At 64.1% G+C, this 222,530-nt stretch carries 236 protein-coding genes, 4 tRNA genes and 2 pseudogenes (1 of these 242 running past the window's edge); 113 read left to right on the top strand and 129 right to left on the bottom strand.

Going from position 1 to position 222,530, the window contains the following annotated elements:
- Positions 1-127: 127 nt before the first annotated feature.
- Both Harman_RS13665 and Harman_RS13670 read left to right on the top strand, forming a co-directional pair.
- A pseudogene (locus Harman_RS13665) lies at positions 128-1,171 on the top strand (ISH3 family transposase); the annotation flags it as partial.
- 619 nt (positions 1,172-1,790) lie between these two features.
- On the top strand, positions 1,791-3,206 hold the full coding sequence (locus Harman_RS13670) for a DUF4330 family protein (protein WP_137684350.1): 1,416 nt from the start codon (positions 1,791-1,793) through the stop codon (positions 3,204-3,206).
- A gap of 484 nt (positions 3,207-3,690) precedes the next feature.
- Here the strand turns inward: Harman_RS13670 and Harman_RS13680 are convergent.
- From Harman_RS13680 to Harman_RS13805, 26 genes and pseudogenes are all read right to left on the bottom strand, one after another.
- Positions 3,691-4,218, bottom strand: a pseudogene (locus tag Harman_RS13680) (SIS domain-containing protein); the annotation flags it as partial.
- Between the two features lie 259 nt (positions 4,219-4,477).
- Positions 4,478-5,941: a preprotein translocase subunit SecY gene (gene secY, locus Harman_RS13685; protein WP_137684351.1), complete on the bottom strand. Its 1,464-nt coding sequence runs from the start codon at positions 5,939-5,941 to the stop codon at positions 4,478-4,480.
- 6 nt (positions 5,942-5,947) lie between these two features.
- On the bottom strand, positions 5,948-6,439 hold the full coding sequence (locus Harman_RS13690; RefSeq protein WP_137684352.1) for an uL15m family ribosomal protein: 492 nt from the start codon (positions 6,437-6,439) through the stop codon (positions 5,948-5,950).
- Positions 6,439-6,903 (bottom strand): 50S ribosomal protein L30, encoded by a 465-nt coding sequence (rpmD, locus tag Harman_RS13695; RefSeq protein ID WP_137684353.1) that lies wholly within the window; start codon positions 6,901-6,903, stop codon positions 6,439-6,441. The genes Harman_RS13690 and rpmD overlap by 1 nt, the downstream gene beginning before the upstream one ends.
- Positions 6,903-7,541 (bottom strand): 30S ribosomal protein S5, encoded by a 639-nt coding sequence (locus Harman_RS13700; protein WP_137684354.1) that lies wholly within the window; start codon positions 7,539-7,541, stop codon positions 6,903-6,905. The genes rpmD and Harman_RS13700 overlap by 1 nt, the downstream gene beginning before the upstream one ends.
- A complete protein-coding gene (locus tag Harman_RS13705; RefSeq protein ID WP_137684355.1) occupies positions 7,538-8,101 on the bottom strand; it encodes a 50S ribosomal protein L18 in 564 nt (187 codons plus the stop codon). The genes Harman_RS13700 and Harman_RS13705 overlap by 4 nt, the downstream gene beginning before the upstream one ends.
- Complete coding sequence (locus Harman_RS13710; protein WP_004516953.1) at positions 8,101-8,550, bottom strand: 50S ribosomal protein L19e; 450 nt, start codon at positions 8,548-8,550, stop codon at positions 8,101-8,103. Before Harman_RS13710 ends, Harman_RS13705 begins: the two co-directional genes overlap by 1 nt.
- A complete protein-coding gene (locus Harman_RS13715) occupies positions 8,550-9,398 on the bottom strand; it encodes a 50S ribosomal protein L32e (RefSeq protein ID WP_394347822.1) in 849 nt (282 codons plus the stop codon). The genes Harman_RS13710 and Harman_RS13715 overlap by 1 nt, the downstream gene beginning before the upstream one ends.
- Positions 9,398-9,934 (bottom strand): 50S ribosomal protein L6, encoded by a 537-nt coding sequence (locus Harman_RS13720; RefSeq protein WP_127014423.1) that lies wholly within the window; start codon positions 9,932-9,934, stop codon positions 9,398-9,400. Before Harman_RS13720 ends, Harman_RS13715 begins: the two co-directional genes overlap by 1 nt.
- Before the next feature lie 2 nt (positions 9,935-9,936).
- Positions 9,937-10,329 carry a 30S ribosomal protein S8 gene (locus Harman_RS13725; RefSeq protein ID WP_004516956.1) on the bottom strand — a complete coding sequence of 131 codons (393 nt, stop codon included), beginning with the start codon at positions 10,327-10,329 and terminating at the stop codon, positions 9,937-9,939.
- Positions 10,330-10,331: 2 nt separating this feature from the next.
- The gene (locus tag Harman_RS13730) at positions 10,332-10,517 is read right to left on the bottom strand and encodes a 30S ribosomal protein S14 (protein WP_137684356.1); all 186 of its coding nucleotides are present in this window, start codon (positions 10,515-10,517) and stop codon (positions 10,332-10,334) included.
- On the bottom strand, positions 10,514-11,047 hold the full coding sequence (locus tag Harman_RS13735; RefSeq protein ID WP_137684357.1) for a 50S ribosomal protein L5: 534 nt from the start codon (positions 11,045-11,047) through the stop codon (positions 10,514-10,516). Before Harman_RS13735 ends, Harman_RS13730 begins: the two co-directional genes overlap by 4 nt.
- Positions 11,044-11,748 carry a 30S ribosomal protein S4e gene (locus Harman_RS13740; RefSeq protein WP_137684358.1) on the bottom strand — a complete coding sequence of 235 codons (705 nt, stop codon included), beginning with the start codon at positions 11,746-11,748 and terminating at the stop codon, positions 11,044-11,046. Before Harman_RS13740 ends, Harman_RS13735 begins: the two co-directional genes overlap by 4 nt.
- Positions 11,745-12,107: a 50S ribosomal protein L24 gene (rplX, locus tag Harman_RS13745; RefSeq protein WP_004591560.1), complete on the bottom strand. Its 363-nt coding sequence runs from the start codon at positions 12,105-12,107 to the stop codon at positions 11,745-11,747. Before rplX ends, Harman_RS13740 begins: the two co-directional genes overlap by 4 nt.
- A 4-nt stretch (positions 12,108-12,111) precedes the next feature.
- Positions 12,112-12,510: a 50S ribosomal protein L14 gene (locus Harman_RS13750; RefSeq protein ID WP_004516961.1), complete on the bottom strand. Its 399-nt coding sequence runs from the start codon at positions 12,508-12,510 to the stop codon at positions 12,112-12,114.
- Complete coding sequence (locus Harman_RS13755) at positions 12,510-12,848, bottom strand: 30S ribosomal protein S17 (protein ID WP_137684359.1); 339 nt, start codon at positions 12,846-12,848, stop codon at positions 12,510-12,512. The genes Harman_RS13750 and Harman_RS13755 overlap by 1 nt, the downstream gene beginning before the upstream one ends.
- The gene (locus Harman_RS13760; protein WP_137684360.1) at positions 12,839-13,123 is read right to left on the bottom strand and encodes a ribonuclease P protein component 1; all 285 of its coding nucleotides are present in this window, start codon (positions 13,121-13,123) and stop codon (positions 12,839-12,841) included. The genes Harman_RS13755 and Harman_RS13760 overlap by 10 nt, the downstream gene beginning before the upstream one ends.
- Positions 13,123-13,338: a 50S ribosomal protein L29 gene (gene rpmC, locus Harman_RS13765; protein WP_137684361.1), complete on the bottom strand. Its 216-nt coding sequence runs from the start codon at positions 13,336-13,338 to the stop codon at positions 13,123-13,125. Before rpmC ends, Harman_RS13760 begins: the two co-directional genes overlap by 1 nt.
- Complete coding sequence (locus Harman_RS13770) at positions 13,335-14,252, bottom strand: 30S ribosomal protein S3 (protein WP_137684362.1); 918 nt, start codon at positions 14,250-14,252, stop codon at positions 13,335-13,337. The genes rpmC and Harman_RS13770 overlap by 4 nt, the downstream gene beginning before the upstream one ends.
- A complete protein-coding gene (locus tag Harman_RS13775; protein WP_137684363.1) occupies positions 14,252-14,719 on the bottom strand; it encodes a 50S ribosomal protein L22 in 468 nt (155 codons plus the stop codon). The genes Harman_RS13770 and Harman_RS13775 overlap by 1 nt, the downstream gene beginning before the upstream one ends.
- Positions 14,720-14,721: 2 nt before the next feature.
- Entirely contained in the window at positions 14,722-15,144 is a 423-nt protein-coding gene (locus Harman_RS13780; RefSeq protein ID WP_137684364.1) for a 30S ribosomal protein S19, read from the bottom strand.
- A complete protein-coding gene (locus tag Harman_RS13785) occupies positions 15,141-15,863 on the bottom strand; it encodes a 50S ribosomal protein L2 (RefSeq protein ID WP_137684365.1) in 723 nt (240 codons plus the stop codon). Before Harman_RS13785 ends, Harman_RS13780 begins: the two co-directional genes overlap by 4 nt.
- Before the next feature lie 2 nt (positions 15,864-15,865).
- Positions 15,866-16,123, bottom strand: coding sequence for a 50S ribosomal protein L23 (locus Harman_RS13790; protein ID WP_137684366.1), 258 nt, complete (start codon positions 16,121-16,123; stop codon positions 15,866-15,868).
- Positions 16,120-16,860 carry a 50S ribosomal protein L4 gene (gene rpl4p, locus Harman_RS13795; RefSeq protein ID WP_137684367.1) on the bottom strand — a complete coding sequence of 247 codons (741 nt, stop codon included), beginning with the start codon at positions 16,858-16,860 and terminating at the stop codon, positions 16,120-16,122. Before rpl4p ends, Harman_RS13790 begins: the two co-directional genes overlap by 4 nt.
- A gap of 3 nt (positions 16,861-16,863) precedes the next feature.
- Positions 16,864-17,880: a 50S ribosomal protein L3 gene (gene rpl3p, locus Harman_RS13800; protein ID WP_137684368.1), complete on the bottom strand. Its 1,017-nt coding sequence runs from the start codon at positions 17,878-17,880 to the stop codon at positions 16,864-16,866.
- Between the two features lie 4 nt (positions 17,881-17,884).
- On the bottom strand, positions 17,885-18,730 hold the full coding sequence (locus Harman_RS13805; RefSeq protein ID WP_137684369.1) for a putative RNA uridine N3 methyltransferase: 846 nt from the start codon (positions 18,728-18,730) through the stop codon (positions 17,885-17,887).
- A 298-nt stretch (positions 18,731-19,028) separates the two neighbouring features.
- Between Harman_RS13805 and Harman_RS13810 the strand changes: the two genes are divergently transcribed.
- The 5 genes from Harman_RS13810 (at position 19,029) to Harman_RS13830 (ending at position 22,035) form a co-directional block, all read left to right on the top strand.
- A tRNA-Gly gene (locus Harman_RS13810) sits at positions 19,029-19,100 on the top strand.
- A 409-nt stretch (positions 19,101-19,509) separates the two neighbouring features.
- Positions 19,510-20,157, top strand: coding sequence for an HVO_2922 family protein (locus Harman_RS13815; protein ID WP_137684370.1), 648 nt, complete (start codon positions 19,510-19,512; stop codon positions 20,155-20,157).
- Positions 20,158-20,239: 82 nt separating this feature from the next.
- Positions 20,240-20,572, top strand: coding sequence for an MTH1187 family thiamine-binding protein (locus Harman_RS13820; protein ID WP_137684371.1), 333 nt, complete (start codon positions 20,240-20,242; stop codon positions 20,570-20,572).
- A gap of 24 nt (positions 20,573-20,596) precedes the next feature.
- Positions 20,597-21,529 (top strand): methenyltetrahydromethanopterin cyclohydrolase, encoded by a 933-nt coding sequence (gene mch, locus Harman_RS13825; RefSeq protein ID WP_137684372.1) that lies wholly within the window; start codon positions 20,597-20,599, stop codon positions 21,527-21,529.
- An 8-nt stretch (positions 21,530-21,537) separates the two neighbouring features.
- On the top strand, positions 21,538-22,035 hold the full coding sequence (locus Harman_RS13830; protein WP_137684373.1) for a hypothetical protein: 498 nt from the start codon (positions 21,538-21,540) through the stop codon (positions 22,033-22,035).
- A gap of 26 nt (positions 22,036-22,061) precedes the next feature.
- On the opposite strand, the gene Harman_RS13835 is transcribed toward Harman_RS13830, so the two are convergent.
- The 3 genes from Harman_RS13835 to Harman_RS13845 form a co-directional block, all read right to left on the bottom strand.
- Positions 22,062-23,693 carry a GTPBP1 family GTP-binding protein gene (locus tag Harman_RS13835; RefSeq protein WP_137684374.1) on the bottom strand — a complete coding sequence of 544 codons (1,632 nt, stop codon included), beginning with the start codon at positions 23,691-23,693 and terminating at the stop codon, positions 22,062-22,064.
- 264 nt (positions 23,694-23,957) lie between these two features.
- Entirely contained in the window at positions 23,958-24,641 is a 684-nt protein-coding gene (locus Harman_RS13840; RefSeq protein WP_137684375.1) for a phosphoglycolate phosphatase, read from the bottom strand.
- Between the two features lie 43 nt (positions 24,642-24,684).
- Positions 24,685-25,254: a J domain-containing protein gene (locus tag Harman_RS13845; RefSeq protein WP_137684376.1), complete on the bottom strand. Its 570-nt coding sequence runs from the start codon at positions 25,252-25,254 to the stop codon at positions 24,685-24,687.
- A 566-nt stretch (positions 25,255-25,820) separates the two neighbouring features.
- Between Harman_RS13845 and Harman_RS13850 the strand changes: the two genes are divergently transcribed.
- Positions 25,821-28,940, top strand: a complete 3,120-nt coding sequence (locus Harman_RS13850) for an adenosylcobalamin-dependent ribonucleoside-diphosphate reductase (protein ID WP_137684377.1) — start codon at positions 25,821-25,823, stop codon at positions 28,938-28,940.
- 80 nt (positions 28,941-29,020) lie between these two features.
- Here the strand turns inward: Harman_RS13850 and Harman_RS13855 are convergent, their stop codons facing one another.
- Entirely contained in the window at positions 29,021-29,311 is a 291-nt protein-coding gene (locus tag Harman_RS13855; protein WP_137684378.1) for a DUF7526 family protein, read from the bottom strand.
- Between the two features lie 102 nt (positions 29,312-29,413).
- Here Harman_RS13855 and Harman_RS13860 point away from each other — a divergent pair, with 102 nt between their 5' ends.
- A complete protein-coding gene (locus tag Harman_RS13860) occupies positions 29,414-29,620 on the top strand; it encodes a DUF7534 family protein (RefSeq protein WP_137684379.1) in 207 nt (68 codons plus the stop codon).
- Between the two features lie 17 nt (positions 29,621-29,637).
- On the opposite strand, the gene Harman_RS13865 is transcribed toward Harman_RS13860, so the two are convergent.
- The gene (locus Harman_RS13865) at positions 29,638-31,158 is read right to left on the bottom strand and encodes a sulfite oxidase (protein WP_137684380.1); all 1,521 of its coding nucleotides are present in this window, start codon (positions 31,156-31,158) and stop codon (positions 29,638-29,640) included.
- 105 nt (positions 31,159-31,263) lie between these two features.
- Here Harman_RS13865 and Harman_RS21990 point away from each other — a divergent pair, with 105 nt between their 5' ends.
- Both Harman_RS21990 and Harman_RS13870 read left to right on the top strand, forming a co-directional pair.
- The gene (locus Harman_RS21990) at positions 31,264-31,386 is read left to right on the top strand and encodes an HVO_2523 family zinc finger protein (RefSeq protein ID WP_268812805.1); all 123 of its coding nucleotides are present in this window, start codon (positions 31,264-31,266) and stop codon (positions 31,384-31,386) included.
- A 45-nt stretch (positions 31,387-31,431) separates the two neighbouring features.
- The gene (locus Harman_RS13870; protein WP_137684381.1) at positions 31,432-34,032 is read left to right on the top strand and encodes a PAS domain S-box protein; all 2,601 of its coding nucleotides are present in this window, start codon (positions 31,432-31,434) and stop codon (positions 34,030-34,032) included.
- Here Harman_RS13870 and Harman_RS13875 read toward each other — a convergent pair.
- Positions 34,010-34,669: a TVP38/TMEM64 family protein gene (locus tag Harman_RS13875; protein WP_137684382.1), complete on the bottom strand. Its 660-nt coding sequence runs from the start codon at positions 34,667-34,669 to the stop codon at positions 34,010-34,012. The two genes, Harman_RS13870 and Harman_RS13875, sit on opposite strands and share 23 nt — an antisense overlap.
- Before the next feature lie 51 nt (positions 34,670-34,720).
- Here Harman_RS13875 and Harman_RS13880 point away from each other — a divergent pair, with 51 nt between their 5' ends.
- Complete coding sequence (locus tag Harman_RS13880) at positions 34,721-35,110, top strand: DUF5830 family protein (protein WP_137684383.1); 390 nt, start codon at positions 34,721-34,723, stop codon at positions 35,108-35,110.
- A 132-nt stretch (positions 35,111-35,242) separates the two neighbouring features.
- On the opposite strand, the gene Harman_RS13885 is transcribed toward Harman_RS13880, so the two are convergent.
- Positions 35,243-36,274, bottom strand: coding sequence for a DUF7115 domain-containing protein (locus Harman_RS13885; protein ID WP_137684384.1), 1,032 nt, complete (start codon positions 36,272-36,274; stop codon positions 35,243-35,245).
- 154 nt (positions 36,275-36,428) lie between these two features.
- Between Harman_RS13885 and Harman_RS13890 the strand changes: the two genes are divergently transcribed.
- Positions 36,429-36,573: transfer RNA gene (locus Harman_RS13890), tRNA-Met, on the top strand.
- Between the two features lie 188 nt (positions 36,574-36,761).
- Here Harman_RS13890 and Harman_RS13895 read toward each other — a convergent pair.
- Positions 36,762-37,355, bottom strand: a complete 594-nt coding sequence (locus tag Harman_RS13895) for a HalX domain-containing protein (RefSeq protein WP_137684385.1) — start codon at positions 37,353-37,355, stop codon at positions 36,762-36,764.
- Positions 37,356-37,551: 196 nt separating this feature from the next.
- Here Harman_RS13895 and Harman_RS13900 point away from each other — a divergent pair, with 196 nt between their 5' ends.
- The 3 genes from Harman_RS13900 (at position 37,552) to Harman_RS13910 (ending at position 38,896) form a co-directional block, all read left to right on the top strand.
- Positions 37,552-37,989: a pyridoxamine 5'-phosphate oxidase family protein gene (locus tag Harman_RS13900; protein WP_137684386.1), complete on the top strand. Its 438-nt coding sequence runs from the start codon at positions 37,552-37,554 to the stop codon at positions 37,987-37,989.
- 12 nt (positions 37,990-38,001) lie between these two features.
- Complete coding sequence (locus Harman_RS13905) at positions 38,002-38,436, top strand: hypothetical protein (protein ID WP_137684387.1); 435 nt, start codon at positions 38,002-38,004, stop codon at positions 38,434-38,436.
- Between the two features lie 214 nt (positions 38,437-38,650).
- Positions 38,651-38,896: a hypothetical protein gene (locus Harman_RS13910; protein WP_137684388.1), complete on the top strand. Its 246-nt coding sequence runs from the start codon at positions 38,651-38,653 to the stop codon at positions 38,894-38,896.
- Positions 38,897-38,927: 31 nt separating this feature from the next.
- Here Harman_RS13910 and Harman_RS13915 read toward each other — a convergent pair whose 3' ends face one another.
- The gene (locus Harman_RS13915; protein ID WP_137684389.1) at positions 38,928-39,179 is read right to left on the bottom strand and encodes a hypothetical protein; all 252 of its coding nucleotides are present in this window, start codon (positions 39,177-39,179) and stop codon (positions 38,928-38,930) included.
- 85 nt (positions 39,180-39,264) lie between these two features.
- Between Harman_RS13915 and Harman_RS13920 the strand changes: the two genes are divergently transcribed.
- Complete coding sequence (locus Harman_RS13920) at positions 39,265-39,915, top strand: hypothetical protein (protein WP_137684390.1); 651 nt, start codon at positions 39,265-39,267, stop codon at positions 39,913-39,915.
- A 33-nt stretch (positions 39,916-39,948) separates the two neighbouring features.
- On the opposite strand, the gene Harman_RS13925 is transcribed toward Harman_RS13920, so the two are convergent.
- The 4 genes from Harman_RS13925 to Harman_RS13940 form a co-directional block, all read right to left on the bottom strand.
- Entirely contained in the window at positions 39,949-41,052 is a 1,104-nt protein-coding gene (locus Harman_RS13925; protein ID WP_137684391.1) for a site-2 protease family protein, read from the bottom strand.
- An 82-nt stretch (positions 41,053-41,134) separates the two neighbouring features.
- Complete coding sequence (locus tag Harman_RS13930; RefSeq protein ID WP_137684392.1) at positions 41,135-42,157, bottom strand: segregation/condensation protein A; 1,023 nt, start codon at positions 42,155-42,157, stop codon at positions 41,135-41,137.
- A complete protein-coding gene (smc, locus tag Harman_RS13935) occupies positions 42,150-45,737 on the bottom strand; it encodes a chromosome segregation protein SMC (protein ID WP_137684393.1) in 3,588 nt (1,195 codons plus the stop codon). Before smc ends, Harman_RS13930 begins: the two co-directional genes overlap by 8 nt.
- Before the next feature lie 21 nt (positions 45,738-45,758).
- A complete protein-coding gene (locus Harman_RS13940; RefSeq protein WP_137684394.1) occupies positions 45,759-46,061 on the bottom strand; it encodes a DUF7518 family protein in 303 nt (100 codons plus the stop codon).
- A gap of 142 nt (positions 46,062-46,203) precedes the next feature.
- On the opposite strand from Harman_RS13940, the gene gatB reads away from it, so the two are divergent.
- Positions 46,204-47,718, top strand: a complete 1,515-nt coding sequence (gatB, locus tag Harman_RS13945) for an Asp-tRNA(Asn)/Glu-tRNA(Gln) amidotransferase subunit GatB (protein WP_137684395.1) — start codon at positions 46,204-46,206, stop codon at positions 47,716-47,718.
- Between the two features lie 52 nt (positions 47,719-47,770).
- Here the strand turns inward: gatB and Harman_RS13950 are convergent, their stop codons facing one another.
- Entirely contained in the window at positions 47,771-48,319 is a 549-nt protein-coding gene (locus Harman_RS13950) for a hypothetical protein (RefSeq protein ID WP_137684396.1), read from the bottom strand.
- Between the two features lie 226 nt (positions 48,320-48,545).
- Here Harman_RS13950 and Harman_RS13955 point away from each other — a divergent pair, with 226 nt between their 5' ends.
- Positions 48,546-52,640 carry a DNA topoisomerase I gene (locus Harman_RS13955; protein ID WP_137684397.1) on the top strand — a complete coding sequence of 1,365 codons (4,095 nt, stop codon included), beginning with the start codon at positions 48,546-48,548 and terminating at the stop codon, positions 52,638-52,640.
- Between the two features lie 43 nt (positions 52,641-52,683).
- Positions 52,684-53,082 (top strand): pyridoxamine 5'-phosphate oxidase family protein, encoded by a 399-nt coding sequence (locus Harman_RS13960; RefSeq protein WP_137684398.1) that lies wholly within the window; start codon positions 52,684-52,686, stop codon positions 53,080-53,082.
- A 32-nt stretch (positions 53,083-53,114) separates the two neighbouring features.
- On the opposite strand, the gene Harman_RS13965 is transcribed toward Harman_RS13960, so the two are convergent.
- From Harman_RS13965 to Harman_RS13975, 3 genes are all read right to left on the bottom strand, one after another.
- A complete protein-coding gene (locus Harman_RS13965; protein ID WP_137684399.1) occupies positions 53,115-53,306 on the bottom strand; it encodes a hypothetical protein in 192 nt (63 codons plus the stop codon).
- On the bottom strand, positions 53,303-53,704 hold the full coding sequence (locus tag Harman_RS13970) for a Rieske (2Fe-2S) protein (RefSeq protein WP_137684400.1): 402 nt from the start codon (positions 53,702-53,704) through the stop codon (positions 53,303-53,305). The genes Harman_RS13965 and Harman_RS13970 overlap by 4 nt, the downstream gene beginning before the upstream one ends.
- A gap of 68 nt (positions 53,705-53,772) precedes the next feature.
- The gene (locus Harman_RS13975) at positions 53,773-54,249 is read right to left on the bottom strand and encodes a hypothetical protein (RefSeq protein ID WP_137684401.1); all 477 of its coding nucleotides are present in this window, start codon (positions 54,247-54,249) and stop codon (positions 53,773-53,775) included.
- A 160-nt stretch (positions 54,250-54,409) separates the two neighbouring features.
- On the opposite strand from Harman_RS13975, the gene Harman_RS13980 reads away from it, so the two are divergent.
- Positions 54,410-55,123, top strand: a complete 714-nt coding sequence (locus tag Harman_RS13980) for a phosphoglycerol geranylgeranyltransferase (protein ID WP_137684402.1) — start codon at positions 54,410-54,412, stop codon at positions 55,121-55,123.
- Here Harman_RS13980 and Harman_RS13985 read toward each other — a convergent pair whose 3' ends face one another.
- From Harman_RS13985 to Harman_RS13995, 3 genes are all read right to left on the bottom strand, one after another.
- The gene (locus Harman_RS13985; RefSeq protein WP_137684403.1) at positions 55,124-57,328 is read right to left on the bottom strand and encodes an APC family permease; all 2,205 of its coding nucleotides are present in this window, start codon (positions 57,326-57,328) and stop codon (positions 55,124-55,126) included.
- Between the two features lie 2 nt (positions 57,329-57,330).
- Positions 57,331-57,765 carry an NAD-binding protein gene (locus Harman_RS13990; protein ID WP_235007216.1) on the bottom strand — a complete coding sequence of 145 codons (435 nt, stop codon included), beginning with the start codon at positions 57,763-57,765 and terminating at the stop codon, positions 57,331-57,333.
- Between the two features lie 157 nt (positions 57,766-57,922).
- Positions 57,923-58,414, bottom strand: coding sequence for an Lrp/AsnC family transcriptional regulator (locus tag Harman_RS13995; RefSeq protein ID WP_137684405.1), 492 nt, complete (start codon positions 58,412-58,414; stop codon positions 57,923-57,925).
- 273 nt (positions 58,415-58,687) lie between these two features.
- Here Harman_RS13995 and aspS point away from each other — a divergent pair, with 273 nt between their 5' ends.
- Positions 58,688-59,992, top strand: coding sequence for an aspartate--tRNA(Asn) ligase (aspS, locus tag Harman_RS14000; RefSeq protein ID WP_137684406.1), 1,305 nt, complete (start codon positions 58,688-58,690; stop codon positions 59,990-59,992).
- 404 nt (positions 59,993-60,396) lie between these two features.
- Here the strand turns inward: aspS and Harman_RS14005 are convergent, their stop codons facing one another.
- The 7 genes from Harman_RS14005 to Harman_RS14035 form a co-directional block, all read right to left on the bottom strand.
- Positions 60,397-60,579 (bottom strand): hypothetical protein, encoded by a 183-nt coding sequence (locus Harman_RS14005; protein WP_137684407.1) that lies wholly within the window; start codon positions 60,577-60,579, stop codon positions 60,397-60,399.
- A 140-nt stretch (positions 60,580-60,719) separates the two neighbouring features.
- Positions 60,720-61,538, bottom strand: a complete 819-nt coding sequence (choP3, locus tag Harman_RS14010) for a cruxhalorhodopsin Chop3 (protein WP_137684408.1) — start codon at positions 61,536-61,538, stop codon at positions 60,720-60,722.
- Positions 61,539-61,699: 161 nt separating this feature from the next.
- Positions 61,700-62,461 (bottom strand): aldo/keto reductase, encoded by a 762-nt coding sequence (locus tag Harman_RS14015; RefSeq protein WP_137684409.1) that lies wholly within the window; start codon positions 62,459-62,461, stop codon positions 61,700-61,702.
- A gap of 80 nt (positions 62,462-62,541) precedes the next feature.
- Positions 62,542-62,901: a DUF7344 domain-containing protein gene (locus tag Harman_RS14020; RefSeq protein ID WP_137684587.1), complete on the bottom strand. Its 360-nt coding sequence runs from the start codon at positions 62,899-62,901 to the stop codon at positions 62,542-62,544.
- Between the two features lie 158 nt (positions 62,902-63,059).
- A complete protein-coding gene (locus Harman_RS14025) occupies positions 63,060-65,855 on the bottom strand; it encodes a PAS domain-containing protein (RefSeq protein WP_137684588.1) in 2,796 nt (931 codons plus the stop codon).
- Positions 65,856-66,009: 154 nt separating this feature from the next.
- The gene (locus tag Harman_RS14030) at positions 66,010-66,585 is read right to left on the bottom strand and encodes a hypothetical protein (RefSeq protein WP_137684589.1); all 576 of its coding nucleotides are present in this window, start codon (positions 66,583-66,585) and stop codon (positions 66,010-66,012) included.
- Between the two features lie 47 nt (positions 66,586-66,632).
- Positions 66,633-67,271, bottom strand: a complete 639-nt coding sequence (locus tag Harman_RS14035; RefSeq protein WP_137684410.1) for a hypothetical protein — start codon at positions 67,269-67,271, stop codon at positions 66,633-66,635.
- A 75-nt stretch (positions 67,272-67,346) separates the two neighbouring features.
- Here Harman_RS14035 and Harman_RS14040 point away from each other — a divergent pair, with 75 nt between their 5' ends.
- Positions 67,347-67,946: a metal-dependent hydrolase gene (locus Harman_RS14040; RefSeq protein ID WP_137684411.1), complete on the top strand. Its 600-nt coding sequence runs from the start codon at positions 67,347-67,349 to the stop codon at positions 67,944-67,946.
- A gap of 28 nt (positions 67,947-67,974) precedes the next feature.
- Here the strand turns inward: Harman_RS14040 and Harman_RS14045 are convergent, their stop codons facing one another.
- The 3 genes from Harman_RS14045 to Harman_RS14055 all read right to left on the bottom strand — a co-directional run bounded on the left by Harman_RS14045 (position 67,975) and on the right by Harman_RS14055 (position 68,774).
- Positions 67,975-68,226: a KEOPS complex subunit Pcc1 gene (locus tag Harman_RS14045; protein ID WP_137684412.1), complete on the bottom strand. Its 252-nt coding sequence runs from the start codon at positions 68,224-68,226 to the stop codon at positions 67,975-67,977.
- A 78-nt stretch (positions 68,227-68,304) separates the two neighbouring features.
- Positions 68,305-68,439 (bottom strand): DNA-directed RNA polymerase subunit P, encoded by a 135-nt coding sequence (locus tag Harman_RS14050; protein ID WP_004517024.1) that lies wholly within the window; start codon positions 68,437-68,439, stop codon positions 68,305-68,307.
- A 26-nt stretch (positions 68,440-68,465) separates the two neighbouring features.
- The gene (locus tag Harman_RS14055) at positions 68,466-68,774 is read right to left on the bottom strand and encodes a 50S ribosomal protein L37ae (RefSeq protein WP_137684413.1); all 309 of its coding nucleotides are present in this window, start codon (positions 68,772-68,774) and stop codon (positions 68,466-68,468) included.
- Positions 68,775-68,849: 75 nt separating this feature from the next.
- On the opposite strand from Harman_RS14055, the gene Harman_RS14060 reads away from it, so the two are divergent.
- Together Harman_RS14060 and Harman_RS14065 are read left to right on the top strand one after the other, a co-directional pair.
- Entirely contained in the window at positions 68,850-69,074 is a 225-nt protein-coding gene (locus tag Harman_RS14060; RefSeq protein ID WP_137684414.1) for a hypothetical protein, read from the top strand.
- A 32-nt stretch (positions 69,075-69,106) separates the two neighbouring features.
- On the top strand, positions 69,107-69,751 hold the full coding sequence (locus Harman_RS14065) for a hypothetical protein (protein ID WP_137684415.1): 645 nt from the start codon (positions 69,107-69,109) through the stop codon (positions 69,749-69,751).
- A gap of 17 nt (positions 69,752-69,768) precedes the next feature.
- On the opposite strand, the gene Harman_RS14070 is transcribed toward Harman_RS14065, so the two are convergent.
- Both Harman_RS14070 and Harman_RS14075 read right to left on the bottom strand, forming a co-directional pair.
- Positions 69,769-70,497: a DUF2103 domain-containing protein gene (locus Harman_RS14070; RefSeq protein ID WP_137684416.1), complete on the bottom strand. Its 729-nt coding sequence runs from the start codon at positions 70,495-70,497 to the stop codon at positions 69,769-69,771.
- A gap of 61 nt (positions 70,498-70,558) precedes the next feature.
- Positions 70,559-71,395 carry a pantoate kinase gene (locus Harman_RS14075; RefSeq protein ID WP_137684417.1) on the bottom strand — a complete coding sequence of 279 codons (837 nt, stop codon included), beginning with the start codon at positions 71,393-71,395 and terminating at the stop codon, positions 70,559-70,561.
- A 171-nt stretch (positions 71,396-71,566) separates the two neighbouring features.
- Between Harman_RS14075 and Harman_RS14080 the strand changes: the two genes are divergently transcribed.
- The 4 genes from Harman_RS14080 to Harman_RS14095 all read left to right on the top strand — a co-directional run bounded on the left by Harman_RS14080 (position 71,567) and on the right by Harman_RS14095 (position 73,294).
- On the top strand, positions 71,567-71,869 hold the full coding sequence (locus Harman_RS14080; RefSeq protein ID WP_004517029.1) for a UPF0175 family protein: 303 nt from the start codon (positions 71,567-71,569) through the stop codon (positions 71,867-71,869).
- Positions 71,866-72,375, top strand: coding sequence for a hypothetical protein (locus Harman_RS14085; RefSeq protein WP_137684418.1), 510 nt, complete (start codon positions 71,866-71,868; stop codon positions 72,373-72,375). Before Harman_RS14080 ends, Harman_RS14085 begins: the two co-directional genes overlap by 4 nt.
- Positions 72,376-72,663: 288 nt before the next feature.
- A complete protein-coding gene (locus Harman_RS14090) occupies positions 72,664-73,053 on the top strand; it encodes a prefoldin subunit beta (protein WP_004591484.1) in 390 nt (129 codons plus the stop codon).
- A 4-nt stretch (positions 73,054-73,057) separates the two neighbouring features.
- The gene (locus Harman_RS14095; RefSeq protein WP_137684419.1) at positions 73,058-73,294 is read left to right on the top strand and encodes a DUF3194 domain-containing protein; all 237 of its coding nucleotides are present in this window, start codon (positions 73,058-73,060) and stop codon (positions 73,292-73,294) included.
- 57 nt (positions 73,295-73,351) lie between these two features.
- On the opposite strand, the gene Harman_RS14100 is transcribed toward Harman_RS14095, so the two are convergent.
- The gene (locus Harman_RS14100; protein ID WP_137684420.1) at positions 73,352-73,678 is read right to left on the bottom strand and encodes a hypothetical protein; all 327 of its coding nucleotides are present in this window, start codon (positions 73,676-73,678) and stop codon (positions 73,352-73,354) included.
- A gap of 76 nt (positions 73,679-73,754) precedes the next feature.
- Positions 73,755-74,216: a hypothetical protein gene (locus tag Harman_RS14105; protein ID WP_137684421.1), complete on the bottom strand. Its 462-nt coding sequence runs from the start codon at positions 74,214-74,216 to the stop codon at positions 73,755-73,757.
- Positions 74,217-74,542: 326 nt separating this feature from the next.
- On the opposite strand from Harman_RS14105, the gene Harman_RS14110 reads away from it, so the two are divergent.
- The 5 genes from Harman_RS14110 to Harman_RS14130 all read left to right on the top strand — a co-directional run bounded on the left by Harman_RS14110 (position 74,543) and on the right by Harman_RS14130 (position 80,131).
- On the top strand, positions 74,543-75,004 hold the full coding sequence (locus Harman_RS14110) for a bifunctional nuclease family protein (protein WP_137684422.1): 462 nt from the start codon (positions 74,543-74,545) through the stop codon (positions 75,002-75,004).
- Positions 75,005-75,047: 43 nt separating this feature from the next.
- Entirely contained in the window at positions 75,048-75,704 is a 657-nt protein-coding gene (locus tag Harman_RS14115; RefSeq protein ID WP_137684423.1) for an HAD family hydrolase, read from the top strand.
- Positions 75,705-75,812: 108 nt separating this feature from the next.
- Entirely contained in the window at positions 75,813-78,266 is a 2,454-nt protein-coding gene (locus tag Harman_RS14120; protein ID WP_137684424.1) for a PAS domain S-box protein, read from the top strand.
- Between the two features lie 179 nt (positions 78,267-78,445).
- Positions 78,446-78,745, top strand: a complete 300-nt coding sequence (locus Harman_RS14125; RefSeq protein WP_137684425.1) for a HalOD1 output domain-containing protein — start codon at positions 78,446-78,448, stop codon at positions 78,743-78,745.
- Positions 78,746-79,165: 420 nt separating this feature from the next.
- Entirely contained in the window at positions 79,166-80,131 is a 966-nt protein-coding gene (locus Harman_RS14130) for a terpene synthase family protein (protein WP_137684426.1), read from the top strand.
- A gap of 141 nt (positions 80,132-80,272) precedes the next feature.
- On the opposite strand, the gene Harman_RS14135 is transcribed toward Harman_RS14130, so the two are convergent.
- The 3 genes from Harman_RS14135 to Harman_RS14145 form a co-directional block, all read right to left on the bottom strand.
- Complete coding sequence (locus tag Harman_RS14135) at positions 80,273-81,223, bottom strand: cupredoxin domain-containing protein (RefSeq protein WP_137684427.1); 951 nt, start codon at positions 81,221-81,223, stop codon at positions 80,273-80,275.
- Between the two features lie 428 nt (positions 81,224-81,651).
- Entirely contained in the window at positions 81,652-83,160 is a 1,509-nt protein-coding gene (locus Harman_RS14140; protein ID WP_137684428.1) for a (R)-citramalate synthase, read from the bottom strand.
- Between the two features lie 193 nt (positions 83,161-83,353).
- Entirely contained in the window at positions 83,354-83,701 is a 348-nt protein-coding gene (locus Harman_RS14145) for a DUF192 domain-containing protein (RefSeq protein WP_137684429.1), read from the bottom strand.
- Between the two features lie 81 nt (positions 83,702-83,782).
- Here Harman_RS14145 and Harman_RS14150 point away from each other — a divergent pair, with 81 nt between their 5' ends.
- From Harman_RS14150 to Harman_RS14165, 4 genes are all read left to right on the top strand, one after another.
- Positions 83,783-84,331 carry a DUF7097 family protein gene (locus tag Harman_RS14150; protein ID WP_137684430.1) on the top strand — a complete coding sequence of 183 codons (549 nt, stop codon included), beginning with the start codon at positions 83,783-83,785 and terminating at the stop codon, positions 84,329-84,331.
- Positions 84,332-84,400: 69 nt separating this feature from the next.
- Positions 84,401-85,504: an ATP-binding protein gene (locus Harman_RS14155; RefSeq protein ID WP_137684431.1), complete on the top strand. Its 1,104-nt coding sequence runs from the start codon at positions 84,401-84,403 to the stop codon at positions 85,502-85,504.
- Between the two features lie 69 nt (positions 85,505-85,573).
- Positions 85,574-86,143 (top strand): GMP synthase subunit A, encoded by a 570-nt coding sequence (locus Harman_RS14160; protein WP_137684432.1) that lies wholly within the window; start codon positions 85,574-85,576, stop codon positions 86,141-86,143.
- A gap of 57 nt (positions 86,144-86,200) precedes the next feature.
- Positions 86,201-88,057 carry a DUF2070 family protein gene (locus Harman_RS14165; RefSeq protein ID WP_137684433.1) on the top strand — a complete coding sequence of 619 codons (1,857 nt, stop codon included), beginning with the start codon at positions 86,201-86,203 and terminating at the stop codon, positions 88,055-88,057.
- Positions 88,058-88,119: 62 nt separating this feature from the next.
- Here Harman_RS14165 and Harman_RS14170 read toward each other — a convergent pair.
- A tRNA-Ser gene (locus Harman_RS14170) sits at positions 88,120-88,204 on the bottom strand.
- Between the two features lie 85 nt (positions 88,205-88,289).
- Here Harman_RS14170 and Harman_RS14175 point away from each other — a divergent pair.
- The gene (locus tag Harman_RS14175; RefSeq protein ID WP_137684434.1) at positions 88,290-89,237 is read left to right on the top strand and encodes an AAA family ATPase; all 948 of its coding nucleotides are present in this window, start codon (positions 88,290-88,292) and stop codon (positions 89,235-89,237) included.
- On the opposite strand, the gene Harman_RS14180 is transcribed toward Harman_RS14175, so the two are convergent.
- Positions 89,234-89,644 carry a GtrA family protein gene (locus tag Harman_RS14180; protein ID WP_137684435.1) on the bottom strand — a complete coding sequence of 137 codons (411 nt, stop codon included), beginning with the start codon at positions 89,642-89,644 and terminating at the stop codon, positions 89,234-89,236. The two genes, Harman_RS14175 and Harman_RS14180, sit on opposite strands and share 4 nt — an antisense overlap.
- Positions 89,645-89,650: 6 nt before the next feature.
- A complete protein-coding gene (locus Harman_RS14185; protein ID WP_137684436.1) occupies positions 89,651-91,069 on the bottom strand; it encodes a sulfatase in 1,419 nt (472 codons plus the stop codon).
- Positions 91,070-91,288: 219 nt separating this feature from the next.
- Here Harman_RS14185 and Harman_RS14190 point away from each other — a divergent pair, with 219 nt between their 5' ends.
- A complete protein-coding gene (locus tag Harman_RS14190) occupies positions 91,289-91,819 on the top strand; it encodes a GNAT family N-acetyltransferase (RefSeq protein WP_137684437.1) in 531 nt (176 codons plus the stop codon).
- A gap of 29 nt (positions 91,820-91,848) precedes the next feature.
- On the opposite strand, the gene Harman_RS14195 is transcribed toward Harman_RS14190, so the two are convergent.
- The 3 genes from Harman_RS14195 to Harman_RS14205 are packed head-to-tail and all read right to left on the bottom strand — an operon-like array spanning position 91,849 to position 94,766.
- A complete protein-coding gene (locus tag Harman_RS14195; RefSeq protein WP_137684438.1) occupies positions 91,849-93,567 on the bottom strand; it encodes an ABC1 kinase family protein in 1,719 nt (572 codons plus the stop codon).
- Positions 93,568-93,585: 18 nt separating this feature from the next.
- Positions 93,586-93,942, bottom strand: coding sequence for an Hsp20/alpha crystallin family protein (locus tag Harman_RS14200; protein ID WP_101350660.1), 357 nt, complete (start codon positions 93,940-93,942; stop codon positions 93,586-93,588).
- Between the two features lie 47 nt (positions 93,943-93,989).
- The gene (locus tag Harman_RS14205) at positions 93,990-94,766 is read right to left on the bottom strand and encodes a GIDE domain-containing protein (protein WP_137684439.1); all 777 of its coding nucleotides are present in this window, start codon (positions 94,764-94,766) and stop codon (positions 93,990-93,992) included.
- A 111-nt stretch (positions 94,767-94,877) separates the two neighbouring features.
- On the opposite strand from Harman_RS14205, the gene Harman_RS14210 reads away from it, so the two are divergent.
- Positions 94,878-95,807: a molybdopterin-binding protein gene (locus Harman_RS14210; RefSeq protein WP_137684440.1), complete on the top strand. Its 930-nt coding sequence runs from the start codon at positions 94,878-94,880 to the stop codon at positions 95,805-95,807.
- Here the strand turns inward: Harman_RS14210 and Harman_RS14215 are convergent.
- From Harman_RS14215 to ahbB, 6 genes are all read right to left on the bottom strand, one after another.
- A complete protein-coding gene (locus tag Harman_RS14215; protein WP_137684441.1) occupies positions 95,795-96,442 on the bottom strand; it encodes an HAD family hydrolase in 648 nt (215 codons plus the stop codon). The genes Harman_RS14210 and Harman_RS14215 overlap by 13 nt on opposite strands.
- 103 nt (positions 96,443-96,545) lie before the next feature.
- Entirely contained in the window at positions 96,546-96,965 is a 420-nt protein-coding gene (gene lwrS / locus Harman_RS14220) for an LWR-salt protein (RefSeq protein ID WP_137684442.1), read from the bottom strand.
- A gap of 10 nt (positions 96,966-96,975) precedes the next feature.
- A complete protein-coding gene (locus tag Harman_RS14225; protein WP_137684443.1) occupies positions 96,976-97,254 on the bottom strand; it encodes a 4a-hydroxytetrahydrobiopterin dehydratase in 279 nt (92 codons plus the stop codon).
- A 41-nt stretch (positions 97,255-97,295) separates the two neighbouring features.
- Positions 97,296-98,642 carry a glutamyl-tRNA reductase gene (hemA, locus tag Harman_RS14230; RefSeq protein WP_137684444.1) on the bottom strand — a complete coding sequence of 449 codons (1,347 nt, stop codon included), beginning with the start codon at positions 98,640-98,642 and terminating at the stop codon, positions 97,296-97,298.
- On the bottom strand, positions 98,639-99,286 hold the full coding sequence (locus Harman_RS14235) for a precorrin-2 dehydrogenase/sirohydrochlorin ferrochelatase family protein (protein WP_137684445.1): 648 nt from the start codon (positions 99,284-99,286) through the stop codon (positions 98,639-98,641). The genes hemA and Harman_RS14235 overlap by 4 nt, the downstream gene beginning before the upstream one ends.
- Before the next feature lie 34 nt (positions 99,287-99,320).
- Positions 99,321-100,376 (bottom strand): siroheme decarboxylase subunit beta, encoded by a 1,056-nt coding sequence (ahbB, locus tag Harman_RS14240; protein WP_137684446.1) that lies wholly within the window; start codon positions 100,374-100,376, stop codon positions 99,321-99,323.
- A gap of 108 nt (positions 100,377-100,484) precedes the next feature.
- On the opposite strand from ahbB, the gene Harman_RS14245 reads away from it, so the two are divergent.
- Positions 100,485-100,775, top strand: a complete 291-nt coding sequence (locus tag Harman_RS14245) for a DUF7577 domain-containing protein (protein ID WP_137684447.1) — start codon at positions 100,485-100,487, stop codon at positions 100,773-100,775.
- Between the two features lie 5 nt (positions 100,776-100,780).
- Here Harman_RS14245 and Harman_RS14250 read toward each other — a convergent pair whose 3' ends face one another.
- From Harman_RS14250 to Harman_RS14260, 3 genes are all read right to left on the bottom strand, one after another.
- On the bottom strand, positions 100,781-101,191 hold the full coding sequence (locus tag Harman_RS14250) for a DUF5778 family protein (protein WP_137684448.1): 411 nt from the start codon (positions 101,189-101,191) through the stop codon (positions 100,781-100,783).
- 154 nt (positions 101,192-101,345) lie between these two features.
- Complete coding sequence (locus Harman_RS14255; protein WP_004591449.1) at positions 101,346-101,540, bottom strand: cold-shock protein; 195 nt, start codon at positions 101,538-101,540, stop codon at positions 101,346-101,348.
- Positions 101,541-101,542: 2 nt separating this feature from the next.
- Complete coding sequence (locus Harman_RS14260; protein ID WP_008312646.1) at positions 101,543-101,737, bottom strand: cold-shock protein; 195 nt, start codon at positions 101,735-101,737, stop codon at positions 101,543-101,545.
- Between the two features lie 114 nt (positions 101,738-101,851).
- On the opposite strand from Harman_RS14260, the gene uppS reads away from it, so the two are divergent.
- Complete coding sequence (gene uppS, locus Harman_RS14265) at positions 101,852-102,778, top strand: polyprenyl diphosphate synthase (protein ID WP_137684449.1); 927 nt, start codon at positions 101,852-101,854, stop codon at positions 102,776-102,778.
- Here the strand turns inward: uppS and Harman_RS14270 are convergent, their stop codons facing one another.
- Positions 102,779-103,387, bottom strand: a complete 609-nt coding sequence (locus tag Harman_RS14270) for an undecaprenyl diphosphate synthase family protein (protein WP_137684450.1) — start codon at positions 103,385-103,387, stop codon at positions 102,779-102,781.
- A gap of 100 nt (positions 103,388-103,487) precedes the next feature.
- On the opposite strand from Harman_RS14270, the gene Harman_RS14275 reads away from it, so the two are divergent.
- Both Harman_RS14275 and Harman_RS14280 read left to right on the top strand, forming a co-directional pair.
- Positions 103,488-104,846 carry a DUF92 domain-containing protein gene (locus Harman_RS14275; protein ID WP_137684451.1) on the top strand — a complete coding sequence of 453 codons (1,359 nt, stop codon included), beginning with the start codon at positions 103,488-103,490 and terminating at the stop codon, positions 104,844-104,846.
- Positions 104,843-105,259 carry a GNAT family N-acetyltransferase gene (locus Harman_RS14280; protein WP_137684452.1) on the top strand — a complete coding sequence of 139 codons (417 nt, stop codon included), beginning with the start codon at positions 104,843-104,845 and terminating at the stop codon, positions 105,257-105,259. The genes Harman_RS14275 and Harman_RS14280 overlap by 4 nt, the downstream gene beginning before the upstream one ends.
- On the opposite strand, the gene dnaG is transcribed toward Harman_RS14280, so the two are convergent.
- Together dnaG and Harman_RS14290 are read right to left on the bottom strand one after the other, a co-directional pair.
- Positions 105,256-106,602, bottom strand: coding sequence for a DNA primase DnaG (gene dnaG, locus Harman_RS14285; protein WP_137684453.1), 1,347 nt, complete (start codon positions 106,600-106,602; stop codon positions 105,256-105,258). The genes Harman_RS14280 and dnaG overlap by 4 nt on opposite strands.
- 197 nt (positions 106,603-106,799) lie before the next feature.
- Positions 106,800-107,510, bottom strand: a complete 711-nt coding sequence (locus tag Harman_RS14290; RefSeq protein ID WP_137684454.1) for a sugar phosphate isomerase/epimerase family protein — start codon at positions 107,508-107,510, stop codon at positions 106,800-106,802.
- A gap of 51 nt (positions 107,511-107,561) precedes the next feature.
- Here Harman_RS14290 and Harman_RS14295 point away from each other — a divergent pair, with 51 nt between their 5' ends.
- From Harman_RS14295 to Harman_RS21590, 7 genes are all read left to right on the top strand, one after another.
- Entirely contained in the window at positions 107,562-107,906 is a 345-nt protein-coding gene (locus Harman_RS14295; protein ID WP_137684455.1) for a tRNA-binding protein, read from the top strand.
- 103 nt (positions 107,907-108,009) lie between these two features.
- Positions 108,010-108,219 (top strand): DUF3311 domain-containing protein, encoded by a 210-nt coding sequence (locus tag Harman_RS14300; RefSeq protein WP_137684456.1) that lies wholly within the window; start codon positions 108,010-108,012, stop codon positions 108,217-108,219.
- 1 nt (position 108,220) lies between these two features.
- The gene (locus tag Harman_RS14305; protein ID WP_137684457.1) at positions 108,221-109,747 is read left to right on the top strand and encodes a sodium:solute symporter family protein; all 1,527 of its coding nucleotides are present in this window, start codon (positions 108,221-108,223) and stop codon (positions 109,745-109,747) included.
- Positions 109,748-109,843: 96 nt separating this feature from the next.
- Positions 109,844-110,266, top strand: a complete 423-nt coding sequence (locus Harman_RS14310; RefSeq protein ID WP_137684458.1) for a YgaP family membrane protein — start codon at positions 109,844-109,846, stop codon at positions 110,264-110,266.
- Positions 110,267-110,337: 71 nt separating this feature from the next.
- Positions 110,338-111,255: an HFX_2341 family transcriptional regulator gene (locus Harman_RS14315; protein ID WP_137684459.1), complete on the top strand. Its 918-nt coding sequence runs from the start codon at positions 110,338-110,340 to the stop codon at positions 111,253-111,255.
- 229 nt (positions 111,256-111,484) lie between these two features.
- Positions 111,485-114,157, top strand: coding sequence for a valine--tRNA ligase (locus Harman_RS14320; protein WP_137684460.1), 2,673 nt, complete (start codon positions 111,485-111,487; stop codon positions 114,155-114,157).
- A 93-nt stretch (positions 114,158-114,250) separates the two neighbouring features.
- Positions 114,251-114,427 carry a hypothetical protein gene (locus Harman_RS21590; RefSeq protein WP_200830905.1) on the top strand — a complete coding sequence of 59 codons (177 nt, stop codon included), beginning with the start codon at positions 114,251-114,253 and terminating at the stop codon, positions 114,425-114,427.
- 33 nt (positions 114,428-114,460) lie between these two features.
- Here Harman_RS21590 and Harman_RS14325 read toward each other — a convergent pair whose 3' ends face one another.
- Complete coding sequence (locus tag Harman_RS14325) at positions 114,461-115,228, bottom strand: DUF1405 domain-containing protein (protein ID WP_137684461.1); 768 nt, start codon at positions 115,226-115,228, stop codon at positions 114,461-114,463.
- 104 nt (positions 115,229-115,332) lie between these two features.
- Between Harman_RS14325 and pdxS the strand changes: the two genes are divergently transcribed.
- Together pdxS and Harman_RS14335 are read left to right on the top strand one after the other, a co-directional pair.
- Complete coding sequence (pdxS, locus tag Harman_RS14330) at positions 115,333-116,241, top strand: pyridoxal 5'-phosphate synthase lyase subunit PdxS (RefSeq protein ID WP_137684462.1); 909 nt, start codon at positions 115,333-115,335, stop codon at positions 116,239-116,241.
- 106 nt (positions 116,242-116,347) lie between these two features.
- Entirely contained in the window at positions 116,348-117,571 is a 1,224-nt protein-coding gene (locus Harman_RS14335) for a mechanosensitive ion channel family protein (protein ID WP_137684463.1), read from the top strand.
- A 1-nt stretch (position 117,572) separates the two neighbouring features.
- Here Harman_RS14335 and Harman_RS14340 read toward each other — a convergent pair whose 3' ends face one another.
- Positions 117,573-117,881, bottom strand: a complete 309-nt coding sequence (locus Harman_RS14340) for a hypothetical protein (RefSeq protein ID WP_137684464.1) — start codon at positions 117,879-117,881, stop codon at positions 117,573-117,575.
- A 213-nt stretch (positions 117,882-118,094) separates the two neighbouring features.
- Here Harman_RS14340 and Harman_RS14345 point away from each other — a divergent pair, with 213 nt between their 5' ends.
- Together Harman_RS14345 and Harman_RS14350 are read left to right on the top strand one after the other, a co-directional pair.
- Entirely contained in the window at positions 118,095-118,676 is a 582-nt protein-coding gene (locus Harman_RS14345) for a DUF2150 family protein (protein WP_137684465.1), read from the top strand.
- A gap of 46 nt (positions 118,677-118,722) precedes the next feature.
- Positions 118,723-120,675: a PKD domain-containing protein gene (locus Harman_RS14350; RefSeq protein WP_137684466.1), complete on the top strand. Its 1,953-nt coding sequence runs from the start codon at positions 118,723-118,725 to the stop codon at positions 120,673-120,675.
- A 19-nt stretch (positions 120,676-120,694) separates the two neighbouring features.
- Here the strand turns inward: Harman_RS14350 and Harman_RS14355 are convergent, their stop codons facing one another.
- On the bottom strand, positions 120,695-121,477 hold the full coding sequence (locus Harman_RS14355) for a CAP domain-containing protein (RefSeq protein ID WP_137684467.1): 783 nt from the start codon (positions 121,475-121,477) through the stop codon (positions 120,695-120,697).
- Between the two features lie 181 nt (positions 121,478-121,658).
- On the opposite strand from Harman_RS14355, the gene Harman_RS14360 reads away from it, so the two are divergent.
- Together Harman_RS14360 and hmgB are read left to right on the top strand one after the other, a co-directional pair.
- Positions 121,659-122,345, top strand: coding sequence for a hypothetical protein (locus Harman_RS14360; protein ID WP_137684468.1), 687 nt, complete (start codon positions 121,659-121,661; stop codon positions 122,343-122,345).
- A gap of 104 nt (positions 122,346-122,449) precedes the next feature.
- A complete protein-coding gene (hmgB, locus tag Harman_RS14365; protein WP_137684469.1) occupies positions 122,450-123,787 on the top strand; it encodes a hydroxymethylglutaryl-CoA synthase in 1,338 nt (445 codons plus the stop codon).
- A gap of 192 nt (positions 123,788-123,979) precedes the next feature.
- Here the strand turns inward: hmgB and Harman_RS14370 are convergent, their stop codons facing one another.
- The 3 genes from Harman_RS14370 to Harman_RS14380 are packed head-to-tail and all read right to left on the bottom strand — an operon-like array spanning position 123,980 to position 125,919.
- Positions 123,980-124,687, bottom strand: coding sequence for a helix-turn-helix domain-containing protein (locus Harman_RS14370; RefSeq protein ID WP_137684470.1), 708 nt, complete (start codon positions 124,685-124,687; stop codon positions 123,980-123,982).
- A 52-nt stretch (positions 124,688-124,739) separates the two neighbouring features.
- On the bottom strand, positions 124,740-125,294 hold the full coding sequence (locus Harman_RS14375; RefSeq protein ID WP_137684471.1) for a type IV pilin: 555 nt from the start codon (positions 125,292-125,294) through the stop codon (positions 124,740-124,742).
- 55 nt (positions 125,295-125,349) lie between these two features.
- Positions 125,350-125,919 carry a hypothetical protein gene (locus Harman_RS14380; protein ID WP_137684472.1) on the bottom strand — a complete coding sequence of 190 codons (570 nt, stop codon included), beginning with the start codon at positions 125,917-125,919 and terminating at the stop codon, positions 125,350-125,352.
- Positions 125,920-126,021: 102 nt separating this feature from the next.
- Here Harman_RS14380 and Harman_RS14385 point away from each other — a divergent pair, with 102 nt between their 5' ends.
- Positions 126,022-127,545, top strand: a complete 1,524-nt coding sequence (locus Harman_RS14385; protein ID WP_137684473.1) for a replication factor C large subunit — start codon at positions 126,022-126,024, stop codon at positions 127,543-127,545.
- Here Harman_RS14385 and Harman_RS14390 read toward each other — a convergent pair whose 3' ends face one another.
- The 5 genes from Harman_RS14390 to Harman_RS14410 all read right to left on the bottom strand — a co-directional run bounded on the left by Harman_RS14390 (position 127,546) and on the right by Harman_RS14410 (position 131,316).
- The gene (locus Harman_RS14390; protein ID WP_137684474.1) at positions 127,546-128,526 is read right to left on the bottom strand and encodes an amino acid ABC transporter permease; all 981 of its coding nucleotides are present in this window, start codon (positions 128,524-128,526) and stop codon (positions 127,546-127,548) included. It lies immediately after the preceding gene.
- A 3-nt stretch (positions 128,527-128,529) separates the two neighbouring features.
- A complete protein-coding gene (locus Harman_RS14395; protein ID WP_137684475.1) occupies positions 128,530-129,282 on the bottom strand; it encodes an amino acid ABC transporter ATP-binding protein in 753 nt (250 codons plus the stop codon).
- Positions 129,279-129,959 (bottom strand): amino acid ABC transporter permease, encoded by a 681-nt coding sequence (locus Harman_RS14400; RefSeq protein WP_137684476.1) that lies wholly within the window; start codon positions 129,957-129,959, stop codon positions 129,279-129,281. Before Harman_RS14400 ends, Harman_RS14395 begins: the two co-directional genes overlap by 4 nt.
- A 3-nt stretch (positions 129,960-129,962) precedes the next feature.
- Positions 129,963-130,763, bottom strand: coding sequence for a basic amino acid ABC transporter substrate-binding protein (locus tag Harman_RS14405; RefSeq protein WP_137684477.1), 801 nt, complete (start codon positions 130,761-130,763; stop codon positions 129,963-129,965).
- Positions 130,764-130,827: 64 nt separating this feature from the next.
- Positions 130,828-131,316: a COX15/CtaA family protein gene (locus Harman_RS14410; protein WP_137684478.1), complete on the bottom strand. Its 489-nt coding sequence runs from the start codon at positions 131,314-131,316 to the stop codon at positions 130,828-130,830.
- Between the two features lie 127 nt (positions 131,317-131,443).
- Here Harman_RS14410 and Harman_RS14415 point away from each other — a divergent pair, with 127 nt between their 5' ends.
- The 4 genes from Harman_RS14415 to Harman_RS14435 all read left to right on the top strand — a co-directional run bounded on the left by Harman_RS14415 (position 131,444) and on the right by Harman_RS14435 (position 136,867).
- The gene (locus tag Harman_RS14415; RefSeq protein WP_137684590.1) at positions 131,444-133,369 is read left to right on the top strand and encodes a methyl-accepting chemotaxis protein; all 1,926 of its coding nucleotides are present in this window, start codon (positions 131,444-131,446) and stop codon (positions 133,367-133,369) included.
- A 170-nt stretch (positions 133,370-133,539) separates the two neighbouring features.
- Positions 133,540-135,792: an NADP-dependent malic enzyme gene (locus Harman_RS14420; RefSeq protein ID WP_137684479.1), complete on the top strand. Its 2,253-nt coding sequence runs from the start codon at positions 133,540-133,542 to the stop codon at positions 135,790-135,792.
- A 516-nt stretch (positions 135,793-136,308) separates the two neighbouring features.
- On the top strand, positions 136,309-136,590 hold the full coding sequence (locus Harman_RS14430) for a ribbon-helix-helix domain-containing protein (RefSeq protein WP_137684480.1): 282 nt from the start codon (positions 136,309-136,311) through the stop codon (positions 136,588-136,590).
- On the top strand, positions 136,583-136,867 hold the full coding sequence (locus Harman_RS14435) for a type II toxin-antitoxin system RelE family toxin (RefSeq protein ID WP_137684481.1): 285 nt from the start codon (positions 136,583-136,585) through the stop codon (positions 136,865-136,867). Before Harman_RS14430 ends, Harman_RS14435 begins: the two co-directional genes overlap by 8 nt.
- Before the next feature lie 241 nt (positions 136,868-137,108).
- On the opposite strand, the gene Harman_RS14440 is transcribed toward Harman_RS14435, so the two are convergent.
- From Harman_RS14440 to truD, 4 genes are all read right to left on the bottom strand, one after another.
- The gene (locus tag Harman_RS14440) at positions 137,109-137,369 is read right to left on the bottom strand and encodes a hypothetical protein (RefSeq protein ID WP_137684482.1); all 261 of its coding nucleotides are present in this window, start codon (positions 137,367-137,369) and stop codon (positions 137,109-137,111) included.
- A gap of 351 nt (positions 137,370-137,720) precedes the next feature.
- On the bottom strand, positions 137,721-138,383 hold the full coding sequence (locus Harman_RS14445) for a ribonuclease H (protein WP_137684483.1): 663 nt from the start codon (positions 138,381-138,383) through the stop codon (positions 137,721-137,723).
- A gap of 397 nt (positions 138,384-138,780) precedes the next feature.
- Entirely contained in the window at positions 138,781-139,476 is a 696-nt protein-coding gene (locus tag Harman_RS14450; protein ID WP_137684484.1) for a phosphoribosyltransferase, read from the bottom strand.
- 71 nt (positions 139,477-139,547) lie between these two features.
- Positions 139,548-140,930: a tRNA pseudouridine(13) synthase TruD gene (truD, locus tag Harman_RS14455; RefSeq protein WP_137684485.1), complete on the bottom strand. Its 1,383-nt coding sequence runs from the start codon at positions 140,928-140,930 to the stop codon at positions 139,548-139,550.
- Between the two features lie 140 nt (positions 140,931-141,070).
- Here truD and Harman_RS21995 point away from each other — a divergent pair, with 140 nt between their 5' ends.
- Positions 141,071-141,199 carry a hypothetical protein gene (locus tag Harman_RS21995; RefSeq protein WP_268812806.1) on the top strand — a complete coding sequence of 43 codons (129 nt, stop codon included), beginning with the start codon at positions 141,071-141,073 and terminating at the stop codon, positions 141,197-141,199.
- A 15-nt stretch (positions 141,200-141,214) separates the two neighbouring features.
- On the opposite strand, the gene Harman_RS14460 is transcribed toward Harman_RS21995, so the two are convergent.
- Entirely contained in the window at positions 141,215-142,564 is a 1,350-nt protein-coding gene (locus Harman_RS14460) for an MFS transporter (RefSeq protein ID WP_137684486.1), read from the bottom strand.
- A gap of 77 nt (positions 142,565-142,641) precedes the next feature.
- Positions 142,642-144,048, bottom strand: a complete 1,407-nt coding sequence (locus Harman_RS14465; protein WP_137684487.1) for a short-chain fatty acid transporter — start codon at positions 144,046-144,048, stop codon at positions 142,642-142,644.
- Positions 144,049-144,236: 188 nt separating this feature from the next.
- On the opposite strand from Harman_RS14465, the gene Harman_RS14470 reads away from it, so the two are divergent.
- Positions 144,237-145,208 (top strand): C-terminal binding protein, encoded by a 972-nt coding sequence (locus Harman_RS14470; RefSeq protein ID WP_137684488.1) that lies wholly within the window; start codon positions 144,237-144,239, stop codon positions 145,206-145,208.
- A gap of 22 nt (positions 145,209-145,230) precedes the next feature.
- Here the strand turns inward: Harman_RS14470 and Harman_RS14475 are convergent, their stop codons facing one another.
- The gene (locus tag Harman_RS14475; RefSeq protein WP_137684489.1) at positions 145,231-146,154 is read right to left on the bottom strand and encodes a thiamine-phosphate synthase family protein; all 924 of its coding nucleotides are present in this window, start codon (positions 146,152-146,154) and stop codon (positions 145,231-145,233) included.
- A 164-nt stretch (positions 146,155-146,318) separates the two neighbouring features.
- Here Harman_RS14475 and tenA point away from each other — a divergent pair, with 164 nt between their 5' ends.
- From tenA to Harman_RS14495, 5 genes are all read left to right on the top strand, one after another.
- A complete protein-coding gene (gene tenA, locus Harman_RS14480; RefSeq protein WP_137684490.1) occupies positions 146,319-146,978 on the top strand; it encodes a thiaminase II in 660 nt (219 codons plus the stop codon).
- Positions 146,975-147,736, top strand: coding sequence for a TenA family protein (locus Harman_RS14485; protein WP_137684491.1), 762 nt, complete (start codon positions 146,975-146,977; stop codon positions 147,734-147,736). Before tenA ends, Harman_RS14485 begins: the two co-directional genes overlap by 4 nt.
- On the top strand, positions 147,737-149,245 hold the full coding sequence (locus tag Harman_RS14490) for a sodium:solute symporter family transporter (RefSeq protein WP_137684492.1): 1,509 nt from the start codon (positions 147,737-147,739) through the stop codon (positions 149,243-149,245).
- Positions 149,242-149,370: a hypothetical protein gene (locus Harman_RS22000; protein WP_268812807.1), complete on the top strand. Its 129-nt coding sequence runs from the start codon at positions 149,242-149,244 to the stop codon at positions 149,368-149,370. The genes Harman_RS14490 and Harman_RS22000 overlap by 4 nt, the downstream gene beginning before the upstream one ends.
- Before the next feature lie 85 nt (positions 149,371-149,455).
- Positions 149,456-149,851 carry a universal stress protein gene (locus tag Harman_RS14495; RefSeq protein WP_137684493.1) on the top strand — a complete coding sequence of 132 codons (396 nt, stop codon included), beginning with the start codon at positions 149,456-149,458 and terminating at the stop codon, positions 149,849-149,851.
- 56 nt (positions 149,852-149,907) lie between these two features.
- Here Harman_RS14495 and psmB read toward each other — a convergent pair whose 3' ends face one another.
- The 3 genes from psmB to pth2 form a co-directional block, all read right to left on the bottom strand.
- Positions 149,908-150,600: an archaeal proteasome endopeptidase complex subunit beta gene (gene psmB, locus Harman_RS14500; RefSeq protein WP_137684494.1), complete on the bottom strand. Its 693-nt coding sequence runs from the start codon at positions 150,598-150,600 to the stop codon at positions 149,908-149,910.
- The gene (psmA, locus tag Harman_RS14505) at positions 150,600-151,334 is read right to left on the bottom strand and encodes an archaeal proteasome endopeptidase complex subunit alpha (RefSeq protein ID WP_137684495.1); all 735 of its coding nucleotides are present in this window, start codon (positions 151,332-151,334) and stop codon (positions 150,600-150,602) included. Before psmA ends, psmB begins: the two co-directional genes overlap by 1 nt.
- Before the next feature lie 68 nt (positions 151,335-151,402).
- Positions 151,403-151,741 carry a peptidyl-tRNA hydrolase Pth2 gene (gene pth2, locus Harman_RS14510; protein ID WP_137684496.1) on the bottom strand — a complete coding sequence of 113 codons (339 nt, stop codon included), beginning with the start codon at positions 151,739-151,741 and terminating at the stop codon, positions 151,403-151,405.
- A 405-nt stretch (positions 151,742-152,146) separates the two neighbouring features.
- Between pth2 and Harman_RS21595 the strand changes: the two genes are divergently transcribed.
- From Harman_RS21595 to Harman_RS14530, 4 genes are all read left to right on the top strand, one after another.
- Positions 152,147-153,517, top strand: a complete 1,371-nt coding sequence (locus tag Harman_RS21595; protein ID WP_200830906.1) for a hypothetical protein — start codon at positions 152,147-152,149, stop codon at positions 153,515-153,517.
- 82 nt (positions 153,518-153,599) lie between these two features.
- The gene (gene dcd / locus Harman_RS14520; RefSeq protein ID WP_137684497.1) at positions 153,600-154,187 is read left to right on the top strand and encodes a dCTP deaminase; all 588 of its coding nucleotides are present in this window, start codon (positions 153,600-153,602) and stop codon (positions 154,185-154,187) included.
- 159 nt (positions 154,188-154,346) lie between these two features.
- Positions 154,347-155,243, top strand: coding sequence for a thiamine-phosphate synthase family protein (locus tag Harman_RS14525; RefSeq protein WP_137684498.1), 897 nt, complete (start codon positions 154,347-154,349; stop codon positions 155,241-155,243).
- Entirely contained in the window at positions 155,240-155,890 is a 651-nt protein-coding gene (locus Harman_RS14530; protein ID WP_137684499.1) for a class I SAM-dependent methyltransferase, read from the top strand. Before Harman_RS14525 ends, Harman_RS14530 begins: the two co-directional genes overlap by 4 nt.
- 17 nt (positions 155,891-155,907) lie before the next feature.
- On the opposite strand, the gene Harman_RS14535 is transcribed toward Harman_RS14530, so the two are convergent.
- From Harman_RS14535 to Harman_RS14560, 6 genes are all read right to left on the bottom strand, one after another.
- Positions 155,908-157,173 carry a glycosyltransferase family 87 protein gene (locus Harman_RS14535; RefSeq protein ID WP_137684500.1) on the bottom strand — a complete coding sequence of 422 codons (1,266 nt, stop codon included), beginning with the start codon at positions 157,171-157,173 and terminating at the stop codon, positions 155,908-155,910.
- Between the two features lie 118 nt (positions 157,174-157,291).
- Entirely contained in the window at positions 157,292-158,056 is a 765-nt protein-coding gene (locus tag Harman_RS14540) for a DUF7001 family protein (protein ID WP_137684501.1), read from the bottom strand.
- Positions 158,057-158,162: 106 nt separating this feature from the next.
- Entirely contained in the window at positions 158,163-158,651 is a 489-nt protein-coding gene (locus Harman_RS14545) for an HTH domain-containing protein (RefSeq protein ID WP_137684502.1), read from the bottom strand.
- A 132-nt stretch (positions 158,652-158,783) separates the two neighbouring features.
- Positions 158,784-159,719, bottom strand: a complete 936-nt coding sequence (locus Harman_RS14550; protein ID WP_137684503.1) for a sulfide-dependent adenosine diphosphate thiazole synthase — start codon at positions 159,717-159,719, stop codon at positions 158,784-158,786.
- Positions 159,720-159,917: 198 nt separating this feature from the next.
- Positions 159,918-162,488, bottom strand: coding sequence for an AAA family ATPase (locus Harman_RS14555; RefSeq protein WP_137684504.1), 2,571 nt, complete (start codon positions 162,486-162,488; stop codon positions 159,918-159,920).
- Entirely contained in the window at positions 162,485-163,234 is a 750-nt protein-coding gene (locus Harman_RS14560) for a 4-phosphopantoate--beta-alanine ligase (protein WP_137684505.1), read from the bottom strand. The genes Harman_RS14555 and Harman_RS14560 overlap by 4 nt, the downstream gene beginning before the upstream one ends.
- A 144-nt stretch (positions 163,235-163,378) precedes the next feature.
- Between Harman_RS14560 and Harman_RS14565 the strand changes: the two genes are divergently transcribed.
- The 10 genes from Harman_RS14565 to Harman_RS14610 all read left to right on the top strand — a co-directional run bounded on the left by Harman_RS14565 (position 163,379) and on the right by Harman_RS14610 (position 174,704).
- A complete protein-coding gene (locus Harman_RS14565; protein WP_137684506.1) occupies positions 163,379-164,290 on the top strand; it encodes a PhzF family phenazine biosynthesis protein in 912 nt (303 codons plus the stop codon).
- A gap of 120 nt (positions 164,291-164,410) precedes the next feature.
- Positions 164,411-166,720, top strand: coding sequence for a phosphoenolpyruvate synthase (gene ppsA / locus Harman_RS14570; protein ID WP_137684507.1), 2,310 nt, complete (start codon positions 164,411-164,413; stop codon positions 166,718-166,720).
- A gap of 58 nt (positions 166,721-166,778) precedes the next feature.
- Positions 166,779-167,681, top strand: coding sequence for an RAD55 family ATPase (locus Harman_RS14575; RefSeq protein WP_137684508.1), 903 nt, complete (start codon positions 166,779-166,781; stop codon positions 167,679-167,681).
- A gap of 75 nt (positions 167,682-167,756) precedes the next feature.
- Positions 167,757-168,809: a tyrosine decarboxylase MfnA gene (gene mfnA / locus Harman_RS14580; protein WP_137684509.1), complete on the top strand. Its 1,053-nt coding sequence runs from the start codon at positions 167,757-167,759 to the stop codon at positions 168,807-168,809.
- A 77-nt stretch (positions 168,810-168,886) separates the two neighbouring features.
- Positions 168,887-169,471 carry a YqaA family protein gene (locus Harman_RS14585; RefSeq protein ID WP_137684510.1) on the top strand — a complete coding sequence of 195 codons (585 nt, stop codon included), beginning with the start codon at positions 168,887-168,889 and terminating at the stop codon, positions 169,469-169,471.
- Positions 169,472-169,544: 73 nt separating this feature from the next.
- Positions 169,545-171,689 (top strand): methionine--tRNA ligase, encoded by a 2,145-nt coding sequence (gene metG, locus Harman_RS14590; protein ID WP_137684511.1) that lies wholly within the window; start codon positions 169,545-169,547, stop codon positions 171,687-171,689.
- 45 nt (positions 171,690-171,734) lie between these two features.
- The gene (locus Harman_RS14595; RefSeq protein WP_137684512.1) at positions 171,735-172,115 is read left to right on the top strand and encodes a hypothetical protein; all 381 of its coding nucleotides are present in this window, start codon (positions 171,735-171,737) and stop codon (positions 172,113-172,115) included.
- 69 nt (positions 172,116-172,184) lie between these two features.
- Complete coding sequence (locus Harman_RS14600) at positions 172,185-172,787, top strand: NfeD family protein (RefSeq protein ID WP_137684513.1); 603 nt, start codon at positions 172,185-172,187, stop codon at positions 172,785-172,787.
- A gap of 71 nt (positions 172,788-172,858) precedes the next feature.
- Positions 172,859-174,046 carry an SPFH domain-containing protein gene (locus Harman_RS14605; protein ID WP_137684514.1) on the top strand — a complete coding sequence of 396 codons (1,188 nt, stop codon included), beginning with the start codon at positions 172,859-172,861 and terminating at the stop codon, positions 174,044-174,046.
- A 52-nt stretch (positions 174,047-174,098) separates the two neighbouring features.
- Complete coding sequence (locus tag Harman_RS14610) at positions 174,099-174,704, top strand: winged helix-turn-helix transcriptional regulator (RefSeq protein WP_137684515.1); 606 nt, start codon at positions 174,099-174,101, stop codon at positions 174,702-174,704.
- A 50-nt stretch (positions 174,705-174,754) separates the two neighbouring features.
- Here the strand turns inward: Harman_RS14610 and Harman_RS14615 are convergent, their stop codons facing one another.
- Together Harman_RS14615 and Harman_RS14620 are read right to left on the bottom strand one after the other, a co-directional pair.
- Positions 174,755-176,659, bottom strand: a complete 1,905-nt coding sequence (locus tag Harman_RS14615) for a hybrid sensor histidine kinase/response regulator (protein WP_137684516.1) — start codon at positions 176,657-176,659, stop codon at positions 174,755-174,757.
- A 200-nt stretch (positions 176,660-176,859) separates the two neighbouring features.
- Positions 176,860-177,102 carry a DUF7123 family protein gene (locus tag Harman_RS14620; RefSeq protein ID WP_137684517.1) on the bottom strand — a complete coding sequence of 81 codons (243 nt, stop codon included), beginning with the start codon at positions 177,100-177,102 and terminating at the stop codon, positions 176,860-176,862.
- 255 nt (positions 177,103-177,357) lie between these two features.
- Between Harman_RS14620 and Harman_RS14625 the strand changes: the two genes are divergently transcribed.
- The gene (locus tag Harman_RS14625) at positions 177,358-177,756 is read left to right on the top strand and encodes a TRAM domain-containing protein (RefSeq protein WP_137684518.1); all 399 of its coding nucleotides are present in this window, start codon (positions 177,358-177,360) and stop codon (positions 177,754-177,756) included.
- A 2-nt stretch (positions 177,757-177,758) separates the two neighbouring features.
- On the opposite strand, the gene Harman_RS14630 is transcribed toward Harman_RS14625, so the two are convergent.
- The 3 genes from Harman_RS14630 to Harman_RS14640 are packed head-to-tail and all read right to left on the bottom strand — an operon-like array spanning position 177,759 to position 179,591.
- Complete coding sequence (locus Harman_RS14630; RefSeq protein ID WP_137684519.1) at positions 177,759-178,493, bottom strand: YkgJ family cysteine cluster protein; 735 nt, start codon at positions 178,491-178,493, stop codon at positions 177,759-177,761.
- Between the two features lie 33 nt (positions 178,494-178,526).
- A complete protein-coding gene (locus Harman_RS14635) occupies positions 178,527-179,312 on the bottom strand; it encodes an MBL fold metallo-hydrolase (RefSeq protein WP_137684520.1) in 786 nt (261 codons plus the stop codon).
- Between the two features lie 9 nt (positions 179,313-179,321).
- Positions 179,322-179,591, bottom strand: a complete 270-nt coding sequence (locus Harman_RS14640) for a MarR family transcriptional regulator (RefSeq protein WP_137684521.1) — start codon at positions 179,589-179,591, stop codon at positions 179,322-179,324.
- A 248-nt stretch (positions 179,592-179,839) separates the two neighbouring features.
- On the opposite strand from Harman_RS14640, the gene Harman_RS14645 reads away from it, so the two are divergent.
- The gene (locus Harman_RS14645; RefSeq protein ID WP_137684522.1) at positions 179,840-180,544 is read left to right on the top strand and encodes a class I SAM-dependent methyltransferase; all 705 of its coding nucleotides are present in this window, start codon (positions 179,840-179,842) and stop codon (positions 180,542-180,544) included.
- Between the two features lie 96 nt (positions 180,545-180,640).
- Positions 180,641-181,546, top strand: coding sequence for a glycosyltransferase family 2 protein (locus Harman_RS14650; RefSeq protein ID WP_137684523.1), 906 nt, complete (start codon positions 180,641-180,643; stop codon positions 181,544-181,546).
- 22 nt (positions 181,547-181,568) lie between these two features.
- On the opposite strand, the gene Harman_RS14655 is transcribed toward Harman_RS14650, so the two are convergent.
- Positions 181,569-182,378 (bottom strand): amidohydrolase family protein, encoded by an 810-nt coding sequence (locus Harman_RS14655; protein ID WP_137684524.1) that lies wholly within the window; start codon positions 182,376-182,378, stop codon positions 181,569-181,571.
- 174 nt (positions 182,379-182,552) lie between these two features.
- On the opposite strand from Harman_RS14655, the gene thsA reads away from it, so the two are divergent.
- A complete protein-coding gene (thsA, locus tag Harman_RS14660) occupies positions 182,553-184,112 on the top strand; it encodes a thermosome subunit alpha (RefSeq protein ID WP_137684592.1) in 1,560 nt (519 codons plus the stop codon).
- A 65-nt stretch (positions 184,113-184,177) separates the two neighbouring features.
- On the opposite strand, the gene Harman_RS14665 is transcribed toward thsA, so the two are convergent.
- Positions 184,178-184,609 (bottom strand): DUF371 domain-containing protein, encoded by a 432-nt coding sequence (locus Harman_RS14665; RefSeq protein ID WP_137684525.1) that lies wholly within the window; start codon positions 184,607-184,609, stop codon positions 184,178-184,180.
- A 26-nt stretch (positions 184,610-184,635) separates the two neighbouring features.
- A complete protein-coding gene (locus tag Harman_RS21600; RefSeq protein ID WP_170083003.1) occupies positions 184,636-184,809 on the bottom strand; it encodes a hypothetical protein in 174 nt (57 codons plus the stop codon).
- A gap of 108 nt (positions 184,810-184,917) precedes the next feature.
- Between Harman_RS21600 and Harman_RS14670 the strand changes: the two genes are divergently transcribed.
- From Harman_RS14670 to Harman_RS14680, 3 genes are all read left to right on the top strand, one after another.
- Positions 184,918-186,762 (top strand): hydrolase, encoded by a 1,845-nt coding sequence (locus Harman_RS14670; RefSeq protein WP_137684526.1) that lies wholly within the window; start codon positions 184,918-184,920, stop codon positions 186,760-186,762.
- A gap of 267 nt (positions 186,763-187,029) precedes the next feature.
- Positions 187,030-187,920: a coiled-coil protein gene (locus Harman_RS14675; protein WP_137684527.1), complete on the top strand. Its 891-nt coding sequence runs from the start codon at positions 187,030-187,032 to the stop codon at positions 187,918-187,920.
- Between the two features lie 36 nt (positions 187,921-187,956).
- Positions 187,957-188,658 carry a LysE family translocator gene (locus Harman_RS14680; protein ID WP_137684528.1) on the top strand — a complete coding sequence of 234 codons (702 nt, stop codon included), beginning with the start codon at positions 187,957-187,959 and terminating at the stop codon, positions 188,656-188,658.
- On the opposite strand, the gene Harman_RS14685 is transcribed toward Harman_RS14680, so the two are convergent.
- A complete protein-coding gene (locus tag Harman_RS14685; RefSeq protein WP_137684529.1) occupies positions 188,653-189,369 on the bottom strand; it encodes an HD domain-containing protein in 717 nt (238 codons plus the stop codon). The two genes, Harman_RS14680 and Harman_RS14685, sit on opposite strands and share 6 nt — an antisense overlap.
- A 289-nt stretch (positions 189,370-189,658) precedes the next feature.
- On the opposite strand from Harman_RS14685, the gene Harman_RS14690 reads away from it, so the two are divergent.
- A complete protein-coding gene (locus Harman_RS14690; protein WP_137684530.1) occupies positions 189,659-189,856 on the top strand; it encodes a hypothetical protein in 198 nt (65 codons plus the stop codon).
- Here Harman_RS14690 and Harman_RS14695 read toward each other — a convergent pair whose 3' ends face one another.
- The 4 genes from Harman_RS14695 to Harman_RS14710 form a co-directional block, all read right to left on the bottom strand.
- Positions 189,857-190,582 carry a GNAT family N-acetyltransferase gene (locus tag Harman_RS14695; protein ID WP_137684531.1) on the bottom strand — a complete coding sequence of 242 codons (726 nt, stop codon included), beginning with the start codon at positions 190,580-190,582 and terminating at the stop codon, positions 189,857-189,859.
- A gap of 206 nt (positions 190,583-190,788) precedes the next feature.
- Positions 190,789-190,861 (bottom strand) — tRNA-Gln (locus Harman_RS14700).
- Positions 190,862-191,063: 202 nt separating this feature from the next.
- The gene (locus Harman_RS14705; protein ID WP_137684532.1) at positions 191,064-191,498 is read right to left on the bottom strand and encodes a metal-dependent transcriptional regulator; all 435 of its coding nucleotides are present in this window, start codon (positions 191,496-191,498) and stop codon (positions 191,064-191,066) included.
- Positions 191,495-191,977, bottom strand: coding sequence for a ferritin-like domain-containing protein (locus Harman_RS14710; protein ID WP_137684533.1), 483 nt, complete (start codon positions 191,975-191,977; stop codon positions 191,495-191,497). The genes Harman_RS14705 and Harman_RS14710 overlap by 4 nt, the downstream gene beginning before the upstream one ends.
- Positions 191,978-192,215: 238 nt before the next feature.
- Here Harman_RS14710 and Harman_RS14715 point away from each other — a divergent pair, with 238 nt between their 5' ends.
- Positions 192,216-193,847 (top strand): alpha-amylase family protein, encoded by a 1,632-nt coding sequence (locus Harman_RS14715; RefSeq protein ID WP_137684534.1) that lies wholly within the window; start codon positions 192,216-192,218, stop codon positions 193,845-193,847.
- A 73-nt stretch (positions 193,848-193,920) separates the two neighbouring features.
- Here the strand turns inward: Harman_RS14715 and sufD are convergent, their stop codons facing one another.
- The 4 genes from sufD to Harman_RS14735 all read right to left on the bottom strand — a co-directional run bounded on the left by sufD (position 193,921) and on the right by Harman_RS14735 (position 200,467).
- Positions 193,921-195,132, bottom strand: coding sequence for a Fe-S cluster assembly protein SufD (gene sufD / locus Harman_RS14720; RefSeq protein WP_137684535.1), 1,212 nt, complete (start codon positions 195,130-195,132; stop codon positions 193,921-193,923).
- Between the two features lie 2 nt (positions 195,133-195,134).
- Positions 195,135-196,565 carry a Fe-S cluster assembly protein SufB gene (sufB, locus tag Harman_RS14725; RefSeq protein ID WP_137684536.1) on the bottom strand — a complete coding sequence of 477 codons (1,431 nt, stop codon included), beginning with the start codon at positions 196,563-196,565 and terminating at the stop codon, positions 195,135-195,137.
- Positions 196,566-196,601: 36 nt separating this feature from the next.
- A complete protein-coding gene (locus tag Harman_RS14730; protein ID WP_137684537.1) occupies positions 196,602-197,531 on the bottom strand; it encodes an ABC transporter ATP-binding protein in 930 nt (309 codons plus the stop codon).
- Between the two features lie 125 nt (positions 197,532-197,656).
- Positions 197,657-200,467, bottom strand: coding sequence for a DNA-directed DNA polymerase (locus Harman_RS14735; RefSeq protein ID WP_137684538.1), 2,811 nt, complete (start codon positions 200,465-200,467; stop codon positions 197,657-197,659).
- A gap of 107 nt (positions 200,468-200,574) precedes the next feature.
- On the opposite strand from Harman_RS14735, the gene Harman_RS14740 reads away from it, so the two are divergent.
- From Harman_RS14740 to Harman_RS14750, 3 genes are read left to right on the top strand one after another with little or no spacing between them, the layout of a single operon-like run.
- Positions 200,575-200,766: a DUF7331 family protein gene (locus tag Harman_RS14740; protein WP_137684539.1), complete on the top strand. Its 192-nt coding sequence runs from the start codon at positions 200,575-200,577 to the stop codon at positions 200,764-200,766.
- A gap of 42 nt (positions 200,767-200,808) precedes the next feature.
- Entirely contained in the window at positions 200,809-201,213 is a 405-nt protein-coding gene (locus Harman_RS14745) for a DUF7322 domain-containing protein (protein WP_137684540.1), read from the top strand.
- 25 nt (positions 201,214-201,238) lie between these two features.
- Entirely contained in the window at positions 201,239-201,661 is a 423-nt protein-coding gene (locus tag Harman_RS14750) for a DUF7346 family protein (RefSeq protein WP_137684541.1), read from the top strand.
- Positions 201,662-201,709: 48 nt separating this feature from the next.
- Here Harman_RS14750 and rad50 read toward each other — a convergent pair whose 3' ends face one another.
- From rad50 to Harman_RS14765, 3 genes are all read right to left on the bottom strand, one after another.
- Positions 201,710-204,385, bottom strand: coding sequence for a DNA double-strand break repair ATPase Rad50 (gene rad50, locus Harman_RS14755; protein WP_137684542.1), 2,676 nt, complete (start codon positions 204,383-204,385; stop codon positions 201,710-201,712).
- A 13-nt stretch (positions 204,386-204,398) separates the two neighbouring features.
- Positions 204,399-205,655 carry a DNA double-strand break repair protein Mre11 gene (gene mre11 / locus Harman_RS14760; RefSeq protein WP_137684543.1) on the bottom strand — a complete coding sequence of 419 codons (1,257 nt, stop codon included), beginning with the start codon at positions 205,653-205,655 and terminating at the stop codon, positions 204,399-204,401.
- Positions 205,656-205,739: 84 nt separating this feature from the next.
- Complete coding sequence (locus Harman_RS14765; RefSeq protein ID WP_137684544.1) at positions 205,740-206,099, bottom strand: hypothetical protein; 360 nt, start codon at positions 206,097-206,099, stop codon at positions 205,740-205,742.
- A gap of 179 nt (positions 206,100-206,278) precedes the next feature.
- On the opposite strand from Harman_RS14765, the gene Harman_RS21255 reads away from it, so the two are divergent.
- From Harman_RS21255 to Harman_RS14825, 13 genes are all read left to right on the top strand, one after another.
- Positions 206,279-206,419 (top strand): hypothetical protein, encoded by a 141-nt coding sequence (locus Harman_RS21255; RefSeq protein ID WP_160140694.1) that lies wholly within the window; start codon positions 206,279-206,281, stop codon positions 206,417-206,419.
- 88 nt (positions 206,420-206,507) lie between these two features.
- Positions 206,508-207,035, top strand: a complete 528-nt coding sequence (locus tag Harman_RS14770; RefSeq protein WP_137684545.1) for a DUF7310 family coiled-coil domain-containing protein — start codon at positions 206,508-206,510, stop codon at positions 207,033-207,035.
- Positions 207,032-207,505 carry a DUF7311 family protein gene (locus tag Harman_RS14775; RefSeq protein WP_137684546.1) on the top strand — a complete coding sequence of 158 codons (474 nt, stop codon included), beginning with the start codon at positions 207,032-207,034 and terminating at the stop codon, positions 207,503-207,505. The genes Harman_RS14770 and Harman_RS14775 overlap by 4 nt, the downstream gene beginning before the upstream one ends.
- Positions 207,498-209,360, top strand: coding sequence for an ATPase, T2SS/T4P/T4SS family (locus tag Harman_RS14780; protein WP_137684547.1), 1,863 nt, complete (start codon positions 207,498-207,500; stop codon positions 209,358-209,360). Before Harman_RS14775 ends, Harman_RS14780 begins: the two co-directional genes overlap by 8 nt.
- Positions 209,357-211,102: a type II secretion system F family protein gene (locus Harman_RS14785; protein ID WP_137684548.1), complete on the top strand. Its 1,746-nt coding sequence runs from the start codon at positions 209,357-209,359 to the stop codon at positions 211,100-211,102. The genes Harman_RS14780 and Harman_RS14785 overlap by 4 nt, the downstream gene beginning before the upstream one ends.
- A 34-nt stretch (positions 211,103-211,136) precedes the next feature.
- Positions 211,137-211,598 (top strand): DUF7283 family protein, encoded by a 462-nt coding sequence (locus tag Harman_RS14790; RefSeq protein WP_137684549.1) that lies wholly within the window; start codon positions 211,137-211,139, stop codon positions 211,596-211,598.
- Positions 211,579-211,974: a DUF7285 family protein gene (locus tag Harman_RS14795; protein WP_137684550.1), complete on the top strand. Its 396-nt coding sequence runs from the start codon at positions 211,579-211,581 to the stop codon at positions 211,972-211,974. The genes Harman_RS14790 and Harman_RS14795 overlap by 20 nt, the downstream gene beginning before the upstream one ends.
- The gene (locus Harman_RS14800; protein WP_200830907.1) at positions 211,971-212,840 is read left to right on the top strand and encodes a DUF7284 family protein; all 870 of its coding nucleotides are present in this window, start codon (positions 211,971-211,973) and stop codon (positions 212,838-212,840) included. Before Harman_RS14795 ends, Harman_RS14800 begins: the two co-directional genes overlap by 4 nt.
- Positions 212,828-215,836 carry a DUF7286 family protein gene (locus Harman_RS14805; protein ID WP_137684551.1) on the top strand — a complete coding sequence of 1,003 codons (3,009 nt, stop codon included), beginning with the start codon at positions 212,828-212,830 and terminating at the stop codon, positions 215,834-215,836. The genes Harman_RS14800 and Harman_RS14805 overlap by 13 nt, the downstream gene beginning before the upstream one ends.
- A 50-nt stretch (positions 215,837-215,886) precedes the next feature.
- Complete coding sequence (locus Harman_RS14810; protein WP_137684552.1) at positions 215,887-216,315, top strand: DUF5791 family protein; 429 nt, start codon at positions 215,887-215,889, stop codon at positions 216,313-216,315.
- Positions 216,312-217,202 carry an SDR family oxidoreductase gene (locus Harman_RS14815; RefSeq protein WP_137684553.1) on the top strand — a complete coding sequence of 297 codons (891 nt, stop codon included), beginning with the start codon at positions 216,312-216,314 and terminating at the stop codon, positions 217,200-217,202. Before Harman_RS14810 ends, Harman_RS14815 begins: the two co-directional genes overlap by 4 nt.
- Before the next feature lie 48 nt (positions 217,203-217,250).
- Positions 217,251-218,435 (top strand): DHH family phosphoesterase, encoded by a 1,185-nt coding sequence (locus Harman_RS14820; protein WP_137684554.1) that lies wholly within the window; start codon positions 217,251-217,253, stop codon positions 218,433-218,435.
- 70 nt (positions 218,436-218,505) lie between these two features.
- Entirely contained in the window at positions 218,506-219,591 is a 1,086-nt protein-coding gene (locus Harman_RS14825) for an aldo/keto reductase (RefSeq protein WP_137684555.1), read from the top strand.
- Here Harman_RS14825 and Harman_RS21605 read toward each other — a convergent pair whose 3' ends face one another.
- The gene (locus tag Harman_RS21605) at positions 219,592-219,762 is read right to left on the bottom strand and encodes an HVO_0758 family zinc finger protein (protein WP_004517187.1); all 171 of its coding nucleotides are present in this window, start codon (positions 219,760-219,762) and stop codon (positions 219,592-219,594) included.
- A 119-nt stretch (positions 219,763-219,881) separates the two neighbouring features.
- On the opposite strand from Harman_RS21605, the gene Harman_RS14830 reads away from it, so the two are divergent.
- The 4 genes from Harman_RS14830 to Harman_RS14845 form a co-directional block, all read left to right on the top strand.
- Positions 219,882-221,018: an MFS transporter gene (locus Harman_RS14830; protein ID WP_137684594.1), complete on the top strand. Its 1,137-nt coding sequence runs from the start codon at positions 219,882-219,884 to the stop codon at positions 221,016-221,018.
- Between the two features lie 32 nt (positions 221,019-221,050).
- A complete protein-coding gene (locus tag Harman_RS14835; protein WP_137684556.1) occupies positions 221,051-221,521 on the top strand; it encodes a DUF7109 family protein in 471 nt (156 codons plus the stop codon).
- A 147-nt stretch (positions 221,522-221,668) separates the two neighbouring features.
- Positions 221,669-222,289, top strand: a complete 621-nt coding sequence (locus tag Harman_RS14840) for an NUDIX hydrolase (RefSeq protein WP_137684557.1) — start codon at positions 221,669-221,671, stop codon at positions 222,287-222,289.
- Positions 222,290-222,363: 74 nt separating this feature from the next.
- Positions 222,364-222,530, top strand: partial view of a DUF7388 family protein gene (locus Harman_RS14845; RefSeq protein WP_137684558.1) — the 5' portion only. The gene runs 616 nt beyond the window's last position; 167 of the gene's 783 nt are visible here — the first part of the coding sequence; it begins with the start codon at positions 222,364-222,366; its stop codon lies off the right edge, out of view.

A 222,530-nucleotide genomic window follows, 5' to 3' on the forward strand; every position in this document is an offset into this window, starting at 1 on the left:
TGGTTCAAGTACCGGCTTGTGCCTGATCTCTCGTCGCTGAAAGACTACATCTTACGAGGAGTGAACACGATCAGCGAACCAAACATTTGGCCGTATCTTATCGGTAAAGATTCGACTTAATCACTATGAGGACATCTACGAGGTTCTCGTCGGCGCTTGCGCCGACGGGACCTCGATATCTGAACTCTGCGAGACCAGTGAAAATTCTCCCCACGAAAACACGGTTCTGTACCACCTCCGCGAAAAATTCGACCTAACGTCGGTTGAACAAGTCGGGAACGCACTTCTGCAAAAGGGCGTTTTAGAGGTGCTTCCCGAGCAGGTGGAAATCGTCGTGGATCTCCACCTGCGTCCCTACTACGGTGACGAAGACGAGACAGATGGCCTCTATCACTCGGAAGCGAAGCGTGGAACTACCGCGTTCCACGCGTATGCGACACTGTACGCGCGTGTGAGAAATTCGATACACGATAGCGGTGCGCCGTCTTGTCGACGGCGACACCGCCAGCAATGTCTTGGCTGAGTTTCTTGGCCTCCTCGACGGCCTTGACCTCGGCGTCAAGGCCGTCTATCTTGACCGGGAATTCTACGATAGCAAGTGTCTCACGCTCCTTCAGGCTCACAACTACGCGTACATGATGCCAATTGTCCGATGGGGAAAGACGATCAAGCAGGAACTCTCGGAAGGATGAAGTCGCGTCATCCAACACGAGCTGACAGGGAAACTCGACGGTCACAGCTGGACCATCGATTTCCCGTCTACATCGACTGCACCTACCAAAAATGATGGTACGACGAACATGGGGTGGCGCGTCAGCGGCGTAGCCGTGACGCGCCGTTTATCCAGACACCACGAGATGCGCGATACCACTACGCGAAACGCTTCGGTATCGAGGCCAGCTACCGACTCTCCGAACAAAGCATCGTGACGACCACAATACAAGATCCGGTCGTACGGTTGCTGTACGTCGTGGTGAGTCTACTCTTGCAGAATGTCTGGCGGCACCTCCATTGGGAGTATGTGGCGACGCCCCGCCGTGGCGGGCGTCGCCTCTGGCCATGGTCGTTCCAAGAGTTCATCAACATGCTGTGTCGAGCAGCGTGGACGGCCCTCGCAGTGCGTCGGGCCGTCCCCGTCAATCGGCCACCTGATGACCGGTTCTACCGGTAATCACTGATCGAGCACGCCTCTTCAGGAGTGGCAACGCTGTCTCGGTCGGCGGCTGATAATGGTCTCGGGACGATCTGAAAGCTCATTCTCAGTTCAGGAGGAACAGCGACTCTACTCCTACTTCTCAAAGAAGGCTATACGGTAGATGGATGATTTATATGCTGGTATCTAAAAACGGCTTAAAAGAGTTTTTTCTAGGTAAATTCGGACGGTATTGAGAAGCTAGAATGAAATATTAGTAAGAGGACAGGAACCTCTGAAACCCAATTAGATCGGTGTAAACTTGGATTACGGCTCTTTGAATCGGTTATCTTTTCCTCACCCACTAGCTTTCAAACCTTCTCTGAGCCATTAATCGCCGCCGACCGCGACAGCTCTATACCCGCTCGGCGAAGATCAACTGTTACAGACAGCTCGTTGGGACAGAAAAGTAGGCTCAGATAGATTAGCTGGCGACGCATTGTAAGGTACTGAGACTGGTTGTCCGACAGATCTGGAAAGTAGCTACTTAAGTAGTTGCCACGATGAAATAAATTACCCATCACTGAACCGTCGCTCGTTTGGACGGTGAAGTAGCAATAACGAAACACTCAAACCGCCTCCACAAAACGCCTACAGCATGGCAGATGGTCGCTCGTCACCCCTCCTCAATGATGAGGGTAGTCTCTTCGGGCTTATTAATATTGTTGATGCACTGGCCGTCCTACTTGTCCTTGCAGTTGTTGTCGCAGGCGCAGCACTCGTCCTCCAGCCAGACTCGGAGCCACCGGATCGGACAACAACCAACGTCACGCTTGATCTCGGCCCACAGCCACAGTACCTCGTCTCCGAGATCAACGAAGGCGACACATACAGCCCGAATAGTGACTCCGAACTCACAGTCACGGATGTCCACCTCACCCCACAGGACGACCAGACGCGAGTCATCCTTCGTACGACAATCGAAGGCCCCACCAGCGGTGACAGTCTCTCGTACTCGGGCGCACCGCTTCGCCTTAGCCGCTCACTGGCTATCGCGACAAGTCGATACGAGGTGAGCGGGCAGATACGAGCTGTCAGTGGCGACAACAGCCTTGAAACGGAAACCACAACTGTTGTCCTCCGGGACACGATGGCCACCGCTGAAACCCGTGCCGTGACCGCTGGCGATGAGATCTGGATCGGTGGCCGGACTGTCGCGACCGTTGAGGATGTGGCTGCGTACGCACGCGAAAACGCCAGCCAACAGACCGTCTTCATTGAAGCTGACCTCGAGACATATACACAGCAGGGTCGCCAGCGGTTCGGAAACAGGCAGGTCCGGCCCGGACAGCCAATTACGCTCTCAGCGGCGGAATACACAATCGACGGGCGTCTCGAACAGGTTGGCAGCGGTCTCCAGCCAACAACTGCCGATGTACTCGTCGAGACGACTGTCAACGCTGAAACAGCCAACGATATCGCCGCCGGTGACGTAGCGACCGTGGCTGGCCACGACACAGCCGAAATCGAGACTGTCACCACCTACGACACACAGAACCCCGACCGCAAGCGCGTCCTCGCCGGCCTCGCATTGACGACGCTCGAAGACGGTGACCGCCAGCGGTTCGGAAGCGCATACGTCCAGCGTGGGAATAATATATCCATCTCGACCGCCAGCTACGAACTCTCCGGCGCTATCGAACGCGTCGGCGCGCTCGAACCGCGTGGCACACTCGGAAATCGGACGGTAACGCTCCGTATGGCCGACGTTCGTGAGGATATGGCCAGTGCAATCGAACCCGGCATGACCGAAACCAGTCGCGGCGAAACGATTGCGCGTATCAGCCGCGTTAACACTGAATCATCGGTCATCATCACGACGGGAGACAACGGCTCAGTCAACGTCGTGGACCATCCGTTCCTGCGTGACGTCACCATCACAGCCGAACTGCAAGTCCGGGAAACGACAGGCGGTGTGCAGTTCAAGGGCGAGTCCATCCAGCAGGGGTCGTCGGTTGTGATCAATCTGGAGACGCTCACAATCAAGGCAGATGTGGTGAGTGTTGGCACTTAGGCGACTCCGAAAACGATGTTATCGTCCACTCGAATGGATACGCAGTTGGATGGTTAGCGTGTCCGGAACAGTAGACCCCGCTGAAAACTGTGGTAAAACCGATATTACCAGCGAGTTACAAATCATCAGTGCCGGGCGAGCGATCGGTGCTTGGACAGCTAGCGTTATCAAAGGCTCATTTTGCTACCGGTGGCTCACGAAAGAGCCAGAGCCGGAGGTAATCGTCATTGACCTCCGAGAGTCCTACACGGCGGGCCACTCATCGCACTACTAGACCGGCTCATCCCACATATCGAGCAAGCGTCGCAACACTCACGTGGCGGGACGGCCGTCCGAAGTGCGTACAAGCAACTACAAGAGAACGTGCTCGAATCACTTTCCGAGACCCGTGGGTACGAACTCGTAGCCACTATGTTGGCACCACCGGAGCCACTGGAACACAGCAACAAACAACCGACGATTCGGCGTCGGACAAAGACGAACCTCATTCCACAGTCACGCTCTTCACCAGATTGCGGGGCTTGTCGATGTTCCGGCCCAGCAGCGCGGCTGTGTGATACGACACTAGCTGCAGATGCGTGTTTACCAGCACCGCAGCGGCCCGTGGATGCATTTCTGGAATCTCCAGAACGTGGTCAGCGTAGCGTTCCACGTCGCTTTGCCCGTCGGTAATCGCAACCACCGGGGCGTCCCGTGCCTCGACCTCTTTGAAGTTCCCGATTGTCTTGCGGGCGCGCTTGTCGTCACCGGTCACGATAGCGAACGCAGGCATGTTCTCGGTCACCGGCACCACTGGCTCCTGGTAGCCGCAGGCGATGAAGAAGTAGGCGGTGGCGTCCTAGTACAGTTTAGCCACCTCTTGGGCGATGGATTCATCAAAAACCCCCTGTGACCGGGCGGGTCACGGAGTACGCTGATGGCCTGCCGGGCGTCGCCAGTCAAGGATATCTTGAGTGCAAGGGGGGTTCAGCGCAGCTAGCTGTGAGGAGAAGGCCTTGGTCGTAGCGACGCCAATCTCCGGATCGGCACGGATACACGCGTGGCCGCAGTCGCGGGCCACAGTGGAGCCGACGACGCTTCTCACGACCAGCGTTCACGCGCCGCGGCTGCGAGCGGGCCGATGTGATGAGCGTATCGAGGGTCTTGTCGCCGCGACCGACACAGCCAATAATCACACACGTTAGCATACCTCTTCTGATGAGAGAAGATTGAAACCATCGCGGTCGCTCAGGGACGCAGCGAATTAAAAGAAGTGTAGATACTCGACCGTTCTACCCGAACATCTGGCGCATCATCGGATGCATCTCCATGAGCTGTTCCTCAGCGATTTCCTCGTACAGCTTGTACGTAATGGAGACCGTCAGCAGCAGCCCGGTACCGGAGACGCCGCCGATGGTACCCAGCATGTTGGCCATAACAGCCAATAAACCAACCAAGGCCCCACCGATAACGGTCACCTGCGGAATGTACCGCTCGAGGACTTTCTCGATGACGCCGACGTTCTGTCGGAAGCCGGGAATCTGCATCCCGGAGTTGTGGATCTGCTTGGCAGTGGCTTCCGGGCCCATGTCGGTGGTTTCGACCCAGAAGACGGCGAAGATCGCGCCGCCGACCAGCATGACGAACAGGTCGATGCCGACGCGGGTCAGGATCTGCCAGATCGGTTGGGTAGTCCCTTCGAGCCACCACATCCAGTCGGCACGGCTCTGGACGGGGGCGAGGAAGTAGAACAGGCCACCGGTCGGCTGGCCGTTGGCGTACGTGCCGAGGAACGCAGGCATCGAATCCAGCTGGGCGTTCAGGATCCGGCCCAGGAACTGAATGTTCGCCTGCAGCGCCCGGACGAGGATCATCGGTAGAACACTCGCGTAGATGAGTTTGACCGGGAACCGGCCCCGGGCGCCTTTCACGCGGGCGTTCGACAGCGGGATCTCGACACGGACCGACTCGGCATAGACGACCACCGAGAAGATCAGGAGCGTCGTGAACAGCCCCAGCAGTTCGCCCTGGAGCAACACCGTCTGAAGGCCATCAGCAGCAAGCACTGGCCCGGTACCGCGCTGGCCGGTGATGAACAGGTACCAGGTGTAGATGATCCCTTCGCTGTTGCCGATAAACGGCGCCGTCAGGACGCCCCCGACGAGCCGCTGGCTCACGCCGGCGACGATGAACAGGCCGATACCGGAGCCGACGCCCCACTTGGAGATGACCTCGTCCATGAACAGGATGAGGACACCGCCGACGAACATCTGGGCGAAGATGAGCCACTGGACACCGAACGTCCCGATACCCAGGGAACTCGCGACGGCCGTGTCTGCCGGCAGGAAGCCGCCGGCAAACACCATCGGGAGCCCGGTCAGGCAGATCATCACGAGCACCAGCAGCTTCTGGAGCCCCTGATAGAGGATCTGGTCACGCGGGTCATCCTGGGTGTTCAGCCCGAGCAGGTCCGCGCCACCGAGGAGCTGTAACACGATGGACGCCGTAACGATCGGACCGATACCCAGCTGCATGATGCTCCCCTGGCCCGAAGCCAGAATCGATGAGAAGCGCCCGAACACCTGTTGGCTGGCGTCGATGTCCAGCCCGAACAGTTTCACGTTCGTCAGGAAGAAATACAGCAAGAGCACGCCTCCTGTCCAGGTGAGCTTGCGCTTGAACGGGACGTGTCCGTCCGGCCGCTGGACTGCGGGCATCCGGACAAGCAGTGGTTCGGCGGTGTCCTTCCAGCTCATTGGTCGTTATTCCTCGTCCGCGTCGTCGTCTGTCTCGGCCTCGGCCTGGCGCTCCTCGCCGAGGTCGGTCAGTTCGACGCTCCCGCCTGCGGCTTCGACCTTCTCGCGAGCGGTCTCGGAGAAGTCGTCGGCGACGAGCGTGAGTTCGTGGCGAACCTGGCCGGCACCGAGGACCTTCACGTAGTCGGCGTCGTCGGCGTCGTCGACGATGTCACGCACGTCGACTCGGAAGCCGCCGTCCTCGACTTCGGCAACGTCCTCGGCGGCCAGCAGCGTGACATCCTCGTCGATCTCGCGAACGTCGATAGTAGCGGCCTCTTCCTGCACCTTCTGCGGGCGCTTGAAGCCGCTCTTGCCAAGCGGTTCGTAGTTGTGGAACTCGTGTTTGTCACGGCCTGCGGCACCGCGGCCACCGCGGTGGCCGGCACCGCGGTTGTTCTTGTGTGAACCGCCGCCGTGCGTGCGCGAACCGCGCTGTCGTTTCTTTTTACTCGTCATTATCGCATCGCCTCCAGGAGTTCGTCGATACTCTCGGTGTCGTGTTTCCCGAGTTGCCCGCCCTCCTTGACGGGGTGTTTGACGCCGTCGTGGCCGCCGCGTGGCGGGTGGAGACGGAGCGTCGGGGACAGTCCCTGCTCGCGCAGCGTTGTCTCCTCGGAGAGGAGCGCAAATGCGAGCCCGGAGATGTCGTCGTAATCCGTGTTCTCGGCGACCCACTCGTCGTCCACGTCGGCGTCGCCCTCAAGGGGCTCGGCGCGCGTCTCCAGGATTGTCTCCAGGGTCTCCTGGCTCGGCTCGCCGAAGGCGACGAAGTCGTTGACCTTCGTCACCATGCCGCGGTAGGCGTCCGTCTCGGGGACGAGCGTGCAGTGGTTCACGTGGTGGATGTTGAGCATCTCCAGGGTGTCCTGGATGTCGCCGTGCATGTTGACTTCGCCACGGAGCTGGACGAGCGCGTGCATCACTCGATCACCTCTCGTTTCTCGAAGGTTCGTTCGGGGACCCGCGCCTGGGCCGTGTTCTCGAGGGCGTTGAACGTCGCCTTCGCGAAGTTGACCGTGGTGCGCGTGTTCCCGCTACTGCGTGTCCAGATGTCTTCGATGCCGGCGAGTTCGAGCACCTTGCGGACGGTCTCTCCGCCCGCCAGGCCCAGCCCGCGTGGGGCCGGCTGGAGCTCGACCTCGACGCTCCCGGCCTTGCCCTTGGTGCGCAGCGCAACCGTGTGCGGACGGCCACAGCCACACTCCCAGGAGCCACAGCCACGGGAAACGTCGATGATGTTGAGCTTCGCGATGTCGATTGCTTTCTGGATGGCACCGCCGACCTGGTCGTCACGCCCCTCGGCGTAGCCGATGAGGCCGTCGCGGTTGCCAACGGCGACCACGCAGCGGAACTTCACGCGGCGGCCGGAGTCTGTCATCCGCTGGACCATGTTGATGTCCAGCACCTCGTCTTCCAGGTCGGGAACGAGCTGGTCGACGATTTCCGATTCTTTCAGCGGGAGCCCGGAGTTCAGCGCCTCCTGCATGGAGTCGATTTCGCCCTCGACAACCTGCTTGCCGAGGCGTGTCCGTGGTTCCCATCCGTTGTTAGCACTCATAGTTCGATGTCACCGTCCAGTAGGGTCTCTCGGAGCTCGTCGAAATGCTCCGGGAGGTCTGCAGCGTCGAATTCGCCGCTGTACAGCGGCTCGTCGAGCTGCTCGTCGTACTCGGCGATGTGGGCACCGCGCGTGCGCTGCCAGTCGGCGAGTACGTCGTCGTTGTGTGGGATGTCCAGGCCGGCGTCGATTGCGCCTTCCTGTATTGCGAATACTTTGCTTCCGGGTGTCGGGCTGTTGAGTCCGATGTCGAGCACTGCTTCCTCGATACCCGCTTCTTTCGCGCGAAGCCCGGCGAGCAGACCGGTGAGGTACGCCGAGGGCATGTTGCCCGTCGGAGCCTCCCAGCCGTACTCGGCGAGGTCGCTCGAATGAGCGGACGCGAGGGTGTCGTCGCCGTTGGGGCCAAGCGTCACCAGCTGCGCCCTGACGTGTTTATTGCTCTTTCGAGCAACGAGACGTGGCTTGCCGGATTTCAACAGGCGCAACCGCTGATGGTAATCGGTTCTGGCCTCGCGGCGTCGCCGCATCGGTACTTTGTATCGTGGTCCTGTCGCCATTATGCGTCACCGTGGTTTGCGTCGATGTAACGTTCGAGATCGGCAACGCTGTCGAACTCGCCACCGCCGGCCTTGTCGTACAGGTCGCGGTACTGCGAACTCGAAAGCGTTCCCTCGTCACGCAGCTCGCGCAGCTTCGTCCGCTGTGCGCGGATGCGTGACTCCCAGTCCTCCTTGGAGTTCTGCCGTGCGCCTGCCTTGCCCTTCCGGGAACCGGCTCCCTTCTGGTGGCCGTACGCACGCTTCTTCTGGCGCTCCCGGGCGCGTCCACGGGAGTTGCCTTTCTTGTCTTTCGCCTGAATGGCGCCCTCATCAACCAGTTCGCGAACGTCCTCGCGGGTAATCGCGTCGGCGATGTCGCCCTGTCGCTCGGGGTTGAACCAGACGCGGTTCTTACCGACATCGAGCACGTCAGCCGCGAGTCGCTTCTGTGCGGAGAGATCAGTCATCACTCACTCACCTCGACTTCGACGTAGGTGGGGTTGAGCACGCGGATACCCGCGTCCTCGGCTTCCTCTTCGATTCGCTCGCGCTTGCGAGCGCCGACCTTCGAGGCGATACGGACGGCTTCCGTGTCCCCGTCGACGCCTTCGAGATCGTCCACGTTGTGCACGCGGACCTCCTCGAAGCCGGAGGGGTGCTTGCCCCGCACCGCTGTCGGCGAGCGGAAGCCCGCCTCGACCGTGTCGCCCTTGCCCTTCATGCCGCGGCGCTGCTTCGAAAGCTGGCCGCGCGGGCGTCGCCACGAGGTCGAGACGCGCTTTTTCTTGTGGTGGTCCTGACGGTTGAACTGCGGCTTGCCGACCCGGTGTCGCTGGGTCAACAGTCGCGCGTCCTCATCCGAGAGGTCCGGCGTCTTGTCAGTGAGCCCGCGGGCCTGGAGTTCCGTCTCCACGTCCTCGTCGGGCGCTTCCTCGCCGCCTTCCTCTTCGACTTCGGCTTCGGTCTCGGACTCGACTTCGAGTCCGCCGACATCGGCCTTGATACGGGCCGCCAGCGCGTTCCCGATACCGCTGACATCGGCGAGCGCGGACTGATCGGCGCCGCGGACGGCGTCGACATCCTCGAAGCCGGCCTCGCGGAGCGATTCCGCCTTGGATGGGCCGACACCGCTGATGTCGGTCAGTTCGGTGTACTCGTCTTCTTCGGCTTCCTCGGCCACCTGGTCGGGATCCTCGGCAGGCTCGCCGTCGTGTGGCTGCTCGGACTCGATGTCCGCCTCGGGCGCGTCGCCCTGCGGAAGCCCTTCCTCGTTGGCGTCGGCGTCACTGCTCGTGTTATCTGGGTTGTCCGCCATCAGGCGTCACCTCGGTTCGGTTTGCGGGTGATGTACACCCCGTCCTGGAACACGCGCACGTCCTTGTCGTTGATGCGCGTGAGCTGTTCGATGTCCGCGGCGGTCTGGCCGACGGCCTCGATATCGGGGCCGCTGATGGTCAGTTCCTCGCCGTCGATCTCGACATCCGTGTCGCCGTGGATCGTCGTGCGGCGGGGGGCCTTCTCGCCCAGAAAGTTCTCGATGACGACCTCGTCACCCTCGACGTTGACCTGCATCGGGAAGTGAGAGTAAAAGACTTCCATCCCGTACTCCCAGCCCTCGGTCACGCCGTGGAACATGTTCTCGATGTGGCTCTGGAAGGTACCGATCGTCGACATCGTCTTGGCGTTGTCCTCATCTGATTCGATGACGACCGTGTCGCCGTCGACGGACACGTCGATGTCAGGGTACCAGAGCCGACGCGTGACGCTGCCGTTGTCCCCCTCGACAGTGATGTCGAGATGGTCCTGCTCGGCGTCCACGTCCTCCGGAATCTCCAGTTCTACTCGTGGCATTGTTAGTATACGTACGCGATGACTTGGCCACCAACGCCCTGCTCACGAGCCTCGTAGTGGCTCATGATGCCGTGGCTGGTCGTGACGACGAGAGTCCCGTAGTCACGGGCGGGGAGGAATCGCTTCTCCCACTTTTCGAACTCGTCGGCACCCGCTGAGTAGCGGGGCTTGACCGGGCCACACTCGTTGATGGCTCCTTTCAGTTCGACTTCGAACTCGCCGGCTTTGCCGTCGTCGACGAAACTGAATCCGTCGATGTACCCGCGGTCGTAGAAGACCTCGAGGACGCTGCCGATCTCGTTCGAAGCGGGCGATACTGTCTGCTCTAAGTGCCCAACACTTTCGGCGTTGTTAAGCGCCGACAGTGCGTTGGCAAATGGGTCGTTCCCTGTCATTGTTAGCTGTACTTCCTGAAGCCCATGCCCCGCGAGATCTCGCGGAAGCACTGGCGGCACAGCCAGATGTCGTACTTGCCGACGAGTCCCTGTTCGCGACCGCACCGCTGACAGGACTCGAGCTGGCCAGTCCGTTCACTGGATGCCGTCTCGGACTCGGGCTCGTCTGTGGTTTCACTTTCGCTCATTCGCTCACCTCCACATCGTAGGTCGACTCGATGAAGGCGACCGCGTCCGCCGGGTTGAGTCGATGCTTCGTCGGAATCGAGCGCGACGCCTTGTCGCGCTTGGCGACGCGGTAGCCGGGGCGGACGAGGTTGACCGTCACGTCCAGCCCGTAGATTCCGATGCTCGGGTCGTACTCCTGGCTCGGGAACTCGGTGTGTTCCTCGACACCGAAGCTGAAGTTGCCGGTGTCGTCGAACTGACTCGCCGACAGCTCGGCAAGCGGCAGCGCGGTCTCGAGGAACTCTTCGGCCATCTCGGCACGGAGGGTGACCTTCGCACCGATGGGGTCACCCTCGCGGATGTCGAACTCGCCGACGGTCCGCTTGGCCTTCGTTCGCACCGGCGTCTGGCCGGTGATTTCCCCGAGGATGTCCTCGGCGTTGGCGAGGTCACGGCCACCGTGGCCGATACCCATGTGGACGACGACCTTCTCGACGCGCGGTTCGCGCATCTCGTGGAAGTCGCCGCCGGACTCACTCTCGGAGCTCATTCGTCATCACCCGTGAAGTTCTCGTCGATGACGACGACGTACTCTTCGACGGTCTCGAAGCCTTCGCCGTCCTCTTGAGAGACGATGACGTTGTTCTGGGCCGACCCCGGCGTCACCTGAATCTCCTCGATCTCGCCGATTTCGCCCGCGTGGGCACCGTCGACGGCGGTGACGAGCGCGCCCTCTTCGTACTCGAAGTGGGCCACGATGTCGCCGTCCTCGTTGCCGACGACGATGGAGTCGCCAGCGTCGTAGGTCTGGTCGTCCTCGACGATGAGCGTCTCACCGTCGTGGAGCCCCAGCTGGACATCGCCACCGGAGACGTGGGTCTTGGTGACGATCTTGCCGAGCTTCGATTCGGCCGCGTCCGGGTCGATTGCGGTCAGCGCCAGCCGTCCGCCCTCGCCGGGGAACACGCGGTAGTACTCCTCGCGCTCGGTGAAGGCCAGGATGTCGAACATCCCGACGGGGCGTTCCTCGTCGGAGATGGCCTTCCCGTTGATGAGGACGTTGTCCTCGTTGAGGGCGTAGCGGGCTTCTTTGCGGTTGTCGGCGTAGCCGAGCACGTCCCGAAGGACGATGAGGAGGGGAACCCCGTCCTCACCGTGTGGGCCGGCACCGGCTTTCACCGTAAACGTCGCGGTCTTGCGCTCTACGGGCCAACTGTTTGGCACCGAGAGTCGCTTCTGGTGGTTACTCATGCGGAATCATCCTCCGATTCGAGACGGGCCTCGCGCTTCTCGTCTTCGAGGTCCAGGTCCGTCACGCGGACGTTCGAGGTGTCCAGCGGTCGCGGGACTTCCTCGCCGTCCGTCTTTTCGAGCGTGACGTCTTCGACGTGGATGACGGCCTTATCGAGGTCCACCTTGATGACTTCGCCATCTTCGCCGGCGAAGTCGCCACGGAGCACCTCGACGGTGTCACCAGCGTTGACGCGGACGTTGCGCTGGCCGTACTCCTCGCGGAGGTCGGCCGAGAGCGTTGCCCGGACCTGCTTGTGCCGCTCGTGGAGCGGGGCACGTCGTTGACTCTTGCGTTGTTTGTCTGGTTGCTTGCTCATGGTTCTATACGATCATCGTCGCTGCTGATGCCACACTGCCGAATCGCTGTGCGACTTCCCGTGCGATGGGACCTTTCAGCTCGGTCCCGCGCGGGTCCTCGTTTTCGTCGACGATGACGGCCGCGTTGTCTTCGAACTTGACGCGGGTGCCGTCGGGTCGACGGATCGGCTTTCGCTGGCGGACGACGACGGCTTCGAGCACCTGGCGACGCATTTCGGGCGTCCCCTTGGTGACCGAGACCGTGATCTTGTCGCCCAGCCCAGCCTTGGGGTGGCGGTTCTTCGTTCCCGAGTAGCCGTGGACGGAAATGACCTTGAGCTCGCGTGCGCCCGTGTTGTCCGCACACGTGATGAGCGAGCCCTTCTCCAGGCCTTGCGTGACGTCAGCACCGAGTGCTTCCATCAGGCATCACCGTCCTGTTCGTCGGCGACCACGCCGACGACGACGTGGCTTTTCGTTTTCGAGAGCGGTCGACACTCTGCTATCGTGACCGTGTCACCAACCGCGAGGTCGAGACAATCGGGTGCGTGAGCCGGAACGCGGCTCCGCCGCTTCATGAAGCGGTCGTATTTCGGCACCTTCACGTCGTACTCGCGCTCGACGACAACGGTCTTCTCCATGTCAGTGGAGGCTACCTCGCCGTTCAGTGTCTGGCCGCGCACGGAGAGCTCTCCGTGGAACGGGCAGTTCTGATCGGCACAGGTGTCCTCCGGTTCCTGTACGTTCAGTCCTAGCGCCATAGTGAATCTCCTGTGTTCTCTGTGCGACGAGCGGGACGCGCGACGAGTCGGTCACCGTCGACCAGTACCGTTTCGGTCGACAGGGCGAACGCGAATGTCGCGCTGTCCTTCGGCACGTGCCACACCCGGTCGGCTCCCTCGATTGTCAGCATCTGCGTCGTCTCGGTGACGACAGTGCCGCTGATACCCACGGCGTCCGGGTTGGACGCCGAAACGACCTCGCAGTCGAGGCCGACGAGTTCGTGTCGTGGGAGCGTCTCGGGTGTTAGTGGCATTATTCGTTCTCCTGCAGGTCGCCTTCTTCGCCCTGAATCGTCTTGATGCGGGCGATGGCCTTCCGCAGCTCCTTGATGCGGCCGGGGTTTTCCGGCGCACCACCCGCGGCCTGGACGGCCCGGGCGTTCAGCAGTTCAGTCTTCAGGTCGTCGAGCTCCGATTCCCGCTCGGCGGGCGTCATGTCTCGAATCTCCTGGACGTGGAGGACGGTCATTCGTCGTTACCCTCCTCGTCGTCCATTTCGTCCATCAGCTCTTCTGCTTCCGCCTCGACATCTTCGTCGAGTTCCTCGTCGACAGCCTCTTCGAGTTCGTCGACATCGACATCCTCGACATCGTCGTCAGTCGGGACCTCAACGTCTTCCTCGACGACCTCCTCGTCGACGAACTCTTCGTCAGCCTCGGAGTCGTCGTCGGCCCCGGCGGCCACGTCTTCCTCGAGTTCCTCGGCCGTCTCGCTGTCGTCGGGCTCGCCTTCGAGGAGTTCCTCGACGGACTCGCCGTCGGTGTCGGCCACGTAGTCCTCGACATCGACATCCTCGTAGATCTCGAAGTCGTCGGGAAGCTCCGCGTCCGGCGGGATGATCTTGACTCGGACCCCGATGGTACCGAGCTTCATCACGGCGACGCCGACACCGCTGTCGACGATCTCCTCTGCGGGTTCGCCGTTGTGCTTGACGTAACCACGGTTGAACTTCTCCACGCGTGAGCGTGCACCCGTGACCTTTCCGGAGAGGACGATCTCTGCGCCGAGTGCGCCCGACTCCATGATCCGGTCGATGGTGGTGTGGCCCGCTTTGCGGAAGTACCAGCCACGCTCTAAGGCGTTGGCCAGTCGGTCCGCGACGATGCGGGCGTTGAGATCCGGCTCGTCGACTTCCTGCACGTCGACCTGCGGGTCGTCGAGGTTGAACCGCTCCTCGAGTTCCGTCGTGATCTTCCGGATGTTCTTCCCGCCCTTGCCGATAACCATCCCTGGCTTCTCGGCTTTGAGCACGATCTGGGTCCCCATCGGCGTCTTGGCGACATCCATGCCGCCGTAGCCGGCGCGACCGAGTTCCTCTGCGAAGAACTCGTCGATCTGGGTCCGCTGAAGTCCGTCCTCGATGAACTGTTGTTCGTCAGCCATTATTCTTCGGCCTCCGGTTCTTCGAGGATGAGTTCGACATCGACCTGCGGGCTGTTCCACGCTGAGGCACGCCCCATCGCGCGGGGCTTGCGACCCTGCTGCTCGCCGACCTTGTGGGCGGCGACGTGCGTGATGATCATGGCTTCACCGTCGAAGCCCTGGTGGTCGGCGTTGCCGACTGCGTTTTCCAGCAGGTCGAGGAAGGCCTTGCTGGCCTTCTCCGGGTAGCGCCCGGCGTCCCAGCCGTCGACCTTGCTTTTGTGGCCAACGCCCGAGTTGTGCTGTTTGAACGGAACGGGCTGGTCGCCCTCGATAACCGCCTCGAGGTAGTCGACAGCCTCGCCGGCCGTTTTGCCCTTGATCTCGCGGGCGATGGCCTTGCTGTGCTTGAAGCTCATCTGCCGCTCCCGGAGCATCGCTTTGGCCGTCGTGTCCGGGTCGGCTTCGACTGAGTAACTGATTCCCATGATTATTTGAGCGGTACGAACTTCGAGGAGCGTGTCGCTCCGATACCGGCCTGACCGTGTTCGACGCTACTCCGTGTGAGCTGGAACTCACCGAGGTAGTGGCCGAGCATCTCGGGCTCGACGTTGACACGCTCGAAGTTCTGGCCGTCGTGGACGGCGAAGGTCAGCCCGACCATCTCCGGAACCACCGGCATGTCGCGCAGGTGGGTCCGGATCGGGTCGTTGGCTGTCTCCTCTTCGCCGGCCTCGCGGGCCTTTTCGAGGAGCTTGTGCTTCTCCTCGGTCAGGCCGCGTTCGATACTTCGCCGCTGTCGAGCGGGGAGCAGTTCCGCGACTTCCTCGAGCTCCATTGCCTGCAGCTCGTCGAGCGTGTGGCCGCGGAAGGAGAACTCTCCTTCGTGGCCGATTTGATACTCTGAACTCATTCGTTCCCACCTCGACCAGTCCGCTTCGAGGCGATGTCCCCGACCTTACGGCCTGGCGGGGCGTTCCGCGAAATGGACTTGGGTTTGCCGGGGTGCTGGCGGCCACCGCCACCGAACGGGTGGTCGACGGCGTTCATCGCCACACCACGGACACGCGGGTACTTCGTCCCGCGCGCTTTCATCTTGTGATGCTTGTTGCCAGCCTTCACGAAGGGCTTGTCAGTTCGGCCGCCACCGGCGACGACGCCGATGGTGGCGCGACACTGCGGGTCAAGCCGCTTCATCTCCCCGGAGGGGAGCTTGACGACCGCGACGTTGCGGTCGTGGGTGAGCAGCTGGGCGTTGACACCCGACGCACGGGCGAACTTCCCACCGTCACCGGGGCTGGATTCGACGTTACACACCGGAACCCCCTCTGGGATCTCCGCCAGCGGGAGCGTGTTCCCGGGTGCGATCTCGGCGCTGACGCCGACCTGTAGCTCGTCGCCCACCCCGACGCCTTCCGGCGCGAGGATGAGTCGTCGGTCGCCGTCTTCGAACTCGACGGCGGCGACAGGGGCCGAGCGGGCAGGGTCGTGCTCGATGTCGACGACCGTGCCGGCGATAACGTCGCCGTCCTCGACCTTGCGGTGCTCCAGATCAGCCTTGTAACGGTGCGACGGAGCGCGGAACGTGGAGGTCCCGCGGCCGCGCCGTTGTCCTTGGATTCGTCGTCCCATGGTTAGAACACCCCAATTCTGGAGGCGACTTCCTGGGCGTCGTCGTCCTCGGAGAGGCGAACGACGGCCTTCTTTTCGCCGTCCATCGTGTTTTGCGTGTTGACCTGTACGACGGTCACGTCGTACTGCTCCTCGACGGCGTCGGAGACCTCGCCCTTGGAGGCGCGGTCGTCGACGGCGAACTGGAGCTTGTTCTGGAAGTCCATGTCGTTCATGGCCTTCTCAGTGACGTGTGGGTGTTTGATGACATCCCAGCTCATCGCTCGGCCACCTCCGCGAGTGCGGATTCCGTGAAAACGGTAAGTCGACCGGGCTCGCCGCCGGGGGCGAGGTCTTCCGTGTTGACCTCACTGGCGGTTGCCACGTCGGCCCCCGCGAGGTTGCGGGCGGCCTTCGACGGCTCGTCGCTGGTCACGAAGAGGATGGAGGCGGGACGACGGTACTTCCGTCCGCGGGCCGACCCCTGTCCAGCCTTGATCTTCGTCTCGTCGGCGCGTTCGATGTCGGCGTCGACATCGAGCGCCTCCAGCAGCGAGACGACTTCCTGCGTCTTGACGAGGTCCTCGAAGTCGTCGGAGACGACGACGGGCACTTCGTCACGGTCGAACTCGTGGCCACGGTCGGCGACGAGGTCGGCGTCGGCCGTCGCGGCCAGCGCCGAGCGAACGGCCAGCTGCCGTTCCTTGTCGTTGAGGTCGAGCGAGCGATCCTTCTCGGCTTTCGGCGGGTGAGCGCGTCGCCCCTTGACCGCCTGCGGGACGCGGCGGGCACGGCCGTCCTGCTTCGGGACGTGTGCCTGCCCGCGGCCGCTACCGAAGGACTCGGCCGGCGTTCGGAGGCCGGCGTACTCGTCGGACCCGTAGTCCTGCTTTCGGTTGGCCTGTGCGGCACGTACAGCTTTGCCGATGAGGTCGGACCGAACCGGCGTCTCGAAGACATCCGGCAGGTCGACCTCGCCGTCTGCGTTGCCGTCCAGGTCGTGGATTGTTGCCTGCATAGGTTATCCCTGATTCGATTCGTTGGAGACGTAGCGCACCTCGGGGTCGAGGCGCGGTTGGTCGTTCGGACGCACCGCGGGCCGGAAGCGCACCAGGCGCTTGTCCGGACCGGGCACGGAGCCCTTCACGAGCGTGTACGGCCCGTCGACTTCACCGTAGTTGACGAAGCCGCCGTCGACGGTCGGCTCGTCGCCGTCGCCGATGTCGATGAGACGCTTGTTGAGCTCGGTGCGCTGGTGGTAGCCGGTCTGCCCCTGCTGGGGGACCGTCGAGCGCACACGGGACGGGTTCCACGGACCGAGGTTGCCGATCCGTCGGCGCCATCCCTGGCGGGCGTGCTTGCCTTTCCGCTTCTGGACGCCCCATCGCTTGACGGGACCCTGCGTCCCTTTGCCTTTCGTGACACCGGCCACGTCGGCGTACTCGCCGGCGCGGAAGATGTCGTTCATGGCGTGTTCGCCACCGTCCTCGACGAGGTCGAGGGCGTGGTCGAGGCGGTCCGAAACGGATCCACCGCCGACGCGAGTCTCCATCACGTCGGGCTTTTTCTTCGGGACGCTCGGGACGGCGTCGGGGACGGTGTGCGTAATGAGTCGCACGTCCCCGAGGTCACCGGCCTCGAGTGCGTCGCGTACCTGTTCCTCAGCAGCGTCCGGGTCGTGGTCCTCCGGAACGTCCAGAGTCCGGTCGAGTTCCGAGTGGAACTCGTCGGTCCAGACTTCCGTCAGCGGACGCTGACCGTACGGCGTGTCTTCGTACGCTCGCAGGGCAACGGCGCGCATCGGCGGCGTCTCGATGACTGTCACGGGGACAGTCTCCTCCATCCCCTCGCGGGGGGAGTTGGGTTCGTCGTTGACGAGCACGACGTGTGTCATGCCTGCCTTGTAGCCGGCGAACCCTTGGACGCCCGGCTGCCCGTCGTCAGACGGCCAGCTGTTGAAGCGAGGTGTCTCGCTCGTCGAGCGCTTGCGCGGGCCAAAGCCCATTGAGCCTTTGCGTGGTCTGCTTGGTTGTGGCATTCGTTTACTCCGTGAGGGTTAGACAGGTGAGGGAGGCGAACAGAGCTTCTTCCGTTCGCACGACCTCACTGCCCTGGTTCGGAACCGTATTCAGCCAGAGGTCGAACCCTTCTGGTTCGTCGCTCGTCTGGTCTCCCCCGACGGCGTCCGGGGCAACGTCGAGTATCGACGGTAACCCGCGCTCGGGTGCCCCGAAGGCGACAGTCATGCCGCCCTCGGCGTCGCGCCGCTCGGCCAGCTGGCCGAGACGGGTCGACGTTACCGGCTCGCCGTATCGCGAGGACGCGATAGTGAGCCCGGCATCGTCGCGCGAGAGTGCCGCATCGAGGTCCGCGGCGACAACGTCGAATCCCGTTGTGGGGGCGTCGACGAGTTTCGCCCGGACCGGCCGTCGCGAAGAGACCCTGACGGTCACGCGCTCCCCCTGTTCCACGTCCATATCCGCTGGGACGGGAAGGGAGATCGGGTGTTGCATGCCGCAATTGACCCGGACGCGCCCATCAGCTCCGACCTCGGTCACGATTCCCTGTCTTAACGACCCCGAACCCTCAGATCCGGAGCCGGTCTGTGAACGCACGCGGAGCGGCGGCAGGACGCCGACGTACTCTAGTTCGTCCCGCTTACCCCACATCTCTTTTCGGAGGTGCGGGGGCGTCGCGGCGTACCGCAGCACGGTTTCGACGAACCCATCTTCCCACTTGCCCGCCCCATCTGGGTCGGGGTACACTATCAGCCGATCAACCCGGTATATCGTGGCCGCGCGGGCCACGTAACCGAGCTTGCGAGTTGCCTCGCGTCTGTCTTCGGCTTCCCGTGTGAGGGAAGACGGCACGAGTACGCTGGTCGTCATGCCGTAACGCTTCCACGTCGCGCCACTAGACTGTGCCGATATGTCCCCTTCCCGTCCTTAAAAAGACCCCGTTTCGTGGTCGCGGTGCGTCGCGTTCACATGGTTCGTCATGCCGATTTGTCCGCGATGCAACCGTTCACTAGATTGCCGCTTCCGAAAGCCCATGTCTCGTGACGCCATCACATGATTCCCCGTCGGGCGGGGCGGCGATTGCCCTCACTTCCCACGGTTTGTCCCGGAAAACGGAAGGCTTTTTACTCTCACCCCCGCCAGATTTGATTGCAACGAAAGGCCGACTGCGCTGGTAGTGTAGTTGGTATCACGTGACCTTGCCATGGTCACAACCTGGGTTCAAATCCCAGCCAGCGCACTTCTCTGAACCTAATCGACAAGCGACGCGTTTTATCGGGTTGCGTTCTCGGTTCTATGCCGTAACTCACTCTTCGATTCGAGTCACAGTGATACCATCATCTGCAGAAAAGTCCGCATAACAGTCGTCACACAGCGGAAGTGACACGCTCTTTCCGGAGTCAACGAACTCGATCTTCGTTTGCTTCCCTGGGGCAGAATTACAGACGGAGCATTCCATATCATGGGTGTTCTCGCTCCCTCAGTTAAAGTTATTTTCAAATGAAACTTCATGTGGTCGGTAAACCGTCCCGCAGACCGAGCCTGTGACTAGACGTGCCAGACGGGTTTGTCGCTTCAAAACTACTCGACAATATTGCTCAACGGATAGGGAGTACCATTATTTGTTATCCCATCGACAGTGTGGTTGCATGACAGACGAGACGGTCCACGAGTCACAGGAGAAGCGAAGTCGAAGAGGAATCGCGTCGTATTTCCGGCGGTTGGCGAACAGGCTCAGCAGCGGCGAGCCAGCCCCGGCAGACGAGGAACAGACTGTGACGGTCGATCCGCCGGCGGAGGCGGATTTCGAGGTCGAGGTCGAGCGCCAGGACGGCACGGTCAGCCTCGAAATCGACATGGAGTGGGACGAAGCGGAGGGAGGGGTCGAAACCGATGTCGTTGCGAGCAAAGCCACGTTCGAGGTGTACGAGGACAGCGCCGAACAGTACCGCTGGCGGCTTCGTCACGACAACGGGAACATCATCGCGGATGGCGGCGAGGGCTACGCCTCCAAGCAGAAGGCCAAACAGGGGCTGGAAAGCGTCAAGGACAACGCGCCCGGCGCGTATGTCGTTGACGAATCGAAAGACGAGGCCGCGCCCGACGAGGGCGGCAGCAAGGCGACGTTCGAACTGTTCAAAGACAGCGAAGACAAGGCTCGCTGGCGGCTCCGCCACGACAACGGGGAGATCATCGCGGACTGCGGTCAGGGCTACTCCTCCAAACAGAAGGCCAAGCAAGGGCTGGAAAGCGTCAAGTCGAACGCCCGCGGGGCAGCCGTCGAAGAGACGGACTAACGGGTTTCGAGCCGAGACGGTTTTCAGCGGATAGATCGCGCGCTGGGGAAGCGTTTAGTCTCGGGCACGCGTGCGAGCCGACATGACCTGCATAGGGTTCCTCTCGGTCGCACCAGTCATCGAAGGCAGCATGTCGTCGTACGTCGCCGACGCTGTGGCGGCCCTAGAGGCGTTCGATGTCGAGTATGAGACGACGCCGATGGGGACCATCATCGAAGCGGAGGACAGCAAGGAATTGTTTGCGGCCACCCACGCCGCCCACGAGGCCGTCGGCGAGCAGACCGACCGCGTGAGCACGTTCCTGAAAGTCGACGACAAGCGGACCGTCGACCAACAGGCGCGGGACAAAGTCGACGCCGTCGAGGAGCATCTGGGCCGGGAGGCCAGAAGCGGCGCGGCCGAAGGCGGCAATTAAAGGGGAGGCTGCCAAAGACGGCCCATGGACAGTCTCAATCGGATGGCCACGGAACTTGTCGACGAGGCCATCGACTTCGCGGACGAACTCACGATAGACGTACACGCGCTGGAGGGCGACGCCGCGGTCCTTGATTTCGGCGTCGAGGTCCCCGGCGCTGTCGAAGCCGGGATGCTGCTCGCGGAGATCCAGACAGCAGGGCTGGCAACGGTCCAGTCCACGATGGACACCGTCGACGGCGCGCCGCTGAACCACGTCGAACTGTCGACGGACCACCCGGCGCTGGCCCTGCTGTGCTCACAGAAGGGTGGCTGGGAACTGGCCGTCGACGACTTCGAGGCGCTCGGAAGCGGGCCCGCACGCGCGCTCGTCGCCGAGGAGGAAGCGTTCCAGCGCATCGGCTACCGCGAGGACGCCGACTTCGCCGTGCTGGCTCTGGAGACCGACGAACTGCCGGACGAAGCCGTCGCCAGCCAGGTCGCAGAGCGCACCGGCGTCCCCGAGACGGGCGTGTTCCTGCCGTCGTTCGCAACGGCGAGTGTCACCGGGAGCGTCGTCGCCGCGGCACGGGCCGCCGAATTGGCCGTCTTCCGGCTGGCCGAACTCGGCTTCGACCCGGTGTCGGTGCTGTCAGCCAGCGGTCGCGCCCCGGTCGCGCCGGTCGCTGGCGACGAGGCGACCGCGATGGCTCGGACGACGGACGCACTCGCCTACGGTAGCGAGGTACATCTCACCGTCGACGAATCCTTCGACCGCTTCAATGAGATCCCGTCCGTCGCAGCCGAAAAATACGGCGAGCCGCTGGAAGGCGTCTTCGAGGACGTGGACTGGGACTTCGCAGAACTCCCGGTCGAACTGTTCGGCCCGGCCGCGGTGACCATCAATGTCGTCGGCGGCGACACGCACGTGGTCGGTGAGACGAGCGAAGACGTGCTGGCCGAAAGCTTCGGCCTGTAATCTGGACCGTGCGCTACAAGGTCGCGCCGCCGGCCCGCCCGATCTCGTTTCTGCGGACCGCCCGCGAAGCGATCCCGCTGGTCCCCGACAGCGAGGCCGATTGCTGTCGATCTATTCAGACCGCGACGGACGTGTCCGACCGCGAAACGGCTCGGGAGTATCTGGTGTTCCTGCAGGCGCTTGGGCTGGTCGCTGAGAGCGACCGAGGGTATTACCGGGCGAGAGCGGACATCGACCGGGCGGCTCTCGCTGCGGCGTTCGAGGACTCGGTTTTCGGCGTCGACGTGCTACTGGCCGCTCTCGGTTCGGAGGCAATAGACGCCGACACTGCGTTCGAAGCGATCCGGGACGAGATTCCCCGCTGGGAGCGAGAGCGTCACGTCGACTGGGAAGCCGTCTGGCGGGTGCGTGTCACGAACCTGCTGGAATGGGCGGTGCTGTTCGAACTTGTAGAAACAACGGCTGGCGGCTACCGGCAATCGACCGGAGACGGCACGAACCGGTGAGCTGTGAGACCGGAAACAGCGGGCCGCTACGTCGCCGGGTCGATGTCGGTGACGGTCCCGACGCCTTTCGAACTCCCTTCGCGGAAGACGAACTTCTGTCCTTCCTCGACGAGATAGGAGCGGAATTTGAACCGGACGCGGGTCTTGCCGGCGTCGCCCGGGAGCAACTGTCCGCCCTCCGGATAAAAGGCCGCGGCCTCGCTGACTGTTTCGAGGTGGACCACAGGCTCGTAGCCGTCGCCGATGCGGGTCGGGTGGTTCAACACCATCACCTCGGCCTCGAACTCTCGGACGGGCGAGGGGTCGGCGTCGCTCGGTAGCAAGACCATCCCGCGCTCGATGTCCGGTTCGCGGACGCCTTTCAGCGCGATGCCGACGATGCGACCGGCCTTGGCCTCGTCGACCCGATGGTAGTGCATCTCGATAGACCGAACCTCGACCTCGCGGAAGCTCCCGTCCTGCATCGGCCCGAGCAAGAGTTCATCGCCGGCTTCGACCTCGCCGGATTTGATGGTGCCCGACGCGACCGCGCCGACGCCCTGAACGTTGTACGTCCGGTCGACGTACATGCGGAACTCGCCCACTTCGCCGGCGGTCTTGGGCAGCGCCTCGAACATCTCGTCTAAGTCGTCCAGGCCCTCCTTCGTGACGGCGCTGGTGGTGACGACGGGGACAACAGTCTCGGAAATCTCGTCGATGGCCGTGTCGACACCGTGACGTTCGACCCGGAGCGGCGTCTTGTCGACCTCCCGCAGTGCCTGCTCGACGTTGCGCTCGACCTCGGCGGCCCGTGTCTCGTCGACAAGGTCGCGTTTCGTGATGGCGACAATCGTCGGAAGGTCCGTTGCCAGCAGGATGCCGAGGTGTTCCCGCGTCGTCTCGGTCACGCCGTCGTCGGCCGCGACAGTCAGGAGGCCGTAATCGAGCTTCTGGCCGACGAGGCCGCGGATCGTCGTCCGGAGCCACGGCTCGTGGCCGACGGTATCAACGAAGGAGACGAGGCGGTCGGACTCCTCGACGACCCGCGCCCGGTCGTCTTTCCGATGCGGATTGTCCATGCGGATCGGCTCGCCGCCCTCGTCGAAGCCGTAGACGCCGTAGGAGAGGTCAGCGGACAGCCCCCGCTCGACCTCGTGTGGCTGTACGTCTAGGAAGCCGCGGGTCCCGCCTTCGCCGTCGTCGGCGTCGCCAGTGACCAGCGACCCCACGAGCGTGGATTTGCCGTGGTCGACGTGGCCGGCGGTACCGACGACGATGTGGTCATCGTCTGCGAGGACCGACCCCTCCGAGACCGTCGCAACACCCACGATACCGTCTGTGTCCGCCGACCCGTTCTCGGATACGCCGTCGACACCCCACGTTTTGACATCCTCGATGTGTGCGCCAGCTTCCTCTGCCAGCAGGCTAAGTACATCCATCGACTCCGAGAACTCCGTTGGCGAGATGCCAGCGAGACCGCCGTCGTCGGTGACGCCGACGACGTACGTTGCCTCCCCATCCCCGGAGAGAACGCGGTGGCGAAGCTGTGCCGCGAGGGATTCGAGTCGCCCCTCGGACAGGTGGAGGTTCTCGGTGAGCCGTTCTTTGAACTCGACGCTGCCGCCCTCCCGCTCGCCGCGGTCAAGCGCGCGACGGAGGACAGCCCGGTCGGGGCTCATATCCCCCCGTTACCGTGGGGCAGACATAAGCCTTCCCCGGATTTTCGCCTCCAGAGCACTCCTGAATCCGGTGGCTGAGTGTGTCTCTCACAGTAGTATTCGGACGGATATTTATACGCGATGACGTGGCCAGACCGGCTCGTGGACTGAACTGCCACGCGGGGTTTGGGGTTGCGTGACGCCGCTCCGTGTGTCCACTCGGTCATGGCGTCACCTGTTTGCTACACCACCTAGCGACTGGTCTGACCGTCCGTCACACGCCCGTCACTCCCGGTACGGCGTGACCGCTTCGAGAAACCCGTCACCGTAGGTCGCGTCGGTCACCCGGTCTGCCCGTTCGCGTGCCGTCTCGTCAGCGTTGGCGACGGCCACGGCCTCCCCAGCCAGGTCAAACATCTGTGCGTCGTTCACCGAGTCGCCGACCGCCAGAAACTCCGCCGGCTCCAGTTCCAGTTCCGCACACACCGCTTCCAGGCCCGTTCCCTTGTCGACGACCGGGTCCGTCACGTGGTAGGCGAAACCTGTGTCGAGAACGACGAGTCCCTGCGCTGCAGCCAGTTCCTCCAGCGGTTCGAGCGGCTGGTCGAGGGACACGACGAGTTCCGTCTCGCGCCATCGGTTCGCCAGATCGATCTGTCCGAAGCCGAGGTCGTGACCGAGGTTCCGGTAGGCTTCGCCGACCGCAAGCGCCGCTTCGTGGTCGCCTTCGAATCTGAGCTCGTCGGTGGCTTCGACGAACACGACGCCACCGTTCTCGGCGACAACCGTCCGCTCGATACCGAGAAACTCACAGAGCGCAATCGGGAACGGCATCGCCTTCCCGGTCGCGATGACGACGCGTGCGGGCCACTCGCGGAGAACCGGCATGACGCGGGGGTCTATTGCACGGGTCTCGTCGGTCAGCGTCCCGTCGATATCGACGATAAGGGGCGGCGTGTCGCTGTCCATACGTCGAGATTCGGAGCGGCGGATATGTTGGTGTTGGTTGCGGTCAGTCGTCGGTCAACGTCTCGTAGGCCGCTTGCACCTGCTTGAACTCCGCCTCGCTTCCGCTGTCGGTGTCGGGATGGACCTCCTTGACTTTCTCCCGGTAGGCCCGCTTGATTGTGCCCTGGTCGGCGTCCGGGTCGACGCCGAGCCGCTGGTAGGCCTCCGCCGGACTCGGTCCCGAGGACTGGACGCGCTGTCGGCGCTGCCGGCCGCCCGCTGTCTGGCGGCGTTGTCGCTGTCGCCCCTGCCGACGGCGTTGGCCGCCCTGGGTCGCTCGCGAGCGACGCGCACGGCGGCCGTCCCGCGGCGGTTCCCACTCTTCCCGCGGGCCGGCCCCGAACCCGCCCCGGCGGGCGTTCCCCGTGTTCTGTGCGGCCTGTCGCTCCACCCGCTCGTAGAGACGCGCGGCCATCTTCCCACTGAGATGGTAGTACATGAAATACGTCGACGCGCCGAACATCAGCGCCAGGAAAAGCACCGCGGGATTGACCAGCACCCCCACCGCTGTCAGGACGACTGTCAGGACTCCGAACACCGCTGCGATTCCCTTGGTGAGCCCGTCGTACTGCACGCGCTTGCCTTCGGTCCACAGACCCGTAAGCGTCCCGCCTCTCGCTCCCCCTGCCTGTTTCCCGAGCTCGATAGCGGGGGATCACACCGGAGGCAGAACGGCACGCCCCGAGACACTGGATCGACACCGCACGGGCTGACAGTCCGGTTCTAGAAAAACCGCAATACAGCGATACGTCTGACGGCGCTATATTGACTCCCTACGTACGGTTAGTGAGCGTATATATCCGCACGAAAACCCCCGCTGGTTTCCACTGGATATCTCGCTCACGTCTGGTGGTTCACGGGGTTGGGTTTTCACTTTCACCCTGGTCTGGACAGTATTAAGGAGAATCAAGTACGTCTATTCCGTTGTACGCGACTATCGTTTCACGCGTCGCCAGCACAGATCGACGAGCACCGTAGCCGCGACTCTGGAGATTGCTACGGCCGCCGCCGAATCGCAGACAAGAAGGATTAAACGCTATCGATGAATACGTATTCGCCGCCAGAAATGACAGGATCACGGGTAGCTACGACGAGGGGTATTGACCGACAGACGGCCGCTGTCGGGAGGAGGAGCGGGCGATGAGTAACAGCGACCTTTCCGCCGACGAGATCACGCTGCCGATCAAACGTACCGACGGTGACACGATCGAAGAGCGGCTCACAGACAACGCCTACCACAACATCCTCCCGGCGCGGTACCTCCGGAAGGACGCCAACGGCGACCTCATCGAGGAGCCCGAAGACCTCTTCGACCGCGTCGCGAAGAACATCGCACTCGCCGAAGCTGTGTTCGAGGCCGACAAGCAGGGCGTCGACGTACACGTCTCGCCCGACCAGCTGAAACCCGACCACCCGCGCCGCGACGAACTCGCCGACGAAGTGTTCGGCAAGGGAACGTCCGTCGACGACAATGTCGAGACCGAACTCTCTGTCTACAACGTCAACAAGTTCGCCTACGAGACGGTCGTGCCGGAACTGCCGGGTAGCGTCCGCGAGCACGTCGAATCGACCGCCGACGCCTTCCAGGAGCAGATGGAGCAGCTCTCCTTTATGCCGAACTCGCCGACGCTGATGAACGCCGGCGACGAACTCCAGCAGCTCTCTGCCTGTTTCGTCGACTCGCCCGGCGACGACATCGACGACATCCACCAGACGGCCAAGGAAGCCGCACAGGTCTTCCAGTCCGGCGGTGGCATGGGCTATGCGTTCTGGAAGCTCCGCCCGTACGGCGACCCCGTCGGCTCAACCGGCGGCATCGCCTCCGGGCCGATCACGTTCATGCGAACGTATGACCAAATGTGCGAGACCATCGCCCAGGGTGGCGCCCGCCGTGGCGCACAGATGGGTGTCATGCGCGTCTCTCACCCGGATGTCATCCAGTTCATCCACGCCAAGAACAAGGATGTCTCGCTGGCCGAGACGCTGCGCCTGAACGACCCGGACGACTTCACGCACAACTCCTTTGCCGAGGCACTGGAGGAAGCCCGCGAACTCATCGACGACGATGGAAAGGTGCCAAAGCACCTCCGCAACGCCGTCGAGGGCCATCTCTCGAACTTCAACATCTCCGTCGGCGTCACCGACGACTTCATGGAGGCGCTGAAGGCCGGCGAGGAGTTCACCTTCACCAACCCGCGGACGGGCGAGGCCCACATCGTCACCGAGGAGACGAAAGAACTGTACGACATGTTCGGCCTCGGCGAGCACGTCGAGGTCGGCGAGGAACTCTCGATCCCGGCCGAGGAACTCTGGGACGACATCGTCGAGGGTGCCCACGAGAACGGCGAACCTGGCGTCATCTACCTCGAACGGGTGAACAAGCAGCACTCCTTCGACGTGGAGGAACACCCCGACCACGAGATTCTCGCGACGAACCCCTGTGGCGAGCAGCCCCTCGAAGAGTACGAGGCCTGTAACCTCGGGCACATCAACCTCTCGACGCTGGCCGCCGAAGACGCCCCCGACTGGCGCGTCTGGTCGGAGGCACACGCCGACGAGTACGACTCGACGGCCGAAGCCATCGACGCGTTCCTCGAGGACGCCATCGACTGGGACGAGTTCGACCGTCGTATCGAACTCGGTACCCGCTTCCTCGAAAACGTCGTCACGATGTCCGACTTCCCGGTCGAGAAGATCGAGCAAAAGGTCCGAGAGATGCGGAAAATCGGCCTCGGTATCATGGGGCTGGCCCAGCTCTACATCCAGCTTGGCGTCGCCTACGGGACCGACGAGGCCAACGAGATCGCCCGGCAGACGATGCGCCACATCAACCACGGATCCAAGGCCACGAGCCACGAACTCGCCGAGGAACGGGGCGTCTTCACCGAGTGGGAGAACTCCAAGTACGCGAACCCGACGGACTACCCCGAGTGGTTCGAGAAGCAGACCGGCGAGAACGCCGAGGACTGGGCGGACGGCTACCCCATCCGCAACCACAACACGACAACCATCGCCCCGACCGGGACGACCTCGATGATCGGCAACACGACCGGTGGGTGTGAGCCGATCTACAACGTCGCCTACTACAAGAACGTCTCCGACGACGTGCAGGGCGACGAGATGCTCGTGGAGTTCGACGACTACTTCCTCCGAGCGCTAGAGGACAACGACATCGATGTCGAGGCCGTCAAACAGGAGGCCCAAGAGCAGATGGCCAACAACGAATTCGACGGCGTCGACGGGCTGACGACCGTGCCCGACGCTATTGGCGAGCTGTTCGTCACCACTGGCGACCTCTCGGCGAAGCAGCACGCCGGCATTCAGGTGGCCTGTCAGGAGGGCGTCGACTCCGCTATCTCGAAGACGGTCAACGCGCCAAACGACTCAACTGTCGACGACGCCGCCGAAGTGTTCGAGTACATCTACGACCACGGCGGCAAGGGCGTCACCTACTACCGCGATGGCACCCGGAGCAAGCAGGTGCTGACGACGCGCGCCCAGAACACCGAGTTCTCGGACATGGACGCCGACGAGATCGTCGCCCAGATCGAGGAGGTCTTCGGCGGTATCGAAGGCTTCCTCGAAGACGACGCCGTGCAGGCAGCCATCGACGACTCCATCGAACAGGTACTCGGTGTCGCCGACGGGGACGCCGAGTACGCCGAGAAACAGACGCGGCCGGACGTGCTCCACGGCGTGACCCAGCGCATCGACACCGGCTACGGGAAACTCTACGTCAACATCAACGAGGACCCCGACACCGACCGACCGTTCGAGCTGTTCGCCAACATCGGCAACTCCGGTGGCTTCACCGCCTCCTTCACCGAGGCGCTGGCCAAGACCATCTCGACAGCGCTGCGCTCGGGCGTCGACCCCGAGGAGATCGCCGACGAACTGCAGGGCATCCGGTCGCCGAAGGTCGCCTGGGACAAGGGCGAGCAGATCCAGTCCATCCCGGACGCCATCGGCACGGCCCTGCGTCGCTACCTCGATGGCGATGTCGACAAGGCCTACCCCGATCAGACCACGCTTGAGGAGACGGCCGAGAAAGCCGACGAAGAGACCGAACGCGAGGCCGGAGCCGCCACGCAGACCCAGACCGACGGCGGCGCGGCGGCCGCTGCATCCGGAACGAGCGGCGACCAGCAGGACATCATCGACGCCGGCGAGAGCCCGGAGTGTCCTGACTGTGGCTCGCTGTCGCTGTACTACTCGGAAGGCTGCAAGACCTGCGAGTCCTGTGGCTGGTCCGAGTGCTGACGTAGTCGTGTGACACACGGAGCCGGCTTTCACCGCGACTGACGCTGTTTCTTTTCAGGTCCGCTGTCGACGAGCGTCTGCTACCGAAATTCAGTAACGTCGTACACGCCGGCAATCGTCGTCTCCTCGACAGCCACGGTGATTTCCGTCCCTTCTTCAGCCGTCGAGTCTGCGACGAGCGTCACCGGCTCGATAGGTTGGCGGCGCAGAAAGGCCACTATGCGTTCGACCCACGACGGCTTGCCGCCTTTGCGACAGACGATGACGTAGCGCGATTCGGCGAGTGTCGCCATCTCCGGCTCGAAGTCGTAATCCTCGTGCTCGGCTGGCTCCACAACGTGGATGACCTCGCCGGCGATCGTCTCGTCCATACCCGCGATAGCGGCTAGAGCGGTATGTGCCGCTCGCTTCGACCGCGCCCGCAGAAATATCATCCCAGGAACCTATTTATCCCGTCTCCGCGTTCCAGCGGTATGGACAGTTCGCCGGCGGTACAGTTCGCAGTGACGGTCGTTGCAGCGGTCGTCATCGGCGTGCCGCTCGCAACCCTCCTCGCGCCGCCCGACCCGTACACGCAACTGTTCACCCTGGGGCTGCTGCTGGTGGTGGCCGTGCCGGTGGGGTACTACCTCAGTTACAGGGGCGGCTACGAATCGCTCAGTGTGCGATTTGACCGGTAAGGCGGTGGTTCCCGCAGCTACGAGTACTGTTTGGACACCCAGCCCGAGGCACCGCTGGGATAGGAATCGGTTTCGTCTTCTGGCTGGACCTCGCCGCGCTGGTCGACCATCCGAACGACGACGGTGTGGCCGCCGGACGGCGGGTCGTAGGTATACTCCCACTGTCGCCAGGCGTCCTCGGCGGGGCCGTCGCCGCTGGCCGCTGGCAGTTGGTCCGAGAGCGTTGCGTCCGTCCAGGTCTCGCCGCCATCGGTCGAGACTTCGACGCGCTGGACCCCGCGCAGGCCGGCGTAGGCATGCCCGCCGATGCGTCGGCGGCCGTCCGAGAGCGTGGATTCGTGGTGGAGCTTGGCGACCGGATTGACGGGGCCGGTCCCCTGCCAGCCGCGCTTCTCCCAGTAGCCGTCGGCCTCCTCGTCCAGCACTTCGATTTCAGAGAGCCATTTGACGTTGACCTCGCCCCAGTGACCGGGGACCAGCGCCCGGACTGGGTAGCCGTGGCCCCGCGGGAGGACTGTCCCGTTCATGCCGTAGGCGAGCATCCCGCCCCGGAGCGCGTCGATGGGGAACTCCTCGTAAAAGTCGTCCGCCGCGCGGAGCATCACACACTCACAGCCGCTCTGGACGCCGGCTTCCTCAAGGAGCCTATCGACGGGAACACCGGTCCACAGGGCGGTGTCTGTCTTGTAGCCGTTGAGGCTCTCGCCCACGCAGCGGAGCGTGACGAATCGGTTTTCGCCCTCCATACCCTGAATGTCCTCGTAATCGAGCGTGACCTCCTCTTCGACGGCGCCGGTGATAGAGAGCGACCAGTCCGCGGCCGAGAGGTCCGGGTCGATGGAGTTGATGTCGACCTCGTAGAAGTTCTCGCTGACCAGCGGGTCTATGTCGCCGAGATTCAGGGAGGCGTCCGCTGCGACGGCAAGTTTCTCTTCGACATCGTCGAGGTCCGCGCCGGGCGCATCTAGGGTGAGCGCAGCGTCGCCCGTCGCACCGGTCGTTCTCCGGTTGCCGGCCGTGTAGCCGACCGTTGCTGCGCCGACAGCCGCGCCAACGGTCGAGAGCGCCCGTCTGCGTTTCGAGGAGATGGGCGTCATCGGGCCACCGAGTCCGTCGAGGGCCTGCGCGAGTCCGACGACGGCAGCGGCGGGAACCGCCGGGCCAGCGGCGAGGACGACCTCACCAGTGAGAACGACCGCGACGCCCCAGGTCACGACGGCCGTTCCAACGACTGGGAGGGCACGGTTGTTCGTGAACTGACCGGTGAGAATGGCCGCCCGAGCCGCCAGCGCGATGAACAGCCCCGCGAGTCCGATGGCGAGCAGGAGATTGAGCTGCTGGCCGAGGCTTCCGAGCGTCGAGATGGCGGTCGAGACGACGATTCCAGGCATCGACCGTGCGAGCGCCCGTTCAATCGGCGAGGCGATGAACGCGGGTGCGTAGCCGGTCACCGCATAGGAGCCGGCCAGGCCCGCGACGGCTGCGGCGACGCTGACCAGCAGCCGGCCGCCGGGCGAGTCGAGGAGGTCGTCAGTCATGGCTTAACTGACGGTCTACGCCGCAAAAGGGATTGTTCCAAATTCGGCCACAATCCCTTCCGAAACTCCGGAAGACACAAGCGACCGGCGGTGTTCTGCTGAGGCATGGACGAGCAGCCCGGTGGGCGGCCCTGCCCGCGCTGTGAGCGCCCGATGTACCACCGTCACTGCAAGTACGTCTGTCCCGAACACGGCGTCGTCTTCGACTGTGCTGACACGTTCTACTGAGTTTCGCTGGCGGGTTTAATACCCTGGAACAACGAGGTGGGTGGTATGAGTAGCCACGGAGACGAGATTTCCGTGCTGCACGTCGACGACGACCCCGATCTCGGCGATCTCGTCGCCATACATTTAGAGCGAGTTCAGAGCGATATCTCTGTCTGCACTGAGCGAAGCGCGACCGATGGGTTAGACCGGTTGTCCGAGGGCGATTTTGACTGTGTCGTCAGCGATCACGACATGCCGGGCATGAACGGGCTCGAATTTCTGAAGGTCGTCCGCGAGGAGGACGAGGAGCTACCGTTTATTCTCTTTACCGGCAAAGGAAACGAGGAGATTGCGAGTGATGCGATCTCTGCCGGCGTCACGGAGTACCTCCAGAAGGGGGCCGGGACGGACCAGTACGCGGTTCTCGCCAACCGTATCGAACGGGCAGTGGGAGAGCAACGGGCAAAGAGAGCTCTGGAGGAGTCCGAGCGGATGCTGTCGACGCTCATCTCCAATCTACCGGGGATGGTGTACCGCGCGCGGAACGAACCCGATTGGCCGATGCAGTTCGTCAGCGACGGGGCGGCGGAACTGGTGGGCTACAGTTCAGCGGCCATCGAGCGCGGCGAGGTCTCCTGGGAGGCCCTCATCAAGGACGAGGAAACGGAGCGACTCTGGGAGACCGTCCAGACCTGTATCGCCGCCGGTGAACCCTTCGAAGTCACCTACGAGGTGGAGACAGCCCACGGGGAGACCCGCTCGATGTGGGAGCGCGGGCGCGTCGTCGAGACCGATGACGACGGCGTCGAGATACTCGAGGGGTTCATCACCGACATAACTGCCCGGGAGGAACGGGAGCGTGAACTCGCGAACCAACGGGCGTTCACCGAGAAGCTCATCGATTCAGTCGACGATATGTTCTACGTCGTCGGTGCCGACGGTAGCCTGGTCCGGTGGAACGACACCGTCTCGGCAGTGACCGGCTACACCAACGAGGAGTTGGCGTCAATCGATATCGAGGAACTCATCGTGGAGTCCGACCACGAGAAATTATGGAGCGTATTCGAGGAGACGCTGGAGACGGGGTACGGAACCGTCGAGGTAGGAATCGAGACGGCTGCCGGCGAGCGACTCCAATACGAGTTCAGGGGGTCACGCATCGAAGACGAGCGTGGCGACCTGTTCGGGATTGCCGGCATCGGTCGTGATATCACCGAACGGAGACACCGAGAGCGGGAACTCAGGGAGTACCGGACGCTGGTCGAAAACATCGGAGACCCGATGTACATCCTCGATACCGACGGGACAATAGAGATGATAAACGAGGCGATGGCCGCCCATCTGGGGTACGAGCGCTCGGAGATCATCGGCTCGGAGCCGACCCGGTTTATGCCCGAAGAAGACGTGGAAAAGGGGACAGCACACATCCGTGACCTGCTTGACGACGACGAGCGAACGTGGGCCACCTTCGAAATGCGGACGATATCCGCTGACGGGACAGTCCGGATCAACGAGGACAAGGTCGCACCGCTGTTCGACGACGATGGGGCCTTCGACGGCTCGGTCGGTGTGATGCGCGAGACGACGGCGCGCAAGCAACGCGAACGGGAACTCGAACGCTACGAGACCATCATCGAGGCCGTCGGCGATCCGGTGTACACCCTCGATGACGAGGGCGTGTTCACCTACGTGAACGAGGCGATAGCGCGACTGACGGGGTTCGAACCCGACGCGCTCATCGGCGAGCACATCTCCACGATTATGGCCGGCGAGGACATCGACAGGGGCAGTGAGCTTATCAGGACAATGCTGTCTGACCCGACCCGGCAGAACGTGACCTTCGAGACGGATATCGTCGACCAGACCGGGGAGCACACGCCTATCGAGATCCATATCGCGTTGCTTCCGGCAGTGGCCGGGGAGTTCAACGGGACAGCGGGCGTGATCCGTGATATCAGCGACCAGAAAGAGAAGGAGCGACAGCTCGCGGAGTTCGCGTCCGTCGTTAGCCACGACCTCCGAAACCCGCTGAACGTAGTCAAGGGGCGAATATCGGTCGCCCGAACATCGGGCGACGTATCACACCTCGAGGCGGCAGAGTCCGCGGCTGACCGGATGGACGAACTCATCAACGATCTGTTGACACTCGCCAGGCAGGGCGATACGGTTGGCGAGACGACGATGATTGACCTCGCTGCCATCGCAGGTCAGGCCTGGGCCGATGTCGAAACCGGCGATGCCACGCTGGAAAAACACGGGACAGCAACGGTCGAAGCCGACGCGGCACGGCTCCGTGCGGTGTTCGAGAACCTGTTCCGGAACAGCGTGGAGCACGGTTCCGCAAGCAGTCGGACGGAGTCCGACGACAGTGGAGAACATGGCTCCACGGGCAGTCCGCCAGGGGCCGACGACAGAGACAGCGCCCCACTCACTGTCACTGTCGGCACGACGGACACCGGGTTTTATGTCGCCGACGACGGCGCCGGTATCCCGCCGAAAGAGCGAGATGGCGTGTTCGAGCGCGGCTACACCACGAGTGACGCGGGAACCGGGTTCGGGCTGGCAATAGTCGCTGAGGTCGCACAGGCCCACGGGTGGTCGGTGTCGGTGACAGAGAGCGAGAGCGGCGGCGCGCGCTTCGAGTTCACGACGACTCCGGAGAACTGACGTGGCGGTAGGCCGGACCGGCGAGCACCAGCACGGCCAGCGCTGCGGAGAACAACAGGACATGTGGGAGCGCGTCGACGCTGAGTCCGGTGAGCGTCAGCGACCGGAGCGATGCGCCGGCGGTGACCTCGACGGCGACCCACGGAATCTCCCCAAGGAACGTCCCGACGGCGAACGACCGCGGGGAGACGCGAGCGAACCCGGCCCCGTAGGAGACGGGGTCTGCCGGCACTGGCGAGAGCCGCGCCGCGAGGACGCCCCGCGTCTCGCCGGTCACCTCGATAATCCGCCGGCCGGAGTCGCCCAGCCAGCCGAACATCCCGCCCTGCTCGCCGGCCCGCAACGCGAACCGATAGGGGATGAGGCAGGTGACGAGCGCGCCCATCAACGCGACGGGGAAGCCGTATTTGATACCGAGCGTGAACCCGACGAACGCGGACAGGGGCATCGTCGGCCACGCGAAGAAGGGCCGGACCAGATACAGCCCGACGATGACGCCGGCGAGATAGATCGGGTGGTCGGCGAGACGCATGGTCTGGGCCACCACCCGCTCGGGCGTGAGCAGCGTCGTCGCGATAGCGACGACTGCCACCAGCCCAGCGGTCCCGACCAGCTGTCGCTTCGCGAGGCTATCCATCTACCCAATTGGGCGGTAGCAGTCGACAAACGCTTTGTGGTATCTTTTAGGTTGTTCGGGGTTGAAACGGCGATTGTGTCCGAGACGGGAGACCCGGTCGAACTCGGCGTCAAACTGCTCGCTCACCTGGAACACGGCGAGCTGTCGGTCGCCGATGCGCTCGACCGCATCGAAACGGTGACCACCAACCCACAGGTCCAGCGTGAGATACTCGACACCGCAGTGATGCGCGGGCTCATCGAACGCGAGAACGGCGTCGTCCGTCCGCGGTCACAGGGCTCGTACGTGAACTTCGACAGCGACGTGGTCGTCCGCGAGGGCGAGTTCTCGTGTCAGCGGTGTGGCGCGGCTATCAGCACGGGGCATTTCGTCCAGTTTGACGACGGCGAACTGGGACCGTTCGGGTCGACGTGTATTCGGAAAGTGTTAGGGAGAGAGTAGCGAGAGCGAGGGGCGCGACCGCAGGGAGCGGCCCTCGACAGAGCGAACGGCGACGGAAGGAGCCGTGAGCAGCAAAGCGCGCGGCCCTGGATAAAGCGAACGGTCCCAAAATACAAGACGGAAACTGACGAGTCAGCGGCCCTGGCGGAGTTCCTTGATGAGCTGTTTGATCGTCCGTTCCTGTTTCTGAATCTGCTCCTGCTGTTTCTCGACGGCGGCGGTCAGTTCGGCGACCTGCGCTTCGAGTTCGGCGATATCGGGGTCCCCAGTGGTGTCCGGTTCGACTGATTCCGTGTCTGACTGGACACTGACCGAGTCATCGGATTGCGTTTCCGCCGTGGCTTCGGTGGTGGTCCCCTGTTCGCCGGCGGATGCGGTCGCAGTCTGCTTGCTGGGCGCTGCGGACTCGCGCTCGGCGCTGTGGTCGTCTCCGCCTTCGCCTTCCTCGTCGTCGTTACTGACGAGTGGGTCGATACCGGATTCGAGGCCGAGGCCGCTGCCGGCGTTGTCGGCACCGTCCTCCGGGTCCGCCCCGACCTTGGCGTTGAGGTCAGCGAGCGACTCGACCTCGTGGAACGCAAACAGGGCTTCTTCGAGTGTTTTACGGACCATCGGCGCCTGCTCCGACGGCGCTTTGATTCGTTCCGGGCGGTCGTTGAACGACAGCACGACGGCGGTGGCGACGCTGCCCTCTTCGAACTCCAAGCCGGTCACGTCGTCGAAGGAGAACGCCTCGTAGTCGGCGTCCCAGGTGACGTTGCCGATGTGCTTGAGCAACTGACGGTCAGTGACGACCAGCGTGAGTTCGCTGAACCGGAACACGCCGGCGATGGTCTCGTCGCTGTCGATACCGCCGGCGACGGTGAGTTTGCCTTCCAACAGCCGTTCGAGGACAGCGTCGCCGCGGCTGCCAGGGACGGACAGTTCGAGCTTCTCGCTGGTGTAGATGAGCGAGAACTTGGTCTTTCGCCGGCCTTCCGAGACCGTGAGCCGTTCGAAATCGTGCGGGTAGCTGGCGACCTTCTCGTCGCTGAGAAGGCCCTCGCCGCGGTAGACGAGCGTCCGGGTCGGTGTGAAACAAGCCGCGTCTTCGTCGCCGAGGTTGACACCGCCCCGGATCTCCTCGTCCCCGAGTTCCTGCCGGACGAGGTCTGGTATCTCCATACTGCCTGCATACCTGCGTGGTGGCTTAAATCCGCGGGTCGATTATCAGCGGCTATCACGCCCGAACGGACCACACACCGTGAGACAGCGACCCAGCCCCGGCAGAGATGAGAACCTTCAAGACGGCTAACGGCCAACGGCTGAATGCACCCGCGCCCGGGTGGCTTAGCTGGACATAGCGCCGCACTCATAGGGTCTCTTGACTCATGCGGCAGTGCACCCGTCATGACCCCGGGGCGCTCGTCACGCCCCAGACCTGGGCCATGCGGAGATCGAGGGTTCGGAGCCCTCCCCGGGCATTTTCCAAACACATCGACCAGCCCCCAGCGGCGTCGCCGTCTCGGGTTCGGTCCCATAGCCGATGGCTACCCTGCGTAGTTCCGTATTAAAAGAGCGGACCGCTAACCGGACAGTTTCTAAACACCGGTCTGGTCTCACCACTGCGCGGAGCCTGTGCATGGTTTGGCGGGACAGAAATCGCCGCCGGTCAGTCCGACAAAAGTCCACTTTCGCCGGGGAACTGTTGAAACACGGCCTCGAAGTCATCGATCTCCGAAGCGGTGGAATCGGCTGTCTCGCGGAGTTCTTCGACCCGCTCGCTGACAGTCCGGTACTCGTCGCTGGCTTCCAGTTGCGGGGTGTTCTTCTGCGTTTCCAGGGTCGCTTTCTTCGAAGCCATCGCGAAGTACTCCTGGACCTGATTGTCGTACGTGGTCCGGACGAGCATCTCCGAAACGGTTTCGAGAAGGTCCTCGCGGGTGACCGGCTTGGTCAGGTACTCATCGAAGGGCATCTCGACGATGTCGAAGTCCGGGTCGACGGCTGTCACCATCACTACTGCGGGGTCGATCCCCCGTTCCGCGATGGTATCGAGGACCTCGTCGCCGCTCATGTCGGGCATCTGGCGGTCCAGAAAGACGACATCGACGGATTCGTCGACTAGCTGGAGCGCCTCCGTCCCGCTGTGTGCGGTCCGAACGTCGTGTGCGGTCACCAGCCACGTCGAATACAGGTCCGCGATATCTTGTTCATCGTCGACGACGAGAACCGTTGCACCCTCCCTCTCAACACTCTCTTGCACTTGTAGTCCCTCCTGTCGTCTCACGTACTTCTCTTGCGGAGACTTCCTTGAACACCAAGATAAATCTAGGCGGCGTATTATTGGTTCTGATAACGCTGAAGTCGATTAGTTGATACCTGCCCGCAAACACAGAGCTATCACTCCACAGTGATCTATCCCAGAGAGGTTAACACAGCGGCGACCGTACAGTGTCGGTATGGTGACCGTCTCCGGACCGTGGACGCGCGAGGAGATGGAACGGTTTCTCGACGCCGAAACTGTCCCGCTCCGTCTGGGGTGCCGGACGCCCGCCGACAAACCTTGGATGCTCTCACTCTGGTACCGATTCGTTGACGGTGCGTTCCAGTGTGCAACGGGGGCCGACGCGGCAGTTGTCGAGTATCTCGACTACGACGACGCTGTTTCCTTCGAGGTTTCGACGAACGAGCCGCCGTACTGCGGTGTGAGAGGCAACGGGACGGCAACGATGACAGCGGACGAGGACAAGACGGTGCTCACCGAGTTGCTACAGCGCTATCTCGGCGGGACCGACTCGCCGCTGGCCGAACAGTTACTCGCTCCTGACCGCCGCGAGATACAGATCACAATCACGCCCGACCGTCTCCACACCTGGGACTACAGCGACCGGATGTAACAGACTGAATCAATGGAACCCACAGACTCAGCCACGGACACAGACCCGACAGACATCAAATCAATCGCCGTAAGCGCCACTGACCTCGTCGCCGCCATCGAGGCAACTGCGGACGGATCAGAGACCGTGGTACGCGTCACGCCGCCGTTCAGCGGTCGGATGCGAGCGCGTCTGCACGTCGTCCAATCCGATGACAGCGACGACGAAACGCTTCACATCGACCCCGCCTCGCTCTTGACTGCGGACGCACCAGCGTATCCGACACCCGACGACACTGCCGACGAACTCCGGGACGCGGACGACGAGACGTACTCGGTAGAGCGCCATCGAACCTACCACGAGCAGCGACTCGCCGAGTGGCGGGCTTCCGTTCCAGACCACGTCGTCGATAGCACGACACTGGGGGACAGAGACCAGGACGTAACCGTGTCTCTACTCGGCCCGTAGTCGCCAACATAGATCGGAAATAAATGTCTCTGTGTTTACTAGTGTGGTAAGCTCTCACGCGAGAGCTGCGAATCCGATAAAACGTCTAACGCCCGCTGACCCAGTAATAAAATGAACGAGTAGGAGTCGGTTGCGCGTGAAACGAAGCGAAACGGGTGGAAACCTCTAGCGGTTATAAGATATCTCCAGTAGAAGCCGTGGATAGGTCCCTTCAATGTCAAGTTCGTCCGCATACGAATTACTCGCCCAGTTTGATGAGTTCCTCCCGGAGTTCGACGAGCCGCTCGTCTCCGCCGTCCGAGGTATCGCGTTCTGGACAGCGATTGCACTCCCGTTTCTCTATCTACCGCTGCTGATTACCGGCCTGAACTCCGGGGCGACGCGGATCGCGTTCGTCGCGCTCGTCGTTTGCAACGCCGTGGCACTGCTTGTCGGCCATTCACACCGCGAAAGCGACTGAGAAACAGCGCTCGATAAGACCCCACCCTCCGTTACTCTTCGAGAAGGTCGACCCACTCTCTGAGCGGCCCTCTGATGCCGTCGACTGAGACCATCACGTCGCCGTCGAAGCGCCACGTCGCCTGCGGAGAGTCCGTGCCGAACCGCATCGGAACGGAGACCGATACATCGTCGGCCGTGACGTGAAGCGCCTCGTCGCGGTCCACCGTTTCGTCAAGCAGTCGTTCGACGGCCAGGCGGAGCTGTTCCGGGTCCGGTTCCGGGAGTTCCGTGGAGTGGCTCATAGCTGTCCCTTGGAACCGAAGCTACCTCGGTGTTGTCCCAGTGGCGAGTCCGCGGAGTCTTGACGGTGGAACCCGTCGGGGAGATATGGACGAGCGTACGGGCGTGTTCAGGGTCTACCGCGTCGTCGAAGCGTTCCCGCATATCAATCTGTTCGACACTGACGCGACGCGGCTCTACACGGTGTATCAGTCCGGCTACGGCGAGCGACAGCCGGCGGTCGACGCCCTCCGAACGGGCGACCTCGTCGAGGCGACCCTCGGCGGCGACCCCGACGATCAGGAGGAGGCGTGGTCGCTACTTTCCGTCGATCGACTCGATCGGGTCGCAATGGATTTCGCCGTTGACGCCGAACTCCCGGAAGTGGCGGCTGACCTCTGGGAACCGGGGCTGGAACGCCCGGCGAGTGCGACGCTCGAAGAGGACGGCGAGCCGGTCGCGGAATGTTTCGTCCAACCGCGCGCGCCGCTGCCCGGCGGCACCTTCGTTCCGAGCGTGCTCACCGGCCTGCTGCCGATGGAATCACTGCTGACCGAACTCCCCGCCATCGGCGAGCCGCCGACGAACGCTCTCTTTATCGACCCCGACGCGCCGGACGCAGACGGATACTCCCGGCCCTACGGCGTCGCCGTGCTGTTCACCGCCGAGGCTGACGAACTGCTTGCCGAGTTCCGGGAGCGCTACGACCTCCCCACTGATACCGACAACAGGCCCGAGTACGACCCCTACGGGCTGTGAGCCGCTGACTGAGAAGGCTGCCACGGTGAGTCGCTATATCGTGATGACCAGCGGTACTGGAACGAAACAGAGCATGCCGAGAACGAACGTTACCAGGCCGATAGCCCAGCGCCCCAGTCCCAGCGGCGTCTCGTCGAGCGGCGTCGCCGAGCCGAGCCTGCCGAACACCAGCGCCAGCAGTCCCCAGAATGCCCACAGTCCGGCCGCGCGGCCGCCCTCGAAGGCGACGAGATACCCGGCTAGTCCGAACAGAGCGATGGGGACAGCTATCTGAACCAGCGACAGCCGGTCGCCGAACAGCGACCGGGCGACGTGTGCGCCGTCGAGTTGCCCCACCGGCAGGAGGTTCAGGAACGTCACGAACGCCCCCACCCAGCCGCCGATGACCACCGGGTTCGGGAGCAGTCGCGGATTAGCGTACTCCAGTTGTTCGCCCATCAGTGCGGCGATACCCCGCAACAAGAGTGGGTAGCCGAGTTCGATGTTCGTGACGATGCCGCGAGTCACCTCCACCGGCGGGAGCGTCACGCCGATGGCGGTCACGATGACCGTCGCAACGAGACCCGCCAGCGGTCCGGCGACACCGATGTCGAACAGCGCCCGCCGGTCGGGAATGTGGTCGTTCATGCTGATGACTGCACCCAGCGTCCCGAGCACGTTCGGAAACGGCAGGAAGTACGGTAGACTTGCCTCTACCTCGTGGTAGCGGCTCATAACGTAGTGGCCGAACTCGTGGACGGTGAGGATTCCAAGGGCTGCTGCGGCGAAGGGCCATGCACTGAGCATCGCCGTCGGGTCTTCGAGAACGGACAGCCCGTACCAGCGCGTCCCAGCGTACAGCGTCGATACGAGCGTCAGGACGGCGAGCCCGACGTTCAGCCACGGAATCCCGTCAACGCCGAGCGAGCGCTCCCGCGCGATCAGGACCCACTCGCCCATCTCTTTTTTGAGCGCCACGCGGTACCCGCGCTGCCGGAACACCGGCGCGATGCGGTGAATGACCTGTTCGGACTCGGTCACCGGCTCGCCGTAGTACCGGACGCCGTCGTCAGCCGTCATGTCGACCTCGTACACCCGGAAGGTATCAGCGAGCGACTCCGGGTCCGGCAACTCCGGCGGCGAGGACTGGGTCGCCATTATCGACGCTTAGGGTTCGACCCGTTTGAACCTGTTTGCCGCGTCGCTGCTTGCTGCTTTGCCCCTCGCCGGGGACGGCATCTCAGTCCGCGACGGCCTCGTCCGACCCGGTCGCGGCGCTGGGGTCCTGAATCCAGAGGTCGCCAAAGAGGTCGTCCTGCTGGAGCCGGACCTGGCCGCGGTGGGCCAAAAAGAGCAGCCCGAGGAACGTCTCGACGCGGGTCCCGCCGGCGGTGTCGACCTCACGGTACAGCACCTCCTCGCGGCCCTGGTCGTACTGCTCGCGGACGGCGTCGTGTACGTCGGCGATGATGTCGTCGATGTTCTCGGCGTGGGCCGTCCCGGTCACGTCCGCTGCCGACGGTTCCTCGTCCAGTCGCATGTCGTCGGCTCCACGGTAATCCAGTTCCTGCGTCCCGCGGTCGTACCCGCTCGGGGAGTCGCTGGTGTCGTACTCCCGGGACTCCTTCCACCACGATTCGCGCTCGGCGTCGCGGAGGTCCCGAACGAGTTCGTCGAGCGTCTGTGGCATCCCGCGGGCGCGGCGGCGTTCGAGCCGGCGGTCCATCTCCGACTCCAGCGCGGCGAACGGGTCCGGCTCCTCGATGGGGGCGTCCTCGTGCATCGCCTGCTCCCACGGCTCGGCCGGTTCTTCCTCCGTCTCACTCTCGCCGAGCATCGCGTCGCTTTTCATCCGGATGAGGACGCTCGCGTAGAACAGCGCCCGCCCCGACGTGCGCAGGTCCGCGTCGTCGATGCGCTGGAGGAACTTGTCGGTGACACGCACCACGTCGATATCCCACGGGTCGATTTCGCCGTCGTCCGCGAGCTGGACCAGCACCTCGACCGGTTCGACATCCTCGTCGTCGCTGTCGTCGGTGGCCCCCTCACTGTCTTGCTCCGGCGCGTCGTCGCTCGGGTCCGGGTCGTCGCCCAGCAGCGCCGCCGCGTCTCCCGATTCACCGGGCGGGTCGCGGTCTTCGTGGCCGGTGATGTTGAGTGGGATGTCATCTGCCTCGTCGTCCTGCTCACGGGTCGCGTCGCTCTCCGTTCGCGATTTCGAGGAGCCCCCGTCGCGCTGCTCCGTCGGCTCCTCGCTAGTCATCGGCCGGCACCTCCTCATCACCGTCACCCTCGCCCGAGAGGTCAATCCCGGTGACGGCGCTCACGTTGTCGCCCTGCATCATCACACCGATGGCGCGCTCGGACCGCTCCAGCATGGCCGAGCGGTGCGAGACGACGACGAACTGGGCGTCGCCGGCGAGTTCGTCGACCAGTTCGCCGACGAGGTCGGCGTTGGCCGCGTCGAGGAAGGCATCCACTTCGTCAAGCGCGTAGAACGGCGCGGGGTTGTGCCGCTGGATGGCGAAGATGAACGCCAGCGCCGTCAGCGACTTCTCGCCGCCGGACATCGCGTTCAAGCGCTGAATCGGCTTGTCGCCCGGCTGGGCCTTCATCGTCAGCCCGCCCTCGAAGGGGTCGTCCTCGTCTTCAAGGTGGAGGTGTCCGGTGCCGTTCGAGAGCCGTTCGAAGATGTTCTGGAACTGGTCGTTGATCTCCGTGTACGACTCCATGAACGTCTCCTTCTTGCGCGCCTCGTAGGTATCGATGCGCTCGCGGATGCCGTCGGCCTCCTCGACGAGCGTGGCCTTCTTCTCCTCCAGTTCGTCGAGGTCGTCAGCCACGCGGTCGTACTCCTCGATGGCCCGCATGTTGACCGGCTCCAGTTTCTCCATCTCCGTTTCGAGCCGGTCGATCTCCTGCTCGACAGTCTCATGGTCGGGCACGTCCTCGGGGTCGTAGTCGCCGACCTGCGCTTCGAGTTCGTCGATTTCCCAGTCCAGGCGCTCCTGGGTTTCCCGCTCGTTTTCGAGGTCCCGCTCGATTTCAGAGACGGCGGCCTGTTGCTCGTCGCGGGCTTCCTTTGCTTCCTGCAGGTCAGCTTTCAGGTCCTCGCGTTCGGACTTGAGTTCGGCCAGTTCCTCTTCGAGGTCGGCGACGGCCTGTTCCTTCTCGTCTTTCAGCTCCTGCTTCTCTGCGACGTTCGCTTCCAGCTCCTCGATACGCTCCTCGTGTTCGGCCTTGCGGTTCTGGGCCGCCTCGATGTCGTCATGGAGGTCCTCGATGGCCTCCTCGGCGTACTGCTTTTCGAGTTCGTATTCGTTGAGTTCGGCGTCGAGTTCGTCCTGGCGGTCTTCGAGGGCGTCGATGTCGTCCTTGATGGCCTCGCGCTGGTCGGTCAGGTCCGGCAGTTCCGAGTCCTCGACTTCGGCTTCAAGCTCGTCGATGTCGGCCTGGAGCGCGTCGATTTCCTCGGTCTTTTCCTCGATGTCGGCCTCCAGTTCGTCCATCTGGTCGGCGACTTCCTCGCGTTCGGCGGCGATTTCTTCGAGGTCGGCTTCCAGTTGGTCGATGCGCTCGCGCGTGTCTTCCAGCGCGCTTTGCTTGCGCTCGATGCTCGTCTCGATGTCTCGGACCTGCTCGGTCGCGTCGGACTCGCGGTCACGGGCGTCGTCCAGTCGCTCCTCCACGTCGCGTAGGTCCTCACGCACGTCTGCCCGCTCGTCTTCGAGCTCGTTGATTCGCTTCGCCACGCGTTCGAGCTTGCCAGCGCCGCCCGAGAAAGAGTAGCGCGTGCCCGAGGACGAACCCCCGGTCATCGCGCCCGATTTCTCGACGAGGTCGCCCTCAAGCGTGACCATCCGGTAGTCGCCCATCAGTTCGCGGGCGGTGTCCATGCTGTCGACGACGACGGTGTCGCCGAGGACGTACGAGAAGATGCCCGCGTACTCGCGGTCGAAGTCCACGAGGTTGTACGCGAAGTCGATGACGCCGTCGGCACTGGGCAGCGATCCCAGCGAGCGGTTCTGCATCTGCGTAATCGGCAGGAACGTCGCCCGGCCGGCGCTACGTGATTTGAGGTACTCGATACAGCGCTGGCCGACGCTGTCGTCGTCGACGACGACGTGGGCGAGCCGCCCGCCCGCTGCCGTCTCACAGGCCGTGGCGTACTCGGGGTCGACGCCGCCCAGTTGGCCGACAGTGCCGTGGACGCCCTCCTGGCCGGCGTTGAGAATTGCCGTCACCGCGCGGCCATAGGAGGAGTCACCGTCCTCGCCGGCCTTCGCTTCGAGCTGGGCGTACTCCTGTTGTTTCGCGCTGATCTCGTCTTCGAGGTCGTCTAAGTCCGACTGGAGTTCCCGCTTCTCGGCACGTAAGTCGTCGACGACCTCGCCGATGGTCGCCTTGTTCTGCTCGGCCTTCTCCAGTTCCGTCTCCAAGTCCTCGATATCGGCTTCGAGGTCCGGAATCTCGGCCTCGGCCTCCTCGATGGCTTCGCGTTTCTCGTCCTCGGCGTTCGAGCGCCGCCGGGCCTCATCCAGCAGGCGGTCCTGCTCGCGCTGGAGGTCGTTCTTCTCGCTTTTGAGCGTCTCCAGCCGCGAGCGTTTCTCCTCCAGCTCGTCCTTGACCTCCTGAAACTCCTCGCCAACCTCGTCGATGCGCTGCTGGACCTCCGCGAGTTCGGATTCCTTCTCGGCGATGTCGGCTTTGACATTGGATTTGGCGACCTTCGTCTCGCGGATGTCGCTTTCGAGGTCGTCGATAGTCTCCTGCTTGCGGTCTATCTGGACGAACGCCTGCCGGCGCTCGTTCTCGGCTTCTTCGACGGTCTCCTCGGCGGACTCGATCTTGTCCTCCAGCCTGGAGATGTCGCCTTTGATCTCCTCGATTTCGCGCTTGATGGCGAGCTGTTCGTCCTCGCCCTTGCGCTCGATTTCCTGATTGAGTTCGTGCAGCTCGTCTTCCAGACGAATGACCGCACCCTGGCGTTCGTCCAGTTCTGTCTGGAGCTCTTGGAGTTCCCCTTCCAGGTCTTCGATGGTTTCCTCGACAGCGGCCAGTTCCTCGCGCTTGTCCTCGAGCTCGGCGGCCTTGCGGTAGCCCTCGTACTCCTCTTTCTCGTCGCGGAGGTTCTGGTACTTGAGCGCCGTCTCGCGCTCGTCTTCGAGCTGGTCGAGCCGATCCTGTTTCTCCTCGATACGGAGCTCGGCCTCGTCGATGCGCTCTTGGACGACCTCCAGTTCGTCGAAGGCGTCGGCCTTCTTCGCGTCGAACTGGGCGACGCCGGCGATCTCGTCGATGATTTCCCGACGGGAGCCGGCGGTCATGTTGATGATTTCGGTCACGTCGCCCTGCATGACGACGTTGTACCCCTCCGGCGTCACGCCGGCCTGGGCGAGCAGGTCCTGAATGTCCGAGAGATTGACCGAGCGACCGTTGATGTAGTAGTAGGAGTAGTAGTTGTCCTCGGTCTCCTTGACACGGCGCTTGATGGCGATTTCGTCCACGTCGCCGACATCCTCCGTGCCGGCGGCGTTGACAACCTGTGCCCGTTCCAGCGTGCGGTCGTCATTTGCCAGAATTACCTTGACGCTGGCCTGGCGCTCACCGTCGTACTCGGCGTCTTCGTCGGCGTGACCGGGGTTGTAAATGAGGTCAGTCAGCTTCTCGGCGCGGATACCCGAGGTGCGAGCGAGTCCGAGCGCGAATAAAATTGCGTCGATGATGTTGGACTTGCCCGAGCCGTTCGGGCCGCTGATGGTAGTGAAATCTTCGTAAAACGGAATTCGGGTCTTACGCCCGAAGCTCTTGAAGTTGTCGAGGACGAGCTCTTTGATATGCATGCGGTGGTGTGGCCGACAGCCCTACGCGACGATGATGTCGGACTCCGAGTCCTCCTCGGTCTCGGCCTCCGACGCGGCCTCGGCTTCCTCCCTGTTATCAACCTCGTTGGTATCCTCGGCTTTAGGTGTGTCGGCCTCCGCGGGGGTGGCGGCCGATTCCTCCGAGCCGGACTCGTCAGCGCTGAATCCGTTGTCCTCGTCGACGCTGGCTTCGAGTTCGCGGATACGGACCTTACATTCAACGAGTTCGTCGGTCAGCCCCTCGACCGACGCTTCCAGTTCTCTGACGCGCGTTTCGAGTTCCTCGACTCGGTTGCCGCACATACCCGATACCCAGCCATTCTGGACACTTATACCTACGTCAGACATTGGCAGTTCGAGTGATACGTCCGCTCCGGTCGCAGGTGTCCGGGCGCGATTAGACGGGGTCGTTAGCCTTTAGCCACGCGCCACCGAACCCCGGACAATGACTGCACAAGCGTCCGAGTCCCGCGAGCTCGCGGCCGTCATCGGGCTGGAGGTCCACGTCCAGCTTGAGACGGAGACGAAGATATTCTGTGGCTGTTCGACCGACGTGGCTGACGCTGAACCCAACACCCACACCTGTCCGGTGTGTCTCGGCCTCCCCGGCGCGCTTCCGGTGGTCAACGAGGGTGCTGTCGAGGCCGCCGTGAAGGTCGGCAAGGCTATCGACGCCGACATCCCCGAAGAAACGACGTTCCACCGGAAGAACTACTACTACCCCGACCTCCCGAAGAACTTCCAGATAACGCAGTATGACTCGCCCATCTGCCAGGACGGCGAACTCGAATTTAGTGTCGAGGGCGAACGCCGAAGCGTCGACATCCGCCGGGCACATCTCGAAGAGGACCCCGGCTCCATCAAGCACGTCCGTGAAGGCTCCGGCCCGCTCGAGTCCCGGACCTGCTCCATCGAGCGCGCGGACTACACCCTCATCGACTACAACCGCGCCGGCACGCCGCTGATGGAAATCGTCACCGAACCGGACTTCCGCGCGCCGGGCGAGGTCCGGTCGTTCCTGGAAAAGCTCGAAGAAGTGCTTGAGTATCTGGGCGTGTTCGACGCGACGCGGGACGGCAGCCTCCGCATCGACGCGAACCTCTCGATGGTCGACGCCGACGCGGTGGGCGAGGACGGCGACATCGACGAGTCCGTCCTCGAAGACGCCAACCGCACCGAAGTCAAGAACATCTCCAGTCACAAGGGCGCGGAGCAGGCCCTCTCCTTCGAAGCGTCTCGCCAGCGGAAGCTCATCCAGTCGGGCCGCGCCGTCGAGCAGGAGACGCGTCACTTCAACGAAACGCACGGCAACACGGTGTCGATGCGCTCGAAGGAAGAGGAGAAGGACTACCGCTACTTCCGGGAGGCGGACCTCCCGCCCCTGCGGGTCAGCCACTGGAAGGACGAGGTCCCGATTCCGGAGCTCCCCGACGCCCGCCGCGAGCGGTTCGTCGAGGAGTACGGTCTCAGCGAGGAAGCCGCGTCGAAGCTCACGAGCACGAAACAGGTCGCGGACTTCTTCGAGGACGTGGCCGAGCGCTTCGACGCCGACCTCGCCGCGACCTGGGTCGCCGACAACCTGCTTGGCGAGCTGAACTACCGTGACATGGAAATTACGGACATCGACGACCGCTTCGACGAGGTGACCCGGCTCGTGGAACTCGTCGCCGAGGACGAAATCACGGCGAAAAACGCCCGCGAGACCGTGCTGCGGGAGATGCTCGATACGGGTGACGACCCCGACGCCGTTGTCGACCGCGAGGGACTGGGCAAGACCTCCGGCGACGAGGTCCAGCAGGCCGTCGTGGACGCCATCGACGAGAACCCCGACGCCGTTGAGGACTACCACAACGGCGAGGACGGCGCACTCAACTTCCTGGTGGGACAGGTCATGCAAAAGACCGGCGGGAGCGCCGACCCTGGCGACGTGAACGGGTTGTTGCAGGAAGAGCTAAACTGACCGCGAACGGGTTGCTACGCGAGAAACTGGAGAGCTGAGGGCGGCCAGACAGTCAGGGCTCGCTCGACGCTGTCGACTCGACGTTCTCACGCTGTTCGTCCGGGATAATCGCCGGGTCTTTCCACAGCAGAGTCACGAAGAGAGCGGCCGCAATCGCTTCGAGGGTCTTGAGGCCGGATTCGACCGGTTCGGTGTTGAAATGGTCGAGTATCAGCAGGACGGTACTGCCGCCGTGATGGTGGCCGCCGCCACCGGACGACGGCGCGGAGAACCCCTCGACGAGGAAGGCCCCGTGGCCGGTGGCGTGCCAGAACACCCAGCCGGCGATGGAGGCGACCATGAGAAGCGTCCCGGCAATGTAGGCGTTGCGCAGGCCGACGACACCACGGGTGACGAGGTACGGCCCGGCGAGCAACACCGCGGCGAAGGCGACGAACAGGAAGGGGCGCGGGTCCGGCGGCAACCCCTGACCTAGCAGCCCGCTCATAGCCTGCGCGTAGATGATGCTTCGCGGGAGGCCCCACCAGAGGTGAAACGCCGCCGTCGCGAACACGAGCGCGGCAACGACGCCGCGGAGGATCTTTGTCGTCCGGCGGTCCATACCGACAGTCGGAGTGTCAGCGCCAAGAGTGCGTCGAAGTGGTGAGTGTCGCCGTCGTCCGGTGGCAGCGTGAAGACGAGTGCCGGATTGGTAAAGGGCAACCTCCGCGCGGGCGCGAGCGGCCCCGCAAGCGCCCGCACACCCGCGCTGTCGCCTGATTTTCCCGAAAGCCTTTAGAACAGTTGACTCCGTAGCGACCAGTAATGACAGCAACAGGTGGTGTCTGATGCGGCTGATTATCACCGAGAAGGACAACGCCGCCCGTCGCATCGCGGAGATTCTCTCCGAGGGGAGCGCCTCTGCGAGCCGGCAAAACGGCGTCAACGTCTATCGGTGGGGAAACACCCGCGTCGTCGGCCTCTCCGGCCACGTCGTCGGCGTCGACTTCCCCGAGGAGTACAACGACTGGCGCGACGTGGAGCCGGTCGAACTCATCGACGCCGACGTGACGAAGGAACCGACCCAGGAGAACATCGTCACGACGCTGAAGCAACTGGCCCGTGAGGCCGACGAGGCCACTATCGCGACTGACTACGACCGCGAGGGGGAACTCATCGGCAAGGAGGCCTACGAGCTCATCCGCGAGGAGACCGACGCGCCCGTCGACCGCGTCCGCTTCTCCTCGATCACAGAGCGAGAGGTCCGGGACGCATTCGCCAACCCCGACGACATCGACTTCGATCTGGCGGCCGCGGGCGAGGCCCGCCAGATTATCGACCTCGTGTGGGGCGCTGCGCTGACCCGCTTCCTCTCGCTGTCGGCCCGGCAGCTGGGCGACGACTTCATCTCCGTTGGCCGGGTCCAGTCCCCGACGCTGAAGCTCATCGTCGACCGCGAGCGCGAGATTCAGGCCTTCGACCCCGAGGATTACTGGGAAATCTTCGCCGATCTCCAGAAGAACGGCTCGGGCTTCGAAGCCCAGTACTTCTACGACGACGACGGCAAAGAGGCCGAGCGGGTGTGGGACGAGAGCGAGGCCGATTCCGCCTACGCCGACCTGACGAGCGTCGACGCGGCGACGGTGACGAGCGTCCGCCGCCGGACTCGCACCGACAGCCCGCCGACGCCGTTCAACACCACCGCCTTCATCTCCGCGGCCAGTTCGCTGGGCTACTCCGCCCAGCGCGCCATGTCCATCGCCGAGGAGCTGTACACCACCGGCTACATCACCTACCCCCGGACCGACAACACGGTGTATCCCGACGACCTCGAAGAGGACGCGCTGCTCGATGAGTTCGTTGGGGCCGGCCATTTCGGCGAGGACGCCGAGGCGCTGCTGGAGCAAGACGACATCACCGCCACCGAGGGCGACGAGGAGACCACCGACCACCCGCCCATCCATCCGACGGGCGAGATTCCGCCGAAGGCCGACCTCTCTGACGACGAATGGGAGATATACGAACTGGTCGTCCGGCGCTTCTTCGCGACGGTCGCCGAGGCCGCCACGTGGGAGCACCTCCGCGTCGTCGCCGACGCCGGCGGTCGCTCGCTGAAGGCCAACGGCAAACGGCTGGTCGAACCGGGCTACCACGCGGTGTACCCCTACTCCAGCGCCAGCGAGAACCACGTCCCAGATGTCGAGGAGGGCGAGGAACTGGCGATTTCCGAGGTACGGATGGAGGACAAACAGACGCAGCCACCGCGTCGCTACGGTCAGTCTCGGCTTATCCAGACGATGGAGGACAAGGGACTTGGGACGAAATGCCTCACAGCGGACAGTAACGTGCTTGTCAGGTCCGAAAACGGAGATATCGAGCGTCGGACGGTTGATTCTCTCTTTGACGACGGACAGGTGGTTCTCGCGGATGGAGATACAGATATTGCGGTCAGTAAAGAGACACCGACAGTCCTCTCGCTTGACGAATCGGCCGAACAAGTCTCGGAGCGGGAGTCGACGCTAATCAGTGAGCGGCCGCTGAGTGATGAAGAGGGCGTCCGTGCAATCGTGACCAGTCGTGGGACGATTACAGTTACCGACGACCATCCGATGTACGTCTGGCAGGACGGCGAAGTCACAGTCTGTCCAGCGTCAGATATCGAAGCGGGAACCGAGCTTGTCGCGGTCCGTAGGCCACCGGACACAATGGTCGATCCGTCCGACGAGACAGTGCTTTCGTGGGATACGTTTGCTGCAGACTGCGGCAAGAACTCGAAGCTCTACGGCGTCGATTGTGGAACCGAACTCGCGGCACAGCGAGAGGCGAGTGATGAAAGCCAAGCCGCGTTTGCTGACCGATACAGTTCCTACGGGTCTGCAATCGGAAAATACGAACGCGGTGAGAAAGATGTCCCCGTCTGGCTGCTCGGCAAGTTGGATATCCGGCCGGACAGAATTCACGGTCTGAATTACGAGAAGAGCTTCGGGAATCCGTTCCCCTTGGAGTGGTCACCGGATCTGGCGCGGGTCATTGGCTGCCTCTTGGGTGACGGCTCGATACACCATAACGACGACGAGAACGTCGTCGACGTGCGGTACCACAACACGGACTCGGCATTGATACACCGATTCGCCCGTGATATCGAACGCGTATTCGATATCGAACCAACAGTCACCGCCCGGCCGGGAAGAGAAGCACACCACAAACGAAAGTATCAGGTCGACGTTCCATCGGCAGTTGGCCGAGTCCTCGTGTACGTGCTCGAAACCGTGACCGAGAACGGAACACCGTCCCTTCCGGCCGCAGTTCGGCCAGCGTTCGTCGGTGCGCTGTTCGACGACGAGGGCCATATCTCCACTGAGGGGAAGGCCTTCATTTCGAACACGGACCACACACTTCTGACGGGCGTGGGAGAAATGCTCGCCGAAATGGGCGTTGAAACGAAACTGGCCCCCGAGCAACACAAGCTCCATATCCGGGGACGGCGGAATCTTGAGCGATTCCTCGATCGAATACCCATCGCGTCGGACGAGAAGTTCTATCGTGGACTCGATGCACTTTCCACGTATGGAGTAACCACGAGGAAAGCGGAGCTACTGGAAGCGATTCAGCGAGAGCCGAAGACGAGTTCCACGCTCGCTGAGTCTCTCGGCGTCAGCCAGGGCAGCGTAAACAAGTATCTCCGCGAACTACGAGAGAGCGGCCACGTCAAAAAACAGATCGACGGGAGCAATCGCAGCCTGGATGAGAACAGAACAGTCCGGTACGTTGCGACTAATTTCGAGGGATCGGTGTACGCGACACTCCGCGGCGAACCGTCGTCAGTCACCATCGAAGACGTGGAGCACCGCGAGTACGACGGCCCCGTGTACGACCTCACTGTCAACGAGGCGGCACCGAACTTCGCCGTCGAGGGCGGTGCAGTGGTTCACAACTCGACCCGCCACAACTCCATCGAGAAACTGTACGACCGCGGCTACATCGAGGGCGACCCGCCCCGGCCGACGACGCTGGCGATGGCCGTCGTCGAGGCCGCAGAGGAGTTCGCCGACCACGTCGTCAGCGACGATATGACCGCCCAGCTGGAGGCGGACATGACCGCCATCGCCAACGGCGAGGCGACGCTCGACGACGTGGCTGACGAGTCCCGGGAGATGCTCAAGCGCGTCTTCGACGAACTGCGGGACTCCCGCGAGGAGATCGGCGAACACCTTCAGGAGTCGCTGAAGGCCGACAAGACGCTCGGTCCCTGTCCCAAGTGCGGCGAGGACATGCTGGTCCGGCGCTCGCGCCAGGGGTCGTACTTCGTCGGCTGTGACGGCTTCCCCGAGTGTCGCAACACGCTCCCGCTGCCCTCGACGGGCGAGCCGCAAGTGCTCGAAGACCACTGCGAGGAACACGACATGCACCACGTGAAGATGCTCGCCGGGCGGGACACCTTCGTCCACGGCTGTCCCCGCTGTGAGGCCGAGAAAGCCGAGGAGAGCGAGGACGAGGTCATTGGGCCGTGTCCCGATTGTGGTTCCGAGCACAACGGAGAGTTAGCTATCAAACACCTCCGCTCGGGCTCCCGTCTGGTCGGCTGTACGCGCTACCCCGACTGTGACTACTCGCTGCCGCTGCCCCGCAACGGCGACATCTCGGTGACCGAAGCGTTTTGTGAGGAACACGACCTGCCGGAACTGGTCATCGACGCCGACAGCGACGACCCCTGGGAGCTTGGCTGTCCCATCTGTAACTACGAGGAGTACCAGGCCCGCACCGCCGTCGAAGATCTGGAGGACCTGAGCGGCATCGGGTCGGCGACCGCTGAAAAGCTTGGTGACGCTGGCGTCGACTCGCTGGCGGCGCTTCGGGAGGCCGACCCCGACAACGTCGCCACCGAGGTACAGGGCGTCAGCGCCACCCAGGTCCGGGAGTGGCAGGACGAACTCGAAGCCTGACGCCGGCGGTACCATTAATCCGCTCGCGGGACTGCCTGCAGCTGTGCCATCCATTCCCTCGGAGTTCCACGACCTGTTCGAGAAGGCGACGTTCGCACACGTGACAACGATGACGCCGGAGGGCAAGCCACACGCCACGCCGGTGTGGGTCGACTACGACAGCGACGACGACCGACTGCTTATCAACACAGAACGGGAACGAAAAAAGACGAAAAACGTCGAGGCTGACCCGACTGTCGCTGTGAGCATGACCGACCCGGACAATCCGTATCGGTTCCTCTCCGTGACGGGCGAAGTCGAGGAGATAACCACGGACGGGGCGCGCGAACACATCGACACGCTGGCACAGCGGTACATGGGCGAAGACGAGTATCCGAACCCGATACAGTCCGAGCGTGTGATTCTCCGGATTCGGGCTGACGAGGTCCGCAGCGGGGGATAGGCATCGTCAGCCAGATCGGATTCTGGCCTCGATTAGTCAACGACGAACGACACACCATCACACACCGGACAGGCGACGGCCTCGGCGTTGTCGGCCGTCACCGCATCGGCAGCGCCGTAGACGATGGCGTGCGTGACTGGCTCGGGAATCTGGCGCTCACAGAGCGGGCATTCGACGACGCCGGCCCGCAGTCGGTCCCGGTCGATGCTGTTGCCCTCGGTCACAGCTGGAGATGCGAGGTGGAACTCGGGCCGTCGTCGTCATCGATGCCACCCTCGTGGGCGAACGTGTAGTCGTCGTCCGTGAGGAACACGTCGCCGTGGGTCTCGGAGATTTCGACGCCCGGCAGTGTCGTTCCCGCGGCGTCGCCGTTGTCGCAGTCACCGTTACAGGCGTCAAACAGCGAGCCGTGCCGGGGGCAGATGAGTTGGTCGCCGCGCATCGGGACGCCCCGCCCGGTGTCGAACCGCTGTGCCTCGTGGGTACATCGGTTCACCCACGCTTCAACGCCGTCCTCGCAGGGGACGAGGACGATTTCCTCAAGGTCGCCGTAGGGGTCTTCGGCAGTAAACAGCCACGACCCGTCCTCGTGGACCGTCTCGACTGTCGTAAGTCGCTGCACGGCCGGCGTGTTGGGCCGCCACCGGTATCAGCGTTGCCGTGTGGCGTATCGTGCAGCGAGCCGAATCGTTACTCCCCGGATTCCGCGGCGATGAGTCGGACCAGCGCGGTGACAAACACCTCGAACAGACGCCAGATCAGCACACAACTGACCACGAGAACGGCAAGGATAGTGGCGACGAGCCAGAGGAAGAGGCCGAACGGCAACTGGGTGAGCAGCCCTGTCGCCAATCCGACGACAAACCCGACCACAAAGAGGCCGCCAGCGCCCTGGAGACAGCGGCGTTGCCAGCGGTCGAACGCCAGCGTGTCCTCGGCCCCCAACAGCGATGGTAAGGCGATGCCCAGCCCGGCACCGCCCACAGCAAGGACGAAAAAGACGCTGCCAAACAGATACGAGAGCCCGCGGACGAAGCCGTCGCCGGATCCCGACGCTGTCGGCATCGTCGAGAAGGAGTACAGTACTGCCACCGTCACGACGGCCCCCGTGAGAACGAGGACGGCCCGGATGGCAGCGACAACGTACCGGTGCTTGTCCGTTGTCATCGTCTCCCGATTGTAACATAGCCATCATAAATCTTCGGAGATGAATGAAGGAATCGGCACCGAACGGACGCCGTCGGCCCGTCAGGCCGGGACTGCGAGAGCGACCACTGTGATCGGCGTATCCGAAGCGGTTATACGGCCACGCGTAAGTCTGGCAGGTATGAGCGACTGGGCGGACTGGGACCATATCGTGAAGATAGACCCCGACAAGACGCTGGTCGACGGCGAAACGTTCGAGGATGTCGCGGCGACGGGGACTGACGCCATCGAAGTCGGCGGGACCACCGGGATGACCGAGGAGAAGATGAAGCGGGTTGTCGACGCCTGCGGGAAACACGACATTCCCGTGTATATCGAGCCGTCCAACCCCGCGTCAGTTGTCCACAGCGACCGTCACGACGGCTACCTCGTTCCGGTCGTGATGAACGCCGGCGACGTGACGTGGATCACCGGCGCGCACAAGGAGTGGATACGCATCGACGACGAGATCGACTGGTCGCGGACCTTCACCGAGGCCTACATCGTGATGAACCCCGAGGCGTCGGTCGCGTCCTACACACAGGCCGACTGCGACCTCGACGCCGACGACGTGGCCGCCTACGCCGAGGCCGCCGAGCACCTTCTCGGGCAGGAAATCGTCTACGTTGAGTACTCGGGGATGCTCGGTGACACCGACATCGTCGCCGCCGCGGCCGAGATCCTCGACGACGCGACGCTGTTTTACGGCGGCGGTATCCACGACTACGAGTCCGCGCGCACGATGGCACAGCACGCCGACACCATCGTCGTCGGCGACCTCGTCCACGACGAAGGCGTCGACGCGGTTCGAGAGACAGTCAAAGGCGCGAAGGACGCGACGGCGGCGGTCAAGTAGCTAGAACGCCAGCCGTTCGAGCAGTCGCCCGACGACGCCGTCGGGATGTGTTTTCGTGTCTACTTCCATCGACGCGTGATCGCTGTCCTCGATTGCCGACTGCGTGGACCCCTCGCCGCTTGACGCGCGGGCCGACAGCCCACCGTCGTTCGCGTGTACGAGCAGTGTCCTAGTACTGTCAGCCGCGTCTATCGCCGCCGAGAGATCGGTGCGGTCGACAAACCGCTGTTCCGTCGGCACGTCACAGAGTTCCAGCAGATCGTCGTGGTACGCTTCGAGTTGCTCGCGTTCCTCGGCTGACTGGCGCTCGTTGAGCGGATAGAGGAACTGGAGGTCGGCCCCAGTCTCCGTCGCGACGGCGTTGCCGACGCGGACTTTCAGCGGGTCGTACGGGCCGCGGGTCGTCACAAGCGTGACGGTCTCCAGCGCTTCGAGGGGCTGTGCGTCGACAGCGATAGTGTCGCAGTCGGTTTGTTTGCGGATACGGTCGATACTGTCGCCCAGCAGCGAGTCCTCGAACGACGCGCCCCGTTCCACCAGCAGCACGTCAACGTCCCGCTCAGCGACGGCGTTGGCGACGGCCCGCTCTGGGTGGTGGCTGACGAGTTCGCCGTACTCGACCGGAACGTCGAGGTCGGCCGCCAGCGTGTCGGTCCGGCACTCGAATTCGAGGTCGCCGGGTGACTGCACGCCGGAGGCGTAATCCAGCGGTTGCTGGTCGGGCACTTCGTCGAACTGGACGACGGAGAGACCGCGGCCGTCCGGCGAGAGCGCGGCCCCGATTTCCAGCAGCGTCGCCTCGCTTTCGCGTGACGACCCTTCGGGAAGCGCGACCAGCACGGATGTCTCCGCAGACTCCTCAAGCGTCTCCTCGGTCCGGTCGAGCGCGCGGTCGCCGATACTCCGGCGGACGGACTCCTTGATTGCCCCCTCTCTGGTGACCCGCGGTCGGACGTATCCCAGGTACCAGATGAGGCTAGCAACGACGATGCCGACGGCCCCGACCATCGCGATCAGGCCCATCTGCGTCAGCAGGGCAAACCCGGTTATAGTGCCGAATATCGGCGTCCAGGGGTACAGCGGCACCTCGAAAGAGGGGTCGTAGTCCGGGGCATCGCTCTCCCGGAAGCCGATGAGCGCGACGTTGATGAGCGCGAACACGAGTATCTTGAACGCGCTCGCGAGCTTCGCGATTTCCAGAATCGGGACGAAGAGGATGAGGAGCAGCATTACGCCGCCGGTCAGCGTAATCGCGGTCACCGGCGTGCCAAAGCGGTCGCTGACCGTACTGAACAGGCCGGGTGCGAGCCCGTCGCGGCTCATAGCGAAGGGGTAGCGCGACGAGGAGAGGATGCCGGCGTTGGCCGTGCTGACCAGCGCCAGAATCGCCGCCAGGACGACCGCCGCGACACCGGCGGTACCAAGTGTCGCCTCGGCCGCATCCGCAATCGGGGTCGTGCTCCCGGCGAGTTGGTCGAGTGGGACCACGCCGACGACGATGGCGACGACAAGCACGTACAGCAGCGTCGTGAAGCCGAGCGAGCCGAGCATCCCGAGCGGGATGACGCGGTCCGGGTCCTCAACCTCCTCGGCGATTGAGGCGATCTTCGTCACGCCGGCAAAGGAGACGAACACGAGGCCGGTCGCGGCGAAGATCCCGCTCGCGCCGTAGTCCCACATCCCGCCGTAGCTCGCGGGGTCGACCGCCGGGCCGCCGCCGGCGACGAACCAGCCGATCGCCACGAGCATCAGTGCGACGATACCGATCTGGAGCCGTCCGGTCTGTTCCGCGCCGAGGATGTTGATGAGGATGAGAACGACGGCGAGCGTGATCGCGACCGGCTGGATCGGCAGATCGAAGAGAAGGACAAGATACGGGACGCCGCCCACGAGCGCGAGCGCACCCTTGAACGAGAGGGAGAACCATGTCCCGAGTCCGGAGACCGTGCCCAGCAGCGGCCCCATCGAGCGCTCGATATAGACGTACGTGCCACCGGCCTCCGGCATGGCTGTCGCCATCTCGGCCTTACTGAGGGCGGCCGGAAGCACGAGCACGCCAGCGAGAAGATAGGCCGCGATGATGCCGGCTCCGGCGTCTTTCACCGCCAGCGCCGGCAGGATGAAGATACCGCTGCCGACCATCGCGCCGATAGATATCGCTACCACTGACAGCAGTCCGAGGTCACGTTCCAGGTCCTTGGCCATAGTCAGGCGGTTTCGGGTGTCTGAAATGTTGTTTCGACAGCACGCTCCAGTTCCGTCGCCAGGATGCGCGAGCCACAGATCACCGTCGCATCGACCGACTCGAAGGCCGGTGCATGCTGTGGATCGTTGAGTACCACGACCACGGTGTCGACATCGAACTGCGTCCGAAGCAGTTGTGTCACAAGGAAGGCACCGTGGTCCGCCTGCATCGAAACCAGGGCCATATCAGTCGTTTCGGCCCCGGCGTCTCGGAGAACAGCACGTTTCCGTCCGTCACCGACTACCACGCGGGTGTCGTCGGGCGTTTGCCCGGCAACGCCGTCGTGGTCGGTGACGAGACAGGCATCGGCGTCTCGATCTAACGTCGTTACTACCTCGGACCCGACGTGACAGTCGCTGATGACCAGCACTGACGGCGGGTCGATATCGTCGTCCACTCGTTCGCGGAGTCCTGAAAGAGAGATCATGGGGTTCCTGAGAGCCGGCCCTTCCCGGCCGACACCCGCCAATTGATTCCGGAAGCCGATAAATATCTAGGAAATAGTTCCGATTCAGGATCTCAATAGATATATGATCAATTGTCGGAAGGATATACTACTCCATATCGGTCTCGACGTTCTCATTCCCGAACTGGTGGAACGGCCGGGTGTACTCGTTCCGGATGAGGTCCTCGTCGACGACTTCCAGTCCGATGTCGTTGAGGTCCCGGCCGATTCGGCTCAGGTCGTTGCCATCGGTGCCGACCACCTCGACGTGGACGTTGTCGGCCCCGGTCATGACCTCCCGGATGGCGACGACGCCGGACACCTCCAGCGCCCGCTGTGCGATCTCCTCACGCTCGTGGATGGGTGCGGTACAGACTATGAGCGTATGGAGCTGATAGCCCGCGGCCTCGTAATCGACATCGACATCGTAGCCGGCGATGACGCCGGATTCTTCGAGCTTGCTGATCCGGTTGCGGACGGTTCGCGCGGAGACATCCAGCGATTCGGCGATTGCACTCGCCGAGGTGTGTCTCGCGTCCTGCTGGAGCGCGTAGATGATATTCCGGTCCAGATCGTCTATCGGGTACTCCGAATCGCCCATGGCGACTGCTTTGACGGCTATCAGTACAAAGGTTCAGGATGTAAGATTCGGTCCGCAGGGTGGCCGGTGTGCTCGTCCGGCGCTGGTCGCGGGTCGTCTCTCCCCGCTCGCTATGTCGAGGGTCGCTTCTTTCTTGCGTCTCTCGCACTCCTCGCGCCTCTCGCTGCTCACGGGTCGCGTTGCTCCCCGTTCGCAATTTCGAGGTCCTTCGCGTTGCTCAGGACCTCGCTTCGAAAGACTGTCCTTAAGTTACGGCCACAAGAACGAACGTCCATGGAAAACCGCACCTACACGGCGGACGCAGCGCCGGGTGACACGGTCACCGTCGCCGGCTGGGTCCACGAGATCCGAGACCTCGGTGGAATCGCCTTCCTCATCCTCCGGGATACCACCGGGAAGATTCAGGTCAAGTTCGAGAAAGACGAGATGGACGATGACCTCGTGGAAACGGGGCTGAACGTCCAGCGTGAGTCGGTCATCTCCGTCACGGGCGATGTCGAGGAGGAGCCACGTGCGCCGACCGGAGTCGAGGTCACGCCCGAGTCGGTCGACGTGATTTCCGAGGCCGACCCCGAACTCCCGCTTGACCCCTCGGGGAAGGTCGACGCCGAACTGCCGACCCGCCTCGACAACCGGACGCTCGACCTCCGCAAAGACGAGGTCAAAGCCATCTTCGAGATCCGCGCGGAAGTCCTCCGGTCGGTCCGCGAGGCGTTCCGCGAGCTCAACTGCACGGAGATCAACACGCCGAAGATCGTCGCCACGGGGACCGAGGGCGGCACCGAGCTGTTCCCGATCACCTACTTCGGGCAGGAAGCGTTCATGAACCAGAGCCCGCAGCTGTTCAAGCAGCTAATGGTCGGCTCCGGCCTCGAACGCGTCTTCGAGATCGGTCCGATCTTCCGCGCCGAGGAGCACAACACGCCCCGGCACCTCAACGAGGCGACCTCTATCGACTTCGAGTCGGCCTTCTACGACCACACCGAGGCGATGGACGCCTGCGAACACGTCGTCCAGTCCGCCTACGAGGGTGTCGCTGAGAACTGTCAGGGTGAACTCGAAGCGCTCGGCCTCGAAGACGAGTTCGAAGCGCCAGAGGGCGACTTCCCACGACTCACCTACGAGGACGCACTGGACAAAATCAACGCCACCGGCGAACTCGACGAGCCGCTGGTGTGGGGCGACGACCTCTCGACGGAGGCCGAACACGTCCTCGGTCAGGAAGTCGGCGAGCACTACTTCATCACCGACTGGCCAAGCGAGATCAAGCCGTTCTACATCAAGGACCACGACGACGACGAGGAGGTCTCGACCGGCTTCGACATGATGCATCCGTCGATGGAACTGGTCTCGGGCGGGCAGCGTGAGCACCGCTTCGAGCACCTCGTCGAAGGGTTCGAACAGCAGGGGCTGGACCCGGAGGCCTTCGAGTACTACACCAAGATGTTCAAGTACGGCATGCCGCCCCACGCCGGCTGGGGGCTCGGTGGCGAGCGCCTCATCATGACGATGCTCGGGCTGGAGAACATCCGCGAGGCTGTGCTGTTCCCGCGAGACCGGCAGCGTCTGTCACCGTAGGCGACGACGCGATGTGTCGAGCGGGAGCTCGTCACGAGCGGAGCGAAGTGACGGTGTTCCCGCGAGATCGGCAGCGTCTGAGTAGGGCGAAGACCTGGGTGCCAGCGGGACGAACGGAGTGAGTCCCACAGGACCGACAGCGACTCTCTCCGTAGGAAGCGAGGTCTTCCCTGCGGTCAGATCCTCGAACCGCGAGCGGGAGCGAAGCGACACCCGAGCGCGCTGTCTCGCAGCGGTTTGAGATCCGCAGCGTCTGAGCCGAAAAACCACGGCACAGAGATCGACAAGAGCCGGCATGCGAGTGCGCGTTTCACACATGCCGCTGCCATCCAACAACTGTCAGCAGTGGAAAGGGGCGGACCTTCCCGGGCCGACACAAGAAGGAGAGCGGAGCGTGTCTCCCGCTATGCGTTCGACGCCGCCTGTTTCAGAATCTGTGGCGTGACCACAACTTCGAGCGCGGCGATACCGAGTGCAACGTACCGTATCGTTCCCTCAAGAAAGAGGAACGCGACGGCTGCGACTACTGCGGCACTGACCAGTGGGATACCGTAGTGAACAATCGGGTTTTCGAAGGGGGAGGGCATACAGACTAGTCAATCGAGCGATATGGCATATTCGTTTCTGATTTCGACGGTCATGGAGATGCAGATGACACAGCGAGAGTCGGTCGGTACCGTCGAGAATATAGTAATAAACGAAGGCCGTCCGCGTCTCGGCGCACTGCTCAGTCGTCCGCGGGCGCAGCACCGCCGGACCCGATACTCGTCCCGGCCTGGGAGACAGTGCCTTCGTTGGCGGCCACCCAGCGCAGGAGCAGGAACGCGAAGACGTACTTCGCGAGGATGTCGAGGCCGGAGTATCCCCACGAGGTGACGCCAACACTCAGGAGTGCAAGTCCTTCCGAGCCCAGCGCCCACAGAATCGGGTAGCCGAGCCACAGCACGACCGTCAGCAGCTTGAGCGTCCCGAATATCTCGCTGGTCCCGGCGGCTTCAGCGTCGGCCGGCCACTCAACAAGCAGGACGTACAGCACGGCGACGAAGAACGCACAGCTGATGCCGTAAAACACCCAACGCAGCAGGTGCGAGGAGGTGATCAGCGCCGCCGCGAGGCCGGTCACGCACATCCCGATGTCCATCGTGATGGCGGTGAACAGCGACGCGATGTCGGTGTCGGCCAGCAGCCCCAGCGCCAGGAGGATCATCGGTGTCGAGAACGTCCAGGTCAGGTATCGGCCCCACGGGGACAGGACCTCTTGCCCGGCCAGTGCATGGCCCGGTGGCATCTGCAGGAAGCCGACCGTTAGCCCGGACGCCAAGCCGACGTAGCTGGAAATCGAGACCAGCGGCACCAGCATGGTTGCGACCCAGATGAGTTTCGCCCGGGACGATTCGAGTTCGCGGCCCATTGCGACGAACAGCAGGATAACGACGCCAGCCAGCGCGATGTTCACCCAGAGCGAGGAGTTCAGGAGGACATTCGACTGGATCTCCTGGAGCACCTCGGACTGTGAGGCCTGGAGTAGTGTCGTGGCAGCTGTCATGCATACCGTCTACGAAGGGGGGACATAAACCCGCGTAGCCAAACGGTATCGGTATCCCCTGTTAGATTCGGGTTTCGGAAGTCCGGACCGAATCCGGGCATCCTGGTGAAATTACCGCACGAGGCAGCTACAGGCCGGTTCTGTCCGGGTGGCTCGGCGACTCACTCCGGAAACAGCTCTTCCTCGCGCTCGATGGCTTCGATGCGCGCGATTTCGGCGTCAGTCAGTTCCAGGTCGGCGGCGGCGAGGTTCGCTTCGAGATGTCCCCGGGAGGACGCCTTCGGAATCGTGACGACGTTGTCGTAGCTTGTCACCCAGGCGATGCTGACCGCGGCCGGCGTGGTATCGTGTGTCTCGGCGATGTCGATGATAGTCGGTTCCTCGAACACGCGACCGCCGGCAAGTGGTGAGTACGCGACCAGTGGATAGCCGTGCGCCTGTGCGTCGGTGAGCAGCGATTCGCGCCAGTACAGCGGGTGGAATTCGACCTGATGGGCGGCGATTTCATCGAGATGGTCCCGGGCAACCGTTAGCTGGTCGGGTTCGAAATTCGAGAGTCCGACGTGCTCGGTCAGTCCCGCCTCGCGTACAGCCTCGACAGCGGGTAGCGTCGTGTCGGGGTCATAGTCGCCCCGCGGTCTGTGAACGTACAGGAGGTCGACAGCGTCGAGTCCGAGCCGGTCGAGGCTGGCTTCTGTTCCCGGGCGGACAGCCGACGCCCCGAGCGCGTCGACCCAGAGTTTCGTCGCGACGGTCAGGTCGGCCCGGCCGGTGTCGGCGGCGGCGATGCCCGCACCCACGACGCCCTCGTTGTCGTATATCTGTGCGGTGTCGAGGTGGCGGTAGCCACAGTCGATAGCCGTGTTGATGACGGCCGCGTCCTCGATACCCATCGTGCCGAGTCCGACCGGTGGGAGATCCATGCATCGGGGTTCGGACCCTTCGCAAAAAGCAGTAGTGTCTCCGACAGGCCACATCCCCCCAGATGTGGGCTGTCGGTCGGTTAGAAGTCGGTACGTCGCGTAACGGCCTGTGCGTGGTCAGCCCACTTTTCGACGGTGGGCGACCCCCAGTACTTCACCGCGCCGCTTCGCTCGTCGTAGTCGATGAGCCCGATCTGGTGGAGCACCGGCAGGTGCTTTTCTTCGAGTTGTGTCTGGATCGTCGACGGCGACGTACTTGCCGCACCACTCGCGCTCCTGGCCCCTTTGTTCGAGACCTCCGTTGCCAGCGTCTCGACATCGGTTGCCGTTCGGTCACTGGTCGCGAAGTAGTGACAGACGGCACGGCGTCGCCAGTCTGCCAGGACCTCGAACACGTCGTCGACATCCGCCGTGGACAGTGTTCTCTCCGACGGCGTCATCCCACACCACTGATCACTGCGAGGACCTCCATTCCGTTGATTACTCATCAGTGCGTGTAAAATTAATATCGCCAAGTAGTATTAACCGTATGCCTAGACGGCTAGGCAGGGTTCGAAAAACGGTACGGTAATCGACCGCAACAATCGGTTCAGTCGGTTCAATTGATATCAAACACTGCGTCGATGAGGTTTCGCTCCGCCCGTCGGAGATGCTGATGGAGCGTCGGTGAGGCGATACCGAGCGTCTCCGCGAGTTGCTCGGCGTTCGTGTCCCGTGGCCAGGCGTAGTATCCCGTCAAAAAGGCCGTCCGGAGGACTTCCTGCTGGCGGTCGGTCAGGTTGTCCCGCGGGTCCGTCTCGGTATCGGCCGGCGCGTACTCCTGTTCACACTCCTGTTTCGCCGTCAGTGTGAAGTCCGATGTACAGGTGGTGAGTACCTCCCGTATCGCTCGGGAATCGGCGTCCGGGGGTGCCTCAACGGTAATCGAGAGTGTTCCGCCGTCGACGGTCATCGCCTGCCGGCGAGCGCCGACATCCAGCAGGAGCGACTGGATGGTTTCTGCGACCTGCACCTCGACGACGCCCCCGTCGTCATCCGTCCGAACGACCCGCGTATCGAGAATCTCCGAGTGAGCGCGGAGGTCATCTGAGACCGTCTCGGCCGACGCCCCATCGACAGAGAAATACAGGAGATGGGTCGTCCCGATATCGACGCTTCCCACGGCTTCGAGCCGACACTCGTGTGCGTTCGCCACCGAGACAAGGGGGTTGTCGGGGTTCCGCGATTCGAACGTCAGTTCGAGAACAGTGTCGTGGGACAACAGCTGCCTGTTCTGGACGGCGGCGAACGTGTACCCAACCATCTCGCCGACGACAGCGAAGCTCTCGACGATTCTGGGGCTGAACGCTGCCGGCTGGTCCGAGTACATGCAGAGCACACCGTGGACGACATCCCCCTGGACCAGCGGGATCGCTGCGACGGATTCGTACCCCTGCTGATGCGCGGCAACTCCCCACCGCTCGAACTCGGTCGCCTCGTTGCAGTCCTGGATAGTCTGGACTTCGCCCGTCACGAGCGCTGTTTCGCCCGGTCCCTGTCCAGCCCCGTCGTCGAGGATGAGTTCGTCAAGAACGCCATCCTCGTCGCCGGCCACCGTTTTCGGCACGAGCCGGTCGTTCGCGCCGGCCCGCTCGCCGATCCAGGCTAACCCACACAGATCGGATTCGACGATACGGTCACACACTGCCTCTGCAATCTCGTCGCGGGTCGCCGCACCGCCCAGCGCGTGAATGAGGTCCTGTATCAACATGTTGACCCCGTTGAGTGCCACCAGTTCGTCGCGCTGTCGTTCGACCGCATCCTGCCGTTTCCGCTCCTCGGTGATATCCTGGTGAATCCCGACCGCCCGGACCGCCTCGCCGTCGTCGTTCCGCTCGAACACCTTGCCGATATCCCGGATCCACTTCCAGTCACCGTCTTTCGTCCGCATTCGGAACTCGCAGTGATACCGGTCGGTTTCGCCCGATTTCAACTGTCCGAGCGCTTGTTCCGCTCGTTCGATATCATCCGGATGTACGAGGTCGGCCCACGTCTCGTAGTGCGGTTCTAGTTCGTCCGTGCTGTAGCCAAGCATACCGGTCCAGCGCTCGTCGAAGGTGACATCGTTGGTTTTGGGGTTCCAGTCCCAGACACCGAGTCCCGCGCCTTCGACCGCGAAGTTCAATCGCTCCGTCATCTGCTGATACTCTCGCTCGCGTTCGCGGCGCTCCGTGATGTCCCGAGCGACACCGATCAGCCCGCGGTAGGTCCCGCTGTCGTCGTGAATCAGCGTGTAGTTGACCGCCACGTCCCGCTCGGTCCCATCTTTCCGGCGGAACGTCAGGTCGACTGTCGTGCTATTTTTGTCGGGTGCTTCGAGGACCTCCTCGACGGTTTCTTGCCCCTTCGAGAGTTCGCCGGGCGCGAGTACCGTCGAGGCGTGTTCGCCCCGTAGCTCGGCCGGCTCATAGCCTAGGTTCGACGCGAACGACTCGTTACAGAAATCGATGACACCCCGTTCGTTGAGCGTGTACAGCCCGTCCTGTGATTTCTCGACGAGCAGTTCGAGCAGTGCCGTCCGGGCGTCCCGACGGGCGGCTTCGGTGACATCCTTCAGCAGGGCGAGCGTGAGCCCGCCCGCAGCCTCCGGGAGTCGATAGCCGTGCCGGAGGAGATACCGGTCGCGCTCGCCGCCGGTCACGCGGACGGTGACCGGTTCGGTCGGTGAGTCCCGGAGGCGCTGGAGTTGGCGCTGCCCGCTGGTCGTGTCCGGAAGCGCCGCGGCCATGCAGTCATAGAAACCGTCGTGCTGGCAGTCCTCACCGTCGTGCTGGCAGTCCTCGCCGTCGGTCCCGTTGACAAACGCCGATACAGATGCGTTCGACCAGCGTATCGTCCCGTCGTCCGCCAGCAGGACGGCGATTTCGTTCTCGTCGACGCGGGACTCGATTCCGGACAGCGCATCCTGGAGCGCGTACTCGGTTCTATCGACCGATGTCGAGACGACGCTGGCGATTTTCTCCGCCAGAAACGCCCACTGTTTGGCCCCGTCGTGTTTCTGGACGACGGTCTCCGCAGAATCAAAGAGGCTAGCGGTGCTGTTCTGGGCAGCAGCGTCAGTGTAGAGGATGACCGGGTAGCGGTCGTTCGATACCAGCGGTTCGGGAATCTCGCCCAGCCCCGTCGGGTCGAGAACGAGGCAGGACACCGCCGTCGACGCGGCCGCCTCCAGCGCGGCGTCCGTGGTCGCCACGCTCGTCACCGAGATGTCGTCGTGCTGGTCCGCCAGCGCCTCGTGGACTTCCTCGCGTGCGGTCGCATCGGCGTCTAGATATACGACTTCGATCACGCAACTGGCCGGCTCGGTCTGGCGAGTTCCCGCTACCGCGGGACCGTCGAAATCGTTCTCGATCATCACCGTGGTATGGTTTTGACTCACTTCCCCGAGGCGTAATAATTGTTCGGCGGCGACAGCCGGGTTGGCTATCATAGTGATTCTTGTAGCGATTTACCGGTACGCGTCGACCCCGGGGTCGGCGCTATCCGGAAATAATCTACAATAATCACTATCAGTCGATAACGAACAGCCGCTCCCGAAGGGTTTCGGCGACATTGGTGAGGTGGGCCTGTCCGAATGCCGCGACCAGAAGCGCCCCGAGCGAATTGAACATCGTATCCCGAACCGTGTCGTCGAGCCCGTGTTGGGCCAATGGCATCGTGACGCCTGTTTCCGTGGCAATGATATCGAGCCCGAACTCGAACAGCTCCCAGATAACGCCAAAGGAGAGCACGACGACGAAGATATACACGAAAAAGACCCGTCCCGGGATGTGGACCTCGTCGCTGTGGAGGTCAATAGTCCGCGCGGTCGTGTACCCAAAGGCCGCGATGAGCGAGGCCGACATCGCGTGGGTGAGGTGGTCCCACCAGCCGACCTGTCCGTAGAGCCCGGCCGAGCCGAGCGTGTGCAAAAATACTGCGGTCGTGATCCAGAGGGCGAGCCACGGGTCCAGAGCGATGTTGTAGTTGCGCTGTACCACCGCAGGCAGGAACGTGACCAGCAATCCGACACTGCCGTTCGTGATCGGTTTGGGCTGGCCGGCAACGATGCCGTAGCCGACCAGCGCGAGCAACACGAGCTGCATCGCGCGGGTGATCCGCCGCTGGTTCCCCGTTGAGGGGCGGGGCAGCCTCACCGTCTCACCGTCCGTCGGATGGCGCGCCAGAGGCGGCGGTCACGCCGTCTGAAGTAGCCGTCGAACAGCACGCCCGCGACGAGTCCGGCGAGCGTGACGTACAGCCACTCCGTCATCAGCGCCTCGTTGGTCGTGAGGTAGGTGGTCCCGAGATACCGGTCGGCGTTCCACCGGAACACCGTCCAGGCCGCCACTGCGGCGAGGGTCGTCAAGACGACGAGACAGACGGCGAACCAGTGGGTGACTTCGAGCGCCGTGAACATGTGGAGCTCCACGATGACGAGCAACGCCAGCGCAGCCAGCGAGAGGTAGCTGGCGAAGGTGCCGACGGTCCCGCCGACCAGTCCGCGGACGAGGATGGGGAGCAACGCGAGCACGAGCAGTTCCCAGGGGAGCATCACGCGCCACTCGCGGTAGGCCACCGGCGGGACGAGGACGACGACACCGACGACACCGACGAACAGTATCCACTGGTAATCAACGTCGAGGACGCTTTCGACGAACACGACGGTGAGAATCGCGACGAACACCCACGCGATCACCGCGTTCGTTCGCCCGTCTCGGAAGAGACGCTCGAACGTGTCTTCGAGATCGAGTGTTCCGTCACCGTCGGAATGACCGGACCCATCACTCATTGCCTCGAACTGAGATACGGCACTGAATAAACCCAGCGACGTATTTATACCGTGAACAGCCCCTTTTAGGTGTATATGATGCTGCCGACGCACGCGATAGCGGGGCTCGCCATCGCAGCGCCGCTGCTCGCGCTCGTGCCCGACCACGCGACGGCCGCACTCGCTGGCGGCCTCGTCGGTGGCGTTCTCCCCGACCTCGACCTGTATTCGGGCCACCGGCGGACGCTTCACTATCCGACCGGGTACACGCTCGCGGCGGCCCCAGCCGTCATCGGTGCTGCCGTCCTTCAGACCCCGCTGCTCGTCGCGCTCGCGTTCGTCCTGCTGGGCGCGGCGCTGCACTGCCGGATGGACCGCTACGGCGGCGGCCTCGAACTCCGGCCGTGGGAGGGCACGTCCGAACGGGCCGTGTACGACCACGTGCGCGGACGGTGGCGCACCCCGAAGCGGTGGATACAGTACGACGGGTCCCCCGCGGACGTGGTGCTCATGGGACTTGTGGGTGTGCCGTTACTCGCCGTTCTGGACGGGCCGTTCCGATGGGTCGTCGCTGTGGCCCTCGTCACCGGCGCGGCGTACGGCCTCCTCCGCCGCCGGCTGGCGACGCTCGCGCCGAAAGTATTCGGAACCGTTCCCGAGCCGATTGCGGCCTACGTTCCGGACCGTTACCGGTAGTAACTCCGCTGGCGAACTGCCGCCCGCGTCAGTTCCGGCCGCCGGAAACCGTCTCTGCAACGTCACGCAGCGTCAGCCACGTGTTGATGCCGGCCCGCAGTGCGACTAGATCGGTCGCCTCGACGACGATTTCGACACGCTGTCCCTCCCGACTGAGGCGCGCCGTCGTCCGGTCGCCCTCGATGTCATCGATTTCGGGGCGGACGCTCCGCTCGATAGCGCGGGCCTGGTCAGGGCTGTCGTACTCGGCGGCGAGGCGGGTCTGGTATGGGGCGGTCATACTGTGTCGAAGTCGTGTCGGGCGTCGATACCGCGATTGGTCGGGAGAATCGGTGTCCGCAGCCTGCGCCGTCGGAGTTCAGTTGACGTTGATCTCTTTCACGTCGGGGGACCGCTCCTTCAGCAGGACACGGTGTCCGCAGTAGGGGCAGCGAACGCCGCCGTACTCGTCCAGCGTCACGTCGCGCTTACAGCGTGAACACTTGTAGCTCATAACTGAGAGATAGGGGTGGAGGTCCTTTACTCCTCGTCTTCGGACAGCGCGGCCCGAATGGAGCGTCGGACGGTCTTGCCGCCGGGCGTCTCCGGCTTGTAGCTGCCGCCGGTGTACTTGTAGTCACAGTAGCTGCACTGCCAGATACCCGTGCCCTGGCGGTCGACACGGTCCTCGCCGCAGTTCGGACAGGTGTGGTCCTCGTTCATCTCCGATTCGATCTCCGCGACGCGGCGTCGGGACACGCGACCGTAGCGAGCGCCGAAACGGCCCGAGCTACCGGTCTTTCCGCTCTTGCTAGCCATAGTGGTCTGTTGTCCGCCGAGCGGCCACATAAGGCCTTCGAGATGCGGTCCGATTGACCGACGGCCACAGGGGTTAACACGCTCCGTGGGCAACGGCCGACCGACATGGACGAGATACTCGACATCGTCGACCTCGTCGCGGACTCCGGCTTCGAGGGGATTGTTACGTGGCTCGTGCGACTCGTCGGTCTCGTCGCGCTGCTTGCCGGCCTCGGTCTGTGGCTGTTCACGGACATGGGGCTGCTGGTCGTACCAGCAGTGCTGCTACTCGTCGGCCTGGTCCTCCTCGTCGCCCCCAGCATCCTTCTGCTGGCCGCAGAGCTAACCTAGGCTCAATAGGTCGGCGAGCAAACCGTCGCTCGATGGCAGCCTTCGACCGGCTCCGCAGTCGCCTCCAGCGGGCCGCGCCGGCGACGAGCGGGCGGCTCACTGCCGCGGAGTTCCTGCTTTCGGGTGCGGCGGCCGGCCTGGTCGGCTGGGTCGGCACGCAGATAATCGCGTGGTCCAACCACACCAGCGGCGCGTTGCTCGCCACGGCGCTGTGGGTCGTCCTGGTCGGCGGGTTCGTCGGCCTGACGGTCTTTCACGCCCCCGAGTCCGTCCGCTTTTCCGACGCAATGCTCGCCTGGGGAACGATCAACACCGCCGCGATGGTGCTGACGGTCGGCGGCCTCCTCGGTGTCGTTCCCGAGTCGCTGGCTTACTGGCACGCCTGGGTCGCCGCGTTAGCCGTCGGCTACTGCTGGACCGGCGGCGTCCTCGAAGGAGCCGGTCAGCCCGCACGCGGACGGGGCTATCTGGGTGCTGGCGTCCTCGGCCTCTGTCTGCTGGCTGTCGGGGCTGTGTCGTTCTCGCTGGTCGCCCCGACGGGCTATCTGGCGCTCGCCGCGCTCCACGCGGGCCCCATGCTCCTCGACGTACGAACAGGCTTGCCGGCGGTTTACCGGACTGCTGTCGTCGGAATAGCTGTCGCTTTCGTTCTCGTTATCGGCGTCATCGTGGCCTGAATGGTGTGACGCGGGCGCTACTCCTGCAGATCAGCCTCTTGGAGCGCCTCGTTCAGGTCGGCCCGGACGTGTTCGCCGAGTTCGCGGTCGCCGGCCGTCGTGACGACGCGGTTCTCCTGCACGCTGGAGCCGTCGCGGATGAGCACCCGGACGTTGCCGTTGGCGTCGGCGCGGGTCGCCTTCGCCCGGACGCCCGTCGGCGAACTCGCGCCGCCGGCGTCGATGGGGCCGGGGATGACCTTCTTGACGTGGGGGTGCCCGGCGACAGTCTGGATGACCCGCTGGCCCGACCGGCCGCCGATGAGCGTCGAGTGGCTCCCGCCGAGTTTCTCCGCGGGCGCGGCGTCGACCACTTCGAGGGCGGGTTCGCCCTGTCGGTCGATGACCCGCTGGACCGGGTCGTCGCTCTCGACGCGGAAGAACTCGTAGTGTAGTTGCGGGCGGACGGCGGCGATAACGTCGCGGTCGCCCGTGACGTACACCTCCTCGGGTCGTTTGCGCCGTACCTCGTCGGCGACGAGACCGGCGAAGTTCCGGAGTTCGACGACGACGGTTTCGTCGCTCCCCTCGCCCTCCGGCGTCGTCGTCACCGTGCGCTGGCCCACGACCGACCCCTCAAGCAGCGAGGTTACCGTCGCCCGCTCGCGGTCAAGTTCGAGGACGACGGCGTCCGTGTTGGCAGTGTGACAGACCAGACAGTAGTCGCCCGGTCGGTCAAGCGGCGTGGCACACTGCCGACAGTCCATAGCTGTGGCTACGGGTCCGCGCTGATAAGGAAGCCGGTTCGTGTCCCACGCAGTGACCGGCTCAGCCCTCGTCCTCGATGGTCGCGCCGGGTGGGTAGATGGCACACACGTTGGCATCGTAGCCAGCGTCTGAGAGGCCGGTCCCGAGCGCGAACACCGTCTCGCCGAGCATCGCCATCGCCGCGTCCCCACCGGCTTCGGCCACGTCGTCGATGACAGCTTTCACGTCCGGCGTCAGTAGCTCCGCCTCACGGGAGAACTGCCGCGAGGCCTGTACGAACGTCGATAGTGTTGGCTCTTTCACGACAGTCGAGAGCGCGCGCTCGCCAGCGGTCGTCAACGTCTCGGTGTCGCCGCCGACCACGTCCGCCGTCGACAGTTCGCCGAGCGTGACGTACTCGATGCGGCTGCGGGCCGGGATGGCGTCGATATAGTTGAACTGCGGCCCGCCGGGTTCGAGTCGGAGCGGAACGCCGCCGCGGGCCTGCGCGACAACATCGCCGAGGCCCGAGCCGGCCTGAACCTCCGCGCCGTGGGCGATGGTCACCAGTTCGTTGTACGAGAGCCCGTGGCCGAAGACGGCGTTTGCCGCCAGCGCAGTGCCAAGCGCCAGCCCGCCGGAGACGCCAAAGCCGGACCCGAGCGGGAGCGGCGTCTCGGCGGTGACGGTCGCCGTCGTCCGCAGCGCGTCCAGCACTCGCTTGACGGCTTCAACCTCTATTTCCTCGTCGTTCAGCGTTATCTCGGTCTCCGGCCCGCGGCTGACAGTGACGGCAACGCCATCAGACAAGGCCAGCCCGCCGCCGCGGGAGCCGGTCTCGATGGGGTCATCGCCCCGGTCGACCGTGAAAAAGCCCGTGATGTGGCCGGGCACGAACGCGTGTGCTTCGTCGCTCATTGCCTCCCCGTGGGACTCAGCAGCGTTAAGCATTGGTGGTCGACCGCTCCCGCATCGCCCACAGCGGCTATCGCTGCCGGAAATAGCAGTTATAATGAGATTCGCGATATCTGACAGGCGGTTCTCCGACCCGTAGTTTGATGTGCGTTTACGGCGGATGACTGTGCAAACATGCCGACAATCAGCGCGCGGCTCCCGAGCGAAGAGAAAGACGAACTGGACGACGTGGCCGAACTGCTCTCCGAGGACCGGTCGACCACGATTCGGAAGGCGCTCCGGGAGGGACTGGAGACGCTCCGGCTCCGCGTCGCCGTCGAGCAGTACCAGTCCGGCGACGTGTCGGCGGCCGAAGCCGCACAGCTTGCTGATCTCTCTATCGCGGAGTGGCTCGACGTGGCCCGCGAACGCAATCTGACGACGCAGCTCGAACTGTCCGACCTGGAGCTCGACGCCGACACGGCCGCGGAGCTATGACCCGAATCTACGTCGGGCCGACATCGCTGTATTCGCTGGGTCAGGTGGGTGAGCTGTCCTTGCTTGACGCGTTCGACGGTGACATCGTCATTCCCGAGCCCGTCATCGACGACGTTCAGGTCGAACCGACGGCGACGAATCTGTCGGAGTACCGCGAGAACGACATCGATACCGGCGTCGACGAGGGTCACGTCGGCCAGGCCGAGAATCTGCTCGGGGACGCCGACCTCGGAGCCGCCGTGACGGTGCTCGCCGGCGTGCTGGCCCACCGCGACAGCGACGACCGCGCTGCCGTGGCCGTCGTCTCCGAGGACCGCACCGTTCGCCGGATGGCCCAGGGGCTGGGGGCCGAGGTGACGAGCAGCTTCGGCGTCGTGGTCCGGGCCGCTATCGAGGACAAGTACCTCAAACCGACCCAGGCAAAGCGGATCGTCAGACGGATCGACCAGCACGGGATGCACCTGACTGGGGAACTGCGAGAGCGAGCAGTTGGAGAGGTTGCCTGAGTTCATTGCCGCGAGCACCGCGAGCGGCTGCTTTTTAGCGTAGCTTTTTCGAGGAGGGTGTGCGGTTTCCACCCGACGATGAAAAAGGTACACTAGCACGGAATGCACCTGACCGGGGAATTGCGAGAGCGGGCGGTTGGCGAAGTGGCGTAGGTCTGCGACAAACAGCACGCTAATGGCTGTCATCGTCGGTATTTCGACAGAACAGGCTATGGGAGCGGTCGCCAGCCGGTCCGCTGCTGAACTTGAAAGCGTGGGTTTAACAGTGCGGCCCTCAACTCTGGAGGTATGCAGGGTAATCTTCCGCCTGAAGCACAGGAGAAGCTCGAGGAACTGCAGGACCTTCAGCAGACAGCACAGCAGGTCGCCGCACAGAAACAGCAGGCCGAGACGGAACTCCAGGAATCCCAGACGGCCCTGGACGAACTCGACGACATCGACGAGGACTCGACCATGTACCGCGAGGTCGGCGAGCTCCTCGTGAAGACCGAGTTCGACGAGGCCCAGGATGACCTCGAAGAGAAGGTCAACAGCCTCGAAGTCCGCGTCGAGACGCTCGAAAAGCAGGAAGAGCGCGTCCAGGAGCAGTTCGAAGAGCTCCAGAGCGAGCTCCAGCAGATGCTCGGCGGCGCAGGCGGCGCGGGTCCGGCCGGCGGCCCCGGCGCTGGCGGCGCATAAGGCGATGCCGACAGACGATGAGGTCGTCGAGACAGCTTCGACCGCAGCCGAAGACGTTGTCTTCTCACGATACGATGTCGGCGCGGTCGAGGACCTCGACGTGACTGTCACCTTCGAAGACGGCGTTCTAGATGTCGACGTGTACGTCAACGCGCCCGACAGCCGGCAGGACGAGGCACAGGTCGCGGACGACGCCGCCCTCGCCGCGCGGGCCGCCGTCGACGACCTGTTCGAAGAATAGACCCCCGTAGCGGGGCTGGCAGTCACTCGATATTCTTGTGACACCCCGAAGGGACCGTCAGTCGCGGCTGTCGACGGCTGGGTCCCCGGTTCGGTCGCTGGCGAACCCGGTTCGGAACGCGATCCAGCCAAGGACCGTGACGAACAGGATCGGCGGGAGAATCATGAACCCCCACAGCGGGTCCAGTCCCCAGCCGAGTAACAGCGCCAGGTCGAGCAATCCGATAGCGAGAAACGGCGAGACGAACAGGAGGGCGCGCTTCCGGTTCATCCCATCCGAGGATTCCGACGCCGACGAGTCCTCGTCGCCCGCGAGTAAGTCCGCCGTCGTGCGGTCCCCGGTTCCGTCGTCAGCGTGGACGCTGGACTCGGCGGTGTCTTCCATACAACCCTCTCGGGGTTCAGCAAGCAAAAAAACCGCGCTTGGTCAGTGGGTCGGGGGAGAACCGTCAGGTCAGGGGTTACGCGTCACTGTCGTCCGCGTCAGCGGTCTCGGACGCCGATTCGTTTGTGCTGTCGGCGGTATCACTGCCGGCGTCATCGCTCTCGTCGCCCGGGGTCAGTTCGCTGATCTGTGCGCCGAGGTCGCCCGTGAGGTCGCCGGCCTGCTTCTGCCCGATGAGGGTGTGGATCTCGCTGACGAAGTCAGGGACCTGGTTGGGGAGGGAAGACGGCGGGCCGCGCTGGTCGCCTGCCTCGCCGGCGTCAGCGGGCGGACCGCGGCGGTCAGCCGCCTCGGCAGCGCCGTCCGATTCGTTCTCAGTGTCGGCTGTGTCGTTCGCTGCCTGTTCGGCTGCGTTGTCCGCCTGTGCGTTGTCCGCGTGGTCATCGGCCTGTGCGCCTGCCGCGCCGGGCAGCGCCGCCGCCGAGCCCGTGATGACGAGCAAAGCAAGCAGGCCGCCGGCAATGGTAGTGAGTTTCATTGTGATCGTTGCCTCCGCTCACTGCTCTGTCCCAGTGGCATATGAAGGGGGCAGGCCGAAAAGACCGATTAAGCCGAATTTGGTCGAATTGAGCATTCTATCGTCTGTTTTAATTCGGTTTAATTCCACTTCAGTGCGCACTCACCACTTCGTCGCGTCGAGACTGGTCCGCTGGGTGAGCTGGCTGGCGTGCGCGTCACGCGGCCGACGAGACGGAGGTCACGATCAGGGTGGTGCCGGAATCACCCATTCCGATAGCGTCCGGAATCGGCCCCTGAAACCACTGCCGGGGTAGCTTTTCATACCCACAAACCCAACACCGTTCCATGGAACACGATGCCACGGTCGAAGGGGTCGGCGTCGGCGTCAACGAAGAGGGCGGTGGCACGCCGGTCGTCCTGCTCCGTGCGCGTGAGGAGATCGTCCCCATCTTCGTCAGCAAGGACCAGGCCCAGTCGATGCAGTTGGCAATCGCCGGCGAGCCGTTCGAGCGCCCGCTCACCCACGACCTGCTGGTCGAGATGGTGACGGAGTGCGGGGCCGCCATCGACCGGGTCCGCATCGACGACCTCGCCGACGGGACCTTCTACGGAAAAATCGATGCGGAACAGTACACCGACGACCGGCGCAAGGACATGGTGTTCGACGCCCGCCCCTCGGATGCCATCGCAATCGCCCTCCGGGTAGATTGTCCGGTCATGGTGACCGACGAGGTCATCGACGAGGCCGGACGGCCGCCGGAGCAGTTCGACCAGGGCGGGGGCGGGAGCGAGGATCTGGGGCTGTGAAAACGCGAAACCTTTCTGCGTCTGTCCGCCCTTGCTTGTGTTGATGGGGTACGAATCGGTTATCTTCGACAACGACGGCGTGTTGCTGACGCTGACAGATATGGACGCACACTACGTTGGCGCGCGCCGGGCCTTCAAAGAACTCGGCGTCGTATCGCCGTCGACGGCCCACGTCGAGGCGATGAGTATCGGTGTCACGGTCCCGGAACTCACCGAAATCTGTACCCAGTACGGTATCGACCCTGAGCGGTTCTTCCGGGCCCGCGACGAGGCGATGACCGCGGCCCAGCGGTCGCTCATTCGTGCCGGCGAGAAACAGCCCTACGCCGACATCTCTGTCCTCGACCGACTGGACTGTCCGCTGGGCGTGGTCTCGTCGAATCAACGGGACACCGTCGCGTTCGCGTTCGAGCATTTCGACATTGAGCACTACTTCGACAGCGTCTGGGCGCGGGAGCCGACAGTCGAGAGTCTCCGGCGGAAGAAACCGCGGCCGTACTACATCGAGCGGGCGATGGAGGATCTCGGCGTCAGTGACGCCCTGTTCGTCGGCGACAACGAGTCCGACATCGAGGCGGCACACCGGGCCGGCATCGACTCGGCGTTCATCCGGCGGCCCCACCGGGTCGACACCCAACTCGACGTGACGCCGGACCACGATGTGTCCGGCCTCGAAGACGTGGTCCGGATCGCCGGCTGAGCCACCGGGACTGACTGGGCCGTATCCATACCCAACGGACACGTAGTCATGGCGTTGTGGTACGTATACTGAAAGCAACCTTTCCCATGGCAAGTGCCGTGAAACGGTATGGAGAAGCCGGTCGGTGAAACGGACGAGAACGAACAAGCGGCACGTGACACACCGGCACAGCAGTCCCCGCCTGTGTTGTTGGAGACACTCGCCGCGCGAATGCCAGAGCCAGTGGTCGTCACCGCCGCCGACGGGGAAATACGGACCGGGAACGACCACCTCAGCGACCTCCTCGGTTCGGAGCCATCGGACGTGTTTGGGCGTCAAATCGGCGATTTTTTCCCGGATTTGAGCGATGTCAACCTCGGAGCCCACTGCAGTCAGTCGCCGGGAACACCGCTGACATCGTCGTGTTCCGTCGGCGGTACGGAGCGGTGGGTCGAAATCGCCTTCGAACCCCAGCAGTGGGACGGCGAGGAGTTGTACCTCGGTATCGTCCACGACATTACCGAGCGCCACGAGCGGACGGAGATGCTCGAACAGTACGAACGTATCGTCGAAACCATTGAGGACGGCATCTACACGCTCGATGAGTCGTTCACGATGCAGACGGTCAACAGCGCTGTCGAGTCGATGACCGGCTACGACAAGGACACGCTGGTCGGGTCGAACGCAACGTTGCTGGCGGACGAATCCGTCATCGAGGAGGCCGCCGAGATGTCGCGGCAGTTCATCGAAGGCGAGCGCGACGTAGGAACGCTGACGACGGATCTCAGAACCGCCGACGGGGACACGCTCCCGATAGAGACAAAATTCACGACCTATGACCGCAAGGACGGGAGCTACCGGCAGGTCGGCGTCGTCCGGGACATTTCGGACCGGAAGCGGTTCGAGGAGACGCTCGCGGCGCTACACGAGTCGACCAGAAAGCTGCTGCACACGGAAACCAAGCCGGCCGTGGCCGAGCAGATACTCGACACGGCCGTCGACGTGCTGGAACTGCCCGATGTGGAGATCTATCTGTTCGACCGCAGCGACAACACCCTCCACAGCGTCGGCGACGCCGAATCGGACCGGAACGCGTCGATCGGACCGGGCGAAAGCACAGTCTGGGACGTGTTCGTGCGGGACAGCGCCGTCGAAGTCGGCCCCGGCGAGAGCATCGACCTCGGTGCGGGACCGGTGACGACGGACGCAACGCGGCTCTGTCTGCCGCTCGAAGACCACGGCGTGTTCTACATCGAACTGGGCGAGCGACACACCGATGCCCGGACCCGCGAGATGGTGGACCTCCTCGCCGCTAGCGCGGAAGCCGCGCTTGCGCGCGTCGACCGCGAGACGACCCTCCGCGAGCGCGAGGCCGAACGCCGCGAGCAGAACCGCGAACTCCGACGGCTCAAGCAGGTCAACGCGATTATCCGGCGGATCGACCAGGTGCTCGTGGAAGCGGAGACCACAGAGGAGATCGAGCAGGCAGTGTGTGACCAGTTGGCCAAGTCCCAGTGGTTCTCTTTCGCCTGGATCGGCCGACAGGACACGACGGAACTCGTCCCCAGGGCGTGGGCGGGTGACACCGCCAGCTATCTGGACGCCGTCTCGCTGTCGCTGGAGCGCGAGGGCGGACCACCGGCGGTCCAGACGGCACAGTCCGAAGCGATGACTGTCGTTCCGTCGGTGGCCGACAACCTCCGGGGCGACCACTGGCGGACGGAGGCGCTCTCCCGCGAATTCCAGTCGGCGCTCAGCATCCCGCTCGAATACGACGATTTCGTCTACGGCGTCCTGACGGTGTACGCCGCACAGGAGGACGGGTTCGACGAGATGCTTCAGGAGGTGTTCGCCGAACTGGGCGAGACTATCGCAAACGCGATACGGGAAGTCGAGTCCCGACAGCGACGGGCCGGCGACGGCACCGTCGAACTCGAACTGTCGCTGTCGGCCCCCCAGTCGTTCCTGACACAGCTTGCCGACCGCATCGGCGTGCAGGTCGTCTGTGAGGGAGCCGTACAGCGCAGCGATGGGGCGATTCGTCTCTTCCTTGCAATCTCGGACTGCGACCCGGCAGTTGTCGAGGAGCAGGTAGCGTCGATGGCCCGGGTCGATACAATGCGAGCGATTTCGACCGATCAACTGGACGGACTCTACGAGGTCGTCGTGACCGGCCAGACCGTCGCGGAGACGCTCCTTGAGCAGGGCGGGCGGTTGAAATCGCTGCGAACCTCGACGGACGGACTCACGGTGACAGTCGTCGTCTCTGGCGAAACCGATGTCCGGCAGTTCGTCGAACAGCTCGGCGAGCGGTACGCGGGCGTCACGCTGATCGCACGCCGTGACGGCGCACAGTCCGACGGCCAGCGCGACGGGACGGTTCGGTCGGCGCTCGAAGAGCAACTCACCGACAGGCAACTCGAAGTGCTGCAAACGGCGTATCTGAGCGGCTTTTTCGACTGGCCCCGGGAGACGACCGGCCAGGAGATCGCGTCCAGTCTGGACGTGTCACAGCCGACGGTCAACCGGCATCTCCGCGTCAGCGAGCGGAAACTGCTCGAACTCGTCTTCGGCGATAGCTGATACTGTCCGCTGTTCCTATTTCAAGATTTCGCCACCTCAAGGTGGCGAATATCTTCGCAGATGTGCGGCTGACAGTATGAACCGTCGCTATACTGTTAGTGGCCCACCCAGGCCGGTCGTATCTGTATAGCCACAATCACCTTTCGAATCACGGGATAAGGGAGAAACAGCGACGAAGCATGTCCCAGGCAAAACTGGTCTACAGACCGTCACCCAACGAACCGCTGAGCGACACGATTGTCCACGCGGTGGCCGACACGCTGGGTGTCGACCCCGTCGACCTCGACGACCGAATCAGTGACTGCATCGACCCCGACGCGCTGGACCGACTGTTCCATCCCGACAGGGACGGGACACCGAGTCCCGACGGGCTAGTCGTGTTTAGCATGGCCGGCTGTCGCATCGAAGTCGAAGGGAACCGGTCAGTGCTGGTGACACCGTCCCGCGACATCTCGACGGCTGCTGGACTGCAAGCGTAACGCGGCTCCGTCTCTTCTGGCGCTGGTGTCGTCTTCCATCAAGCATTATTTAGCAAGCTACTGGCTAGTAACAGCTGTATTATTCGAACCTTATTTTCTTTTCTCGGATAGTAGGACCCCTTTGCTTTCAGTAGGACAATATTTCTTATTTGGTAGCAGATTAAAAACTGGTACGTATCTTGGAGTAAAACTGGCTAAAGCATGTTGTTAATAGTATCTTACTAGCAGCCTACGCGTCAGTACCACTATAAGCGCAACTTCACCTCTCGATTGTATGGACCGCGGAAACCAATCGACCGAACCCGACGTGACATCCGAGAGGCTCACCGACCGAATAGAAACAGTCAAAGTTCAGTTAATGGGACATTATTCCACCGGCTGTACCGGGATCCAGGGCGCAAGCTTCGGAGGCCCGTCACAATGAGCGTCGAGTCCTCCCCCGAAGCACAGGACCTTCTCGAAGAGGTTCGAACGACTGACCTCCCGGACCGCGTCGAGGAACTTGCAGACGAGTACGAACGCGTCTGTGGCGAACGTGACCGGTTCCTCTGGCAGTGGATCTACTCGCTGTTCCCCGAGTTCACGCTCTCGTCGGTCGACACGGACCACGCCGACCACGTCCGGACACAGAAGACGATTCTCACGATGTACGTCACGATCTTGGACGACATCGTCGAGAACGACGGGGACCGTGATACCTTCGCAGAGGCCCGACGGCTCGTCCAGAACCCGTCAGCTGTGGACCCGAGCTGTGCGGCGGTAAGTGAGGAATACTTCTCCTTCATCCAGCGTGTCTGGCGGGAGTTCGAGAGCGGCCTGACTGACGCACCGCGTGTCGACGAGTTCTACGACGTGTTCACCTACGATATGCGACAGACGCTGAACGCGATGGACTACAGCGCGGTCGTCAACGAGAACCCACGGATCGCCAACCTCAGCGGGGCCGAAAGCTACGGGGCACACAATATGGTAATGTTCCCCTACGCCGCGGTAGACCTGATGTACTCGCAGGAATTCGACCTCGCTGACTACGGGACGGTCCGGGACCTCATCTGGGACCTTCAGGAGATGGCCCGCATCGGGAACTGGCTCACGACCTGGGAGCGGGAAGTCAAAGAGGGGGACTACACCGCGGGCATCGTCGTGCTGGCGCTCCAGGAAGGGTTTGTCACGCCCGAGGAACTGGAAAACCCCGACGGGAAGGACGAACTCATCGACAAGATCAAAGCCGAACGGTTCGAAGCGAAGTTCCGCGACCGGTGGGCCGAAATCTACCAGTCCGTGCGCGACCGTGAGTTCGACACAGAGAGTGTCGATCTCGACGCGCTGGTGCAGGGAATGGAGACGGTGTTCCAGTACCACGAAGCCAGTCGCGGCCACAAGTAATCACGGCGTACCGCGTCCATAACCGTGCAACTCCACGCGGCTATTTTTTGATTGCGGGATATTCCCGAGAGACGTTGAAGCGGGGTCCAGGTGATTGGATGTCCGTTACGAGCGTTCCCCGATGGGCAACGGGGTGTGACGCTACGGCTCGCGGTGGCTCTCGACGACGACCTCCCACGAAACGGTCCCGTTCTCGACGATGTTCGACGGTTCGAGTGGCTCTGCCGTCAGCGCCGCGTGGGAACTCGGGACGTTCGGGTCAAACCCGCCGAGAATGTCCGGCAAGAACGTCTCTTCGCCCGGTGGCCGACCGGTGTCCTCGACAGAGAGCGAGGGGACCGAGTCCCCTTCAGAAACGACTACGCGCATGACCATCCCAAAGACCTGGTGGGGCGGACAGTAGAGATCGTAGACGCCCTCAGTTTCGAACCGATACAGCCAGGACCCGCCGACAGGTATCTGTGGCGATGCGATGGGGCCGACCGAATCGGGCACTCGATTCTGTCGGCCGTGTCGCTCGTGGTACGCCGCGACGGCGTGGTCCGGCGTTTCGGCGCTGAACAGAACCACGTCGCCGGGATTGACGTGTATCCCGGCCGGTTCGAAATGGAACCCGACCGTCGCAGTGACGAGTTCGGCGATTTCGGCGACGGTGCGGGTGACAGTGCCGTCCGGCGTCTCTATCTCGACTGTGGCGTCCGGCCGGTGGAGGTTCCGTGCGACGATGTCACCGTCGGCCGCCTCCAGATTGACGGTCGTCGTTGTCGGTTCCGAGAAGCCGCCTTGCTCGGCCAGTGCCAGCAGTAGGCCGGGAAGTCCGATGTGCATCTCAACCTCGTGGTCGGGCCGAACCGCGGCCGGGAACGACTCGAAGCACGAGGCGTCGGCGTCGCCGCCACACGGGTTCGGCTCCGCAGAGGCAAGGCCGAATATCGGGTCGATACTGTTCGATTGGCTGTTCTGGGCCATGCTGTTCGGCGCAGCGGTCGGGTCCGCCGCACCGACAGTGGTTCCGAGTCCCGCACCGGCGGCCCCAACGCCGAGACTCTGCAGGAGTCGTCGTCTGGTAGTCGATAGGTCGGTTGGTCTCATTGTGGTCACCTGTGTCCCGAACCGAGAGACGTGCGTCTCGACGGTGGATCGACCGCTTGCGCCCGAAGTCGACCCCGTGTCGAACAGACACGCCCTCAGTGTCTGCCATGGCCACCGCCCATGTGAACACTCACGCCGCAGTCGTGCCGTCGCGATATGACCGTGTCGTGGACCTGCTACGAGCACCGAACACCCTGTTACCGCCCAATTCCGCCATGACAGCGTCCGGTTCGTCCGACAGGCACTAAATTATTTCCTAAACTATAATTATAATTATCTAATGTTTTGGATGGCGGGGAGCAGACGGCCCACAAGCGAAAGTAGCGGGCTGAAGACAGCAGAAATACCGCCTCTGACCGACTGGGTCTCGTCAGCATTCGCTCAGTTGTCCACAGTCGGCGGTCGTCGCGAAACGCGGGGACGGCCCCTCAGTCGTCGGCCACGAGCGGATCGTCGTCGTCGGCGACGAGACGGTCCATCGCGTCCACCATCGCGCGCACGGACGCCCGAGTGATATCGGAGTCGCTGGCGGAGACGACGACGTGGTCGTCACCGCGTGACATCTCGATTTCGACGGTCACGAGCGCGTCCGTCCCGCCTGTAATGGCGTCGACGTGGTAGTCTTCGAGCGTCGCGTCGGCGGTGTGAGACAGGGCCGCCTCGGCGGCGTTCATCGCGGCGTCGACCGGCCCGGAGCCGACCGCCGCTTCTTTGCGCTCCTCACCGTCGACGGTGAGCCGAACACTCGCCGTCGGCGTATCGGAGCCGGAAACGGCGGTCAGACCGAGCAGTTCGACCCGGCGGTCGCGTGCGTCGCCGGTCACTTCGTCGGCGATTGTCAGCAGGTCGGCGTCCGTGACGCGCTTACCGCGGTCACCGATCTCCTTGACGCGGCTGACGATCTCCGAGAGTTGGTCCTCGGTGACCTCGACATCGTTTTCATCGAGCGCGGCCTGAACGCCGGCCCGACCCGCGTGCTTGCCGAGCGCGAGCCGCCGCTCGCGGCCCACCTTCTCCGGCGGGTACGGCTCGTACATCGAGTCGTCCTTGAGCGTGCCGTCGGTGTGGATACCGGATTCGTGGGTGAAGGCGTTCTCGCCGACCACTGCCTTGTTGGGGGCCAGCGGGATACCGGTCCGGTTAGCGATGAGCTGGGCGAGGTCGTACACTTCAGTGAGGTCCATCGACTCGACGCCGTAGCCGTGATCGAGCGCGATGGCGACCTCTTCGAGAGCGACGTTGCCGGCGCGCTCGCCGATGCCGTTTATCGTCCCGTGGACGAGGTCCGCACCCGCCGCGATGGAGACCAGGGCGTTCGTCACCGCGAGCCCCAGGTCATCGTGGGTGTGGGTGCTGACCGGCCCCAGGTCCGAGAGTCGGGAGACGCATTCGAGTGCTCGATCCGGCGTCGCGTGGCCGACGGTGTCGGCCCAGCAGATGCGGTCCGCACCGGCCTCGACTGCGGCCCCGAGCAGTTCTTCGAGGTAGTCGAGGTCGGCCCGCGAACCATCCTCGCCGATGACCTCGACCCACAGCCCGTGGTCGGTGGCGTACTCCACCAGTTCGACCGTCGTGTCGACGTTCTCGGCCTTGGAGGTGCCGACCTTCTGCTCGACGTGTTTGTCGCTTGCGGGGACGACGAGGTTGACCCCGTCAACGTCACACTCAAGCGCGAGGTCGATGTCGCTCCGGATACCGCGACAGAAGCTGGTGACAGTGCCGTCAAGGTCCAGCCCCGCGACGCGGGAAATCGTCTCGCGCTCGCCGGGTCCGGTACAGGCGCTCCCGGCCTCGATGACATCGATACCCGCCGCGTCGAGTGATCGGGCGATGTCGGCCTTGTCATCGGGCGTCAGCGAGACGCCGGGGGCCTGCTCGCCGTCACGCAGCGTCGTATCGAGAAACTGTACTTCACCGACATCTGAGAGGGCACGCATGGCTGGGTGCCCCCCAAATAGTGTGTTCTGACTCACAGAAGATGCTCCATCACGCGCCACGAATTTCGCGGCCAGCCGCCTCGCGGCGACTTCCTCTATCCTCCGCCGGGTGTTCCGACATAGTGGTGACTACTCTAACCCTCATGGTCTAAAAGGTGACGGAACCGACCACGACGGCCCCAACCGGTCGCGCTCAGGGCTCAAGACGGACCGTGTCACCGGCTGAAACGTCCGAAGCCGCGCCGCCTGGTAATTCGATCACAGTGTCCGCTTTCGCGTAGCTGACCGAGCGCCAGGGCCGTAAGGTTTCGACAGCTTGGACCTCCTCGTCGACGAGCCAGAGCACGTCAAGCGGGAACCGGACGAACAGCATGTGGATGAACTGCCGGCTAGGGCGGTCGAACGGGAACACGAGCGCGTAGTCGTCGGGAATTGACGACCGAAACATCAGCCCCCGGCCCTGTTCGAGCATCGATTCGGCGTATTCCACCTCTGTCGCCAGCGGCCGAGCCGCGCCGTCGGGGTCGTGGACGAGGCGCATACCACCGCGGAAGTCAGGGGCAGGGAAAAGCGTTCTGTCGGAACAGTGGGTTTGAGGGGCCACAGACCTATATCGTGACCTATGGAGAAGGCCCCCGGGGGTACGTCCGTCGGCGTCGACGACCCGTACGACTACGTGAAGCGATGTGACTTCGTCACCGACGAGGGGAAGTGCCGCTGGGCGCGTGAACACGGCCACCACGACCCCGAGTTCGCCGACGCCCGGAGCGCCGATGACTTTCGCTGTCCGGCGGCAATTGCGCCGGACGATGCTGACGCAGACGCGGAGCCGGAGTGGGACTGGGCCGACTGCCCGCATTTCCGCTCACGAAACCACGACCGGGAGTGCGTTCGCTGCGGCCTCGAAGAGCGGCGGATGGCCCACTCCGAGGAACGACCCCTGCTGGAGGAACACCACCTCTCGTACCGCGAAGACGGGGACGATCTTTCACACGAGATAACAGTGTTTCTCTGTCGGTGGTGCCACGCGAAAATTCACCAGTCGTGGGCGAGACTCAACGACGACGCAACCCCGGACCCCGAGGCCATCGCACAGCGCGAACAGCGCCGCTCCAGGGAGCAGTCGGAACTGGGCTTCGAGTCAGCCGCCGACCGATACGACGAGTTGTAACCATCTGAGTATCAACTGTGAGAATCAATGGTGGACCGATAAGTAGGTACACCATAATCAACTATTATAGTGACTCCTCCGGCGATCACGAAACAGTCGCTGGGGACGGGATACGTCGTCGCAACCGGTGTCGTGCTTTCCGGGGCACTGCTCGCCCACGGCGTGTCTATCGGCCACCCGTCCCCGATTGACGTGGTCATCCTCAGTGTGGGGTTAATACCGGCTATAGCACTGGGAGCGGCGAATTACTGGCTCCCGGTGAGCGGACTGACCGGCGACCAGATATGGACCGCCGCGGAGTGGTGTGGGTTCGGCGTCGCGCTGTTTACCGTTATCACAATCGTCGTGTTGCTCGCTCCGATTCCGCAGTCCTCAATGGTCCCGCCGATACTCGCAAGTGGGGTGGCAGTCGGCGGGTTCGGCGGCATTTTATTCGGATGGCTGCTCGAACTCCGCCGGTCCCGACGCCGACTCACCCAAAGCAACGAAGTGCTGTTTCGGGTGTTACGACACGACCTCCGGAACGATCTCAACGTCGCGCTTGGACACATCGGCGAAATACAGCGGGCAGCTACAGAGGAGCGGGAGATGAGTGCCGAGTCGCGTGCGCACGTAGAGCAATTAAACGACAGCATCGACGATATCATCAATACCACGGAGAAAGCGAGACAGATAGAGTACGCCTTCGACGCGGACCGACGGGCACAGCAGCCCATCGATCTCGTTCCGCACGTCAGGGAACACGCGAACACAATCACGAAGTCGTACCCGGAGGCGACTGTGGAACTCGACCTCCCCGAGCAGTCGCTGGTGTACGCCGACTGGATGCTCGACACCGTGTTACAGAACGTTATCGAGAACGCGGTCATTCACTGCGAGGCGGCCCCGACGCTTTTCATCTCCGTCGAGGAACACGACAGATCGGTGTTCGTCCACATCGGCGATAACTGCCCATCGATTCCACAGCACGAGCGGGATGTCCTCGGCAGTGGCACGGAGACGCCGCTCAAACACTCCAAGGGCGTCGGACTGTGGCTGACGACGTGGATCGTCGAGAGCTACGGCGGGGCGGTACATCTCACGACGACGGACGACGGCAACACCGTGACTCTGGAGTTTCGCGGGCCGACCGTGCTTGACGAGATTCGCCAAACCCTGCGGGAGTGGCCCTGAAGCCGGACGCGTGCGGGACTGTCCGGCCGCATCAGGAGATATATACGCCTTCGTAGCCTTTCGCCGATAATGACCCAAATCGACGTTATCGACAATCACGGCCAGTTCACCCACCTGGAGCAGCGCGCGCTCCGGGACATGGGCGTCGATGTCTCGCTCAGGGACAACACGACCCCGCCGGAAGAGATCGACGCCGATGGCATCGTCCTCTCGGGCGGTCCGGACATGGACGACATCGGCAACTGCCCCGCGTATCTCGATCTCGACGTTCCAATACTCGGCATCTGCCTGGGGATGCAACTCATCGCCGACGAACTCGGTGGCCGGGTCGGCGGCGGCGAATACGGCGGCTATGCCGACGTGACAGTCGAGATTCTCGACGATGAGGACCCGCTGCTCGGCTCGTTGTACCCCGAAACGCGCGTGTGGGCCAGTCACGCCGACGAAGTGAAGGAGGTCCCGCCCGGATTCGAGCGAACCGCGACCTCCGATGTCTGTGGCGTCGAAGCGATGAGCAACACGGACGAGGCGATATTCGGCGTCCAGTGGCATCCGGAAGTCGCCCACACGGAAGAGGGCGAGGCAGTGTTCGAGAATTTCCTGTCAGTCTGTGACCGACAGTCCGTCGCACGCCAGTAAACCGGCACAGGGCGGATGTGACTGGTTTTATATTCGCTCGTGGGGTGTGATAGATAAATGACGGCGACACAGGGCAATCTCGCTAGCCTCTCGCGGTTCATTTTCCGGGCTCCGACCTGGTACACGAGTTTAGCGTTTGCACTGGTCATCGCCGCAATGACGGGCATCGTTGCCTTCGATTCGCGGTTCATCCTCGACGACGCCTGGCAGGGCGTGTTCCTCATCGGCCTGCCGACATCAATCGCCAGTGCCGTGACGCCGTGGGTCGACCGACAGCTGGGTGGCCAGCTAACCCCGAACCGGGCCACCCTGCTTGCGGTCATCTGCGAGCTTATCACAATCGCGATGCTGACCGTCGCCGGCGTTATCGCCCTCATCACCGTCCGTCTCGGGCAGAACTTCGTCTTCGACGTACTGTTAGTCGCGCTGGCGTCGATATTCGCCTTCCGGCTGCTGATACTGATGGCCGTCTCCCGGCACTCGCTGCTGAAAGCGGCGATTCCAGCGAGTATCCAGACGGTCGCCGCCGCCGTCCTCCTGGCGATATACAGCGGGGCGACCGCGTTCATCCTCGAAGACCCGATGCTCCGGGAGTACCTCTCGCGCCCGGAAGAGGTCCCGCCGCAGGTCCAGGGCTTTCTCCCGCAGGACTTCATCATTCTCGCGGTCATCTGTGTCATCTACGCGCTGGCGGTCTGGCTGTTTCTGGTCGTCATCGACCAGCCGTGGCGCTCCTCGCTTGGGGTCTCCGCGCTGGATTTCCTCCGGGGGTTCATCGGCCACATCGCCGAAGGCACGCGCGAACTGGAGGAGTTCTTCGAGGACATCGGCGAGGAAGCCGTCGTGCCGGTCACCGTGCTATCGGTCCGCCGGCCGGGCGGCGAGGAGAAGGCACGGTTCGTCCTACCGATGATTCACCCCGGCCCGATGGGTGAAATCGGCGGCGGAAACCTCCCGAAACGCGTCGCCGAGTCCGCCGACGGCCTGGCTTTCCCGCCCCACGCCACCGCCGGCCACGACTTCAACCTCGTCACCGAGCGGGAAGTCGACACCATCCTGTCGACGGCCGAGACAGCCTACCAGAACCTCGAATACGACGACCAGGCGACGGCGGGCCATCGCGTTACCGAGGGGGAAGCCACGCTGACCGGACAGGCTTTCGGTTCTGACGCGCTCGTCGTGAACACGTACGCACCGGGCTGTGCAGACGACGTTGAGTACGCCGTGGGCCTCTCGGCCATGTCCGAAGCACGGGTCGATGGACTCGACGACGTGTTGCTGGTCGACGCCCACAACTGCAACGACGGGCTGGAAGGGGATGACCTCGGCCACGTCGTCCCGGGGAGCGAGCGCTCGTTCGACATGCTTCACGGGGCTGGCAAACTCGGCGGCCTGCTCACCGACGCCGAGGCCGGCCAGCTTCGCTGTGGAGTCGCCTGGGACAAGACCCCCTGGGAGCCCGAGGACGGCATCGGCCCGCTCGGGATTCGGGTCTGTGTCTTCGAGGTTGACGGCCACCGGACGGCGTACGTCCTCATCGACGGCAACAACATGGAACCGGGACTCAGAGAGCGCATCATCGACGCCGTCGAGGGCGTCGACACGATGGAAGTGATGACCAGCGACACGCACATCGTCAACACCGTCGAGGCCGAGAATCAGGTGGGACAGGCCATCCCCGAGAAGGAAGTCATCGCCCTCATCGAGGACCTCGTCGACCGCGCCGTCGCCGACCTCGAACCCGTCGAGGCCGGAATGGCGAGCGAGCAGGCGACCGTGACGGTGTTTGGCAACGACCGGACCGAGACGCTGGCCTCGACCGCCAATGCGATGGTTTCGATGGGCGGCGCGCTTGCCGCGGCATTCATCCTCGTCGTGATGACGGTCAGCGTGCTGATTTTCCTGTTGACCTGAGGCGGTCGGCCGAAGGCGGTACGGGACCTATCGCCGTCGCTCGTCGGTTTGGCTGCAGAGAACGCCGAGGAGGAGATTTGAACTCCTGAGTCCGTGAGGACAGTTGCTCTCGAAGCAACCGCCTTGGCCAGGCTAGGCTACCTCGGCTCACCCGATAGTTCCGCTGTTTGCTCTTTAGGGGTTTCGATTTTGGTCTCGACATCCCTTTACCGGACCCGTAACATGACAGGCTATGGACGCAACTGAGGCAAGTGACGCGTCGAGCCAGATACTCGATGAGATCGGAAGCGCCGTCATCGCTGACCGGGGGTTCTTCGAGACGGTGCTGTTGGGGGTCGTCGCAAAGGGCCACGTCCTGCTGGAAGACGTGCCCGGCACAGGCAAGACGCTGACCGCCCAATCGTTTGCGACCGCGCTGGGGCTGTCGTTCTCCCGCATCCAGTTCACGCCGGACCTCCTGCCGGCCGATATCACGGGAACACACATCTTCAACGAGCAGTCCCGGAGCTTCGAGTTCACCGAGGGGCCGGTGTTTGCCAACGTCGTGCTGGCCGACGAAATCAACCGCGCGCCGCCCAAGACTCAGTCAGCCCTGTTGGAGGCGATGGAGGAGGGACAGGTCACCGTCGACGGCGACACCTACGACCTGCCGTCGCCGTTTTTCGTTATCGCCACGCAGAACCCCGTCGACATGGAGGGGACCTTCGAGTTGCCGGAGGCACAGGTCGACCGGTTCCTCGCAAAAACGTCGCTTGGCTATCCCGACGGCGAGGGCGAGGTCGAACTACTCCGGCGGCGCGCCGGCCGGGACACACAAAGCCCGACCGTCGAGCCGGTACTCGACGCCGCGTCGGTCGAGGAACTCCGTAGCGTCCCGGAGACAGTCACCGTCGACGACGACCTGCTACAGTACATGGCCGACCTCGTGCGGGCGACCAGAGACGACTACCGCGTGGATGTCGGTGTCTCGCCGCGTGGGACCCAGCGGCTGTTCGAAGCGACGCGGGCGATGGCGACTATCGCCGGCCGCGACTACGTCGCCCCGGATGACATCAAGCGTGTCGCACAGCCGGTGCTGGCCCACAGACTGGTGTTAACTCCAGATGCCCGCGTCGAGCAGGTCGACAAAGGAACGGTCATCCAGAGCGTCCTCGACGAGGTCCCCGTCCCGACCGTCTAACCCCAGGTCCAGCGGGCGTCGAGCGCGTACCGATACAGGCCGGTGATGACGATAGCGCCGCCGTTCCCGACGAGGTACGCGACGCCACCCCAGGTGACGAACAGCCAGAGAAGCCCCAGTTGAAACGGGATCGCGGTCCCACGGACCAGGTTCGTCTTCCCCATCCCGACGAGGTACTCCCTGAGCGTCGAGTGTTGGGACCGGTGGAACGTCCAGGCGTTGTTGAGGACGTACTGAAACAGGATGGTGATCTCGATGGCGATAGCCGCCCCGATCAGGTAGTTCAGGCCGCCGACATCGACGAACGACCACAGCAGCGCCGTCTGGACCGACGCTGCGACGACGCCGACGAGGAAAAACCGGACGAGCTGCTGTCGCCGGGCCGGTGTGACGACAGCGGACGCCATACAGCCTTACTGATAACCGAGCGCTTTTAGTCGTGCTGTTATCTCCTCGGACGCCTCCGTGTCGCCGGTACCGGTCCCGTCGCTGTCGAGGGCAGCGAGGTGGTCTGCGACGGCCTCCGACAGCCGGTCCAGCACTGTCGCCGGCGGGTCGGCAGCAGTCGACTCCGCACAGAGGTCTACCTGTTCCTCCGAGTCGTTCGTCCGGTCGTACAGTTCCTGTCGACCCGACTCTGTGAATTCGATGTAGGTGTAGCGCTCGTCGCGGGCGCTGAGAAGGAGTTCGCCGTCCGCGCGGCTCCGCGGAATCGGCTGGCTGGTCACGCTCTCGCCGCGGACTGCCGCGGAGACAATGGGGCCGCGGTCCTCGATAGCCTCGCCGTGGATCGCCGGGGCGACAGAAGTCCCCTCCCACTCGGACGCCGGCGTGAGCGACAGCAGGTCACACACCGTCGGCGCGATGGTGTCGAGACCGACTGGCGTCTCGACCGACCGGCTCTCGCTTTCCGGTGTCGAGACGATGTAGGGAACGTCGATGAGTTCCCGGTAGAGCTTGGGGTAATGGGCGAGATGGCCGTGTTCGAGGAACTCCTCACCGTGGTCGCCCGCCACGACGACGGCCGTGTCGTGGCGGTGGCCCTCGGTTTCGAGCGTGTCGAGTAGCCGTCCGACGCTGGCGTCGACCTGCCGAACCGTCGCCTCGTACAACGTCCGGAGCGTCTCCAGTGTCCGTTCGTCGACCTCCCAGCCCAGTCCAGTGCGGAGGTGGGAGCCGAGCATCCGCAGGACGCCGAAGTGGTTGTCCGATACCTCGCGGATATGCCGCGGAGCGGGTACGTACGGCGTGTGCGTGTCCATGTAGTGGACCCAGAGGAAGAACGGCCCGTCAGTCGTTTCCAGGAACTCGATGGCGTGGTCTTCCAGATCACCCATCCGAGACACGTCAGCGAAGGGTCGCTCGTCGGAGCCGCCGCTGAGGACTGTCGCGGCGCGCCGGAACGGTGACGTACCCAGCTGGACCCACGCCTGGATCGTCGGGTGAGCGGCTAGGTACTTGCTGTAGCCGCCGCTGTCGACGAACGGTTCGAACTCGTCGAACCCGCGGTCGTACCCCCAGTGGTCCGTGAGGAAGCCGTTTGCAGCGTTGAACCCAGCCGTCTCGAGACCCGCGTCCGATACTTGTTCTGCCAGCGTCGGCGTCGACGCCAGGCCGATGTCGTCGCTCTCGGAGAACACCGGCCGTGACCCGTGGATGGACGGGAACGAGAACGGCGTCCAGTTCCCCTGTGCGACGGCGTTCTCGAAGACGACGCCCGAGTCGGCCAGCGAGTCCATGACCGGCGAGACGCTGTCGTCTCCACCGAGCGCGTCTGCACGCAACGAATCCACCGTGACCAGCACCACGTTCTCGGTCGCTGGGGCCGTCATTATCGACCCACTCTCCCCCGGGACGGTAATGTTACCGACGTATCGCGTCCGAAAGCCGAGGGGTATCCCCCGTACGTGCCACCTGATTCTCTCATACCCCTTATACTAGACACTGAATACTGAACGTTCCGGATAAATTCAGCGGTTTATAACCGAACTATACGCGCGTGTCGTAGTATTAAGGACTTTCTTCGGCGATGGACTGTCAGAGTATACCCGATGACAGATCCGATCCAGTTTCGGCCCTACGACGACCGGGACGCCGACGCCGTTTGGGCTCTCCACGAGTGGGCGATACGGGAAACCGGAAACGATCCCAGTGATATTCCCGGCACGGCGGACCTAGAAAACGTCGAGGGGCGGTATCTCGACACTGGCGGGGATTTCATCGTGGGTGTGGTTCCCAACGCTGCCGACGAACAACTCCCGCAAACGTTCGACGGTGGCCTGGCTGCGATGGGCGGGTTCCTTCCAAACGAAGTCGGCCACGATGACGAGCGGACAGTTCCGGGCGCGGCCGAACTCCACCGGATGCGAGTCGCTCCGTCCCAGCAGCGACGCGGCTACGGGCGAGTACTGCTACACAGACTCGAACAGCGAGTCGCTGCGCAGGGGTACGAACTACTGCTGGCGACGACGGCACAGAGCCAGACGGCCGCGGTCGCGTTCTACCGGGACGAGGGCTACGATGAGGTGGCGCGGTCCCGACAGGGGGAATACGAACTCGTCCACTTCGAGAAGCGGCTCTGACTGCCGTTCCGAAATCGGTGGTAAAGGGTTCAGTCGCCGCTGTAGGCGTCGTCTCCGTCCTCACCGAAGGAAGTGTTGAGCCCGCCCGGGCTCTCCCGGTCGCGTTCGCGCATACTCTGTCGTGTGAACTGCGGCTTGGCGCGGACGGCCTGTTTCGAGCGGAACGACCACCACAGCGCCAGGGACAGGCCGACGGTACCGACGATGCCGACAGCGGTGGCCGGCAGCGATGCCTGCGTGTACAGGAACGCCGTCGAGAACAGCGTGCTCGCGAGCAACATGCCGAGGATGAGCCGCTTGGTCATCGTTGCGAGCAGGCCGTCCGAGTCCTCGATGTCAGCCTGGACGCGGAAGTCCTCCCGCTCGACCCGGTCGAGGACGTTTTCGAGTTTGGGCGGAATCCTCACAGCCGAGCGGGTCGCATCGGACACTTCGGTCGCTCTGTCCTCGATGAAGTTCCGGACACCCTCGGCGAGGTACCCCTCCTCACGGAGGTAGTCGGTGGCGACGCCGATGAAGTCGAAGTCTTCATCCAGGGTGACACAGACGCCTTCGACGACCGTGGCGACGCGCAACACAAGCGCCAGGTTCGCCGGCAACCGAAGCGGGAACTCGTAGATGGTGTCCTCGACCTGCTGGATGATCTGCTGGACGCGGTACTGCTCGATGTCCTCGCCACGAGCGTCGGCGATAGCCAACTCCATCACGTCGCCCATCACTTGCCGGTCGGCCTCCGGCGAGAGCGTCCCCATCTCAATGAGGGCATCGAGGATGGCGTCGATGTCCTGCTCGGCGACGGCGGCGTAGAAGTCGATGATCTTGTCCTGGACGAACGGATCGACCCGCCCGGACATCCCGAAGTCATAGAAGACGAGCGTCCCGTCGTCCTGCACGGCGAGGTTCCCGGGATGGGGGTCGGCGTGGAACACGCCGTCGTCGATTATCATCTGGAGGTACGCCCGCTGGAGCGTCTCGGCCAGTTCCGTTCGATTGATGCCGCCCGCATCAAGGCTGTCGATGTCGTTGATCTTCGTCCCGGGGACGTACTCCATTGTCAGTACGCGCCGCGTGGAATGAGACTCCTTGACCTTGGGGATACAGATGCGGTCGTTGTCCCTGAAGTTCTCCCGGATCTCAGTGAGCATCCGGCCCTCCCGCTGGTAGTCCATTTCCTCGCGGATGGTCTTCGAGAACTCGTCGGCCAGTGTCTCCAGCGAGAACGACCGGGAGTCGTCGATGAAATACATCAACAGCGGGAGCGACCAGCGGACGACACGCAGGTCTGCCTCGACGAGCGCTTCGATACCGGGGCGGCGAATCTTGACAGCGACCTTCTCCCCGTCGATTTCGGCCAGATACACCTGGCCGAGCGACGCACCGCTTATCGCGTCTGTCTGGAATTCGTCGAAGCGGTCGTCGACGGACCCCAGTTCGTCCTCGATGACGACCCGCGCCTCGTCCCAGTCCGCCGGTGGCACGCGGTCCTGCAGCTTCGAGAACTCCTCGATGTACTCCGGTGGCAGGACATCCGGTCGAGTCGAGAGGATCTGCCCGAGCTTGATGAACGTGGGGCCAAGCGTCAGCAACGAGTCGAGCAGCTGCTGTGCACGTTTGCGACGCTGTTCAGGCGTGACACGGCGCGATGAGCCGATCACGAAGAACCGCTTTCGGTCTCGTGCGTACGCGACCAACAGGGGCAGGAAGTGGCGAGCGACGACGAGGAACCGCCAGTACGCGCGAAGGTTCACCGGCTTGCCACCTCTGGGTCAGTCCCCGTCGATCGGGATTGTCGTACTCGGTGCGGCTGTCGCCTTCGGCAGGCGGAGTTCGAGGACACCGTTTTCCACGGTCCCCTCCCCGCCCTGCCCGGTCGTGTCCGGCGGGAGCGGGAGTTCAGCGTCGAGGAACACGGAGCGATCCTCGCGGACAAAGGTGAACTCGCCGGGCACGTCCTTGGTCCGTTGTCCGTCGATACGGAGACGGCCCCCTTCGACGGTCACGTCGATTGTGTCCGCGGTCACGCCCGGCAGATCGAGCACGAGCAGGTATTCGTCCTCGGATTCGAGCACGTCCGCGAACACAGCGTCGGGGAGGTCCCGAAGCGCTTCACGCAGGGCTGACATACGCCCGTCTAGGTGGTACGCTGTGGTAAACCCGACGGTCCCGGCGACTACAGAAGGACGGAAAGGAGAACAAACACGCCGGCGGCGACGATCACCAGTCCGAACACGGTCTCCGTAATCGCGCCCCGCGCAATCCGCCAGGCAGTGCCCCGCTCGCTGGTGTCGGAGATGACAAACACCGGCGTGCCGTCGCCGTCCCCGACGACGGCATCGACGAGATTGCTGCCCCATTCTGTTGCAGGGCCACGCATCGCCTGGCCGTAGACGTACACGTCCTCGCCAACGTCCAGCCGTCGCTCGGTGAAACGCTGTTTGTTCCCCAGGCTGATTTCCGTCACGAGTAGGTTCACGGACCCGTCCTGGGCCTCGACGGCCTCCGTCCGCTCGACGTAGTCGGCCAACCGCTCAGGGAGTTCCGTGCCGGGGGACACCGTCACTGACTGGGATTCGAATCGCACGTCCGCGCCGTCGGGATTGACTCGCACGCGAGCGCCCCCGTCGTCGACGACAAAGTCGACACCGCCCTGTCCCTCGTCCAGCGTCTCCCAGCTGGAGTGTTTCCCCGACGAACGGTACTCCTCGACCTCGTAGGTGTAGGCCAGACACTTGCTGCCGGTAAAGGGGGCCGTGACCGTGCCGGCCTCCTCGTCGGCGACGGCCGTCCCGGTGATTTCGACCGGCCCGGTGTATCCGTCGAGCGAGCCCACCGGGACCGGATCGTTACGGAGGATGTGAACCACTGTCCGGAGTTCCCGGCCGCCACGGGCGAGGAGGACCGCGCCGACAGCTAGGAACACGACGGCGACCAGTTGCGCGAGGACCATACGTCCACTCCGAGCCGGACCGAACAAAAGGGTTCTCGGTCCACGGAGACTGGTGACGGACAGGTCGTGACCACTCGGGGTGTTTTTGCCACCGTACCCACTAGCAGAGGTATGGCTGGCCCCTCGCCGCCGAACGTGGATTCGGTCACACTGGAGACTGCACGCAGACAGCTCGGGAGCTTCGCGGTCCCCGTCGACCGGACAGACAGAATCCCGCTCTCCGTCGCCGTCGGACGGATACTGGCGACGGATGCGACGGCGAACACACCCGTCGAGGAGGCCAATGTATCGGTCGGTGACACCGTCTTCGAACAGGGCCATCAGGTGCGGCCCGGAGACGTGGGACTGCTGAAAGCGGCCGGCATCTCGGAACTGCTCGTCCGTCAGCGACCGCAGATCGGAATCGTGCCGACGGGCGACGAACTGGTCCAGCGAGACACCAGTGGGGACCAGCAGACCGAGACGGCAGGGTTCACGCTGGCGCAGTACGTCGACCGCTGGGGCGGGAAGGTGACCTATCGGGACCCCGTCGCCGACGACGCGCCGGCACTCCGGATGGCCGTCCAGCGAGACCTCACGCGGGACGCCATCGTCATCACCGGGACCGAGCCGGGGGATACGCTGCGGGAGATCGTCGCGGACCTCGGCGAGGTGTTCACCGACTCCGTCGACATGGACCCGGGCCAACGGACCGGGGTCGCCGTCGTCGAGGACCGCCCTGTCCTGCTGTTGCCCGAGTCGCCGACAGCGGCCCGCGTCGGCGCGGTACAACTCCTTCGGCCGCTGCTGAAAGCGTTCGCCGATGCACCGCTGTCGGACCACCCGCACCGCGCAGCCCCACTGACCGACGGGGTGGACAGCCCAGTATCCGTTCGCTCGTTCGTGCCGGTCACCGTGACTGACGGCGAGGCGACGCCATTGCCGGGTGCTGACCTGGCGACAGCGACCCGAGCCGACGGCTGGATATCCGTCCCCGCAGACAAAACTGGCTACAGCGCCGGAACGACTGTCACCGTCGAGAACTGGGACTATCTACCCTGAGACGACGACAGGTCAAGCAACGAGGCGACGCGCCGGTCACCGCGCACGCACCGGCCCGTTTCTGCCGGTGACCGCCGCCCGACGTGGACCCCGTCGAGGCCCGCGTTCCACGCCGCGCCGATATCGGATGGGTTGTCGCCGGCGAGCACGCCACGGTGGCCGTTGTGCCCGACGTTCATCTCCCGCATCGCCAGTTCAACCGGCTTCGGGTCGGGCTTCCAGCCGATGTCGTCGTCACAGCAGACGACCGTGTCGAACCAGTCAGCAATGTCGAGATGGTCCAGTACCGGGTCGGTGAGATACTGCTGGCAGTGCGTGACCAGCCCGACCGGGGCGTCGAGGGTCGCGAGGAACCGCTCGGCATCGTCGTAGAGGTACGTCGCCTCGGCCCGCGTGACGGGGTCTTCCTCCTCATGGAACAGCCGCCAGAACTCCTGCTGGTCGATATCGCGGTCTTTGAGCGTCCGTGTCCGTGTGCCACCGAATCCGTACCAGAGCGCGTCACGCTCCCGGTCCGTGAACTCGACGCCGAGGCGATCGCCTACGGCACCCATCACTTTTCGGGGGTACGCTGGCTCGATGTCGACGAGCGTGCCGTCGAGATCGAACAGCCAGAAGTCGTAGTCGGTGGTCATAAGGGGTAGATTTCTTGGGGATTCTCAAATAAAGTCTTTCTGTGCCTACGGTCAGTTTTGCGACAGCTACGACACCGTTAGAGGCTGACTACGGCGGATGGGGTCACTCGACGTGTACCGAGCTACCGAGATATTTGCGCAGCACCTCGCTGACCGAGTCAGCGTTAAACAACGTCAGGTCCTCGGCGATGGTCGATTTCAGGCCATCTAGATACGCCTTGTCGGTCCGAAGTTCGCTGAACGACGCCGAGACGACCGGACAGCCGAGTTCGTCCTCGACAGCAGTCCGGAAATACCGTTCGTCGGCCAGTTCGCCCCGCCAGAGGGTGTCCCTGAAGAACAGCCAGCCACTGGTTCCTGGCTCGTCGGCCGCCCGGTACAGCGTCGTCTCGACCCGGTTGGGGTCGGTCCACAGCCCGCCCGCGTCCGGTTCCAGCCGCACTTCGACTTGGAAGACATATCGTGCGGTCGCGCCGTCGGGGTCCGTCGGCCGGAGGGACGCGAGACCATCGGTCGTGTCCACGGTCACACCGTCAGTCGTGGATGCCGTTGAGCCGCTCGGCGAGGTCGATGTCGTTTTGTGTGATACCACCGGCGTCGTGGGTCGTGAGTCGGACTTCGACTTCACCCCAGGTGATGGTCATCTCCGGGTGATGCCACGCGTCCTCCGCGAGGCCGGCTGCGGCGCTCAGAAAGCCCGACGCATCCAGATACCCGTCGAATTCGAAGACGCGGACGATCTCGTCGCCGTCACGCTGCCACTCGTCGGGTAGTCGGTTGCTAATCTCCTCGTCAGAGAGCAAGTCAGCCATATCCGGGCTTTCGGTCGGCGCAGGCAAAAAGGTGGGCGTGGTTAGTCGTCGGATAACCGATCGAGCATCGCGTTCGGAATCTCGTCACGCATCCCGTCGGGGATGTCCTCGACGGTCATGTCCTCAGCGAAGGCCGGCATCTCGGCCTGGTCGGGGCCGCCGAAATCCGGATCGAACAGCTGGAGCGCCGTGTGAATCGTTGACCAGTCGTCCTCCTCGGCGGCGTCGCGCAGGCTCTTGGTCGGCGCGGCGAGGATCTGCGAGACGATAGCGTCGGCCATCGACTCGACGACTTCCGCCTGCTCATCGTCGAAGTCAGCCGCCGAGAGCGCACTGTTTATCTCTGCGGCCTTGACCTGCTCGGCGCTCTCGTACATCGTCGAGATGACCTTGTCGGCGCGCTTGCGCTTGTATTGGGTGAGCAGTCGGTCGAACTCCTCATCGACGATCCGCTCGACTGCTTCAGCAGCACGCTGTCGCTTGTTCCGTGTTTCGGCGGTCACCGACTCCAGTGCATCGAGGTCGTACACCGACACCGATGGGAGGCGGTCCGCGCCAGCCGGAACGTCACGTGGCTGTGCGATGTCGACAATTGACACCTCGCCGGCGTCGCTGAACGTCCCAATCTCGAACACCTGATCGCCGCTCCCCGTGGCCGAGACGACGACGCGAGACTCGGCGACGGCTGCTTCAATGCCATCGAGCGCGACCGCGCTGGCGTCGACATCGACCGACTCGGCGACGTGCTCGGCATGTGGTACGGTCCGGTTTGCGACGAGCAGGCGGTCTACCTCCTCGCTGAGCGCCTTCGCGGCGAGTTGCCCCATCTCGCCCGCGCCGACGACGAGGCCGGTCTCGCCCGCAAGCGAACACTCCTGGTCAAGCAGGCGAACCGCAGCGGAAGCCAGCGAGACGACGCCCTCGTTGATCGCCGTCTCCGTGCGGGCGCGCTCGCCGACGTGGATCGCTTTCGTGACGCCGTCTTCCAGCATCGGCCCGATGCCGCCGACGCCACGAGCGGTTTCGTAGGCGGTCCGGAGCTGGCCGAGAATCTGGTCTTCGCCCAGCACAATCGATTCGAGGCCGGCCGCGACCCGCAGCAGGTGGCGGAGACTCTCCTCGTGGCCCATCTCGACGACGACATCATCGGGGACAGCGCGGGTGAACAGTTCGAGGGCTTCAAGTCCGTCCTCGTGGTCCGAAACGACGACGTACCCCTCCGTTCGGTTGCAGGTCTGGAGAGCAATTGCCTCCTCGACCTCGGGGTTTGCGAGCAGGGATTCGACAGCGTGGCGCTCGCTGTCCGCCGCAGCGGTCTCTAATTGGTCGACGCTCGCGCGCTCGTGGGAAATACAGACCCCAACGATTGCACCAGTATCCCCTCTCACGTTTGATCACCAGGTAACTCTCCGATCACGTCTCTAGCTACTTGCTCACCTTTGGACCTGCCACTATCTAAAGCCTTCCAAACTTCCCGTGACCTGACAACGAGCCTGACGGCATCGCGTCGTTCGGTCGGCGGGACGCCCCGGTCGCGGAACTCCTCGCGGAGGTCGCCAACGAGGTCCGCCATCAGTCCGGCGGTCCCGAACTCGTCTTCGAAGTGCTCTCGCAGGTATTTCGACAGTGCTGGTGCGCGCCCGCCGGTGGCAATAGCAAGCGTCACGGGGTCGTCCCGGACCGTCGCCGGAACGACGACGTTTCCGAAGGACTGGTCGCCGTGGTCGTCGGCGCGGTTGACGAGCGCGCCATGGTCCTCCGCGGCCGCCGCGAAGGCCGCGTTCAGGTCCGAGTCGTCTGTCGCGGCCACGACCAGCGCCGGGTCGGTCCGCTCGACCCAGTCCGCGGCGTCCTCGGGTGCCGGTGCAGCCCTGACTGTCTCCGCGTCCCCGAACGCCCGGTCAGCGAACTCGGGGCTGAGGACGACGACGGTCGCTTCCGTGGCGAACGTTCGGACCTTACGCGCGCCGACCGGACCGCCGCCGATGACGAGGACCGTCTCGCCCTCGAAGTCGTGCATCAGCGGTATCATCAGCGGTTCCCTCCTGTGTGCCGCGGGCGCTCGGTCACGCTGTCTCTGCGTTCTGCCGCGCTCGCTCGTCGAGCCTGATCCCTGTCTTCTTCAGGATGCGCGTCGAGAACAGCGTGTCCCAGTCCTCGTCGGCCACGTCCCAGTGGTCGGCCATCCGGTCGCGGACCTGCTGGATGCGCTCCTGACTCTCGGTTTCGCTTCGCCCGTGGGTCATCGCGAAGAAGTTGTACGGCCAGACGCCGTCGTGGCGCGGCCGCTCGTAGCAGTGGGTCACAAAGTCGAATTCGGCAATAGCCTGACCGACCTCGTCGATCTTGTCGTCGGGTACGTCCCAGACGGTCATCCCGTTCTCACTATAACCCAGTGCATAGTGGTTCGGGATGACGCCGACCCGGCGGACTTTCCCCTCCTCGTTGAACCGCTGTATCGTCTCCAGTACCCACTCGACATCCGTACCGATTTCCTCAGCCACGTCTGCGTACGGCGTGGCGGTAATCGGCAGGCCGTCCTGAATCGCCAGGACGAGGTCCAGTTCGTCGGCGGTAAGCGACCGCTGCTCGGTCGGCGTCACGTCCGGCCCCAGGTCCGAGCAGTCGATGTCCTGGGTCTGTGGCCCCTCGACGGGGAACTTTGCGCCGACGTGGAACTCCTGTTGTTTCGGGAGGTTGTACGTCTCCTCGCCCGTCTCGGCTTCGATTTCGGCCAGCACCTCGTCGACGCGGTCCTCGTCGGCCACCGAGAGGACGAACCACATGTTCAGATGGGGATGTTCGCGCTCGTAGTTGTGCGCGACCTCCGGGTGGGCGTTTATCAGTTCGGCGTGGTCGTCGTAGCTGTCCTCGGGGGCGTGGGTTGCGACGAGCGTCGCGGTGCCGCCGATGGCCTCGGCGTTGATGAGTGCCCCAAACCGCGTGAGCACGCCCGCCTCGTCGAGGTCCTGTACGCGTGCTAGTAGCTCGTCTGCATCGATGTCGACGCCGTGGTCGGCGAGGGCCGCCGCAGCCGGCTCGAACGGGCGCTCGACGACCGGAAAGCCCCCTTGAAAGGCGTTCAGCACAGCCCGGTCTACTGTCCCGAGGTCTTCGCTCATGCGGACACCTGGGAGTTCTGCGGATAAAAGGCGACCGGACGAGGCAGTTCCGCGCTCGCTCAGACTGGTCGCCGGAGGGCTTTACACGTCTACAGCCCAAGTTTGTCCGTGGCAATCTCGACGGTCGAACTGGCGATCCGGCTGCTCGTTTACCTGCTTGTCCTGATAGGTGCGCCGCTGTCGTTCGTGCTGATGTTCCGGCTCATGGATTACGCTGCACACGACAGTCTGGTCGAGCAGTTCAGCGGCCACCGGACTGGTCCGGATACCGGCCAACTCAACGCCTACTTCGAGCAGGCCGCGGTCGAAGCAACCACGTGTCGGTTCTGTGGCGCGGCCAACGGCCCTGATTACACGTACTGTCACAACTGCCAGGAACGGCTGGTGGCCGGCGACTGACGTGACTACTCGCCTTCGACACCGGTGACCGCGTAGCCAGCGTCTTCGATGGACGCGAGAATCCCGTCGTGATCGGCGCTGGCCTCGTAGTAAAACACCAGGTCGAAGGAGCCGTTGCGGAGGAGTTGCTGGCACTCCCAGACGAACTCCTCGTCGTCCAGCGTGAGCCCCTGGTGCTGGTTCGACGCGAACTCGGGATCGTCGCTCCCGGAGTAGACGTACGTGTCCGTCGGGTCAAGGCCTGCACCCTCGGCGATGAGTTCGCCGACCTCGATGGTAGCCTGCATCATCTCGATCTCGTCGCTGCCGTCGTACTCCGTGTGGACGACAGCGCCGTTGAGCTGGATTTCGCCCGGCTCAAGCAGCTGTTTGGTCCGGCGGTAAAGCTCCTCGTCGAGTGCCTCGGCCTCGCTCATACCATGCGGTCGGCGTCGCTGTCCCTAAGACACTTCGGATTCCGAGCGCTAGTCGGCTCTACCCGAAGATATTCGGTTCGAGAGCGGTGGCGACGCACGGGCCGTAGCTACACCGCTCTAACCGGGAACTCCACCGAAAAGCGAGTCGCCTCGGCTACAGTCGCGTGAGGTTCTTCGCTCGCGGGCCTTTGTCTGCCTGTTCGATGTCGAATTCAACTTCTTGCCCTTCTTCTAAGTCCGGGCCGCCGACGTCTTCCATGTGGAAGAACACGTCTTCGTCGGCATCGTCGGTTTCGATGAAACCGTAGCCACCCGTATCGTTGAAGAAGTCGACAGTGCCTGTCGCCATGGTTACAGCCGCGTGAGGTTTTTCGCGCGCGGGCCTTTATCGGCCTGCTCGATCTCGAATTCCACTTCTTGCCCCTCTTCGAGGTCAGGACCTTCGATGTCCTCCATGTGGAAGAAGACATCCTCGTCGGAGTCTTCGGTATCGATGAAACCGTAACCGCCTGTGTCGTTGAAGAAGTCTACCGTACCGGTCGCCATTGCAGTTGAACGTTAAGCCGGGGTGTATTAAAACTATGCGCATATATTTCGGCAGATTAGGAGGGAAATAACTGTAAGCGGCTCCTTCCACAAAGCCCTTATTGAGTGGTTGAAATGTATTCAATGATGCTATCGAGGGGGAAGCGATTGGGCTATGCGGCCTACGAGCGATTGCTTCAGTGGGAACTGTCAGGAACACCGGACCACGTCGCCGTCATTCAGGATGGGAACCGGCGCTATGCACGGAAACAGGGGGCCGAAACCCACGAGGGTCACAGAGAGGGGGCCGAAACGACGGAGGCGCTGCTGAACTGGTGTGACGAACTCGACATCCGCGAAGTGACGCTGTATGCGTTCTCGACGGAGAACTTCGACCGCGACCCCGAGGAGCGAGAGCACATCTTCGACCTCGTCGAACAGAAGCTCCGGACGTTTGCTGACGCCGACCGGGTCCACGACGCTGGCGTCTGTATCCGCGCCATCGGCGAAACCGAGATGCTGCCCGAGCGAGTCCAGGACGCCATCGACTACGCCGAGGAGCGAACGGCCCAGTACGACCAGCTCAACCTCAACGTCGCACTGGCCTACGGCGGCCGGGCCGAACTGCTCGGCGCGGCGCGCGATGTCGCCAGTAGCGTCGAGGAGGGCGACCTCGACCCGACGGACGTTTCTGCGGAGACCATCGAGGAGCGACTGTACGAGGGGCCGACCCGCGATGTCGATCTCATCGTCCGGACCGGCGGCGACGAACGCACCTCGAATTTCCTGCCGTGGCACGCCAACGGCAACGAGGCCGCCACGTTCTTCTGTACCCCCTACTGGCCGGAGTTCCGGAAAGTCGACTTTATGCGGGCGATTCGTACGTACCAGAACCGCGAGCAGTCCTGGCGGACGACCCGCGCTCGCCGCTCGCTGGCGCTGGTCCACGCCATCGAGCAGTCGGAACTGCCGACGGCCAAACGGATGCTTGGGCGATTCCGGGACGCGCTTCCGAGTGCCGAGCGCGAGCAACTCGACGAGGAATACGAAATCGCGGACTGATCACCGGCCAAACCGGCGCTGGCGTTCCTGATAATCCCGCAACGCCCGCAAGTAATCCCGCAGCCGAAAGTTCTGCCAGTTCACGTCAGTAAAGTACAGCTCCGAATACACGGATTGCCAGATCATGAAATCAGAGAGTCGCTCGGCTCCGGTTTTTATCACGAGGTCCGGGTCGGTCGGAAAGACGAGATGTTCCTCGACTGCGGCCTCGTCGATGTCGTCCGGGTCGAGAGAGCCCTTCTCGACGCTTTCGGCGAGCTTCTGGACCGCCGTCGCGAACTCCGATTGCCCGCCCAGGCCGATAGAGATCTGAATCGGGGCGTCGGCTGTCGTCTCATCGTCGGGTACTCTGACCGCTATCTCTCTGGGCGCGGTAACGTTTTCGAGTTCCCGCTGGAGCGTCGGAATCGCCTCCTCGTCGAGGACACTCACGTAGACGACGACGGTTTCGGTGCCGTACTGGACAGTCCAGTCGAAGAAGCGTTCGAGCGTGGTGTAGGCACCGTCGCCGAGCAGGTCCCGCTCCGTGATGACCAGCGCGACCGTCTCGGGCAGGTCGGCGTCGCTCATCCGCACGCGTGTGGCGAGATATCGGTCGTATAGTCCCACGCCCGCCGGTATGCTGACAGCCCCAGTAAATCCCACGGTACCGTCCCCTCGCCCCAGCAGTTCGGAAAGGGTAAGTGCCTCTCGGGGATACCGGTGGCACGTGACTGGCACAGTCCGACGTGCAGGTGGGTTCGCCGCCGTGGGGACCCTCGCGGTCGTCGTCCCGGCCGCGACGGGCTTTCGCTCGCTCGAACTCGCGACTGTCGCCGCCATCGCACCCTTCGTCCTCGTCGCTGCGCTCGGCGTAACGGTCATCGGGCAGGACTCGCGGCTGTTCGACCTGTTCGCGCGTCCCGGCGACTACGAGGACGGGAAACTGTACGGGCTGGCGGCTTTCTCGCTTGCGGCCGCCGGACTCGCGCTGCTTGCCGTCCGATTCAGCTTACCGGTGCCGGTGTTCGTCGGCGTCGTCGTCATCGTCGCCTACGGGAACCTCGGGCAGCGGCTCGCCTACACGGTCCGTTCCGACGAGGTGGTCGCGACCGCGGGCTTCGTCCTCGTCGGCTTTGTCGCCGGCGTCGCGGGACAGGTGCTCGGGACACAGATTCAGGCCGCCGTCGGCGAAGGGGCTGCCGCCGTCGACCTCCCGTTAGTGCTGTTTCTCGCCGCTAGCGGTGCGTTCGTCGCCGCGCTGCTTCGCTCGGTGCTGTTCGAGCGGGACGACCCGCTGGTGATGCTCACCGTTGGACTGCTGCTGTGGCTGTTTTTCGAACTCGACCCGTCGGTGACGACCCAGCGTGTCGTCATCGCGCTGGCCGTGACAGTACTGCTTGGCTATCTCTCCTACGCCCTCGACACCGCGTCGCTCCCGGGGATGCTCACCGGCGTTCTCCTCTCCTTTTTGACCATCGTGCTCGGCGGGTTCGGCTGGTTCGCCATGCTCATCACCTTTTTCGGACTCGGTGGCCTCTCGACGAAGTACCGCTACGAGGAGAAACTGGAGCGGGGCATCGCCGAGGAAAACGAGGGCGCACGGGGGAGCGGGAACGTGCTCGCAAACTCCATCGTCGCGCTGTTTGCCGTCGTCGCCGCGGCGGCAAGCCCGAGCCACATCGCTGTGAACCCGCTACTCTTCTTCTATGCGTTTGCCGGGGCCGTCGCCGCCGCGATGACCGACACGTTCTCTAGCGAGTTCGGCGGACTCTACGACAACCCGCGGCTCATTACGACCCTCAGACCCGTCGAGCCGGGCACTGACGGCGGCGTCACCTGGCAGGGGGTCGCCGCCGGGGCCGTCGGCGCAGGCATCATTGCCGGTATCGCCGCGCTCACGCAGGACATCGGCACGGTCGGCGGCAGCGTCATCCTCGTGTGTGGGCTGGTCGGCATGACCGTCGACAGCCTGCTGGGTGCGACCGTCGAGGGCTCTGTCGTCGGCAACCAGGGCGTCAACATGCTCGCGACGCTGGCGGCCGCGCTGACCGGGGCCGGCGTCGTGCTGGCAGTCGGCCTCCTATGATCCGCGAGGCCCGCCCCGACGACGAGGCCCGTCTCCGGGCTATCCAGACGAATGCCCTCGACGAGCCGTGGCCGGACCTCCTCAGCGTCGGCATCAGCGGGCCGCCGCTCGTGCTGGTACTCGACATCGGTGAGCCACTCGGCTACGCGCTGGTCGTCCCGGATCACCCGGTCGCGTACCTGGCGGAGTTCGCCATTGCGCCCGGAAAACAGGGCCAGGGCCTCGGGACGACGCTGATGGACGGGCTGCTCGACCGACTCCGGGTCAGTGGATTCGAGACGGTCAGACTCACGGCCCGAGCGGACGACGAGCGGGCGCGCTCCTTTTATGATGGGTTCGGGTTCTCGGTGGCCGACGAACTACCCGACCACTACGACGACGGCGACGGCGTGTTGCTCATTCGGGATCTCTAGCCCTCGATGCGAACCTGCACGGCCGTCGGCTGTTTCACGTACTCACCGTGGCCGGCGGAAACAACGACCCCGACGCCGCGCTGGGCGGCGACATCGAGGAGCTTCTGCGTGCAGTCCCCGTCGATGACGACGGTCCGGGGGACCTCGTCGGCCGATTCCAACAGCGAGACGACATCGTCGGCGTCGCCCTCCGCGAGCAGCGTCGCGTCCTCGTCGACCAGCCTGGCCGTCCCACTGTGGTTCTCGATAACGGCTTCGATGTGGTCCGAAAGCGACGGGATAGCCGGTTCGTCGCCCTCATCAGGCGTGGTTTCGCTCGTCGCGGCGTCCGTTACGGCGGCTGTCTCCGTCTCCTCGACCACGGTCCCGTCGGTCGTCTCAGCCTGGGTCGTCTCAGCTTGGGCCGTCCCGGTTTGCGTCCCAGGCCCGGGCTGGCTGTCAGTGGTGTCCTCCGATGGCGTAGCCGTCACGGCACCGCCGTCGGCGGTCGTCGACTCGCCGGTCTGAGTCATCTCCTCGCGGATGCTGTCGAGGCTCTTGGCGCTTGCGACCGTCTCGTAGGGGACCTTATCTCGCAGCGCGGACATCACCTCGCTTCGGGAGAGGTCTTCGACGGACTTGCCGCTGGGCGTGACGGCGACGTAGTCCACGTCGCCGACCTGCGCGAGTTCCTTCAGAATGAGGTCTCCACCGCGGTCGCCGTCCAGAAACGAGGTCACCGTCCGACCGGCCGTCAGGTCCGCGATGGCGTCGGGAACGTCCGTTCCCTCGACCGCGATGGCGTTCTTGATCCCGTATTTGAGCAGTTGCAACACGTCCGAGCGGCCTTCGACGATAACAATCGCGTCGGAGTCGGCCACCCGCGGCCCAGCCGGGAGTCCCTCGTAGTCGGTCACGTCGGCGACCCGGACCTGCTGTCTGACCGTTTCGACGATGTCCTCAGTCCGGATCGACTTCTCCTCGAAGTCGTTCAGCAGCTCCGTCGCGCGCTCGACGACCTCGCGGCGCTTGGCGCTCCGTACGTCCTCGATCTCTGCGACCTCGATCTGGGCGCGGCACGGTCCCACCTGTTCGATGGTCTCGAGCGCGGCCGCGAGGATCGCCGTTTCAACCCTATCGAGGCCGCTTGCGACGGTGATCTCGCCGAAGGACTGGCCGCCTTCCGAGCGGATTTCCACGTCGATGCGGCCGACCTTCTTCGAGTCCTGCAGGTCCCGTAGGTCCAGTTCGTCCCCGAGCAGCCCTTCCGTCTGGCCGAACACCGCGCCGACGACGTCGCTGCGCTCGACGACCCCCGCCGCCGTGATGTCGGCATGTATCAGATATTTCGCCGTGTCTTGCATGATTGTCCTGTTTTCCAGCCCGTCGAACGGTGTTCCGACGGACTGCTGTCACTATACTGATGTTGGATAGTACAGCGGAATAACCTTGCGCACGCGAGCCGACGACTACTGCTGTAGCAGTGTGCGACGAGCCCCGTTGTCTCGGAGGGTTGACGGGCGATGCACTCGGCGGACTGTTCCATTCAGGCGGCCGGTTGTTACTCCAGTAGCGGGCGCATGCCGTCGATACCGGCTTGGATAGCCTCAAGTGGGTCCTCGGGGTTGTCGTGTTCGAAAACGAGCCATTCGGTGCCGGCCTCGCGGGCCGCGTCGACCACCGCCTGCAGCGGGACGACACCCTCGCCGAGGGCCGTCGGCTCCCCGTCTTCAGTCATGTCTTTGAGGTGGACGACGGGAACACGTCCGTCGAGTCGACGGAGCAGTGCGACGGGGTCCTGGCCCGCGGCGTGGGCCCAGCCGGCGTCGAACTCGATGCCGATCGATGTCTGGTCAATGAGCGCGTCGAAGGCGGTGCCGTCGCCGAGTGGGACGAACTCGTGGTCGTGGTTGTGGTACAGCAGCGGGCGGTCGACATCCTCGTTGAGCATCCCAAGCAGCGTCGCCGTCGACTCGACAGCGCTCTCGCTCGCGAAGTGGTCGTCGTCGAGATACGGGAGGACGGCGTACGGGGCATCGAGCGTTCGGATCTGATCGCGGACCGTTCGAGCGTCGGACTGGAGGTCTTCAAGTTGGACGTGGGCACCGGCGATACCGAGCCCCGACTCGTCGAGCGCGCGCCGGGACGCGCCTGGATCACCGACACCGGCGAACTCCACGCCGTCGTAGCCGGCGGCTGCGATGCGGTCAAGTACGTCCGATAGCGGCTTTTCGAGGTCCCGGAGGGTCCAGAGCTGGATTGCCGTCTGCATACCACCGCTGCGAACGCCGGCGTAAAATAAGTGGACATACTACCGGATGGCATGGGATTCACTGAAACTGAGATCGACCCTGCACGGTTCCTCGAAGACGTAGAGATGCGTATCGGCGAAATCGTCGATGTCGAGCCGTTCCCCGAAGCGCGCAAGGACGTGTACAAACTCGACGTTGATTTCGGTGACGAGACCCGTCAGTCCGCCGCGGGACTGACCGACGTGTACGATCCGGAGGACCTGCTCGGCTCGCAGGTTGTCGCCGTCGTCAACCTGGGCACGGTCTCTATCGCGGGTTTCGAGAGCGAGTGTCTCGTTACCGGCGTCGACAGCGAGGAGGGGGTCGTCCACCTGACACCCGAGCGAAAAGTGGAACCCGGCACGCGGGTGTATTGAAGACGATTCTGTGACGTGGACGCATTGAAGACGATTGTTCTTCAACAAGACTCAGTGAAGGTTCGTCACCCATTAGTACCGCCAGTGGCTAGCCTGTCGTAATATGAGTACGGTCAGGACTGTCGGGTGGACAGTCGTCGCGCTCGTGTTGATGGCACTGGCAGTGCCGTGGTTCCTCTGGGACACCAGTGCAATCGCTGCGGGACTGCCGGTGTGGCTGTGGTGGCACATCGGCTGGATGGCGCTTGCGAGCATCGTCTTCGCCGTCTTCGCGCGCACCGACTGGGGCCTGGGCGTCGAGGAGGTACGCTGAGATGGCCGACACCGCGCTCCAGCTTGGGATTGTCGGCGCGTACATGGTTGTCGCGCTCGCGGTGGGGGCCGTCGCCTACCGGCTCACCGAGCGCACCGCCGAGGACTACTACCTCGCGAGTCGAACGCTTGGCACGGTCGTCCTGCTGTTTACCACGTTTGCGACCCTACTGTCTGCCTTCACGTTCTTCGGCGGCCCGAACCTCGCGTTCAGCGCCGGCCCCGAGTGGATTCTCGTCATGGGGCTGATGGACGGGATTATCTTCGCCGTCCTCTGGTACGTGCTGGGCTACAAGCAGTGGCTAGTCGGCAAGCGCCACGGCTACGTCACGCTGGGTGAGATGCTTGGCGACCGGTTCGGGTCGACAGCACTCCGTGTCGTCGTCGCCGGCGTGAGCCTGTTCTGGCTGTTCCCGTACGTGATGCTCCAGCAGAAGGGTGCCGGGCAGGCCATCGTCGGCCTCACGAACGGCGCGGTCCCGTTCTGGGTCGGGGCCGGCGGCATCACGCTGTTTATGATCGCCTACGTCGCGCTCTCGGGGATGCGCGGCGTCGCCTGGACGGACACGCTCCAGGGGCTGTTCATGCTCTCGTTGATCTGGGTCGCCGTCGCGTGGGTCCTCTCGGCTGTCGGCGGCGCGGGCGAGGCGACGGCGCTGCTGGCAACGGAGAAGCCCGCCTTTGTCGGCCTCGGCGGCGGCATCTACACCCCGCAGTACATCATCTCAACCGCCGTCAGCATCGCCTTCGGCGTGACGATGTTCCCCCAGATCAATCAGCGCTTCTTCGCCGCGGGGTCGAAAAAAGTGCTCAAGCGGACGTTCGCGCTCTGGCCGGTGCTGGTCCTCCTCCTGTTCGTCCCGGCATTCATGCTTGGCGCGTGGGCGGCCGGACTCGGCGTGACGGTTCCGGAGGGCGGCAACGTCATCCCGGCGTTGCTGGGCGAGTACACGCCAACGTGGTTCACCGCCCTAGTCATCGCCGGCGCGATGGCCGCGATGATGTCCTCTAGCGACTCGATGCTGCTGTCAGGGTCGTCGTACCTCACCCGTGACCTCTACCGGCCGCTGACCGGCCGCGGTGACGCGAGCGACGAACAGACCGACCGCCGTGAGGCGCTCGTCGCCCGCCTCGGCGTGGTCGCCTTCGCCACTCTCTCGTTCGTTGCGAGCCTCTACACGCCGGGCACGCTGGTCCAGATCGGCGACACCGCCTTCAGCGGCTTCGCTCAGCTAACGGTTCCCGTTGCTCTCGCGCTGTACTGGCAGCGGACCACGCGCTCGGGGATGTACGCCGGCGTGATCGGCAGCCAGGTGTTCTACGGCCTGCACGTCTTTCCGGTGATTGCGACAGTAGCGGGACTGCTCGGCCTCGACGTTGCCCTGCCGACGGCGTACATGGGCTGGACGCCCGGTGTTGTGGGCATCCTGGTCGGCCTCCTGCTGACGGTCGCCGTCTCGCTGACGACCGCGCCCGCCGCGACCGAGAACCGCACTGCCTACGCCGTCTCCGGCATCGAAAGCGACTGAGCCGGACTCGAAGTGGGCTCCAGTACCAGCCGTGCCAACCACCGGACGGCCACCGGACATGTAAACCTACAAAAGCGTCCAGGTCAAAGTACAGGTATGGACACCGACAAAAACGTCGGCGGTCGAGACCGCCTGATCCGAGCAGTGCTGGCAGTCGTCCTGACAATCGTCTCTCTGCGCTGGCTTCGCAGCGGGAAGCGCAAACGCGGGCTGCTTGCCGGCATCGGCGCGCTCGGCCTGGGATTCAACGCCTCGACGGGCTACTGTGGCCTCAACGACACGCTCGACATCGACACGACGATCGACGACGACGATGACGTGTTCGCGCCGGACGATGAACCGGCGACCGACGAGTCCGCGGACGTGAGCGTTGATTTCAGCTCCGAGGGGGACACCGAGGCCTCGGAAGTCCACAAGAACGGCACGCTGACCTGCGCCGTCTGTGAGGACCCCATCGTCCCCGGTGAGCGTCGCGGCCCGAACGATCAAGGCGACATCGTTCACGAGACCTGCGAGTAACGCGCTGTCGAAGGGTGCGCTGGACGGCCCGAGTCTGGTTCTTTTTATAACCGCCGCCCCAGCCCTCAGGTATGCAGACCCACATCGTCCCGGTCGGGTTCGACTACGACCGGCTCATCGCGCCGCTGGTGCGCGAGCAACTCGACGTGGACCGCGTCATCCTGCTTGAGGGCGCGGTCGGCAGCGAGGCCAACGTCGAGTACTCGCGCAATCTCGCGGAGAAGCTCGAAAAGGACTACCAGAACCTGCTCGGGGCCGAAACCGAGCGGTTCGTCGTCGCCGACGTGTACGACTACGACGAGGCCTTCGAGCAGGCCTTCGAACTCATCAACGCCGAACTCGACGCGGGCAGCGAGGTGTGGGTCAACGTCTCCGCGATGCCCCGAACCGTCTCCTTTGCCTTCGCGACGGCGGCCCACTCGATTATGGTCGAACGCGAGGGCGACCGGGACCGCATCCACACCTACTACACAGTCCCCGAGAAGTACCTCGAAACCGAACTCGCGGAGGAACTGCGCAAGCAAATAGACATGCTTGAGGACATGCGTACCGGCGAGGATGTCGACGAGCGCGTCGACGAGCGGCTCGAAACCGCGCGGGACCTGCTGGCGGAGTTCGACGAGCGCGGGACGACCATCGGCGCGAAGGAGATCGACGGCTCCCACATCGTCGAACTGCCGGTCGCCTCCTTCTCGAACGTCAAGCCCTTCGAGGAGGTCATCCTCTTCACGCTGGGCGAACACGGCGAGTTCGAGTCCGTTTCCGAGCTGGCCCAGCAGTTGGCCCGGGACATGGGCGAGGAGTACACCGACTCCTTCCGCTCGAAGGTCATCTACAACGTCGACCGGCTCGGCCCCGGCGGGAAGGGGTACATCGAGCAGGAGGACCACGGGAAGTCCTACCGGACGACGCTTTCTCGCATCGGGCAACTGTGGGTTCGCGCTCACTCGGCCGAGGACCGCGAGCGCCGCGAACCGGACCTGACCTGAGTGAGTGGCTGGTGTGAGTTCGCCGGGGCGCCGCCGAAAACCGAAGTCGTTAATCCTGCCGTTGGCAGACTACTAGACAGATGGTGCGTCGACTCTCCCGAACGCTGGTTCTCGCGCCCGTCGGTGTAGGGGTCCCCACGCCCCACACCACCCCTACCCCTCGACGCACGCACCGCTGACAACCACGCCGCAATCCGCTGCTATCCGGGTGCTACACCCGAGTTCGAACATGAGTGATACACAGGACCCACCGCAGGACGAATCGACCACAGACGAATCGGAGAATGCCCTCGACGGGGAGTACGACCCCCGCGAGGTAGAGCCCGAGTGGCAGGACCAGTGGGTCGCGGACAAGACCTACGCCTACGACGAGGACGCCGACACCCGCTTTACCATCGACACGCCGCCGCCGACGGTGTCGGGGAACCTCCACATGGGCCACCTCTACCAGTTCACGCTGCAGGACTTCGTCGCCCGCTTCCACCGGATGCGCGACGACACCGTCTACTTCCCCTTCGGCTACGACGACAACGGTATCGCCTCGGAGCGGCTCACCGAGCGCGAACTCGATATTCGGCACCAGGATTACCCGCGACGGGAGTTCCAGGAGAAGTGCCGCGACGTGTGTACGGCGTTCGAGGACGAGTTCACCGAGGACGTGCAGTCGCTGGCGATCTCCATCGACTGGGACAACACCTACAAGACCATTGCGCCGGATGTCCAGCGGGTCTCCCAGCTTTCCTTCCTCGACCTCTACGAACAGGGCCGGGAGTACCGCCAGCGCGCGCCGACCATCTGGTGTCCGGACTGTGAAACCGCGATTTCGCAGGTCGAGCAGGAGGACAAGGACAAGCACACGAAGTTCAACGACATCGCCTTCGACCTCGTCGAAACAGGCGAAGGGCCGGCCGACGAGGACGCGACGTTCACTATCTCGACGACACGCCCGGAACTGCTGCCGGCGTGTGTCGCCGTCTTCGTCCACCCCGACGACGACGCGAACCAGCACCTCGTCGGCGGCAGCGCGCGGGTCCCCATCTTCGAGCAGGAAGTCCCCATCATCGCGGACGAGCGCGTCGACATGGAGACCGGCAGCGGTATCGTGATGTGCTGTACGTTCGGCGACCAGAACGACATCGAGTGGTATCAGGCCCACGACCTGCCGCTACGGCTGGCTATCGACGAGTCCGCGACGATGACTGACCTTGCCGGCGACTACGAGGGGATGCACACCACCGAGGCCCGCGAGGCCATCATCGAGGACCTCGACGAAGAAGGGTCGCTCTTGGAGAGCCGCGACCACGACCACACCGTGCAGGTCCACGAGCGCTGCGAGGAAGAGGTCGAGTACCTCGTCACCGAGCAGTGGTATATCGAACTGCTCGACAAGAAAGAGGAGTACATCGAGGCCGGTCGCCAGATGGAGTGGTACCCCGAGAAGATGTTCACCCGCTACGAGCACTGGATCGAAGGCCTGGAGTGGGACTGGTGTATCTCCCGCCAGCGCGACTCGGGCATCCCGATTCCGGTGTGGTACTGCGACGACTGCGGCGAGCCCGTGATGGCCGAACGCGACCAGCTCCCGGTCGACCCGCTGTCGGACGACCCGCCGGTCGATGCCTGCCCCCACTGCGGCCACGACTCGCTGACGCCCGAGGAGGACGTGTTCGACACGTGGGCGACCTCATCACTGACCCCACTGGTGAACGCTGGCTGGGACTGGGACGCCGACAGCGAGGAGTTCACCATGGAACTGCCGGAGCTGTACCCCTTCGATCTGCGCCCGCAGGGCCACGACATCATCTCCTTCTGGCTGTTCCACACCGTCGTCAAGTGCTACGAGCACACCGGCGAGGTGCCCTTCGAGAACGTGATGATAAACGGGATGGTGCTAGACGAGAACCGCGAGGCGATGTCCAAGTCCAAGGGCAACGTCATCCCGCCCAGCGAAGTGCTCGAAGAGTTCCCGGTCGACGCCACGCGCTACTGGGCCGCCGGGACCTCCATCGGCGACGACTTCCCGTACAAGGAAGGCGACCTGGAGGCCGGCGAGCGACTCCTCCAGAAGCTCTGGAACGCCTCGCGGCTGGTGGACCAGCTCACGCCCGCGAGTCAACCCGACGAACCCGAGGACCTGGCAGCGGTCGACGAGTGGCTACTGGCCGAGTTGGACGCGACCGTGGAGTCGATCACGACGAAGTTCGAGGACTACGAGTTCTCGAAGGCCCGCAACGAACTCCGGTCCTTTTTCTGGAACACGTTCTGTGACGACTACCTCGAAATCGCCAAGCAACGGTTATCCGAGGGTGGCGACACCTCGACGGAGTACACGCTGCTGCAGGCCCACCGGACCTTCTTGCAGCTGTTCGCGCCGTTCCTCCCGCACATCACGGAAGAGCTGTGGGACCGCGTGTACAGTGAAGACAGCTCCATCCACACGACGGACTGGCCAACCGCGGGCGGCTACGACGCCGACCTTGACGCCGGCGAGACGGCGATGGAAGTCGTCTCCGCGCTCCGGCGGTACAAGACCGAGAACGGCCTACCGCTGAACGCCGACCTCGACCACGTCGAGGTGTTCGGCCACATCGGCGGCTTCAAGGACGCCGTCGCAGAGGCGATGCACGTCGCCCAACTGGACACCTACGACGAGACCCCGGACATCACGACCGAGGTCAGCGGCATCGATCTGGACTACTCCATCGTCGGCCCCGAGTTCGGCAGCGAAGTGGGCGCTATCGACGCCGCTATCGAGGACGGCGACTACGAGATCGACGGCGACACGCTACGGGTCGCCGGCGTCGAACTCGACGACGAGATGTTCACTGTCGAGGAGTCCCGGACCTACTCCGGCGAGGGCGAGATGACCGAAACCGAGAGCGCCGTCGTCGTCGTTCGGTAACCCCGTCGCGTTTTTCCTGTCGCAGAATCACCGCGTTCGCACCCATCGCCGCGACCAGTAGCATCAAGACCTGCGCGTCCGGTCATTGGAACCATGCGAACGGAGGAGGTTATTCGGGACCGAATAGAGGCGCTGCAAGCGGAGTACGACAAACACGACCCGCCGTCGACCGAAATGGAAGACGAAGCCGAGGTCGCTATCCTGCGGGCCATCGAGGAACTGGAGTGGGTCCTCAAAGAGCGCGAGACCGAGGACGGCTTCACGACCTGAGACGCCGCTAGAACGAGCGCGGGACAGCGGCAGTTACGCCTGCCGTTTCACTTTCTCCACGCGGGTCGCCAAGGCGAGAAACGTCGCCAGGATAGTCAACACGACCGCCCAGCCCGCCGCGAGATCGTGGGCCAGCACTGTGTGGTCGAACCCGCCGGCGACCAGCGGCTCGGCGCGCAGCCAGGTGTGGTGGGGGCCATCGAGAACCGGGACGAAGTAGTCGACGATGTCGTTAAAGCCGTACCAGCCGACGGCGACCGCGACGGACGCGACCGAAAAGCTCGCGTAGCGGTGGATGAGAAACGCCTCCAGTGCCATCGCAAGGTGGCTCAGAATCAGGAACCAGTAGAGCCACAGCGGAATCCCGCCGGGGCCGTTGAGGACGAGCTGGACGTACGGCGTCCACAGGCCGAGCTTGATACAGCCGAAGAAGCCCAGCATGTGGAGGGGTTCTGCGTTCCAGTCGAGCCGCCAGGCCACAAGCGAGAGGCCAATGAACATCGTCGCCACGGGCGAGTCCGGAATCAGCGGGTAGGCGGCAAGCGGGGCCGCGCCGAGTTGGCCCTCCACGAGCGGCGGCGCGGTGTTCAGCGGCCGACCGGCGTAGTACCAGAAGCCAAACAGCGTCCCCACCAGATTGACGAGCGCGATGGGCCAGGCCAGCCGGAGGCCGACGTTCTCTAGCCACGCCGGCAGCGGCGCGACGTACCGCGGCAACCCTTCGGCGTCGGGGAGCCGACGACTGAACACCCGCGCGACAGCCGCGTCGATGCGCCCGCCGACACCCTCGTCCGGAGCCATGTCGATGCAGTGGGGGGACGCGATGAAAACGGTAGTGGTCGATAGCGGGCAGGCGGCCCGTCGGAAGGACACGCGTTAAGTAAATCCAGACCCAACTCGGAGTAATGACTGAAGAGACTGACCTTGAGGACCTCCGCCGCGGGACCGACCTCGTCAAGCGCGGCTTCGCGAAGATGCAGAAGGGCGGCGTCATCATGGACGTGGTCAACCGCGAGCAGGCCCGCATCGCCGAGGACGCCGGTGCAGTCGCCGTGATGCACCTTGAGTCGGTACCGGCCGACATCCGCAAGCGCGGCGGCGTCGCCCGGATGGCCGACCCCGGCAAGCTCGAAGAGATCATCGAGGAGGTGTCGATTCCGGTGATGGGCAAGGCCCGTATCGGCCACACCGCCGAGGCCCAGATTCTGGAAGCCGCCGGCGCGGACATGGTCGACGAAAGCGAGGTGCTGACCCAGGCCGACGACCGCTATCATATCGACAAGCAGGAGTTCACCGCGCCGTTTGTCTGTGGCGCGCGCAACCTCGCTGAGGCCCTCCGCCGCATCGACGAGGGCGCGGCGATGATTCGGACGAAAGGCGAGGCGGGCACCGGCGACGTGAACCAGGCCGTGACCCACCAGCGCAACATCCAGCGCTCCATCGGCATGCTCGAAGGGATGGCTCCAGAGGAGCGCGACGAGTGGGCGCGCGAACACGGCGCACCACGGCGGCTCGTCCACGAGACGGCCGACCGCGGTCGACTCCCGGTCGTCAACTTCGCGGCCGGCGGCATCGCGACGCCCGCCGACGCAGCGCTCATGATGCAACACGGCTGTGACGGCATCTTCGTCGGCTCGGGCATCTTCGGCGCGGAGAACCCCCAGGCGATGGGCGAGTCTATCGTCGCGGCGGTCAACAACTACGACGACCCCGAACAGCTCAAGGAAATCGCGAAGAACCCCGGCAAGGGGATGAAAGGCCAGGCGAACGCGGACTTAGACGAGGAAGAGCAGCTGCAGGGCCGCGGCGTCTAAGCGAGGCGAGGAGTCCGAAGCACTGTCGATTTCTAGCTACTCTGTCACGCGACAACGGCACATGGACGTTCGAAGACGAAGACACAAGTTCCTACGGTGGCGATAGGTGGCTGTGCAGGGGACGGCTACGCCCACACCAGCGGCTAACGAAACCGGTGAGGGGCTTCTCGAACTCTTTACCGCGCTACAGCGGTCGCTCGAACAACTGGCCGCGACGCAGGGGCGGCTCGTCGCGACGCTCATTCTGCTTGTCGTGCTCCTTCTCAGCGTCGTCGTGATTCCGGCCGCGCTCTCCCGGCTCCGGGCCGCGACATCCGACCGAGCCGGCGACTGGCTGCAGGTCATGGCCGACTACACGCCGACGACGATACGGGGCGTGTTCCTCCGGATCGCTCAGTTCTCGATGGTCGTGCTCGTCGTCATCTCGTTTCTCATCGTCTGGGGCGTCCTCGATGTCGTCGGGGCGGTGGAACCGTACCTTGGCGGGAGCGATCAGTCGGTGCTGGCGACGATACAGACGGTCGTCCTCGTCATGCTGGCGTTCGTCCTGTCCGACCAGATGCAGCGATGGATCGAACGGTTCAGTCAGGCCGTCACCGGGTTCACCGAACACCAGGAGGAGATTCTCCTCCGACTGGGACAGGTCACCGTCTTTGTCACTATCGGGGCGACAATCTTTGCCGTCTGGGGCATCGATCTCAGCGGGCTATTGGTCGGGGCTGGATTCCTCGGTATCGTCGTCGGTTTGGCCGCCAGACAGACGCTGGGCTCGCTCATCGCTGGCTTCGTCCTGATGTTCTCCCGGCCGTTTACCATCGGTGACTGGGTACTCATCGGCGACCAGGAGGGGATCGTGACTGACATCACGATCTTCAACACGCGCCTGGAGAACTTCGACGGCGAGTTCGTCATCATTCCCAACGACAACGTGAGCAACCGCGCGGTGACGAACCGCAGTCGCAAGGGGCTGTTGCGCCTCACGGTCGACGTGGGCGTGGACTACGACGCTGACGTGGATCAGGCGATGGAACTCGCCCGTGAGGCGATGACCGACATCGAACACGTCGTCGACTCGCCGACGCCGGACGTGGTCCCGAAGAACTTCGGGGACTCCGCCGTGGTGATGGAACTCCGGTTCTGGATCGACCACCCGACGCCGCCGCGGAAGTGGCGCGCCATCTCAGCGGTGGTCCGGGGCGTGAAGGCCACCTTCGACGAGGAAGATATTTCGATCCCGTTCCCACAGCGGACCCTCTCGAACCGCGCGGATTCGGCCGAGGCGGTGGCGCAAGAACACGGTGTTGAGATGCGTTCAGACGGCGACGGCTGACCTACAGGTCGAGGCCGTCGAGCAGGAGGCCCAGTCCGAGGAACCAGCAGCCAACCGCCGTCGCGAGCGTGCTGACGTGGAACAGCCAGGACAGCCCTCGCCCCGCCGTCAGCGGCCCGTTCAGTGCGGCAACCGCGGCGTCAATCCCGGCCAGCAACGAACCGGCGTTGAGCGCAATCCCGGCGAACGCACCGACAGCGACCGGCAGCGCTAGGGCGACCAACGCGAGACCGACGCGTTCGACCAGCGTAGCGACTGCAGCGATATCAAGCGGGCCGTCGTAGGTCCCGTTCGACTGTCGCTGTGCCATGCTATTTCATAACACGTTCGGCTGGCATAAAAGTGCGCCCCCTGACGGCGGTCGTGGAATGCGCTTGAACTCCATCGGCCGACCGAGAAGCCCCCAAAACAGCCGCATTCGGACCTGCACACTCAGTTTTCAGCCCGATCCGATTGCCGAGGAGTCGACAACTGAGTGGTCGCCGGTCGAAACTACTATCCCCAACGGGACGAACGGAGTGGTATGAGCACTCCGCCGGGGGAGTATTACACCGAAGAACGCTGGCAGAACTGGCTAGACCGTATCGAGGAAGAAGATGTCGACCCTGAAGACGAGGATTCGGCGCGGCTCCTGTTGAACCTCCAAGACGACGCCGCGATCGCGGTCGCGAAGATTCTCACCGACTACGAGGACGGCGACCTCGACGAGGAGACGACCATCGACGAGCTTACCGGCGTCCGTGAGATCGTCCTCGACGACATCGAGATCGACGACGAAGAGACTGTGATGCTGATCGACGGCGTCCAGACCTCGCTGCTGTGTGTGTTCTACGCAGCCGAGGAGTTCGTCGCGGAAGGCGCTGCGGACGACGCGACCATCACCGACTACATCGAGGCCGCCGCGGACGCGGAAGCGGAGGAGGACCTCGATGCGGCGCTTGGCTACTGTGTCCAGGCCGGCACACAGATCATCGGTGGGTCAGACCTCCCGATGGAGGTCGCCGAAGACCTCGAATACGGGCTCGTCTCCGAGTGGGTCAACGGACTCGACAGTCTCCAGACCGCGATGAGCGACCCGGAAGTCGTCGAAGAAGACGAGAGTTGATAATTCGGCAGTCAGGTTTTTACCGCCGTCTCCGCAACTCACCGCCATGACTTTCACGGGCGATGAGCGCGCACAGTCAGTCCAGGTTGGGGCTGTACTGCTGTTCGGCGTGCTTATCATCGCCTTCTCTTCGTATCAGGCCTTTGCCGTGCCGGAGCAAAACCGGGAGGTGGAGTTCAACCACAACCAGCAGGTCCAGACGCAGATGCAGGACCTGCGAAACGCAATCGTCAGCGTCCCGGGACAGCCGAGCCGGCAGGCCGTCTCGATCCAGTTGGGGACCCAATACCCGTCTCGGCTCGTGGCAACCAACCCCGGGCCGCCGTCGGGATTGCTGTACACAGATGGGACCAGCAACGAGTCCCAGAACCTCACAGTTCGCAATGCAGAGGCGATTAACCCCGAGACGGCAGATTACTGGAGCGGGACCGCACCGCGGCATTACAACACGGGGGCCATCGCCTACAAGCCGGAGTACAACGTCTACGGCGAAGCCCCGGAGACCGTCTACGAGCACTCGGTCGTCTACAACCAGTTTCGCGAGGGGAACCTCACGCTCTCGGAGCAGGCGATGGTCGACGGCCGCGACATCACGCTCGTCGCGCTCAACGGGTCGATGAGCCGCTCCGCAAGCGGTTCGGTCGCGGTCGACGTAGAGCCGAAATCCCAGTCATCCCGAACGATCCGTATAACGAATCCGACAGAAACTTCGAATGTGTCGGTCTCGTTTCTCAGCAGACTCCCAGCGTCAGAGTGGGAGGCACTTCTCAGCGACGAACAGTACGTTGCAAACGTTACTCACACCGAGGGACCAGGATCGCTCTACAACGTCACCATGGTTTTCGAGCGGGGAGTCACATATCGTCTGCAAATGGCGAAAGCCAGCGTCGGCACAGGCGCTACTGACGAGCGCGAAGCATACCTCACGACCGTCAGTACTGGGAACAGTAGTGTCGAGCAGGGTGACAGCGAGGAAATCGTTCTGGAGGTCCGGGACGCGTACAACAACCCCGTAAGCGATATCGAAGTTAACGGCGCAGTCGAGGGGAGTAACACAGGGTCGCTCACGACGGATACAGAGACCTCCGACAGCAACGGGCGCGTCGAATTCACCTACGAAGCGAAGCAGTCGACGGATACCGGGACCCACACCGTCCAGTTCAGCCTCAACGAAATCGATTCGTTCAACGGCGGTACGCCCGAAGACGTTTCAGTGCCGGTGACGGTGACGGAAGCAAATCAAGGCTCCGGTGGCGGGTCCGACAGCAGTGAGCTCATTTATAATGAGGATGCTGTCGCGCTCGATAGTAACGGCGACACTGACGGCGGCGTCCGATTTACCGTCACTAATGAGCTAGGCGAGACTATTGAAATAACAACAGTGGCGATTGACCCCGTTGACGACCAGATTGACTACCTCAGCGACAACACTGCTGGATTCTTCCAAAGATCTCCACAGGAAACTGAATTGTATATCGAGGCAGATCCCGACGGCTATACCGATCTCGGCACTGGGGCCAGCCTCCCTCGAACCATAGATGTTGATGGCGATGACAACTACTTTAGCGGCCCGAATCCGGTTCTATCCGACACGTCAACCGCTACGTTCCATCTGTTCGAGTTTGGGAATGGTAACAACGAGATAGATATGAACGGCGAGAGCGTCACGATAACCGTGACGTACGAACTATCGAGCGGCGGCACCGATTCAAAGATGTTCACGGTCACTCCGGGTGGTGCAAACACGAACGAGCAACCGGACGCCGATTTCACGATAGATAGTTCCGGAAATAGTAATAATCGAAACTTCGATGCCAGCCCGTCCAGTGACCCGCAAGGAGACCCCCTGACCTACGAATGGGACCTTGATGGTGACGGTCTCTTCAACGATGCGACCGGCCAGACGGTAAAAGAAAAGGTACCCTCCGACACGACGGTAGCACTTCGCGTCGTTGACTCGGAAGGAAACGCTGACACTGTCCGCAAAGAGGTTCCGTAACGGCCTTTCTTACCAGACCTCAGCAGAGGTTCACAGTAATATAGACGACACCGTCAGCGGTGGCCGCACCGACGCCGATGTGGTTCGCGTTCGGCATGTACAGCGTATCGCGGGGGCCAGAGAGGTCGAACCAGTGGTCGGCGACGGCGTTGGCAGTCCGGGTCGCGTTCGCGCCGTTGGGGTCGATGCTCGTAACCAGTTCGAGGTCGGTCACCGGGCGGATATACGTGTTCTCCACGTGGCGGAGGCGACACCGGTCGGACAGCCCAGCGGCCGCGTACCGGTCCCGGGTGTCTGACCCGTTCGCAATCGGGGAGGCCGACCCTTGCGCGGCCATTCGCTCGCTGTGAGTGGCGGCCATAGCCGAAAGTTTCTGTCCGGTCGTTGTCTCAGTCGGGAGGGTTCCGTCGATGGCGTCGTTGGTAAGCGGATCGCCGCGTCGGTCGTTGATTGCCGCTATGAGCGCGCCTTCGAGGCGGTCCGTATCGAGCGGCCGTTCTGTGTCCTCCGGTGTGGTCTGGACCCGCTCCGGTGTCGAGACGGGTGTCGCCGACTGTGGCTGCGTCGCTCCGGTACCAGTCCTCTCACTACGTGGTGTCGCTGGCGACGCACTGGTAGGCGTCTTTGCCGGTGATGCACTATCCATACTGGGGGTCGCTGCTGGTGGCCTGTCGGTCGTCACCGCCGGCGCTGGTTCGGACGGAGATGTCCCGACAGTCCCTGCTACTGCCATCCCCGCGAGTAACGAAGCGCTGATCGCCGCCAGGACCACGAGCCCGAGTGAGATACCCGATCTGTTCATGTGAAAGGTTCAGATGGCGTTCCGAGAAATGATACTTGGACGACCATTCTCTCGGAACTAGTTCGAACGGCGTAGAATCAGCTTTCTCTCTACAAATATGTTTGGACAGGATCACAGCTCCGATTACCAGTGACGAAAACCCGCCCGTAAACATCTTTACGTTGGATACGTGTGCTGAGGTATGGGTGACCTGTCGCGGCGCGGCTTCGGAGCATCGTTGCTCGTCGCGCTCTCTGCCGGCTGTCTCGGAAGTCGTTCTGGACAGGACGCCGAGACGACGCCGGCCCCGGAGCCGACAGCGTCACAGCGGGCCGTCACGACGGAAGGTGCCGATACTGCCTCGACGCCAGCGGCAAACAGCGCCGCTCCGTCCACAAATACGTCGACAGCACAGCGCTCTGAGACGGGCCAGGCAAACATCTCGACGGAGACCTCGGCGCGACTCCAGGTCGAAACAGAGACCCCAACGGCGACGCCCGAACCGAACCGCCGGTCGGTCGATACAACGTTCCGGCTGGAAGAAAACGAGTACGAGGACTACACGATTGAAGCGACGGGCCAGACGACACTGCAGTACGACCTTATCGTGCGGCGTGGTCCGGCTGTCGACGTTATCCTGTTCACCGAGGAAGAGTACCGGGCGTTCCAGCGTCGCTATCGGGCCCGGTACGCCAGCGAGGTGTCGCGGTTCCACCGGACGAACATCCGCGACAACCGGATTACCATCGCGCCGGGGACGTATCGACTCGTGGTCAACAACACTGACTGGTCACGTGCCGTTCCGTCGCCCGACGAACCGTTCGATGCTATCGAAGACGAGTGCATCGTCGATTTCTCCTTCAGGACGGACCCGGCGACCGACAATTAGCCGTCTGCCGCGTGCTGCTGGCTCGCGTCCCGTCGGAACAATACTAGACAGTTGTCGAATAGCCAGTCGACAAACCCATATACATCCGCGCTGACGTTGAACCCATGACTGCTGTCGGTATCGACGCCATGGAGATCTGGACCGGGAAGCTCAAACTCGACCTCGCGGAGACGTTCGCGCCGGCCCAGGGGGACGATCCGGGCAAGTACACCAAGGGGCTCGGCCTGCGCGCGTCGTCGTTCCCGGACGTGTACGAGGACATCGTCACGATGGGCGCGAACGCGGCCTACCGGCTAATGGACCGCAAGGGGCTGACCCCCGATGACATCGGCCGCATCGACGTGGCGACCGAGAGCGCCTTCGACAACTCGAAGCCGGTCTCGACGTACATCGCGGGCTGTCTCGAACAGGTGTACGACGAGAACTTCCACCACGCAAACAAGGGCGAGCGGAAGTTCGCCTGTATCTCCGGGACACAGAGCCTCGATGACGCGTACAACTGGATCCGCGCCGGGCGCAACCGCGGTCGGGCCGCGCTCGTCATCGCCACGGACACTGCCCTGTACGCCCGTGACGACCCCGGTGAGGCCACGCAGGGGGCCGGCGCGGTGGCGATGCTCGTCGACGAGAACCCCAATCTGGTCGAACTGTCGACCGAGCAGGGGTACGGCAGCGCCGACGAAACGGACTTCCTCAAACCGAATCAGCAGTTCCCCTCGGTCGACGGGAAGCGCTCGGTCAACGTCTACCTCGCCCGCATGCGCGAAGCGCTGGAGGACTTCGCCGAGGTGGCCGGCGACATCCACCCGGGCGACTACGAGATGATCCCGTTCCACACGCCGTTCCCGGGCATGGTCCGGAAGGCCGCAGCGCTTGGCTACCGGCACATCATCCGCGGCACGGACGTTGGTGACCTGATGGCCGAGGAAATCGGCCACCAGCCCATGCGCGCGGATTTCGAGACCGACGACGAGTTCCACGCCGCCATTAAGGAGTACACCGACGCACTCACCGAAACGGAACGCTATCAGGACTGGTACGCCACCGCAATCGAGCCAACCCTCGCAATCTCCCGCGAGGTCGGCAACTGGTACACCGGCTCCGTCCACATCGCCCGCGCCGCCGGCCTGAAACACGCCCGCGAGAACGGGCTGGACCTGGATGAGGCCCGTTTGTTAGTCGCTTCCTACGGTTCGGGCGCACAGGCCGAGGTCCACGCCGAGACCATCGTCCCCGGCTGGGAGGAAGAGATCGGCGCGCTCAGCATCGACGAACAGATCCGGAACCGCTACGACCTCTCCTTTGCGGAGTACGAACAGGTCCACGACGTGCACAACCACGAGACTGAGACCGATGTCGAGGAGTTCACCGCGCCCGAAGACGAGTTTGCCTTCGACGGCTGGGGGCGGATGGGTGAGCGGAAGTATCGGTACGTGGAGTAGCGAGGTTCGGAGCGAGCAACGCGAGTGAGAACCTCGAACCGAAGCGGCGACCGCGGGGAGCCGTGGAGAATATCGAGAGGCCGAGCGAAGCGAGGGCTCTCGAATAGCGAACGGGGAGCGTAGCGACCCGTGAGTACGAGAGCGCGCGTTACTTGTTATTAGGCGTCAGATAATATGACCGGAAACTAACGCTCAGGGAAGCTCTCGCAGACCGTCCAGCAGGTCCTCTAGATCGATATCGGTGATCGCCAGCGAGAAGTCGTCAATGCGGGCGAGGTCCTGCGCGTGCTCCCAGACGGCCTCGTCGTCGAGGCCGTGGAGGATGACCGCGTTGGGCGTCGGGGAGACGACCCGGAGCGCGACCAGCGGTGACTCGCCGCGGGTCACGTTCGTGAACACGAGCGCGCGGTTTGTCGACTGGCCGTACAGCTGATAGAACTCGTCTGAGGAAAGGCGTGTGATGGCGGCGATGGAGTTAATAACGGTGTGGCCCGCCACGGTGTCCTGGCTGCCCCGGAAGAGCTCTTTGGCGTCGATGGCATCGTAGACGCGCTCGACGCCGACGTTGGCCGAGTACTCCCGGAGGTCATGGACCACATCGCTGTCGAACCCGGCCGAGAGCACGCGGGCGTGTTGCCGGATGTGGTCGCCGCCGCGGTCCTCGTCGATGTCGAGTAACGCACCGACGAGTCGTCTGACAACGCCGATACCGGGGTTGTCACGGCGACCGCTCTCGTAGTCAGACACCACGGACGGTGACACGTCGAGTTCGTCCGCGAGTTCCGTCTGCGCGACATCGAAATCGGTACGCCACTTCCGCAGGGTCGCCCCTGGTTCGTCGCTCAGTGCCACCTCACCCGCCATTTTCTCCGCGAGATCCTCGCGTGCGCCCCCTGCCATTAGTTCACACGCTGGGCAGACGCGAATAAAAGGGTATCGGAACCACGGGCCCTTACCGGCGGGCAGTCAGTTCGACCGCAGCCAACACGCCGTTCGAAGGAGCGTGAACGACGCGTACGTCGATGGCGTCGCCCGGTTCGACGGTGCCGCCGCCGGCGTTCAGCTGGAAGGTGATCGTCCGCCCGGCTGACCAGGGCTGGCCCCCCTCGGCGATGACGCCGCCGACGCAGTAGTCGTAGACGACGTTGTCCGGGTCGTCGGTGTTGCTCGCTGAAAGCGCCGTTCCGGCGACCGGGAGGTCGACGAGACGGGCGCGGGTGCCGGTGTCCGGAAGCCGGACAGCGATCTCTATCTCGTCGGCCGGAACCGAATCGCCGCCAGCGTGTCGGATCTCCACCGTGTTCTCACCGCAGCCGCCGGAGGGACCAGTCACGAAGCTCCCCGTCGAGCGGGCGACGGTGGGCGTCCGATCGTCCAGATCGACAGTCTCATTCAACACGAACCCACCGACTGTCGCGGCCAGGAGGACGGTGATCGAGAGCAGCAGAACGACGCCGATGACTGGGGAGACGCCGCGAGGGTCGTGACTGTAGGTAGGGCGGTCCACGGCTGTCGTTCTCTATGCTATGCCTTCCGTCAAAAACCTCAGCAGCGAGCCCCCGCTACAATTCGCCGAGTGCGGTAGCGAGTGCGGCCCCGACGGTCCCGAAGACGACCGGGTAGACGATACCAGCGAGGACAATCGCCGTCAGCAGCGTCGGCGCGCCCTGTCCCGATTCGCCGGCGCTGACAGTGAACAGCACCGACCCAAGCACCGCCAGCGGGAGATAGCCCAGCACGACGGCGGGACCGACGCGAACCGCGCGGCCGATGTCGGCCGCCCCGTCGAGACGAGCAGTCGCCATTCCCGCGGCCGTTAGCACTGCCGGTGGGAGCAGGTACAGAATCGGCGACAGCGACTCGTTCTCGGCGATGAAGTTGACCGCCGACGTGCCGCCGAGGAACGGGATGTTGACGGTAATCGTCGTCGTCACGAACTGGGCGTTGAAAAACACCCAGCCGACGATTTTCCAGGCCGCCCGGTCATCGCCGAACGACTCGGCGATGTTCGTCAACAGGGCGTCCTGAACGGTGGGGATGCTCAGGGCGTAAACGAAGACGTACGTCAGAACGAACGCGGCGGTACCGGCGAGGGCACCGACGCCGTAGCTCCGACGGGCTGTATCACTCATGACGGTTAGGCCGCGGCCGGTGACGGGGATATGTCTTCTGGCTGTCGTGGGCGGAGTAGCGCTCCGCAATCACTAAACGCCGGTCGCACCAACCACGATTCAATGGATTGGACGGAGAAGTACCGCCCGACGACGCTGTCGGAGGTGCGGGGCAACGACAAGGCCCGCGACGCACTCAAGGAATGGGCGGAGACGTGGGATGACCACCGCGAGGCGGTCATCATCTACGGGTCCCCGGGCATCGGGAAGACCTCGGCCGCCCACGCGCTGGCAAACGACATGGGGTGGCCGACCATCGAACTCAACGCCAGCGACTCCCGAACGAAGGACGTAATCAATCGGGTGGCCGGCGAAGCCGCCAAGTCCGGGACGCTGACCGCCGGCGGTGGCGGCCGGCGACTCGTCATCATGGACGAGGCGGACAACATCCACGGCAACGCCGACCGCGGCGGGGCGCGGGCCATCACCGCCCTTGTGAAGGAGGCCAGCCAGCCGATGATTCTCATCGCCAACGAGTACTACGAGATGTCAAACGGCCTGCGGAACAACTGCCAGGACATCGAATTCCGGGACGTTTCGCCCCGCTCTATCGTCCCCGTCCTCCGTGACCTCTGTCGCCAGGAGGGCGTCGAGTACGAGGACGAGGCGCTGGAAGACCTCGCCGAGCAAAACAGCGGCGACCTGCGAGGCGCGGTCAAGGACCTTCAGGCCATCGCCGAGACGACGGAGCGGCTCACTACTGATGACGTAATCACTGGCGAGCGCGACACCACCGAGGGCATCTTCGAATACCTCGACGTGGTGCTGAAGGAGGCCGGCGCACAGGAAGCGCTAGAGGCCAGCTACGACGTGGACGAGACGCCCGACGACCTCATCAACTGGATCGAGGACAACATGCCCAAAGATTACCAGGGAGCCGAACTGGCCCGGGCCTACGAGTTCCTCTCGAACGCCGACCAGTGGCTGGGACGCGTGCGCGAGACGCAGAACTACTCCTTCTGGCGCTACGCCGGCGACAACATGACCGCCGGCGTCGCCGCAGCACGGGACGGAACAAAGGGCGGCTGGACCCGCTACGGCCCGCCGAGCTACTGGTCGAAGCTCGGCCGGTCGAAGGGGACCCGCAACACCCGGGACTACGTCGCCCAGCAGATCGCGGCTATCGACGGCGTCTCGATGCGGACCGCCCGCCGCGAAATCATGCCGTTCCTTTCGACGATGACCCACCACTGCCGGAATCGTGAGCTGACGGTCGCGATGGCGGCGACCTACGAACTGGAGGCCGAGCACGTCGCATTCGTTACCGGCTCCGGCAAGGACACGAACAAAGTCCAGGACATCGTCGCCGACGCCGAGGCGCTCAGGGAGGAAGCCGCCGTCGAACACTCCGGCGGCGTATTCGAGGGAGCAAGTGCCGACGGTCGAGACGGAGAAACCGATGCGGATGGCGATTCTGCTGATGCCGATGCTGGCGACGAGAACGGCGACCAGCAGGTGACGCTCGCGGCCGAGGACGGAACGGAGTCCGACATCGCCGCTGACGAGGCCGATACCGACGAGACGGAATCAGCGAGCGAGGCCGCCGAAGACGACGACCAGCAGTCCGGCCTCTCGGATTTCATGTAGTCACCGGCCGGTCGTGCCGAGGCCGGGAATGGCGACCTGTTCTTCGACGTATTCCATGAGCAGCGACGCCGAGATGACCAGCGCCAGGTAAAACAGCCCGGCGAGGACGAACAGCTCCGTGTACCGGTAGGTCTCGCTGGCGATAGCGTCGGTCCGCTCGAACAGCTCGCGGACGGTGATGAAACTCGCCAGCGAGGAGTACTTGATGAGATACACCAGCTCGTTCGACCAGCCCGGAATCGCGTAGCGCAGGCCCTGGGGCAGGACGACGTGGCGTATCCCGTCGACCTTCGAGAGGCCGATGGCACGGGCGGCGGTGAGTTGCCCCTCCGGGACGGAGTTCAGCGCCGACCGGATGTACTCGGACTGGTAGGCTGCGCTGTTGAGCGTGAACGCGATGACGGCCACCCAAAACGCCTGAGCGGGGATGAATCCGGTCCCGACGGTGGGTAGCTCGCGGATGACCGTCGTCAGCGGCGTCGCAAAGTAGAGGACGAACAGCTGGGCGAGCAGCGGCGTCCCGCGGAACAGTTCCGTGTACCCAAGCGCGAGCGAGCGGGTGATAGTCCCGCCGTACACCCGGGCGACGCTGAGCGGGACGGCGATGACGAACCCCAGTGCGATGCCCAGCACCGTCAGCAGTATCGTCGCCCACACGCCGATTGCCAACTCCGGGAGGTAGGGGATCGACGCCGCCAGGAACTCGAAGAAGCCAGCGACCCAGCCGACGGGAAACCCGACTGGACCGAGACTTGCCGCGAGACTGCCGAGCGCCGACGCGGCCGCCTCGAACGGTGCTGTCGGGAAGAACGATGTTCCGCGTTCGATGAGCGCGCCATCCAACAGAAAGTCGTTCGTCCACCGCACGACGAGCCACGTCCAGAAGACGGCGACGGTCAACAGTGTCAGGGGCTGGTCGGTCAGCTCGGCGGCGCGGGTACGGATGGTTCGCTCAGTAGTCGTGGACTCCGGCGTCCCCATCGGTCACTCCCCCTCGTGGGTCGTCTCCAGACGGCTGAGGAACTCGCCGGTCCGGGCCGCCTGCGGGTTCTCGAACAGCTGCTCGGGCGGGCCGTGTTCGACGATACGCCCCTCATCAAGGAAGATGATGTCCGACGCGGCCGACCGCGCGAACCCCATCTCGTGGCTGACGACGAGCATCGTGATGCCCTCGGCAGCGAGGTCGCGCATCACCTCGACGACTTCGCCGACGAGTTCCGGGTCAAGCGCGCTGGTCGGCTCGTCGAACAGCAGGAGCTTCGGGTCCATGGCGAGTGCACGGGCGATGCCGACGCGCTGTTTCTGGCCGCCGGAGAGTTCGGCGGGGTAGGAGTCGGCCTGGTCCGAGAGTCCGACCTGTTCGAGGTGTTCGTAGCCCCGCTCGCGGGCCGTTGCCTTGTCCATCCCGCGGACTTTCCGCAGGCCGAGCGTGACGTTTCCAAGCGCCGTGAGGTGGGCAAAGAGATTGAAGTCCTGAAACACCATGCCGACCTGCTTGCGGAGTTCGTTCACGTCGGTGTCGGCATCGGTGACGCAGTCGCCGTCGAGGTAGATGTCGCCGCTGTCGATTTCCGTGAGGCGGTTGACACAGCGCAGCATCGTCGACTTCCCGGAGCCGCTTGGACCGATGACCACGTCCACGTCGCCGGCGTCCATCTCGAAACTGACGCCGGAGAGTACCTGCTCCTCGCCGTAGGACTTGTACACGTCGTCAAGTGCAAGCAGCGGGTCGCTCACGCTCGCTCACCTCCGGGGATGCTAAAGCGGTCGTCGAGGCGGTCGAGCGAGCGGTTCGTCACGAACGTGAGGACGAAGTAGATGAGGCTCACAGTCAGGAAAATCTCCAGTGCGGCGGTGCTCTGACCGCCCTGATAGAGGTTCTGGCCGACGGTCAGGAGTTCGCCGAGGCCGATGACGATGGCGATGCTCGTGTCCTTCAGGACGATGGTGAACTCGTTTTGAAAGCCGGGAACGCTCCGGCGGAGCGCCTGCGGGACGACCACGCTTCGGATCGCCTGGAACCGGCCCATTCCGACGGCGCGAGCGGCTTCCAGTTGGCCCTCGTCGACGCTCTGGAGCGCCCCGCGGAATATCTGGGACTGGTAGGCGGCGCTCCGAAGGCCGAGTGCGATAGTCGCGGTCACGAAGGCGCTGCTCGACACCGAGAGCCCGAAGAACAGCAGGATGATAATGACAAGCAGCGGCGTGCCGCGGAGGACGACGCCGGCCGTCTCGACGGCGCGTTTGAGCGGGCCGCGGCCGTACACCTCGATAGCTCCCGCCGGGAACCCGAGCAGGAATCCCAGCAGGATGCTCGCCACCGTCAGGGCGACTGTGACACCAGTGCCTGCGATCAACAGGTCGAGGTTCTCGACGACGAACGCCCAGTCACTCTGCAGCGGAAGGGGTGGCATCGGTTACTGCTGGCCGAACCACTTGTTCGTCAGGTCCTGATAGGTGCTCCCGTCTTGCACCGTGGCCAGGCCGTCGTTGAGCGCCTGCGTAAACTCGTCGTCGTCCTCGCGGACGCCAAAGCCGAAGTTCTCGCCCGTCTCGTACGTGAAGGCGATAGTGACCGGGCGCTGGGCGGCGAAGGTCTGAGCGACCGGCTCGTCGATGACGACTGCGTCGATGTTGCCGTTCTGGAGGTCCTCGACGGCCAGCACGTAGTTCCCGTAGGAGTTGTAGTTCGACTCGTCGAGGTTGCCCGGTTCGATGAGTTCCGATTGAACCGTGCTCTCGCCGGTGGTCCCCTTCTGTGCGCCGATGGGGCGTCCGGAGAGGTCCGACAGCGACGACGGCGAGAAGTCGCCGTCCTCGCGGACGACGATGGCCTGGTTGGAACTGTAGTAGGGATCGGTGAAGTCGATGGTCTGGTCGCGCTCGTCGTTGATGGTCATCCCCGCGGCGACCACGTCGATGTTGTCGTTCGTCAGTGCCGGAATCAGGGACTTGAACTCGAACTCCTCCCAGCCGGCCAGGGTGTAGTCGGTCTCGTCGATGACCGCCTCCAGCAGGTCGACATCGAACCCGACGAGTTCGCCGTCCTGTTTCATCTCGAACGGTGGGAAACCGGGCGCGGTTCCGGCAGTGATTTCCCTGCTGCCGTCCCCGCCGTTGCCGCCACCGCCGCCGAAACAGCCGGCGAGCGAGACGGTTACTGCGGTTCCACCGACCGTGGAGAGATACTGGCGTCGTGAAAGGCCGTCGTCTGACATAATCCCGACCACACGGCAGACCGGAATATATCTTACGTGTTATCAACAGGGGTGGTACTCGTGTTCAATCGTCAGCGCGTGCCGTACGCTGGCTATCGGCCGACTGTACTGATGGTGACTCAGCCGTGTCGGAGTATGCCCACGCCGTCGCTGCGACCATCGCGCCGAAGATGAGCTGTGCGGCTCCGTGGTGGAGGACCTGCGCTGTGGCCCCGAAGTTGAAGATGGTGTTCGCGCCGAGGAGAATCTGCACCGGGAGCACGACCGTGGCGACGGCGGTTGCGAGCCTGATCCGCCGGCTGTAGTCGCCCCGCCACGCTGCGACCGTCGAACCGATGATGCCGAAGCCGGTAATCATCGCGACAAGCCGGTGGAACCACTCGACGAAGCTCGCCCAGTTGGCCGGGAACAGTCCCATCCAGCCGTCACAGAACGGCCAGCGCGCCTCACAGGTCAGCCCAGCGCCAATGGCACCGGTGTACACGCCGAGCAGGATGAGTGCGAACGTCAGCACTGTCGTCGTCGCCACCAGTCGGCGGAAACGGGTGGTCATACCTAGACCTTCGGTCGCACGTACTTATGCTCTCTTTTCCCGCCGTCCGATAGATGCAATTATCTTTACTGATATTCCCGGAGTCACCTTTATCTACAGATCACATGGAATGGAACGTAGTTACTTCATGTTCGACCAGATCCGCACCTACATCTCCGGCCAGGCGTCTCAACCTTCGGACGCTACGGGCCGACGGACGGACGGCGGACTCGTCGCAAGCGACGGGCAGGCGCGCTTTCTGACCGACGCCATCGACCCGGACTCACCACGACTCAGCGACCGCTTCGACGATCCCGAGAGCGCCGCAGTCGGGTCCCAGCACATCGACCGGCAGTTCGAGCTCGGTCCCGACGAGCTACGGACGCTAATCCGGGAGTACGAAGCCGCCGGAATCAGCCAGGGCGAGTTCGTCGCAACGCAGGGCTTCGTTACCGAATCGCTCGTTCAGGGTGCCTTCGACGAGCTCAGGGACGAACTCGGGCCGGACGCACAGGCCGCTATCGACTCTGTCGAGGCCGAACTCCAAGAGGGACTGGAAACGACCCAGTACGTCTCCCGGACCGGTGTCGAGGCCTTCACAGACGCCGCGTCGGCCACCAACTCTGACTCTGGTTCCGACGGAGGGCTGAATTACCACGACGTGTTACACCACATCGGGACGCCGCTCTTTATTCTGGATACGAACGGCGACATTCTCACCTGGAACAGTTCGCTTGAGAACCTCACCGGCGTCTCCGAGTCCGAGGCACAGGAGATGGAGATGGCGAGCATGGCGTTCTATCCGGACGGCCGACGCGGGAAGACGCTGGCCGACAAGGTCCTCGACGCGCCGGAGACCACCCACACCGAGTACGACGTGCCGAAAGTCGAGGGCGAGGAGTTCACGCTGTACCGGGACACGAGCGTGATGGCCGACCAGCACGGGAACGAACGCAACATCTCGTTCAGCGCCGCCCCGATCTACGACGACAACGGCGACCTCATCGCGGTCGTCGAAATGGTACAGGACCGGACCGACGAGGCCAACCGCCACGAGGCCGTGACGGGCCTGGTCGAAGAGGTCAAATCGACAATGGCCGCGCTCAAGAACGGCCAGCTCGATGCCCGGGCGTCGTTCGACCGGACCGACGGCGGCGAGTACGTCGACGACCAACTCTACGAGGTCGTCGACTCGCTCAACGATATGGCCGAACAGGTCGAACAGTTGGCGGACCAGGTGGACGAACAGGCCCAGCAACTCGCGGTGACCATCCAGCAGGCGAACTCGTCCGCCGAAACCGTCGAGAATCGGGTAACCGAACAGACAGACGCCCTGTCGACGGCCGCCGACAACATCCAGAATATCGGAGCTGGGATGGAAGAAGTCGCCGCGACATCGAGCGAGGTGGCGTCGGCGGCAAAACGAGCGAAAGACGCCGCCGAAGACGGGTCGGAGGCAGGGGAAACGGTCATGGAGGTCACCGACGGCCTCACCGAGACGAGCGAGGACCTCGTCGACACCGTCACCGACCTCGACGACCAGATGGACGAAGTGAGCGAAATCGTCGAGATTATCGCCGACGTGGCGGAGCAGACGAACATGCTGGCGCTGAACGCCAACATCGAGGCGGCCCGGGCCGGCGAGAGCGGGAGCGGGTTCGCCGTCGTCGCCGACGAGGTGAAGACACTCGCCAACGAGACGAGCGAATACGCCTCCGAGATATCGACGAGTATCAACACCATTCAGGACCAGGCGACCGAAACGGCCGAGATGGTCGAAACCTCCCACGAGCAGGTCGAGCACGCGGAGTCCGAGATCGCGGACGCGCTGGATGCGCTGGACGAGATTTCTGACGCCGTCGAAGAGGCGACCAGGGGTATTCAGGAGGTCGCCGACGCAAACGACGACCAGGCGAGCGCTATCGAGGACGTGACTTCGATGGTCGAAGACGCGCAGAACCACGCACAGGAGGCCGAAACGGCGACCAAGGAGATCGTCGAAGCGACCGACAGACAGGAGGACGCAGTCACCGAACTGACTGACCGAGTCGGCGAACTCACGAACTCCCACTGACTCTAGGACGCGATTTCACCGGCTGTGTCCGAGTGGTCCGGTTTTCCAATTGATGGGACACAGACGGATCAAACCCAACCGCAATCCGGCGGTATTCGACAGATGTCGTTGTACCGCTCGTTCGTTGACGGTAAACTTGTCTTTTTTACAGTTGGGTTCGACCTCCGGGTATGGGACTTGACGAGGACGCACTGGAGTACCACCGGAGCGAGCCGCCGGGAAAGATAGAGATCGCGACGACGAAACCGACGAACACGCAGCGAGACCTCTCGCTGGCGTACTCGCCCGGCGTGGCCGCGCCGTGTAACGAGATCGACAAAGACCCCGAGAAGGCCTTCGAGTACACGGCCAAGGGGAACCTCGTCGGAGTCGTCTCCGACGGGTCCGCCGTGCTCGGCCTCGGCGACATCGGCCCGGAAGCCGGCAAACCGGTGATGGAGGGAAAGGGCGTGCTGTTCAAGCGCTTCGCCGACATCGACGTGTTCGACGTGGAACTGGACACCGACGACGCCGAGGCGATGATACAGACGGTCCAGGCGATGGAGCCGACCTTCGGCGGCATCAACCTCGAAGACATCGCGGCCCCGGAGTGTTTCGAGGTCGAACGCCGACTCAGCGACAAACTGGACATCCCCGTGTTCCACGATGACCAACACGGGACTGCAATCATCTCCGGCGCGGCGATGGTCAACGCGGCCGATATCGCCGAGAAGGACCTGGAAGACCTGGAGGTCGTCTTTTCGGGTGCCGGGGCCTCCGCTATCGCCTCGGCGAAGTTCTACGTCTCGCTGGGCGTCTCGAAGGACAACATCACGATGTGTGACTCCTCGGGTATCATCACCGAAGACCGGGCCGCCCACGAGGACCTCAACCGGTTCAAACAGGAGTTCGCCCGAGACATCCCGGAAGGCGACCTCGCCGACGCGATGGAGGGCACTGACGTGTTCGTCGGGCTCTCCGTCGGCGGCATCGTCGACCAGGAGATGGTGCGGTCGATGGCCAGCGACCCCATCATCTTCGCGATGGCGAACCCGGACCCCGAAATCGCCTACGAGGACGCCAAGTCGGCCCGCGACGACACGGTCATCATGGCGACGGGCCGCTCGGACTACCCGAATCAGGTCAACAACGTGCTGGGCTTCCCGTTCATCTTCCGCGGTGCACTCGACGTGCGGGCGACCGAAATCAACGAGGAGATGAAGGTCGCGGCGGCCCGCGCGCTGGCCGACCTCGCAAAGCAGGACGTACCTGACGAGGTCGTCAAGGCCTACGGCGACCAGCCCCTGCAGTTCGGCCCGGACTACATCATCCCGAAACCACTGGACCCGCGGGTCCTGTTCGAGGTGACCCCCGCAGTCGCGGAGGCCGCTATCGAGAGCGGTGCGGCACGGACGGAAATCGACACGGACGCCTACGTCGAGAAACTCGAAGCCCGGCTCGGCAAGTCCCGTGAGATGATGCGCGTCGTGCTCAACAAGGCCAAGAGCGACCCGAAGCGGGTCGTCCTCGCCGAGGGCCACGACGAGAAGATGATCCGCGCGGCCTACCAGCTCGTCGACCAGGGCATCGCCGAACCGGTCCTCATCGGCGACGCCGACCGCATCGAGTCGACGCGCCGGAAGTTCGGCCTGGAGTTCGACCCCATCGTCGTCGATCCGGAGACGGCCGACGTGGCCGACTACGCTGACCGGCTGTACGAACTCCGACAGCGAAACGGCGTCACGCGCCGCGAGGCCGAGGAACTGGTCCGGGACGGGAACTACCTCGGCAGCGTGATGGTCGAGATGGGCGACGCCGACGCAATGCTGACCGGCCTGACCCACCACTACCCCTCGGCCCTGCGTCCGCCGCTACAGGTCATCGGCACGGCCGACGACGCCGACTACGCGGCCGGCGTGTACATGCTGACGTTCAAGAACCGTGTCATCTTCTGTGCCGACACCACGGTCAATCAGGACCCCGACACGGACGTACTGGAGGAGGTCACCCGCCACACCGGGGAACTGGCCCGCCGGTTCAACGTCGAACCGCGGGCGGCGATGCTGTCGTACTCGAACTTCGGCAGCGTCGACAACCCCGGGACGAAGAAGATCCGTCGGGCGGTCTCCCGCCTACAGGACGACGACCGCGTGGACTTCCCGGTCGACGGGGAGATGCAGGCCGACACCGCCGTCGTCGAGGACATCCTCACCGACACGTACGACTTCGCCGAACTCGACGACGCCGCAAACGTGCTCGTGTTCCCCAACCTCGAAGCCGGGAACATCGGCTACAAACTGCTCCAGCGGCTGGGCGGCGCTGAGGCCATCGGACCGATGCTCGTCGGCATGGACAAGCCGGTCCACGTCCTCCAGCGCGGCGACGAGGTCAAAGACATCGTGAACCTCGCCGGCGTCGCCGTCGTCGACGCTCAGCAGGACTAACCGACTACCTGTCTTTTCGCAGGAGCTTACCCGTTTGTGAGGCTGTCATAGAACTGTTGTCACGCCCAAGCTGAAATGGTCAGTAGAGGAGAAGGAATGTTCGCGGTGACTACCTACTTTTCACTGAACCATCCCGCGTATTCGGGGTTGCCGAGAATTCCTAACCGGTAGTAAAGGAGTAAGAGAATGACTGCCATTAGAAGCCCTGATAGAACACCCGATACGAGAGAGTCACCGAAGAAATAAGAGACGAGTCCTATCGCTATTGGCAAAATCAATATAAGTACAACCGACTGCTTTCGGGCGAGTATATTATCCATTTCAGCCATTATTTGACCAATAACTCTTGGGCCACGTATTCTCTTCGCTGTTCAATTCGCAGACCTACTGAGCGGCTGTTTCAGCTCAAATCAGAGGGTGAGAATCCTCCGCCTCAATGCGTCTATCCACGCCACACACAAGCCGATTGTGGTTCCGCCGAAACGACTATTGGTAAGACGAGCGTATTACGAGTATATGTCTAAAGCGGACACAAACGACGACGACGGAGACGACATCGCCACGGTGAACTTCAAAGTCACCGAGTCGTTCCTCGACGAGATCGACGATACGTGGCAGGGGCGCGGGTTCAACAGCCGGAGTGAGTTCATCCGGTACACGCTTCGAGACGCCGTTGAGTTCCCGACGTTCGACCGCGACGAACTCGTCGCTCTGCTCGAAGCCGAGGAGGACATCCGCGAGGGACGAACGACGAGCGCCGAGGAGGCCCGCGAGCGGTTCGGCACGAGCGATGAGTGACGACGGGTGGACGTGGGAACTTTCATCGACGGCCGAAGACGACCTTGACGATCTATCTCCCGCCGAGCAAGACCGGATACTCGACAAGCTCGATGAGATCGTCTCCTCGCCGTGGCGCGACCCGCCGGACTACGGCGAGCCACTCCAGAACAGTCCGTACAAGAAGATTCGCATCGGGGAGTTTCGACTGTCCGTGAGTTTCCGGCAGGACGACCAGCGGCTCGTCGTCGCACGTATCAAACGTCGGAGCGGCGCGTACACCGCTGACGATGACTAAGGGAAGACTATACCGCCGACAGCGTGGTTCTTGATAGATTCGGGGCTCTGCAGAAACCTCTAACAGATTACATATCCTGTCCCGACTGCGGTCAATACGCAGTCCGACTGTGGGGGCAATTCAGACCATCTTGACTGAAAACAACACCCTACGAAGAGTTGTATGACCCTCCGGTTCTATCGAGGGACAAAGTAGCCCCGCTAAAAGACACAGCGTTCTGGCCCGTCGCCGGAACGCGATGTCACGTATCGCCTCGCCGTCGACCGCGGGTCGGTGGGTGGAGGAAGAGTGCATCGACGACGGCCACAGCGCCGACAAGTGACGCGCCAGCGATTGCTGCCTGGAATGAGAGGCCCAGAACAACCGCGGCGACGAGTGTCAGGACGAACACCGCGGGGATGACGGCGAGTACGAGGTCGTGCCGCGTCGGCGACTGACGCGGCAACAGTTGCTCGGCGTACTGTCCGCTGAAACCGTCCGGTCCGTCAGTTCTGGTACTCAACGTAACTCACCTCCCACTGTATACTATCCTATTTCTAATATATAAAATTTGGTCTGTGTGACGTTACCCAAACGTACGTAAGAACGGAGTCGATGATCGTCATAAGTTATGAGGTAGATATACGTTGACGAGTAGCCGATACAACAGCCGGGATCGGGTCGTTACGGTGTTTTCCACGGGTAAGCGTGTTTTCTCACAGAAGCGTAGATGTATGTAACTATCCGTAATTATTCACGACGGGTTGGCAAACGCAGATGCAACGGAGCGATAACGACGAAGTGGAGAGACAGAGCAGTAACCGCGATGTGGTAGAAAGCTTGCGTGTCGCCGGCTTTGGCCAGCCGGGTCCTGTCAGTCCGACACGCCGCCACGCTCCGCGCGGGACGGGGGCGGGACACGCTCGTTTACGGTCGGCGCGTCAGGGAGGACACACCGGTCCGGTTCGGTGTTGACGTGGGCATACTCCTCAGGGGTGTTCGCCAGCGGATGCGCAGGATTGCGGTCACCGGAAATCCGCGCCGCGCGGACCTCACCGAACCCGTTGATACGCGCCTGAATGCCGCGCCAGTGCAGCCCCGTCGACGGCGGGACGGAGACGGAATGTGGCGGCTCATAGGCGGAGCCGTGGGACGCCAGCACCTCCGCGTTCACGTTTTCGGCGAGCTGGTCGTGGTCGATGAGCAGTCCGACGCGGGCGTTGGGCGGAGCCCGTCTCGCTAGCACGTCAAGCCCGAGATGGAGCGCCCGGTACTCCGCGACGTTGTTATCGGGACATGTGTCGGGGACCGACAGCCTGACGACGCGCTCACCGTCGAGGGTTTCGATGACGACACCCAGCCCGCCCGTCGGGCTGTCCGACTCGCTGTCGGGCGATGTCGTGCCACCGTGGGGTCTGAACGACCCGTCTGTGGCGATGTAGAAGTCTCGATGGTGACTCCGCGGTGGATGCGCGATGTGCGGCGTCGGTGATTCATCGAACAGGTCTCGAAGTGACGGCCGGCCGTAAGCGGCCATAGTTTCCGTTGGGTAAGCAGGATAATAAATATATTCCCTCGATGGGGTCCATGGCCCAGTCCAGCAGTTTTGTACCCTTCGACGCACCTGATTCCCATCCTGAGAGCTCGGAGCGACTATTCCGAATCGGAGTGAGAAAGAGTTATATCGACATAGAACTATGTTACCAATACACATATGACTCCGACGAAAATTCGTGAACGACTGGAAGAGTCAGAGGACCGGGTCGATAAAGAGCTGTTCGTCAGCGCGTTAGAGTACGTCCGGGACGACGGTCGCGGCCGTCGCTAACCGTATTTTTATCGGGGCTAGCGGAGGGAGGAGCTGGCTAGCGATAGCGAGCGGAGCGACTAGCAATTCGAGCGACACCGGCTGCCGTTCGGTCCGCCGGCCCTGCTCAGTTGTCGGTGAGTTGCCAGCCGCCGCTGACCGAATCGACGACGCCGCGCCGTTCCATCTCGGTGGTGACTTCGCCCAATCGGTCGGGCTGTGCGATTTCCAGATCCGTGTGGCTGACGCCGTGGTACTCCCGCAGTAGGCGACGGATGTCGTCTTCGGTGTGGGCCTGCTGGTCGCTCTTTTCCATGACGCCCGCGATGAGTTCGACCATGTCCTCGACGAAGTTCCAGGGATAGACGACCCAGGTCCACTCGTCGAGGCGCTCGCCGACGAACTCCGGCTCGTGGTCGCTGGTCTGGAGCAACTGGAGCGTCGCCGTTCGGACGCTGCTTGGGTTTCGGTCACGCACGCACTCGGCGGCCGTCTCGATGGACTGGCCGGTGTCGGCGATGTCGTCAACGACCAGCACGTCCTTCCCCTCGACCGCACCGTCGGCCAGCGGGTATTTGATCTGTGCCTCCTCGCCTTTCGCCGCGGTCCCGACGTAGTGTTCGACCTTCAGGCTCGCCAGGTCGTCCAGCCCGAGAAAGTCACAGAGACAGCGTCCGCCGAACCAGCCGCCCCGTGCCAGCGCAACAACCACGTCGGGTTCGAACTCTGCGGCTTTTACGTCGTCGGCCACGTCGCGACAGAGCCCGTAGATGTACTCCCAGTCGGTGATGGTACACGAAAACTCGTCCGGTAGCTCGCCCATACGAGATGGCGTGTGTGGCTGGACTTAACCGTTGCATATTCCGCGTCAGTCACCGACCCCGCAGCGGGCCGCTACGCGTCCGGGTCGCCTTTCCGGAACTCCCGGAGGAGGACCGTCGCGTAGCTCCCCTTCGGCAGCGAGAACGAGAACGTCAGGTCGGCCCCGTCGCGCTCGACACCGAGGTCCGTCCGGAGCAGGATGGCCCGCCGCGTTCCGTCGCTGTCGAACGCGCCGGGGAGGTCGAAATCGGCCTGACTGAGGCCAATATCGTCGAGCACCTCGCGGGCGATATCCCCCGGCTCACCGCTACCGAGTTCGGTGTCGGTCCCGACCAGCGGCGCAGTGACGAAGGCCCGGCCGCGCTCGCAGTGGCGCTCGACGGTCGACAGCCGCTCCGCGGTGACCTGCTGTGTGCGGTCGGCGTCCGGAATCGGGAAGTCCTCGGGCGCGTCGCTGTCCCGGAAACAGACCACGTCACCCTCGACGGGTCGGTCGAAGGGCAGTCCCCGCTCCAGCCGCTCCGAGAGGATGCGGTTGAAGACGTAGGACTGAGCGGCGTTGACGAACAGCGACTGGAGGTTCGACGGGAGTTGTTCCAGCGCCTCGCGGAAATCGGCTGGCTCGTCGGCCCCGTTCTCGACCAGCCGATGGCAGATGGAGCGCTCGTAGCCCAGCGCGCCGGGGAGTTTGTCGAGCGCGCCGGCCCAGTCGTGGGTTTCGTCGACGTACGCGCGTGCTTCTTGCGTTGACTCGGGTTCGCGCTCGTTCGGGTTCCCGACATAGGCGAGGACCGCCTCCCGCCACTCGCCGCGGGCGATTGCGAGCCCGACCTCGTGGGTGACCGGCCGGCGCGACCCGAACCGCTGCTGGCCGAAGTAGTTCGGCACGCCGACGGTCGTCTCGCCGTCCGGCAGCGTGGAATCGGCGGAGCGGTCCTCGCTCGCCGTTGGCTCGGTCCCGGCAGCGAACGTCGTGAGGTCCGCCACGACGCTGGCGGCGTTTTCCGTGTTCTCGGTGTCCCGAACGACGATCTCGAAGGCGTTACCCGCCAGATCGCCAAAGAGGATGGGGCGGCCGGCGCGACCGATGACCTCAATGTCCGTGCCACCGATCTCCGGTAGTTCCTCGGCCCCGATTCCCTTCACCGAGAACAGTTGCGTCGTGATCGCACGCTTGTCTTTCGTCCCCGCCCACGACACCCGTTCGCGGGAGATGCCCAGGCGGTCGGAGAACTTGCTGGCGAAGTCGTTGGTCTCCCAGTTCCGTAGCTCTGCCCGGAAGACCAGATGCGGGTACGCGCCGGTGTCGGCGTCCACCGGCTCGGTGTCGAATGCCTCCAGTTCCCGAACGCGGAAGTCCGCAGGTGAGGAACGGAGACGGCCGCCCACCCCGTCGGCGTCGCTGACGTAGTACTCCATGCCGACTGCCTGCTCGATTGGGTGGGCCGATTGCATTGAGTGGATGTTCGTGGGTCGGCGCTTAGGGTTGGCGTTTGCGGACTCCCACGGTCCCGCATCGCCCGGCACCTAGTGTTATCACGGCACACATTCTATCTGCGAATAGGTCGTGGCTGTGTTGGCGACCGGAGAGTACGATGCCAAAGCTAGCATGTAAGAGCTGCGGACGAGAGATCACGTTCGATAGGGAGGGCCAGGAAGGTCGCGCGCCGATGCGGTACTGCCCGCGCTGTGGCGAGGAGTTCCCGCCACGGGACGAGTGGTAGATCGGCGCGAAGACCTCATTCGTAGGCTTCGAACTCCCGGCCGAAAACAGCGAAGTAGACGACGCCGGCGAGCCCGACGACCGTAGCGACGCCGAAGGCCAGTTCCGGGCCGGCCTGAATCGTTATCTCATCGACAGCCACCGCCCACTCGCTGCCGTAGAGCCAGCCCCCCAGCGCGGCGCTGGGGATGACTAGCGTGTTCCGAATCAGGTAGTACGTTCCGGTGACGCGGCCCCCTGCGTCCCGCTCCGCCGGGCCGACAATGAGCGCCTTGTGAGCGGGCAGGCCGGCAAAGCGCAGGCCGGAGAAGGCAAACAGCAGGACCAGCACCCACTGGTCACCCGGCGCGAAGATGAGCAGCAGTGGGAACACGGCATAGACGAGAAAGCCCAGCGCGACGGCGGGCTTGAGGCCAGCCCACTCGGTGAGCTTTGCGACGGGGGCCATCGAGAGGATTGCGACGACCATCTCGACGCCGATCAGGACGCCGAAGAAGGCGTCAGGGCGCAACTGGACGCCGAAGCCAGTGAACCCCACAGAGAGGAACTCCGTGACGACGATGACGAAGAAGACGTACACCATGCCGTTGGCGAAGCGGACGAACGTATCGGCGACCAGCAGCGGTCGGAGCGTCGCCGGCATCGTCCGCAGATCGTCGATGATCTGGTCCATGCCCTCGAAGGATTTGCCGAGCGTATCTTCGCTAGCATCGTAGAGGATGTGCTGGGCGATGGTGGCGACGATACCACAAGCCAACGCGACCAGCAGCACGCGCCCGAAGCCGTCGACGAAGGTCGCGGTCGTGGCAAGCAACGCCGCGGCGGCGAGCGGCCCGAGCAGGAAGCCGATGCGGCGGAACATCTCCGTGCTGGCAAACCCCATCGCCAGCCGCTGTGGCGGGACGCTCTGCTTGACGATAGCGAAGGTCGCGCCCAGCCCAAAGGACTTCCAAGCCTGTGCGAGAAAGAGGCCGACGAACACGAGCGTCCAGGCTGGCAGCGTCGTCCCCCCAAGCGTGATGTCGCCGACGACAGACGCGAGATACCAGATGCCAAAGCCCACTGTCGCCAGCGTCGCGAAAACAGTCAGCGCCAGCCGCGAGCCGATGCGGTCCGACACCGCGCCGCCAGGGTATGGATACACCGCGCTGATGAGATTCCCGACGCTCCCGTAGAGGCCGATGACGCCGGCGCTGGCCCCCAGAATCCGCATGTACTCGGGGATATATCGGCTCGTCATCTGGAACGCGAGACTGAACACCAGCATCGACAGCGAGAGCACGAGCACGTCCCGCTCCAGCGCGAAGAACTGCCGGAAGGAATCGAGCAGGTCGACATCCTCCTCGGCTCCCGTCTCAGTTGCCATTATCGGACGCAGTCCCCCCAACACCTTAACGCTCGAAGAAGGGGCAATCGGTCGGTTCGCCGGGGTTGCAGCCCTGCTCAGTACGGCAGGACGAACAGGACGACGGCCAGGAACGGCGTGAGCGCAATCATCATGGCGATAGCGTAGCCGAACATCTCCCGGGCCTTGATGCGGGTGATGGCAAGCAGCGGGAGCGCCCAGAAGGGGTTCAGGAGGTTCGTGTGGGCGTCGCCGACGGCGTAGGCCATCGTGGCCTGGCCGACCGGGACGCCGAGGTCCTGCGCGGCTTCGAGAATCGGCGGGCCGAGGATGATCCACTCGCCGCCGCCGGAGGGGGCGAAGATGTTGACCGTCGCGCCGCTGAGCCAGGCGATGACCGGGAACGTCTGGGGCGTGGACAGCGAGATGAGCGCGCCCGCCATCAACTGCGCCAGCCCGGAGGAGGCCATCATCCCCTGGATGCCAGCGAAGAAGGGAAAGAGCAACACGATACCCGACGCGGCGGTCGCCGCCTCGCCGAACTTCTCGCGGTAGGTCTGTGGGTCCATGTAGATGAAGATGCCAATCGTCAGGAAGCCGAAGTTGACGATGTTCAGCCCGAGCGCGTCGATACCGGACTGGACGAACTGTGCGAGGACCATCGCGATACCTGTCAGGCCGATAATCCCGCCGAGAACGCGGCTGTGGTTGATTCGCTCGGCCGGGACCTGACTGGATGACTCAGCGGTCGCCTCGACGCCGCCGTCGCTCGCCGACTCGAACAGGTCCGCTTCGGGGACGTAGTGCGTGATACCTCTCGCCTGGTCACCAGTGGGCGTGATGACGTAGAGGACGATGAGCGCGTAGGCGATGGACAGCCCCGTCAGCATGAGGCCGTAGGGGTGGAAAATTGTCTCCGAGGCGGAGACGACACCCTCGATGACGCCCTGCTGGATGAACTCGTTGCCCTCCGTCGCGAGCAGGAGCGGCGCGGACCCGGACAGCCCCCAGTGCCAAGTGAGGCCGAGGCCGAGATAGCCCGCGACACAGAGGACCGGATAGTGAACGTTGATACCGTTTTCATGGGCGGTCTTGCCCATCTCGCGGGCGAAGATTGCGCCGAGAATGAGGCTCAGTCCCCAGTGAATCCAGCCCAAGAGCATCGTCAACAGTCCGACGAGGACGACCGCTTGCTTCCCGGTGTTCGGAATCGCCGTCAGCCGGCGGATGCCGGCGTTGACACGCGGATGGTACGCCACGACGAAGCCCGTCATCAGGATGAGCACCATCTGCATCGAGAACGTCAGGAAGGCCCAGAATCCGTCGTACCAGAACTGGACCATTTCGATGGGACCGGACCCGGTGAGGCCGACGCCAGCCAGGAACACGACGTAGCTGAGGATGAGCGCGAACAGGAACGGGCTGGGCATCCACCGTTCCACCAGCGCGGAGAGTCGATAGCCGATTCGTTCGAGGGGCGTCTCGTCTGTGCTATTTGTTGACATAATATTACCACGTCCGCGCGAAAATATCATAAATGTTTGCTGATATTTTGTCACGTCCGCGTCGCTCGCTGCTGGGTGGCGAAGGTACGACACGGCCGGACAGCGGCGAGGAGTCACACGACCGGACTTCGGTACCCAACATCGATAGTGACAGATGATTTTATTTCGAGCCCGCGGCAAGGCAGTGTATGTCACACAGAGTCGTCGTCTCCGACACCAAGGTGATGGACGAGGAGACGCGGGCGGCGGTACTGAACGCGGTCGACGCGACCGTCGAAACGACAGGGGCCAAAGAGCCGGCGGCTGTTGCCCGCGCAGTCGAAGGCGCGGATGCGCTGATCGTCGATGCCGGCACGCAGGTCACGGCCGAAGTCATCGATACCGCGGACTCGCTGGAAGTGGTGGGTCGGGCCGGCATCGGCGTTGACAACATCGACGTGTGGGCGGCGGCCGACGCCGGCATAACGGTCGTCAACGTCCCCGACTACTCCGTCGATGAGGTGTCGACACACGCGTTCGCGCTCATGCTCGCCTGCCTGCGGAAGATACCCACGTTCGACCGGTCGGTCAAGAGCGGCGAGTGGGAGTGGTCGGTCGGACAGCCGATGCACCGCCTCGCTGGCAGTACGGTGGGCCTCGTCGCATTCGGCAAGCTCGCCAGGCGGTTCGCCGCGAAGCTCCGGGGCTTCGACGTTGATGTCGTCGCCTACGACCCGTACGTGCCCAAGTACCGGATGGGTGACCTGGGTGTCGAGTCAGTTACGTTCGAGACGCTGCTGGCCGATTCCGACATCGTCTCCTTGCACGCGCCGCTGACCGACGAGACGCGTGGGCTTATCGACGCGGACGCACTCAACCGAATGGCCGACGACGCGCTGCTCGTGAACACGGCCAGGGGCGGGCTCGTCGACGAGACGGCGCTGTACGACGCGCTCGTCAGCGGCGACCTCGGCGGGGCCGGGCTGGACGTGCGCGAGTCGGAGCCGCCGGGAGAATCGTCGCTACACGACCTCGATAGCGTCGTCTGTAGCCCCCACGTCGCGTGGTATTCCGAGGAATCCAGGGTCGAACTGACACAGACCGTCGCCGAAGATGTGGTCCGGGTGCTGCGCGGCAAAGAACCGGCAAACCCCATCGACCCCGAGACCGGGTGGTTCTGACGGGTGCAGCAGTTGAGACGATTTAGGTGGCGGCTGCGTCGAGCAGCTCCACCGCGAGTTCGGCGGCCTCGACCGCCGTCTCGCCGAAGACGTACGTTATCGGCTCGATGCCGAACGCACCGCTGTGGTAGATAACGCGGGGCACGTCGCCGCGGTCCCGAAAGGCCGCTTCGAGTCGCTCGTCCCGGTCCTCGTAGCCGGCGTCGAACTCCAGCGGCTCGATGCCTCGCTCGTGGGCGGCATCCAGAAGCGCCTCGTCGGTCGCCAGATTGAGCGCCGCCCGGCGCGAGGGGGTGACGGCCATCGCGGCCAGTATCGTCCGTGCAACGTGTTCCGACGCGCCGAACTCGGGGTTCGACGGGACGTTGACCCGCCCCCGCAGGTCGTGAATCCGGCCGGGGACCGCCGCCACGTCGAGCGCGTCCTCGGCGTCGGGCAGCGCCATCCCGACGTTCATCCCCACGTTCGGAATGGCGGCGACGACGGCAGCACTGTCCGCCAGCAGTCGGGTCGCTCGCCGGACCGACGACAGCACGGCCCGCTCCTCTAGCACCGCGGTGTCCGTCCCCCGAACGCAGAGGTCACAGCCCATCCCCTGGAGCGCCGGCATCTCCTCCTCGTGGACCGCACAGATCGGCCCCCGGTCCTCGAACTCCCGGACCAGGGCGAGCAGTTCGCCCAGCACCGCGTACTCGTCCATCTCATCCGCGGCCAGTCCCTCAGCGATGCGCTCGATGGTCTGTTGCATACGGGCGTCCTCCCGGAACCGCTCCTCGACGGTGACCGACCCGCTGGCGTACTTGCTCACCGCGGCCTGGGTCACCCCGAGCTGATCGGCGATCTCCTGCTGGGTCCACCCCTTTTCGTCGAGTTCTGTGGCGAGCATCGCCCGGGCCGTCGGGAGGAACCGCTCGACCACGATTTCGCTCGGCAACTGCAGTGTCATTGCCGGGAGTGAGGGCCGTGGTTCGCTTAGCAATTGGGACTGCTCGGCGGGAGCCGTGAGCGCGTCGTGGACGGCCGAACCACCCGGCCCCGCCCGCCGCACCGGCTACAACTTAGTTATATTAGTAGCATATAATACGGCGGACCGTGTTGTGTCGACCAGCAATGGCGTTCAGCGACCACCTGCTCGACATCGGCGAGGACATCTGGGCGGCACAGAAGGCGCATCCGTTCGTCACCGAACTGGCCAACGGAACGCTCGACGCGGCGGCGTTCAAGCACTGGGTGAAACAGGACTACCGGTACCTACAGGATTACGCGCGGCTGTTCGCGCTCGCCGGCGCGACGGCGCGCGACGAGTCGACGATGACGCACCTGCTCGGGGTCGCCCACCAGGTGCTTGAGACCGAGATGGACCTCCACCGGGAGTTCGCGGCGGACTACGGCATCTCCGAGTCGGAACTGGAGTCAACCGAGAAGGCCCCGACCTGTCTCGCGTACACGAACTTCCTCGTCCGGACGGCCTACGAGGGCCACGAGGCGGAGATCGCCGCGGCGCTGTACCCCTGCATGCAGGGCTACCTCGACATCGCTGAGCACATGGCCGACCTGGCCGACGACGAGCACCGGTACACGCCGTTCATCGAGATGTACACGGGCGAGGAGTTCCGCGAGGCGACCGAGTGGTGTCGGGCGTACGTCGACCGCTGTGGCGAGCGCTATCCCGGCCAACACGACGCGATGGAAGATGCGTTCCTGACGAGCGCGAAGCTCGAACACCGGTTCTGGGAGATGGCCTACACGCGGGAGGGGTGGGAACTATGACGGCCGAGACGTACGAATCCTACGCCGACCGCGTCACCGACCCCCGATTCACCGACTGGCTCCGCGAGCGGAGTCAGCCGGACTGGGACGCCGCCGTCGAGCATCGCTTCGTCGAGGAACTCGGGGCCGGCACGCTCGACGAGGACGCCTTCGCCGCGTATCTGGTGCAGGACTACGCCTTCGTCGACGAACTCGTCGGGACCTTCGGCCACGCGGTCGGACAGGCCCCGGATATGGCTGCCAAGCGTCGGCTCGTCGAATTCCTCGATACCGTGACCGACGAGGAAGACGACTACTTCGAGCGGTCGTTCACCGCGCTGGGCGTCTCGGAGTCCCGCTGGCAGGACCCCGAGCCGACGGAGACGACGGCGGCGTTCGTCGACCTGTTGGGGCGGGCCGCCCGGGAGGGCGGCTACGCCGAGACGCTTTCCGTACTCGTCCCCGCCGAGTGGATATACGAGTCCTGGGCGACGGCGGCCGCCGAGCGCCACGGCGATCCGGACAGCGACGGGCCGCCAAGCGCTGGGATGGGACTGCCCTTTTACTTCGGCGAGTGGGTGGACCTCCACGCCGTCGACTCCTTCGTCGCGTTCGTCGACTGGCTGCGGCGCGAACTCGATGCCGTCGGTCCGGCGCTCTCGCCCCGGCGGGAAGCCCGCGTGGCGTCGCTGTTCGACCGGACGGTCGCGCTCGAACGGCAGTTCTTCGAGACGGCCTACGAGGAATCCCCGGCAGTCGGCAGCGAGGTGAGTCCGTAGATGGTCTCCTCGGCTGTCGTTCTCGGCCTGACCGCGGCGACCGTACTCGTGTTCACCGGCGTCGGCCTGTTCGCCGCTCGCGGTCGCATCGACTCGGTGGAGACATACATCTCGGCCCGAGATTCGGCCGGCAGCGGGACCCTCGCCGCGACGGTCATCGCGTCGATGATGGGCGTCTGGATTCTGCTGAGTCCGGCCGAGGCCGGAGCCGCCTTCGGCGGCCTGCCCGCCGTCCTGGGCTACGCCATCGGAAGCGCGATTCCGCTCCTGTTGTTCATTCCGGTCGGCGCTCGCATCCGCGAGGTGATGCCCGCGGGTCACTCGCTGACGGAGTTCGCCTACGCCCGCTTCGGGTCGGGCATGTACCTGCTCGTCCTGCTGGTCTCGGTGTTCTACATGTTCATCTTCCTCGCCGCGGAGATGACCGGCATCGCCGGCGCGCTCGCACTCGTCGCGGACGTGCCCCTCTGGCAGACCTCGCTGCTCATCGGCGGGTTCGTCCTCGTCTACACGACCTACGGCGGCCTGCTCGCCAGTATCGTCACCGACACCGTCCAGACGCTCGTCATTCTGCCGCTGCTGGCTGTGGGCTTTGCCGGCGCACTCCTTTCGCTGGGCGGCACGAGCGAACTCCACGCGACGGTCGTCTCGGCCGACCCGACGCTGTTAGACCCCGGATTCGGTCCCGGCCTGGAGTTCGGGCTGTACGTCGCCTTCGCCCTGCTGGGCGCGAATATGCTGAACCAGGGCGTCTGGCAGCGGGTGTACGCCGCCGATGGTGAGGGTGCCCTGCGGCGCGGCATGGGCATCGCCGCCGTTGTCGTCGTGCCGATGCTCCTGCTGTCCGGGCTGTTCGGCATCGCCGCCGCGGGGCTTGGACTCACCGAATCCGGCTCCGCGAGCATCGCCTTCTTCCTCGTGGTGGCGGAGGCGTTCCCGACGTGGGTAACCCTCGCCGTCGTCGTGCTGGCCGTCTTGCTGGTGATGAGTTCGGCCGATACGATGTTCAACGCTATCGCCAGCGTCGTCACCGCCGACCTCGCCAGGCTGCTTGAGGACCCCGACCAGCGGACCCTGTGGCTCGGCGGGCGCGGGCTGACCGTCGCCGTCGCCCTCGGCGCAATTTTCATCGGCGCACAGGGGTACAGCGTCCTCCAGTTGTTCCTGACGGCCGACCTGCTTGCCGCCGGCGTCTTCGTGCCGTTCCTCGCCGGCCTCTACACCGAGCGGCTCACCGGTCCCGGAGCGATGGTCGCGGGTATCGCGGGCCTGGTCGTTGGGTTCGCCTACTTCCCGTCGCTGCGCGGGCTGGTCGCAACCGTTCCCGGCGTCGGGAGCATGCTGCCAGCGCCGTCGTTCCTGGTCGCCTTCGCCGGCGCGACGCTCGTCTCAGCCGCGCTCACCGGGATTGCGACGCTGCTCGGCGGGGCCGACGCCGACCTCGACAGCCTCGGGCGGGAGGTCCGCGCGCTCGACGAGCCGATGGCTGACGGGGGGACCGAGCGATGACCCCGCCAGCTATTCTCCCCCTCACCGCGCTCGGGTCGACAGCGTTCGCGGCACTGGCCTGGGGGTCGATTCTGCTCGTCCTCGCCGTCTTCCTCGCTGTCGGCTGGCTCGTCCTGACCGAGTAGTCCGGACGACAGGATACCGCGAACAATATCGCGTGTATTGGTACCATGAAACATACTTATCATGATGGGGTGAGGAGCATCGCGTATGCAGACCTTCGTGCTCGCGACGAACTCCGAGACAGTCAGCGAAACGCTGTGTTCGTATCTGGAAACAGTTCTTGACCCGGACGACAGCGTCTACGCGGTCAACTCACAGCCCGGTGGCGACAGCACACCACAGGAACAGATAGACACCGGGAAAGCCGCCCTCGAAGTCGTCTCGGAGCGACTCGGCGACCAGGTCTCCGTCGAAACCTACCAGATAATCCGCGGTAACAGTCCAGCCGAGGACATCTTCGATATCGCCGAGGAGGTCAATGCCGACGAACTGGTCATCGGCGTCCGCAAGCGCAGCCAGACCGACCGCCTGATATTCGGCAGCGTCGCACAGGACATCATGCGACAGTCTGATTATCCGATGCGAGTCGTGCCGCGGGAGTGAGTAGCCACTAGTCGCTGACAACCGACCGTAAAGAAGCCGAAACCGAGACAGCCGGGTTATTCGGCCGACTCGTAGTCGTCGAAGGCGTCGATTTCGACGCCCTCGTCGGTGATTTCTGCGAGCACGACGCCGTTGCCGGAGCCGGTGTCACGCTCGGCCGCCGCGTTGACGGCGCGAATGGCCAGATTGCGGGCCTCTTCGAGGCTCATCTCGGGGTCGTACTGCCCCTCGATGGTACCCGTCGCGACCATCGTCCCGGAGCCGGTGACGGTGTAGTCGTCCTGGAGCACGCCGCCAGCGGGGTCGACGCTGTAGACGTGGCTGCCCTCTTCGTCGACGCCGCCGACGATGGGGTTGATGGCGAAGTACGGGCCACCGCGGGCGAAGTTGCCCGCCAGCGTTGCCAGTGCGTGAATCGAGAGCGGTTCGTCGCGGCGGACCTCGTAGAGGTCGGCCTCGGCCCGCAGCGAGCGGATGAACGACTGGGCCCCGCCGACGCTGCCGACCAGCGTCATCGCGGCCGTCGGGTGAATCTGCTCGACCTTCTGGACCTGCTTGTTCGAGACGAAGCGGCCGCCCAGCGAGGCGCGCCGGTCCGTCGCGATGATGACGCCGTCTTCCGTCGAGAGGCCGACGGTCGTCGTTCCGGTCTTGACGACGTTCTCCTCGTCGCGGCCACCGTCCTCGTTCGGCAGGTTGCCGACTTCGGGTTCGTAAGCGTCGGTCAGTCGGTTCTCAGGGTCGAACATCAGTTCTCACCTCCGAGTTCGAACTCTTCGAGGCGCTCTGCGATGTCCTCTTCCGAGAGCTTCTGGAACTGCTCGGTCTCCACGTCGATGGTGGCGATGTCGACACCGGTCGCGTCGAGGCCGTCCTCGTTGACTGAGGCCAGCGCCCGGAGCGCGAGTTCGATGCCGCCTTCGAGGTCCATCTCCTCGGTGTACTCGTCTTCGAGGAACGTCTGGATGTCCTCGCGGGAGCCGCCGATGGCGACTGCCTGCCACTCGTAGGGCGTCCCCGAGGGGTCCGTCTCGAAGAGGCGCGGTTCGCCGTCTTCGATGCCGGCCACGAGCAGCGCCACACCGAACGGGCGTGCGCCGCCGGTCTGGGTGTACTGCTGGATGTAGTCCGTGATCTCCTTCGTCAGCGACTCGACGGAGGCCGGCTCGTCGTAGCGCAGGCGGTTGACCTGGGACTGCCGGCGCGCCACGTCGATGAGCTGGCGGGCGTCGGCCACGTGGCCGGCGCTCGCGACGCCGACGTGGGAGTCGATCTCGTGGATCTTCTCGATGCTGTCGCGCTCGATGAGCGGCGACCGGGCGTGGCGGTCCGCGGCGATGACCACGCCGTCCGCCGTGCGGACCCCGACGCTCGCGGTTCCGCGCTTGACGGCTTCTCGTGCGTACTCGACCTGATAGAGGCGTCCGTCCGGGGAGAAGATGGTGATCCCGCGGTCGTAGGCCTGTTGTTCGTTTCCTTGCATGATGTGTGGTGTTGTTGTTCACCTGAGGTTAGGGTTACTCTTATATAACCGTATCGGGGCCGCTGCCCTCAGTACAGCGGCAGGTCGCCGGTGACGCGGTCCACCAGCTCGTCCGCAGCGGGGCCGACGGCGAGTGCCGTGACAGTCCCCGGGTCGAGCTGTGTGTGGCCGGCGTCCCGGACGACCGCATGCGGCAGGCCTTCGCGCTCGGCCACGTCCGCGAGTTCGAACAGCTCGGACTCGCTCGTGGCCTTCAGGACGACTTTCTTCTGCCCCGCGCCCTTCCAGGCTTTGCGGGGCTTCGGGCCGGCGTCCTCGTAGGCCGACAGCGAGGCGTGGGCAACCTGGGCGGCGAGCTTGCCCTCACCCATGCCGATGTCGGCCCGCGCGACGATAGCCTGCTTCATACGATTACATGACTACCCGTACTTAAACGCCCGTCGGACTCCCTCCACGGTTGCACATACCACAGAGTACATACGCCCTGGCCGAGCACACCTCGGAGATGGCCGAAAACGTCTGGATAGCCTTCCCCGGACAGACCGCGGGCCACTCTCTGTGTTGTTGGATTTGACGGCGTCAGGATGACCCTTCGGTGCCGACCATCTCAGTGTACCGCCTATCAGCGAGCACGACAGTACCGACTGAGCGAAACGACCGACGAAAGAGACCCTTACTGTCATAAACCGGTTGATAACGAAAGGTGTTCCATTGTCAGATAGTGGCACGGTTTCGATAAATGTCACGTCAAGAAAATTCGGCGATAGAGCGATGGTCGCACTGGAACCCGCGGAGTCGATGGGAGAGACCAGATGAGTGAGGATGGCGGCGTCGACGTTGCGTTTGTCGGCGTCACGGCCGTGATTACGCTGTTCGTCCTTGGGTCGACTGTCGCCGTCGGCGGTGTCGGACTGTCGCAGGTAACGCAGTCGACGCAGTCGCTTCTGGTCCAGACGGACGACCGGAGTCCGTCCCAGCCGTGTGCCGAGGGCGAAGAACTGCTTGCGAAGTACAACTGGGAGGAAACCAACGACGGATACGGGTTCGTCTTCGAGAAGGGGGCGAACGATACCGTGACGTTCGACGTGATAGCGTACGACGAGGGTCCCTCTGAGGGGCCGACCAACGTCGAGTGGACCTCCCAGGATCCCGTTGATGTCGTAGTCGTGAAGTCCGGCGGCGGCAGCGACATAAACCAGGCCAACGAACTGGACCCGCCCCAGATGTCGGGAACGGTCACATCAGAACAGGGCATCAGCTTCCTGGCTTTCTGTACGGTGCCGTCGACGCCAACGCCGACGGAAGAGCCAACTGAGGAGCCGACTCAGACCCCAACAGAAACGCCGACCGAAACGCCAACTGAGGAACCGACTCAGACGCCAACGGAAACGCCAACTGAGGAGCCGACCGAAGAGCCCACTGAAGAACCCACGGAGGAGCCGACCCCTGAGCCAACTCCGGAACCAACGCCTGAACCTACTCCGGAACCCACGCCTGAGCCGACGCCAGAACCAACGCCTGAACCTACTCCGGAACCCACGCCTGAGCCGACGCCAGAGCCGACTCCTGAACCAACTCCGGAGCCCACTCCCGAACCAACCGAAGAACCGACTCCGGAGCCGACCGAACAGCCGACTCGAACGCCGACGGAAACGCCGACGCAGACACCGGAGGAAACAGTTTACTGGCAGGTCGACTTCGGCCCCGGCGAAGCACCGCCCGATCCGCCGTATTACGGGGAAAACGACCGCGACCTGATGGCCGCGCTGGGGAACTCCGAGGATGGCGTCACGGAGAACCCGTCCGTATTGCACCGGAATCGTGAGGGACAGCTGAAGAACGTCTCTATCACCAATCGGTCGTTCACCTTCGACGACCAAAACAATCCGACGGAGGTCACGGTGGAGTTCACGATTCCGGAGGACGGGGCGAACCGGACGCTCCACCTGGCCGCGTTCACCTTGCCGGGGCCGTTCAACTACTCTGAAGTCCCCGAGCAGGAGCTGCAAACGGTGACAAGCGGCACGTTCACCGCTGGCGAAACGGGGACGCTGACTATCAGCATTCCACAGCCGTCCAGTGGCACGACTGCGGCACTCCAACCGATGTCCGCGCTCACGCTGGTCGGGTTCGGAGGAACGGTCCTGGGAATGGCGGTCATCGGCCGACGACGAGAGCTCTAGCGACCTCCACCCCGCTTGCACCGGTAGTGGTGGCCTCCTGAGAACCGGGAGGTTTACGCCCGCGGCCGCAAACGCCACTTTCATGATACTCTCTGATGCAGATATCCTCCGACGACTGGAACAGGGTGATCTCGTCGTCGAACCGCTCGACGACCCGGACATCCAGATTCAGCCGGCCAGCGTCGACCTCCGGCTCGGTCGGGAGTTCCTGGAGTTCCAGCACGCCAACATCCCCTGTATCCACCCGAACTCCGAGGATGAGGTCGCGGACTACGTCGAGGAAACCGTCGTTGAGGAGGGCGGGGAGTTCATCCTCCACCCCGGCGATTTCGTGCTGGGGACGACCCACGAGCGCGTCGCCATCCCCGACGACCTCATCGCCCATGTCGAAGGGCGGTCATCGCTTGGCCGGCTGGCAATCGTGGTACACGCAACTGCGGGCCTGTGTGACCCGGGGTACGAGGGTCAGATTACGCTCGAACTGTCGAACCTCGGCACTGCACCGGTCGCGCTCACGCCCGGGATGCGAATCTCCCAACTCACGTTCACGGAACTCAAGACGCCCGCCGACCGCCCGTACGGGGCCGAACGCGGCTCGAAGTACCAGGGCCAGTCTGGGCCGCAGGCGAGCAAGATACAGGGAGATAGAGAGTTCGGAGGCGATCAGTGATGCCCGCGACGCGTGGCATTACGGTATCGGTGAGAAACGAGGTTGAGTTCGGAGGCGACCAATGAGTTGGCCGCGAGCACTGCGAGCGGGCCGTGAGTCTCGGCTACGAGCGAGTGAGTTCGGAGGCGACCAATGACCGCCGCGGGGGGGCGGCGATAGATGCGATTCATCGAGGAGATCGTCGTTGATGACTTCCTGCCGACGTTTCGCTCGCTGCTGGCCGACGCCCTCAGAGAGCGCGGACTGACGCAGTCCGAGGTCGCTGACCTGCTGGGAATCAGCCAGAGCGCAGTCTCGAAATACGTCCACGGCGACGTGGCTCGCCACGACGACCTGCTGGCCCATCGCGGCCTGGAAGAACTGGTCAAGCGGCTGGCGGACGGGCTTGCTGACGGCGATATGAGTTCCGTCCAGGCGCTGGTCGAAACGGAGGTGTTCATCCGCGAACTCGAACACGGCGGCGTGCTCGCGCAGCTACACGAGGACGCGGTCCCGGAACTCGAAGGGTACGACGACGAGTTCGCCGTCCACGACCCGGACTCACAGCTCCGGTCGGCCGAGCGGACGCTCGCGTCGGTGCGGCGCGGACTCAGCGTACTCGAAAACACGAGCGGGTTCGCGACGCTCATTCCGGCGGTCGGGTCGAACCTCGTCCAGTGTCTCCCCGACGCCGAGAGCATCGAGGACGTGGCCGCCGTCCCGGGGCGGATTCTCGACGTGAAGGGACGGGCGACCATCCCGGCGGACCCGGAGTTCGGCGTCAGCGAACACGTCGCGTCGTTGTTGCTGGCAGCGCGGACCGCCGGCAGCGATGCCCGCGCGGTGTTGAACGTCCGGTACGACGACACCGTCGTGGCCGCGTTGCGAGATTCTGGCCGGACCGTCGTCGAGTTCGACGCCGAGGAGAGCGTCGAGCCGGCTGTCGCGGCCGCGCTGGCCGACGACCCAGCGGTTGACGTGCTGTATCACACCGGCGCGATGGGTATCGAACCGGTGGTGTACCTGCTCGGGGACGACGCCGTGTCGGTCGCCGAGACGGCGCGAGAAATCCTGTGACCGACGCACAATCGTTTTACGGCCGGTGGGCGCAGGTGTACGATTGGCTGGCGAGTGCGCCCGGCGTGGCGTCCTGGCGCGACCGGACGGCGGATGCGCTGGCGCTCGCACCCGGCGACAACGTCGTCGAGATGGGCTGTGGCACGGGTACGAACGTCCCCCACCTTCGGGAGCGGGTCGGGCCGTCGGGCCGGGTCGTCGGTATCGACGTGACACGGGAAATGCTTGAGCGCGCACGCGAACAGTCCGCACGGACGGGCGAGAGCGTTCACTACGTACAGGCCGACGCCGCCCGACCACCGGTTCGAGAGGCCGACGCCGTGCTGGCGACGTTCGTCGCCGGCATCTTCGAGGACCCCGCGGCGGCTGTGGATGCGTGGTGTGACAGCGTCGTCCCCGGTGGTCGAGTCGCACTGCTGAACTTCCAGCGGAGTCCCAGCGCGCTCGCCGCCCCGTTGAACCTCGCGTTCGAGGGGTTCGTCCGACTTTCGGCACCAGGAACGCGGCTATCGAGGCGGTCACACGCCAGCGCCTTCGAGCGGCGAGTGGCGGCGGCCCGCGAGCGGCTCACCGAGCGGACGGTCGACCGACGCTACGACACCTTCGCCGGGGGGTTCCTCGGGCTGCTGTCGGGAACGGTCACGTAGGCGGGCCGGCGCGTGCGTCAGGCATCGGTCGGGCTGTCGTTACCGGCAGCGACCGGTATCGAGAGGCCATCAGTCTCGACCCGGTAGACCAGACAGCCGACGAGCGTCAGCAGACAGCCATACAGCACGGGTGTCCCGAGGCTGAAAACTGGCCGGAGGGCCGCCGCAACGGCGTCGGCGCGTCCGGCGTTGAGGAATAGCCCCAGGAGTGGCCGAACAGACCGGAACGACAGCGAGAGGGTCGCGACGAGCGTCCCGCCGACGAACAGCCGCCGCCCCCAGCCCCGGGGCAGATGATACAGCAGCGGGACGAGCGGGAACGTCAGGTAGACGTAGTACAGCAACAGCGAGGGGAAAAAGAGCAACATCGCGGTCAGCGTTCCGTAGAGCGCTACGAGGCGGTCGGTGACGCCGGTCGGTCGCCAGTACAGTGCCGCGAGTACGGGCGCGAGCAGGGCTGCCGCACCGACGGCGAACCATGTCGGGTCAGCAGTCGAAAAGAGGACGGACAGCGGCCGGCGGAGCGTCACGTAGCTCACCGTCGGGTCGAGTCCGCCAGCGAAAGCCGCCCCGTCCCGGCGAGGCAGCAGTACATCGAGGACGTACCGCCGGTACGTTGCGGGACCGAACGCGGCCAGTCCCGCCAGTGTGAGCGCAACAGCGGTACCAACCGCCGCGCCGATAGTCCGCCAGGCCCGCCGGCGAAGTAGCCAGAGGCCGACAGCCGCCGGAAACACCTTCACGAGCGCCGGGACGGCGAGGGCGGCCCCAGCGCGCCACTCCCGGTCCCGTACCAGCCAGACCAGCCCTGCGACGAAGGCCGCCACGAGGAGGTGGTTCACCTGTCCGTACGCCAGCGACGGCACGGCGTGGACTGACGCGAGGACGTACGCACCGAGCAGCAGTCGCTCACTCAGGGGGACAGTGTAGCCCAGCGACTCGACATACCGGACCAGCAGGGCCGCCGTGACAGCACTCGCCCCAATCGAGGCAAGCGTCACGGCGGCGTACCCGACGGGCCAGGGACCGAGCGCCGCCAGCGGGACGAACGCGAGCACGGTCACTGGCGGGTAGAGGTAGCGGAGGCCGCTGTCCGGTGTGGCGGCGTAGAAATCTCCGCCGGCCAGGACCGCGCGGGCCGCGGCGTCGTAGACGCGGTAGTTCAGGCCGATGCGCTCCGGACGGACGAGGGCGTAGTGTGCGCCGAGCGCGACGCCCAACAGGAGGGCGGACCCGAGGACGAGACGGACATCGCGCCGACGCGGTGGCGCTGACTGGGACATGTATGCAGGGCAGCTAGCGGAAGCTTACCCGCCACTGACACGACCGGTCACTTCAGCGTACTGGTACGTGACTGGCAGCGGGCGGCCAAACCCGAGGCGAGCCCCGTCCGCTACGCGCTCACTTCACCCGGTACCGCTCGGCATGGGCGGGACAGAACTCGGGATCACAGAGCTGAGCAGCGACGACGCCGGGCTGGCGGTGAGGATTGTGGAGCCGGCAGCTCTCCGCGTCGCAGAACGCCTCCCCGGTGTCGAGGTAGTGGTACGCCTGCAGGACGTACCCCTTGAGGGCGTCGGTCGTTCGCGGGTCGTCCTCGACTAGGAAGTCGCCCTCGACTTCGTTTTCCAGCACTTCCCGGGGCGGCGCACCGCCGGCGAGCAGGGCGTGTTTCTGCTGTTCCTTGTAGTACTGCTCGGGTTTTGCGGGGGCCTCGTACAGCCCCGGAACCGAGACGACCACGGGCTGACCGAGGACGTTCACGCGCTTGTGCCAGCGGCCGTCGTGGTCGCCCCAGGTCCCGACGACACGGTCCAGTAGCGGAACGTGAAGGTGGTCCAGCGACCGCTCGGACTCGGGGATTCGCTCGTGAAGGACCCGCTGGACAGCCAGCCCGTCGTAGATGACGCCGCCGGCCCGTTCGGGCGACTCCAGCGCTCGCTCTTCGTAACGGACGATCCCAAGCATCGTGTTCCCGGTCTCGCGGTCGTACGGCGAGAGCACCCGTGCCTCGGCGAACGACTCCGCCAGTTCCGAGTCGCCGTGCAACGAGAGAAACCGGTCCCGGATGACGACATCGGCGTCGACCCGCGCGTCAAGCCACTCGGCGATGGTATCGGCGTCGGCGACCGTTGTCGGGGCACGGTACAGCGTGACGGACTCCATGATATCTGTCAGTGGTACCGCCGAGTAATACTATTTACGTCTCGGGGACAACGCCGTTCGTGAGCCCCAGAGAACTACAAACGCCGAACCAGTTCCGGCGAGCGCGCTATGTCCCGGATTCGTGCGGGAGTTCGACCGGGTCCGCAGCGAGCGCGTCGATGCAATCGGTGACAGACCACGTGGTTCCGCCGTCACTACACGGGTACACTCCAGCGAGGCCGTCGTCCGCGTACACGGCGACGGCCAGCATCGGGAGCCGCAGCACCTCCGTACTCCTACCGACCAGCAGCGACGAGGTCCGCGTTTCGAAGGGTGGTCGGAGACTCAAGCCCTGTTCGTTCGCCCACTGTTCGTACCGCTCGACGGTCTCCAACACGTCACCGTGGTCACTTTCCTGGGACACCGGGACTTCCTCCGGCCACGTCTGGACATCGAAGTCGTCGATAACTCCCGTTGCGGCCAGTTCCGTGAACCGGTCGATAGCCGTCGTTCGTGGCCCACAGACTGGACGGCGACTCCAGAGCTGGACCGTTATCTCGTCGCCGACTGACTCGTCAGAGCTGTGTTCGTCGCTGCGTTGCATCTCTTCTGACATCGGTTGTCAATCACTAACATAGATTGTCTTCTATTGCTTAATTGTTTGTTTCAGCGCGAAATTACGGCCTGAATAGTCACATAATTTCCGAAAACCTGAACAATTAGAGAGCTGAGTGTGGGCGGAGGGATTTCAGTCGTCAGCAGGGGAGGCCGCGTCACGACTCGTCACGTCGACTGGGTCGGCGTCGACTTCGAGTTCGTCCAGTGCGACCTGTGCGGCGCGTTTGCCGGAGACGAGCATGGCACCGAACGTCGGCCCCATGCGCGGGAGGCCGTAGGTGGTCGCGGTGGCCATGCCGGTGACGATGAGACCGTCGTGGGCGAGACCGGTGTGTTCGACGACGGCGTCCTCGCTCTCACCGACCCACATAGAGTCGTGGCCGGGCGAGTCGTGGCCGGGCGCGCCGTAGGTGTCGTCGTCGGTCTGGTCCATGCCGCTGGCTTCGTCTTCGAGGCCCGGCGCGTTCAGGACGCCGCGCTCGTCGAGTTTCTTGACGGCCATCGCATCGTGACCCGTCGCGTCGATGACGAGATCGGCCTCGACAGCGATGGGATCGACGCAGGTGATCTCCCGAGGCAGCGCGTGGACCGGCGTCCAGTTCATCACGATGCCGCCGACGCGGTGGTCCTCGCGGATGACGATGTCCGTGAACTCCGTCATGTTCTGCATCTTCGCGCCGGCGTCACAGGCGGCCTTGATGAGACCGGAACAGGCTTCGGGTCCGTTGGCGACGTAGAGGCCCTCGCTGTCCTTGGACTGCTTGTGGTCGACATCGAGTTCGTCGAGGACCTGCTGGGCCGGGTCACGGACGGTGACCTTGTTCATCAGGAAGCCGCCGAGCCAGAAGCCCCCGCCGAGGTAGTTGTTCTTCTCGACGACCATTACCTGCACGCCACGCTCGGCGAGTTCCTTCGCGGCCATCAGCCCCGACGGGCCGCCGCCGACGATGATGACATCCGAATCCGAGAAGTCCATGAACTCCTCGGTCCATTCCTGCCCAATCGCGCGTGTGACTTCCGCCTCGCCAACGTCGCTGAACTGTTCGAATGAATCGGAATCGCTCATACCACCTAGTGATATTCGTTGGTGGTACAAAGTCGTTCTGATGCAGTTGTCTCTGTCAGAGTGGGAGATGTTACCTCGGTTGGCGGTGAGATAGCGGTTCTGTCGGTGATTGGAGAAGGGTGACTCCGCCACGCCGAGACAGGGCTCTCGCCCGCGTCAGAGCACAACAAATGTCGTCGAAAACAGGTTCGAAGCGTTTCAGGAACCAAGCCCCAGGTCCGCCGTCCCCTCGTCCCCCTGATACCGGTCCCGGTCGTCCCAGTCGGCGATGCTCGAATGGGTCTCGCGGACGGCGGTTTCGAGATGGTCCTGCGTGATGTCGGACCCGGCCCGCAGGGCGTGTCGCGCCGCGTCCTCGGCGACGAGTTCGAGGTCGCTGGCGGCGTACCCCGCGGTCGGTTCGAGGATGGCGTCCCAGTTGATGTCACCGGCGACGGGGCGGTCCCGCAGGTGGATCTCCAGGATCTGTCTTCGAGCCTCGGCGTCCGGTGGCGGCACCTCCACGCGCTCGTCGAAGCGACCGGAGCGCCGCAGCGCCGCGTCGATGTCCTCGACGAAGTTCGTCGCGGCGACCACAACGATGTCCTCCGCTGCCGCCCCTTCGAGTTCCGTGAGCAGTTGATTGACCAGTTGCTGCTCGCTCGTGTTCATCGACCCGCGGCGCGAACCGGCGATGCCGTCGATTTCGTCGATAAACAGCACGCAGGGAGCGTTCGCGCGGGCCACCTCGAACACCTCGGCGACGTTGCGGGCCGGCTCGCCCATCCACTTGCTGGTCACGTCTGCGGGGCTGATTTCGACGAAACTGTGACCGAGTTCGCCTGCGAGCGCACCGGCGAGGTGGGTCTTCCCGCAGCCGGGCGGGCCATACAGCAGCAGGCCCGACAGCACGTCGATGCCGTACTCGGCGTAGGCGTCGGCGTTCGCAAGCGGGTCGAGGACCGTCTCTTCGAGTCGGTCTTTCAGTTCGCCCATCCCGCCCACGTCGGCGAAGTCGCGCCCCGCGTCGGTCTCGACGAGCGAACTGGCCTGCAGGTCGACGCCGTCGGGCTGGACGACGCCGTTCTCGGCCACCATCTCGGGGTCGACCCAGTCCGCGATGCTCGTGTCGGTTTCCGTGGCGGCCTGCATGAGATGGTCCGTCCCGATTGGGGCGTCCGCTCGCAGCGCCTTGCGCGCGGCGTCCTCGGCGATGAGTTCGATGTCGCTGGCCGCGAAGCCGGCCGTCTCCTCGACGACCGGATCGAGGTCGATGTCGGCCGCAGTCGGTCGGCCAGCGAGGTGAATATCGAGAATCTGTTTCCGGGCTTCGGGGTCCGGCGGCGGGACCTCTACACGCTCGTCAAACCGCCCAGAGCGGCGGATAGCGTCGTCCACGTCCTCGACGAGGTTCGTCGCGCCCAGCACGACCACGTCCTCGTCGGCGATCCCTTCGAGTTCGGTGAGCAGTTGATTGACCAGTTGCTGTTCGCTGCTGTTCATGTTGCTGTCGCCGTCACGCGCGCCGGCGATGCCGTCGATTTCGTCGATAAAGAGGATACAGGGGGCGTTCGCGCGGGCGATCTGGAACAGCTCCTCGACCTTCTGTGCGGGTTCGCCCATGTACTTGCTGGTCACGTCGGCGGGCGTCACCTCGATGAAGGTGTGGTCGACCTCTCCCGCGAGCGCGCCCGCGACGTGAGTTTTCCCACAGCCGGGCGGGCCGTGCAGGAGGACGCCGTTGACGACGCCGATGCCGTACTCCTCGAAGGCACTCGGGTCCTGCAGGGGTCGAACGACCTTGTGGTTGAGCGTCTCCAGCAGTTCGGACATCCCGCCCACGTCCGCGAAGCTCCGGGACGGGTTCGGGTCGACCAGCCCGTCGGCCTGCATGTCGACGCCGTCGGGCTGGACCACCGTCCCGTCATCGGACGGGCGCTCGCGGTTTATCGAGGGCGCACCGTCATCGTCATCAGCGGAACTGCCACGGCCGGAATGAGAGTTCCGACCCGCATCGGCCGACCCCGATTCGTCGGACTGCTCGATCCGCTCTCGGATGTTCCGTTCGAGCCGGTCGGGGTTGACCTCGTAGCCGTACTCGGCCAGCCGGCGGGGTTCGGCACTGAGAAACTCCGCGAGCCAGCCGTGGCGCTGCAGGTCCTCGGTCGGGGCGTCCGGGTCCCGGAACGTGACGAGCTTGACATCGGAGCTGTCGGGGGAGTGGTACTCGGCGAGCCAGAACGGGAGATACAGGCGCTCGACGCCGGTCACGCCGTCGAATCCGTCGGGGTCGAAGTCGCCGGGAAGGCCGTAGGACTCTCTGAGTTTTCGGAGGAAGACGTTGGCCGTTCCTGCCGCGGCGGTCTGTTGTTGCTCGCGGTACTCCGCGACACGCTGGGGCAGCAGCGACCGGGCGTCGTCGTCGGTGACCTGGAACTGCATCAAGACAGAGCGGCCAAGCGCCGGGTCACCGCGGCCGAAGTCGTAATCGCTGGTCGCCCGACGGACCACCGCGTCGGTGTCGTCGACGTACTGTGACACCGCTCGGTCGTTGTCCGCCCAGAGGCCGTCGAGAAATGCCGTCTCGGACTTCGTCGTCGTGCCGAACAGCTTCCCCTCGCCGGTCTCGTACTCGTAGTCGACTTTGAACACCGGATAGAACACCCGGTGGAGTCGCTCCAGTCGCTCGGTGTCGCCGAAGGCCGTCATCGTCCGCTGGTCGAGGGTCTCCCTGACGGTCTCCTCGCTAGGCACCCGCCGGTCGGCGTAGATGTACGGCGGCAGGCTCATTCCAGGTCCCCCTCACGAATCGTCCGCTCGGCGTCGGTCAGGGCGCTGTCGGCGTCGAACGCGTCGATGGTGTCCTGCTGGGCATCGGGGTCGTCACGGAGGTCTCGGGCGTGTTCTGTGATGTTCGGTATCGCACGGATGATGTTGTCGATGATGGGCACCGTCGCTACCTCGGCCGAGCGGCTCTGTGGATTGAGGTCGATGACGAGTTCGGTCTTGCCCATCTCGCCCAGCGCCTCGGCGCGGTCGCCGTCCTCCAGTGGGACAAGTACCACGTCCGCTGCGCCGATGCCGTCGGCGTCGACCTTCGCGCGTTCGTGGTCGAGGCCGGGAATGTGGCCGTCGGCGGTGAGTCCCTTCACGTCCGTCGCGCCGTGTTCGCGGAGGTACTCCGCGATAGCCTCGATGCGCTCTTCGGTCCGGTTGAACAGGTTCACTTCGAGGTCAGCGCCGGTCACCTCGGCCAGTTCGACGAGTTCGCCGGGCACGAGGGCGGCGGCGTTGCCGTTAACCGAGACGACAGCGTGTTCGGCAGAGAGGAGGTGTGCCGCGGCGGCGCGCTCGGCGGCGTCGGCGCTGTCGATGGTGCGTTCGCCAAGCAGGTAGTCGAAGGCCTCGCCGCGGCCCTGGGCGATGAGGCCCTGCCGGGAGGTGATACCGCGGTCGACGCCCGCCTCGATCCGGTGGCGGGTCAAAAGCGACTCGTAGCGGGGGTGGCTTTCAGGGAGGTCAACGTCCTCGCTCATACCTTTCGGTGGTAGCTCCCTGTACTAAAGTCGTCCGTCAGGCACACGGGTCGGTGGTCCGAACGGGTTTCGACGGAACCGACCGCCGGACCTCCCCGAGTCGCTCCGGAAAAGGTTATCTGCGGGTCAACACAACTCCGTGCCATGGATACCCGACAGGCGTTGCTTGTCGACGCGTTCGCCGCGGAGCCGACGGCTGGGACACCGGCCGGCGTCGTGCCCGAAGCCGAGGGACTGAGCGCCGAGCAGATGCAGGCCGTCGCCAGCGAACTGGGAGCCACCGAGACAGCGTTCGTCCTGCCAGCGGCGGACACCGACCGCCGGCTCCGGTGTTTCTCGCCGACTGCGGAACTGGAGGAAGCGGAAACAGCCACAGTCGCCGCGCACGCGGCGCTCTCCGAGCGCGGTGCAATCGATGCCGCCGAGTGGACGGTCGCTACGGGTGGGGGCGACATCGCCGTCGAAACGAAACCGAACGGCATGGTCTGGGTCGAACAGGGGCGGGCCGACATCACCGAGGTCGATGTCCCCTACAGCGATGTCGCGGACGCGCTCGGACTCGACGAAGCCACGCTCAAGGACGTGGGCGCGGACCTGCCCTTGGTGACGGCTGACGCCCGCGAACCGTGGCTCATGGTGCCGGTCAACTACTTCGAGCATCTGAGCAGCCTGTCGGTAGACGTGGCCGCCGTCGCCTCGCTCTGTGACCGCGCGGACGCGGTGGGCGCATACCCGTTCACGTTCGACACTGTCGGCGCGGATGCGACCCGCCGGTCGACGCTGCACGGCCGGGCCTTCCGAGCGGGAGGCCACACGGAGGAGCCGGTGACCGCCACCGCATCGGGGGCCTGTGCGGCCTTTGTCCGTCGCTACGGCGCGCTCGATGACACCGTCGAGCAGATCACTGTCGAAGGCGGCCACTTCCGGGACCGGCCCGGAATCGTGTCAGTCGACACAGATGGGACCGAGGTGTGGGTCGGCGGGCGCGGCGTGACCGCGCTGGACGGAACGGTGACCGTCCCGCCTGTCGATGACGACGACATTATCGAAGCGTGATATTAATCCACACATCGCCGCTTGACTACCTGATTCACTCGAAATCGAGTGAAGAGAGTGTTCCCATCGGTTATAACCGGAACATCCTTAATTGTCGTTGGAGATGATACGAATGAGTCCATGCCAACACTGTGGCTCGACGAAATCGGTGCCGACGATCTGTCGCGGGTCGGCGGCAAGGCGGCGTCTCTCGGAGAACTGACCGGAGCAGGGCTACCCGTTCCGTCGGCGTTCGTGGTTACTGCCGACACGTATCGGTCGTTCATCGAAGCAACTGGAATCGACGAGCCGCTGTTTGCGGCCGTCGATGTCGACAGCGACGACTCGCAGGCGCTGGCCGAGGCGGCCGAACGCGCCCAGGAGTTGATCCTGGAAACCGACACCCCACCGTCGGTCCGTGAGGACCTGCTGGCCGCCTACGACGAGATGGGCGACGAGGACGTGGCGGTGCGGTCCTCGGCGACCGCTGAGGACCTCCCGGATGCCTCCTTCGCCGGCCAGCAGGACACGTATCTGAACGTCTCGCGTGCGGACCTGCTCCAGCGAGTCAAGGAATGCTGGGCGTCGCTGTTCACCCAGCGTGCTATCTACTACCGCAACGAGAACGACTTCGCCCACGACGCCGTGGACATCGCCGTCGTCGTCCAGCAGATGGTCGACGCGGAGAAATCCGGCGTCATGTTCACCAGTCACCCCTCGACGGGCGGCCCGACAGCCATTATCGAGGCCGCGTGGGGACTCGGAGAGGCGGTCGTTTCCGGGGCGGTCTCGCCGGACAACTACATCGTCGACCGGGAGACCGGCTCTATCGACGAGGTGACCGTCGCCGACAAGAAGGTGATGTGCGTCCGCGGCGACGACGGGGAAACCATCGAGCGCTCCGTCCCCGAGGAGAAGCGCAACGAGCGCGTCCTCTCGGACGAGGAGATTCACCGACTTATCGAGATCGGCGAGCGCGTCGAAAACCACTACGACGCTCCACAGGACGTGGAGTGGGCGGTCTACGAGGGTGAGGTGTACCTGCTGCAGTCCCGTCCCATCACCACTATCGACGAGAGCGAGACGAGCGGTGGCACAGCTACAGACATCGAAAGCCAGCCAGAGACCTCCGGCGTGGCCGACGGCGGGTCGATGGAGAGCCAGTCGGAGCCGATCCGAATCGACGGCATCGGCTCCGCGCCGGGCCGCGTCACCGGCGTCGTCCGCATCGTCGACAAACTCGACAACCTCGACAAGGTCGAAGACGGCGACATCATCGTCGCCGAGATGACGACACCGGACATGGTGCCGGCAATGAAACGCGCCAACGGTATCGTCACGGACGAGGGTGGAATGACCAGCCACGCGGCCATCGTCTCGCGCGAGCTCGGCGTCCCGGCCGTCGTCGGCGCGGAGGACGCGACACAGAAGCTCCGCGACGGCGAAACCGTCACGCTCGACGGCGACAAGGGCACCGTCGAGAAGGGAGCCAAGGTTCCGGAAGGTGTAAGCGAGGAAGCAGAGGAGGCCGCCGACCCGGTCGAGACGCCCTCGGCCGTCAAGCCGATGACCGGAACGGAAGTCAAGGTCAACGTCTCTATCCCGGAAGCCGCCGAACGGGCCGCCGCGACGGGGGCCGACGGCGTCGGCCTGCTGCGCATCGAGCACATGATTCTCTCGACGGACAAGACGCCCGCTCGCTACGTCGAGGACCACGGCGAGCGCGCCTACGTCGACGAAATCGTCGAGGGCGTTCGCTCGGTCGCCGAGGCGTTCTACCCGCGCCCGGTCCGCGTCCGGACCCTCGATGCCCCCTCCGACGAGTTCCGCCAGCTCCAGGGCGGCGAGGACGAACCCAGCGAACATAACCCGATGCTGGGCTACCGGGGCATCCGGCGCTCGCTCGACCGGCCCGGCGAGTTCAAGCTCGAACTCCGCGCGTTCGAGCGCCTGTACGACCTGGGCTATGACAACGTCGAACTGATGCTCCCGCTGGTCACCGACGCCGAGGACATCCTGCGGGCGAAGGCGCTGATGCAGGAGGTCGGCATCGACCCCGAGAAGCGCGACTGGGGCGTCATGGTCGAAACCCCGGCAAGCGCCCTCTCAATCGAGGAAATCTGCGAGGCCGGCATCGACTTCGTCTCCTTCGGGACGAACGACCTCACGCAGTACACACTCGCGGTCGACCGGAACAACGGCAACGTCGCCGACCGCTTCGACGAACTCCACCCGGCCGTCCTCGAACTCATGAGCCAGGTCATCGGGACCTGCCGCGAGCACGACGTGGCCACGAGCATCTGCGGCCAGGCCGCCTCGAAGCCACAGATGGTCGACTTCCTCGTCGACGAGGGGGTCACCTCCATCTCACCGAACATCGACGCCGTGCGTGACGTGCAACACGAGGTCAAGCGCGTCGAACAGCGACTCTTGCTCGAATCGGTTCGCTGAGCCCGTAGCCGGCTGACGTAGCCAGCAGGTTTTTTTGCTCCGTTCGCTTCGTTGCTGTATGGTACCCGAATCGACACCGGAAGCCAAGAGTATCAGTTCCGGTGTGTCCTACATCCCCTTCGGAATCCCCGGGCTGGACGGACAGGTCCGGGGGATTCCGACCGGGAGCACGGTTCTGCTTGCGGGAGCGTCGGATGCGGGCGGCGACGCGTTCACCTACACCAGCCTCGCGACGCTGATGCTCGCGAAACACCGCCCCGAGATGGTCCCGAACGGCATCGCCCGGCGCAGCGAGGCGATCCCCGATTCGGTGACCTACATCACGCTCTCGCACGACCGCGAACACGTCTACAGCGAACTCGACGCCGTCCTCGACGGCTACCAGTTCGAGACACTCACGGACAACATGACCGTCGCCGATTTCTCCCAGCGGTTCATGGAGCTGTTGCCGGTCCCGGAGCCGCTGTTCGACGCTCGGCGGAGCGCCGACGACATCGAACAGCCCGACGCGGAGCCACCCGAGTCGGAGCCCTCGGAGGAGACCTTCGAGAACCTGCTGGCCGATATCAGCGACCGGGTGAGCGACGCCGCGGAGACGCTCATCGTCATCGACTCGCTGACCGACCTCGAACGGGCGACGGAGTTCGGCCTGCCCCAGAACCACGAGATCGCGTTCCTGATGGGACTCCGGGAGGCGGTCGTCAACTGGGGGAACGTGGCCTTCGTCAAGCTCGACCGCCCCGCGGGCGACGTGCGGTCGGACGAACTCATCCACGGCCTCCTGCACGGTAGCGTCTACTTCTACTCCAACGACAAGGGGTTCGAGACCTACCGGACGATGCGGGTCGGCTCCTTCGGCGGCGCGCTCGACACCGAGCGCCAGACCGTCTTCGAGTCGCTCATCGGTCCCACGGGCTTTCGCGCGAAGGCGACGAAGAAAATCGGGCCGTCGAACTGGTAATCCGGGAGTCGAATCCAAGCCGCCCGCTGGGCCGAGCACAACGCATAAAGCGGCCACCCACCATATGCAGGTTAGATGCTCCAGCGGGCAGAGCCACAGGAGTTCGAGCGCGTCCTCTCGTCGATGTGTACCGTCCCCCATCCAGCGGCGCGCGAGGCCGCAGAACGCTTCCTCGCGACGAACCCCGGGGACCCGGGCACATACGAGACAGTCGCCGATCTGGAACGAGAGGCGGTCGAGTACCTCGGCGACATCACCGGCCTCGCCGACCCCGCGGGTTACGTTTCCTCGGGCGGAACTGAAGCTAACATCCAGGCGGTTCGCATCGCCCGCAACCGCGCCGACACGGACGACCCGAACGTGGTCGCACCGGTCCACGCGCATTTCTCCTTCACCAAGGCCGCTGACGTACTCGGCGTCGAACTGCGGACCGCACCGGCGACGGACTACCGCGTCAACACGGACGCGATGGCGGAACTCGTCGACGAGGACACCGTGTGTGTCGTCGGCGTCGCCGGCTCGACCGAGTACGGCTACGTCGACCCGATTCCGGCTATCGCCGATCTCGCCGAGTCGGTCGACGCCCTCTGTCACGTCGACGCCGCGTGGGGCGGCTTCTACCTCCCCTTCACGGACCACGACTGGCACTTCGGCCACGCGGCCGTGGACACGATGACGATTGACCCCCACAAGGTCGGGCAGGCGGCGGTCCCTGCCGGGGGGCTGCTCGCACGTGACCGCTCGCTGCTGGACGACCTCGCCGTCGAAACGCCGTATCTGGAGTCGACGGACCAGTTGACGCTGACGGGCACGCGGTCGGGCGCTGGCGTGGCCTCCGCCGTCGCAGCGATGGAGTCGCTGTGGCCGGCGGGCTACAGGCAGCAGTACGAAACGTCGATGGCCAACGCCGAGTGGCTGGCCGAGCAGCTGTCGGCGCGCGGCCACGACGTGGTCGGCCCCGAACTCCCGCTGGTCGCTGCGGACCTCTCGGTACCGATGACCGACGAGCTTCGGGAGCGGGGCTGGCGCGTCTCCAAGACCGGGGCCGGTGAGATGCGTGTCGTGTGTATGCCTCACGTGACGCGGTCGATGCTGCGGTCGTTCGTTGCGGACCTCGACTGGTATTAATCTGCGACCCGGCTGCTATTGAGCGCTCCCGAGAAAACATACGAAGGTTTAGAAGTGCTTGCTTGCTACAGGAGGGTGTGGACCTGGTAGTACCGACCTCAGCGTTTATTGCCTTCATCGGCGACTGTACGACCGCCGGTACACCCCTGTCTCCGCTGGAAGAGACCGTCTGTACGGCCACCGGCCCGACTGGCCTGGGAATCATCGCGGTGTACTCGTTTCTGATCGCGTTCATTCTCCCACTGCCGAGCGAGGTCGTGCTGGTTCCGGCCGAAACGCTCCGGCTCGGGCTCTCAACGAACGGGAACCTGGTGGCGATTATCCTCGCCAGCGCCGCCGGGAAGGCCTTCGGGAGCCTCGTCGCCTTCCACATCGGACAGGAGGCCAAGGAGTACGGCCCGCTCATTCGGCGAATCAAGCGCTCGCGGTTCGACATCATCGAATGGTCTGAAAAGAAAACGGTACAGATAGCCAAGAAGTACGGCTACGTCGGCCTGGCGCTCGCACTCTGTGTTCCCTTCTTCCCCGATACGCTCTCTATCTACGCGTTTACCGTCCTCGAACGCGACTACTACCGGTTCGGAGCGGCGACGTTCTTCGGGAGCGCGGGGCGACTGGTGGTGACGCTCGGTCTCGCTGGCGGCACGCTCGCGCTGCTGTGACCGGTAGACTCGGAGCGCGGCCGGCACGCCGAAACCAACCCCCTTTTGACCCGTCGGTGGCACACGAACAGGTATGAGCCACGACGAGTTTCCGACGGATCAGCCGGCGGTCGTGACCTGTGGGTTGCCCTATGCGAACGGCGACCTCCACGTCGGCCACCTCCGGACGTACGTCGACGGGGACGCGCTCTCGCGTGCCCTGCGACGCATCGGCCAGCAGACGGCGTTCGTCTCGGGGTCAGACATGCACGGCACACCGGTGGCGGTCAACGCCGCCGAGGAGGGCGTCGAACCGCGGGAGTTCGCACTGGACTTCCACGAGACCTACGCCGAGACGTTCCCGCAGTTCAACATCGAGTTCGACAACTACGGCCACACCGACGACGCAACCAACGTCGAACTCACCCAAGAGTTCGTCCGCTCGTGGGTGGAAAACGACCACGTCCACGAGAAGGAAATCGAGGTCGCCTGGGACACCGAGGAAGACCAGCCACTCCCCGACCGCTACGTCGAGGGAACCTGTCCCTACTGTGGCGAGCAGGCCCGCGGCGACGAGTGCGACGAGGGGTGTCAGCGCCACCTCGAACCCGGCGAAATCGAGGATCCGGTGTCGACGCTGACGGGCAACCCCGCGGAGTACCGTACCCGCGAACACAAATTCCTCCGACTAGCCGATTTCCAGGAGTACCTCCAGGGCTTCCTCGACCGACTGGAAGGGACCGACAACGCCCAGAATCAGCCCCGCGAGTGGATCGAGGGCGAACTGCAGGACCTCTGTATCACGCGGGATATGGACTGGGGAGTCGATTACCCGGACGATGTCGACGGCGGCGACGACCTTGTCCTGTACGTCTGGGTCGACGCGCCCATCGAGTACGTCGCCTCGACCAAGCAGTACGCCGAGCGCGTCGGCACAGACGAGTACGACTGGGAGCAGGTCTGGAAAGTCGACGGCGAGGAGCGCCACGGCACCGAGTGGGACGACGACTGGTCCGACGACAGCAGCGAGATCATCCACGTCATCGGCCGGGACATCATCCAGCACCACGCCGTCTTCTGGCCGGCGATGCTCCGTGGTGCGGGCTACAACGAACCCCGGTCGATTCTGGCGACCGGGTTCGTCGGTATCGACGGTAAGGCCCTGTCGACCTCGCGCAACCGCGCCGTCTGGGCCGACGAGTACCTCGACGCGGGCTTCCACCCCGACCTGTTCCGGTACTACATCGCCACGGGCGCACAGATCGACACCGACGTAGACTTCTCCTGGGACCGCTTCCAGCAGCGGGTCAACGGCGAACTCGTCGGCAACGTCGGCAACTTCATCTACCGCTCGCTGCTGTTCGCCGAGCGCAACTACGACGGCACGCCCGACGCCGCCGTGAGCGACGACGTGCGCGAGCGCATCGAGTCGGCAATCGAGGACTTCGAGACCGCCGTTCGGGAGTACGACGTGCGCGAACTGGCCGAAATCGCCATTGAACTCTCGAACTACGGCAACGAGTACATCCAGCGCAACGAGCCGTGGAACCTCGTCGACGACGACCCCGAAGAGGCCGAGCAGGTCATCCGCGACTGCGTTCAACTGACGAAAGCCGTCGCGGTGCTCATGCAGCCCGTTTTGCCGGGCAAGGCCGAACGTCTGTGGGGCCAGCTGGGCGAACAGGGGTCCGCTGCTGACGTGACCCTCGACAGCGCGCTCGAAGCGCCGCCGGCCGAATTCGGCGAACCCGCGGAGCTGTTTGAGCAGGTCGAGGACGACCACATCGAGGCGTTGAACGAGGAACTTCAGGAGCGGGTCGAGAGCGAGGCGTCGGCAGACGCCTCGAACGGAGGCGGCGAAGCCGCCGGAGATGAAGAGAGCGAGGACGCGGACGCCGCCGACCGCCAGCCCCTCGTCGAAGAGCGCATCAGCTTCGAGGACTTCGAGGGCGTCGACATGCGCGTCGGCGAGATCCGCAGCGCCGAGCCGGTCGAGGGCGCGGACAAGCTTCTCAAATTAGAGGTCGACATCGGCCACGAGATCCGGCAGGTCGTCGCCGGCCTGCGACAGCTCCACGACGCCGAGGACCTCCCCGGGACGCGGGTCATTCTTCTGGCGAACATGGAGAAAGCCGAGCTGTTCGGGATCGAATCCAACGGCATGGTGCTGGCCGCCGGCGACGAGGCGGACCTGCTGACGACCCACGAGGACGCACCGCTGGGAACGCGGATCAAGTAAGCCCAGTCGCCAGCGCTTTTGTAGTCGCGGGCCATACCGTGGCCCATGGACGACGACGGGGCCGCAGGAGATGACGCGGCCGCTGCGGGTGACAGTTTCACCGAGGAGTACGAACTGGCGACGGAGGCCGACGTGATTCAGGTCGAAGAGGGCGCAGCGACCGATACGGGCGCGGCGGCAGACGCAGAAGAGGAAGGTGCAGTCGCCGGCTCGTTCGCCCCGGACCTGGAAGTGACGCCCGACGCGCCGAAGCCCGAAAACGTGGTCTTCGTCGCGCTGGGGGTCTGTATCGCGATTCTCGCGTTCGGCCGGATGTTCCTCGGGGCGGAGATATACGCGCCGATGACTCTCGGTGGCGTGATTCTGGCCGTGGCAGTCGGAACGGCTGCGCTGTACGGATTCTTTGTCCGGACGAGCGACGCGTGAGGCTGTCCCGGTGACTGCCGCGTCGCTCCCACCCCGACACTTAATCCTGTTCCGACACTAAGTCGGGGTATGGTGAACCCGCTGGCGGCGGTTGCCCCCCTGCAGGCCGAACCACTGTTAGGTATGTCGCTCTCCATCCTGCTGTTTCTGGCCGGTGCGGGCCTCATCGTGGGCGAGGCGCTCGCGCCCGGGACACACTTCTTCGTCCTCGGCGTGGCCCTGCTGACGGCGGGGCTGGTCGGCCTGTTCATCCCGGCGAGCCTGGGCATCTTCGCGCCGCTCATCCTCACAGTCATCGTCCTGGCGACGACAGCGGTCACACTCTGGGGGTATCGGAAGCTCGATTTCGCCGCGCCGGGCCGCGGCCAGACGCTCAGTTCCGACTCGCTCACGGGGCAGTTCGGGACCGTGACCGAACGCGTGACCCGCAGCGACGGCGAGGTCAAACTGGAGGACGGGGGTTTCAATCCCTACTACCAGGCCCGCAGTACGGGCGACCCAATCGAGGAGGGGACGGAGGTCATCGTCATCGACCCCGGCGGCGGGAACGTGCTGAAAGTCGAAGCGGTGGAGTCGGCGGGCGACGAGATCGACCGGGCGCTCGAACGCGACCGAGACCTGAACGACACGAGCGATGACGCCGAACCGGAACGAGAGTCCGAGCGGGCGTAGGTGTGGTATTCGGTAGTTTGTGACAGGGACACCGAAGCCTTTTCCTTGCGCGCTCCGGAGGTCTCACTGTCATGTTCCCCGCGACACCGCTGCAAGGTTTAGGAGGACTCGTCGGTTTCGTTACCGTCATTTTCCTCCTGTTGGCTATCGCGCTGGTGTACTCCAGCGTCGTGATCATCCGCCCGTACCAGAAAGGTGCCTACACGGTGCTTGGCACCTATCGCGGCGTCCTCGACCAGGGGATTCACTTCATCTACCCATTCGTCTCCGACGTGACGCGCTTCGACATGCGTACGCAGACGCTTGACGTGCCACGGCAGGAGGCTATCACCCGCGACAACTCGCCGGTGACCGCCGACGCCGTCGTCTACATCAAGGTGATGGACCCGAAGAAGGCCTTCCTCGAAGTCGACAACTACGAGCGTGCCGTCTCCAACCTCGCCCAGACGACCCTCCGTGCCGTGCTGGGTGACATGGAACTGGACGACACGCTGAACAAACGCGGCGAGATCAACGCCCGCATCCGGAAGGAACTCGACGAACCCACCGACGAGTGGGGTGTCCGCGTCGAGAGCGTCGAGGTCCGCGAGGTCAACCCCTCCAAGGATGTCCAGCAGGCCATGGAGCAACAGACCTCCGCCGAGCGGAAACGCCGCGCCATGATCCTGGAAGCCCAGGGTGAACGGCGCTCCGCCATCGAGACGGCGGAAGGTGACAAGCAGTCCAACATCATCCGTGCCCAGGGTGAGAAACAGAGCCAGATTCTGGAAGCCCAGGGTGACGCGATTTCGACCGTCCTCCGCGCGAAATCCGCCGAATCGATGGGCGAGCGCGCCGTCATCGACAAGGGAATGGAGACGCTCGCCGAGATCGGCCAGGGCGAGTCGACGAAGTTCATCCTCCCGCAGGAGCTCACTTCGCTGGTGGGCCGCTACGGCAAACACCTCCAGGGTTCGGACGTGAAGGAGAACGGCCACTCCCTGGAAGCGCTTGACTTCGACGACGAGACCCGCGAGATGCTGGGCCTGGACGACATCGAGGAGATACTCGGCCAGATCGACGAGGAGGCCGAGGTCGATGTCGAGGCGATGGAAGAAGAGGCACAGAAGATCAAGGAAGGCCAGGACAGTGGCCTCGACAGCGCCGACGAGATGATTCAGGAGATGGACGCCGAAATCGACGACGACTCAGGCACGACGGACGTGGCCGGTGGCCCCGACGACACGACGCGCACGTCGGAAGTCGACAAGGACGACTAAGCCTGATAATCAGGCGAAGACGTTTTATTACCGACCCACCTTTTCGGTAGCAATGACACGTAAGGGCGACGTGGACGAGGACAAGCGAGCGACGCTCCGTCGCTTTGCCGCCCTCGGCGCGGCCAGCCCGTTTGCTCGATTCGGCGACAGCGGGAGCGAAAGCGACGCGCCCGACGCCATCGCCGGTTACGTCTCAGCACACCCCGGCACGCACTTCTCGAAGCTCCGGGACGACCTCAAACTCGGGACCGGCGAGGCCCAGCATCATCTCCACCGGCTGGAAAACGAGGATGTCGTCGCCTCACAGAAGGACGGCGATTACCGGCGGTACTTCCCGGCCGGCCAGTTCTCCGAGTTCGAGCAGGTGGCGCTTGGCTACCTGCGCCGGTCGACCGCCCGCGGAATGCTGGTCACGCTGCTTCGCCGCCCAGACGTAACAGCGTCGGAACTGGCCAGCGAACTCGACGTATCGCGGCCGACGGTGAGCAACTACGCCGGGGACCTGGAGTCCGCTGGACTGCTTTCCCGTGAGGACGGCTACGCGGTGACCGAGCCAGAGACAGTGTTGACACTGCTTATCCGGTACGCTGATTCTTTCGGTGACGATGTCGCCGAACTGGCGGGTGAGGCCGACTCGCTACTGCGGTACGACCCGTAACGCCGCGTCGGAGACCACTCACTGTCGGCCGGGTCGCGTCTGTGTCTCCCTCACGTCGCTTTCTCCACACCGGTGAATTCGAACCTGGCCCCGCCTGACTCGCTGTCGGTCACACTGACATCCCAGCCGTGGACAGCGGCGATCTCGGCGACGATTGCGAGGCCGAAGCCGGTACCGTTGGATGCGGTTGAGTAGCCGGCTTCGAACACCGCGTCTCGCTCGTCTTCGGGAATACCCGGGCCGTCGTCGGCGACGTAGAAGCCGCTGGCGTCGTCGAGGTCGCCGACAGTAACCGTCACACCGTCGGACTGCACCGGACTGCTCGTCGTACCGTGTGCCCCACTAGTGTCCTGTGTCTGTGAGAGCGAGTGTATCGACCCGTGTGCCACGCTGTCGTCGGCCCCTGGCCGACTGCTTGTGGAACCATGTTCCACACTGTTCCGAAACAGGTTCTCAAGCAGGCGCTGCAACCGGCGGGGGTCAGCAGTGACGACACTGTCCGTATCGGTTACTAAGGTCGCGTTCTCCACCTTGATAGTTTCCCAGCACGCGGTCGCGGCAGTCCGTAAGTTGACGGGCTCGGTAATCGTCGCCTCGCGTCCGTCCCGCGCCAGTGACAGGATATCGTCGATGAGCGCCTGCATCCGCTGGTGAGCGCTGTCAATACGGTCGAGGCGGTCGTTGGATACTTCCTGCTGGGCTAGCTTTAGCTGGCCCTGGGCGACCGTCAGTGGGCTCCGCAAGTCGTGGCTGACGACGCTGGCAAACGATTCCAGCCGCTCGTTCTGAAGGCGAAGCCTGCGTTCGCGCTCTTTCTGTTCGGTGATATCCTGGATGTACCCCCGAACCGTTCGCTTCTCCGCCTCCTCGACTCGCTTACCGCGGGTTTGGACCCACCGGCAGTCACCTGTCGCGGTGATGAGCCTGGCCTCGATGTCGTACGGTTCCCCGTCTTCGAGGGCCGCATTGACGGCATCCATGACCGCTTCCCTGTCTTCTGGATGGTAAAACGAGAGCCCGTCCTCGACCGTCGGATCGAAGTCGTCGCCGACCTCGTGGATGCGCCGAGTCCCCGCCGTCCAGGTCGAGACGCCTGTCTCGTCGAACTCCCAGGCACCGAGGTCGCCCAGTTCCTCCGCCTCGGCGAAGAAGTCCCGTAACTGGGCCAGGTCCCGCTCGTGTTCGATGCGCTCTGTGACTTCTTGACATTTCGAAAAGATGGTGACGATGTCGCCAGAGTCATCGGTGATGAGGCGGTTGTGCCACTCGACCATGATGTGCTCGCCGTCCTTCCGGACGTTCTCGTCGATGCTATGGTAGCCGCCGCTGACCTCGCTGAGAGCGGCCGTGACCGCGTCGACGTCGTCGTAGCTCTCATCGCTGACGAACACCTCCCACGTCTCCCCGAGCAGTTCCGCTTCAGTGTAGCCGAAGATATCCGACAGAGCATCGTTAACCCGGATGATTTCGAAGTCCGGGTTGAACTCGACGAAGCCGAGCGGCGACTGATCGATAAACAGCGAGAGCCGCTCTTTGCTCTCTTCGAGGGCCTGCTGTGACCGGTACTGTTCGACGGCGTTAACGATACGGTTTGCAAGCAGGGCGTAGTGGCTGGTGTCGGACGTTTTCTGCAAATAATCAGTCACGCCCGCAGAGATGGCGTCACCCGCGACCGCCTCGCTGCCGCGCCCGGTGTACAGGATAAACGGGAGGTCCGGAAACTCCTCGCGGACGGATTCGAGGAAGTCGATACCGTTCTCCCTGGGCATCTCGTAGTCCGAGACGACACAGTCGAACGACGCCGCTTCGAGACGGGCTAGTCCCTCCGAGGCGCTCGTCACGATTTCGATGTCAAAGCCCGACTGCGCTCGTTCGAGAAACGCCGCCGTCGTCTCCGCGTACTGCAGGTCATCGTCGACGTGGAGGACCCGAATCGGAGACCAAGCCTCGCCCATTGATATGGCCAACTATGCGCTCAATTGTTATCAAGGTAGACATTCACTAGCGGTGATGGTGCCGTACATATCAGGCCAAGCGTGGTTACAACGAAAGGAGAGCGTTCGCGCCGGATTACTTATACAATCGCCGAATATACAGTCTCGCTCTGGAACCGAGCCGGGAATCCACGCTGTCCAGATTAGACCGAACGGCCGTTTCAGGCCTCGACCATCCACGTCGTCGAGGAGGAGTAGCCCCACTTCTCGACGGCCAGGTCGTGGTCGCCGTCGGCGATGGCGGTCATGTTCGTGCCGACTTCCTTGGCCGAGAGACCGAGTTCGTCGCCGATGAGCCGCGATTTGAAATACGTCTGGTCGTCGGCGTTCGACCGGAGATACTCCAGAATACGTCGCTGCTTGTCCGAGAGGGGGCTGTCGGTCGATTGTGCGGTGGCGCTCATTAGTACACCTAGTTGCAGTGCAGAGACACCTATATGGGATTTGGTACAGTCGGTTAACGGCCCGTTGTCTTGCGTTTTTGTCCCTCGCGGAGCGGGGATACAGCCGCGAATCGGACCACGCGACAGCCGATTGGTACAGGCGGGAAACACCGCGGTTGGGCGTGTCGAAACCGCGCGGTTGGGACGACGGCAATTGGTCTCTCCGGCAGTTCTTTAGTAATGGCCCGTTTTGTGGCCGAACGGAGGTCTATCACATTGGAAATCTCGGATCAACTGCTGTGTCTGTTCAGTGCTGATATCCGCGACGAGGGGGACCGGTACGTCGTGGAGGTACCGCGTCGAGAAGTCGAGACGGGCGCAGTCGACTCGGGCAGTACATACCGCGTTGCACTCATCTCAGCGGACGAAGCGTCGGAAGCCGAGTCGGAGACGGTGTCAGACACGCCGCCGGACCAGCCACAGCCGCCGGTCGAACCGGGCGAGACGCGCTACGTCGAAATCGAGGACATCGGCAAGCAAGGCGACGGCATCGCCCGCGTCGAGCGCGGCTACGTCATCATCGTTCCGGGGGCCGAAATCGACGAGCGAGTCAAGATCGAAGTCACCGAAGTCAAGTCGAACTTTGCGGTCGGCGAGATCATCGACGACGTTTGAGGTCACTCGTAGGGGCTGCCGTCGGGCCGTTTCGCCCCTTCTGAGTCGTGCACGACGACCTGTCCAGGTGACGCGTCGACGGGTCGATAGTTGTCGCGGACGCCGATAGCTTCCTCAAGTTCCCGAACTGCGCGTTCCTTGAGCGCCGCGGCCAGATCCTCGGCGTCAGTTCTGGAGATGTCGCGGCCAAGTCCCTCGCATTCGTGGGCCTGGACCATTCCTTCCTCGTCGACGGTCTCGCCCATCGGCTGGCTCGTCCCGCCGAGCGCGACGCTGAAGGGGTAGGTCCGACAGATGAGCGGGCGGTCGCCGTGGACCGTACAGGCACCCATGCCGTCGTCGTCCTCGGCGTAGAAGGTGCAGTCGCCGCAGTCGTCGGTCTGGAGCGCCCACTCGAAGGTCTCGCCCTCGGGGCCGTCCGGACCGTCCGCGAGACCGTAGGGCATCGGTCGGGCAACATCGCGGAAATCGTACTCCCCGGCGGCCTGTAGCTGCCGGATTTCGTCGGGAAACACCGTCGCCGTGTGGGGTTCAGTGTCGGCTTCGTCGTTCTCACTGGCACCATCAGTGGTTCCGCCAGCCTCGTCGGTGCTTGCTCCGTCCTCGCCACAGGCCGATTCGGCCTTACAGCAGGCCCCACAGCGGGTGCATTCGAACCCGATAGTCTCGATAGCATCGGCCAGTTCCGACTCATCGAGCGCACGGGCCCGTTCGAGTTCCGTTTCCAGTGAGTCCACAGCCGTGGTAGCGGGCCGACAGGCAAAAAGGCGTCACCCCGCCGAATTCGGTGTGGCCCGCTCGCCGTCCCAGGAAACACTCCCCTCGACGGCGAGTTTCTCGATGTGGGCCAGCACCGTCGCACGGGCCAGGTCGCGCACGCCGGAGAGGTCCTTCTCGTAGGCGGCGTCGAGGATTTCGTCCAGAGTACTGGCACCGTCGTCGATAGCCCGCCGAACGCGGCGCTCGCGTTCCAGCCGATGGCCGATAAGTCGCGCACAGGTCTCTCGGGGGTGCTCGATACGCGGGCCGTGACTCGGCAACAGCACGTCGGGGTTCCGGGCGTGGAGGCGGCGCAGGGACGTGAGGTAGGCCCGAACGTCGCCCTCGGGCGCGCCGACGACGACGCTGCCCTCGGCAACGGCGAGGTCACCGGTGACGACGGGCCCGTCAGTCGCGAAGGCGACGTGTTCCGGCGCGTGGCCCGGCGTGTCGAGGACAGTCACCGGGCCGGCATCGGTCGGAATCGCCGTTCCCTCGCTGAACAGTTTGTCGGGACTGATCCTAGTCGCAGATTCGAACGCGGCCGCCCGACCGCGGCGCGCCCAGACCGTCGCGTTCGTTTCCCTGGCGTAGTGTGCAACAGCACCGACGTGGTCGGGGTGGTGGTGCGTGAGCGCAATGTGGGCGAGCGTGCAACCGCTGAGAAGCGTATCGAGCGCATCACTGGTATCCGCGGGGTCCACGAGAAGAGCCGCTTCGTCGCCGCAAACGTACGCTGCTGTGCTGTCGGTCGGTGCCCGCGTCGGAACGGACACGTCGGCCCGCTGCCAGTCCATGCCGGCGGGTCAGACCGTGAGGAAATAAACCTGTTTGCGGGCGTCGGTGAAGCTGTACCGCGAGTCGACCAGATCCGATTCTTCGAGTCGGTTCAGGGCGTATCTGACGGTCCGGTCCGGGAGCAGGGAGTTCTCAGCTAGTTCGCCCTGTGACAACGGAGCATCGTCTTCCAGCACCTTCGCAACGAGCTTCGCGCTCGGTGGGAGTTCACGCAGGGTGTCGCGGAACTCCTCGTCAGTGAAAGGTGCTGGTGCGGCGTTTTCAGTTAATGCGCTCATAGTGGTGGATATTCAAGGCTTACTGGTAAAACTTGGCTATATGCATGACCAAACAATACAGATTCTATGAAGTGTTTAATGTATCCTTATACAGGTCCGCCATCGTGTGGTTCCGGTCGACAGCGAAAAACAGCGCCCGCATAGGTCAGGGCCGAAAATGCGGAACGAGTTTCTACCGATGGGAGTCAGCCGACCGGTGAAAGGGGATTCCAGTATCGTTTTATCCCCCGCGGAGTGAGACACAGAGCGTGAAAGGGCAGGAGTGGTATCAGGCCGACACCGTGGCCGAAGAGTACGAGGCCAAGCGGTTCTCCCGCGGCGGTCGGCTGATCGACCGCCGCGAGAAACAGGCCGTCCTCGACGCCATCGGTCCCGTGGCCGACAAGGACGTGTTAGAGGTAGCGTGCGGGACCGGTCGGTTCACCGTAATGCTGGCCGAGCGCGGCGCGAACATCACCGGGCTGGACATCTCCGGCCCGATGCTCCAGCAGGGCCGGGAGAAAGCACAGGCGACCGATGTCGATGACCACGTGGAGTTCATGCGGGGCGACGCCGCCCGGCTCCCGTTCCCGGACGACCACTTCGACACCGTGTTTGCGATGCGCTTTTTCCATCTGGCGGACACGCCGGCGGCGTTTCTCGCGGAGATGCGCCGCGTCTCGAAGGAACAGGTCTTTTTCGACACGTTCAATCGGTTCTCAACCCGGTCGATATACAACTGGGCGCTCCCGATGGGCTCGCGGCTCTACTCGCGCTGGGAGATCGACCGACTGCTCGACGGGGCCGGGCTGGAACTGACCGACTCGGAGCACGACTGGCTGCTTCCCTACGGCTTCTACCGCAAGATCCCGAACGAACTGGCCGCCTCGTTTCGCTCTATCGACACGGCGCTGGGGGGCACGCCCCTCGGCGAGAAGATGGCCTCGGTGTCGTACTGGAACACGCACGTATAGCGTGTCGACCGCTCGAACGACCCGTTTTCCCTGAATTGGAAAGGTGTTAATCCTCGCCCGCGACTTTTAAGCGCCTTCGCCGTCGTACCCAGAGACATGGACATCTCGGTAGTGGTCCCGACGTTGAACGGCCGGGAGGAGCTGGCCGGCTGTCTGGACGCACTCACCGAGCAGGTTCCCGACGCCGAGGTGATCGTCGTCAACGGTCCATCCGCCGACGGCACGACAGGAATGGTCCGCGACCGCGACGACGTGTCGCTCCTCATCGAGATTGCTGACAGATCCGTGACGGTCGCTCGCAACGCCGGAATCGACCGGGCGACGGGCGACGTTATCGCACTCGTCCACCAGTCGCTCTCGGTCGAATCTGGCTGGGCAGAGGCCGTCAAAAGCGGTCTCTCGGGGGCGGCCCGGGCGATCACCGGACCGACACACCAGCAGCTACGGGCCGGGATGACGACCGAAACGGAGGAGACGCGAACGATAGCCGGCCGAGACGTGACGTATTTCAATCCCGGCAATGTCGCGTTCGACGCCGACGTACTGGAAGCACTCGACGGGTTCGACGAGTACCTGAACGTCGGCAGCGCCCGGGACTTCGCACACCGGATGGCCGCCAGTGACTACGGTGTCGACTGGAGCACGGAGATGTGTGTCAGCCGCGAGTTCGAGGCCGACGGCGGGATCACAGAAACCGACTGGAACTGGAAGTACCGCTCACTCGCCTATCGACTGGTGAAGAACTACAATATCAGGCCAACTGTCCTGTGGCGAATCCTCAGCCACGCGGGCGGTGACGCGAAGGACGCGATGATCGATGTCGTGCGCGGGGAGACGACGCCGTCGCAGTGGCTCGGCAACGGCCAGGACGTGTTCGGCGGCGTGGGTTCCGGAATCGTTGACGGCCTTCGTGCGCGCGTGACCGACCGGACGCCTCGCCGGAACCCGAACGGCCGCTCCGCGCGTGCGGACCGCGCGGTGACTGTGTACGACTGGCGGTAGTCACGTGACCCGCGCTGTACCGTTAGGGGGCCAGCGCCTCGATAACCCGGTTGGGGTTGTTCGAGAACACTTTTCGCATCGCATCTTCCGGCACGTCCAGTGTCAGTATCTCCATCACGGCCACGTTCGGGTGGACGCTGGGGACGCCGCTGCCGAAGAGGACGCGGTCCGGATGCTCCAGAATCGCCCGCTCCATGGGCCGACGATAGCGGACCGCGCTGGTGTCGAGATACAGGTTGTCGTTGGTCTCTAAAAGGTCGATAGCCCGATCCATCAGGTCCCGTCGGAGCGGGTACGCGCCGAAATGGGAGAGGATGACCGGAAACTCGTACGGTAACAGCGACTCGGCGACGGCTTCGGGCGGGAACTCCTCGCCGCCATGGACGATGACAGGCAATGACACCGATTCCAGTTCTGCGAGGACCTCCTCGTCAGGCAGTCCGTCAGTTGGCGGGTTGAGCTTGAAACCGTAGAACCGGTCGTCGTAGGCGTACTGCTCGATGTCTGCCGGGGACGTGTGGGCTTCCGTGCGACTGCTCGCGAGGTTGCGAAGGGTCGACCCGGGACCGCTCCCCGGGTCCCGAGCGCCATTGACCCTGGCGAAGGCGACCAACGGCCGTTCGACGGTCATCCGTGCGACGGCGTTGTTCGCTTTCAGATACGATCCGTCCCGCTCATCGGGAAAGACGACGGAGCGGACGACGCCGGCCTGGTGCATCTCCCGTTCGAGTTGCTCCGGGTCGCCCATCCCGTCCCGGGGTCGGCGCTGCTCGTCGGGTTCTAAGCGTGCGTGTACGTCGACGACGCGAAACCCGTGCTCCAACTCCAGCATCTACTATACGGTGTGGATACCCCTCTATTAAAACATGTGCAGGTCCGGCCCGGATTCGGGGGCAGCACGGCGCTGTCACCCGACGAGCGTCCTGCGGTGTTAGAAAGCTTTATATAGAACCGCTTGCCTTGTCTTAAGTGAGGTTCAACACATATGTCATCTGGCCAGCGACGCATGGGCGGCCAGCCTCTTTTCATCCTTGATGAGGACGCCCAGCGCACACACGGGAAGGACGCACAGTCATCGAACATCTCCGCCGGAAAGGCCGTAAGCGAGTCCGTACGGACCACGCTCGGTCCCCGCGGCATGGACAAGATGCTCGTCTCCGACGACGGTGATGTGGTCATCACCAACGACGGGGCGACCATCCTCTCCGAGATGGACATCGAACACCCCGCGGCCCAGATGATCGTCGAAGTCGCCCAGACACAGGAGGACGAAGTGGGCGACGGCACGACGACAGCGTCCGTGCTGGCCGGGGAACTGCTGACGAAAGGCGAGGACCTGCTCGACGACGATGTCCACCCGACGACGATCGTCGAGGGGTACTCCGCCGCCGCCGAACTCGCACAGGAAGCGATCAACGAGATCGTCCTCGACGCCGACCTCGACGACGAGACGCTCGTCGAAGTCGCCGAATCCTCGATGACCGGCAAGGGCACCGGAGATGTCGAGGCCGAGCGACTCGCCGAAGTCGTCGTCGACGCCGTCCGCCACGCCAAGGACGAGGCCGGCGTCCGCCGGGACAACATCGAGGTCCACACCCAGACGGGTGCGGCCTCCTCCGCGACGAAGCTCGTCGAGGGCGTCATCGTCGACGAGACAGCCGTCCACGACAACATGCCGACCTCGGTCGAGGACGCCTCTATCGCGGTCATCGACACGGAACTCGATGTCCGCGAGAGCAACATCGACGCCGAGTACAACGTCTCCAGCGTCGACCAGCTCAACGCCGCGCTCGACGCCGAAGAGCAGGAACTGCAGGGCTACGCCAAGGAAGTCGTCGAAAGCGGCGCTGACGTTGCCTTCGTCACCGAGGATGTCGCCGACCGCGTCGCCTCCCAGCTCGCCAAGGAAGGCGTCTTCGTCGCCGACAGCGTCGGCTCCTCGACCGCCAAGGACATCGTCGAGGCCACCGGCGCGAAGCGCGTCGGCTCGCTGGAAGCCCTTGACGAGGACGCGCTCGGCCACGCCGAGAGCGTCAACGTCGAGAAGCAGGGCGACGACGACGTGACGTTCATCACCGGCGGCGCGACCGCCGAGTCCGTTACGATCATCGCCCGCGGCTCCACCGAACACGTCGTCGACGAGCTCGAACGCGCGCTCAACGACGCGCTCGACACCGTCATCGCCGCGCTCGACGCCGGCGGTGTGGTCCCCGGCGCAGGCGCGACCGAAATCGCCATCGCCGACCACATCCGCTCGGAAGCGGCGTCCATCGAGGGCCGCAAGCAGCTCGCCGTCGAAGCGTTCGCCGACGCTGTCGACGTGCTCCCCCGCACGCTCGCGGAGAACACGGGCCTCGACGCCATCGACGCGCTCGTCGACCTCCGCGCCGAACACGAGAGCGAGGGCATCGCCGGCATCATCAGCGAAGGCCAGACCGGCATCGTCGGTGACCCCGTCGACTACGGCATCCTCGACCCCGCCGCTGTCAAGCGCGAAGCGGTCGACTCCGCGACCGAAGCGGCGACGATGATCGTCCGTATCGACGACGTTATCTCGTCGTCGTAAGCCGTTTACAACCTGTTTTCTTTTGCCGAAACCGAATAGCGGCGCGACCGATCCCAGAACTGTCCCTACTCGCTACTAGGCTCAACAGCTAGCGTCAGCGTCGCGTCACTGCCAGCAGCGAGCGCATCGACGAGGTCGCGGTCCACGTCGCCGGCCGCCGCGTCGGCGTGTACCATCACGGTCCGGTCGTCGACGTAGTCGCTCGTCCGCAGGACGTGACTCCGGTCGTTCTCGAACGACAGGTCGGGGTGGCCGGTCCCTGTCACGGTGACGGTGTGGTCGCCGGCCTCGATAGTCGCTGTAATCGTCGCATTGGCGTCCTGGCAGGCCGCCACGAACTCCTCGTCGAAGTCGGCGGGGACGCGGTCGGCCTCGATGGCGAGGATACAGTCGCCTGCGGGGGTCAGAAAGTCGTCGCTCGTCACTTCCAGCGTACTCGCGTGTTCGCCGGTCACGTTTTCGTGGCCCTGTGCGTGGACCACTTCCTCAAGTGTCATACCTCCCGCTCGCCGCCGAGCGTACTTCAGCGGGACGACTCCGACCGGACGACGGTAACCGTCACCGCACCGCAGGCGCACTCGTGGGCCTCGCGGCGGCCGGCCTCGGTCTCGAACACCAGCGCTGGCTCGCCGAGCGAGCGTTCGCAGTGCTGGGCCTCACAGGTCGGTGTCGCCGCCTCGTGCAGTTCGGTGAGCATATCTGGATAGTAGGTGGCTACCTATGTCAAAGCGATCCATCCCCGGAGTGAAAGTGAAAGTGAAGCCGTGGGGCAAAGGATATGCCCCCGCGGAACGGGCCACAAGGTATGTCGCTGGAGTGGCGCGGCGCGGCGGTTGCGCCGGACGACGAGATGCCGTCCCCAGAGTCGTGGGACCCGGTGTCGGTGCCCGGCCGGCCCGAGCAGTTCGCCGGGGCCGAGGCCGTAGCCTACGAAACGACGTTCTCGGACCCGCGGGACGAGAGCGACGCACACGCACTCCTTGTGCTAAACGGGACGTATGCGCACACACGCGTGTGGTGCAACGGCGACCTGCTCACCGAGCACGACGCCTACTTCGAACCGCTCCGGGTTCGACTCCCCGAAAGCGAGGAGTACCGAGTCGTCGTGGAGTGTCGCGCGCCCGAGGACCGCTTCGGCGGCCTGCACGCGACCGACCAGCTCCCGCCGGAGCGCTCCGTCCCGGGCATCTGGTGGGACGCGAGCCTCGAAACCCGGCCGGACCCCTGCGTGAGCGAGCTCTCGGTCCGACCGCAGGTGACGGGCGACGACCCGGAGGACGCCGCCGTCGAGGTGTCGGCGACCGTCCTGACCGAAGACCCACTCGACGACCGCATCACGCTCTCGCTCCGGCCGGAGGGCGACGTGCGCGGTGGCGGGATGATGGACCGCGCCCGCGTCTCGACCGACGACGAGACGGCGACGGTGAGCTACACGATGGACGTGCGCGACCCGTCGCTGTGGTGGCCCCACGACCGCGGCGAGCAGTCCCGCTACGTCCTGCGGGCGAAGCTCGGCGACGACGAGCACTCGGTGACGACGGGCCTGCGTACCGTGTCCTACGACGACGGCCTGCGGGTCAACGGCGAGGATGTACCGGTTCGCGGCGTGACCCTCCGCGACCCGACCCCTGAGGATGTCGCGCGTGCCGTCGACGCCAACGCGAACCTGGTCCGAATTCGCGCACAGGGGACGCCGCCCGAGGTCGCCCGGGCCTGTGACGACCACGGCGTCTTGCTCTGGCAGGACCTGCCGCTGTCCGGTCCCGGTTCGTTCGACAGCGACCGGGGGACCGACCTCGCGGAACGGCTCGATGAGACCTACGCAGAACACCCTAGTTTCGCAACGGTCGGCATCCACGACGAGCCAGTGCGGTCGTATGCCGACGGGCTCGGGTCCGGCTTTCTCGACCGACTGCGCTTTCGCTGGCGCGCCTGGCGGGCCAGCTACGACGACGCGGACGCCGAGTCGGTGGCTTCGGCTGTCGACACCGTCCCGACGTTCCCGGTCGTCGGTCCACCAGGGATTGCTCCCGACGGGGCCACGCTGTACCCGGGGTGGCGGTACGGCGACGCGGCCGACCTCCCGTGGCTCTGCTCTCAGTTCAACGTCGGCGGTGTCGTGGCGGGCTTCGGGGCCGGTGCGTTGGGAACGGCGGAGCCAAACGACAGCCCCGGATTCGACAGGGACTGCCACGACCGCCACGTCGACGGTGGCCTCGACGCGTCACAGGCGTATCAGGCCGGGGTCGTCCGCGAGGTCGCCGAGACGCTCCGGCAACGCAATGCGCCGCTCATCATCGTTGACAGCCTCCGAGACTTGGGTGACGCGGGCATGGGTCTACTCGCCGCAGATGGGACCGAAAAGACGGCGTTCGGCGCTCTCGCCGACAGCTATGAGCCCACACAGGTAGTCCTCTCTGACTCGACACCCGGCGAGCGTGATATCGTTGTCATCCACGACCGGCCGGAAAAGGCGGACCTCACCGTGGAGTGGGACTGTAATGGCGACCGCGAGCAGGCCGAACATACCGTCGGCCCGTTCGCCCGCGTCACCGTGGACACGCTCGCGCTCTCACCCGGTGATAACGTGACACTTGCTGTCACTGACGGGGAAACTGTCGTCAAAAACGAGTACCGTATTAATGAGTAATATATGTCCGTGATATACAAGGGTAAATCGGGATGGTATCGACCGGTTCACCCGCCGAATTAGGGCGTGTGAGGGGTTGACGCGGTATTCGTTGCACCGGAATGTTTAAACAATATCCACCGCTATTTGTAGACACCAGAACGCTTCCGCGTTCAGGCAGTATCGCTTTCAGCCCAACATGAGAGGGAACCCTTGTTATTGGTGTCAGCCCCTCAGTAGTGGGCCGACTGTCTGTGCTGAAGCGGTGATGGCATAGAGGATTCAACAATGGCAGACTCGATAGACGAATCAAAGAACGTTACAGTAACAGAAGAGGATCTCGAAAACAAATCGAAAGGCGAGCTTATCAAACTCGCCGGCCAGCTCCGCGACCGACGCAACGAGCTGAACCAGATGGCATCCGAGCGGGCCTCCGCCCGTGACGACCTGAACGCGAAGACTCGCGAGAAGGTTGACGAAGCCCAAGAACACCGCGAGAAGCGCGACGAGCTCAACGAGCAAGTCCAGGAGCACAAGGACAAGCGCAACGAGCTCAACGCGGACGCAAACGAGCTGTTCGACAAGGTCGACAACCTGAAAAACGACCTCGAACTCGACGAGGGTACGTCGGTCGAACAACTCAAAGAGGAGATCGAGGACCTCGAATTCAAGCAACAGACCGAAGTGCTCTCCTCGGAGGACGAGAAGGAGCTCATCGAGAAGATCGAGACCAAGCGCGAGAAGCTCCAGGAGAAACAGGAGAAGCTCGATCAGGGCGGCGACCTCGAAGAGCTCAAAGAGGAAGCGGAAGAGGTCCGCTCGGAAGCCTCAAAGCACCACCAGAAGGTCACGGAACTGGCCGACGAGGCCCAGAAGCACCACAACGAGATGATTGAGGCCTACCGCGAGGCCGACGAGATCCGTGACGAGGCCGACGAGAAACACGAGGAGTTCGTCGAAGCACAGGAAGCGGCCGACCAGCACCACGAGGACTTCGTCCGCGTCCAGAAGCGCCTGCGCGAACTCGACAAGAAGGAAGAAGAGCAGGAGCGCTCCCAGCGTGAGGAAAAGCAGGAAGCCGCTCGCGAGGAAGCCGAGGAGATTTATCAGAAGTTCAAGGAAGGCGAGACCCTCGACACCGAGGACCTGATGAAGCTCCAGAAGGCCGGCAAGCTGTAATCTGCGGGATTTTCTCTCTGTTTTTACTGACTGTAGATGCTTCACTCGCTCTCGCTTGGCCCGCTCCAGCTCGGCGCGTTCTCACTCGTCCCGACAGCCCTCGGTGGCGTCCTGTTCGGCCTCGCACTGGCCGCGCCGCCGGGGCCGATGAACGCCGTTATCGCTGAGGAAAGCGCACTACGGGGCTGGCGGGCCGGCTTCTTCGCCGGTCTCGGCGCGATGACCGCCGACGCCTGTTTCTTCGTGCTCGCACTGCTTGGCGTCGCCACGATAATCACCGAAACGCCGGGGTTAGAGCGGGTGATGGTCAGTGCTGGCGGGCTCCTGATGCTCTGGTTCGCCTACGGAGCGGTACAGGACGCGCATACGGTCGCCGGGGCGGACTTATCAGCCACATCCGGAGAGAGTCGGGGCTTCCGCAAGGCGTTCGTGCTGGCGCTGACGAACCCCTATCAGGTCGCCTTCTGGCTCACCGTCGGCGTTGGCCTCCTCGAACCGGGCGTGGTCGACGTGGCGTCGTACGTGCCCGCGGTCGGAGCCGACGCGCTGACGGTCCAGACCGGCCACCCGGTGCTGTTGGCGGGGTTTTTCGGTGGGATCGGCCTCTGGATTACCGGGTTTCCAGCCACCATTGTCGCCGCGAGAAGCCGCATCGAACGACTCGCACCGCTAATCGCGTGGGCCAGCGCCGCCGTCCTCGCCGGAACCGGCGTTCTGTTCCTGCTGCGGGCGCTATGAGTCGCCCATCCCGGTCGCTACGTCGTCGAGGTCGTCCTCAACGGTCATCTCGGCGACTTCCATCGTCAGCCACTCCTGGAACCAGCGGGTCCGCTTGAGTCGCTGGTGGACGATGGACTCGGCCGTGTCGCTCTCGACGCGCTCGCGTGCGTCCTCGCCGCGCTCAATGACCCGATCGACCATCTCGGCCGAATCCATGTGGGTCCGGGACTCATAGCCCATGCGCAACAGCATCAGGGCGGTCCCGTTCGCGCCGACCTTGTCGAGGATGTCGGCCTCGATGAGACACTGGACCTCCAGGGGCAGGTCGTCCAGCGGGCCCTGGTAAGAGTGTGCCTCGACGGCGGCGCAGACCTGTTCGATAAACGATTCCGGGTAGTCACCGTGTGCCGTCAGATACTCGCGCGCGATCCGAGCGCCGGCCTCCGCGTGGAGGTCCTGCTCGGCCTCTAGTTTCGCGATGTCGTGAAACAACGCAGCCACGCGGGTCACGTCCACGTTCGCCCCCTCCTTGCGGGCGATCTTCGTTGCGATGTCGACAACGTTGAGGATGTGATTGAAACGGTATTCCGCGGAGTGCCACGGGTACCAGCGCATACGGCCGCCCTCTTCTTCGTTTTCGACGCTCGCCGCGAGATAGTCGTGGACGAACTCCTTCATGTCCTCGAACGCGTCGGCTGAGACAGGTGACTCCCTAATCTCGACGCCCACAGCACCACCTCCGGAGACGGATTTCGATAGTCATCTTACACATATAGAGGTACGTTCGACTCTTTAGCGTTACGACAGGGAGAACGGATGCCACACCCGTCATTTGTGGGTACAAACAGCGGGCAAAAACAATCCGTTTCCAATAAACTGTCCAGACCGAGAGACAAGAATCGCGGCCATCAGCGATGCAGCGTCGGTCAGCGCCCGTATCAGGGACCGCCCAGCCGTAGTTCCCAGCGGCTGGGAACCTTAGTCCGGCTTTTTAGCGCTAGTCAATAAATTAGGACATATGTCTCTCCAGCCACTCCACATGCCCGTCGGCGACGTGCCGGTCGTCGCCCACGCAGTGAACGAACACGCGGTGACGGACGTGCTCGTCGGCGTCGGTATCGCCCTGTGTCTGTTCGGACTGTACTACAGACTGATACTCCTCCCGGCGAATAGACAAGAGTCATCACAACGCAGAGGGGGCCAGTCGCCGCCGTAATTACAGGTAGGCGGCGTCCCAGCGCATCGGCTTGCGGACGTTCCCGCAGTTGTCACATTCGATGCGCCCCATCGAGTCCATCGCGTTCGCTAACGTCTCGCAGTTACTACAGTAGTAGCCGTAGCGGTCGCTCCCGTCCTCTGTGACGTGGACAACGTGGAACGGCGCCATCGATCCGGATTCGTGGTTGTTGTGGTCGACGTAGACCGTCTGTCCGTCATCCGCTACCGGTTCGCGGCCGAGTTCCGCGGCGTCGGTGTAGAGGTTCTCGACGTAGGTCCGCCCGGCAATGTCGACTTCGCCCGTTCCGGCGCGTTCGAAGCCGCGGTCCTCGTAGAAGCTGTTGCCCTCGACGTTGTCGGCCAGCACGCGTCCCTGGAGGGTCTCAGCCCCCCGGTCGTGAAGCGCCCGGTGGGTCTCGTCGAACAGCGCCGACCCGATGCCCTCACCGCGGTACGCCGGATCAACGTGGAGCCAGAGAATGGTCCCGATACTGTCGCCCGACAGAACGCTCTCGGAGAGGCCGACCACCTGTCCATCCTGATCGGCGACGAGGATAACCCTGTCCTCCCCGTCGAGTACCTCCGTGATGCGCTCCTCGTCGTACCACTCTTCGATTGCGCTCGTAATCGCCTTCGGCCCCAGCGAATACGACGCCTCCAGTGATCGCCGCGCCACGTCACGGATAGCCGGCCTGTCCGACGGCTTCGCTTCTCGGATTTCCATATGGGGCTAGTTGACACGGACCATCATAAATCTACAGTTCGATGTCAGAATTCGGGACACACGTTAGCTATTCAGGCCGGCACATCGGGATTTGTGGTCTCCATCGGTGTTGATCCACATACTATCAACATCTTTCCATGTCTGGCCCATGCTCGCAAGAATGGCCGCGAGGATATTTCGTGCTCATACGGTCGGTTGCAGGAAAATAGTCCCGGGCGGATTCGAACCGCCGTCAAGGGCTCCAAAGGCCCTTATGATTGGCCACTACACCACGGGACTTCACTCACTACGTTCGCTTGACCCGCGAGAGTCGCAATTCCGAGGAATTGCTCACCACCACGGGACTTCGTTTCGCTCGTCCCGTGTACCTCGCAGAACCGTCCGGTTCTGCTCACCACCACGGGACTGCACTCACTTTCAGCGAGCTAACCGTGTTCGGAATAATCGACGGAACGCACTTGAACGCTTCGAGAGACAGCGGTCAGTCGCTGGTGACCTCGGCCTCGACTTCGAGCAGGCCACAGACATCGCCCTCGGGGTCGAAACAGTCCGGACACTGCGGTTCGCGGTCGATAATGGTGTCCAGCCGCTCGGCCACCGTTTCGTCGATGACGCCCTCCAGTTGCTTGGCCTCGGCCCGGAACTCCTCGACTTCCAGCACTTCGATGAGGAACCGCTCGATGATGCAGTAGTTCTGGAGCGCATCTCGTGCCTGTGTGATCCCGTCGTCGGTGAGATCGACACCCTTGTACTTCTCGTGGTTCAGCAGTCCACGGTCCTCGAGCTTCCCGATCATTTCGTTGGCGCTGGCCGGGCTGACATCGAGCATGTCGGCCACGTCGCCAGTCGACGCCGGTCCGTCTTCTTGCTGTTGGGTGAGATAGATCGCTTTCAGATACTGGGCCTGCGTGTTCATTGGTGGTCCTCCATCAGGTCGGTCACGTCTTCGACTCCCTCCGCCTCGTCTTCGCGGATCTCCGAGAGCACGTCGAGCAGCCGCTCGCGGTCGATAGTGAACGTCACGTCTGAGGCCTCGATAGCTTCGATCAGGTCATCGTAGAACTTGTACGCCGTCTCCTCGTTACAGAGTTGGTCGTACAGCACCCCATCGAAGTCCTTGTCGGCCTCGTACTGGGCTTCGACCAGCATCTCGATCTCCTCGAACGGAACGGTATCGGCTTCGAGGTCGTCGATGAGGTCCTCCAGTTGTCGGCGATGCTCGGCCGACTCCAGTTCGGCATGTTCAAGCAGGTCGAGTATCGCCTGATCGTGTTCACCACTTGTTTCCTCCGCGTGCTTTGCGGACCGTGCCTCGACGACCTCTTCAAGGACGATACCGATCTGTAGCAACCGGGCGAGCTGATGGTCGGATACGACCGGCTGTGTGAGACTCACGGCAACACCCCCACTCGGCGCTGTGCTGCAGTCATACACGTAGTTCGGGGAGGCCCGGACTTAAGCGGTTCCCTGTCGCCGGACCGCATCCCCCGGTCGCACCGCTTCGAACGCCCCGCTAATCACGACTCAACAGCTGAGACTGAGACTGTCGGTGGCGGCCACAAACACCCGAATCAGTCTGTGAGCCAATCGGCACCCGAAACTACCAGATAGTGGGGCACGGTAGCAACAAATAATGGTTGAGAATGACTGGCACGAAGATGCGGTCATCTACACCCTGGACGTAAAGACGTTCAACGACAGCGATGGCGATGGCTGGGGTGATTTCCAGGGACTCATCGACAAACTCGACTACATCGAGGACCTCGGCGTCACCTGTCTCTGGCTCCGGCCGTTTTACCCGAGTCCGCTGCGGGACAACGGCTACGACGTGGCAGACTACTACGGCGTCCACGACCGCATGGGCACACTTGATGACTTCCGGGAACTCACCGAGCGCGCCCACGACCGCGGTATCCGCGTCCTCACCGACCTCGTGTTCAACCACACCTCGACCGACCACGAGTGGTTTCAGCGTGCCCGCGCGGACCCGGACTCGGAGTACCACGACTACTACCTGTGGACCAGTCACCTTGAGGACGCGTACAAGACCACGAACATCTTCCCCGACCGCGAGGACGGCGTCTGGAGCTACGACGAGGCTGCCGGTAAGCACTACTTCCACCAGTTCTATCACCACCAGCCGGACCTCAACGTTGCCAACCCCGCCGTCCGCGGGGAAATCCACGACGTGATGCGCTTCTGGCTGGACCAGGGGGCCGACGGCTTCCGAATCGACGCCGCCCACCCGATGCTCCTTCCGAAGGGCCACAACGGGACAACCGAGGACATAGAGCTGTTCAAAGAGCTGAAACGCGTCGTCACGGAGGCGAAAGACCACGCCGTCCTCCTCGCCGAAGCCGACGACGAGCCGGAACACCTCGACTACTACTTCGGCGAGGGCGAGGCGTTCGACCTCATGTTCAACTTCGTTCTGAACGCCCACATGGTGTACGGTGTCGGCGTCAAAGATACCTGGCCGCTCCACCGCGCGAACGAGGTCTTGCCGGACATCTCCGGGGTCGGCCAGTGGGCGAACTTCCTCCGGAACCACGACGAGTGGAATCTCCTGAAACTACCTCACGAAGCGTTGGAGCATGCCCGTGACTATTTCGGCCCCGACGACGGCTCCGCGTGGATTTTCGGCCGCGGTCACCGACTCCGACTAGCGGACCTCTTCGGCCACGACCACGACCGCATCGCGATGGCCCACAGCCTCCTCTTCGCGTATCCGGGGACACCGGTGGTCCTCTCGGGCGATGAAATCGGCATGGGATCGGACCTGTGGCTCGACGAACGGGAGTCGGTCCGAACGCCGATGCAGTGGGACAACACCGAGAATGGCGGCTTCTCGACGGCCGACCGCGAGGACTGCTACAACCCACCCGTCGTCGGCACCGAGTACAGCTACGAACATATCAACGTCGCCGACCAGCAGGGAGACCCCAACTCGCTCCTCTCACGCATTCAGAACGTCACTGACGCCCGCAAGCGCAATCCCGAACTCAGCGACGGCGACCTTCACCTCGCTGGGTCGGGGCACAAGGACGTGCTCGTCCACCGCGTCGACACCGACGACATCGCGTTCATTTTCGCCCACAACTTCGCCGACGAGTACCGCGAGCCAGTGCTCCAGTGGGAGGTCCCCGATGCCGACACGTCGAAAGAACTCGGCGATGGCGGCTACCACATCGAAGACAGCGGCGTCACCTTCCTGCTGGACCCGTGTGATTACGTCTGGCTTCGCGGGGACAAGTCCGACTGGTGACTGTCCGAGGGCGATTTGTAGTACCGGAAAACTGCAAAATAAAACACTTGCTCGCAGGCAGACCGCGCTCGCGTTACTCGCGCAGACGCTCGTAGATCAGCTGGTCGAGGTCGTCACGGAGTTCGTCGACCTGTACCTCTTCGAGCACAGGGACGTAGAACCCTTCGACGAGCATGTTCTTCGCGCTCTCGGGGTCGACACCGCGGGAGGTCATGTAGAACATGTCCTCCGCGTCGACCTGTCCGACCGTCGCGGAGTGGGAGGCCTCGGTGTCGTGGTTGTTGATGATGAGCTTCGGCGACGCGTCGGCCTCGGAGTCGTCCGAGAGCATGAGCGTGTTCTCACGCTGATACGACGACGTGTCCCAGGCCTCGCGGCCGACATCCTGGACGCCCTCGTACACCGAGCGGGCCTCGTCGTCGAGGACCCCGCGCGTGACGAGGTCGGCAATGGTGTGTTCGGCCTCGTGCCAGACACGCGACGCGATGTCGAAGTGCTGGTCCTCGTGACCGAAGAACGCACCCAGAATCTGGGACTCAGAGGAGTCGCCCAGCAGTCGGGTCTCGACGTTGGACTTGGTCAGGCGGGAGCCGATATTGCCGTCGATCCAGTTGACCGTGGCGTAGGTATCGGCGTGGCCGCGCTTGGTTTGGAAGTTGTAGGTCTCCTCCGAGAGGTTCTGGAGTGCGCCGTACTGGACGTAGGCGTTCTCTTCGGCGACGACTTCGACGACGCCGGAGTAGTACCGGTCGCCGTCGGTCTCCTCGCCGGTACCCTGGCGCTCCAGAATCGTGACCGAGGAGGACTCCTCGGCGAGGACGAGCGTGTAGTTGAACAGCGACTGGCTGTTCATCGTCGTCCGGATCTTCACGTCCTCGGCGTCGACGCCCTCAGGGACGTAAACGACCGTGCCAGCCGAGAACAGGGCCGTCGACAGCGCGGTGAGGTAGTCCCGCTGTGGGTCGACGACGCTGCCGAAGTGCTCCTTGACGAGGTCCGCATGCTCGTCGAGCGCCTCGCTCCAGGACAGCACCTCGACGCCCTCTGCGTCGACGCGGTCCTTGTCCTGTGCGTAGTCGAGCGGGTCGACCAGCGACTCGTATTCGAGCGCGTCGAGGTTCGTCCAGGTGCGACCCGGCGTCCGGATGACATCCGGCATGTCGAGTTCGTCGAGCGCTGCGAGCGCGTCCTTGCGCGTCTCCAGCAGCCACTCGGGCTCGCCGAGATCCTCGGAAATCTGTTCTACCTGACTCTCCGACAGTGTGGCGTGTACCTGCGTGCTCATGGTTATCCGAGCGACCCCTCCATCTCCAGCTCAATGAGGCGGTTCAGCTCGACCGCGTACTCGATCGGCAGTTCTTCCGTGATCGGCTCGATGAAGCCAGCGACGATCATCTGCTTTGCGTCGTCGTCGTCCAGTCCGCGGGACTGGAGGTAGAAGACATCCTCGTCGCCGATCTTGCCGACAGTCGCCTCGTGGGCAACGTCGACTTTCGACTCCTTGATTTCCATGTACGGCATCGTGTCCGACGTGGACTCGTTGTCGAACATCAGCGCGTCACACTCGACAGAGGTCGAGGAGTCTTCGGCACCGTCGGCGATGTGGACGAGACCGCGGTAGTTCGTGCGGCCGCCGTCCTTGCTGATGGACTTGGATTCGATGGTGGACTTCGTCTCGGGGGCGTTGTGATAGACCTTCGCGCCCGTGTCGATGTCCTGGCCCTCGCCGGCGAAGGCGATGGTGATGTGGTTGTCCGTCGCGCCAGGACCTTTGAGGACGGTGGATGGGTACAGCATCGTGGCCTTCGAGCCCATGCTGCCGGAGACCCATTCCATCGTGCCGTCGGCCTCGCAGATGGCGCGCTTGGTGTTGAGGTTGTACGTGTTCTTCGACCAGTTCTGGACGGTCGAGTACTGGACGTGAGCGCCCTCTTTGACGAACACTTCGACGCCGCCGGAGTGGAGGTTGAACTCGGAGTACTTCGGGGCGGAACAGCCCTCGATGTAGTGGACCTCGGAGTTCTCCTCGGCGATGATGAGCGTGTGCTCGAACTGGCCCATGCCGTCGGAGTTCATGCGGAAGTACGCCTGGACCGGCATGTCGACCGTGGTGTCCTCGGGGACGTAGACGAACGACCCGCCGGACCAGATAGCGCCGTGCAGCGCCGCGAACTTGTTGTCGCTCGGCGGCACGGCCTTGGTCATGAAGTACTCTTTCAGGATGTCCTCGTGCTCCTGGACGGCCTTGTCCATGTCACAGAAGATGACACCCTTCTCCTCCCAGCGCTCCTGCATGTTCTGGTAGACGATCTCGGACTCGTACTGCGCGCCGACGCCCGAGAGGGCGTTCTTCTCGGCTTCCGGGATACCCAGTTTGTCGAAGGTGTCCTGGATCTCTTCGGGGAGGTCGTTCCAGTCGTCGACCCCGCCGCGCGTCTCGATGTCAGGGCGGATGTACGGAACGATCTCGTCAACATCGACCTCCGAGAGGTCGGGCGCGCCCGGCCAACCGGTCGGCATCGGCATTTCCTGGTACTGTTCGAGTGCGCGAAGGCGGCGCTCGAGCATCCATTCGGGCTCATCCTTGTCTTCGGAGATGACCCGGATGGTCTCCTCCGTCAGGCCCTTCTCGGCTTCGAAGGCGGACTTCTCCTCCTTCTTGAACTCGAAGCGCTTCTCCGTGTCGGTTTCTTTGAGGTGGTCTTGATCTGAACTCATAGTGTATGTAATGTTATCGCTGTGTACGGAAGGGCGTTACGCGGCCTCGTAGGCTTCCTCTCGGACCCAGTCGTACCCCTCGTCTTCGAGCTTTTCGGCGAGTTCCGCGCCACCGGAGGTGGCGATCTGGCCGTCGAGCATCACGTGGACGTGGTCGGGTTCGACGTAGTCGAGGATGCGCTGGTAGTGGGTGATCTGGAGGATGCCCGCGCCCTGCTCGTCACGGAGCGCGTTGATACCGTTGGAAACGTCCTGCAGGCGGTCGATGTCCAGCCCGGAGTCGATCTCGTCGAGCACGGCGATCGACGGTTCGAGGATCGCGGCCTGGAGAACTTCGTTTTGCTTCTTCTCGCCGCCCGAGAAGCCAGCGTTGAGATACCGGGACGCGAACTTCTCGTCCATGTCCAGTTGCTCCATCTTCTCCTGGAGGATCTCCTGGAACTCGGCGACGCCGATCTCGCCCTCTTCGACGTTGCCCTCCATCGGGGAGGTGTCGTAGCCGGCGGCGTCCTCGTTGGTATCGCCGCCCTCGGCTTCGGCTTCTTCCTCGTCGTCGTCCTCGAACAGCTCTTCGCGCTCTTCGAGCTTGGCGTTGAGCGCGGTGCGAAGGAAGTTCACCATCGTGACGCCCTCGATCTCGGCTGGGTACTGGAAGCCCAGGAAGATGCCGAGCGCGGCGCGCTCGTTCGGTTCGAGGTCGAGCAGGTCCCAGGTGCGGAGGTCCTCCGGGATTTCCTCGTCACCGAACTCGTCTTCCTCGAGGTGGATGAGCACTTCGCCGTCGGTTACCTCGTAAGCGGGGTGGCCGGCGATGATCTTCGCTGTCGTGGATTTCCCCGAACCGTTGGGACCCATCAGTGCGTGGATCTCGCCGGACTCGACTTCGAGGTCGACACCGCGAAGGATGGTCTCACCGTCCTCTTCTGCGACTGCTGCGTGGAGATTGTTGATTTCGAGTTTCGCCATAGGTATCTCTTAGGTCAACCGAAAGAAGGTCCGTTTCACCCATGAACCTTTCGCATTGCCAGGAACTCTAATTCTGTATATAGAAATAATATTTCTTTCAGCGAAAAGCAACTGCCGTCTGTGGGTTACATGAAGTTACCCAGGCCAGTCTGCTCCTGGCCGGACTTGACCTCCTCCCAGGAGATGTCCATCGCCTCCAGAATACGTGCGATGGGGCCTTTCAGCGTCTTATCGAGCATCTTGTCCCAGTCGATCTCGAACTCCTCGGGGATCTGATCGGCGTACTCGAAACAGATCACGTCAGGGTCCCGGCGGAACTCGCCGTACAGCGGGTCCCGCTGGGGGTCTAGTCCCTCTTCCTCCTCGATGCGCTGGAAGAAGTCCGAATGCACTCTGTCCAGATACAGCCGCTTCGGTTTCGACCCGCTCTGGAAGTTCGTCCCCAGCAGGAGATTAGCGTATTTCGCACCCCGCACCTGCGCTGTGTCGGTATCGTAGTTGTCGAGTTTCTTGCCGATGCCGCCGGGGATACCCACGTCATCGTAGTTGACGTTCCCGTCCTGATAGTCCTCGATAACGTCGCTGACGTACTGCTTGATGGACTCGGCGTCCTCACCGCGGACGATGCGGTCGATGACCTCCTTCTGGACCCGCTTGGTGATGGGCGCGATGTCCGAGCGCTGGTACTCGAAGCCCGTGATGTCGATATCGTCGACGTGTTTCCCTTCCTTCCAGACAATGTTGCCCGCGTAGCGCTTCTTCTTGCCCGCCTGGAAGAACCGCCGGTAGAGCTTCTCGAACTCGATCTGGAACCGGTGGTCGCTCGCGTTGAGCCGCTCCATCGCGAACTCGTCGTAGGAGTCGTTGATTGTCTCCTCCAGTTCGAACCCTTTCTGGATGGTCGTGGCGATCAGTTCGAGTTCGTCATCGCCCATCTCGGGGTGTTTCTCGCGCATCTCCTCGGTGACTTCCACGTCATCCTCGACATCGTCGGGACCTACGTCACCAAGTTGTAACATGACGGAGTCCGTGTCACCGTAGACGACTTCATACCCCTCGTCGGCGACGACCTCGTCTGTGTAGTCGATGACCTCTCGCCCGGTGGCAGTGACCGCCGCGCCCATCTCCTTGTCGTAGAGGCGGAAGCGGTCCCACCCAAGCACGCCGTATAAAGAATTCATTATTACCTTGACAGCTGCTTGCTGCCTGTCAAAGCGCTCGTACTCTGGGTTATCGGGGTCGTAGCTGTTTCGCTGTGCCTTCTTTTCTTCGCGTTCTGACAGGAGTTCGTCGACCATCTCCCGGATGACGCCGTCCGGTTCCTTCCGGAAGTGGGTGCCGTTGGGCGCGCGGTAGGTGTCGCCGTCGTAGGCATCGGGGTCGACCTTCGTCTCCGGACTGGCGTTGGTCGTCACCATGCACATCGGATACAGCGATTTCAGGTCCAGCACGGTGACGTTCTCGCGGACGCCGGTGATGGGGTCGAACACCGCGCCGCCCTCGTAGTCCTCGCTCTCCTGTTGGCCCTTCGAGGGGAGCGCGAACTCGCCGTGGAGTTTGTGGAGAACGTACATGTCGACGGCGTCACCGGGCGTCGTCGCGTCTTCGAGCTTGCACCCGACGAACGTGCGGACCTCGTCCCAGAAGTCGATGATGTCCTGCTCGCGGTCGAGTTCGACACACAGCTCCACGTCCCGGAGGTTGTACTCCAGCAACTGCTCGGGGTCCTGTTCCCAGAGGTCGCCGATGTCGCCGGTGTAGCGCTCCTTGCCGACGCCGAGTTCCTGTTCACCGACGGCGTCGAGCCGGTAGGATTCGAGTTCGGTGAACTGCGTGCGCTTGTAGGCATAGAGTAGGTCGAAGACGACGCGGCCCTTGATGTCCGGGCCGCCCCAGCCAGAGCGCCAGACCTCGTCGACCCGCGAGAGGCGGTCGATTTGCAGATCGTAGTCGTGGTTGTAGCTCTGGAGTTCCTCCAGGCGGTCGAGGAAGTACGGCGCGTCGAAGTCGTCGAAGTTCCAACCCGTCAGCACGTCCGGGTCGGTGTCGACGATGTAATCGACAAAGGCCTCCAGCATGGCCTCCTCTTCGTCGAAGACGCGCACGTCAGCCTCGAAGTCCTCCCGAATCGGGTCGTAGCCGGCGAGTGCCTCGGGGCCGTCGATACCGTCAGGGGACTCGTACAGCCAGACGACGTACTCGTCGCGGTAGGAGTCGTGGGAGGTGAGACAGATGATCGGCTCCTCGCCGTCCTCGGGGAAGCCCTGGCGGTCGTCCACCTCGATGTCGAAGGTGTTGACCCGTGGCTCGGCGTGGGCCTCGACCGGCCGAATCTCCTCGTGGTGGACCTTCAGGCTATCGTCGTCGTCGAGTTCGCGGGCGGGGACACGCACGCCGCTCGTGATGTCCTTGTCGATGAGCAGGCGGTTGGGAAAGAGGATGTCCGCCTCGTAGTGGTCGAACTCGTCGCGGATCTGGCCCACGTCGCGGGGCGTCTGCCCGAAGATTTTCGTCAGGCGCTCGCCCCGGATGGACTCATAGGGCTCGCCGTCCTCGTCTGCCTCCTCCCAGCCGGTGATGCTGTCGTACTGGCGGAGTTCGTCCTCAGTGACACTGTCAGTCGGCGCGTAGAAGTACGGTTTGAAATCGAAGACCCGCGCGTGGACCGCCTCGTTGTCGTCGGTGCGGCCGAAGACGTGGACGACCGGGAACTCGTCGTCGCCCTGGCCCTCGATGGTGTAGTCGACCTGCGTGACGACGAACTCGACGGTCTCCTCGACCGGCGGGAACTGTCGCTCGTCGAGGTCGACGACGCTCGTCCCGCCGGTGTCGCTCCCACCGTTGCCCGCGATGGCTGCCGCTTCGTCGGCGACCGGGCGGTCCTCGTCCGCGCCTTGCTCGAAGGCCCCCAGTGTTTCCTGATTCCCGTCACTCATTCTTGAGGGTGCTTCGAGATGCCGCATAAAAACACCGACGGTCGACGGGGTATTGCCCCAGGCAGAAAGTATATGCCATCGAGTACCATACCCAAATTTGACGGCCAATGTCGCACCACGCATCCCCCGACGGCGAGGCGGATAGGTCCGAAGAACTGCGGTCGGAGCCGGCGCTCCCGGACGCCATCCAGACGACCGAGACCTACGAGACCGAGGAGGGGACAGTGTTCTACGACGCGGAGAACCCCCTCGCGTGGCTACAGACCGACACGGCGCTCACCTTACAGGAGATCGCCTGACACAGAGTCCTTTTATCTGCCGGCCGACGTAATGAACCTGTAATGGATATCCCCGGCGAGGACGACCCCAACCAGAGCCCGGGGGTTCTCTCGGAGAAGAGCGAGTACGAGCCCGACGAGTTCGACCCGGAGAGCCTCGGGCCTGACGTGCCCTCACCGTCGGACAGCGATTACAGCGGCGACGCCACGGGGCTGTTCGTCAAGCTCGTCATCGTGTTCAACGTCGCGCTGCTTGCCCTCTCACTGGGGCCGATGCTGGCCTACTTCGAGGGGCAGGTCGATCTCGGACTCCGTATCTTCCTCGTCGGCGTCATCGCCTTCGGCTACGGAACGTTCCGGTACGTCCAGTTCGAGCGGGACCGCAAACCAGGCGACGAGGGGACCGAAGAATCCGAGACGACAGATACCCAGCCCGACGCCGCGGAGTCAAGCGACCACAACGGCTAACCGCGCCGGTCGGCTACGAACGGCTATGCGTACTGTGCGGGACGACGACGGGACACACTACTTATTGCTGAAGGAGTCCACTGAATCGAGTCTGGTCCGGAACCCCGAAACCGGCGAACAGCGCCACGTCCCGAATGCTGACCTCGAATCCGTCGATGGAGAATCGCCGCTTGCCACAGCCGCCGAAGCCGTTCCCGACGCCGCTCGTCGCGTCCTTACGGCGGCCCACGACGACCGCGCGCTGGGTCTGCTTGTCGAACTCGACGACCGCGGGCCGCTCTCGGTAGCGGAACTGCTCTCCGCGTACGACCTCTGTGAAAGTGATCTACACGGCCTGCTGGGCGAGTTCCGCGCCGCCGGCCTGCTCACGGAGGCGACGGTCCACGGACAGCGGGGCTACGACACGACAGAGACCGCCAGCGACGGGCTATCTCACCTCCGCGACTGAAGTCAGGTCACCTCCGAGGCGAAGGTCTGGTCGGCTCTGTGACTGCGGTCAGGCCAGTTCCGCAACCGTCGCTTCGACCTGCTCGACCCGCGAGCGGTTGGTCGTAGCGTCCTTTTCCACGCGGACGAGGTCATCGGCCGCACCGACCAGTTCCTCGTCGTGGCTGACCACGAGAATCTGTTCGACGCCGACCTCGTCGCGCATGTACTCAACGAGGTCGAGCAGTTGCGTGACGTGGCCCGAATCCAGGAACACCGTGGGTTCATCGAGGATGAGCGGCGGCATCGGCGCTGCGCCCTCGATGCCCTCTGCGAGCAGGCGGTAGATGGCACACCGCAGGCTGAGGTTGAACAGCGCCCGCTCGCCGCCCGAAAGCTGTTCGGGCTCCAGCGGTTCGCCGTCCTTTTGATACACCGTGAGCTGGTACTGCCCGTCGAGTTCGATGTGGGAGTACGAATCGTTCTGGTACACCAAGTCGAACGTCTGATTGAGCATCCGTTCGAGCGTCTCGACGTTACGCTGGCGCAGTTCCGCCCGGAGCGTCCCGTACATCTCCTGTAGTTGTTCGGTCTCCTCGTACAGCGTCTCGAGCTTTTCGAGGGTCGCTTCCAGGTCCTTGCGTCGATCCCGTAGCGACTCTAGCTCCTCGATTTCGTTCGTGACGCCGCCGATGGCGTTCTGTAGTTCGTCGCGTGTCTCGCGTTTCTCCGCCAGCGCATCCTCGGCCTGGTCGATGTACGTCTCCGCCCGCTGTTTCTCGTTTCGGGCCTCTTCGATGCGCGCCTCGTCGAACGACTCCGCGAGGTCCTGTTTTCGCTCGCGCTTCTCCGCGAGCTGGTCGCGGCGCTGGTCGTTCAGTTCGGCCTGCTGCGTGCGCTTCTCGCGCAGCCGCTCGATGTCGTCGTCGCAGTCGTCGATGTCCGCAAGCAGGTCTCCGACGCGCTCTAAGCGCTCAATCGACTGCTTGACCTGCTGGCGCTCCTGATTGCACTCGGCGACGACCGAGCGGCAGTCCTCGGCCTGCTCGCGGGCTTCGGCGGCTTTCTCGCGTTTCGTCTCTGCTTCGGACTCGTGTTCTGATGCTTCCTCGCGGAGCGTCTCGATGCGTTCCTGGTCCGCGTCCAACCCGTCCTCCTTCTCTTCGACCAGTTGGAGGATGTTTGAACGGTTGTTTTCGAGTGTCGATAGCTCGGTCGCTGTCTCGACCAGTTCCGTCGCCGTTTCGTGTTTGGATTCCAGTTCCGAAACGTCCTCGCGGGCGTCCGCAAGCGTCTCCTCTAGCTCCGCGATTCGCTCGCGGTCGTCCTCGATGGAGTCGACGTGTGGCGACTCGCTCACGTCCTGCCCGCATTCGGGGCACTTGCCTTCTTCCAGCAGCGCCTCGGCTTCCGCAAGCGACTCGCGTTCGTTCTCCAGTGTCGTCTCCAGTTCGGTCACCCGCTGTCGAGCATCATCAAGGTCGCTGGCAACGGATTCTTTGTACGATGTTGCCCCGTCGCGGTCCGTCGGCGCGTCCTCGAACCTGGCTTCGAGGCCAGCGATTTGGTCGTCGATGTCGCTGACCTGCTCGCGGCGCTCGGCGATTGTCTCCCGCGCAGATTCGATGTCGGCTTCCAGTTCGTCGGCCTCCTCACGCTTGTCCTCGGCTCGGGATTCGAGGTCGGCCGCGCTCTCGGCCAGCGCGTCGGCCGTGCTGCTGTGTTCCTTGGCGTCGACGCGCTGGTCCTCGATTCGGCTCTGTAGTTCGTCGTCGCGGGACTGCAACTCGTCTAGCCGCGCGTTGACGGTATCGGGGTCCGGCTCCGAACTGTCGAGGTCGGTTTCGGCGGCCGTTTCCGAGAGCTCCTCCCGCAGCGATTCCCGCTGGTCCTGCAGGTCGCTGATCTGCTCTTTGAGCTCGGTCCGTTCCGTCTCTGTCTCGGTAATCGTCGTCTCCAGTTCCTCGATATCGTCTTTCAGCGCCGACAGTTCCTCGCGCTTCTCCTCGTACTCTTCGAGCACGGAGGCAGCCTGTGTGAGCGTCTCCTCGGCGGTGGCCTTCTGGTCCTCGATGTGCTCGATTTCGTCCTGCAGCTCCGACTCCTTCGTTTCGAGGCTGTTCAGGCGCTCGTGGAGGTCTTTTTCCTCTTTCTCCTCGATTTGTTCGTCAAGCTGTGAGAGCGCCCCCTGTTTGTCATCGCGCACGCGACCGACGCCGACGCGGGCGTCGCTGGCCCGCTCGCGGTACTCCTCCAGTTTCCCCAGTTGCAGGAGGTCATCGAGCATGTCCTGGCGGTCACCGGGGGAGGCGTTGATGAGCTTGTTCACCTCGCCCTGGCGGACGTAGGCGCAGTTGACGAACGCCTCGCTGTCCATCCGCAGGAGTTCCGTAATTCGTCGGCGCACGTCGCGCGCCCCTTCGTAGTTCCCTTCGGGCGTCTCAAGGACGCATTTCGCCGTCGTCGGTTGTGCTCCGGTCGCGCGGACCCGTCGCGTGAGGTGGTAGTCACCGCCGGCGTGGGAGAACCACAGTTCGACAGTGCAGTCGTCGGCCCCAATGGTGACAACGTCACCGAGGTTCTCATCTAGTGCTTTCGAGCCGTACAGCGCGAAGAAGCAGGCCTCAAGCAGGGAGGACTTCCCGCTCCCGTTGAGCCCGTGGATGACAGTCACGCCGCTGTCCAGCCGCAGGTCGGCATCGTCGTAGCACTTGAAATTAGATAGCTTGACGCGTTCGAATTTCATCGTTTGTCCTCCATTACAGGAACTCCTCGACGCTCGCCTGACCGTCGCCGTCTGTGCCATCGGCCTCGTTTACCGTTGCTCCGCCGTCGGTGTCGCCCTGGTCCCCGCTTGCGTCCGCGTCTGTGCCGTCTGCTTCGTCGCTCGCGGTCCCATCAGCACCGGCTGCGAGCGCATCCGAATCTTTCGAGAGGAGGTCACGTACGTGCCGCTCGACCTCGTCTTTGACGTTCGCGTCGGCGACCTTCGAGGCGCGGATCGTCTCGTCGATGTCGTGGGCGGCCTCGCTCAGTCCGAGCTCGCGGACGCGCTCGGTGACGGCGTCGTCGGGGTCGGCGAAACTGATGTCCGTTTCCTGCTCCTCGGCCGTGATTTCCCGGTGGTCAGTGACGCGGGCCACGAGCGCACCTCGATCCAGCGCGAACGATTCGACGCTGGCCGGGGTGACCGGATCGCCGTCACCGCTGATGGAGACGATAACGACGGCGTCTTCGAGGTCGTGCTGACCGACGCGGCTCCGGACGCGCTCGACGCCCTCCTCTGGCCCGAGTTCCACGTCGACGAAGACGAACTCGCGTGTATCGAGGCCTCGTCGAGTGATCCGGACCTCATCGTCGAAGGTGACGATGTTGTAACCGCGGTCCTCACGTTCGCTTGCACTCGCGCGCTCGGTCGATCCGCAGTAGGTGACCCAGGCGTCTTCGACCTGCTGCTTGCCGGGGTCGTGGTTGTCGCCGAGTAACATCGCGTCGAAGTCGACCGACGACTCGGACAGAATCGCTTCAGCGTCCCAGTCGCCGTAGTCGAAGGGCTGGAACAGGCCGTGGGTGACTAAGGCGGCGCTGTCGGCGTCGTGGGGAACGAAGTCGTAGTCGAGATCCTCGCGTTGCGAGCGCGGGACGAAATCGAGACCGTAGAAGGCGGTGTCGCTGATGACGGTCGGCTCGTCGTCAAGCCGCGTCGCCAGCCCAAGTGACTCGTACAGGTCGAGCCACTGGGCGTCCCGCTTTGCTTCGTGGTTTCCCACAACGGCAAGAAACGGAATGTCAGCTTCAGAGAGCTCTTCGAGAACGGTCAATGTGCCCATGATGTCGGCCAGAGCCGGGCGTCGGTCGTGGAACAGGTCACCGGCGTGAACGACGGCATCGGCGTCGTCCGCGATGGCGTCCCGGACCACCTGCCGGAACGCGTCGAGGAAGTCGTCCCGACGGTCGGGGACGTTGTACTGCTGATACCCGACGTGGGTATCGCCGGTGTGTATCACCCGTGTCATTTGCCCACCGGTAAGCCAGCGCCACCTAAAGAGGTATCGTGACCGGAGTGAAAGTGGTCGACGACAGCGCGGTCGGCTCGATGGCTATACTTCAACGTCAGCCCCTGCCGCGGCGTCCCGATACCGCCGGAACGCCCGCAGCGCCGCCCGTCCCTCGTCGGCCAGTCCACTTACTTCGTGTTCGGCCTGTTCGACTGCCGCTTCGAGCCGCCCGACGCCGAACGTCTCGACGAAGGCGACCGCCGCATCAAGGTCGTCGGTCGCAGCTGTCGCCTGTTCGATGACCGTCCGGTAGTCAGCGTCGTTTAGCTCATCGGTGGCCGTCCGACCCACATCGCTTGTGTTCCGGTCGGCCAGTTGGGTAGCTCCGCCCTCGTCGTCGCTATCGACTTCACCGTCGGCGAGCGCCGTGAGCGCCGCCTTCACCTGGTCGCTATCGGCCATGGGCCGACGTGGTCCCGGCATCCGGTATAAACGCTCGCTTGCTCCGGACCAGTCCATGGTCTGTTCGATCCAGCTCCGTTACCCGAACTAGTTGAAGAAGGATACAGTTTAGTAATCTGACCGATTTGGTAGGGCTAACGCTCGAGTGTCGATACCGCTCGGCGAGACCCACGCAACTGATGCCCACCACAATGCCACTGACCAGATTTCGCTCCGACGACCGAGCGCTCTCGTCGATCACAATCGTCGCGCTGCTGATTCTGGCGACCCTGCTCATCTCCGTTGTCCTCGCGCTATTCATCCTCGACATGGGTGTGTGAAGCTGGGGACCGCTTGGGGCGAAGGTCGGTCCGTCCCACTCGACCGCCGTCCGAGCGTTCAAGTACCAGCACGGGGCCAAGGCCAGGCATGACGGACATAGAGACACTGGCCGAACGGCTCCGTACGGTCGAACGCACAATCACGGACGGAACAACGGAGTTCCCGGAGGTGACCGAACTCGCAGAGTTAGAGACTCGTATAGAAACCATCGAACAGCGCGTCGACGACATCGGCGAGCGGACAGCGGACCTCGAAGCGGCCACGCAGGCTCTCCGCGGGTACGTGGGGAACATCCGCTCGGTCAACGAGGATGTCGAGCAGCGTGCCGACGCGGCGCTGGCGGCAACAGACCGTCTGGAGACGCGACTCGACGAGGAACTGGCGTCAGGGCCGGCGTCCGATCCATCGGCGACGCGGGCCGAGCAGTTACGCAGGGAGACAGCACAGGGGCATCCAAGCTCGTCGAATAGCGATAGCCAGACAGAAACGGCCGCCACGACCGGTCTCGCAGCCGAATCACGGACCGATTTCTCCGCTATCACCGACGGCGGCGACCCTGAGGAAAGCGAGCCGACGGACTCGGGACTGTTCGGACGCATCCGCGCGCTGCTGTGATATACCGGCTGGTCATCGCTGTCGCAGTCATGACCGCACTTTTCGGTGCGGCGGCTCCGGCACTGTCGACGGCCCGGGCAGACGCGGCAAGCAGTGTGATGGAACGTCAACTGAGTGAGCTGGCGGCCGAACTGGCGTCGCTGGTCGAGACTGATGCCGCCACGGCGGACGGCGATGCGCAGCGGACAGTGGAGATACGATTCCCGGCCCGGACCTACACGAACGCCGGCGTCGACTATCTGCAGTTCGAGACGCGGGCCGGCGACGGCGTCGCGTCCTGGCAGGTCGGATCCCGAAAGCAGACCGAGCGATTGGTCGAGACGCCGATTCGAACGACAGCGTCGGTCGAGCGTCTCGAAGAGCCCGGAACACATCGGCTCGTGTTCGTCCTGACTCGGGCCGACGGACAGCGAGCGCTGACTGTCCATCGATTTAAGTCCGAAGCCGCGGCGAAGGGTGGCTATGCGTGAGTGGCTCTTCGGATCGGCGACGGCGTCTGCCTGTCGCTGTGAGACAACGGTTGAGGGTGACCGACTGATAGTGACAGCGGACGACTGTCCGGGCAGCGGTGACCTCGCCCAGTCGGCTGACTGCCGGACAACAGTCGTCAGTTCGCTCGCAGCGACCGGTGTCGATACCGTCGTCACCGAACAGGCCGGACAGGAGCGGGTGTACGTCGACCGGGCGGCAGCGGTGCTCACCGCGGCCGGCCGGTTCGCGACCAGGGTCGCCTCGCTGGATGATCGCCTCGCAGAACGTGCCCGGCGCGACCCAGTCGCCGCAGCGACGGAGGCAGCCGGTCGGGCAGGGCCGGTCGCCGACCTTGCAGCGGAGACCGGGCTGACGGTCGCAACCGAGGGCCTCGACACCAACGAACAAGCCCTCGCCGCCTACACTGGACCCAAGATAAGTGACGCCCGTATCGGAGTGACGCCACCAGCGGACGCAGCGCTTCGGGACCAGCGAACACTCTCAACGGATGCTATCGTTCGGCGATACGACACAGCCGGTGACGAGCTACCGATGTACCACATCGAGCCCCGCGAGCAGCGGTTCGACACGTCGGCGACGGAGACGCTCATGGAGGCATACGAACAGGTCGCAACCGCCGCCGTCGATGGCGGTTGTCATCCCTACGACGCAGCGGGCGAGGTAGCCGACGACGAGACGACGGCGACCGCTGTCGGTGCCGTACTGGAGAAACACACCGGCGGGCTCGGGGTTTTAGAGGACATCTTCGCCGACGAGCGGGTGTCCGACGTGTTCGCGACAGCCCCGGTCAGCGACACGCGGCTGCGGGTGCGTTGCGGCGGTGAGACCATGCGGACTAACGCCCGCATGACGCCGTCGGGCGCGAAGACGCTGGCGTCCACCTTCAGACGGGCGAGCGGGCGGGCCTTCTCGCGAGCCAATCCGACGCTCGATGCGACTGCGACGGTCGCTGACCGGCAGATACGTGTCGCCGGCGTGAGCGAGCCGGTCAGCGACGGGCTCGCCTTCGCCTTCCGCGCCCACGACAGCGACGTGTGGCGACTGAGTGACTTCGTCGACAACGGGACGATGCCGGCCCCTGTCGCCGGTCTCCTATCCGTCGTCGCGGAACGTGGCGGGGCCTGCCTCATTGCTGGCCCCCGAGGTGCAGGCAAGACGACGACGCTGGGCGCGCTGCTCCGGGAGATTCCGCGCGATGTTCGAACGATCCTCATCGAGGACACGCCCGAACTCCCGGCGTCATCGCTGCAGGCCGACGGCCGGGACGTGCAGGCGCTTCGGACTGCCCGCGGGGAGGGACCGTCGGTCGACGCGACGGAAGCGCTGCGGACCGCACTCCGGCTCGGCGAAGGCGCGCTTGCCGTCGGTGAGGTCCGCGGCGAGGAGGCCGGCGTCCTCTACGAGGCGATGCGCGTCGGCGGCGGTGACGGGGCCGTCCTCGGGACAATTCACGGCAACGGTCCTGGGGCGATCCGGGATCGGCTGGTGTCGGACCTCGGCGTCCCGGTTCAGTCGTTCGCCGCGACAGATCTCGTCGTGACGCTGGCTCCACCCGCGTCGGAGCACGGTCGCGGAATAGCCTCTATCGCGGAGATCGTCCCCCACGGTGACGATGTCACATTCGAATCGCTCTACGAACGCGATGGGCCGATAGCGACCGCCACCGGCCGCCTCAAGCGCGGGAACAGCCGTCTGGTGGAGTCGCTCGCCGAACCGGGCGAGTCCTACGCGGAGGTATTCGATGCTATCGAGGCACGAACCGAGCGGTTCGTCGATTCCGTAGCTGTCGGCAACCAGGCGCGTGAACACGCTACAGAGAGGGGGCAGCCGTGAGCCACACGAACGGTTCAGACGACTCCGGTGATAGTATTGGCTCACCAGCAGTTCGTCGCCTCGTATCCGTGCTCGCGATGGCCTATCCGGGTACTGTCGAGGTGCCCAACGATTACCGGCGTGCGTGTCGACTGCTCTCGCTCCCGGTTTCACCGGAGGCGGTACTGACGGCGAGTTACGGTATCGCGCTGTGTGGCTCCCTCCTCGCGACAGTTGCCGTGTTGCTGGCGAGTGGCGCACTGGCGACAATCGCAGTTCTCGGACTCCTCGTCGTGTCTCTGGGAACCGCGGCGCTGGGACGGTACGGCGTCCCGTTCGCCGCGGAGGCAAAACGCATTCGAACGCTGGGGGCCGCACCTTCGCTCGTCACAACGCTAGTCCTCGGGGCGACACTGTGGCCCAGCGCCGAGAGAGCGACCGTGTTCGCCGGCGAGGCTGGGAACGGGCTGCTCGCCGCACGGTTAGACGAACACCACCGCCGGGCCACGGGGACACCGCGGAGCGGCCTAGAGACCTTCGCAGCGGCCTGGAGCGACCGCTTCCCGGCGCTCGAACGCGCTGTCGGACTGGTCGAGAACGCAACGGCCGCTCCGGCTGAGGAACGCCCGGAGGTTCTCGAACGGGCGCGAGAGTGTATTCTCGACGGGACACGCGACGAAATGGCGGCCTTTGCGGCCTCGCTCCGCGGGCCGGCGACCGGGCTGTACGCCGTTGGTGTGCTCCTGCCGCTGGCGATGGCGTCGCTGTTGCCCGCCGCCGCTGCCGCGGGCGTTCCCGTGACTGGGCCTGTGCTGATCGGGACCTACGGCGTCGTGTTGCCCGCCGCGCTGCTGGTCGCCTGCTGCTGGCTGCTGGGCCGGCGACCGGTCGCCTTCCCACCGGTGACGGTTCCGTGGAGCCATCCGGACGTGCCGGACACGGTGCTCCCGGCGGTTGTAGCCGGCATTGCAGCGGGGACCGCTGGCTGGTTTCTCGCCGCCGCCCTGGTCGCTGAATGGGCGGCACCCATCGGCGCACTCGGAGCCGGCGTCGGGAGCGCGCTCGTCGTCCACTACCGGCCGGTATCCGCGGTCCGCGACCACGTCACCGCCGTCGAAGCGGGTCTCCCGGACGCGTTGTCGGCCGTCGGTCGCCGGCTGGACCGCGGGCAGTCGGTGGAAGCCGCGCTCGTCGAGGCCGTCGACGAGACGCCCGACCCAACCAGTGGCGTCATCGAGGCCGCCGTCGCCAGACAGGAGCGACTCGGTACCAGCGTCGAGGGGGCGTTCCTGGGTCCCGGCGGCGCGCTCGCTGACGTTCCGAGCCACCGGGTCCGTCGGGTTGTGACCCTGCTGGACACGGCTGCGACCATCGGACCACCGGCAGGGGAGTCCGTGACGACGATGGGCGAGCACCTGGACGCGCTTCGGGCCATCGAACGAGAGACGCGTCGAGATCTCGCACAGATAACCGAGACGCTGTCGAACACAGCCGCACTGTTCGGCCCGCTGGTCGGCGGCGCAACTGTCGCACTGGCCGGATCGATGGGCGGCGGCGAGCAGTTCGAGACGATCCCCAGCGCTCTCCTGGGGACGGTCGTCGGCTGGTACGTGCTCGTACTCGCCGTCCTGTTGACGGTGCTGTCGACGGGCCTGCATCGAGGCCTCGACCGTGCGCTTGTCGGCTACCGAACCGGCCTCGCGCTCCTCTCGGCAACAGCTACGTTCCTCGTCGCCGTCGTCGCCACGGAGCTGCTGGTCTGAGTGTTTAAATGGGAACACGCGACCAGGGCTGTCCATGTTCGAGACACACGTCGATACGCTGTATCTCTGGGTCGGCCTGGGGACGGTGAGTATCGCTGTCCTGGGGGTCGTCGTCGGCCTGCCGACGACCGCACCGCCGGACGCGACGGGAGCGGCGGCGACCATCGACGAAGTCACTACCAGCCCGGCAGGGTCCGTTACACACCGAGGTCTGATCGCCGAGGAATGGATACTCACCAACCGGGAGATACGCCTTCGCAACGACGGCGGGACAGCCATTGCCCGGCTGATTCGAGCAGTTGTCCCGGCACGGACCGACCAGCTACGGGCAGTGCTGGACGGGAAGCGCCCCGCTGGTGCGTACGACACACCGGACACGTTCCGCCGAGACATCCGTGAGGTCCGGAACGCAGACACTGACTGGCGGCCGGCCCCCGACCAACTGACGGTCAGGCACGTCGCCTGGGGAGGGACCGATGTCACCATCGTCGGCTAGGGCGACGACGGAACCGCTAGCCGCGCTCGTGGCCGTCTTCGCCGTCACTCTCGGCGTGTCGCTGTACGCTGGCGTGCTGGACGACGCGTTCGGAACGCTGGACGACGACCGCAACATCGCCACACCGACCGCTGACGCCGTGGAACAGCAGATAACCTCGGCGGGCATCGTTCAGCCGGAACGGCTCAGTATGGGACTCGATTCGATGCCGGCGAACTACCACGGCAACGCAACCGTCACCGCGACGACCGGCGAGCGGTGGAGTGCTGGCCGAGAGCCACCGAACAGCGCCGACACCGAGACCAGAACGGTGAGCGTACAGGTCGAACCGGGTTCGGTCCGCCCCGGAACGCTCGCCGTGCGAGTGTGGCGATGACCCGGGCGATGAGCGCCGTCGCCGACGTGACGGTGTTTCTCCTGCTCGTCGGGGCAGCCGCGGGGGCCGTCACAAGCGGCGTCGGCGTCGACCAGCCAGCGACCACGAACCCCGCGGCGACACAGGCGTCGACGCTGGCGACGAGTACGGCGAGCGTTGAGTACGACTTGGTGGTTCCGGCGTCCGATGGCCGCAAGCCACCCGAGGATGCCACGCTTCGACGGCGAACCAGCCACGGGACCGTCGCGGAACTGCTCGGCGAGGCAGCGATGAGCGGCGTCACCGTCGACGGCGAGCGGCTGTCACGCACCGGAACGGACTTCGAGTCGAAAGTGGGGGCGACGACGCGTGACAGGCTCCACAGCCCGGGGCACAGAACGTCTGTCCGCGTCGCCTGGTCACCGTATCCAGGTGCGCCTGTCAAAAGCGAGTATCGTGTCGGTGACCGGCCGCCTGCTACTGTCGATGTCCGAGCCGCGACGGTGACGGTACCCAGCGGGATGGGGAATATCTCGGAGCCGGTCCACGAAGCAGCGGAGACGGCCGGCTATGACGGCGTGGCGACAGTGGTGGCCCGGAACGTCGTCGACGGCCTGTTCCCACCGACGCAGTCGAAGTACGCGCTCCGGGGCGATTACCCCTCAGATGTGCTGATGAGGGCACGGTACGAGCGCATGGCTGAACTGACGGATGCTGGCGTCGCCGTTGAACACCAGTCGACGGCCGAGATGAACCGTGAACTGACCGCGGCGCTCGCCGCGCGACTTCGAGCAGACATGCGGTCACGGTACGAATCGCCCGAGGACGCCGCCAGAACCGTCCGGACGAGTCGGGTCCGCGTGACCGTCAGGACGTGGTCACCGTGAGAGACGACACCCGCGGTCGGGTCCCGTTCTCGCTGCTCGGCGTCCTCCTGCTGGTAAGCAGTCTCACGCTGGCCCCGACATTCGTCACCGAACCAGCACCGAGCGAGACGGCCGTCGAGCGGGCGCTAAATCAGGCGACAGCGGAGACACAAGTCGCCGTGCGCGACGGTGTCTCGGCAGCCGGTCGGCGGGCGGCGGCGAATCCGGTTGTGACGCCCGCCGACACACCCATCGGTCGGGTGCTGAACGACTCGACGGCGTTCCGGGACTCGCTCCGGATCCGCGCGTATCTCCAGGTCGCGGACCGACTGGCGGAAGTCAACGGTCGGAGTGGCGACGTGACTGTGACAGCGAGTCTCCCAGAAGTTGCTAACGCGAGCGACCTCCGAGCAGCGAAACACCGCGTCTCGGTCGAGCGTGCCGGACCGAACGGGACCGCGATGCGGGCGATGGTCGAGAATATCGTGCTCACGGTCCGGCGGAACGGTGAGGTCGTTTCGACGCGGCACGTCTCGCCGACTGTCGTCGTTCCGACGCAGGCGCTCATGCTCCACGACCAGGTATCGACCTACCAGACGCGGCTGAACAACGGCCTAGACAAGCCGGGCCTGAGCCAGCGGATGACGGCGCGGCTGTATCCGATTGCGTGGGCGAGAGGATACGCACAATACGGCGGCGCGGGCATCGAGAACGTCGTCGCGAACCGACACGTCTCGCTGGCGGCAAACGGCGCGCTGCTGGGCGTCCAACGCGCGACCTTCGGACGTAGCGACCCCGCCGGACGGCGCGCGCTGAAAGAGGCAACAGCGGTGACCGGAATCGAAGACATCGTTCGGGGCAGCAGGGGCACCGCTGCCTCCAGCACCGTGCTCGATGAGGCCGAGTACAAGCCGATGAGTGAGACGCCGCCACGTCCGAGGACCACCAATCGACCGGGGCCGGGTCCAGAGGATTCGATGACCGTCGGCATCAACGGGACGGCCGAGAGCGTGTTCCGGACCGTCACTGTCCCATCGACGCTTAACGAGACACTCGAAGACGCCTACACCGTCGAGGTCGCGCTGGAAGTCCACAAGTCCAAGCGTGACGGGGGACCACCGGGTAAGCCGCCGTCGCCGGGCTCGAACTGGACACTGGTCGGCGACCGGACGACTGCCTCGGTAGTAGCGGTCGGGAACGCCAGCGACCGCGTCGGAACGCCAGACGGCTGGCACACGGTCGAGACGTTCAGCCGGACCGTCGAGCGTCGGTACACGCGGACCGGTGTCTGGCAGAGCGGTCCGGACCGCACATACACCACCGCGTCGAGTACCGCGCGCTATCGCGTGTCCGTCGCCGTCGTCGGCCGGCACCACGGCCGCTCGCCGGCACCGAACCGCTCGATTCGGACCGCCCACGACGCGAGGGCAAGCCCGCTCAATGGGTCGAACCTCGCTGACGTGGAACCGAAAGCCATGGACACGCTCGTCAGTGATGCTGGCGGTCGGGATCGAGTCGCCGAACGAGTCGTCGCCGACAGCCTGGGTCGGACGGAGGCAACAGTGACGGCCGACCGACCGCCGGAACTGGACGACTGGGTGTACCGGGATCTGATGGGCCTGCGTGCGTCGGTCCGGAACACGACCGTCTCCGTCGAGCGAGGGAGCGTCGGGACCTTCGAGACGAATCCGCCACAGGAACTCCGGGAGCGGCTGATGCAGCGACGGGCCAACCTCTCGGACGTGCCGGACACCTACGACAGCACGGCCCAGAAGGCACGCATCGCGGCCCGACTGACTTATCTGGACGCGGTATTGACGGAGTTAGATGCGCAGGCGACGGCGCGGGACGGCAACCGCAAACGAGTCGACACGCAGCTAACTGAGCGCACCGATGGCTCGCTGCGTGCCCTCCGAAAAGGGTTAACGGCCCGCGAGACTCGCGCCGCCCGGTCCCGTCCAGTCCCGGTCGGCCCTGCCGGTCCCGTCAGAACGCGGGTCGATACGCAGACCCCGTATCTGACGCTGGCTGAACTGGACGAACGCCGGTATCGCGCGCTGGAGGGCAGCGAGCACCCGCTGGTGGCACGGAACGCGAACGTATTCACGGTCCCGTACGGCGATGCCGCCGACGCCGTCGTTGGCGGAGCGTTTGAATCGGTCGACAGGGTACGCCTCGCAACGGCGGCGAACACGCTCGCGGCCGCGAACGAGACCCTCGAAAACGAGTCTACTACCACGCTCGCCGCCAAGCGGGACGACCTCCGGGGGGAAGTACGGGTAGCGAACGGGGAGATGACGACACAACTCTGGCTGGCAGTCTCCCAGCATACCGACGCCGGAAAGGGAGAGAGCAGAGCCATCGTGGGCGAGGCGATGTCGGCATGGGAGACCCCAGAGGCCAGAGCGCTGGCGCTGACCAATGGCTCCGCCCAAGAGCGGGTCGTCCGTGTCGCCGGTGGCCGACTGCACCTCACACGAGTCGAGCGGGACCGGCTCCGCCTGACGCTGCTTGCGGTCGATACCCCGGCGACGAAACCGACGCTGGGGTCGACAAACGGGACCGCCTCGGCAGTCCGGACCGTCGCAAAGGACGAACTGAGCAAGGCACTTGCCGACGCCGGCAAACAGAGGGCCCAGCGGATCGCAAAGAAGCGACTCGGGACGGACAGGCTTCCAGCGGGACTGCCGCTGGCACCGCCGGTTACCCCGTGGTACGCGACGGCGAACATCTGGTGGGTGACCGTCGAGGGCGAATACGCCAGGTTCGCCGTCTCGGCGAACCACGGGTCGCCGGGCGACCCCGGCGCACGGACCACCTACGCCCGCGACGGGCACAACGTCACGCTCGATGTGGACGACGACGGAGCGGCCGAGCGGCTGGGTACCGCCGACCGGGTCTCGTTCAGGGCCGATACGGGCGTCGTCGTCGTGGTGCCGCCCAAACCGCGCGGGGTCGGCGACAAGGACGGGAACGCCGTGGAGGAATCGAGCGGGTGGCCGGACGCAGGCAACTAAACTCGGGTCGCATAACCGAAGTAAAATACCCCCGGGCCATACCGACGCGCATGCTTAGAGGCGAATTTCCCGATGCCGGCGAGCAGTCGGCCGAGGAGTTACTGGCGGCCTACGGAAATGTGCTGGCCGAGACAGTCGAGACGGTCGGCGTCGAGGGCGTCGTCGACGCGACTGGCCTCAACCGGGCGACGGTTGAGTTGTTCGCCGACGGTGATATCGCCGACCGAACGCTCGATGAGGCAGTCGCCGTGCTGGCGACCGGCCCGGACCGACCAGACGCCGACGCGTTGCAGGCCGAGGCACAGGATATCCTCCTGATGGGGATGACGACGGCGGTGATGGACGTTGAATCGCTAGCTTCGGGCATCGACGACGAACTGGAACCGAAGGAAATCCAGCAGAAAATCGAAGGACGCTACCCGGTGACACTGTCCGAGTACGCCCTCCTGCACAGCCACATCGAGGGGGAAAAGCGGTGACGGCACGCGTCGCCATCCTGGGCTGTGGCTACGTTGGTCTCGAACTCGGACGGCAGTTGCGGGACGACCACGAGGTCGTTGGCGTTCGTCGCTCGGATGACGGTATCGCGGCTATCGAGGACGCCGGCTTCGAAGCGGTCCAGGCCGACGTGACCGACCCCGAGTCGCTGTCCGCGGTGCCGGACGCCGACTGGCTCGTCTTCGCCGCGAGTTCCGGCGGCCGCGGTGCCGAGGCCGCCCGCGAAGTGTACGTCGAGGGACTCCGGACGGCTATCGACCACTTCTGGTCGCGGGCGAACCCGCCCGAACGACTCGTATATACTTCCAGCACCGGCGTCTACGGCGACCACGACGGCGCATGGGTCGACGAAGAAACGCCGCTCGACCCACAGACCGAGAAGACCGAAGTGCTGGCCGAAGCGGAGCGGATCGCCCGTGAGCGCCCGGTAGAACACGGCGGCCACGGCACAGTCGCTCGCTTCGCTGGTCTGTACGGTCCGGACCGCTACCGACTGGAGCGGTACCTGGAGGGACCGGTGACGGCCGGCTATCTGAACATGGTCCACCAGGCCGACGCGGCCGGCGCGGTCCGACACATCCTGACCGAGGACCACCGCGACGAGGTGGTGCTGGTCGTCGACGACGAACCCGTCGAGAAGTGGGCCTTCGCCGACTGGCTGGCCGAGCAGTGTGATGTCCCGTTCCCGCCGAAGCAAACGACCGAGGAACGGCTTGCCGACGACAGCCTCTCGGCGACGGCAAAGCGCCGTATCCAGACCAGCAAGCGGTGTTCGAACGACCGCCTGCGGAATCTGGGATACGAGTTCGAATACCCGACCTTCCGGGAGGGGTATCGCGACGCCGTCCGAGAGTACCGGCAAAACTGACGATATCGGGGCGAACTTTATTATTGACAGGCTGGCGAACAGCGTGGTATGACTCGCGTTGCCGCCGGCGGGTTGCAGATCGGCGCCGCCGCGGCGTACGCTAGCGAGAACCCGCTACTGGTCGCTGGTGTCGCTGTGGCGCTCATCGCCCTCCTCGGTGCTAGCGTCTGGCTGTATCGGTATCTCAGCCGGACGCCCGGCGAGCGACTGCGCCGCGTGCTGACGGAGTACGACGAGATAGCGGTGTTGATGCACCCGAACCCGGACCCGGACGCGATGGCCTCTGCTCTGGCCGTTAATCAGCTCGTCGCCGGCACCGACACGTCAACGTCGCTGCTGTACTCGGGGGAGATACGCCGCCCGGAGAACCGGGCCTTCCAGACGGTCTTAGACCTGGATTTCGACCACATCGAGGCAATCGATGACATCGACGAGGAGGCAGTCGTCCTCGTCGACCACAACACCGCACGCGGGTTCCCCGGTGCGAAGGAGATCGAGCCGGTGGCCGTCATCGACCACCATCCCGGCAACGGAACCGGCGAGAAGTTCACTGACGTGCGGTCCGATTACGGGGCCTGTGCGACCATCTTTGCGAGCTACTTCAATCAGTTGGAGTTCGAATTCAGCGACACGCAGGGGAGCGGGGGTATCGACATCGACACGGCCCCGGCGGACACCATCCCCTGTGCGCTCGCGACGGGGCTGATGTACGGCATCCAGTCGGACACCAAGTCGCTGACCAACGGCTGCCAGTCGGAGGATTTTGCGGCCGCTGCGTTCCTTTATGAAGGAATGGACAACGACCAGCTCAACCGTATCGCAAACCCGCAGGTCGACGCCGAAGTACTGGACGTGAAATCCCGGGCAATCAAGGACCGCGAGGTACGGGCACCCTACGCGTTCAGCGATGTCGGCAAGGTGTCGAACACGGACGCGATTCCACAGGCCGCTGACGAACTGGAGACGCTGGAGGGGGTCTCGGCGGTCGTTGTCGTCGGCGAGAAGGAAGGAACCATGCGCATCGCGGGCCGCTCCCGGGACGACCGCGTCCACATCGGTCGAGCGATAGAAGCCGTCGTCGACGACATCCCGATGGCCGAGGGCGGCGGCCACGCCCGGATGGGTGGCGGCAAGGTCCCGGTCGAACACATGGCGGGCCTCGGCCCTGGCGACGGCATCTCCCGGGAAGACTTCCGCGAGCGGGTGTTCGACGCGATGTCCGGCGAGCTGTAACCAGCAGATAGGTCGCACCCACAGCGCGGTGAATCTCCGCCCTTTTGTCGGAGCCCCACCAACGCCGGGTATGGCCACACGGGAGGCGACCTGGGCGTACCGGGACGACCACGACGAGTTCGCGCGAACGTTCTACCGGCGGTTCGGTGACGGTGTCGTCTCCAGTATCGGCGTCGGCACGTACCTGGGCGACCCGACCGATGAGCGAGACGACCAGTACCACGATGCAATCGTCACGGCGCTTGAATCGGGCATCAATGTCGTCGATACGGCGATAAACTACCGCCACCAGCGCTCGGAACGCGTCGTCGGTGATGCCGTCGCGGACGCGGCTGTGGACCGCGAGGCGATCACCGTTGCGACAAAGGGGGGCTTCATTCCATTCGACGGGGAGCGCCCGGACAACCCGGGCGCGTTCGTCCGGTCGGAGTACCTTGACACCGGCACCATCGACCGCAGCGACCTCGTGGCGGGTCAGCACTGTATTGCGCCCGACTACATCGACGACCAACTCGACCGGTCGCTGGCGAACCTCGGACTGGACACTATCGACCTCTACTACGTCCACAACCCGGAGACGCAACTGCAATCGAACTCCCGCGAGGATGTCTACGACCAGTTAGAGGCGACCTTCGAGCAACTGGAGGAGCGAGCGGCGGCCGGCGACATCAACCACTACGGTGTCGCGACGTGGCAGGCCTTCCGCGTGCCCGCCGACCACGACAGCTACCTCTCGCTGCCCGAGGTCGTTGAGCGCGCTCGGGCGGCGGCGGCGACGGTCGGCAACGCGGCGACGCATCTCCGGGCGATTCAGTTGCCGTTCAACGTCGCGATGGCCGACGCGTTCACCGTCGAATCCCACGACGGCGCGGAAGGGCCGCAGTCGGCGCTGTGGTTCGCCCACGAGGCCGGCCTGGACGTGTTCACCAGCGCTTCGATCATGCAGGGACAACTGGCAGCAGAAATCCCGGACGACGTAGCAGCGAAGCTCTCGGGTGAGACGAGCGCACAGCGTGCTATCAACTTCGCACGCAGCGCGCCGGGCGTGACCTGCTCCCTTGTCGGCACGGGCTCGGTCGAGCACGCCCGGGAGAACGTCGATGCGGGACGGTACGAACCGCTCGGTGCGGACGCGTTCGACGCCGTTTTCGAGTAGCTAGCTGAGCTCCTTCCACTTGCCGTCACACTCGGGACAGACGCGCACCTTCCCGACCTCGTCCGGGTCGTTCTCCGTTGCGAGCGGTTCGTCACAGCTGGTACAGGAGAGCCGTCCGTAGTTGTCTTTCTCGACATCGCCGGCGCGGAGGGCCTTCCTCACTGAGTCCATACCTGCCAGTGTGCTACCCGCGTGTAAAAACCCCGTGGCGGCGTTCCGGAACGTTGTTCAGCTTTTCCCGCCTATCGCCGGTCGTGTCTCGTCGCCGTGTCTTCGGATCGCTGCTTGGGTTGGTGTTTTGCATCAACCTCGCCAGAGTCGTCTTTGCGCCCCTTATCGAACCGATTCGGGCGACAACGGGTGCGTCCGACGCGACGCTCGGACTGCTCGCGACGATGGTCTGGGCCGGGAGCGCCCTCCCGCGGATACCCACCGGCGTCCTGCTGACCCGGATATCGCGGGCGAAAGTCATCTTCGGCTCCGGTGTCGTGCTGACGCTCGGGACGACGTTCACCGCGCTCGCGTTCGACCCGACGCTGTTGCTCGTCGGCGCGTTCGCCATGGGGATTGCAAGCGGCGTCTACCTGACCGCGGCGAACACGCTGGTCAGCGAACTGTATCCGGAGCGCCCCGGCCGCGCGCTCGGGCAACACGGCGTCGCCTCACAGCTCGCTGCCGTCAGTGCGCCGGCCTTGATTTCGTTCGTCCTCATCGTCGGGACGTGGCGGACCGCGCTGCAGGGGATCGCCGTCGCCGCAGGGCTGATAACCGTCGCCTTCACCATCATCGCGAAGCGGTCCTCATTGCCCGACGCCGGGAGCGAAGACAGCGACCTGCTCGGGGCGGCCCGCGCCCAGTGGCATATCATCGCTACAAGCGTCGCCACCATCGGCGTCGCGGGACTGGTCTGGAACGGCCTGTTCAACTTCTATGTCACCTACGCCACGAGCGTCGGTCTGACTGCGGGGTCCGGCCGGATGCTGCTGTCGCTCGCGTTCGGAGCCGGCGTGCCGGCCTTCTACATCAGCGGCCGCCTGGCCGACCGCCTCCCGTCGATTCCGTATCTCCTGACGATACTGGCGGCTTTTACCGGCTGCGTGCTGGTGATGCCGACGCTGACCGGCTTCTGGTCGCTGGCCGTCTTCAGCGTCGTCGTCGGCTACATCATCCACAGCATCTTCCCGGCAGTGGACGCGTACCTGCTCGGGTCGCTCCCGGACCGCCACCGCGCGAGCGCCTACGCCACCTACGGCGCGGGCATGATGGTAATGCAAGCCCCCGGAAGCGCGCTCGTCGGAAGCTTGCTCGACGCCGGCGTCACGTTTCCAACGCTGCTTCGCGGCATGGGGCTGGCGTTGCTCGTCGTCCTCGTTGCCATGGTGTCGCTGCACCTCGACGGCCGACTGCCGAGCGCAGCCCGAGCCTAAAGGCTGAAGCCGCTCGGTGCCGCGTCACCTGTATGGACCTGCCACCGGACGAGCTGGCCGGCGTCGTCGACCTCTTTGGCTCGCTCACCAGGACGGAGCTTGTCGACGCCTGTGGCGAACTCGCCTTCAAGCAGGGCGTCGACGCCGACCCGGACGCAGTCGCGGCGGCCATCGACGACGCTATCGACTCGTACCACCTCGTCGCCGTCGACGACCACGCCGCAGACACCGACGAAACGCTGCTGGTAGTCGGCCCGGTCGCGTTCCCGGCCCTGCCCGATGGCGCGGAAGACCTCCCGCACATCATGGACGTGCCGTCCCGCGACATCTCTCGTGACGCCGTCATCGAGGCCGTCAAGTCCCGGTTCCGAGAGGACGCAGTGATGGCCGTCAAGAACGGCGACGAGGACCGCGTGGAGACGTTGCTCGACGTGAGCTACGACATCGAAGCCTGGGAGAACGTCGAGATGGACGCTCTTCGTGATCGGCTCGACGACGTGTGAGAGGTCCTTCGGATACGCAATCGCGGGTTCTATCGGGGAGACGGTTCCGAAGGGCCGGAACGGGGTCGCTGGCGTGCTGCCATTTAATTATACACTTCATGAGACCGAGCCACGCGAATTAAGACGGATCGTTACCTACCAAGAACTATGCAGTTCGACCGGGTCGCGGCCCACGAGCCAGTCGTCGTTGACGATGAGAAACGGGAGGCGGCCGTCATCGCCCCGGTCGTCACGCGGCCGGAGGGCGAGTCAATACTGTTCACGAAACGCGCTGACCACCTCCCGGACCATCCCGGACAGATGTCGTTCCCCGGCGGCGGCCGCGAGCCCGAGGACGAGGACCTGCTGCGGACCGCGCTCCGGGAGGCAAACGAGGAGATCGGACTCGACCCGATGGCGGTCAACGTCGTCGGCCGGCTGGACGACATCAGAACTATCACGCACTACTCCGTGCGCCCCTTCGTTGGGCGGATTCCGGACCGCGACTATCTGCCGTCGGACGAGGAGGTCGCCGAGGTCGTTCCGCTTCCGGTGTCGGAGCTGACGGACCTGGACAACTACGAGTCCGAGCACCGTGACCACCCCCACTACGGCGAGATTCGGCTCCACTTCTTCTACGTCGACGGCTACACCGTCTGGGGCGCGACGGCGCGGATGCTCGTCCAGTTGCTCGAACTGGCGACCGACTGGCGGATGCCGCCCGAGCCGGACCGGTACATGGGGCCGGACGACGACCTGCCGCCGAGCGTGCGCGACGAGGTGGAGTGACGCGGGGCCGTTGGCCGCGCTCGCGCTCGATAACGACAGGATTTTGCGACCCCGCGCCGTTGGTCGCGTACTGGATGACCACGCTTACCGGTGCGACACTCGCGGCCGCCGGCATCGACGCAGTGGCGCTCAAACCCGCAGAAGTCGACGTTTCGCGAGCGGTTGATTTGGATGTCGACACGCTCGCAATCGACTACGAGGGGCCGACCCACATCCCGGAGCCAAACACCATCGAGCGGCT

The sequence above is a fragment of the Haloarcula mannanilytica genome, from assembly GCF_005406125.1.
Lineage (GTDB): Archaea > Halobacteriota > Halobacteria > Halobacteriales > Haloarculaceae > Haloarcula > Haloarcula mannanilytica.

Excerpts from the sequence above, each read along its gene's own strand:
- Harman_RS21590 (WP_200830905.1), top strand. The coding sequence starts at position 114,251 with ATGCGAACGGAGGAGGTTATTCGGGACCGAATAGAGGCGCTGCAAGCG.
- Harman_RS14445 (WP_137684483.1), bottom strand. The coding sequence starts at position 138,383 with ATGGCCGCTTACGGCCGGCCGTCACTTCGAGACCTGTTCGATGAATCA.
- Harman_RS14090 (WP_004591484.1), top strand. The coding sequence starts at position 72,664 with ATGCAGGGTAATCTTCCGCCTGAAGCACAGGAGAAGCTCGAGGAACTG.
- Harman_RS13835 (WP_137684374.1), bottom strand. The coding sequence starts at position 23,693 with ATGAGCCCCGACCGGGCTGTCCTCCGTCGCGCGCTTGACCGCGGCGAG.
- Harman_RS13755 (WP_137684359.1), bottom strand. The coding sequence starts at position 12,848 with ATGGCGCTAGGACTGAACGTACAGGAACCGGAGGACACCTGTGCCGAT.
- Harman_RS14080 (WP_004517029.1), top strand. The coding sequence starts at position 71,567 with ATGCCGACAATCAGCGCGCGGCTCCCGAGCGAAGAGAAAGACGAACTG.
- rpmC (WP_137684361.1), bottom strand. The coding sequence starts at position 13,338 with ATGACCGTCCTCCACGTCCAGGAGATTCGAGACATGACGCCCGCCGAG.
- Harman_RS14465 (WP_137684487.1), bottom strand. The coding sequence starts at position 144,048 with ATGTCAACAAATAGCACAGACGAGACGCCCCTCGAACGAATCGGCTAT.
- Harman_RS13870 (WP_137684381.1), top strand. The coding sequence starts at position 31,432 with ATGAGTAGCCACGGAGACGAGATTTCCGTGCTGCACGTCGACGACGAC.
- choP3 (WP_137684408.1), bottom strand. The coding sequence starts at position 61,538 with ATGACAGCTGCCACGACACTACTCCAGGCCTCACAGTCCGAGGTGCTC.
- Harman_RS14045 (WP_137684412.1), bottom strand. The coding sequence starts at position 68,226 with ATGACCGCCCCATACCAGACCCGCCTCGCCGCCGAGTACGACAGCCCT.
- Harman_RS14075 (WP_137684417.1), bottom strand. The coding sequence starts at position 71,395 with ATGAGCGACGAAGCACACGCGTTCGTGCCCGGCCACATCACGGGCTTT.
- Harman_RS13750 (WP_004516961.1), bottom strand. The coding sequence starts at position 12,510 with ATGGAAGCACTCGGTGCTGACGTCACGCAAGGCCTGGAGAAGGGCTCG.
- Harman_RS13705 (WP_137684355.1), bottom strand. The coding sequence starts at position 8,101 with ATGGCGACAGGACCACGATACAAAGTACCGATGCGGCGACGCCGCGAG.
- rpmD (WP_137684353.1), bottom strand. The coding sequence starts at position 6,903 with ATGCACGCGCTCGTCCAGCTCCGTGGCGAAGTCAACATGCACGGCGAC.
- Harman_RS14820 (WP_137684554.1), top strand. The coding sequence starts at position 217,251 with ATGACTCGCGTTGCCGCCGGCGGGTTGCAGATCGGCGCCGCCGCGGCG.
- Harman_RS13760 (WP_137684360.1), bottom strand. The coding sequence starts at position 13,123 with ATGCCACTAACACCCGAGACGCTCCCACGACACGAACTCGTCGGCCTC.
- truD (WP_137684485.1), bottom strand. The coding sequence starts at position 140,930 with ATGCAATCGGCCCACCCAATCGAGCAGGCAGTCGGCATGGAGTACTAC.
- Harman_RS14770 (WP_137684545.1), top strand. The coding sequence starts at position 206,508 with ATGACGGACATAGAGACACTGGCCGAACGGCTCCGTACGGTCGAACGC.
- Harman_RS14405 (WP_137684477.1), bottom strand. The coding sequence starts at position 130,763 with ATGTCAGACGACGGCCTTTCACGACGCCAGTATCTCTCCACGGTCGGT.
- secY (WP_137684351.1), bottom strand. The coding sequence starts at position 5,941 with ATGAGCTGGAAGGACACCGCCGAACCACTGCTTGTCCGGATGCCCGCA.
- Harman_RS13975 (WP_137684401.1), bottom strand. The coding sequence starts at position 54,249 with ATGACAACGGACAAGCACCGGTACGTTGTCGCTGCCATCCGGGCCGTC.
- smc (WP_137684393.1), bottom strand. The coding sequence starts at position 45,737 with ATGCATATCAAAGAGCTCGTCCTCGACAACTTCAAGAGCTTCGGGCGT.
- Harman_RS14250 (WP_137684448.1), bottom strand. The coding sequence starts at position 101,191 with ATGAGCGAGGCCGAGGCACTCGACGAGGAGCTTTACCGCCGGACCAAA.
- Harman_RS13855 (WP_137684378.1), bottom strand. The coding sequence starts at position 29,311 with ATGGACGAGACGATCGCCGGCGAGGTCATCCACGTTGTGGAGCCAGCC.
- Harman_RS14620 (WP_137684517.1), bottom strand. The coding sequence starts at position 177,102 with ATGAGCGCCACCGCACAATCGACCGACAGCCCCCTCTCGGACAAGCAG.
- Harman_RS14495 (WP_137684493.1), top strand. The coding sequence starts at position 149,456 with ATGCAGACCTTCGTGCTCGCGACGAACTCCGAGACAGTCAGCGAAACG.
- tenA (WP_137684490.1), top strand. The coding sequence starts at position 146,319 with ATGGCGTTCAGCGACCACCTGCTCGACATCGGCGAGGACATCTGGGCG.
- Harman_RS14235 (WP_137684445.1), bottom strand. The coding sequence starts at position 99,286 with ATGATACCGCTGATGCACGACTTCGAGGGCGAGACGGTCCTCGTCATC.
- Harman_RS14145 (WP_137684429.1), bottom strand. The coding sequence starts at position 83,701 with ATGCGCCTCGTCCACGACCCCGACGGCGCGGCTCGGCCGCTGGCGACA.
- Harman_RS14175 (WP_137684434.1), top strand. The coding sequence starts at position 88,290 with ATGGACGCAACTGAGGCAAGTGACGCGTCGAGCCAGATACTCGATGAG.
- Harman_RS14100 (WP_137684420.1), bottom strand. The coding sequence starts at position 73,678 with ATGGAAGACACCGCCGAGTCCAGCGTCCACGCTGACGACGGAACCGGG.
- Harman_RS14200 (WP_101350660.1), bottom strand. The coding sequence starts at position 93,942 with ATGTCAGCCCTGCGTGAAGCGCTTCGGGACCTCCCCGACGCTGTGTTC.
- Harman_RS14525 (WP_137684498.1), top strand. The coding sequence starts at position 154,347 with ATGCGATTCATCGAGGAGATCGTCGTTGATGACTTCCTGCCGACGTTT.
- Harman_RS14020 (WP_137684587.1), bottom strand. The coding sequence starts at position 62,901 with ATGACGCCGTCGGAGAGAACACTGTCCACGGCGGATGTCGACGACGTG.
- Harman_RS14040 (WP_137684411.1), top strand. The coding sequence starts at position 67,347 with ATGATGCTGCCGACGCACGCGATAGCGGGGCTCGCCATCGCAGCGCCG.
- rpl4p (WP_137684367.1), bottom strand. The coding sequence starts at position 16,860 with ATGCAGGCAACAATCCACGACCTGGACGGCAACGCAGACGGCGAGGTC.
- Harman_RS14185 (WP_137684436.1), bottom strand. The coding sequence starts at position 91,069 with ATGACGGCCCCAGCGACCGAGAACGTGGTGCTGGTCACGGTGGATTCG.
- Harman_RS14135 (WP_137684427.1), bottom strand. The coding sequence starts at position 81,223 with ATGAGACCAACCGACCTATCGACTACCAGACGACGACTCCTGCAGAGT.
- Harman_RS14180 (WP_137684435.1), bottom strand. The coding sequence starts at position 89,644 with ATGGCGTCCGCTGTCGTCACACCGGCCCGGCGACAGCAGCTCGTCCGG.
- pth2 (WP_137684496.1), bottom strand. The coding sequence starts at position 151,741 with ATGAAGCAGGCTATCGTCGCGCGGGCCGACATCGGCATGGGTGAGGGC.
- Harman_RS14745 (WP_137684540.1), top strand. The coding sequence starts at position 200,809 with ATGGATATCCCCGGCGAGGACGACCCCAACCAGAGCCCGGGGGTTCTC.
- Harman_RS14415 (WP_137684590.1), top strand. The coding sequence starts at position 131,444 with ATGTTCGACCAGATCCGCACCTACATCTCCGGCCAGGCGTCTCAACCT.
- sufB (WP_137684536.1), bottom strand. The coding sequence starts at position 196,565 with ATGAGTTCAGATCAAGACCACCTCAAAGAAACCGACACGGAGAAGCGC.
- Harman_RS14150 (WP_137684430.1), top strand. The coding sequence starts at position 83,783 with ATGGAGAAGGCCCCCGGGGGTACGTCCGTCGGCGTCGACGACCCGTAC.
- Harman_RS14670 (WP_137684526.1), top strand. The coding sequence starts at position 184,918 with ATGTCGCTGGAGTGGCGCGGCGCGGCGGTTGCGCCGGACGACGAGATG.
- Harman_RS14315 (WP_137684459.1), top strand. The coding sequence starts at position 110,338 with ATGCAGACCCACATCGTCCCGGTCGGGTTCGACTACGACCGGCTCATC.
- Harman_RS14545 (WP_137684502.1), bottom strand. The coding sequence starts at position 158,651 with ATGTCAGAAGAGATGCAACGCAGCGACGAACACAGCTCTGACGAGTCA.
- Harman_RS14035 (WP_137684410.1), bottom strand. The coding sequence starts at position 67,271 with ATGAGTGATGGGTCCGGTCATTCCGACGGTGACGGAACACTCGATCTC.
- Harman_RS14470 (WP_137684488.1), top strand. The coding sequence starts at position 144,237 with ATGTCACACAGAGTCGTCGTCTCCGACACCAAGGTGATGGACGAGGAG.
- Harman_RS14780 (WP_137684547.1), top strand. The coding sequence starts at position 207,498 with ATGCGTGAGTGGCTCTTCGGATCGGCGACGGCGTCTGCCTGTCGCTGT.
- Harman_RS14030 (WP_137684589.1), bottom strand. The coding sequence starts at position 66,585 with ATGCAGCTCGTGTTGCTCGCGCTGGTCGGCTACGGCATCGTTGCCGGC.
- Harman_RS14060 (WP_137684414.1), top strand. The coding sequence starts at position 68,850 with ATGGACGAGATACTCGACATCGTCGACCTCGTCGCGGACTCCGGCTTC.
- gatB (WP_137684395.1), top strand. The coding sequence starts at position 46,204 with ATGACTGCACAAGCGTCCGAGTCCCGCGAGCTCGCGGCCGTCATCGGG.
- dnaG (WP_137684453.1), bottom strand. The coding sequence starts at position 106,602 with ATGCAAGACACGGCGAAATATCTGATACATGCCGACATCACGGCGGCG.
- Harman_RS14390 (WP_137684474.1), bottom strand. The coding sequence starts at position 128,526 with ATGGGGACGCCGGAGTCCACGACTACTGAGCGAACCATCCGTACCCGC.
- Harman_RS13900 (WP_137684386.1), top strand. The coding sequence starts at position 37,552 with ATGGTGACCGTCTCCGGACCGTGGACGCGCGAGGAGATGGAACGGTTT.
- Harman_RS14715 (WP_137684534.1), top strand. The coding sequence starts at position 192,216 with ATGGTTGAGAATGACTGGCACGAAGATGCGGTCATCTACACCCTGGAC.
- Harman_RS13980 (WP_137684402.1), top strand. The coding sequence starts at position 54,410 with ATGAGCGACTGGGCGGACTGGGACCATATCGTGAAGATAGACCCCGAC.
- Harman_RS13815 (WP_137684370.1), top strand. The coding sequence starts at position 19,510 with ATGACAGACGAGACGGTCCACGAGTCACAGGAGAAGCGAAGTCGAAGA.
- Harman_RS14190 (WP_137684437.1), top strand. The coding sequence starts at position 91,289 with ATGACAGATCCGATCCAGTTTCGGCCCTACGACGACCGGGACGCCGAC.
- Harman_RS13930 (WP_137684392.1), bottom strand. The coding sequence starts at position 42,157 with ATGACTAGCGAGGAGCCGACGGAGCAGCGCGACGGGGGCTCCTCGAAA.
- Harman_RS13955 (WP_137684397.1), top strand. The coding sequence starts at position 48,546 with ATGCGGCTGATTATCACCGAGAAGGACAACGCCGCCCGTCGCATCGCG.
- Harman_RS13920 (WP_137684390.1), top strand. The coding sequence starts at position 39,265 with ATGGACGAGCGTACGGGCGTGTTCAGGGTCTACCGCGTCGTCGAAGCG.
- sufD (WP_137684535.1), bottom strand. The coding sequence starts at position 195,132 with ATGAGCACGCAGGTACACGCCACACTGTCGGAGAGTCAGGTAGAACAG.
- Harman_RS13820 (WP_137684371.1), top strand. The coding sequence starts at position 20,240 with ATGACCTGCATAGGGTTCCTCTCGGTCGCACCAGTCATCGAAGGCAGC.
- Harman_RS14435 (WP_137684481.1), top strand. The coding sequence starts at position 136,583 with ATGAGTGACGACGGGTGGACGTGGGAACTTTCATCGACGGCCGAAGAC.
- Harman_RS14565 (WP_137684506.1), top strand. The coding sequence starts at position 163,379 with ATGGATACCCGACAGGCGTTGCTTGTCGACGCGTTCGCCGCGGAGCCG.
- Harman_RS14225 (WP_137684443.1), bottom strand. The coding sequence starts at position 97,254 with ATGGCTGACTTGCTCTCTGACGAGGAGATTAGCAACCGACTACCCGAC.
- Harman_RS14795 (WP_137684550.1), top strand. The coding sequence starts at position 211,579 with ATGTCACCATCGTCGGCTAGGGCGACGACGGAACCGCTAGCCGCGCTC.
- Harman_RS14350 (WP_137684466.1), top strand. The coding sequence starts at position 118,723 with ATGACTTTCACGGGCGATGAGCGCGCACAGTCAGTCCAGGTTGGGGCT.
- Harman_RS14295 (WP_137684455.1), top strand. The coding sequence starts at position 107,562 with ATGGGATTCACTGAAACTGAGATCGACCCTGCACGGTTCCTCGAAGAC.
- Harman_RS13740 (WP_137684358.1), bottom strand. The coding sequence starts at position 11,748 with ATGAGTAACCACCAGAAGCGACTCTCGGTGCCAAACAGTTGGCCCGTA.
- aspS (WP_137684406.1), top strand. The coding sequence starts at position 58,688 with ATGGAAAACCGCACCTACACGGCGGACGCAGCGCCGGGTGACACGGTC.
- Harman_RS14740 (WP_137684539.1), top strand. The coding sequence starts at position 200,575 with ATGTCGCACCACGCATCCCCCGACGGCGAGGCGGATAGGTCCGAAGAA.
- Harman_RS14400 (WP_137684476.1), bottom strand. The coding sequence starts at position 129,959 with ATGCCACCCCTTCCGCTGCAGAGTGACTGGGCGTTCGTCGTCGAGAAC.
- Harman_RS14165 (WP_137684433.1), top strand. The coding sequence starts at position 86,201 with ATGACGGCGACACAGGGCAATCTCGCTAGCCTCTCGCGGTTCATTTTC.
- Harman_RS14310 (WP_137684458.1), top strand. The coding sequence starts at position 109,844 with ATGGACACCGACAAAAACGTCGGCGGTCGAGACCGCCTGATCCGAGCA.
- Harman_RS14120 (WP_137684424.1), top strand. The coding sequence starts at position 75,813 with ATGGAGAAGCCGGTCGGTGAAACGGACGAGAACGAACAAGCGGCACGT.
- Harman_RS14070 (WP_137684416.1), bottom strand. The coding sequence starts at position 70,497 with ATGGACTGTCGGCAGTGTGCCACGCCGCTTGACCGACCGGGCGACTAC.
- Harman_RS13875 (WP_137684382.1), bottom strand. The coding sequence starts at position 34,669 with ATGGATAGCCTCGCGAAGCGACAGCTGGTCGGGACCGCTGGGCTGGTG.
- Harman_RS14205 (WP_137684439.1), bottom strand. The coding sequence starts at position 94,766 with ATGGTCCTCGCGCAACTGGTCGCCGTCGTGTTCCTAGCTGTCGGCGCG.
- Harman_RS13735 (WP_137684357.1), bottom strand. The coding sequence starts at position 11,047 with ATGAGCTCCGAGAGTGAGTCCGGCGGCGACTTCCACGAGATGCGCGAA.
- Harman_RS14360 (WP_137684468.1), top strand. The coding sequence starts at position 121,659 with ATGGGTGACCTGTCGCGGCGCGGCTTCGGAGCATCGTTGCTCGTCGCG.
- Harman_RS14085 (WP_137684418.1), top strand. The coding sequence starts at position 71,866 with ATGACCCGAATCTACGTCGGGCCGACATCGCTGTATTCGCTGGGTCAG.
- Harman_RS14380 (WP_137684472.1), bottom strand. The coding sequence starts at position 125,919 with ATGAGTGATACAGCCCGTCGGAGCTACGGCGTCGGTGCCCTCGCCGGT.
- Harman_RS13840 (WP_137684375.1), bottom strand. The coding sequence starts at position 24,641 with ATGGACAGCGACACGCCGCCCCTTATCGTCGATATCGACGGGACGCTG.
- Harman_RS14210 (WP_137684440.1), top strand. The coding sequence starts at position 94,878 with ATGGCTGGCCCCTCGCCGCCGAACGTGGATTCGGTCACACTGGAGACT.
- Harman_RS21995 (WP_268812806.1), top strand. The coding sequence starts at position 141,071 with ATGCCAAAGCTAGCATGTAAGAGCTGCGGACGAGAGATCACGTTCGAT.
- Harman_RS14835 (WP_137684556.1), top strand. The coding sequence starts at position 221,051 with ATGGACCTGCCACCGGACGAGCTGGCCGGCGTCGTCGACCTCTTTGGC.
- Harman_RS13905 (WP_137684387.1), top strand. The coding sequence starts at position 38,002 with ATGGAACCCACAGACTCAGCCACGGACACAGACCCGACAGACATCAAA.
- Harman_RS14765 (WP_137684544.1), bottom strand. The coding sequence starts at position 206,099 with ATGGCCGATAGCGACCAGGTGAAGGCGGCGCTCACGGCGCTCGCCGAC.
- Harman_RS14730 (WP_137684537.1), bottom strand. The coding sequence starts at position 197,531 with ATGGCGAAACTCGAAATCAACAATCTCCACGCAGCAGTCGCAGAAGAG.
- psmA (WP_137684495.1), bottom strand. The coding sequence starts at position 151,334 with ATGCAAGGAAACGAACAACAGGCCTACGACCGCGGGATCACCATCTTC.
- Harman_RS14635 (WP_137684520.1), bottom strand. The coding sequence starts at position 179,312 with ATGGACTGGCAGCGGGCCGACGTGTCCGTTCCGACGCGGGCACCGACC.
- Harman_RS14025 (WP_137684588.1), bottom strand. The coding sequence starts at position 65,855 with ATGATCGAGAACGATTTCGACGGTCCCGCGGTAGCGGGAACTCGCCAG.
- uppS (WP_137684449.1), top strand. The coding sequence starts at position 101,852 with ATGTATTCAATGATGCTATCGAGGGGGAAGCGATTGGGCTATGCGGCC.
- Harman_RS14705 (WP_137684532.1), bottom strand. The coding sequence starts at position 191,498 with ATGAACACGCAGGCCCAGTATCTGAAAGCGATCTATCTCACCCAACAG.
- Harman_RS14475 (WP_137684489.1), bottom strand. The coding sequence starts at position 146,154 with ATGACACTGCAGTTGCCGAGCGAAATCGTGGTCGAGCGGTTCCTCCCG.
- Harman_RS14215 (WP_137684441.1), bottom strand. The coding sequence starts at position 96,442 with ATGACCACCGACTACGACTTCTGGCTGTTCGATCTCGACGGCACGCTC.
- mfnA (WP_137684509.1), top strand. The coding sequence starts at position 167,757 with ATGCTCCAGCGGGCAGAGCCACAGGAGTTCGAGCGCGTCCTCTCGTCG.
- Harman_RS14555 (WP_137684504.1), bottom strand. The coding sequence starts at position 162,488 with ATGAGCCTGCCGCCGTACATCTACGCCGACCGGCGGGTGCCTAGCGAG.
- Harman_RS14810 (WP_137684552.1), top strand. The coding sequence starts at position 215,887 with ATGCTTAGAGGCGAATTTCCCGATGCCGGCGAGCAGTCGGCCGAGGAG.
- Harman_RS13865 (WP_137684380.1), bottom strand. The coding sequence starts at position 31,158 with ATGACTGACGACCTCCTCGACTCGCCCGGCGGCCGGCTGCTGGTCAGC.
- psmB (WP_137684494.1), bottom strand. The coding sequence starts at position 150,600 with ATGTTCGACCCTGAGAACCGACTGACCGACGCTTACGAACCCGAAGTC.
- Harman_RS14575 (WP_137684508.1), top strand. The coding sequence starts at position 166,779 with ATGGTACCCGAATCGACACCGGAAGCCAAGAGTATCAGTTCCGGTGTG.
- Harman_RS14665 (WP_137684525.1), bottom strand. The coding sequence starts at position 184,609 with ATGACACTTGAGGAAGTGGTCCACGCACAGGGCCACGAAAACGTGACC.
- Harman_RS13910 (WP_137684388.1), top strand. The coding sequence starts at position 38,651 with ATGTCAAGTTCGTCCGCATACGAATTACTCGCCCAGTTTGATGAGTTC.
- Harman_RS13785 (WP_137684365.1), bottom strand. The coding sequence starts at position 15,863 with ATGGGACGACGAATCCAAGGACAACGGCGCGGCCGCGGGACCTCCACG.
- Harman_RS14790 (WP_137684549.1), top strand. The coding sequence starts at position 211,137 with ATGTTCGAGACACACGTCGATACGCTGTATCTCTGGGTCGGCCTGGGG.
- Harman_RS14370 (WP_137684470.1), bottom strand. The coding sequence starts at position 124,687 with ATGGCAGGGGGCGCACGCGAGGATCTCGCGGAGAAAATGGCGGGTGAG.
- Harman_RS13725 (WP_004516956.1), bottom strand. The coding sequence starts at position 10,329 with ATGACAGGGAACGACCCATTTGCCAACGCACTGTCGGCGCTTAACAAC.
- rplX (WP_004591560.1), bottom strand. The coding sequence starts at position 12,107 with ATGAGCAAGCAACCAGACAAACAACGCAAGAGTCAACGACGTGCCCCG.
- Harman_RS14490 (WP_137684492.1), top strand. The coding sequence starts at position 147,737 with ATGGTCTCCTCGGCTGTCGTTCTCGGCCTGACCGCGGCGACCGTACTC.
- Harman_RS14430 (WP_137684480.1), top strand. The coding sequence starts at position 136,309 with ATGTCTAAAGCGGACACAAACGACGACGACGGAGACGACATCGCCACG.
- Harman_RS14140 (WP_137684428.1), bottom strand. The coding sequence starts at position 83,160 with ATGCGTGCCCTCTCAGATGTCGGTGAAGTACAGTTTCTCGATACGACG.
- Harman_RS14385 (WP_137684473.1), top strand. The coding sequence starts at position 126,022 with ATGGATTGGACGGAGAAGTACCGCCCGACGACGCTGTCGGAGGTGCGG.
- Harman_RS14675 (WP_137684527.1), top strand. The coding sequence starts at position 187,030 with ATGGCAGACTCGATAGACGAATCAAAGAACGTTACAGTAACAGAAGAG.
- Harman_RS14650 (WP_137684523.1), top strand. The coding sequence starts at position 180,641 with ATGGACATCTCGGTAGTGGTCCCGACGTTGAACGGCCGGGAGGAGCTG.
- Harman_RS14800 (WP_200830907.1), top strand. The coding sequence starts at position 211,971 with ATGACCCGGGCGATGAGCGCCGTCGCCGACGTGACGGTGTTTCTCCTG.
- ahbB (WP_137684446.1), bottom strand. The coding sequence starts at position 100,376 with ATGAGCGAAGACCTCGGGACAGTAGACCGGGCTGTGCTGAACGCCTTT.
- Harman_RS13780 (WP_137684364.1), bottom strand. The coding sequence starts at position 15,144 with ATGAGTTCAGAGTATCAAATCGGCCACGAAGGAGAGTTCTCCTTCCGC.
- Harman_RS14055 (WP_137684413.1), bottom strand. The coding sequence starts at position 68,774 with ATGTGGCCGCTCGGCGGACAACAGACCACTATGGCTAGCAAGAGCGGA.
- Harman_RS13670 (WP_137684350.1), top strand. The coding sequence starts at position 1,791 with ATGGCAGATGGTCGCTCGTCACCCCTCCTCAATGATGAGGGTAGTCTC.
- Harman_RS13710 (WP_004516953.1), bottom strand. The coding sequence starts at position 8,550 with ATGACTGATCTCTCCGCACAGAAGCGACTCGCGGCTGACGTGCTCGAT.
- Harman_RS13915 (WP_137684389.1), bottom strand. The coding sequence starts at position 39,179 with ATGAGCCACTCCACGGAACTCCCGGAACCGGACCCGGAACAGCTCCGC.
- Harman_RS14595 (WP_137684512.1), top strand. The coding sequence starts at position 171,735 with ATGGACGACGACGGGGCCGCAGGAGATGACGCGGCCGCTGCGGGTGAC.
- Harman_RS13995 (WP_137684405.1), bottom strand. The coding sequence starts at position 58,414 with ATGGGCGATTCGGAGTACCCGATAGACGATCTGGACCGGAATATCATC.
- Harman_RS14605 (WP_137684514.1), top strand. The coding sequence starts at position 172,859 with ATGTTCCCCGCGACACCGCTGCAAGGTTTAGGAGGACTCGTCGGTTTC.
- Harman_RS13940 (WP_137684394.1), bottom strand. The coding sequence starts at position 46,061 with ATGTGCGGCAACCGAGTCGAGGAACTCGAAACGCGCGTCAGAGAACTG.
- Harman_RS14050 (WP_004517024.1), bottom strand. The coding sequence starts at position 68,439 with ATGAGCTACAAGTGTTCACGCTGTAAGCGCGACGTGACGCTGGACGAG.
- Harman_RS14290 (WP_137684454.1), bottom strand. The coding sequence starts at position 107,510 with ATGCAGACGGCAATCCAGCTCTGGACCCTCCGGGACCTCGAAAAGCCG.
- Harman_RS14680 (WP_137684528.1), top strand. The coding sequence starts at position 187,957 with ATGCTTCACTCGCTCTCGCTTGGCCCGCTCCAGCTCGGCGCGTTCTCA.
- Harman_RS14280 (WP_137684452.1), top strand. The coding sequence starts at position 104,843 with ATGATCCGCGAGGCCCGCCCCGACGACGAGGCCCGTCTCCGGGCTATC.
- Harman_RS13730 (WP_137684356.1), bottom strand. The coding sequence starts at position 10,517 with ATGAGCGAAAGTGAAACCACAGACGAGCCCGAGTCCGAGACGGCATCC.
- metG (WP_137684511.1), top strand. The coding sequence starts at position 169,545 with ATGAGCCACGACGAGTTTCCGACGGATCAGCCGGCGGTCGTGACCTGT.
- Harman_RS14750 (WP_137684541.1), top strand. The coding sequence starts at position 201,239 with ATGCGTACTGTGCGGGACGACGACGGGACACACTACTTATTGCTGAAG.
- Harman_RS14105 (WP_137684421.1), bottom strand. The coding sequence starts at position 74,216 with ATGAAACTCACTACCATTGCCGGCGGCCTGCTTGCTTTGCTCGTCATC.
- Harman_RS14305 (WP_137684457.1), top strand. The coding sequence starts at position 108,221 with ATGGCCGACACCGCGCTCCAGCTTGGGATTGTCGGCGCGTACATGGTT.
- Harman_RS14115 (WP_137684423.1), top strand. The coding sequence starts at position 75,048 with ATGGGGTACGAATCGGTTATCTTCGACAACGACGGCGTGTTGCTGACG.
- Harman_RS14355 (WP_137684467.1), bottom strand. The coding sequence starts at position 121,477 with ATGAACAGATCGGGTATCTCACTCGGGCTCGTGGTCCTGGCGGCGATC.
- Harman_RS14840 (WP_137684557.1), top strand. The coding sequence starts at position 221,669 with ATGCAGTTCGACCGGGTCGCGGCCCACGAGCCAGTCGTCGTTGACGAT.
- Harman_RS13950 (WP_137684396.1), bottom strand. The coding sequence starts at position 48,319 with ATGGACCGCCGGACGACAAAGATCCTCCGCGGCGTCGTTGCCGCGCTC.
- Harman_RS14125 (WP_137684425.1), top strand. The coding sequence starts at position 78,446 with ATGTCCCAGGCAAAACTGGTCTACAGACCGTCACCCAACGAACCGCTG.
- Harman_RS14615 (WP_137684516.1), bottom strand. The coding sequence starts at position 176,659 with ATGGGCGAGGCTTGGTCTCCGATTCGGGTCCTCCACGTCGACGATGAC.
- rpl3p (WP_137684368.1), bottom strand. The coding sequence starts at position 17,880 with ATGCCACAACCAAGCAGACCACGCAAAGGCTCAATGGGCTTTGGCCCG.
- Harman_RS21255 (WP_160140694.1), top strand. The coding sequence starts at position 206,279 with ATGCCCACCACAATGCCACTGACCAGATTTCGCTCCGACGACCGAGCG.
- Harman_RS21595 (WP_200830906.1), top strand. The coding sequence starts at position 152,147 with ATGAGTGAGGATGGCGGCGTCGACGTTGCGTTTGTCGGCGTCACGGCC.
- dcd (WP_137684497.1), top strand. The coding sequence starts at position 153,600 with ATGATACTCTCTGATGCAGATATCCTCCGACGACTGGAACAGGGTGAT.
- Harman_RS14410 (WP_137684478.1), bottom strand. The coding sequence starts at position 131,316 with ATGACCACCCGTTTCCGCCGACTGGTGGCGACGACGACAGTGCTGACG.
- Harman_RS13700 (WP_137684354.1), bottom strand. The coding sequence starts at position 7,541 with ATGAGTGCTAACAACGGATGGGAACCACGGACACGCCTCGGCAAGCAG.
- rad50 (WP_137684542.1), bottom strand. The coding sequence starts at position 204,385 with ATGAAATTCGAACGCGTCAAGCTATCTAATTTCAAGTGCTACGACGAT.
- Harman_RS14695 (WP_137684531.1), bottom strand. The coding sequence starts at position 190,582 with ATGGAAATCCGAGAAGCGAAGCCGTCGGACAGGCCGGCTATCCGTGAC.
- Harman_RS14110 (WP_137684422.1), top strand. The coding sequence starts at position 74,543 with ATGGAACACGATGCCACGGTCGAAGGGGTCGGCGTCGGCGTCAACGAA.
- Harman_RS14460 (WP_137684486.1), bottom strand. The coding sequence starts at position 142,564 with ATGGCAACTGAGACGGGAGCCGAGGAGGATGTCGACCTGCTCGATTCC.
- mch (WP_137684372.1), top strand. The coding sequence starts at position 20,597 with ATGGACAGTCTCAATCGGATGGCCACGGAACTTGTCGACGAGGCCATC.
- Harman_RS13850 (WP_137684377.1), top strand. The coding sequence starts at position 25,821 with ATGAGTAACAGCGACCTTTCCGCCGACGAGATCACGCTGCCGATCAAA.
- Harman_RS13805 (WP_137684369.1), bottom strand. The coding sequence starts at position 18,730 with ATGACGACCAGCGTACTCGTGCCGTCTTCCCTCACACGGGAAGCCGAA.
- Harman_RS14160 (WP_137684432.1), top strand. The coding sequence starts at position 85,574 with ATGACCCAAATCGACGTTATCGACAATCACGGCCAGTTCACCCACCTG.
- Harman_RS14005 (WP_137684407.1), bottom strand. The coding sequence starts at position 60,579 with ATGCCCTCCCCCTTCGAAAACCCGATTGTTCACTACGGTATCCCACTG.
- Harman_RS13690 (WP_137684352.1), bottom strand. The coding sequence starts at position 6,439 with ATGACGAGTAAAAAGAAACGACAGCGCGGTTCGCGCACGCACGGCGGC.
- Harman_RS13770 (WP_137684362.1), bottom strand. The coding sequence starts at position 14,252 with ATGGCTGACGAACAACAGTTCATCGAGGACGGACTTCAGCGGACCCAG.
- hmgB (WP_137684469.1), top strand. The coding sequence starts at position 122,450 with ATGACTGCTGTCGGTATCGACGCCATGGAGATCTGGACCGGGAAGCTC.
- Harman_RS14560 (WP_137684505.1), bottom strand. The coding sequence starts at position 163,234 with ATGAGCGAGGACGTTGACCTCCCTGAAAGCCACCCCCGCTACGAGTCG.
- Harman_RS14535 (WP_137684500.1), bottom strand. The coding sequence starts at position 157,173 with ATGTCCCAGTCAGCGCCACCGCGTCGGCGCGATGTCCGTCTCGTCCTC.
- Harman_RS14450 (WP_137684484.1), bottom strand. The coding sequence starts at position 139,476 with ATGGGCGAGCTACCGGACGAGTTTTCGTGTACCATCACCGACTGGGAG.
- Harman_RS14065 (WP_137684415.1), top strand. The coding sequence starts at position 69,107 with ATGGCAGCCTTCGACCGGCTCCGCAGTCGCCTCCAGCGGGCCGCGCCG.
- Harman_RS14320 (WP_137684460.1), top strand. The coding sequence starts at position 111,485 with ATGAGTGATACACAGGACCCACCGCAGGACGAATCGACCACAGACGAA.
- Harman_RS13715 (WP_394347822.1), bottom strand. The coding sequence starts at position 9,398 with ATGGCGGACAACCCAGATAACACGAGCAGTGACGCCGACGCCAACGAG.
- Harman_RS13885 (WP_137684384.1), bottom strand. The coding sequence starts at position 36,274 with ATGGAGATACCAGACCTCGTCCGGCAGGAACTCGGGGACGAGGAGATC.
- Harman_RS21990 (WP_268812805.1), top strand. The coding sequence starts at position 31,264 with ATGGACGAGCAGCCCGGTGGGCGGCCCTGCCCGCGCTGTGAGCGCCCG.
- Harman_RS14735 (WP_137684538.1), bottom strand. The coding sequence starts at position 200,467 with ATGAGTGACGGGAATCAGGAAACACTGGGGGCCTTCGAGCAAGGCGCG.
- Harman_RS13860 (WP_137684379.1), top strand. The coding sequence starts at position 29,414 with ATGGACAGTTCGCCGGCGGTACAGTTCGCAGTGACGGTCGTTGCAGCG.
- thsA (WP_137684592.1), top strand. The coding sequence starts at position 182,553 with ATGGGCGGCCAGCCTCTTTTCATCCTTGATGAGGACGCCCAGCGCACA.
- Harman_RS13720 (WP_127014423.1), bottom strand. The coding sequence starts at position 9,934 with ATGCCACGAGTAGAACTGGAGATTCCGGAGGACGTGGACGCCGAGCAG.
- Harman_RS14325 (WP_137684461.1), bottom strand. The coding sequence starts at position 115,228 with ATGGCTCCGGACGAGGGTGTCGGCGGGCGCATCGACGCGGCTGTCGCG.
- Harman_RS14300 (WP_137684456.1), top strand. The coding sequence starts at position 108,010 with ATGAGTACGGTCAGGACTGTCGGGTGGACAGTCGTCGCGCTCGTGTTG.
- Harman_RS14550 (WP_137684503.1), bottom strand. The coding sequence starts at position 159,719 with ATGAGCGATTCCGATTCATTCGAACAGTTCAGCGACGTTGGCGAGGCG.
- Harman_RS14130 (WP_137684426.1), top strand. The coding sequence starts at position 79,166 with ATGAGCGTCGAGTCCTCCCCCGAAGCACAGGACCTTCTCGAAGAGGTT.
- Harman_RS22000 (WP_268812807.1), top strand. The coding sequence starts at position 149,242 with ATGACCCCGCCAGCTATTCTCCCCCTCACCGCGCTCGGGTCGACAGCG.
- Harman_RS13925 (WP_137684391.1), bottom strand. The coding sequence starts at position 41,052 with ATGGCGACCCAGTCCTCGCCGCCGGAGTTGCCGGACCCGGAGTCGCTC.
- Harman_RS14340 (WP_137684464.1), bottom strand. The coding sequence starts at position 117,881 with ATGGCACAGCGACAGTCGAACGGGACCTACGACGGCCCGCTTGATATC.
- Harman_RS14825 (WP_137684555.1), top strand. The coding sequence starts at position 218,506 with ATGGCCACACGGGAGGCGACCTGGGCGTACCGGGACGACCACGACGAG.
- Harman_RS21605 (WP_004517187.1), bottom strand. The coding sequence starts at position 219,762 with ATGGACTCAGTGAGGAAGGCCCTCCGCGCCGGCGATGTCGAGAAAGAC.
- Harman_RS14095 (WP_137684419.1), top strand. The coding sequence starts at position 73,058 with ATGCCGACAGACGATGAGGTCGTCGAGACAGCTTCGACCGCAGCCGAA.
- Harman_RS14485 (WP_137684491.1), top strand. The coding sequence starts at position 146,975 with ATGACGGCCGAGACGTACGAATCCTACGCCGACCGCGTCACCGACCCC.
- Harman_RS14420 (WP_137684479.1), top strand. The coding sequence starts at position 133,540 with ATGGGACTTGACGAGGACGCACTGGAGTACCACCGGAGCGAGCCGCCG.
- Harman_RS14640 (WP_137684521.1), bottom strand. The coding sequence starts at position 179,591 with ATGAGCGCATTAACTGAAAACGCCGCACCAGCACCTTTCACTGACGAG.
- mre11 (WP_137684543.1), bottom strand. The coding sequence starts at position 205,655 with ATGACACGGGTGATACACACCGGCGATACCCACGTCGGGTATCAGCAG.
- Harman_RS14690 (WP_137684530.1), top strand. The coding sequence starts at position 189,659 with ATGTCTCTCCAGCCACTCCACATGCCCGTCGGCGACGTGCCGGTCGTC.
- Harman_RS14655 (WP_137684524.1), bottom strand. The coding sequence starts at position 182,378 with ATGCTGGAGTTGGAGCACGGGTTTCGCGTCGTCGACGTACACGCACGC.
- Harman_RS13775 (WP_137684363.1), bottom strand. The coding sequence starts at position 14,719 with ATGGGAATCAGTTACTCAGTCGAAGCCGACCCGGACACGACGGCCAAA.
- Harman_RS13985 (WP_137684403.1), bottom strand. The coding sequence starts at position 57,328 with ATGGCCAAGGACCTGGAACGTGACCTCGGACTGCTGTCAGTGGTAGCG.
- Harman_RS21600 (WP_170083003.1), bottom strand. The coding sequence starts at position 184,809 with ATGCTCACCGAACTGCACGAGGCGGCGACACCGACCTGTGAGGCCCAG.
- Harman_RS14345 (WP_137684465.1), top strand. The coding sequence starts at position 118,095 with ATGAGCACTCCGCCGGGGGAGTATTACACCGAAGAACGCTGGCAGAAC.
- Harman_RS14610 (WP_137684515.1), top strand. The coding sequence starts at position 174,099 with ATGACACGTAAGGGCGACGTGGACGAGGACAAGCGAGCGACGCTCCGT.
- Harman_RS14255 (WP_004591449.1), bottom strand. The coding sequence starts at position 101,540 with ATGGCGACAGGCACTGTCGACTTCTTCAACGATACGGGTGGCTACGGT.
- pdxS (WP_137684462.1), top strand. The coding sequence starts at position 115,333 with ATGACTGAAGAGACTGACCTTGAGGACCTCCGCCGCGGGACCGACCTC.
- Harman_RS14540 (WP_137684501.1), bottom strand. The coding sequence starts at position 158,056 with ATGGAGTCCGTCACGCTGTACCGTGCCCCGACAACGGTCGCCGACGCC.
- ppsA (WP_137684507.1), top strand. The coding sequence starts at position 164,411 with ATGCCAACACTGTGGCTCGACGAAATCGGTGCCGACGATCTGTCGCGG.
- Harman_RS14015 (WP_137684409.1), bottom strand. The coding sequence starts at position 62,461 with ATGGATCTCCCACCGGTCGGACTCGGCACGATGGGTATCGAGGACGCG.
- Harman_RS14600 (WP_137684513.1), top strand. The coding sequence starts at position 172,185 with ATGGTGAACCCGCTGGCGGCGGTTGCCCCCCTGCAGGCCGAACCACTG.
- Harman_RS13790 (WP_137684366.1), bottom strand. The coding sequence starts at position 16,123 with ATGAGCTGGGATGTCATCAAACACCCACACGTCACTGAGAAGGCCATG.
- Harman_RS14260 (WP_008312646.1), bottom strand. The coding sequence starts at position 101,737 with ATGGCGACCGGTACGGTAGACTTCTTCAACGACACAGGCGGTTACGGT.